Raw genomic sequence first — 229,822 nt, 5'->3', positions numbered from 1 at the left:
CCACCGACTCGATCCTCTCCGCCGGGGTGCTGGTCACCGGCGGCCGGGTCTCCGAGTCGGTGCTCTCCCCCAAGGTGCTGGTCAACAACGACGCCACCGTTAACCAGTCCGTCCTGCTGCCCAACGTCCAGGTGGGCGAGGGCGCGGTGGTCGAGCGGTGCATCCTCGACAAGAACGTCGTGGTGCCGCCGGGCGTGCAGGTGGGCGTGGACCGCGAGCTCGACCGCTCGCGGGGTCTGACGGTCACGCCGTCCGGGCTCACGGTGGCCCCGAAGAACTTCCGCTTCGAGCTGTAGCACCGACGACGCAGCCGCCCGCCCTCCCGGGGGTGGGCGGCTGCGTCGTGCTCAGGCGGTCTGGGTGACCTCGACCGTGACGTCGAGCCCGGAGGTCCCGCCCCCGCCGGTGACCATGCCCTTGAGCGGGGTGACGTCGGTGTAGTCGCGGCCGCGGGCGACCGTGACGTGGAAGTCCGTCAGCCGCGTGTGGTTGGTGGGGTCGTAGGCGTACCAGCGGTCGTTCCACCACTCGATCCAGGCGTGGGACTCCCCCGGCACGGTCCGGCCGATGCCGGCCTGGTAGTCCGGGTGCAGATATCCCGAGACGTAGCGGGCGGGGATCCCGATGTGCCGCATCATCCCGATGGCCACGTGCGCGAGGTCCTGGCAGACGCCCTTGGCCTCCCGCCAGGCGGCCTCCGCGTCGGTGTGCACCCCGGTGACGCCCGGGACGTACTGCATGTGCGAGGCGATCCCGGCGAAGATCGCCGCGGCCGCCGCGGCCGGGTCCGGGGACTGCGCGCGGATCTGCTCGGCGACCTTCTCCAGCTCGGGCCCGATCCGGGTCAGCGCCGTCTGCGGGACGTGGTCGGAGACCGCGTCCAGCACCTCGGGCACGGCCAGCTCCTCCCAGCTGAGCCCGTCGGCGGCCTCGTCCCCGGGGCGGCGGTTGACCTCGACGGTGGCGGAGGAGCGGATCTCCAGGTGGCGGTGCCGGCCCTGGATGTCGAAGGCGGCCACCCGGGTGCCCCAGTAGTCCCGGTAGTTGCTGAGCGTGGCGATGCCCGGGCTCAGCGTCAGCTCCGCCTCCAGGACGATCTGCTCGTCGTCGGTGATGGGCGTCATCCGGGCCTCGTTGTAGGACTTCGAGACGCTGTCGTTGTAGTCGTATCGGGTGACGTGGTCGATCTTGAGCCGGGTCACAGCATGCCTCCGAACCAGGACGCCTCGAGGGCGTGCGAGAAGTACTTGGCGCCCACGGACTCCGACGCCCTCGCGCACGCGGCCTGGACGTTGTTCAGGTGCTCGGGCAGCACCGCGATGAGGTCCTCCGCGTGGTGGAACTCCAGGGCCGTGCGCGCCTCGCCGATGATCCGCCGGGCGTCGTCCTTGAACCCGACCCGCTGGATGCCCGGCTCCAGGTTCACGAGGATCTCCTCGGCCGTGGTGAGGGCGTGCAGGATGGAGCGCGGGAAGAGCCGGTCCAGCAGCAGGAACTGCGTGGCCGACTCGTCGCTGAACGTTCCGTAGCGGGTGCGCAGGAACGCCTCGTAGGCCCCGGCGCAGTGCAGGATCGACACCCAGGACATCCCCGAGGTGGACGTGGAGCGGGTCCACAGCAGCCGCGAGGTCATGTCCGCCCGCTCGATCGCGGCGCCCAGGGACAGGAACATCCACGACTCGTCGTGGGACATGGTCATCTGCACCTGCCCGCGCACGGTGGCCATCCGCTCCACGGTCCAGTGGCAGACGCGGAAGGTGCCGACCACGTCCCGGCGGTGCTGTCCCAGGCCGTAGTAGGTGGAGTTCAGCGACTCCCACATGGCCGAGGAGACGGTCTCACGGGCGCGGCGGGCGTTCTCCCGGGCCGCGTGCAGGGAGCCGGAGATCGAGGTGAGGCAGTCCTTGTTCCAGGCGAGCTCGTGGATCATCGACCGGACGCTGTAGTCCCCGTCGGCGGGCTCCACGCCCATGACCGCCATGATGCGCCGCACCTCGGCCTCCTGCTCCCCCACGGGCAGCTGGGTGATGCGCTCGAGGTGGACGTCCAGGATCCGGGCGACGCCGTCGGCGCGCTCGACGTAGCGCCCGATCCAGAACAGGGACTCGGCGATCCGGCTCAGCATGAGGGCTCCTCTCCGGTGCGGGTCGTGGGGGCGGCGGCCCGCCCCTGCTGCTGCTGCTGCTGCTGGTCGCTGTCCGCCTCGTCCTGCCAGGACGCGGACACCGGCCAGGTGTGCACCGAGGAGTCCACGTCCGGCGGCGGCGCCTGGCCGGGGTCGAGGTCCTGGGTCTGGGGCTGGCCCAGCACCCAGGTGTCCTTCGAGCCGCCGCCCTGGGAGGAGTTCACGATCAACGACCCCTTCTGCATCGCCACGCGGGTCAGCCCGCCGGGCAGCACGTAGACGTCCTCGCCGCTGTTGACCGCGAAGGGGCGCAGGTCCACGTGGCGGGGGCTGAACTCCCCGTCCGCGAACGTCGGCACGGTGGACAGCTGCAGCACGGGCTGGGCGATCCACCCGCGCGGGTCGGCGAGCACCTTGGCCCGCAGCTCCTCCAGCTCGGCCGCGGTGGCCTGGGGGCCGATCACCAGGCCCTTGCCGCCGGAGCCGTCCACGGGCTTGACCACGAGCTCGTCCAGGTGGTCCAGGACGTAGGCGCGGGCCTCGTCCTCCTCCAGCCGGTAGGTGTCCACGTTGGGCAGCACCGGTTCCTCGCCGAGGTAGTAGCGGATCAGCTCGGGCACGTAGGAGTAGGTCAGCTTGTCGTCGGCCACGCCGTTGCCGATGGCGTTGGCGATGGTCACGTTGCCGGCCCGGGCGGCGTTGACCAGCCCGGAGCAGCCCAGCGCGGAGTCGGAGCGGAAGTGCAAGGGGTCCACGAAGTCGTCGTCGATGCGCTTGTAGATCACGTCCACGCGCTGCTCGCCGTCGGTGGTGCGCATGTAGACCTTGTCCCCGCGCACCACGAGGTCGCGGCCCTCCACGAGCTCCACGCCCATCAGCCCGGCCAGCAGGGTGTGCTCGAAGTAGGCGGAGTTGAACACGCCCGGGGTGAGCACCACGACCACCGGGTCCTCGGCCGCCTCGGGGGCGGTGGCGCGCAGCGCCCGGTAGAGGTGCCGGGGATAGGCCTCCACGGCGCGGATGGGCTGGGACATGAACGCCTCGGGCAGGCCCTTGGCCATGGCCCGCCGGTTCTCGATCACGTAGGAGACCCCGGAGGGCACGCGCACGTTGTCCTCGAGCACCCGGAACACGCCCTGCTGGTCGCGGACCACGTCGATGCCGGCCACGTGGATCCGCACCCCGCCCGGCGGCCGGAAGCCCCACACCGCGCGGTGGAAGTGCGCGGAGGAGGTGATCAGCGCCCGCGGCACGATCCCGTCGGCCACCACCCGCTGCTCCCCGTAGACGTCGTCGAGGAAGCACTCCAGCGCCCGGACCCGCTGCTTCACGCCCCGCTCGATGACGTCCCACTCCCCGGCGGTGAGCACGCGCGGAACGATGTCCAGGGGGAAGGGCCGCTCCTCCCCGGCGAAGTCGAAGGTCACGCCGCGGTCGAGGAAGGACCGGGCCATCGAGTCGGCCCGGGTGTTGACGTCGCTGAGGGACAGCTCGCCCAGCACGCCGCCGATCCGCTCGTAGCCGGGCCGGGCCCGCTGGTCCGCGGTGAACATCTCGTCGTAGGCCGCCGCGCCGGACATGTCGGCGGCGTAGTGGTCGAACAGGTCGGGCAGGTCGGGCATGTCGGGCGATCACACGCCTTTCGGGATCGTGGCGGTCTGTACCCGCAGTATGGACGCGCCGTATTTCGCAGTGGTAACCGGGATGCCGAGCGTTCTTCCGATTCTGTCACGCGCCGTGCCGCGGGACCGGGCGGGACGTGCCCCTACGATGGGATGGCGCGCCCGCCCGACGCGGACGCGACGCCGCTCCGGCCGACCGGGCGCGGCGGGCCCGAGCGGAGAGGAACCGATGGACGCCCCGGACCCCCAGCACCGCGTCACCGTGGTCGTGGCGACCCGCAACCGGCGGGAGGAGCTCGTCGAGCACCTGGGACGGCACGAGGGGCCCGTGATCGTCGTCGACAACGCCTCCACGGACGGCTCCGTCGAGGCGGTGCGCGCGGCGCACCCGCACGTGCGGGTCGTGCCCCTGCCGCGCAACGTCGGGGCGGTGGCCCGCACCGTGGGCGTGCGCCTGGCCCGCACCCCCTACGTGGCCTTCGCCGACGACGACTCCTGGTGGGCCCCCGGCGCGCTCGCCCGCGCGGCCGCCGTGTTCGACGCCCATCCCCGGCTGGGCCTGCTCGCCGGGTCGATCGCCGTGGGGCCCGAGGAGCGTCCCGACCCGCTCAACGCCGTGCTGGCGGCCTCCCCGCTGGGCATCCCCCCGGGGTGCCCGGGCCCCGCGCTGCTCGGCTTCGTGGGCTGCGGGGCGATCGTGCGCCGCTCGGCGTTCCTGGAGGTCGGCGGCTTCGACGACGTCGTGCGCTTTCCCGGCGAGGAGGAGCGCGTGGCCCTGGACCTGTTCGACGCCGGCTGGCGGCTGGCCTACGTCCCGGAGATCCGGGCCCACCACCACCCCTCCCCGCACCGGGAGACCAGCGACCGCCGCCGGACCGAGCTCGTGCGCAGCCGCCTGCTGACCGCGCTGATGCGCCGGTCCTGGCGCGCCGTGGGCCGGGAGCTGCGGGACGCCCTGCGCGCCGGGCGCACGGGGCGCCGCGGCGTGCTCGGGGCCCTGCCCCGGGTCCCGGCCGCCCTGCGGGCCCGCCGCCGCGTCTCTCCCACCACGGAGGCCGCGCTGGCGCTGCTGCACGCACCGGCCACCACCGACCCGACCGCCACCGACCCGACCGCCACCGATCCGACCGCCACCGATTCCACTGCACCGGAGGACAGCCCGTGACCGAGACCGCCCCCACCCCCGCGACCGGCACCGGCCCCGACGAGCGCGTGGCGGTGGTGATGATCACCTACAACCGCCGGGACGAGGCGTTGCTGGCGCTGGCGCGGCTGCGCGAGCTGCCCGAGCGCCCGCACGTGGTGGTGGTCGACAACGGCTCGCAGGACGGGACCGCGGACGCGATCCGCGAGCAGCACCCCTGGGCGGAGCTGGTGGCCAGCGCGGTGAACCTCGGCGCGGTGGGCCGCAACGTGGCCATGGAGCGGGTGCGGACCCCGTTCGTGGCCTTCTGCGACGACGACACCTGGTGGGAGCCGGGGTCCCTGCGCCGGGCCGCCGACGCCCTGGCGGCCCATCCGCGCCTGGGCGTGGTCACCGGCCGGATCCTGGTGGAGCCCGGCGCCCGCGAGGACGCGATCAACGCGGAGCTGCTGCACTCCCCCGTGCAGGGCCCCGACTGGCTGCCGGGCCCGGCGCTGGGCAGCTTCCTGGCCGGGGCCTCCGTGGTGCGCCGCACGGCGTTCCAGGAGGTCGGCGGCTTCAGCGAGCGGCTGTGGCTGGGCGGGGAGGAGGAGCTGCTGGCCGCGGACCTCGCGACCGCCGGCTGGGAGCTGGTGCACCTGCCCGACGTGGTGGTCCACCACCAGGCCTCGACGGTCCGGGACCCGCACCTTCGCCGCCGGCACGGGCTGCGCAACACGCTGTGGTTCATCTGGCTGCGCCGGCCGCTGCGGGCCGCGCTGCGCCGCACCCGGGACGTGGTCGGCGGCGCCCCGCGGGACCGGGTGACGGCCCTGGCCCTGCTCGACGCGCTGCGCGGGGCGCCGTGGGTGCTGCGCGAGCGGCGCCCCCTCCCCGAGCGGGTGGAGCGGCGCTTCCTGGCCCTGGAGGACTCCCAGCGCCGGGCGCGGAGCCGGTGGCGCGCCGGCGCAGGGAACGGCTGCCGACACGAAGCCGCACCGTCTTGTGGGCGGGTTCGCCGCGGTGGGAGACTGTTCGGCCCGGGCCCGGCCGGTCACACCCGCCGGGTGCGGCGCCCGGCACCGGCCGGCGCCGCGGGCGGGCACCGTGGTCGCGCGAGGGAGGCCGGCAATGGGCGTGCTGAACGATCTGACGGGACGGCTGGAGCGCTGGGAGGCCCTCGACACGCTGGCCCGTCCCCTGGCCGCCGGGGTGGGGCGCGCGGTGCGCCCGCGCCCGGTCCGGAACCTGCTCGGCGGCAGCACCGTCGGCCATCCGCTGCACCCGCCGCTCACCGACGTGCCGATCGGCGCGTGGAGCATGGCCACGCTGCTGGACCTCGCCGGCGGCCCGGCCGCGGAGCCGGCCGCCGACCTGCTGATCGCCACCGGGCTCGCGGCCGCCGTCCCCACCGCCGCGACCGGCCTGCACGACTGGTCCGACACCCAGGGCGCGGCGAGCCGGGTGGGCCTGGTGCACGCCGCCGCCAACAGCACCGCCCTGGGCCTGTACGCGGCCTCGCTGCTGGCCCGCCGCCGCGGCCACCGCGGGACGGGCAAGGCGCTCGCCCTGGCGGGGCTGGGCGCGCGCTCGGGCGGGGGCTTCGTGGGCGGCCACCTCAGCTTCGCGCAGGGCGTCAACGTCAACCGCACCGCCTGGCGCCGGGGCCCCGCCGAGTGGACGGACGTCCTCGCCGAGGCCGAGCTCGGGGAGGGCGAGCCCCGGCGGGTGCCGGCCGGGCGGGTCTCGGTGCTGCTGGTCCGCGAGGGGGCCCGCATCCACGCCCTGGACAGCGTCTGCAGCCACCTGGGCGGCCCGCTGGAGCGGGGCGGCATCGCCGAGGGGTGCGTGCAGTGCCCCTGGCACGGCAGCGTCTTCCGGCTGGCGGACGGCGGGGTCGTGCGCGGGCCGGCGAGCTATCCGCAGCCGAGCTACGAGGTCCGCGTCCAGGACGGGAGGATCCAGCTCCGCGCCCGGCCGTAGGCGCCGCACGGACGCCTGACGGGAGGTCGCCCCGGCGCGGTCCCGGACCGGAGCGGCCCGGGCGCGCCTCAGCCCAGGCCCGGGGCGGCGGAGACCGGGCGGGCGGCGGCGCCGCGCCGGAACCACTCGACCGTGCGCTCGAGGCCCTCGCTCCAGGGCACCTCCGGCGCCCAGCCGAGGACCTCCGTGGCCAGCGCGGTGTCGGGCCGGCGCACCATGGGGTCGTCGACCGGGCGGTCGACGAACTCCACGGCCGAGGAGGACCCGGTGGCGGCGATGACGTCGCGGGCGATCTGCAGCACGGACAGCTCGTGCGGGTTGCCGATGTTCATCGGCCCGCTGTGCCCGCTGCCGGCCAGGGCGAGGATGCCCCGCACCAGGTCCGAGACGTAGCAGACCGAGCGGGTCTGCTCGCCGTCGCCGGCGACGGTGAGCGGCTCCCCCGCGAGGGCCTGCCGGATGAACGTGGGGATGGCCCGGCCGTCGAAGGGTCGCATCCGCGGGCCGAAGGTGTTGAAGATCCGCACGATCCCGGTGTCCACGCCGTGCTGGGCGCGGTAGGCGACCGTGAGGGCCTCGGCGAAGCGCTTGGCCTCGTCGTACACCCCGCGGGGACCGACCGGGTTGACGTGGCCCCAGTAGCTCTCGGGCTGGGGGTGGACCTGCGGGTCGCCGTAGACCTCGGAGGTGGAGGCGAGCACGAAGCGGGCGCCCTTGTCCTTGGCCAGGCCCAGGGCGTGGTGGGTGCCGATCGAACCGACCTTGAGCGTGTGGATGGGCAGCTTGAGGTAGTCGATCGGGGAGGCCGGGGAGGCGAAGTGCAGGACCAGGTCCACGTCGCCGGGCACGTGCACGTAGTCGGTGACGTCGCACTGGACGAGCCGGAACCCGGGGTCGCCCACGAGGTGCTCGATGTTGGCCGCGGAGCCGGTCAGGAAGTTGTCGAGGCACACCACCTCGACCTCCCGGCGGCGCAGCTCGGTGCACAGGTGGCTGCCGAGGAAGCCGGCGCCGCCGGTCACGACGGCACGGCGGATCGGGCGGGTGGTCACGTCGGGCGTGGGGTTCACGGTGCTCCTCTGGATCGACAAGGGATGGTGGGGCCGGCGCGGGGCCGCGGCGCCGGCCGGTCTCAGGTGCGGGCGGCGGCGGCCAGCTGGGCCCGGGCCGCGGCCAGGACCTCGTCCGGGGTGACGGCGGCGAGGCGCTCGTCGAGCTCCGCCGCGTGCGGGTCGCCCCAGGCCGGCGCGGACGGGTCGCCGTGCCACAGGACCGTGTGCAGCCCGGGGTCCACGGCCGGACCCCACCACGCGGGCGGGGTCGGGCCGAACAGGACCACGGAGCGCACGGCCAGGGCGGTGGCCACGTGCGCCACGCCGGTGTCCGTGCTCAGCACCGCGGCGCTGTCCCCCACGACCCCGGCCAGCCCGGCCAGGCTCAGGGTGCCGCAGCGGTCCTCGGCGCCGGCCACGCCGTCCACCACGGCGGCGGCGAGCTCGGACTCGGCCGGGGTGCCGGTGACGACGACCCGGTGGCCGTCGGCGACGAGCGCCCGGGCGACCTCCCGCCAGCGCGCGGCGGGCCAGCGCCGGGAGCCGGAGGCGGCGCCCGGGTGGATCAGCACGGGGGCGCCGGCCGGCGCGGGGCGGTGGGGCCGCAGGAGCAGGTCCTCGGGACCGCACGGGCCGCCGGCCTCGCGCACCAGGCGGCACCAGCGGTGCACCTCGTGCTCGTCCCGCCGCCAGGCCGGACCGGGATGCCCGGCCTCCGGGGCGGCGAACCCGACGAGCCGCTCGGGCCCGGAGGCCAGCAGCAGCTCGTGGCTGCGCGGGCCGCGCCCGTGCAGGTTCACGGCCACGTGCCCGCCGCGCACCGGCGGCAGCGGGACCAGCCCGGCCTGGGGCAGCACTGCGTCGACGACGCCGAGCTCGGTCAGCCAGGAGCCCAGGGGCTCCGGGGCGGCGAGCACGATCCGGTGGTCGGGCAGCATCCGGCGCACGCCGCGCAGGGGGGCCACCGCGGTCAGCGTGTCCCCCAGGCCCAGCGCCCGCAGCACGAGCACGTCCCCGGACCCGACCGTGGCCGGGTCCACGGTGCACCGCCCGGGCGCGGGACGGCGCTGCGCGGTGGCCGGCTCAGCGCTCACGGCCGGCCTTCTGCAGGATGGCCGTGGTGGAGCGCCCCGAGAGGTAGGGCAGCACGGTGACCCGCCCGCCCCAGCCGCGAACGTCGGCGGCCTCGGGCAGCTGCTCGGGGGTGTAGTCCCCGCCCTTGACCCACACGTCGGGGCGGAGCAGGTTCAGGGCCGCGCGCGGGTCGTCCTCGTCGAAGACCACGACCGCGTCGACGCTGCGCAGCGCGCTCAGCACCCGGGCGCGGTCGGCCTCGCCGACCACGGGCCGGCCCGGGCCCTTGAGCCGGCGCACGGAGTCGTCGGCGTTCAGCAGCACCACGAGGGCGTCGCCCAGGCGCCGCGCGGCGTCCAGGGAGGCGATGTGCCCGGCGTGCAGCACGTCGAAGCAGCCGCCGGTGGCCACCACGGTCCCGCCGCGCCCGCGGACCTCGCTCAGCAGCTCCTGCACCTCCCGGGGCAGCCGCTCGGCGCCCGGGTGCAGGGCCGGGCGGGCGTGCACCCCGGCGGCGCGGCGGGTGCGGTAGGTGGCCGCGCCGCCGGCGGCGACCCACTGGCCCGCGGCCTCGACGGCGGTCTCCACGGCCGCGGTCACATGGGCGCCGCCGCCCAGGGCCAGCGCCGCCGCGGAGGCGAACCGGTCCCCCGCCCCGCAGGGATCCGTGTTCTGCACCGGCGCCGCCGGCACCAGCTCCACGCCCGTGGCCGTGGCCAGGTACGCCCCGTCCGCCCCGGCCGTGACGGCCACGGCGTGGGCGGCCCAGTGCCGCCGCAGCCCGCCCGCCAGGTCCCGGGGCGTGCCCGGGGCGTCGAGGGCGGCCGCGGCCTCGGCGGCGTTCGGGGTGACGAGCGTGCAGCCCGGCACCGGGGCGCCGCCGCGCGGGTGCGGGTCCCAGACGACCACGCCGGTGCGGGCGTGCTCCTCCAGCGCCGCGCGCACGGCGGGGTCGGCGGTGACGCCTCCCCCGTAGTCGGAGACCAGCACGGCGTCGGCCTCCGCCAGGACGGCGGCCACGTGCGCGGCCGTGACGCCGACCGGGGTGCCGGGCCCGCCCTCGTCCACGCGCACGAGGGTCTGGCCCGCGCTGCGGACCCGGGTCTTGGTGCGGGTGCCGCCCTCGTGGCCGAGCCGCTCCAGGCGGACGTCCCCGAGCGCGTCGGCCAGCTGCCGGCCGGCGTCGTCCTCGGCCACCGGCGCCAGCAGCGTCACCGTCACCCGCGCCGGGACGGCCCCGACCGCCGGGGGCTCCGCGCACAGCAGGGCGGCCAGGCCGGCCCCGCCCGGGCTGGCGAAGACGGCGTCCACGTCCACCACCGGGACCGGGGCGTCGGGGCTGAGCCGGGTCGAGGTCCCGGCCACGTCCCGGTCCAGCAGGGCGTCGCCGACCACGACGATGCGTGCCGCGCTCATGCGACCCCCGCCCGCACGGCGTCGCGCGCCGCGAGCTCACCGGTCCGCTCGTCCCCGCTCGCGGGCTCCTCCGCGGCCGGGACCAGCCGGGCGTCGACGGCCGCGCACACGGCGTGCAGCAGCATCAGGTGCACCTCCTGGATCACCGAGGTGCTGGTGGCGGGCACCGTCAGGAACTCGTCCGCCCGCTCGGTCAGCGGGTTGGGGCCCGGGCCGGTGAGCGCCCAGACGTGCATCCCCTGCTCGCGCGCCCGCTCGGCGGCGGCCAGCACGTTGGGGCTGCGCCCGCTGGTGGAGAGCACCACCAGGACGTCCCCGGGGCGGCCGTGGGCGCCCACCTGGCGGGCGAAGACCTCCTCCGCGCCGTAGTCGTTGACGATCGCGGTGAGGCTGGAGGTCTCGGCGGACAGGCAGAGGGCCGACAGCGGGCGGCGCTCGTCGACGAAGCGGCCCACGAGCTCGGCGGTGAAGTGCTGGGCCTCCGCGGCGCTGCCGCCGTTGCCGGCGGCGAGCACGCGCCCGCCGTCGGTCAGCAGCCCGGCCAGGCGGGCGCCCCAGCGGTCCACCACGTCGGCGTGCCGGGCGGCCTCGCGCGCCGCGACGGCGAGCTCGTGCGCGTGCGTCTCCAGCCACAGCTCGGTCCGGTCGCGCAGCGGCGGGTGCTCGCGCCGGTGGCGCTCGAGCACCCGGGCGTAGGAGCGCTCCGTCTCCTCCGCGACGCGCTCCCAGCCGAAGAGCCGTTCGACGCGCTCGCGGCCGGCGCGGCCCATCCGGGCGGCCAGCCCGGGGTCCTCCAGCAGGGCGCGCAGGGCGGCGGCGGTGCCGGCGACGTCGCGCGGGGGCACGTGCAGGCCGGTCACGCCGTCCTCCACGCTGTCGAGCAGCCCGCCCACGGCGGTGCCGACCACGGGGCGGGCGCAGGCCATCGCCTCGAGCGGGACCATGCCGAAGGGCTCGTACCAGGGGGTGCAGGCCACGACGTCCGCGCCGGCCAGCAGGGCAGCGGTGTCGTCGTGGTCCACGCGCCCGAGCAGCTCCAGGCGGCCGTCCACGCCGAGCTCGCGGGCCAGGGCGCGCAGCCGCAGGGCCTCGGGGTCGCGGTCGAGGTCGGCCCGGTCCGGGCCGCCCGCCACGACGAGCTCGGCCTCGGGCAGCTCGGCCAGGGCCCGCACGACGACGTCGACGCCCTTGCGCTCCACCAGCCGGCCGAGGGCCAGGATCCGGGGCCGGCGCCGGCCGGTGGGCGGCGGTGCCGGGACGAAGGCGTCCAGGTCCACCCCGCAGGGCACGACGTCGATCCGGGAGTCGTCCCCGCCCAGGGCGAGCAGCTCCGCGCGCTCGTCCCGGCAGGTGGCCAGGACCAGGTCCGCGGCGGCGATGATCTCGTTCTCCGCCGCGAGCCGGCCGACCGGGCTGGTGTCCGCCGCGCCCTGGTGGCGGCGCTTGACGGCGCCGAGGGCGTGGAAGGTCTGCACCACCGGGATCTGCAGGGCCTCGGCGGCCCGACGGGCGGCGATCCCGGACATCCAGAAGTGCGCGTGCACGAGGTCGGGGGCGCCGGTGCGCGCCCAGTCCCGGGCGAGCCAGCGGCCGAACTCGTCCATGTAGGGGGCGAGGTCGTCCTTGGGCAGCGGGCTCGCTGGCCCGGCCGGGACGTGCACCACGCGCGCGCCGGGGGCGAGCTCCACGACGTCGGGGAGCCGCACGGCGTCGCGCCGCGTGTAGACGACGACCTCGTGGCCGCGGCGGGCCAGGCCCGTGGCCAGGGCGGCCACGTAGACGTTCTGCCCCCCGGCGTCGACCCCGCCGAGTGCGGCCAGGGGACTGGCGTGCTCGGACACCATTGCGATTCTCATGCAGTCACCTTCTCCAGGATGCGGTCCCAGTCCGCCAGGAAGCGGTCCAGACCGTAGTGTCTCAGGGCGTGCTCGCGGGCGGCGGTGCCCGCGGCGGCCGCCGCGTCGGGGTCGTTCAGCCAGTGCCGGGCCTGCGCGGCGAGGGCCTCCGGGTCGTTGGAGAGCAGCCCCGCCCCCGGCGGCACGGCGCGCGGCGCCTCGGTGGTCGAGAGCCCGAGCACCGGCATGCCGATGGTCATGGCCTCGAGCAGCGCCAGCCCCAGGCTCGTCCACCGGTAGGGGTGGAAGTAGGCCCGGTGCTCGCCGAGGGCCCCGTGCAGCTTCTCCTGAGGATAGTTCTCGTGCAACCGCCCGGCCATGTGGGGCGCGTGCTCGGCCAGCCGGTCCATGCCCATCCCGTACACGTCCACCGGCAGCTCCCGGGCCAGGGCGGTCAGCAGGTCGGTGCCCGCGATCCGCCCGCGACGGACGGGCTCGTTGACCACCGCGGCCAGGCTGGCGGCGTGCCCGGTGTAGAGCGGGCCGGGGTCGAGGATGCCGTGCTCCACGACCTCCGTGGGCGCCTGCCCGTTGTCCCACATCATCCGGTTGAAGTGCGTCACGTGCACCACCGGGATGTCGGAGCGCTCCGCCATCGGGTGGCGGGTGGCCACGGCGGGTCCGCGCGGGGTGTCGTGCTCCACGTACACGGCCGGGAGGTCGGTCCCGGCCCGGCGCCCGGTCCAGCGCTCGAGGAGCTCGAGCTCGTGCGGGCGCTGGAGCACCACGGCGTCGATGTCGGCGTCGGCCAGCTCGGCCGGGCCGAGCTCCACGGCGGAGGCGGGCCAGTCCCAGGTGCGGGCGCGGCCCCGGCCGTCGGGGCCGCGGTCCTCGACCACGGGCAGCAGGCAGGTGTGGGAGCCGTGGACGAACGAGGTGGTCCACGAGCCGTGGACGTGCCAGATCAGGACGCGCATCGGGGTCCTCCTTCCGGTGCGGGAACAGGGGCGGGGGCGCCCGCGGGGCGGCGCGTGAGGTCCTCGACGGCGGCGAGCACGGCCGCGGGCGGGACCTCGGACAGGCACGGGTGCCCGGGGACGGGGCAGTCGCGGGCCCGGGAGCCGCGGCAGGGCGCGGTCTGGTCGCCGAGCAGCACGACCGGCACCCCGTAGGGGGCCCACCGCTCGGGCGGGACCACCGGGGAGAAGAGGGACACGACCGGGGTGCCCACGGCGGCGGCGAGGTGGGCCGGGCCCGTGTTGCCGACGACGACGCAGGCCGCGGCGTCGAGCACGGCGGCCAGGCCCGACAGGTCCGTGCGGCCGGCGAGGTCCAGCACGGCGCCCTCGGGCGCCGTGCGCAGCGCGGCGGCCCGGGTCGCCGCGGTGAGCTCGCGCTCCCCCGGACCGCCGGTCAGGACCACGGTGTGCCCCGCGGCCGCGAGCCCGGCCGCGAGGGACCCGGCGTGCTCGGGGGTCAGACCGCGGGAGGGGACGGAGGCACCCGGGTGCAGCACCACGTAGCCCCCGCCCGGGACGGCGTCCGCGAGCTCCGGCGGCAGCGGGGGCAGCGGGCGGCGCACGGCCAGGCGCAGCTCGTCCCCGGTGGCCGGCGGCGCGCCGGCCGCGACGGCGAGCTCCACGGCCGCCTCGACCTCGTGCCCGCCGCCGGGCGGGTCGGCGCGGCGGTGCCGGACGTCGAGCAGGGACCCCGGGTAGTCCTCGCTGGTGGCCACCACCCGGGGGATCCCGGCGAGGCGGGCCAGCAGCGCCATGGGCAGGGGGCTCTGGTGGAAGGACGTGAAGATCACGGCGAGGTCGTAGCCCCGGGCGGCGAGCTCCCCGACGAGGCCGAGGGTGGCCTCCGGGTCCACCGGCGGCGGCCGGAAGCCCGACCAGGGCGCCGAGTGCTCGAGGACCTGCGCCACGTCCGGCAGCAGCCGGGCGGCGGCCGCCCCGGAGGGCGAGGCCAGCAGGTCCACCGGGCTCCCGGTGCGGGCCAGGGCCCGGAGCGCGGGGCCGGTCAGCAGGACGTCCCCGTCCGAGTCGAGGCGGACGGCGAGGATGCGGCCCACGCTCAGCCCCGGGCCCCGGCGGGCACGGCCGGGCGGCCGGTCGGGGTGCCCAGCACGGAGGCGACCGCCTCGGTCAGGGTCGCGGCCACCGCGGGGGCGGCGGCGACCTCCTCCTCGCGGGTCACGGGCGTGGGCACCAGCACGGAGCGCGCCCCGGCGGCCTGGGCCGCCTCGACGTCGGCGCCGATGTCCCCGATCAGCACGCACTCGGCGGGCTGCACGCCCAGCTCCGCGGCGGCGGCGAGCACCATGCCAGGGCTCGGCTTGCGGCACGCGCAGCGGTCCTCGGGGGCGTGCGGGCACAGCTGCCAGGTGTCGAAGGGGCCGAGCAGCTCGGCCACCCGGGCGTTGACGGCGTCGACCTGCGCGCGGGTGAGCAGGCCGCGGCCGATGCCGGACTGGTTGGAGACCACGCCCACGGCGAGCCCGGCGGCGCGCACGGCGGCCACGGCCTCCTCCGCCCCGGGCACGAGCTCCACCTTGGCCGGGTCGCCGTTGTAGGGCACGTCGTGCACGAGGGTGCCGTCCCGGTCGAAGAGCACCGCCCGCACCGGGACCGGCCAGGGACCGGTCCCCCGGTGCCGCCACCGGCCGCGCAGCTTGTGCCGCACGGCGGCCACGGGGATCGCGGCGCTGGTGCGGGTCATGCGGCTGAGCTCGGGCAGGAACTCGGGGTCCCCGGGCCGCGGGCCCGGGCCCATGCGCAGCATCAGGAACCGGCCGGTGAGCCAGCCCCAGGCCGCGGCGCCGGTGCCGGCCGCGGCCAGGGCGGTGCGGGCGCCCGAGCGCCGGCCCAGGGCGGCGGCGCCGGCGGCCGTGGCCGCCCCGGCGGCGGTGACCCCCAGGGCGCCGACGGTGGCGACGTGCCACGCGAAGCCGCCGCGGGGCGCCTCGGCCGCGGCGCGCCAGTCCGGCCCGTGCAGCCGGCGCATCAGGGCGTCGTCGGCGTTGCCGGCCTGCACGCGCAGGCTCACCAGGTCGTCGGCCGGGCGCACCGGGTGGGTGATCCGCCGCTCGCCCCGCACGAGCTGCCAGCCCGCCCGGCGCACGCGCAGGGCGAGGTCGGCGTCCTCGCGGTAGGCGCGCGGGAACCGCTCGTCGAAGCCGGAGACGGCTTCCAGGGCCGCCACCCGGTAGGCCATGTCGGCGGTGGCCCAGTCGGCGTCCTGGAGGGAGGCGGTGTTGCGCTCCCAGTCCGTGGGCCGGCGGGTGTCCGGCAGCGGGACGTCGATGCGGCCCTGGGTCGCGCCGATCTCGGGCCCGCAGGCGGCGAGGTCCTCGGCCAGGCGCTGGGCCCAGCCGGCGGGCAGCTCGACGTCGTCGTCGAGGAACGCGATCCACTCGGCACCCGAGCGCCGGGCGGCGCGCCAGCCGCGGTTGCGGGCCGCGGCGGGGCCGCGCCCGTAGCCGCGCACGGTGCGCACGGTCCAGGCGACGGTGTCCGGGACCGTCAGCTGCAGCGGCGCCACGTCCCCGCGGCGGTCGTCGACCACGACGACCTCCAGCGGGCCGGGGTGGCGGGCGTCGACGTCCTGGGCGGAGAGGGTGTCCAGCAGCCACTGCAGGGTGGGCCGGCCCACCGAGGGGATGACGACGGCGTAGGTGGCGGTCTCGGTGGGTGCCGTCGTCATCGGGCCTCCTGGAAGAAGGAGGCGCGACGGACCAGGTGCGGGCCCAGCACGAGCGCGGCCACGGGGGCGGAGCCGAAGAGCTCGAGGGCGTCGCGGGGGTCGTCGACCATGGGACGGCCGGCGGTGTTGAGCGAGGTGTTCACGACGACGGGCACGCCCGTGCGCTCGTCGAAGGCCCGCAGCAGCGCCGCGATCCCGGCGTTGTCCTCGTCCGTGACGGTCTGGATGCGCGCCGTGCCGTCCACGTGGGTGACCGTGGGGATCTTCTCCCGCCACTCCGGGGCCACGTCGTGCACGAACAGCATGAACGGGCTGGGCATCGGTCCGCCGCTGAAGATCTCCGCGGCGCGCTCCTCGAGGACCATGGGCGCCACGGGGCGGAACTGCTCCCGGCCCTTGACGTCGTTGAGCCGCTCGAGGTTGTCCGGGTGCATCGGGTTGGCGATCAGGGACCGGCGGCCCAGGGCGCGGGGGCCGAACTCGCTGCGGCCGTCGAACCAGGCGACGACCCCGTTGTCCGCGAGGACGTCGGCGACCTCCCCGGCGAGGTCCTCGGGCGTGGTGAAGGGCACCTGGGCGGTGCGCAGCCACTGCGCGAGCTCCTCGTCGGACCAGCTGCGCCCGAGGGCGGCGGTGGGCTGCGGCTCCCCCAGGTCACCGGCCTCCTGGGCCAGGTGCAGGGCGGCGCCGAGGGCGGTGCCGGAGTCGCCGGAGGCGGGCTGGACCCAGACCTCCTCGAAGGGGGTGTCCCGCCAGATGCGGGAGTTGGCCACGCAGTTCAGGGCGGTGCCGCCGGCCATGGTGAGCACCCGGTCGCCGGTCTGTCCGTGCAGCCAGGTGGCGAGGTCCACCAGGACCTCCTCGACCACCGCCTGCACGGAGGCGGCGAGGTCGGCGTGGTCCCCGCCCCAGGTGCCGTCGTCGATCCGGCGGGAGGCGAAGCGGCTCCAGTCCGGGGCCTGGGCGGTGAACCCGCCGTCGCCGGTGGCGCGGACGATCTCGCGCAGCTCGGGCAGGAAGCGGGGCTCGCCGTAGGAGGCCAGGGCCATGACCTTGAACTCGTCGGAGGAGCGCAGGAAGCCGAGGTGGTCGGTGAGGGACTCGTAGAGCAGGCCCAGGGACTCCGGCAGGGCCTGGCGGTGCAGGATCTCCAGCTCGCCGTCGCGGTAGCGGCCGGCCAGGTGCGAGTGCGCCTCGCCGCGGCCGTCGACCACGAGCACGCTGCTGGTGCGGGAGGGGGCGGCCAGGCCCGCCGACGCCGCGTGGGCGACGTGGTGCTCGACGAAGCGGACCTTGTCCCGGTCCAGGCCGGGCAGCGCCTCGGCGAGGAAGCCCGGGGCGCGGCGGGCGTAGTCCACCCGGACCGGGTCGTACGGGTCGTCCGGCATCTCGGCGGCGATCGCCGGGTCGAAGGAGTAGCCGACGGCGTCCAGGTCCGCCGGGGTCAGCCCGGCCTCGGCGAGGCACCAGCGCATCGCCTGCTCGGGCAGCTCCCACGCGGAGAACGGCACGGGCCGCTTGCCGTGCTTGCGCCGGGAGAACCGCTCCTCCTCCGCCGCCGCCACCACTCTGCCGTCCACGACGAGAGCCGCCGCGGGGTCGTGAAAAATCGCGTTGATGCCCAGGTAGTTCATAGAGCGGAGTATTACACAGACTGATCAGGCGGCTGATCTTGGGGGCGTGTCACCGCTGGTGCGCGGGGGTTCCGGCGCTCTCGAGGAGCCCGTCGGAGATCCCGCCGCCGAGCCGGCCGGCCGCGTCGAGGCGCGGGGTGCCGCCCAGCGACCGGACGAGGTCGTGCAGCTGCTCGGCCCCGCTGGGATCCTTCGCGGAGCGCGCCTGGGCCGCCTTCCGCCCGTCCTCCGACAGGCACCAGTGCAGCTGCTCCTCGAGGCGGTCGGCGCCCAGCTCCTCGGGCCCGACGACGGCCGGCCAGTCCCAGGCCCGCGCCTGGGCGGTGACCTTCCCGCCCCCGGCGACGGGGTCCACGGCCAGGACGGGGACCCCCGCCCGCAGGGCCAGGACGAGACCGTGCATGCGCATGGTCACGACGGCGTCGAGCCGGGCGATGACGGAGCCGACCTGGGCCGCGGTGGCGGGCAGCCGCCAGTCGCGCGGGTCCAGCCGGGTCTCCAGCGGCAGCCGGGCCGCGTCCAGCCCGCCCAGCCACGCCTCGAGCCCGGCCCGCGTCGTCTCGTGCCGGCGGCGGGCACCGTACTCCTGCTGCCCGGAGGTGAGGTAGACCCCCAGCACGGGCACCGCCTGCGGCGCCGGGCGGGCCGCCAGATCGCGGTGGGCCCCGGACCCGGGGCGGTCGCGGGCGATCACCCGGTGGAACCCGGCGGTCACCGGGTCGGCGGGGTCGAGCACGCTGACCCCCACCGCGGTCCGGCGGCAGTGGGCGAAGCGCTCGTGCAGCTCGGCGATCGAGCGGCCGGTGGCCGGCCCGCAGACGAACACGAGATCCGTGTACCGGCCGGGGTCGGCGTCGTCGAGGCGCAGCCCGCCGGGCGGGCACATCACCGCGCTCCAGGCGACGTCGTGCGGGATGCCGGCCGCGCCGAGGGCGTCGGCGACGGCGTCCATGGCGAGGACGTCACCGGCCGTCGCCTCGCCGTGCAGGACGCTGGACCAACCGACCACGAGTGTGCGCATGCCCCCGAGGCTACCGGCCGGCGGGCCCCGGTCCGGCACACCGCACCGTGGGCGGGCCCCCGCCCCGGCCGGCGCGCGGCTGCGCATTTCCCCTGGTGGCGGGGGGCGGGCGGGTCTAAGCTCGACCTCACGGGTCAAGCAGCCGGCCACGCCGTCCCGTTGTGGAAGGAATCCTCCATGGACTCCCAGCTGACCGTCGTCGTGCAGATCGACCCGGTCGCCCGGTGCCGCACCGGCACCGTCCCCGTCCCGCGGCCCCCCGGCGGGACCGACCCGGCGGGGGTGGCGGCATGAGCGGCCTCGACACCGTCCCGTCCCCGGCCGGCCCCGCCGCCGGGGGAACGCCCGGCTGCGAGACGTGCCTGGGCCCGGACTGCGCCTTCCCCGCCGAGCTCTCCGCCCTGTCCCTGGTGGAGCTGCAGGTGCTGCACAGCCGGGTCGCGTGCCAGCTCGAGCACGAGTACCTGACCGGTCCGGACGGCCCGCACCCCGTCACCCAGGACCGGCACGACGAGCTCCTCGCCGAGCTCGAGGCCCGGGGCGGCTCCGCGCCGGCGGCCTGAGCCCGGCCGTTCACACCGCCGCCGGGGCCGTCCGGGTCCGGCCGGCGGCGTACCACTGGGCGAAGAAGACCACGAGCAGGGCCACGTCCACGGCGTCCCCGCCGTAGTACATGATCCTGGACCCCAGCTGCGCGTCGGCGGTGCCCACCCCGGCGGGCGGGTCCCCGGAGAGCCGCTTCGCCAGCACCGCGTGCACGGTCAGGAACCCCACCAGCACCGCCGCGCGCAGGCGGAGGGATCCCCGGTGGGGGTCGGGGTCCACGCCCACGACCGCCGCGGTGAAGAGGTACCCGGCGAGCAGCACGTGGGCGTGCACGGCCGCGTGCACCGGCGCCGAGGAGTGCATGGCGGCGTACAGGCCGGTGCCGTACAGCACCCAGAGCCCGCCGGCGTTCAGCGTCCCCGCCACCACCGGGTGGCTCACCACCCGGACCGGACGGCTGCGCAGGAGCCGGGACAGGGACCGGGCGCCGGCCACGGGCAGCGCCCGCAGCGCCAGGGTCACGGGCGCGCCGAGCACGAGCAGCAGCGGCGCCGCCATCCCGAGGAGCAGGTGCACCACCATGTGGGCGACGAAGCTGCCGTGGGCGGCGGCGGCCAGGGGTCCGAGCAGGGACGCCCCCGCGCAGCCGAGCCCCGCGAACCACAGGACCGTCCGTCCGCCCGGCCACGGGCCGCGGTGCCGGGCCGCCCACAGCGCCGCGGCGTACCCGGCCGCACCCGCCACCAGGACGAGCCCGGCCGCGGCCTCGACGGCGGCCCAGTCCGGGCCGCCGTGGTGCGGGCTCACCGGGCGGCCCGGGCGGGCCGGGCGCGGTGGAGCACCCCCAGCCCCGCCGCGAGCGCGAGCACGGCGGTCCCGATCCAGGTGGCGTCGTAGAGCAGCAGGTCCACGTCGTAGCGGACCTGGTGGATCCGGAGCACCTTGTGCAGCACCACGCCGTCGAAGAGCTGGAAGGCGCCCAGGCCGGCCAGCAGCGCCCCGGCCCAGCGCCCCCGGGACACGGGCCCGCGGCGCCGCACGTCGGCGAGCAGGAAGAGCGAGCCGACCGTCACGAACCAGCCGAAGGCGTGGAAGAGGCCGTCCGAGAACAGCGCGACGCCGGTGGTGGACAGGTCGTAGAAGTGGTGCCAGTGCAGGATGAGGTGGAACACGGCGAGGTCCACCACGGAGGCGGCGATGCCCGCGCCCAGCAGCGCGCCGGCGAGCACGGTGCGGCGGTCCTGCCCGGCGGGACCCGCCGGCTCGGGGGCGCGCCCGCTGCGGGCGGCGGGGGCGTCGGCCATGAGGGGCCTCCTGGGGTCGAGGGCGGCGGTCGCCTCCAGCCTAGGCACCGTCAGCCTGCCGTCCAGGGCGGGGCGGCGGCCCGGATGGTTCAATGGCACCGTGCGCAACGACAACCTGACCCGCCGTGAGGCCGCCGAGCGCTCCGCGCTGATCACCGTGGAGGACTACGAGGTGGTGCTCGACCTCTCCGCCGCCGCCGACCCGGCGGAGGACTCGTTCGGGTCGGTGACCACGGTGCGCTTCCGCGCCGAGGAGGGCGCGCAGACGTTCCTGGACTTCATCGCGCACTCGGTGGAGTCGGTGACGGTCAACGGCCTGGCCCTGGACCCGGACGACGTCGTGGAGGGCTCCCGGATCCGGTTGCCGTCCCTCGCCGCGCACAACGAGGTCACGGTGGCCGGCCGGGCCCGGTACTCCCGCTCGGGCGAGGGCATGCACCGCTTCGTGGACCCCGCCGACGGGCGGACCTATCTCTACACGCAGTACGAGCCGGCGGACGCCCGCCGGGTCTTCGCCGGCTTCGAGCAGCCCGACCTCAAGGCGTCGTTCCGGTTCACGGTCCTGGCCCCGGAGGGCTGGGAGGTCTCGTCCAACGGGGTGCGGATGGCGACCTCCCCCGCCCCGGAGGCGGAGCGCGGCGGGGCGCTGCGGCACGAGTTCTCCCCCACCGAGCGGATCTCCACGTACATCACCACCGTCCTGGCCGGGCCCTACCACCGGGTGGCGAGCGAGTGGCGGCACTCCTTCGAGGACGGCAGCCGGATGACCGTGCCGCTGGCCCTGTACTGCCGGGCCTCGCTGGCCGAGCACCTCGACGCCCGCGAGCTGTTCGACCTCACCCGGCAGGGGCTGACGTTCTTCACCGAGCTCTTCGACCACCCGTACCCGTTCGGGAAGTACGAGCAGGCGTTCGTGCCCGAGTACAACCTCGGGGCGATGGAGAACCCGGGTCTGGTGACGTTCACCGAGGAGTACCTGTTCCCGGACGGGGCGACCCGTGCCCAGTACCAGGGCCGGGCGAACACGCTGATGCACGAGATGTCCCACATGTGGTTCGGGGACCTCGTGACCATGAGCTGGTGGGACGACCTGTGGCTGAAGGAGTCCTTCGCGGAGTTCATGGGCGCCCACGCGTCGGTGCAGGCCACCGACTTCGAGGAGGCGTGGATCGCCTTCGCCGACCGGCGCAAGGCCTGGGCGTACCAGCAGGACCAGCTCCCGACCACGCACCCGGTGGTCGCCGACATCCCGGACCTCGAGGCCGCCCGGCAGAACTTCGACGGCATCACCTACGCCAAGGGCGCGGCGGTGCTCAAGCAGCTCGTCGCCTTCGTGGGCTACGGCCCGTTCGTCGACGCGTGCCGCTCCTACTTCCGCCGCCACGCCTACGGGTCCACCACGCTGGAGAACTTCCTGGCCGTGCTCGAGGAGGCCTCCGGGCGGGACGTGCGCGGGTGGGCGGAGTCCTGGCTGGGCACCTCGGGGGTCGGCACCCTCAGCCTGGACCTCGCCCGGGACGACGACGGGGCGGTGACCTTCGCCGCGCTGCTGCAGGAGCCCGGCCCCGGCGTGCTGCGGCCGCACCGGCTGCTGCTCGGCGGCTACGAGCGCGGGCCCGGGGACGTGCTGGTGCGCACCGGCACGGTCAGCGTGGACCTGCCCGCGGCGGCCTGCGTGGAGGTCCCGGAGCTCGTGGGCTCCACCGCCCCGCTGCTGGTGGTCAACGACGAGGACCTGACCTACGCCAAGACCCGCCTGGACCCGCTGTCGCTGACCACGGCGCTGAGCTCGCTGTCCTCCGTGGAGGACGCCATGGCCCGGGCCCAGCTGTGGTCGGGGCTGTGGAACGCGGCCCGCGACGCCGAGCTGGACCCCGGGGACTGGGTGGGGGCCGTGCTGGACCACGGGTTCGCCGAACCGCAGCCGGGGATGTTCGCCAACGCCGTGGAGCACGCCGTGCAGGCGGTGGAGCGCTACACCCCGCCGGCGCGGCGGGACCGGCTGCGGGGGCGGCTGCTCGACGTCGCCGTGCGCGAGCTGCGCGGGGCGGACCCCGGCAGCGACCGCCAGCTCGCCCTTGCCCGGCAGACCGCGCGCCTGGCCCGGCGCGACCGCTCCCACGACGGCTGGCTGCGGGACCTGCTCACCGGGGCGGACTCCCTGCCGGGGCTGGCGCTGGGCTCGGAGCTGCGCTGGGCGCTGTGGACGGCGCTGGTGGCGACCGCCCACGGCCCGGACCCGGAGCTGGAGGCCGCCGTGCAGCGGGAGCACGCGGCGGACCGCACCCGCACGGGGCAGATCGGGTGGGCTCGCACCCGCGCCGCCCGGCCCACCCCGGAGGCCAAGGCCGAGGCCTGGGCGGCGATCACCGGCGAGGGGCTGTCCAACGACCTGCTGACGGCCACCATCGCCGGGTTCCGGCTCGGCCCGGAGGAGCTGGTGGAGCCCTACCGGGAGCCCTACTTCGCCATGCTGGAGGAGGTCTGGGCGCGCCGGTCCATCGGGATGGCCACCCGCACCGTCGAGGGCCTCTACCCCTCGGACGTCGATCTGGAGCCGGGCCGCGACCCGCAGCACCACCCCGTGGTGGCGCGCACGGAGCTGTGGCTGACCAACCACGCCGGAGCGCCGGCCGCGCTGCGCCGGATCCTGGCCGAGGAGCAGGACCACCTGCTGCGGGCCCTGCGCGCCCAGGCGGCCGCCCGTCCCTGACGGGCCGCCGGGCCGGGCCGGGCGTCATCTACCGGCCCGGTGCGGCCGGAGCGTTGACACCGCCCGCGCCCGATCCCGACGATGACGGCATGGCCATCGGCACCGGAACCCGGGCAGGACTCGACGTCGAGCTCCTCGTGGACCCCGACGGGCCTGTCGAGGCGGGCGCGCACCTGGGGGTGGTCGTGCGGGCGCGCGCCACGGAGGACGAGCACGCAGGCTTCGACGGTGCCACCGTGGAGCTGCTCCGCACGCTGCGCTACGGATACCGCCGCGGCAACCTCTACGGGGCGATGCAGACCGCCTGGGCGGAGGACACCGTCACCGTGGACACCGCCACCCTGGACACCGCGGTGGACCGCGCGCCGGACGACACCTCCGCCCGGCCGGACCCCGACGAGCCCGCGGTCCTCCGCGCCGAGCTCACGGTCCCGGCCGGGGCGCCGGGCAGCGCCGAGGGGAAGCTGATCCAGGTCCGCTGGGCGGTGCGGCTGCGGCTGCCGCGCCGAGGGCGCCGCGACGTCGTGCGGGAACGGCCCGTGGAGGTCCGCGCCGGAGCGCGGGAGGGGATGGCCGACGCCCACACGCCGCCGCAGGAGCGCTCGCGGGCCTACGCGGCCATGGACCTCGACCGGCTCTCCTCGCGCGCCCTCGTCCCGGGACACCCGCTGACCGGGACCCTGCGCCTGGCCGCGCTCACCGGCGTGCCCGCCCGCTCCTTCCGCGTCGAGCTCGTCCTGCAGGAGCGCGTCGAGCACGGCCCCGGCGCGGGGGCGGACCCCGCCCGCAGCCCCGCCGACGACGGCCGGGAGGTGGAGACCGTCGTGTCCCGCACGGTGGTCCGCGGCGGGGACATCCCGGGCGGGCAGGTGCGGGAGGTGTCGTTCACGCTGCCGGTGCCGGACCGGCTGCCCGCCCCGACCCTGCGGCTGCCGGGGCTGCGGATCCGGTGGGCCCTGCGCGCGGTGATCGACGTGCCCTGGCGCCCGGACCCCACGCTCACCCTGCCGCTGCACGCCCCCGCGGTCTCGGCGCCCGGCACCGGGGGCGCTGCGGTCTGACGGCGGTCGCCCGGGCACGCCGATCGGCGGCCGCAGGACAGCGTCCCGGGAGGGGTCAGGGGCTGCGGAGTCAGGATCTCGACGGGCGGTGGCAAGGAGGCCCGCCGCCCGGGGTGCGCCCGGTCCGGCGGCGCCGCCTCAGCCGGCGCGGCGGGCGGCCCGGCGCAGCACGCGCTCCACCGCGCGCTGGGCGTCCTCGTTGGACTTGAAGACCCGCCGGTCCAGGCTCTGGCCGAGGGACATCGACGAGTTGCCCATCTGCAGCACGTTCACCTTGGAGTCGTTGGAGCGCGTGCGGCGCGGCTGGGGCTCCTGCGGGCCGGTGCGTGCGTCGTAGGCCATGGTGGATCCTTTCCGTGACCTCTCCAGTGTAGGAGGCCACCGTCCCACTGAACAGAGCGCCGCCGGTCACGGCCCGCGCCGTCGCGCCCGGGCGGTGTAGCGGCCGCGGTCCACGGCCCGGCGCACCCACCAGGTGCGCACGACCAGCACGAGGGACAGCGCGTGCAGGAGCAGCAGCGTCGCCCAGTACGTCCCGGCCGCCCCCGGGGTGAAGGGCACCGACGCCGCGCCGGCGAGCATGAGCATGACGAACGCCTCCAGGTTCAGGGCGTAGCGCAGCGGGCGCATCACCCGCACCGACAGGTCGTGCTCGGGCTGCCGGTTGATCCAGGACAGCAGCACTGCGACCACGGACATCACGATCGACGCCGCCGCCGACGGCACCTGCCAACCCGGCCCCAGCACCCGGTCGGGCGCGGCCGCCACGAGGCCCACGAGAAGCAAGACCGCGGTGATCAGGCTCACCGCCACGGACGCGAACGCCGTGATCCCCTGCCGGGCCGGCAGGATCACCATCTCGCAGAAGGCGTCGTCGAACCGGGACGTGGGCCGCAGCGCCAGGTGGCCGCGGACGGCGCCGGGCCACCGCTGCACGGTCCGGTCCTCGGCCAGGACGCGGTCCACCGCCCGGTCCGGGGCCGTGCCGCTCCGGTCGTCCTCGGCGGAGAGGACCGTGAACTCGTGCAGCCGGACCTCCGCGGGCACCGTCAGCTCCAGGTGGAAGCTGCGGCAGGAGGCGAGGTCGTGCAGGCCCACCCGGCCGACCCAGGGCTTCCAGCAGTGCCGCAGCCGGTCCTGCGCCCGTGGCCGGCGGCCGGCGGCGTACTGCTCGTCCATCGCGTACTTGAGCACGAGCCGCCGGCCCGCGAGCTCGGCGGGCAGCGCGAAGGTCAGCAGGAACCCGCGGGCCAGCTGGTCGGCCACCGTGGTGAACAGGGCGAAGTCGCCGTCCCAGTTCTCGGCGTCCTCGGCCGAGAGCCGGCCCAGCACGATCAGCTCGTGCACGACCGCGCGCAGGTGCTCGCAGTGGGCCCAGAACCGGTCGAGGGCGTCCTCCACGAGCAGCTCCGGCGCGTGCACGATCGCGGGCACGTGCTGCTCGGCCAGCAGCGCGGCCTCGGCCAGCGGCAGCTGCTCCGGGATGAGCCCGCGCAGCAGCAGCTCGGCGAGCGCCCCGTTGTCCTCGGTGCCGAGCACGGGGGCGGGCTCCCCCTCGCAGACGGCGTCGAAGTTGCGCAGGGGCTGCTTGGCCTGGATGGTGACCGGCACCAGCAGCCGGCCCGCGGCGTCGGCCGGCCACGGGTCGTGGGCGGCGAGGTCCACGTCGAGGGAGACCTTCCGCCGGGTGACGCCGTCGGGGCTCATGAGCACGGACTCCACGCGGCGGTGGATCCAGCCGCCGGGGCTGAGGAACAGCGTGCGGAGCACGTCGACGTCCACGGCCGTGCGGGCGGGCTCGGGCGGGGGGACCTGGCCCTGGGGCATCCGCACCTCCTCTCCGGTCCCGGTCCGGCTCTCGTCCCGGGGCGGGCACCGGGGCCCGCCCCGGTGTCCTGATCGGTGTCCTGACCGGTGATCATTGCACCAGTCGGCCCGGACACCGTAGGGGCCGGGGGGATGAACCGGCCGATCCGGGAATCGTGAGAAGCTATTGACGACTTGCCGCCCCAGCTCCACCGAGGGAGACCATGACCGACTACGCGCTCAACGACCGCGGCTCTCTGGAGATCGTCACGGAGAACTTCTACGACACCGAGATCATGCGGGTGTTCGGCGGTCTGTCCTTCGGCAAGCTGCGGACCTGGACGGGCAATGCGGCGCTGGTGCCGGAGCCGGACAACCCCTTCGACCCGCACACGGTCTCGGTGCGGATCGGGCCCAACAAGATCGGTCACCTCGCCCAGCAGGACGCGCAGCGGTACTGGCCCTACCTGGCCCGGGTGATCGCCTCGGGGTTCACACCGGTGGCCCCGCTCAAGCTCGACGCCACCGTGCTGCGCCAGGACGGGCAGGCGGAGGTCGACGCGTCGGCGCGGCTGTCGATCGCGGCCCCGGACCTGCTGTTCCCGCTCAACACGCCCCCGACGCACGCGACCGTGCTGCCGCAGGGGCCCTCGATCAAGGTCCTGGACGAGCAGGAGTTCGCCGAGTACCTGCACAGCGTGGTGCCGCCGTCGGGCGAGGGCCGGGTGATGCTGACCCTGGAGGCGAACAAGGTCAAGAACCACCACGGGCAGGTCGTGGACACCGTGGACGTGCTCTACGAGCGCCGGCAGGTGGGCCGGCTCTCCACCCAGATGTCCCAGCAGTTCATCCCGATCATCAACCACGCGTTCCAGCACGAGCTGCTCACCGCGGTGTGGGGCACGATCCGCGGCTCCGCCTTCGAGGTGTCGATGACCATCCAGGCCGCCCGCCCGGAGGAGATCCCGGCGGAGTGGTTCGAGCGGCTGCCCAACGACGTCCCCGAGCTGCTCCCGCCCGCCGACAGCCACCCGGTGCCGGACGCCTACGTCCCGGCCGAGGCCGACCGCTCCCGCAACGCCAAGAAGTGGCGCAAGGGCCTGACCGTGACCGGGGCCGGCGCCGAGCGCTCGGGGCAGGACGAGGACGTCTCCGCCCAGCGCTCCTCGGCCCGGCCCCGCGCCGGTGCCGCCGGGCGGGTCGGCGTGGCCGTGTGGGCGCTGCTGGCGGTGACCGTGCTGCTGGCCGGGGTCGGGGCGGTGTTCCTGGGGATCGAGCCGCTGGTCAGCGCGCTGTGCTTCATCGTGGCGGTGGCCACCGGCTTCATGTCCTTCTACCTGGCCCGGATGAGCACCGGAGTGGCCGGCCGATGATCAGCCGCCGCGAACGCTTCCTGCAGATCCTCGAGGTGCTCTCCAAGCACGGCTTCGGCTTCGCCCTCGGCGGGATCAAGGAGGAGTGGCGGGCGCCGCTGGCCCGGGTGCGCCTGATCGACCCGAACAAGCTCTACAGCCAGCCGGTGCACCTGCGGCAGGCCCTCGAGGAGCTCGGTCCCACGTTCGTGAAGCTGGGGCAGCTGGTCTCCACGCGCCCGGACCTCCTGCCGCCGCGCTACGTGCAGGAGCTGACCCGGCTGCAGGACAACTCGCCGCCGGTGCCGCCGGAGCAGATCCGCGCGATGATCGAGTCCGAGCCGGACTCCGCCGCGGAGGAGATCCTCGCCCAGATCGACCCCACCCCGCTGGCCACGGGCTCGATCGGCCAGGCCCACGCGGCCGTCTACCACGGCGTCGACGTCGTCGTGAAGGTGCGCCGGCCCGGCGTCGTCGAGGAGGTCAACCGGGACCTGGAGATCCTCGCGGAGCTCGCCAAGCTGCTGTCCACCTACTGGCCGGCCGTGGAGCACTTCGACCTCGCGGGGTTCGCGGACGAGTTCGCGCAGTCCCTGCGGGACGAGCTGGACTACCTCACGGAGGCCCGCAACGCCCAGCGGATGGCGGAGAACTTCCGGGGCGACCCCCGGGTGCACATCCCGGAGATCTTCTGGGAGGCCTCCACCTCCCGGATCCTCACCATGGAGCGGGTCCGCGGGATCAAGATCAACGACTACCCCGCGCTCGAGGCAGCCGGGCTCGACCGCCACCTGCTGGCCGTGGACTCCACCGAGGCCATCTGCCGGATGATCTTCGAGCACGGCTTCTTCCACGCCGACCCGCACCCGGGCAACCTCTTCGTGGAGGCCGGCGGGCGGATCGGCATCATCGACTTCGGCATGATGGGCACCCTGACCGACGAGTTCCGCGACCACCTGGTCACCCTCATGCTCGGGGTGGTGCAGCAGAACCCCCGGCGCGCCGCCGCCGGGCTGCTCGGCATGACCTCCCAGGAGGAGGACGTCAACAAGCGGGAGCTGGACCGCGACGTGGGGATCCTGCTGCGCCGCTACGCCAACAAGCCGCTGCAGGAGGTGCGGGTGGGCCACCTCATGGGCGACCTCATCGGCCTGCTGCGCCGCTACCGGATGCACCTGCCGCGCGAGTCCGCCCTGTTCCTGCGGATGCTCGTCACGGCCGAGTCCGTGGGCACGGGCCTGGACCCGGACTTCGACCTGGTCACGGTCCTCACCCCCTACGCCCAGCGCTTCGTCCTGCACCGGCTCTCCCCCGAGGTCCTCGTCAAGCGGCTGCGGGACACCGTGGAGGACGCCGTGCAGATGGGCGTGGAGGCCCCGGAGTACCTGCGCCGGCTGATCGTGGTCCTGGAGCGGGGCGGCTTCGACGTCCACCTGCGCGCCGACGAGTTCGAGCCGCTGCTCAAGCGCGGCGAGAAGATCGGCCACCAGGTGGTCGCCGGGGCGGTGATCGCCGCGTCCATCAACGGGATGGCCCACATCCTGGCCTCGGACCCGGAGCGGTGGCGCCGGTACCACACGCCGCTCATCGCCGGCGGGGCGACCACCGTGGGCACCCTCACCGGCTACCTGGTGCTCTCCACCAACGTGCCCAAGGTACGGCGCCTGGCGAGCACCCTGCGGGTCCGGCGCCGCTTCTGAGCCCGGCCGGCCGCCTCCGGGGCCGCCCGCCGGCTCGCGCGCACGAACAGAGGTCCCGGACGGGTCCCGGCGAAGTGTCCCGGCAGTAGTCACACCGGGGTCACACCGCGGGCCGCATCATGGCCGTGCGACCGGCGGGCCCCGGCCCGCCCGGCGGACGGGCGCGAGGGCCCGGCCCGGTCGCGGCCACCGTCCACCGCGGCGGGAGCACCGTGCCACCGGCCGGTCCCGCCCCGCGTCGAGGAGCACACCATGACCACACGGGACCTTCCGCACGACCGGACCGCTGCCGCCTCCCCCGGCGGCGTCTCCCGCAGGAACCTGATCACGGCCGGGGCGGTGCTGGGTGCCGGGGTGGCCCTGGGCCCGGCCCCGGCCGGCTCCGCCGCACCCGTCACCACCACCGCCTGGTCGGGCTGGGAGGACCTGGGCGGGGTCTGCCGCTACGGCACCGGCGTGTCCTCCTGGGCGCGGGGCCGCCTCGACGCCTTCGTCGTCGGCACCGACGACGCGCTGTGGCACAAGTGGTACGAGGGCGGCTGGAGCGACTGGGAGAGCCTCGGCGGCCGGCTGAAGTCCAATCCCGCGGCCGTCTCCTGGGACCGCGACCGGATCGACTGCTTCGGCATCGGCCGCGACAACGCCCTGTGGCACAAGTGGTGGAACGGGCGCCGCTGGAGCGGCTGGGAGAGCCTCGGCGGCCGCTGCCGCGGCGGCGTGGGGGTCTCCTCCTGGGCGCGCAACCGGCTGGACTGCTTCGTGCTCGGCACGGACAACGCCCTGTGGCACAAGTGGTGGAACGGGCGCCGCTGGAGCGCCTGGGAGGGCCTCGGCGGCCGGCTGCGGTACAACCCCTCCGCGGTGTCCTGGGACCGGGACCGGATCGACTGCTTCGGCATCGGCACGGACAGCGCCCTGTGGCACAAGTGGTGGAACGGGCGCCGCTGGAGCGGCTGGGAGAGCCTCGGCGGCGTCTGCCGGGGCGGGACCGGCGCCTCGTCCTGGGCCAGGGGCCGGCTCGACTGCTTCGTGGTCGGCACCGACGACGCCGTGTGGCACCAGTGGTACGACCGCGGCTGGAGCGGCTGGGAGAGCCTCGGCGGGCGGGTCAAGCACAACCCCTCGGCGGTCTCCTGGGCCCGCGACCGGGTCGACGTGTGCGCGATCGGCAGCGACGACCGCCTCTACCACAAGTGGTGGGACTGACCCTCGCCGCACCGCCCCGGCCCGGGCCCCGGCACCGGGGTCCGGGCCGGGGCGGTCGCACTCGATGCGGGGCGCGACATGTCGTTGACTTCCCCCGGGGCCGCGGCTCAGCATGGCGGTGAACCCACGGCGCGGACATCGCGCCTGGTCAGGCGGGGGGAGACGGCTCATGGGCGAGCGGGGGACGATCGCGCTGCGGCTGCTGGGGAGCTGGGACGCCACCGTGCGGGGCACCCGGGTGCAGACGGGGTCTCGGCAGCAGCGGCTGCTGGCGGCCCTGGCGATCCACGGCCCCCGCTCCCGGGCCTACCTCGCCGGACTGCTGTGGCCGGAGGTGCCGGAGGACCATGCGCTGGGCAATCTGCGGGCGGCCGTCTTCGCGCTCTCCCGCCGCCTGCCGGGGTCGGTGGTGTGCCAGGGAGGCGTCCTGGCGCTGGCCGAGTCGGTGGACGTGGACCTGCACCGCCTGCTCGAGCTGGTGGTGCGCCCGGTGGCCGCCTGGTCCGTGGCCCGGGACGACGCGTGGGTGCTGGACCGCCCCGGGGTGGCGCTGCTGCCGGGCTGGTACGACGACTGGGTCCTCGCCGAGCAGGCGCGGCTGCAGGAGCTCTACGTCAACGCCGTGGAGGAGCGGGCCGAGTTCTGCCTCGCCCACGGCGACGTCCACCGCGCCCTGGCCCTGGCCCGCACCGTCCGTGACGCCGCTCCCCTGCGGGAGAGCGCCGTGTGCCTGCTGATCCGCGCGCATTTGGGTCTGGGCAACGGGACCGAGGCGCGGCGGACGTTCGAGGACTTCCGCGCGCTGGTGGCGCGGGAGCTGGGCGAGCAGCCCTCCGAGCGCGTCCGCGGGCTGCTCCAGCCGCTGCGCCGGGGCTGACACCCCGCCGCGGCGGTTCTCCGAGGGAAGCGGGGCGCCGGAGTTCCGGGGCCCCGGAGGCGTCCGCGCCCCGGGACGTCCCGCAGGGCGTGCCGCGGCAGTTCCCGGCCCCGGGGCCGGGAACTGCCTCGGGCTCAGCCGCGGGTCGGGGGCATCTCGACGTGCACGACCTTCACCTGGGTCATCTCGTCCAGCAGCTCCGGCCCGTAGCCGAAGCCCGCGCCGCTGGCCCGCCGCGGCTGCGCGGCACCGCCCGGGGCGCCGCCGAAGACGTTGTTGACCTTCAGCGTGCCGACCGGCAGCTCCGCCACGGCCTGCTGGGCATGGGCGATCCGGCCGGTCAGGACGGTCGCGGCCAGCCCGTAGCGGTCGGCCGCGGCCAGCCGCAGGCCCTCCGCGAAGCTGTCCACCACCTGGACGGGGGCCACGGGCCCGAAGGTCTCCTCCGCCATGACGGTCATCCCCGGGGCGCACTCGGCCAGCACGGTGGCGGGGTAGAAGGCGCCGGGTCCCTCGGGCACCCGCGCGCCCTCCAGCACGACGGCGCCCGCGGCGACGCTGTCGGCGACCTGGCGGTGGACCTCCTCCCGCATCCGCTCGTCGACCAGCGGGGCGAGCGAGCCCTCGGCGTTGCGCCGGCGCGCCTGCTCGGCGAGGGCCGCCAGGAAGGGCTCGGCCACGGCGCGGTGGACGTAGATCCGCTCGACCGCCACGCAGATCTGCCCCACGTTGGCGAACGCCCCCAGGGCCGCCTGCTCGGCGGCCCAGCCGGGGTCGACGTCGTCGTCGACCACGAGGGCGTCGTTGCCGCCGTTCTCGCGGATCACGTGGGCGCCGGTCCCCACGGCGGCGCGGGCGATGGCCTCCCCGGTGGCGGTGGATCCGACGTGGGCCAGGACGTCGACGTCGGGCAGACCCGTGAGCAGCTCGCCGACGGCCGCCCCGCCGCTGACGGTGCCCAGCACCCCGGCGGGCAGGGCCTCGGCGAGGATCTCCCCGAGCCGGGCACCGACGTGCGGGCAGCGCTCGCTGGGCTTGTGCACCACGGTGTTGCCCGAGACCAGCGCGGCCCCGAGCAGGCCCGCGGCCACGGCGACCGGGTCGTTCCAGGGGGTCAGGGCGACGACGACGCCGCGCGGCTCGGCCACGGTGTAGTCCGACGCCAGCACGTCGCCGCGCAGGCTGCGGCCCCGGTGCACGGGACCCAGCTCGGCGTACTGGTAGAGGGTGCCGATCCCGGCCTGGACCCCGCCGAGGGCCTCCTCGAAGGGCTTGCCGGTCTCGCGGGTGTTGAGCTCGGCGAGCTCCCGGGCGTGCTCGGCCAGGCGGTCCGCGGCCGCTCGCAGGGCCCTGCCCCGCTGCTCCGGGGCCGTGCGCGCCCAGTCCCGGGCGGCGGCGTGCGCGGCGGCGACCGCGGCGCGGACCTCGTCCTCGGTGGCCGCGGCCACGGTGCCCACCACGGACCCGTCCCGCGGGTCCAGCACGGTGAGCTCGGTGGTCGGGTCGGTGGTGGGTGCTGCGGTGGTCATGGATCTCCTGTTCCGTCGGGCGGACGCCCTCCGGCCGCGAAGGAGCCGGGAGGTCCGGGGCTGTCCCGATGAGCATACTTACCGATGGCCCCGGACCGGATACGGTAGCAGTGACCAGGCCGCCGCACCCGCGGGGGCCTGCCCCCTGTTCCGACGAGGAGCAGCACGTCCGCCCGCGGCGCCGTCCGCGGGCGGGGCAGTGCCCAGCAGAGAGGAAGTTGCATGAGTTTCCAGCCCACCAACCCCGGTCGCGTCCTGATCACCGGCGGTGCCTCCGGGCTCGGCGCCGCGGTGGCCGAGTCGGTCCGCGACAACGGCGGCACCCCCATCGTCCTGGACCGCGACATCAGCGCGCTGAGCGGCGTGACCGCCTACGAGGTCGACGTCGCCGACACCGCCGCCGTCACCGCGGCGGTCCAGCGGGCCGTGCAGGAGGCCGGGGGCCTGGACGCGGTCGTCACCGCCGCCGGCATCGACCGCTGTGGCCGGCTCGAGGACGTGGAGACCGCCGAGTGGGAGAAGGTCGTCCAGGTCAACCTCTTCGGCACGGTCTCCACCGTGCGGGCGGCGCTGCCCGCGCTGCGGGAGTCGCGCGGACGGGTGATCACGGTCGCCTCGACCCTGGCGCTGAAGGGCGTCTCGGACGCCACCGCCTACTGCGCGTCCAAGTTCGGGGTGCTCGGCTTCAGCCAGGCCCTGGCCGCCGAGCTCAAGGGCGAGGTGGGCGTCACCCAGCTCATCCCGGGCGGCATGAAGACCCGGTTCTTCGACGACCGCGACGAGCAGTACAAGCCCCAGGACGACTCCCAGCTCAACGACCCGGAGAACGTGGCGAACGCGGTCCTGTTCGCCCTCGCCCAGCCGGCCGGCTGCGAAATCCGCGAGCTGTTCATCGCCCACGCCGAGGAGGGCTCCTGGCCGTGACCGGCTGAGCCGGTGCGGCGGCCGCCCGGGGCCGGGGACGAGCGCCCCGGTCCCGGGCGGCTGCCGTATCACCGCTGATGAGACGGCGGTTGTCCCCACAACCGGCCACAGATTCCACGGCGCGGCGGATGCATGCGCATCTAGAATGGGGTCATTCCCCGTCCCGGCAGAAAGGCCCGATCCCACCGTGGACACCCCCCTCGTCACCGCGGTGGCAGGCCTGCCGCGCGTCGTGCGCTGCCTCGACGCCCACGGGCGCCCCGTGAGCCTGTCCGCGCGCACCCTCAGCAGGTCCTCCACCCAGCTGCAGGACCTGCTCCGCAGGGCCTACACGGGCGTCCGCGGCGACGCGCCCACCGAGGAGCTGACGGTGTCCTTCCTGGAGGAACAGGACGGGAGCCTGCAGCTGGAGTACCTGGTGGTCGACCGCGCCCGGCCCCGCCGCGGGGTCCGCGGCCGGCGCCGCGCCCGGGGCCGCGCGCGGGACAGCCAGACCGCGCTGACGCAGGCGGCGCTCGTCGTGGCCGGCGCCGTGGACACCCTCGGTGCCCTCTCCGCCGCGACCGCGGCGCGGTGGACCGACAGCGACAACCCGGACTTCGCCGACCTCGTGCTCGACGGCGTGCGCACCGTCCGGGTGCCCGCCGCCGTGCGCACCCTGCTCCGCGACGAGACCGCGCTGGAGCTGCTGCGGGGAGTGCTGGCCATGTTCCTGGACGACGACGTGGAACGGGTCGTGATCGGCAGGGACCCGGAACTGCAGGGCCGCTACCACGAGTCGGTCGTCTCCCGCTCCCCCGCCCTGCTGCGCTTCCTGCAGGGCGCGCCGCCGCTCGTCGGCGCGGACCCGGAACGGAGCTGACCTCCCGCCCGGCCGCGCGGGGCCGGACCCGCCGGTGGTGGGCCGCTCCCTCTCGTCCTGCCGGGTGCGCGCCCGGGTCCGGCCCGCCGGGTGTCGGAGCCGGGGCGCATACTGGGGCCGAGGCACCGCACGGGACGGGAGGACGCGCACGTGGGACTGATGGCGCCGCTGCAGGAGCGGCTGCGGACCACCTTCGCGGGCCAGGCGGAGGGCATCCCCGCGTGGGAGCTGGCGCTGGCCGACGGCGAGGACGGCGGCCACTTCCGGCCGGACTCGGCGGTGTGGGCGGTGCACGGCTCCATGGCCACCATCCCGGCCGGAGTGCGCGCGCTGCTCACCCAGGCGCTGCACCCGGGGGCGCTGGCGGGCGTGGTGGAGCACTCCGACTACCGGCGGGACCCGCTGGGACGCCTGACGGGGGCCATCCGCTGGATCTTCACCGTCACCTACGGGGACACGGCGGCCGCGCAGCGCGCCTCCGCCCACGTGCGGAGGCTGCACGAGAGCGTGCGCGGCACCTACACCGGGGCCGACGGCGTCCGGCGGGCCTACTGCGCCAACGACCCCGACCTCACCGAGTGGGTGCACCTGGCGTTCACGGACGCGTTCCTGCGCTCCCACCAGCGGTGGGGCGGGCCGATCCCGGGCGGCCCGGACGCCTACGTGCGGGAGTGGGCGGTGGCCGGCCGGCTGATGGGCGTGGTCGACCCGCCGCGCTCCGAGGCGGCGCTCGAGGACCGGATGCGCGCGTTCGGCCCCCGGCTCGCGGGCGGACCCCGGGTGGACGACGTCGTGGGATTCCTGCGCCGCCCGCCCCTGGACCCCCTGCTGCTGCCGGGCTACCGGGCGCTGTTCGCGGCCGTCGTCGACTCCCTGCCCGAGGAGCGGCTGGCCCTGCTCGGCCTGCGCCGTCCCCGGCTGGGCCCCGTCCCCCTGCCCACCCGGGGTGCCGCCGGGCTCACCCTCGCGGTCGTCGGCCGGGCCCTCGGGGAGACCGGACCGAGCGAGGCCGCCGCCCGGCGGCGGCTCCGGCGCCTGGGCCTGCTCTGAGGGGACGGGGTCCGGTCGGAGGACTGCGCCCCGCCAGGGCCCTCTCCGAGGCACCGGCTCCGGCGTCGGCCCCGCGGCCCGCCGCCCCGCCGGTGCACCGGAGCGCCGCCCGCGCCGTCGTCCTGCCGGTGACCCGGACCGTGGCTCAGGCCGTGGCCTCCTGCGGCCCGGCCCGGCCGGTCAGGTGGTCGTAGACCTCGGCGGCGTCGGCCGCCACGGCCTGCCAGGTCCGGGCCGGGACCGCCCGGCGCCGGGCCTCCCCGCCCAGGCACCGGCGCACCGCCGGAGACTCGAGCATCATCTGCAGGACCGTGGCGAGGGTCGCCGGGTCCCCCGCCGGGGTCAGCAGACCGGTGATCCCGTCGGCCACCGTCTCGGCGAGCACCGGCAGCCGGGAGGCGACCACCGGGGTGCCGGTGGCCAGTGCCTCCACGGCCGCGGTCGGGACCGCGGAGCGGGTGACGGGCTCGTCCCGGCGCGGGACCACGAACACGTCGAAGGCCTGGTGGTGGAGCAGCACCTCCTCGTCGGTGAGCCGCCCGGGAAACCGCACCCGCCCGGCCGGCCCCAGCCGCCGGGCCAGCGCCTCCAGCTCCGCCCGGGCGGGGCCGTCGCCGACGATCACCACGAGCAGCTCGGGGACCCGGTCGGCCACCAGCGCCGCGGCGCGCAGCAGGTCGTCGAGCCCCTCGCGCTCGACCAGGGCCGCGACGGCGCCCACGACCGGGACGGACTCGGGCAGCCCGAGGATCCTGCGGGCCTCCTGCCGGGGGCGCGGCTCGGCGAGGTAGGGCCCGTCCACGGCCGGGGGCGCGACACGGGCCGGCACCGGGCCGGTCGGCAGGGCGCGCGTGAGCTCCTGGACCCGGTCCTGCATGGCGCGGCTCGGGACGACCACGTCGTCCGCGGCGGACAGGAGCTCCGCCTCCCGCGCGCAGCCCATCCGGTAGCGCTCGCTCGCGGCGGCCTCGGCGGGACGGGTGGCCGCCCACCGGTCGGCCGGCAGCTCCCCCACCTCGTACACCCACGGGATCCCGAGGGCCTCCGCGACCGCCCGGGTGACGAGGGCGTTGCCGGCGTGGCTGGTGGTGCGCAGCACCGCGGGCCGGGCCCGCAGCGCCAGCTCCAGGAGCGCCTGCGCCTCCTGCTGCAGCCGGCCCGTGGCCGTGCCCCTCCGGTCGGCCGGGAGGATGCGGTGGTAGGCGACGCCGTCCACGGTCCACGCGTCCGCGGCGCGCCGGGCGGCGGAGTCCGGGGACGGGCCGGGGCGGACGACGGCGGTCACGGTCCGGCCCGTGGCCGCGGTCGCGGAGAGCAGGGAGTGGACCCGCGGGGCGCGGCGGTGCGACCGGGCCCCGACGAGCACGTGCAGCACCGAGGCCGGGTCCGGCCGGTAGCCGACCACCGGTGTCAGGGCGGGACGCCAGCCCGAGAGCAGCCGCAGCTCCTCCTCGTAGCGGTGCAGCTGCCGGCGTTCGCGCGCAGTGGCCCGCCCGGCGGACACCGCGCGGCGCAGCCCGACCACCGCCTCGGAGACCCGTCCCACGTGCCGGTGCCGCCGGGCCCGCGTCCCGTCGAGGCCCCGCGTGCCCGGGGGCACGAGGGCGAGGTAGCGGTCCGCCTCGGCCACCCTGCCCGCCGCGAGGGCGAGCTCCGCGAGCTGGTGGGCCGAGCGCGGCGTGGGCCGGGCGCGCCCGGCGCGCCGCAGCCGGGCGTCGAGGTGCCGGTCCATGCTCGGACCCGCGGCCGGGCCGCGTGCCACCGCGGCGCCGGCCTCGGGCCAGGGGCTGCGCAGCAGGACCCGGGCGGCCGGACGGGCGGCGAGGGTGGTCAGCAGACGGGCGGCCGACGGCCTCGGGGGCGCGGTCCCGTCGGCCGGGGGGAAGGGGCGGGGGGTGTGCGGCATGGCTCTCTCGTGGGGGTCAAGAGGGGCCGTCCCGGTCGATCACGGGGCGTGCTGCGGGCGGGGAGGGAGAACCCGCCGGAGCGGGGGATCCGGCGGGACACTACTGATCGTCGGGGCTCAGCGTAGCAAGATATCCGCCCAGATTGTCCTCCGAAATGGCCTCGCCGATGCCGGCCATCGCCTCGAGGTCCGGCACCACCACCGACTGCCCGTCCGGCGACCAGCCGAGGCCCTGCTGCGGGGCGGTGGCCATGTGCAGGCTGCCGGCGGAGAGGCCGACGAGGTCGGGGGCCAGCCCGGTGATCCACCGGGCGTCGAGTCCTTCGCTGACCACCAGGTAGGGCGAGAAGTCGTCGACCACGGCGTGCAGCCGGAGCGGGTTGAGCAGCGTCTGCGGGGCCAGGGCCCGTTCCAGCACCGCCCGGACGTAGGTGCGCTGGTTGGCCACGCGCTGGAAGTCGCCGTCGGCGAAGGCCTTGCGCTCCCGGACGAACTCGAGGGCCCGCTCCCCGTCCATGTGCTCGGGGCCCTGCTCGAAGGTCATGCCCTCGTTGGAGACGAAGTCCTGGGGCACGTCGACCGTGACCCCGCCCAGGGCGTCGGTGAGCGCCTGGAAACCGGCGAAGTCCACCTCGGCGACCTGGTCGACCCGGGAGCCGACGAGCTCCTCGACCGTCTCGACCATCAGGGGCACGCCGCCGATGTCGAGGGCCGCGTTGATCTTGGCCTCCCCGGCCCCGGGGATCGGCACCCAGGTGTCCCGCAGGATCGAGAGCACGTAGGCCTCCCCGCCGTCCTCGGGCAGGTGCACGAGCATGATGGTGTCCGCCCGCTGCCCCTCCACCCCCACGTCGGCCCGTCCCCCGGGCTGGGTGTCGGCGCCCAGCACGAGCACGGTGGTGCCGCGGTCCTGGGCCGAGCCCGCGGCCGGGCGGGTGAATTCGGCCGGGAAGGCGTCCTGCAGGGTCTGCTTCCGGGCGTCGAAGGTCCGCCCGAGGTTCCAGAGGAACAGTGCGGCGGCCAGAGCCAGCACGAGCACGAGGCCCAGCAGCACGAGCAGCGCCCGCCGCACGGGGTGCCGGGGCCGGGGCGGGACCGGCGCGGGGGCGCGGTCGTGGTCGGCGACGGACATGGGCTGCTCCGGGATCGGCGGGGACGGCGGCCGGGGGCGCCGCGCCGGGCGGCGCGTCTCCCCCGCCGCCCATGCTAGGCCCCCGCCGCTGCGGGATCCCTGGGAACGGGGGCCACCGCGGCTCAGGGCACGCGGGTGAGCCACTCCTGGGTGCCGAACTTCGTGCCCACGAGCTCGCGGGCCGCGGCGAGCTCGTCCTCACCGACCGCACCGGGCACGGCCGCGTAGCGCCCGGTGAAGACCTCCATCAGCTTGTCCACGACGTCGGCCCGCGCCATGCCGGTCTGGCGCCGCAGCGGGTCCACGCGCTTCTTCGCCGAGCGGTGGCCCTTGTCCGAGAGCTTCTCCCGGCCGATCCGCAGCACCTCGGTCATCTTCTGGGCGTCGATGTCGTAGCTCATGGTCACGTGGTGGACCATGCCGCCCCCGGCGAAGCGCTTCTGCGCCGCGCCGCCGATCTTGCCGTGCTCCGTGGCGATGTCGTTGAGCGGGACGTAGAAGGCCTCCAGGCCCATCTCCTGGAACGCCTGCATCACCCACTGGTCGAGGAACGGGTAGGACTCCGAGAAGCTGAGCCCGTCCACGAGCGTCTGGGGCAGGTAGAGGGAGTAGGTGATGCAGTTGCCGGCCTCCATGAACATGGCGCCGCCGCCGGACACGCGCCGCACCACCGAGATGCCGTGCCGCCGGGCCCCCTCCGCGTCCACCTCGTTGCGCAGGGACTGGAAGGAGCCGATCACCACGGACGGCTCGTCCCAGTCCCACAGCCGCAGGGCGGGCCGGCGCCGGCCGGCCCCCACCTCCCGGGCCAGCACCTCGTCCAGGGCCAGGTTCTCCACGGTCGGCCGGACCGTGGGCGGGATGACCTCCCACACGTGGTCGTCCCACGTGGTGGCCCGGGCCAGGGCCCGGCGCACCGCCGTGGCGATCGCCTCCGGGGAGAAGCCGAACAGGACGACGTCGTCCGACAGGCCCGCCCGCACGGCTCCGGCGATCTGCTCCGGGGACGCGTCCTCCGCCAGCCCGGTGAGCGCCGCGTTGATGTCCTCGAGGGCCTCGTCGGGCTCCAGGAAGAAGTCCCCGTTGACGGAGACGTCGGCCAGGCGGCCGTCGACGACGCTCAGGTCGGCGACCACGAGCTTGCCTCCCATCACCTTGAACTCCCCGTGCCGCCGCTCGTGCTGCTCCATCCGCGCTCTCCCGTCCTGCGTGCCGCTGGTCCCGGGCCAGCCTACGCCCGGCGGTGCGGAGGGCGCCCGGGGCCCGGCGCGCGAGCCGGACCGGGCACGACGCAGGCCCGGACCGATCCGGTCCGGGCCTGCGTGCGGCGCTGAAGGATCCCGCGTGCGGGACGGGCGTCAGCTGCCGGACTTGCCGAAGTTCTTGAAGCGGGCGTTGAAGCGCTCCACGCGGCCGGCGGAGTCCATGATGCGCTGCTTGCCCGTGTAGAACGGGTGGGACTCCGAGGAGATCTCGACCTCGATGATCGGGTACTCGTTGCCGTCCTCCCACGTCTCGGTCTTCTGCGAGGTGGCGGTGGAACGGGTCAGGATGGTCTTGCCGGAGGCCAGGTCGCGGAAGAGGACCGGGTGGTAGTCCGGGTGGATGTCAGTCTTCATGGGGTTCAAACCTTCTGTCGGTGCCTGGATTTTGCCAGGCACGGTTTCGCTCGGTGGGCGGTGCGCCGTCGTCGTCCGGCCGCGGTCCCGTGGAGCGGACGCGCGCGCGGTCCCGTGCGGGAGGCACCAGCGCTCCAGCCTACCGGATCAGGGCCTCCAGGTCACACGCCGCGTGGTGACGGGACCGGCCGGGGCCGGGCCCGCCACCACCGCCCGCGGGACGGCACTCCGCCTACCACCGGTGGGCGACGTCCACCACGAGCCGGGAGCCCTTCCCCGGGCCGTCGAGCACGAACACGCGGAACGGCAGCCGGGCGCGAACACCCAGGCCGACGGACGTCCTTGCCTCGTAGCTGCCGCCCCACGCCACCTGACGGAAGGTGCGGTAGTCGCGCACGTCCACGAGTTCGGAGCGGTTGCGGAACGTGTAGGTGGCCTCGCCGCTGTCGTCATAGGCGGGGGCGTTGACGGTGATCACCAGGTCCCTCCCGCGCAGGGCGATGGGGTCGCCGGAGCCGATGCCCGTGAACCCCTGGTAGCGGACGTCGTAGCCCCGCAGCCGGCCGTCCAGATCGATCACCAGCCGGTCGAAGCAGGCGTGCTCCCCCGCCCGGACGTCGGTGACATGGGGATAGCGCGGCGTGCTGGCCTCGCCGCTGCGGGCCTTCGCCCCGGATCCCCAGGTGATGCCGCAGTACGGGGCCGCGGCGCTCGCGCTGCTGGGGACGATGAGCCCCAGCCCCATGGCCAGCACCAGTGCCGCCAACCATGAGATCAGCTTCTTCATGACAGACCTTCTCGTTCGTCCGCCCGCCGGCCATCGGCTGCCGCCGCGGTTGTCACAGCGGCCGCGGACGCCTCCAGAATAGTCTTCGCAGATGCCAACGGCGCTGGTGGGACGGCGATCGACACCCGAAGCGTTACGGTCGGCCCCGGCGGCCTCAGCGACCGGGCCGGGTCTCCCAGAACGCCACGGCGGAGGCGGCGGCGACGTTGAGGGAGTCCACGCCGTGGGACATCGGGATCCGCACCGTGAGGTCCGCGTGGTGGACGGTGGCCGCGCTCAGCCCGTCCCCCTCGGTGCCGAGGACCAGGGCGAGCCTCTCGTCGCGGCGGGCGGAGAGCTCCTGCAGGGTGAGGGAGTCGTCGCTCAGCGCGAGCGCCGCGGTGGTGAAGCCCGCGTCCTTGACCCGCTGCAGGTCGGCGGTCCAGTGCTCCAGCCGCGCCCAGGGCACCTGGAACACGGTGCCCATGGACACCCGGATGGCCCGCCGATAGAGGGGGTCGGCGCAGCGGGGGGTGACCAGCACGGCGTCGACGTCCAGCGCGGCGGCCGAGCGGAAGATCGCGCCCACGTTGGTGTGGTCCACGATGTCCTCCAGGATCGCCACCCGCGACGACGTGGCCAGCAGCTGCTCCAGCTCCACCGGCGCGGGCCGCTGCATGGCCGCGAGGGCGCCGCGGTGCAGGTGGAAGCCGGTGATCTGCTCCAGCACCGCGTCGGGGCCGACGTACAGGGGCACGTCCGGGTGGGCGGCGAGCACGTCGGCGAGGTCCTCCAGCCACTTCTCCGCCATGAAGAAGGAGCGGGGCGAGTGGCCGGCGGCCAGCGCCCGGCGCAGCACCTTGGAGGACTCGGCGATGTACATGCCCCGCTCCGGTTCGAGCTTGCGCCGCAGTCCGACGTCGGTCAGCCGGGCGTAGTCGGCCACCCGGGGGTCGTCGGCGGACTCGAGGCGGTGCAGCTGGGGGAAGTCGGTCACGGGGTCTCTCGTCGGCGGCGGCGGGGGGTCGTTCCGATGGTAGCCGGTGCCGGTCCCGGGGCGCCCGCCCGGTGCCGCCCGGGGGCTCAGAGCAGTTCGGAGACCAGGCTCACCAGGGCGACCACGCCCAGCACCACGATGACCGTGCGCAGCGCGACCGGGGAGAGCCGGCGGCCGATCTTGGCGCCGGCCCAGGCCCCCACGGAGGAGCTGAGCGCGATGAGCAGGACCGCCCACCAGTTGATCCGGTCGATGGCGAAGAGGATGTAGGAGGTCGCGGCCACGATGTTGACCACGGCCACGAGCACGACCTTCACCGCGTTGGCCGCCTGCAGGGAGGCCAGCAGGAACACCCCGAGGATGCCCAGCAGGAGCACGCCCTGGGCGGCCACGAAGTAGCCGCCGTAGATCCCGGCCAGGAACACGAGCAGGTACAGGGAGGCCGGCTGCGCGGCGCGGTCCGGGTCGATGGGCCGCGGCGTCTCCCCCCGGGCCTCGGCGGCCGCCCTGGCGGCGGCCGCCTGCGCGTCCTTGCGGCGGCGGACCGCCGCCTGCAGGCGGGGCTGGAGCACCACGAAGCCGAGGGCGACGACGATCAGCACCGGCGCGGCGTAGCCGAACACCTCCTCGGGCAGGTGGAGCAGCAGCCACGCGCCGATCACCCCGCCCAGGGCCGAGGCCGGCACGAGCTTCAGCAGGGTCCGCTCCACGCCCCGGAGCTCCGCGCGGTAGTGCCACGCACCCGTGAGGTTGCCGGCGATCAGGCCCATGGCGTTGGACATGGAGGCGGTCACGGGCGGGACGCCCATGGTCACGAGCACGGGGAAGGTGACCAGGGTGCCCGAGCCCACGATCGTGTTGATCAGCCCGGCGGCGACCCCGGCGAGCAGGATGAGGGCGGCCTGCCACCACTCGAACGGGAAGCCGGCGGCGAGATCGGCGAGCGTCTCCAGCACGACGGGCGGTCAGGAACGGCCGAAGGCGGCGTAGCGGTCGCCCACCTTCACCAGCTTCAGGGGGAGGCCGAAGGTCTCGGAGAGGTTCTTCTGCGTCATCACCGTCCGGACCGGGCCCGCGGCGACCACCCGGCCCTCGCGCAGCAGCAGCGCGTGGGTGAAGGCGTCGGGCACCTCCTCGAGGTGGTGGGTGACCATGACGACGGCAGGGGACGCCGCGTCCCGGGCGAGCTCGTCGAGCCGGGCCACGAGGTCCTCGCGCCCGCCGACGTCCAGGCCCGCCGCCGGCTCGTCGAGCAGCAGCAGCTCCGGGTCGGTCATCAGGGCGCGGGCGATGAGCACGCGCTTGCGCTCGCCCTCGGAGAGCGTGCCGAAGCGGCGCTCGGCCAGCGGCTCGAGCCCCCACGCGGCCATGAGCTCCCGCGCCTGGGCCTCGTCGGCGTCGTCGTAGCTCTCGATCCACCGCCCGGTCACGCCGTAGGCGGCGGTGACCACGCAGTTGAGCACGGTCTCGCCCTCCGGGATCTGGCCGGCGAGGACCGTGGAGCTCAGGCCGATCCGCGGCCGCAGCTCGAAGACGTCGACCGCGCCGAGGATCTCGTCGAGGATGTCGACCATGCCGCGGGTGGGGTGCAGCCGGGCCGCGGCGATGGACAGCAACGTCGTCTTGCCGGCGCCGTTGGGGCCCAGGATGACCCACCGCTCGCCCTCGTTGACGACCCAGTCCACGGAATCCAGCAGGGTCTTCTGCCCGCGGACGACGCTGACGTCCACCATCTCCACCACAGCACTCATACCGGCCACTCTAGGACACGCGGTGCGCCGCCCCGGCGCACCGGCCCGGCGGGGGCGCTGTCAGGAGCGGGCGGCACGGCGCGGCCACCGCCCCCGGACGACCGAGCCGCGGTGCTCCTTCCCCGAGCGGGCCGCGCCGCTGCGGGCGGCCCAGAACTGCTCCCCCGACCAGGCGAAACGCGGTGGCCTCCTGGCCAGGAAGGCCTGCTGCCCGATGCGGGCGTCGGGCCCGTCGAGGACCTGCCGGAAGAGGGCCTCCGAGGTCTCGTCCGCGCCGAGGGTGCCCGGCACGGCGTCGGCGGTGAGCCGGACGAGGTGCTTGTGGGCCTGCATGCTCAGCTGGGAGCGCTGCGCGAGGCCCGTGACGACCTCCGCGAGGGCCGGGTCGAAGTCCTCGTCCGCGACCACGCGCGTGAGCATGCCCCACCGCTGGGCGTCGGCGGCGGTCACCGTGTCGCCGGTGAGCAGCAGGTAGGAGGCCGTGCCGGGGCCCACCAGCCGGACCAGCGCCTCGACGCCGGAGGCGGGGAAGACGATGCCGATGCGGGCCGGGGTGAGCCCGATCCGCAACGAGGCCGAGCCGATGCGCAGGTCACAGGCCCCGGCCAGCATCCAGGCCCCGCCCATGCAGTAGCCCTCCAGCGCGGCGACGGTGGGCTTGTGCACCGCCGCCAGGGCGGTCTCCGCCTCGGTGAGCAGCCCGCCGCGGGGCAGTCCGGTGCCGGGCTCGCCCAGGCACTCGAAGACCTCGGCGATGTCCGCCCCGGCGGAGAAGACGCCGCCGGCGCCGCGGATCCCGATCACGCGGACGCCCGGGTCGGCGTCGAGCTCCCGGAGCAGGCCGGGCAGGGCGGCCCACATGGCCGGGGACAGGGCGTTGCGCCGGTCGGTGCGGTCCAGGACCAGCCACGCCACGGGACCGTCACGCCGCACGTGCACGGTGCCGGCCGGGACCTCGGGCACGGGCTGGGCGGTCATCGCAGGGGCTCCTTCCGCCGGGCGGTCGCGCCGGGTCCGGTGGCCTCGAGCCAGGCGCGCACGGACGCGCCGTGCTGGTCGAGGACCGGCGGGGCCGCGTGGGTCCGCCGGGTGGTCTCGTCCGCGTCGCCGGGGGCGAAGAACCGCACCGCGGGGCCGGGCAGCTCGACGGGCCCGAGGACCTCGTGGTCGACGCCGACGACCAGGCCCTGCGACCGGACCTGCTCCCAGGCGTAGACCTCGTCCAGGGTGCGCACCTTCCCGGCGGGGATGCCGAGCTCGGCCAGCTGCTCCAGCAGCTCCTCGGGACCGTGCGCGGCGAAGACCTCCTCGACCGCGTCGATCACGGCCCGGCGGTTGCGGACGCGGTCGGCGTTGGTCGCGAACCCCGCCCGCTCGGGGTCGATCCCGAAGGCCTGCGCGAAGGTGCGCCACAGCTTCTCGCTGCCCACGCTGATCTGCACCTTCCCGCCGCGGCAGGAGAACAGGCCGTAGGGCGCGATGGAGGGGTGGTGGTTGCCCTGGGCGGCCGGCACCTCGTGGGCGACGGTGGTCCGGGTGCCCTGGAAGGCGTGCACCCCCACCACGGAGGACAGCAGGGAGGTCCGGACCACCTTGCCCTCCCCGGTGCGCTCGCGCTCGTAGAGGGCGGCCAGCGCCCCGCAGGCGCCGTTCATCCCCGCCAGCAGGTCGGCGATCGGCACGCCCACCCGCTGCGGGTCCTCGGGCCCGGACCCGGTCAGCGACATCAGCCCGGCCTCTCCCTGCACGATCTGGTCGTAGCCGCTGCGCCGGGACTCGGGGCCGTCGTGGCCGAACCCGGTGATGGACAGGACGACCAGGCGGGGGTTGAGCCGGTGCAGCTCCTCGACGGAGAAGCCGAGCCGGTCCAGCACCCCGGGCCGGAAGTTCTCCACCAGGACGTCCGCGCGCTCCACGAGCGCCCGGAGCACCTGCACGCCGTCGTCGGACTTGAGGTCCAGGGCGACCGACTCCTTGTTGCGGTTGCAGGACAGGAAGTAGGTGGCCTGCGGGTTCTCGGCGGGGCCCACGAAGGGCGGGCCCCAGCCGCGGGTGTCGTCGCCCGTGCCGGGGTTCTCGATCTTGATCACGCGGGCGCCGAGGTCGCCGAGCATCATGGCCGCGTGCGGGCCGGCGAGGGCGCGGGAGAGGTCGACGACGAGGGTTCCGGTCAGCGGGCCCTCGGCGGTGTCGGTCGTGGTGTCGGGCATCGGGTGTTCCTCCGGGTCGGCTCGGGTCGGGCGAGCGGGGATCGGGCGGGGGTCGGGCGGGGCGGGCGCGGGCTACAGCCAGCCGGGGGCGACCATCACGCCCCAGACGAGCAGGGGGCCGATGACGACGACGCCCGTGGCGTAGACGAGGATCTTCTTGTAGAAGGCGTCGCGGTCCACGCCGGCGGGGGCGTTGGCGAGCACCAGGGCGCCGTTGGTGGAGAAGGGCGAGACGTCCACGATGGTCGAGGAGACCGCCAGGGCGCAGATCAGCCCGGTGGCCCCGACGTCCCCGGCCAGCAGGAAGGGCACGGCCAGGGGGATGAGCGCGGCCAGGATGGCGGTCGAGGACGCGAAGGCGGAGACGACGGCGCCGATGTAGCAGATCAGCAGCGCGGCCAGCAGCGGCATCCCCAGCCCGGCCACCCCGTTGGAGACGTACTCGATGGTGCCGGCCTCCTGCAGCACCCCGACGAAGGTGAGCATGCCGCCGAGCAGCAGCACGGTGGACCAGTCGATCTTGTTGACCGCGCCCTTCTGCGCCTTCGGGGAGACCAGTGCCAGGACGACGGCCACGGTGATGGCCACGAAGCCGACGTCCACGCCGAAGCCCAGGGCGACGACGGCCAGGACGACCAGGCCGATGATGGTGGCGACCTGCGGCACCAGGCTCTCCCGGCCCTCGCCGCCCGTGGCCGCCGGCGGCTCGGAGGAGCCGGCCGGGTCGCGGGGACCGTACATGCCGGAGCCGAAGCCCTTGAACGCCACATCCTTGTCCCCGACGTGGCCGGCGGCGACCTTGCTGCGGGACAGGCGGGCCTCGGCGGCGCGCTCCACGAAGTCCTCGGCGCGGGCGGAGACGAGTCCCCGGCCGCCGAGGGCGAGGAACAGAACGACGGCGATGAGCAGGTTGAAGACCAGGCTGGAGAGGAACACCGCGGTGGGGCTGACGTCCAGGCCGGCCTGGGCCACGATGCCGTTGACGGTCACGCCGTACACGGCGATGGGCGAGAACCCGCCGCCCTGGGCGCCGTGGATGACCATCATGCCCATCATCAGCGGATTGATCCTGTACTTGGCGGCGAAGCTCAGCGCGATCGGGGCGATGATCGCCACGGCCGCCGGGGAGAGGGCGCCCACGGCGGTGATCACGGCCGTGATGAAGAACATGATCCACGGGATCAGCGCCACCCGGCTGCCCACGAGCTTCACGGCGCCCTGGACCAGCAGGTCCACGGTGCCGTTCTTCTGCGCGATCGCGAAGAGGTAGGTGACGCCCACGATGGTCAGGAACAGACCGCCGGGGAACGCCTCGAGGATCTGGTCGGTGTCCATGCCCAGCACGAAGACGCCGAGGACGAAGGCGCCCACGAAGGCCAGCGCGCCCATGTTGACGGGCAGGACGGTCGCCACGACGAACATCGCGGCGAGGATGATGATGGAGAGCACTTCAGGGCCCATGGGTCTGCTTTCTGACGGTGGGCACATGCCCGTGTCGGTCCGTGGCCGCGTGTGATCAGGGCCACAGGTTTTGGACTAGCCAATAGGACACCTGTCCCCTTGTCAACAGGGCGGGTAGCATGAGGGGCAACGATGCGGGGCCGCGGCGCCGCACGACGACGACCCGGGCGCTCCGCCCGGCGCGAGCACGGGGGAGGCCGGCGATGGCAGGGGCCCGGGGACTGGACCGCGTGGAGCGGCCGCGGCTGTACGAGCAGGTGGTCGAGCGGCTGCTGGACCACGTCATCGAGCAACGGCTCCGGCCCGGCGACCGGCTGCCGCCCGAGCGGGATCTCGCCGAGCGGCTGGGGGTCTCGCGCGCCACCGTGGCGCAGGCCCTCGTGGCCCTCGAGGTGCTGGGGGTGATCGACGTCCAGCACGGCAACGGAGCGGTGCTGCGCTACCGGCCCAGCAGCGCGGCGGTGCTGCGCGGGCTGCGCGAGCACACCGACCGGCTGCCCGACATCGTGGACGCCCGCAGCGCCGTGGAGACCAAGATCGCGGAGCTGGCGGCGCTGCGGCGCACCCCCGAGGACCTGGCGGCCGTCGAGGACGCCCTGGAGGTCATGGACCGGGACATCGCCCGGGGCGGACGCGGCCTGCACGGGGACGAGCTGTTCCACGCCGCCGTCACCGCGGCCGCCCACTCCGCCGTGCTGGCCCGCCTCATGACCTTCATCTCCGACCTGGTGCGGGAGACCCGCATCGAGTCGCTGAGCCAGGAGGGCCGGCCCGAGCGGTCCCTCGAGTCGCACCGGACCATTGCCCGGGCCATCCGCGCGCAGGATCCCGCGGCGGCCGCGCGGGCGATGCTCGAGCACATCCGGCTCGTCTCCGACGTCGCGGTGCTCCGGCCCGAGTGACCGACCGGCCCGGGTGAGCACCCGCTGCGGCAGGGGACGGCCGGGCGCCCGGATACACTGACGGCATGACCACCGACCTCGCCGTGATCGCGTTCGCCCAGAATCCGGACCCGGAGGCCCGCGAGCGCATCCTCACCCTCGTGCGGGACACCGGTGCCGAGATCGAGCGGTTCTCCACCGTGCGGGTGACCGGCCCCGGCTCCGCGGGCCCGGACGCGGAGGTGCCCGGCTACAACGCCTTCACCGCCCGCGTGCACGGCAGCGAGGCGTCCGCCCTGCTCGCCGCGCTGCGCCCGGACCCGCTCTCCCAGCTGCTGCCCGGCGTGGACGTCAACGTCGTGCCCGCCACGCTGCTCGACCCGGGGCGCAAGAAGCTGCTGGTCATGGACGTGGACTCCACGCTCATCCAGCAGGAGGTCGTCGAGATGCTCGCCGCCCACGCCGGCCCGGAGGCCGAGGCCGAGGTCACGGCCGTGACCGAGGCGGCCATGCGCGGGGAGGTGGACTTCGCCCAGTCGCTGCTCGCCCGGGTGGAGACCCTCGCCGGGCTGCCCGCGACCGCCGTCGACGAGGTGACCGCCGCCGTGCGCCTGTCCCCCGGCGCGCACGTGCTGATCAAGGCGTTCCTGCGGGAGGGCCACGCCGTGGCGGCGGTGTCCGGGGGGTTCCTGGGCGTGCTCACCCCGCTCGCCGAGCGGCTGCAGCTCACCCGGCACGCCGCCAACCTGCTGGAGGTCGCCGACGGCCGGCTGACCGGCCGGATCGTCGGCGACGTGGTCGACTGCACGGCCAAGGAGCGCTTCCTGCGCACCTGGGCCGCTGAGCTGGACGTCGCCCTCGAGGACGTGATCGCCGTGGGTGACGGCGCCAACGACATCGACATGGTCACCGCCGCCGGCCTCGGCGTGGCGTACAACGCCAAGCCCGCCCTCCGCGCCGTCGCCGACGCCCAGATCAACCTGCCCAACCTGGACGCGGTCCGCTTCTTCGCCGACCTGTGAGCCCGGGGACGGGCCGGCCGGCCCTCCCCCGGGTCACCCGCCCCCGGCGGCCCGTTGCGGACCGCCTCCCGCACGACCGCCCGGCCGGAGGAGGGACCGTGACGACACGCCGACCGCGGCCCGGGTTCCTGGCCCGGATGCTGCTGCTCCACCTGGCGGTGGTCGCGGCCGTCGTGCTCCTGTGCGGCGGGGTCTACGGCTGGCTGACCTACGAGCGGCTGGGCCGCGACGCCGAGCACCAGGCCCTGTCGATCGCCCGGTCGGTGGCCGCCGAGGACGACGTCCGCTCGACCGTCGCCGGGCTGGTCGACGCCGGCCCGGAGGACCTCGATCCCGACGTGCTGGCCGCCGGGGCCCTGCAGGCCTCCGCCGAGGACGTCCGCCGCCGCACCGAATCGCTGTTCGTGGTGATCACCGACGACGACGGGCTGCGGCTCTCCCACCCCAACCCGGCGCAGCTGGGCCGGCCCGTCAGCACGGACCCCACCGAGGCGCTGGCCGGCCGGGAGGTCACCAGCCAGGAGCGCGGCACCCTCGGCCACTCCGCCCGGGCGAAGGTCCCCGTCTACGCCCCCGGCACGGACACCGCCGTGGTCGGCGCCGTCAGCGTGGGCATTTCCCGCGAGGACGTGCTCGCCACCCTGGAGCAGGACATCGCGCCGGTGGCCGCCACCGCCGTCGGGGCGCTGGCGCTGGGCGCCGCGGCCTCCACCGCGATCGCCCGCCGGCTCAAGCGGCTCACCCTGGGCCTGGAGCCCGAGGAGATCACCGAGCTCGTCCAGGACCAGGAGGCCGTGCTGCGCGGGGTGGACGAGGGCGTCATCGGCGTCTCCCCCGGGCACCGCATCACCGTGGTGAACCAGGAGGCGGGGCGGCTGCTCGGCCTCGACGACCCGGCCCGGCTCGTGGGCACGCCCCTGGCCGAGGCGGGCCTGCCGGAGTCCTTCCCCGCCCTGCTCGCCGCGGCCACCCCCGCCTCCCCGGCGGTGGAGCAGGTGGTGGGCCCGCACGTGCTGATCCTCTCGGCCCGCGCCGTGCGGCCCGCCGGGCCGGGGCTGCCCGGCCTGGGCTGGGTGGTGCTCGTGCGGGACCGCACCGAGCTGCAGTCCCTGACCCGGCAGCTGGACGCCGTGGGCGCCCTGAGCACGGCCCTGCGCGCCCAGCGCCACGAGTTCGCCAACCGCCTGCACACCATCTCCGGCCTGCTGGCCCTCGGAGACACGGACGAGGCCCGTCGCTACGTCGCCGAGGTGACGGAGACCGGGCCCCTGACCTATCCCGCCGAGCAGGCCGAGCTGCTGCGGGACCCGTACCTGCAGGCCTTCCTCGGCGCCAAGAGCGTCGAGGCCGCCGAGCGGGGTGTGGTCCTGCGCATCGGCGAGGACACCCTCGTGCGCGGGCAGATCACCGACCCCCAGGACGTCACCACCGTGATCGGCAACCTCGTGGACAACGCCGTGCGCGCCGCGGTCCAGGGTGCCGCGGAGGACCGGTGGGTCGAGGTGGAGCTGCTGGACGAGTGGGCCGGCGGCACCGGCACCCTGCACCTCGTGGTCGCCGACTCCGGCGACGGCCTGCCGGTGGCCGACCCCGAGCCGGTCTTCGCCCAGGGCTGGTCCACGGCCGCGGGTGCCGCTCCGGACGGCGCCGTCGCGGCGCCCGGGCTGCCGGAGGCCCACGGGCAGGGCTTCGGCCTGGCGCTCAGCCGGGAACTGGCGCGCCGCCGGGGCGGGGACGTGTGGGTGACCGATTCCGGCCGGCCGGGCGGTCCCGGAGCCGTCTTCTGCGCGCGGCTGCCCGGCACCGTGGTCCCCGGCACCGTGGTCCCCGGCCACCGGCCCGGGGACCACGGTGCCGGCCGGGCCCCGGCCGGGCCACGGGAGGACGGCCCCCCGGACCTTGGGGCCCGGGGGGCCGGGGCAGGGAGCAGCGGAGTCCGCGCCACCGGGCGGAGCGCCGGAGGATCCGGCGGAGGACCTGACGGACGAACCGACGGACGAACCGACGGACGAACCGACGGACGAACCGACGGACGAACCGACGGAGGAACAGGAGGAACGGGATGAGCGAGGACCTGGTCGTCCTGGTGGTCGACGACGACTTCCACGTGGGGCGGCTGCACGCCGGCTACGTCAACGCCGTGCCGGGCTTCACGGCACTGCCCCCGGTGGGCACGGCCGAGCAGGCCATGCGCACCGTCCACGCGCACCAGCCCGACCTGGTGCTGCTGGACGTGTACCTGCCCGACGCCCTCGGCCTGGACCTGCTGCGCGCCCTGGACGTGGACGTCATCATGCTCACCGCGGCGGCCGATCCGGTCTCCGTCCGGACCGCCGTGCGCCGCGGAGCGCTCGCCTACCTGATCAAGCCCTTCACCGGGCCCCGGCTCGCCCGGACGCTGCGCGCCTACGCCCGGTACCGCCGCCTGCTCGCCGACCGGGACGGGCTCACCCAGGAGGGCGTGGACCGCGCCCTGCACGCGCTGCACCCGGCCGAGGCGGCGCCCGGGGAGCGTCCGCGCTCCGCGACGGAGGCCTCGGTGCTGGCGGCGCTGGAGCCGGGGGCCCCGCTCTCGGCCGCGGAGATCGCCCGGAAGGTCGGCATCTCCCGCGCCACCGCCCAGCGCTACCTCTCCGCGCTGGCCGAGGACGGCTCCGTGGAGATCCAGCTGCGCTACGGCAGCACCGGCCGGCCCGAGCACCGGTACGGGCCCCCCGTCCCCTGACCCTGCCCCCTGACCCCACCCCCTGATCCTGGCGCCCCGGCCCCCGGTCGCCCGTCACGTGGGGCGCCGCCGGCTCCCCAGCGCATAGGATCCCCGTGGGGGCACGAGCGACGGCACCCGCTCCGACCGCCGGCCCCTCTCCTCCACCGACAAGGACCCCACCTCATGCGCCGTTCCCCCGCCGCCGCGCTCGCCGCGACCGCCCTCGCCTCCGTGGTCCTCACCGGGTGCGGGCTCACCACCGACTCGATCGCCGCCAGGATCCCCGCGGGCGGGGCCACCTTCGACGACGCCCTGGAACTGCGCGAGGCCGTCGTCGACGCCGGCGTGGAGTGCCCGGGCGAGGAGCAGCTGCGCGACACCCAGGGCGGCACGGGCAGCACCGTGCTGCCCTGCGACTACAACCTGCTGCTGGCCGTGGCGGACGGCGAGCAGATGACGCAGCAGCTGACGGACAACCTCGAGGCGATCCCCGGGATCCACTACCTGCACGCGGGCAACTGGGTGGTCGCCTCGGACGACCGCGGCCGGCTCGAGCGGGTCCAGGAGGAGCTCGGGGGCGAGATCACCTCCACCGCCTCCTGACCACCGGGCCGCCGCGGCCCGGCCGCACGGGTGGGCTCAGACCCGGCGCAGGTCCAGCCAGTAGACGTCCCGCTCCGTGTCGTGGCGCAGCAGCTTCACCACCGGCCCCTCGTAGACCTCGAACGCCCGGACGACCAGCTCCCGGACGTCCCGGGTGGCCACGGTGACCGTCCCGCCCAGGGCGTCGTCGGCGGTCTCACGCACCACCACCACCCGGCCCGGGTCCACCCAGGAGGCCTCGCCCTCCGCGTCGCGCAGCACGTCCAGGGCGTACTCGAGCTCCTCCGCGCCGGTGTCCGCGAAGACGTCCAGGCGCACGGCCTCGGGATGGCGGCGGGTCAGCTCCTCGGCGACCAGGCGCAGCAGCTTCCGGGCATAGGTCCGCCGGGCACGCTCCAGGGCGTCCTCGGCGGCCCGCAGCGTCTCCTCGGGGGTCAGGATGGTCGTGCTCATCGGCAGACATCCTATGCGCGCCGGCGCCGGAACCCGCGCAGGGACCCGCGAGCCGCCGGACGGGTCGGGCACAATGACAGGATGATCGACGCCCACCTGCACATCGTCGACCCGCGGTTCCCGCTCGAGCCGAACCAGGGCTACGTGCCGGCGGCGTTCACGGTCGCCGACTACACCCGGCGCACCTGCTCCCTGGGCGTCCGCGGCGGCGCCGTGGTCAGCGGCTCCTTCCAGGGCCACAACCAGAGCCATCTGCGGGCGGCGCTGGCCGCACTGGGTCCCGGCTTCGCCGGGGTCACGCAGCTGCCGCCCTCGGTGCCGGACGAGCAGGTCCTGGCGCTGGACCGGATCGGGGTGCGCGCGGTCCGGTTCGCGCTGCGCCGGGGTGCGGACGCGGACCCGGCGCGCATCGAGCGGCTGGCCCGGCGGGTGCACGAGCTCGCCGGGTGGCACGCGGAGTTCTACCTGGACGGATCCGCCCTGGAGCTGCTCGCCCCGGTGCTGCGGCGGCTGCCGCGGGCCTGCGTGGACCACCTGGGCATGACCGCCGACGCGCAGCCGCAGCTGCTGCCGCTCGTGGAGCGGGGGCTCAAGGTCAAGGCCACGGGCTTCGGCCGGCTGGAGCTGGACGTGCCCCGGGCGCTGCGCGAGATCCACGCCGCGGACCCCACGGCGCTGCTCTTCGGCACCGACCTGCCGAGCACGCGGGCGCGGCGGCCCTTCCGGGACGACGACGTGGACCTCGTCGTGGCCGTGCTGGGCGAGGACGCCGCGGCCGCCGTGCTGCACGACAACGCCGCGGCCTGGTACGGACTCCCCCGCCCCGCCGCATCCGCCTGAGCCCGCGCTGCCCGGGGCGCCACCGGCGCGGACCGGGCGCGCTACTCGGGCCAGACCCGCCGCTCGGGGCCCTCCAGGACGTAGCGCAGCTCCACCGCCCCGCCCTCGAAGTGCGTGGTGCGCTGCAGCCGCAGGTCGTGGGCCGTCTCCGTCGGAAGCACGGGGTGCCCGGCCCCCAGCACGATCGGCATGCAGGTCAGCCACAGCTCGTCCAGCAGACCCGCGTCCGCGAACTGGGCCGCCAGCCGGCCGCCGCCCACCACCCACAGGTTGCGCCCGCCCGCGGAGTCCGTCACGGCCTCGGCGTGCACGCCCACCGGCCCGCTGACGAAGCGCAGGTCGGCCCCCGCCGCCCGGGGCAGGTCCCGGTGGGTGAACACCCACACCGGCAGGTCGCCGTAGGCCCACCCGCCCTGCCCCAGGACGAACTCGTAGGTGCTCGCACCCATCGCCAGCGCCCCGACCTCGGTCAGGAACGCGTCGTAGTGCTCCTGGTAGGCCTCGAAGCCGTACTGCAGCAACCAGTCCAGGTGGTTGTCGCGATCGGCGATGTAGCCGTCCGCGCTGGCCGCCACGTAGTACTGCGTCCTGCCCATGGGCACCAGGGTACGCGTGCCCTCGCCGGCCCGGGATCCGTGGGATCGTAACGGACCGGCGGCAACCCTGCCGGTGTTCCGCCCCCGCCGGGGCGGGGCCATGATGGGGGCATCGACCCTTTCGACGCGGAGGACGGCCCATGCCCGTGCAGCTCAACCCCTATCTCACGTTCCGGGACACGGCCGAGGAGGCCATCACCCACTACCGCTCCGTGTTCGGCGGGCAGCTGACGATCAGCCGGTTCGCCGAGTACGGCGCCGGTGACGGTCCGGCCGAGCAGAACAAGGTCATGCACGCGATGCTGACCACCGACCAGGGCCTGGTGCTCATGGCCTCCGACACCCCCGACAGCATGGACCTGACCGTCGGGGACAACATCTCGGTCTCCGTGGGCGGCGACGACGAGGCGGTGCTGCGCCGCTGGTGGGACGGGCTCAGCGACGGCGGGACGGTCACCATGCCCCTCGAGCCGGCGCCGTGGGGCGGTCTGTTCGGCATGTGCACCGACCGGTTCGGCGTCCACTGGATGATCAGCGTCGACGGCGCCGCCTGACCCGCACCCGCCCCGTCCCGTTTCGTTCCACCCCGTCCCGTTCCGCCGCACCGAGGAGGGCCGTCCCCATGCGGATCACCCACACCAGCGTCTTCGTCGACGACCAGCAGCAGGCCCTGCTGTTCTACACCGGCAAGCTGGGCTTCATGGTCAAGCACGACCTGCACACGGGGAGCGGCCGCCGGCTCACCCTCGTCTCCCCCCAGGCGCCCGAGGGCGTGGAGCTCGAGCTGGCGCCCTCCGAGCACCCCGCGGTGGGCCCGTTCCGGGCCGCGCTCGTGGCCGACGGGATCCCCTTCATGAGCTTCGCCGTGCGGGACGTGCAGGCGGAGTACGAACGGCTCGTGGCGCGCGGCGTGCGCTTCGTCCAGCCGCCCACGACGACCGGCACCACCACGACCGCCGTGCTCGACGACACGTGCGGCAACCTCATCCGGATCGAGGGCGGCGGCCCCGCCTGACCGGCGTGCTGGACCCTCCGCCCGGCCACCCCGTCGGGGGCGGGAGCGCCGGTCAGCCGCGTGAGTGCAGCGCGTCGGCCAGCGCCCGGTAGTGCCCGGCCAGGGCCGGGTGGTAGTCCCGGGCGAAGTCCAGCTCGTCCGGATCCCGGCCGCTCTCGGCCGCGACGAGCCGGTCCAGGTAGTACTCCCAGCCGGGGCCGACGGAGTCGAGCTCCCCGGCCGCGGGATACCGGTGCGTCAGCCGCAGCACGGTGGATCCGTCGCCGACCTCGAGGTCCAGGTCCACCCGCCAGGCGTCGGCCGTCGTGCCGAGGGTGACGGCCAGGTGCCGCGGCGGTTCGCACCGGCGGAGGAGCACGGGCTCCGGCTGGTCCGCGCCCTCGGCGGTCATCAGCACCTCGACCCGCCCGGAGGAGGGGTCGCCGCTCCAGGGGCCGTACCAGCGGCCGAGCCGGCCGGGATCGGTGACGGCGGCCCAGAGCTCCTCGAGCGGCGTCTGCAGGGTGCGGGACAGGACGAGGTGCCCCTCGGGGTCGAGGCGTCCGGTGGGCTGTGCGGTCATGACTGCTCCTCGCTGGGCTCCGCGCCGGCCGGGAGGCCAGGGGCGCGGGGCGGTCGGCTCATTGCCGGGTCCCCCATGGGTAGCACCCCCGGCCGGTGCAGGACGTCACACTGCCGTCACCTTCACCGGGCGGGGAGCCCGGCAGGAGGTGGGTCGGGCCCGCGGCCGGCCGGGGCCCGCGCCCGGGGACCGTGCGCGGTTCCACCGCTAGCGCGAGCTCACGCTCGCGAACTTGCGCAGGCACAGCGGCACGAACACCACGAGCAGCAGCACGCTGCCGGCCACCACGGTCAGGACAGGGTGCTGCATCGGCCACACGTCGGGCACGGCAGCGGAGCCGGTGTTGCCGAACAGCTCGCGGGCGGCCTGCACGAGGGCGGAGACGGGATTCCAGTTGGCGAAGGTCTCGAGCGGGCCCGGGAGGTTCTGGGACTGCACGAACGCGTTGGAGATGAACGTCAGCGGGAACAGGATGATGAAGGAGGCGTTGTTCACGGTCTCCGCGCTGCGCACGCTCATCCCCACCAGCGCCATGACCCAGCTGAACGCGTAGCTGAACAGCAGCAGCAGGGCGATCCCGGCGAGGAACGACCCGACCGACGTGGTGAACCGCCATCCGACCACGAAGCCCGTGCCGATCATGATCACCATGGACACGGCGTTGAGCACCAGGTCGCTGTTGGTCCGCCCCACCAGGACCGCCGAGGGGCTCATCGGCAGCGTCCGGAACCGGTCCACGATCCCCTCCTTGAGGTCCTGGGCCATGCCCGCCCCGGAGAACGTGGAGCCGAAGAGCACGGTCTGCCCGAAGATCCCGGCCATCAGGTACTGGGTGTAGTCGGTGCCCTCCACCTGGATCGACCCTCCGTAGACCTGGCTGAACAGGAGCACGAACATCACCGGCTGGAGCGCCGCGAAGACCAGGAGGTCCGGTGAGCGTCGCAGCTTGATGAGGTTGCGCTGGGTGACCGTCCAGCCGTCGGCGGCCCAGGTGCCGAGGGTGGCGCCCGGGCTCGTGGCCCCGGGCATCGTGCGGGTGCTCACCGGTGCCGCCCTTCCCCGGACGCGGCCACGGCGGTGCCGGCGTCCTGCTCGTCCGGGCCGCGTCCCGCCGCGGTCGGGTGCCCGGTGAGCGAGAGGAACACGTCGTCGAGGGTGGGTCGGCGCATGCCGGCGTCGTGCAGGCCCACGCCGGCGGCGTCGAGGTCGGCGAGGATCCGCTGGAGCGCCGGCGGGCCCTCCCGGACGGCGACCTCCAGCTCCCGCCCCTGCTCGGCCGCCACGGGGGCGCCCTCCCCGTGCCGGGCGAGCACGGCCGCGGCCCGCCCGGCGTCGGCGCCGTCCTGCAGCACGACCACGACGCGGTGCCCGCCGACCTGGGCCTTGAGCTCGTCGGGGGTGCCCGACGCGATCACGCTGCCGTCGTCGATGACGGAGATCTCGTCGGCCAGCTGGTCGGCCTCCTCGAGGTACTGGGTGGTCAGCAGCACCGTGGTGCCGTCCGCCACGAGGGAGCGGATCACCTCCCACAGGCCGATCCGGCTGCGTGGGTCGAGACCGGTGGTCGGTTCGTCCAGGAACAGGACACGGGGCCGGATGGCCAGCGCCCCGGCGAGGTCGAGGCGGCGCCGCATGCCGCCCGAGTACCCCTTCACGGGCCGGTCCCCGGCCTCCTCGAGGCCGAACAGCTCGAGCAGCTCCGCGGCCCGGCGGCGGGCGGCGGCCCCGCCCAGGTGGTAGAGCCGGCCCACCATCCGCAGGTTCTCGGTGCCGGTGAGGTTCTCGTCGACCGCGGCGTACTGGCCGGAGGCCCCGATCATCCGCCGGATCCGGGCGGGCTCGGCGACCACGTCCACCCCGTCGATCCGCGCCGTCCCGGCGTCCGGGACGACGAGCGTGGTGAGCACCTTCACAACCGTGGTCTTCCCGGCGCCGTTCGGGCCGAGCAGCCCCTTGACGACGCCTTCCGGCACCGACAGGTCGAGGCCGGCCAGGGCGTGGACGGTGCGCGTGCGCGACCGGTAGGCCTTGGTGAGGCCCTCGACCTCGATGAGCGGACGGGTCATGGCGCGACCCCCTCCCGGGGCGCACGGCCCCTGTCCCGGCCGGTCCCGTGCTGCCTCCGGGGCCGGCCGCCCGATCGACGATGTGAGGAGCGTCTCACCCGCCTCGGACAGTGCACCGGGGCGGGGACGGGGACGGCGCAGCTCCGGCCGGGGACACCCGGGCGGAGCTGCGCCGCTGCCTCGTCGTACGCCGGGGCGGACCCGGCGGGGCTACTTCCGTCCGGCCTGGGCGAGGAAGTCGTCGGCCCCGCCGACGAGCTCCACGTGCCCGGTGGGGACGTCGGCCGTGACCATCCGTGCGATCTCCTCGGCGAACTCCCGCACGGAGTAGAGCTTGCCCGCGGCCTCGCGGCGCTGCTCGAGCGCACCGGGGCGGGCGCGGTTGAGCAGGGTGGCGGTCACCGTGCCCTCGATCATGTCCCCGGAGACCACCACGAACGTGATGCCCTTCTCCGTCAGCTCGGGGATGCGGGCGGTGAGCGTGTCCTCGCCGGCGCGCTTGGACTTCGCGACCTGCACGTACTCGGGCATGGTCTCGACGTCGTTGATGAAGTGCGCCTGGTGGCTGGTCACGAACACCACGCGCCCGCCCTCGGGCAGGTGCTCGAGGGCCGCGGTGAGGGTGTCGTCCTGGGCGTCCCGGTTGAGCCGGAGCGCGTAGTCCTCGCCGAGGTCCGTCTCCATGCCGCCGGAGGCGTTGAGCACCAGCACGTCCACCCCGCCGAAGGCCTCCACGGCCCGGGCGAAGAGGTTGCGGACGTCCTCGGGGGCCGTCATGTCGGCCTGCACCGCGATCGCGTGACCACCGGCCTCCTCGATCTCCCGCACCACCTTGTTGGCGCGAGGGGCCTTCTGCCGGTAGTTGACGACGACGTTGGCGCCCTGGGCGGCGAGCAGCTTGGCGGTGTCGGCGCCGACGCCGCGCGAGGACCCGGTGACGACCGCGGTCTTGCCTGCGAGTGAACTCATGGTGCTCCTTCGGTGGAACGTGTGCGTGGACAGGGCGCGGAGAGCGCGCAGTGGAAGAGGTGCGGGAACGGGGTGGGCGGGGCTCAGTGGCCCATGCCCAGGCCGCCGTCCACGGGGATGACGGCGCCGGAGATGTACTTCGCCTCGTCGGAGGCGACCCAGCGCACCACCGCGGCGACCTCCGCGGGCTCGGCGAAGCGGCCGGCCGGGATCGAGGCGAGGTAGTTCTGCTGGGTGTCCTCGGGCAGGGCCGCGGTCATCTCCGTGTTGATGAAGCCCGGGGCCACGACGTTGGCGGTGACGTTGCGCCCGCCCAGCTCGCGGGTGATCGAGCGGGCCATGCCGACCAGCCCGGCCTTGGAGGCGGCGTAGTTGACCTGTCCGGGCGAGCCGTAGAGCCCCACCACGGAGGAGATGAGCACCACGCGGCCCCGCTTGAGCCGCATGAAGCCCTTCGCGGCGCGCTGGACCACGCGGAAGGCGCCGGTGAGGTTGGTGTCCACGACGTCCTGGAAGTCCTGCTCCTTCATCCGCAGCAGCAGGGTGTCGCGGGTGATCCCGGCGTTGGCGACGACCACCTCGACGGGGCCGAACTCGGCCTCGACCGCCTTGTAGGCCGCGTCGATCGACGCGGCGTCCGTGACGTCGGCCTGCACGGCGAAGAAGCCCTCGGGGGCCTCGCCGGAGCGGTAGGTGACGGCCACGTTGTCCCCGCCGTCCCGGAAGGCCTGCGCGATGGCCCGTCCGATCCCGCGGTTGCCGCCGGTCACGAGGACGGTGCGGGGGGCCGGGCTGCGCTGCTCGTCTGCCATGGGGAACGGTGCCTTTCGGTCGGGGGTCGCCGGGGCCCGCCGTCCGCGCAGGAGGCGGGGCCCGAGGAAGATCCCTCCGATCCTACCGGGCGACCCGGGCGACCGTCCGGTAGCCTCCGGGGAGCCCTGCCGGATGTCGGACCCCGGTGAGAGAATGGAGCGTCTGTTGGGAGGACCATGAGCAATCGCTATCTGACGACCGGCGAGACCGCCGGTCAGGACGACGTCCACTCCATCACGGCCACGGCCGGGTCGCACACGCAGGACATGAACCACCGGATGAAGGTCTACAGCATCCAGATGGGCCTGCGGATCCTGTGCCTGATCGTGTTCGTGGCGGTGGACAACATCTGGGTCCGCGGCGTCGCGATCCTCGGCGTCGCCATCCTGCCCTGGATGGCGGTGCTGCTGGCGAACAGCAACGACCGCTCCACGCGGACCAGCCACTACTACGAGCCGCCGGCGGCCCCGGCGCTGGCGGCCGCCCCCGAACCGGCGCCGTCGGCGGCGCCGCTGGCCATCGACTTCGTGCTCGAGGGCGAGTTCACCACCGGCCACGCGGGGGACGGGGACCAGGACCGCACGGAGGGTCCGAGGACCGGGAGCACCGGGACGAGCCGCACCGCCTTTCCCAGCGGGGACCCGGCTTCCTCCGCTACTGTCGAGGACGACACCTCCCGGCGCCGCGGCGCGGCCTGAGCCCCGCGCGGGCTGCGCCGGGACCCCGACCGCAGACCCTGAGGAGCACGACCGCCGTGGAGTTCGACCTGCTCGGATCGCTGTCCCCGCGAGGGTCCGAGGCTCCCCCGGCCGGACCCGACACCCCCCAGTGCTCCCGCAAGGGCTGCCGCGCGGACGCCGCCTGGCAGATCCGCTGGAACAACCCCCGCATCCACACTCCGGAGCGCCGCAAGATCTGGCTGGCGTGCCCGGACCACCGCGCGGACCTCGAGCAGTTCCTGGGCGCGCGCGGCTTCTGGAAGGACACCGTCCCGCTCGGCCACGAGGGGCCGGCCGAGGAGGGCAGGCCGTGAGCGGCTACCGGTTCCTGCTCAGCGGGAAGTGGCTCCTCTGGTTCCTGCTGGCCTGCGCCGCCGCGGCCGTGGCCGTGTACCTGGGCGGGTGGCAGATGGACCGCAACGACCACCTGGTCGGGGAGAACGCCAAGATCACGCAGAACTACCGGGCCGATCCGCTCACCGGGGACGAGGCGGCGGCCCAGTTCACCGCCCTCGACGAGCGGCTCACCTGGCACCCGGTGACCCTGACCGGGGAGTACCTCACCGAGGACCAGGTCCTCGTGCGCAACCGTCCCCAGGACGGGCGGGTGGGCTACGAGGTCCTCGTCCCGTTCCGCACCCAGGACGGGGACGTGGTCGTGCTGGACCGCGGCTGGATCCCCACCGGCTCGGCCGCCAACGGGATGCCCGACGAGGTCCCCGCCCCGCCCGCCGGCGAGGTCACCGTCACCGCACGGCTGCAGCCCGGCGAACCCGCCGTGGACCGCGGCGCCCCCGAGGGCCAGATCGCCACCATCGACCTCGAGGAGCTCCGGGAACGGTGGGGTCTGCCGATCGGCACGGCCGCCTTCGCGGAGGTCTTCGCCGAGGACCCGGCCCCGGCCGTGGCCCCGGTGCCGCCGCCCGAGCCCGAGATCGACTCCGGACCGCACCTGTCCTACTCCCTGCAGTGGTACGCCTTCGCGGCCCTGTTCTTCGTGGCCTACGGCTACGCCGCCCGGCAGCAGGCCCGCAACGACGAGTGGGACCGCCAGTACGCCGCGGAGATGGAACATCACCTCTCCCAGTTCTACGACGAGGACGGCACCTACATCGGCGAGGGCGACGAGGAGCTCGTCATCCGGCAGATGGAGATGGCCGACGACATGCCCCCGCACCTGAAGTCCCTGATGCGCCCGAAGCCGCAGCGCCGGCGCACCCGCCCCACCTGGGAGGACGAGGAGGACGCCCTGCTGGACGCCCTCGAGCGCGACGCGGCCGGCTCAGGCCGTGCGGACCGCTGACCGGGGTGCGCGCCGTCAGAGCCCCAGTACGGCCGTGGCGATGAGGAAGTACACGACCAGCCCGGAGGCGTCCACGAACGTGGTGATGAACGGATTGGAGAACACCGCGGGGTCGACCCCGAGGGCCCGTGCCAGCAGCGGCATGACACCGCCCACGGTCGCGGCGAGCACGCACACCGACAGCAGCGTCAGGCCGATCACCGCCCCCACCGCCCAGCCGTAGAGCAGGCCCACGCCCAGGAGGCCGACGGTGCCCAGTGCGGCGCCCAGCAGCGCACCGACCCGCACCTCCCGCAAGGCCACGCGCCCGACGTCGCGCACCCGCACGTCCCCGAGGGCCACGGCCCGGGTGACCGTGGTCGCCGCCTGGTTGCCCGTGTTCCCGCCCGTGCCGATCAGCAGCGGGATGAACACGCTCAGCACCACCATCTGCTCCAGCGTGGCCTCGAACACCTCGAGCACCCGCACGGTGAGCGTCGCACCGACCGCCAGGACCAGGAGCCACACGACGCGTGAGCGGACGATGGAGCGCACCGGTGTCGACAGGTACGGCCGCCGCAGCGGTTCCGCCCCGCCCGACCGGGCGACGTCCTCGGACTCGGCCTCCTCGAGGACGTCCAGGGCGTCGTCGAAGGTGAGGATGCCGACCAGCCGGTCGGTTCCGTCGACCACCGGCAGGGCGAGGAGCTTCTCGTCCGCGCACCGGCGAGCGGCCTCCTCCGCCGGTGCATGGGCCTCCACGGTCACCGCCTCGCGCAGGATCTCCCCGACGAGCGCGGACCCGTCCGTGGCGAGGAGGCGCCGGAGACCCACGATCCCGCACAGCCGCTTCTGCTCGTCCAGGACGGGCAGTGCGTAGACGGTCTCGGCGTCGTCGATCCGTTCCAGCACCGCGGCCCGGGCCTGATCCACCGTCATCCGGCGGTCGAGAGCCACGAACTCGGGGCTCATCCTGCGCCCCACCGAGCCGGCGGGGTAGCCCATGACCAGCCCCGTCGCGTCCTGCTCCTCCGGGGAGAGGTCCACCAGCAGGGTGCGGGCCACGGTCGCCGGCAGCTCGTCGAGGAGCTTGACCCGGTCGTCCGGGTCCAGCTCCGCCACGAGTCCGTGGACCTCCTCGGACCGCAGCGCCGTCAGCAGCTCACCCTGCAGCGGCGTGTCGAGGCGTCCGAAGGCCTGGAAGGCGGTCTCGCGCGGCAGCAGCCGGTAGACCACGGCGCGCTCGGACGGTGAGAGACGTTCGAGCAGCTCCACCTGCTCGGACACGTCCCACTGCAGCACCCGGTCACGGACCTCCTCGAGGTCGTGCTGGCGCAGTCCCGCGCGGATCCGGTCCCGGAGCGAGGTGTCCACGTCACGTCCTTCCCTGCCGGGTCGTCCCCGGCCCCTGTCGCAGCGATCCCCCGCGGGCACCCGGGGATCAGGCCGGGGAATCAGGCCAGGGAGATGAGGTCCTGGTACTCCTGGCTCCACAGGTCCTCGGTGCCGTCGGGCAGGATCACCACGCGCTCGGGGTCCAGCGCCTCCACCGCGCCCTCGTCGTGGGAGACGAGCACGACCGCGCCCTCGTAGGTGCGCAGCGCGTTGAGGATCTCGCGGCGGGAGGCCGGGTCCAGGTTGTTCGTCGGCTCGTCGAGCAGCAGCACGTTGGCCGAGGACGCCACGAGCGTGGCCAGCGCCAGACGGGTCTTCTCGCCGCCGGAGAGCACCCCGGCGGGCTTGGAGACGTCGTCGCCCTGGAAGAGGAACGAGCCCAGGACGTTGCGGACCTCCGTGTCGGCGAGGTCCGGGGCGGCGGAGCGCATGTTCTCCAGGACGGTGCGCTGCGGGTCCAGGGTGTCGTGCTCCTGGGCGAAGTAGCCGAGCTTGAGCCCGTGGCCGGGGATCACCTCGCCGGTGTCGGGCTGCGCCTCCCCGGCGAGCATCCGCAGCAGCGTGGTCTTGCCGGCGCCGTTGAAGCCGAGGATGACCACGCGGGAGCCCTTGTCGATGGCGAGGTCGACGTCGTTGAAGATCTCCAGGGACCCATAGGACTTGGACAGGTCCCGGGCGGTGAGCGGGGTCTTGCCGCAGTCGGCGGGCTTGGGGAAACGGATGTTCGCGACCTTGTCGGCCTGCCGCTCGCCCTCCAGGCCCTGCATGAGCCGCTCGGCGCGCTTGATCATCTGCTGGGCGGCCACGGCCTTGCTGGCCTTGGCGCGCATCTTGTTCGCCTGGTCCATCAGCGCGGTGGCCTTCTTCTCCGCGTTGGCGAACTCGCGCTTGCGGCGGTGGGCGTCCTGCTCGCGCTGGAGCAGGTAGTTCTTCCAGCCCATGTTGTACAGGTCGATGACGCAGCGGTTGGCGTCCAGGTACAGGACCTTGTTGACCACCATCTCCATGAGCTCGACGTCGTGGGAGATCACGAGCAGACCGCCCTGGAAGTTCTTCAGGAACTCCCGCAGCCAGACGACGGAATCGGCGTCCAGGTGGTTGGTGGGCTCGTCCAGGAGCATGATGTCGGCGTCCGAGAACAGGATCCGCGCCAGCTCCACGCGGCGGCGCTGACCGCCGGAGAGGGTGCGCAGCGGCTGGCCCAGGATGCGCTCCGGCAGGTCGAGGTTGGAGGTGATCGTCGCGGCCTCGGACTCGGCCGCGTAGCCGCCGCCGGCGAGGAACTCCGCCTCGAGCCGGTCGTAGCCGCGCATCGCCTTGTCCCGCACGGCGTCGTCCTCGGAGGCCATGTCCTGCTCGGCCGCGCGCAGCCGGGCGACGACCCCCGCGAGATTGCGGGCGGAGAGGATCCGGTCCCGGGCGAGCTGCTCCATGTCCTCGACCTTCGGGTCCTGCGGGAGGTAGCCGATCGCCCCCGTGCGCGTGACGCTCCCGGCCGCGGGCAGGGTCTCCCCCGCGAGGACCTTCGTCATCGTCGTCTTGCCGGCGCCGTTGCGGCCGACGAGCCCGATCTTGTCTCCCTTGTCCACGCGGAAGTTGACCTCGTCCATGAGCAGCCGGGCACCGGCACGCAGTTCGAGGTTCTGGACAGTGATCACGGAGGAGACCTTTCGGCAGGGTGCGGGGCGGGGTCAGCGCCCGAACGGGCAACCCATCCATCCTACCGGCCCCCGTTCCCCGGCGGCACCCCGCTCAGCCGGCCGGGTCCGCGTTCTTGCTCACGTGGTGGGCCGGCATCTCGTCGGCCAGCGCCGACGACTCGCCCGGCAGGGTGCGGGCGTTGTAGTCGGCGACCTGCCAGCCCCGGTGCGGGTGCTCCTGCAGCACGGTCCAGGCGCAGTTGGCCATCCCGGCGAACATGTCCCGGAGCTCGGGCGGGGCCCCCAGGAAGGCCAGCACCCCGCTGCGCAGGGCCGCCCCGTGGCCGACGAGCACACCGGTGCGGCCCTCCTCGAGCGCGGCCGCGGCGTCGCCGAGCACGGCCGCCATCCGCGCGTCGACCTCCGAGGGCAGCTCCGCCCCGGGCACCCGGTAGTCCTCCTGGGTGAAGAACCGCTCGTAGACGTCCGGATGGCTCGCGCGGAACTCGGCGAACGTGGTGCCCTGCCGGATGCCCACGTCGTACTCGCGCAGCCGGGCGTCGAGGCGGACCTCGAGGCCCGTCAGCGCAGCGAGCTCCTGGGCGGTGTGCCGGGCCCGCTGCAGGTCGCTCGACCACACGAACGCGGGCTCGAACGCCGCGAGCACCGGAGCCGCGCTCCGGGCCTGCCGGCGCCCCACCGGGTCGAGCGGGATGTCGGCCTGCCCCTGGGCGCGCTTCTCGACGTTCCACGCGGTGCGCCCGTGACGCCACAGCACCAGGCGCCGGCGCGCCGGTGCCGGATAGGTCCCCTGCTGGCTCATCCCTGCCTCTCCTCAGTGGCCCAGCTCTCGTCCCCACTTCCGGGGCTGCGACACATTCGTGCGAGTCTTCCCGCCGGGCGGAGGCGCTCGGTATCGTCCGACGGCAACTGGTCGGTCAGGTGCCAGTATTCCCCACCGTCGGAAGCGGGCAGCATGCGACAGGACGTCCAGCAGTGGTTCAGCACCCGCAGCTACCACGCCCGGCAGTGGACCCCGGAACAGCTCTGCGGCCGGAAGGCCGGCACGAGGGTCAGCGTGGTGCTGCCGGCCCGCGACGAGGCCGCGACGGTGGGCCGGATCGTCACCGCGCTGCGGCGGGAGCTCGTGGAGGACGTGGCGCTGATCGACGAGCTGGTCGTCATCGACTCGGACTCGACGGACGCCACGGCGGCGGTCGCCGCGGCGGCCGGGGCCCGGGTCCACCGGCAGGACGAGATCCTGCCCGCCCACGGCAACGTCCCGGGCAAGGGCGAGGCGCTGTGGAAGTCCCTGGCCGTGACCACCGGGGACGTGCTCGCGTTCGTCGACGCGGACCTGCGGGAGTTCGACACGCGCTTCGTCGTGGGGCTGCTGGGCCCGCTGCTGACCGAGCCGGGGGTGCAGTTCGTCAAGAGCTGCTACGACCGTCCGCTGCACGACGGCACCACCATCCTGCCCGCCGGCGGCGGGCGGGTCACGGAGCTGGTGGCCCGCCCTCTGCTCAACCTGTTCTGGCCGCAGCTGTCGGGTCTCGTCCAACCGCTGGCCGGGGAGTACGCCGGGCGCCGGGCGCTGCTGGAGAGGGTGCCCTTCGTCTCCGGGTACGGGGTGGAGATCGCGATGCTCATCGACGTCCTGGAGGCCGTGGGCCTGGACGCCATGGCCCAGGTGGACCTGGGCGTGCGCTCGCACCGCAACTCCTCGGACGCCGCCCTGGCGCGGATGGCCGCCCAGATCCAGCTGACGGTCCAGGCGCGGCTGCGCTGCGAGGCCCCGGTGGCCGGCGAGAGCGGGCAGCTCACGCAGTTCCTGCGCCAGGGCGAGCGGTTCCTCGCCGAGACCCACGACGTCAGCGTCCGCGAGCGCCCGCCCATGGCGGGCATCCCCGAATACCGCGCCCAGTTCGTCGGCCGCGTCGCGTGAGCGGGCTGCGGGTGCTCGTGAACGCGGGCCCCTGGCTGCCCGTGCCCCCGTCCGGCTACGGCGGGATCGAGACGGTGGTCGCCACCCTGGTGCCGGAGCTGCGGCGGGCGGGGGCGCACGTCACGCTGGCCACCGTGGGCCCCAGCACGCTCGAGGCGGACGACCACCTGCGGCCGCTGGCGGAGCCGGCATTCCGGTCCATCGCGATGCCCTACAACCGGGTCTCCGGCATCGCCCACGCCCACATGCAGGTCCTGGTGGACGCCCTGCGGGACCGGGACCGGTGGGACGTGGTGCACGACCACCTGGAGGTCGTGGGCCCCTCCGTGCTCGCCGCCATGGGCACCGCCGCCCCGCCGACCCTGCAGACCCTGCACTGGGACCTGCGCAAGCACCCGGAGTTCTACTCCGCGTTCGACGGCCGCGGGCGCGTGCGCTTCGCCGCGGTCTCCGCCTCCCAGCTCGAGCGGGCCCCGGAGAACCTGCGCCGGCAGACGCTGGGGGTGGTCCCGCTGGCGGCGCCGCCGCCGCTCGAGGTGGCGGCGGAGCCCGGCGAGCACGCCCTGGTCCTGGCGCGGATCACCGCGGACAAGGCCCAGGACGTGGCGGCGCGGATCTGCCGGCGGGCCGGGGTGCCCCTCGTCCTGGCCGGGCCCGTGGCCGGCATCGACGACCCGGAGGAGCTGGAGCGCCGGCTCGCCGACGGCGACGAGGCGCTGGGCGCCCACCCCGACGTCCGCTACTGGCTCGACGAGGTGCGGCCCCTGGTCGACGGCACCTCGGTGACCTGGGTGGGCGGTGTGGCCGGCGAGCGCAAGGAGCGGCTGCTGCGCTCCGCCCGGGCCCTGCTGAGCCCCATCCGCTGGGCCGAGCCCGGCGCCACCGGCGTGGTCGAGGCGCTGGCCCGGGGCGTGCCGGTGGTCGGGACGCCGCGCGGGGTGCTGCCCTCGCTCGTGGAGCACGGGCGGACCGGCTTCCTGGCCGCCGAGGAGGACGACCTCGTCCGGCACCTGCACGAGCTCGACGCCCTGGACCCGCAGGCGTGCCGGGAGGCCGCCGAGCAGTGGACGCCGGCGGGCATGGCCCGGCGCTACCTGGACCTGTACCACCGGCTGCTGGAGGAGAACCCCGCATGACGCTCAGGATCGCCCTCGTCGGGGCCGGCTCCGTGGCCCGGCGCCACGTCGGGGTGCTGCACGGGCTGGGCGGCGCCCGCGCGGTCAGCGTGACCGACGCGCACCGGCCCGCGGCCGAGGCCCTCGCCGCCGAGCTCGACGTCCCCTGCTTCACCGACCCCGGCCAGGCCCTCGACGCGGTGGACGCCGACGCCGTCTACGTCTGCGTCCCGCCCTTCGCCCACGGGCCCGCGGAGCTCGCCGCCCTGGAGCGCGGCAAGGCACTGTTCGTGGAGAAGCCCGTGGGCCTGGGCCTGGACGTCGTCGAGCGGATCGGCCGGCGGGTCGAGGAGACCGGGGTCGTCACGGGCACCGGCTACCACTGGCGCTGCCTGGACACCGCCGTGCTGGCCCGTGAGCTGCTCGCGGAGGCCCCGCCGCTGCTGGCCAACGGCTACTGGCTCGACAAGCGCCCGCCGGTGCCCTGGTGGGGCCGGACGGACCGGTCCGGCGGGCAGGTCGTCGAGCAGCTGACGCACGTGCTGGACACGGCCCGGTTCCTGCTCGGGGAGGCCGTGGAGGTCTACGCCGCCGGGGTTCGCGGCACCCCGGACGGCACCGGCCCGGACGACGGCGACGTCGACGACGCGACCGCCGCCACCGTCCGGTTCCGCTCCGGGGCGGTGGCCACCCTCGCGGCGACCTCCGCGCTGGCCGTCAAGCACCGCGCCGCCCTGCACACGGTCAGCCGCGGCCTGGTCCTGGAGCTGGCCGAGGACGGGCTCACGGCCTTCTGGCCCGCCGAGCGCACCAAGCACGCCCCCGCCGAGGACCCGCGGGTCGCGGTGGACCGGGAGTTCCTCGAGGCCGTGCGCGGTGAGCGCGAGGCCACCCGGGTGCCCTACGGCGAGGCGCTGCGCACCCACCGGCTCGCCTGCGCCATCGCGCAGTCGGCCCGGACGGGACAGGCGGTCGCGCTGGAGGAGCTCGGATGAGCGCCCGGCGCACCCTCGTGGTCCCCGCGCGGGGCCGGGTCGAGATCGCCGAGGAGGAGCTGCCGGAGCTGCCGGAGGGCGGGCTGCTCCTGGAGACGCTGGTCACCGGGCTCTCGGCCGGCACGGAGCTGGCCTTCGTCAAGGGCGACCACCCCGGGCTGCACTCCCGGCACGACACCGAGCTGGGCCTGTTCCGCCCCGGGGTGCCCGAGCAGGGATACCCCGTGCGCCGGCTGGGCTACATGGAGGTCGCCCGGGTGGCCGAGTCCCGCACCCCGGCCTTCCGGGCGGGCGACGTCCTGGCCTCGGCCTACGGCCACGCCACCGCCCACGTCGCCGACCCGCTGGGCGAGCACCTGGTGCCGCTGCCCGCCGCGCTCGACCCGCTGCTGGGCGTGTTCGTGGCCCACTTCGGCCCGATCTGCGCCAACGGACTGCTGCACGCGGCCGCCGACGCCGGGCCGGTGCGCGGCCTCGGTGACGGCGTGGCGGGGCGGCTGGTGCTCGTCACCGGCGCCGGCCCGGTGGGCCTGGTCACGGGGCTGTTCGCCCGGGCGCTCGGTGCCCGGGAGGTGGCCGTGGCCGACGCCGACCCGCGCCGGCGGGCGGTCGCGGAGCGGCTGGGCTTCCTCCCGCTGGACCTCGACGACGACCCGGGGCGGGTGCTCAAGACCCGCTGGCGCCACGGCCCGGGCGAGCACGGGGCCGACGTCGTGTTCCAGTGCCGCGGCAAGCCCGGCGCGCTGCACGCGGCGCTGCGGGCCGTCCGCCCCCAGGGCAGCGTGATCGACCTGGCGTTCTACACCGAGGGCGCCGACGCGGTGCGACTGGGCGAGGAGTTCCACCACAACGGGCTGAGCCTGCGCTGCGCCCAGATCGGGCGGGTGCCCCGCGGTCTCGCCCACGCCTGGGACCGGGCCCGGCTCTCCGCGGAGACGATCCGGCTGCTGGGCGCCCACGCCGCGGAGGTCCGGGAGCACCTGATCAGCGACGTCGTGGGCTTCGACGACGCACCGGCGCTCATGCACGACGTCGCGGCCCGCCGCCGGCACGTCCTGACCGCGGTGTTCGAGGTCGAAGGCCGCGCCTGACCGGCTCCGACGCGCCGCCGCGGCGGCCCTGCAGGAGCCCCGACCGGTGGACACCCTTCCGTCAGCCGCCTTAGGGTTGATGCGAGCGCCGTACGTCGCCGCGCAGCCGCGCCCCTGACCGCCGCCCTATGGTGGGGGCACACGCCGTCGTCGCACGGCCGCACCCCCGACCGCCACCTTCCCCGAGGAGCCCCGCATGGCCACGTCGTCCCGCCCGGACCAACCACCCCGCCGCCCCGGTGGCTCGTCGACCGCCCCGCTGCACGCCGAGAGCGTCCTCGGCGGCCGGGCCGACCCCGGCACCAGCGCGGTCCCGGCCATGGGCCTCGGGGTCGAGCCCGCCGGCTTCGAGGAGACCACCCAGGCGCTGGCTCCCGCCGTGGGTCCCTGGGCGGACTCGCTCGGGCGGGCCGGTTCCCGCGCCGCCCAGACGCTGCTCGTGGCCGCCGTGGTGGTGGGGCTCCTCTGGGTCCTGCTGCAGGTCAAGGTCGTGCTGATCGCCGTGCTCGTGGCACTCATCCTCGCCTCCGCGGTGGGGCCGGTCGTGAAGTGGCTGGAGCGCAGGGGCTGGTCCAACCTGCTGGCCACCCTCGCGGCCTTCCTCGGGATCCTGGCCCTGGTGGGCGGTGTGATCACCGGCATCGTGTTCGCGGTGCGCAGCGAGTGGGACACGCTCACGGCCTCCGCCCAGGAGGGCTGGAACGAGCTGCAGCGCCTCGTGCAGTCCGGTCCGATCCCCGTCGACACGGCCGCGATCGACTCCGCCGTCCAGCAGGCCGGGGACTTCGTCACCAGCGGCTCCTTCGCGGGCGGTGCCATCAGCGGCCTGGGCGCGGCCACGGAGTTCATCACCGGCGTGGTGCTGATGATCGTCGTGCTCTTCTTCTGCCTCAAGGACGGCGAGAAGATGTGGAACTTCACGCTGCGCTGGTTCCGCGGGGAGCGCCGGGCCAAGCTCGCCGAGTCCGTGGACCGCAGCGCGCAGGTGCTCGGCGGCTACGTCCGCGGAACGGCCTTCGTGGCCGCCGTGGACGCCGTGCTCATCGGTGCCTTCCTGCTCGTGTTCGGCGTGCCGCTGGCCATCCCGCTCGCCGTGCTCGTGTTCGTCACCGCGTTCATCCCCGTGGTCGGCGCCACCATCGCCGGCATCATCGCGGCCCTCGTGGCCCTCGTGACCAACGGGCCGCTCATCGCCCTGGCCGTGATCGGCTGGATCATCGTGGTCAACCAGATCGAGGGCAACATCCTGCAGCCGATCATCATGGGCCGCACGCTCAGCCTGCACGCGCTCATCGTGCTCCTGGCCCTGACCGTCGGCACCCTGGTCGGCGGCATCTTCGGCGCCATCCTCGCCGTGCCCTACACCGCCGTGGCCTGGGCCGTGATCCAGGTGTGGTCCAGCCGCTACCAGGTCGGCGACGACCCCGTGCTGGGGCCGGACCCGGTGAACCCCAAGGACCGCGTCGAGTCCAAGGCCACGATGGCCGAGCGCTGGAAGTACCAGCGGATGCGCTACCAGCAGGCGCTGGGCGGGCGCTTCGGCGCCACGGAGCGCGACGCCGTCCGGCAGGACGACAGCACCGACGACGACGCCGGCGAGCGCGCCCCGCACGCGGCGGGCCGGGGCACCGGTTCCGGCCAGGACGCGCGCAAGCCCTAGTCTGGGAACCATGACCAACACCGAACGCCGCCGGTCCGTCACCGCCGAGGACCTCGCGAACATCGCCGTCTTCGCGGCTCTCACCGCGGCCCTGTCCGTCCTGCCCGGCATCCCGCTGGGCGGGGCGGGCGTGCCGCTGACCCTGCAGACCCTCGCCGTGTTCCTCACGGGCCTGGTCCTGGGCGGGACGCGCGGTTTCCTGGCGGTGGCGCTCTACGTCCTGGTCGGACTGATCGGCGTGCCGGTCTTCGCCGGCTTCCGCGGCGGCCTGGGCGTGCTCGCGGGCCCCTCCGCCGGCTACATCCTGGCCTTCCCCTTCGCCGCGGCCGCCGCCGGGTACATGGCGCAGTGGCTGATTCCGGCCCGCCGGGCCGGGGACGGCGGGGCCACCAACGCCCGCTACGAGCGCACCGGCACCTACACGCTGCGGCTGGTGCTCGCCGCCCTCGCCGGGTTCGTCGTGATCCGGGTCGGCGGCATCGCCGGCCTCGTGCTCAACGCGCAGCTGCCGCTGCGGGACGCCTTCCTCGCGGACCTCGTGTTCTGGCCCGGGGACCTGCTCAAGTGCGTGCTCGCCGCGGTCATCGCCGTGGGCGTGCACAAGGCGTTCCCCCGGATCGCGGGCACGCGCTGACCCGTGGCCGGCTCCCCCGGGGCCGCGGCCCTCGTGTGCTCCGACGTCACGGTCACCGCCCCCACCGCCTCCGGTGAGCTGACCCTGCTGCGCGGGCTCGACGTGGCCCTTCCCGAGCGGCGGGTCGCCGTGGTCGGGCTCAACGGGTCCGGCAAGTCCACCTTCCTGCGGTTGTTCAACGGCCTCGCCCGCCCCGCCTCGGGCACCGTGACCGTGCACGGCATCGACGTGGCCCGCGACGTCCGCGCGGCCCGCCGGCACGTCGGTTTCGTCTTCACCGATCCGCTCTCCCAGCTGGTCATGCCCACCCCCGTGGAGGACGTCGAGCTGTCCCTGCGCGGGACCGGCGTCCCCCGGGCCCGGCGGCGTGCCGCGGCGCTCGCGCTGCTCGAGCGAGTGGGGATCGCCCACCGGGCCGAGCACAGCATCTACGACCTCTCCGGCGGGGAGCGCCAGCTCGCGGCCTTCGCGGCGGTGCTGGCCGTGGAGCCCGAGGTGCTCGTGCTCGACGAGCCCACGACCCTGCTGGACCTCCGCAATCGCGGGCGGCTGATCGACCTGCTCGGCGGACTGCCGCACCAGCTGCTGATCTCCACGCACGACCTCGGGCTCGCCGCGACCGCGCCCCGCGTCCTGGTCCTGCACGAGGGGCGCCTGGTGGCCGACGGCCGCCCCGAGCAGGTCCTGCCCGCGTACGAGCGCTGGTGCGCGGACGGCTTCCCGCAGGAGGTCCTCCCGTGAGCCGCGGCCCGGACCTGTTCGGCAGCTACAGCCCCGGCACGAGCCTGCTGCACCGGGCCCCGCTGTGGAGCAAGGGCGTGGGCATCGTCGTCGTGACCGTGGCCGTGGTCCTCGCCCCGTCGTGGCCGGTCCCGGCCGCGCTGACCGCGGGCCTCCTGGTGGCGGGCACCGCCGCCGGCGTGCGGACCCGCGAGTGGTGGCGGGGGCTGGCCCCCGCGCTGCCCGTGCTGGTCCTGCTGGGCGTCTACCACGTCCTCACCACCGGACCGGGCCAGGCGGCCGATGTCCTGACCACCATCGCGGTCTTCCTCGTGGTCACCCGCGTGCTCATGCACACCACTCCCCTGCCCGAGCTCCTCGACGGCGTGGTGTGGCTGTGCACCCCGGTGCGGCTCGTCGGCGCCGACCCCGAACGGATCGGCCTGGCCGTGTCCCTCATGCTGCGTTCGATCCCGTTCATCGTCGGCGCCGTGGGCGAGCTGCGGGACGCGGTGCGCGCCCGCGGGCTGCGCCCCAACCCGGTGCTGCTCGTCACGCCCGCGGTGATCTCCACGGTGGCCTACGCCGAGCGCACCGGTCAGGCCCTCGCCGCCCGCGGATTCGACTGAGCGCCACCGCACGACCGTCAGTGCGCTTATGCTTTGCCCATGACTTTCAGCAACGACTCCCAGCTGGATCCCGGGCGGGTCGGCGGTGGTGGCGGCCGCGGCGTCGCCGTGGGCGGCGGGATCGGCGGCACGCTGCTGCTGCTGGTCGTCGGCCTGTTCTTCGGACAGGACGGCATCGACGCCCTGACCGGCGGTGGAGAGGACACCGGCGGCTCGTCCTCCGGGCAGGAGCAGTTCGCGCACTGCGAGACCGGCGCGGACGCCAACCAGTACAGCGACTGCCGGATGATCGCCACCGCGCAGAGCCTCGACCAGTTCTGGGAGGGCTACCTCCCGCAGGCCGCCGGCGAGCGCTACGTGCTGCCCGGCCTGGAGCTCTACCAGGGCCGGGACTCCACCGCCTGCGGGACCGCGTCCTCGGCCGTGGGCCCCTTCTACTGCCCGGCCGACCAGACCGTGTGGCTCGACGTGGCGTTCTTCGACGAGCTGCAGACCCAGTTCGGGGCCGAGGGCGGCCCCCTGGCGGAGGAGTACGTGCTCGCCCACGAGTTCGGCCACCACATCCAGCACCAGATCGGCACCCTCGGCTACGCCCAGCAGGACCCACAGGGCCCGGAGTCCGGCGCCGTGCGGGTCGAGCTGCAGGCGGACTGCTTCGCCGGGCTCTGGGCCCGCGGCGCGTCCGGCGACACCTCCGGGGCGGTGGACCTGCAGGAGGTGACGCCCGAGCAGCTCGAGCAGGCGCTCAACGCCGCGTCGGTCATCGGCGACGACCGCATCCAGGCCACCACGCAGGGCCGGGTGAACCCCGAGGCCTTCACGCACGGCACCTCCCGCCAGCGCCAGCTGTGGTTCTGGGCCGGCTACCGCACCGGCGACCTGGACCAGTGCGACACCTTCGCCGCCCGCGACCTCGACAACCCGCCGGCCCTCTGACCCCCGGGCCCGCACCGCACCCGCGTACGCCGAGTCCCCCACCCCCCGCACCCCACGCGCCGAGCCCCCCATCCCCCGCCCCCCCACGCGCCGAGTCCCCCATGAAGTCGCAATTCCCCCGGATTGATCGGGGGGATCTGCGAGCCCATGGGGGACTCGGCGTTGGCGGGACAGTCCAGTGGTGGACCGGGTGGCAGTGGACCCGGATCGGGTTGCCGGGCTACGTGCACCGGCAGCCGGCGTCGGGTCCGACGTCGGCTGCCGGTGTGCGTGTCTCGAGGCGTGCCGGTCAGGCGCGGGGACGGTCCTCGGGGTCGGGGGTGCGGCCGGGCGCGGCGGTGCGCTCGTCCCGGAGGCGATCGTCCAGGCGGGAGTCGCCCTGGCCGGGCACGTCGCGATCCCGGCGGCTGGCGCCCTCGTGGGACCCCTCAGACCTCTCGTCGCTCTGAGTGCGATCGGTGTGATCGGTCCGGTCGGTGTGCTCCCCGTCCGGGTCCAGCGTGGCGGCCTCCCGCCGGTGCGCCTCGGCCTCCTCGCGTGCCCGGTCGGCCTCCTCGGCGCGCCGCCGGGCGTCCTGCTCGATCCGGTCGGCCTCGATGCGGGCCTTCTCGGCCTCGGCGCGCGCCGCCTCCGCGTCCGCCTTCTGCTCCCGGGCGGCCAGGCTCTGCTCCTGGCTGCGGGCCCGCAGGTCGGCGGCGCGCTCCCGGTTCTGGCTCTCCACGGCGGCCTGGTGGTCCCGCTTCTTCTTGCCGGCTCCCACGAGCGCAAGAATGACGAGCGCCACCACCACGATCGCCAGCACGATCCAGATCCACGGTTCCATCGGACGGTCCTCCTCGGTCGACGCGGGCTCCCTCTGGTGTGGGATCCTCACGCTCACGTGCCAGCCCGGCGGGCTGTGCTACCCGTCAGTTCAGCACCGGCGTCCTGTTCTGTCCATCACTGTGGACGCCCGTCGCACCGGCTGATGCGGGGCTGCCCGGGCCCGCGGCGCTCCCCCGGTCCGCGGGCCGACATCGCCGCACGTCGGGCGAGTGTGGGAGCGGTGAACAGCCCCGTACGGGGCACGGTGCCCGGCGCGGTCGCCGACGGACGACCGAGCGCGCGACGGGCACGGGACCGATTGTGTCGCGCCCTGCTCGACGACCGCCCCGGCCACGCTCCGCACGGCACCGCACCGGAGCGGAGCGTGGTCGGGGCGTTCGGGTCGTCGTCCGTCGTTCCGGAGGGCGCAGCGGCATCACCGAGCGGGTGCAGCGTTCGGACCGGGGCGGTGCCGCGCCCTCACTTCCGGCGGCCGTCCCGGACGTGCACGGTCAGGTTCTGGCGCCGGACGTCGAACAGTCCGGTGGCCTCGATGAGCTCGCTGAGCTTCGCATAGCCGTAGTTCCGGGCGTCGAAGGACGCCTGGTTGGCGATCTGACTGCCCACGGCCCCCAGGTGCGCCCACCCGTCCTCCCCGCCGGCGGCGTCGACGGCGCTGCGCAGCATCTGGACGAGCCGGGTGTCGCCGCGCAGCTTCTGCTGCGGCACCCGCGCGAGGGCCGACGCCGGGCTCTCCGGCGTCGGCGCACCCAGTCCCTCGACATAGGTGAACTGCGAGCAGGCGTTGACGAAGGGCGCCGGCGTCTGCTGCTGGCCGAAGCCGTAGACCTTCGCCCCTTCGGTGAGGATGCGCATCACCAGCGGGGTGAAGTCCGCATCGCTGGAGACGACGGCGAAGCCGTCCACGGACCCCGCGTGCAGCAGGTCCATCGCGTCGATGACCATGGCCATGTCGGAGGCGTTCTTGCCCGCGCTGTAGGCGAACTGCTGGATCGGCCGGATGGCGTAGGCGTGCAGCACCGCCTCCCACTGCTGCAGACCGGGGCTCTTCCAGTCGCCGTAGGCCCGCCGCACGTTCGGGGCGCCGTGCCGGGAGACCTCCGCCAGGACGACATCGATGTTCGACGCCGGGGCGTTGTCGGCGTCGATCAGCACGGCGATGCGTCTCTCCTCGGTGCTCACGCCCCGACTCTGCCATGGCGAGTGCGATCGCGAACACGAGACACGGCGACCAGGCGACACGGAGCCGTCCATCGGGAGCGCCCGGGCGGCGGGCGTGGCGGCTCAGGCCAGCGAGAGCGCGAAGGACAGCGCGAAGCCGGCCGCCGTGCTCAGCGCCACCGCGGGACCGCCGTGCTCGTAGGCCTCCGGCATGAGGGTGTCGGCCAGGGAGGCGATCACGGCGCCGGCGGCGAAGGCCAGCGGCAGGGAGATCGTCTCGGGGTCGCTGCCGGCCAGCGGCCCCGCGCCGAGCAGCACGGCCAGCACGAGCAGCACCCCGCAGACCGTCCAGAGCAGCACGGCCCTGCCTCTGGACATGCCCTGCTCGCGCATCGAGGCGGCCCCGACCAGGGACTCGGGCAGGTTGGAGACGAAGATCGCGGCGAGCAGGGCCAGGCCCCCGGTGCCCTCGGTGAGGGAGACGCCCAGGGCCACGTTCTCGGGCACCCCGTCCAGGGTGACGGCCGCGAGCAGGGCCAGGCCGGCCGCGCCGCTCGCCGAGGCCGCCGTGGGGGCCTTGTCGTCGGCCGCGGCGTCCGGGTCCAGCTTGGCGCTGCCCTGCTGCCGCTCCGCGTCGTCGGACCGGGGCCCGGGCTGCGCCCACCGGTCCAGCAGGGCGCTCAGCGCGGTGAAGACCACGGCCCCGGCGAACAGCCCGGCCACCGCCAGTCCGATGCCGCCGCGCTCGTAGGCGTCCTCGAACAGCTCGAAGGCCAGGGCGGTGATCAGCGCCCCGGCGGCGAAGGAGAGCAGGATGGCCAGCACGCGCTTGGGCAGCTCGAAGCGCACCCCGACCAGCGCCCCGATCACCAGGGCGCTGGAGGCCACGAGCCCGAAGATCAGCGTCTGGACCATGACCGCAGTGTAGGAGCCCGTCGTGCTCCACGGCCCGAAAGGCAGGAAGGTTACCGCCGGGAACGGCACGGGTGCGGCACCCGGGCGACGACGGCGCCCCGCCCACCTCGTGCGAGGTGGGCGGGGCGCCGTGGTCGTGCCGGGAGGGTGCTCAGATGTTGAAGCCCAGGGCCCGCATCTGGTCGCGGCCGTCCTCGGTGATCCGATCGGGACCCCACGGCGGCATCCAGACCCAGTTGACCCGCCACTCGTCCAGCAGCGGGCCGAGGTTCTGCTCGACCTGCTCCTCGATGACGTCCTGCAGCGGGCAGGCCGCGGTCGTGAGGGTCATGTCCAGGATCAGGGCGCCGTCCTCGGCCCACCGGGAGCCGTAGAGCAGGCCCAGGTCGACGATGTTGACGCCGAGCTCGGGGTCGATGACGTTCTTGAGCGCCTCCTCGACCTCCTCCGTGGAGAGACGGCCCGCAGGGGCCTCGGAGGTGTCGACGGGGGTCTCAGCAGGGGTGTCGGCCATCGCTGGCCTCCTTTCGGTGCTGGTCGGCGCGGCGCTTACTTGACGGGAGCCAGGTAGCGGTCGTAGCCCTCGTTCTCGAGCCGCTCGGCGAGCTCGGGCCCGCCCTCGTCGACGACGCGGCCGTCGGCGAACACGTGCACGAACTGCGGCTTGATGTAGCGCAGGATCCGCGTGTAGTGGGTGATCAGCATGACGCCCATGCCGTTGGTCTCCAGGGCGCGGTTGACGCCCTCGGACACGACCTTCAGCGCGTCGACGTCGAGGCCGGAGTCGGTCTCGTCGAGCAGGGCCATCTTGGGCTTGAGCAGCTCGAGCTGGAGGATCTCGTGGCGCTTCTTCTCGCCGCCGGAGAAGCCCTCGTTGACGTTGCGCTGGATCATGTCGGGGCTGATCTTCAGCTGCTCCATGGCGGCCTTGACGTCCTTCGTCCACGTGCGCAGGGAGGGGGCCTCGCCGTCGATGGCGGTCTTGGCGGTGCGCAGGAAGTTGGAGGTCGTCACGCCGGGGATCTCCACGGGGTACTGCATGGCCAGGAAGAGCCCGGCGCGGGCGCGCTCGTCCACGGACATCTCCAGGACGTCCTCGCCGTCCAGGAGGACCTGGCCGGAGTCGACGACGTACTTGGGGTGCCCGGCGATGGTGGAGGCCAGGGTGGACTTGCCGGACCCGTTGGGGCCCATGATCGCGTGCACCTCACCGGACTTGATGGTGAGGTTCACGCCCTTGAGGATCGGCTTGGTGGTCTCGTCGTCGAGCACGACGGACGCGTGCAGGTCCTTGATCTCGAGAGTTGCCATGGATGGTTCTCCTGTGGTCGGGAAGAGTGTGGGGAAAGGGCTCAGTGGTTGGCGGAGGCGAGCTCGTCCTGGACGGCCCCGCGCAGCCGCTCCTCGATGTCCGGGACACCGATCTGCTGGAGGATCTCGAAGAGGAAGCCGCGCACCACGAGCCGGCGCGCCTCGTCCTCGGGGATGCCCCGGGACATGAGGTAGTACAGGTGCTCGTCGTCCAGCTGCCCGGTGGTGGAGGCGTGGCCGGCGCCCGCGATCAGACCGGTCTCGATCTCGAGGTTCGGCACCGAGTCCATGCGGGGCCCGTCGCCCAGGATCAGGTTCCGGTTCAGCTCGTAGGTGTCGGTGCCCTCCGCGGTGGCGCGGATCAGGACGTCGCCGACCCACACGCCGTGCGCGTTCTCGCCCTGCAGCGCGGACTTGTAGGTCACCCGCGAGGTGCAGTGCGGCTGGGAGTGGTCCACGAACAGCCGGGACTCCAGGTGCTGGCCGGCGTCCACGAAGGTGAGCCCGTACATCTCCACGGACCCGCCGGGGGCGTCGAAGCGGGTGGACGGGGTCACGCGCACCAGGTCCCCGCCGAGGGAGACGAGCACGTGCTTGAAGGAGGCCGAGCGGCCCAGGCGCGCCTGCTGTGCGGAGGCGTGCACGGCGTCGTCGTCCCACTCCTGGAGGGTCACCACGGTGAGGTTCGCGGAGTCGCCGACCCGGAACTCGACGTTCTGCGAGAGCACCGCGCTGCCGTGGTGGCGCAGGACCACCAGGGCCTTGGAGAAGGGCTGGGCGTCGATCACCAGGTGCTGGGCCGCCGGGGTGGCGTCCGTGCCGTGGATGTCGACGACGACGGGCGCGGCGATCTCGGCCTCCTGCGGCACCGTGAGCACGGTGGCCTCGGTGACGCTGCTCCACGCGTTGGCGGAGACCCGGTCCTCGGGGATGCCGGCGCTGCCGATCCGGGCGTCGTCGCGGCCGACGGTCTCCACGCGCACGGCGTCGGAGTCCACGGTCACCGCCGGCGCCGGGCCGGTGAGGGCGTCGGCGTGCAGGCCCTTGAGGCGCTTGACCGGGGTGAACCGGAAGTCCTCCTCCTTGCCGCTGATCTTCGGGAAGTCGGCCACGTCGTAGGACGTGCGCCGCCCGGCGCGGGAGGAGTCCGGGCCCTCGGCGCTGCCGCCGCGGGCGGACTCCCGCACGAGGGTGTCGTTCTCGACCTTGTCGCGGGCGAGCCGCTCGCCCTCCTGGTCCATGCCCGGGATGGCGATGCGCCCGTCCCCGGTCGGGACGCCGTCGACCTTCTCGCCCAGGTTGTCGTAGACGTCCTTGGCCGTGCCGACGGCCTTCTCGGCCACGGCGGTGGCGGCGGAGGCGGCGGCCTCCGCCGCGTTGCGAATCGTTTCGTTCAGCTTGGACATGTCAGCCAACGGATCCTTCCATCTGCAGTTCGATGAGGCGGTTGAGTTCGAGCGCGTACTCCATGGGGAGCTCACGGGCGATCGGCTCCACGAAGCCGCGCACGATCATCGCCATGGCCTCGTCCTCGGCCAGGCCTCGCTGCATGAGGTAGAACAGCTGCTCCTCGGAGACCCGCGAGACGGTCGCCTCGTGGCCCATGGACACGTCGTCCTCGCGGATGTCGACGTAGGGGTAGGTGTCCGAGCGGGAGATCGTGTCGACCAGCAGGGCGTCGCAGACCACGTTGGACTTGGAGCCCTTGGCGCCCTCGCGGACCTGCACGAGGCCGCGGTAGGCGGCGCGGCCGCCGTTGCGGGCCACGGACTTCGAGACGATCGACGAGGAGGTGTTCGGCGCGATGTGCACCATCTTCGAGCCGGTGTCCTGGTGCTGGCCCTCGCCGGCGAAGGCGATCGAGAGGGTCTCGCCGCGGGCGTGCTCCCCGGTCATGTAGACGGCCGGGTACTTCTGCGTCACCTTCGAGCCGATGTTGCCGTCGATCCACTCCATGGTGGCGCCCTCGTGGGCGATCGCGCGCTTGGTCACCAGGTTGTACACGTTGTTCGACCAGTTCTGGATGGTCGTGTAGCGCACCCGGGCGTTCTTCTTGACGATGATCTCGACCACGGCGGAGTGCAGCGAGTCGGTGTTGTAGATCGGCGCCGTGCAGCCTTCGATGTAGTGGACGTAGGAGTCCTCGTCCGCGATGATCAGCGTCCGCTCGAACTGGCCCATGTTCTCGGTGTTGATGCGGAAGTAGGCCTGCAGCGGGATCTCCACGTGCACGCCCTTGGGGACGTAGACGAAGGAGCCGCCGGACCACACGGCCGTGTTCAGCGAGGCGAACTTGTTGTCGCCCACCGGGATGACGGTGCCGAAGTACTCCTCGAAGAACTCCGGGTGCTCCTTGAGGGCGGTGTCGGTGTCCATGAAGATGACACCCTGCTCCTCGAGGTCCTCGCGGATCTGGTGGTAGACCACCTCGGACTCGTACTGGGCGGCGACGCCGGCCACGAGCCGGCCGCGCTCGGCCTCGGGGATGCCGAGCTTCTCGTAGGTGTTGCGGATGTCCTCGGGCAGGTCCTCCCAGGTCTGGGCCTGCTTCTCCGTGGAGCGCACGAAGTACTTGATGTTGTCGAAGTCGATGCCGGAGAGGTCCGCGCCCCAGGCGGGCATGGGCTTGCGGTCGAAGAACTTCAGGCCCTTCAGCCGCAGGTCGGTCATCCACTGCGGCTCGCTCTTCTTGGCCGAGATGTCCCGGACGACCTCCTCGTTGATGCCGCGGCGCGCTGAGGCGCCGGCGACGTCGGAGTCCGCCCAGCCGTACTCGTAGGTGCCGATGCCCTCGAGCTCCGGGTTCTTCTCCAGGATGTCGGCGATGACAGTGTCGTTGCCGCTGGCGATCTGTTCAGTCATGACGGCCTTCCTCTGTTGTCTGGTCTGTGGGGTGGTCCGTGGTCGTCCGGGCCGCGGCGGGTCCGGGCCGTGCGAGGGGTACGTGCGTCGTGCACACGTGCGCGCCGGCGGCCTGCGTGGAGAGCCGGCGGACGTCCGTGCCGAGCAGCCGGGCGATGAGCTCGGTCTCCAGCTCGCAGAACTGCGGGTAGCGGGCGGCCAGCTCCCGCACGGGGCAGTGGCCCTGGCACAGCTGCGCGGAGACGATGGTGCGCTGGTCCCCGCGCCCCACGGCGACCTCGTTCGTGGAGGCGGCGAAGCCGTCCTGGCTCAGCAGGCGCACGAGCACGGGCAGGCGGTCGGCGACCTCGGGCCCGGCGGCCTCGACCTCGGGCCGGTACGCGGCCTCGAGCCGGTCCACGCGCTCCTGGATGAACTCCCGCACGGCGTCGGGACCGGCGACGCGCCGGATGGCCTCCAGGGCGTCGGTGGCGATCTCCAGGTAGTCGTCGCCGAGCTTGGCGTGGCCCTCGGGGGCCACGACGTAGCGGCGAGCGGGGCGCCCGGCGCCGCCGGTGCGGCGGCGGACCATGGTGACCTCGATGTAGTGCTGCTGCTCGAGGGCGTCGAGGTGGCGGCGCACGGCCGCCGGGGTGAGCTCGAGCATGTCGCCGAGGTCGGCGGCCGAGACCGGCCCGTGCTCCAGGACGGCCCCCAGCACGCGGGAGCGGGTGTTCTCCTCCTGCTCCGCCCGCGGCCCGCCCGGGGAGCGGGACAGGCTCCGGGCGTCCGTGGTGTGGGTCATGGGTGAACCGTGCGCTTCCTGATCGGAGATGGGGTGGAAGGTGGTGTGCTGCGCGGTGCGCCCCGTGCCGGGGCTCACTGAATACACAACCTCAGTATGTCGTTATTCATTCCGGTGCGGCCAGTAAGTTCAGCCTTACCCGGGCCCTGCGGCAGAAATCGCGACTTACTCATAATAACCCCCCGGCGCGGCAGGGCCAAGAGGAACGGGGCGTCGGCGCGCCCCACTACACTGGTCCGGTGCCCGCCCACAGTCCCCCCGCGTCCTCGCCCGCGCTGGCGATCGAGCGCCTCGTCAAACAGTTCCCCGCCCGCCGACGACGCCCCCGCCGCGGCCCGGAGCAGGGCGCGGACGTGGTGCACGCCGTCGACGGCCTCTCCCTGACCGCTCGGCACGGCGAGATCACGGCGCTGCTCGGCCCCAACGGCGCGGGCAAGACCACCACGCTGGAGTGCGCCCAGGGCCTGCAGCGGCCCTCGGAGGGCACCGTCCGGCTGCTCGGGCAGGACCCGTGGCAGGCCGGCCCGGAGCTGCGCGCCCGGGTGGGCGTCATGCTCCAGGAGGGCGGGCTGCCGCAGGCGGTGCGCCCGCTGGAGCTGCTGCGCCACGTCGCCTCCCTCTACCGCAGCCCCCGGGACATGGACGCGCTCGTGGAGCGGCTGGGCATCAACGGCTTCGACCGCACGGTGGTCCGCCGCCTCTCCGGCGGCCAGCGGCAGCGGGTGGCCCTGGCGGCGGCCCTGGCGGGCAATCCGGAGGTCCTGTTCCTGGACGAGCCCTCGGCCGGGATGGACCCGCAGTCCCGCAACATCGTCTTCGACCTCGTCCAGCAGCTGCGCCGCGAGGGCGTGTGCATCATCCTGACCACGCACCTGCTCGACGACGCCCAGCGGCTGGCCGACCAGGTCTACATCGTCGACCACGGCCGGGTCATGGCCCAGGGCTCCGTGGCCGAGCTGGTGGCCCCCGGCGCGGACGCCCCGGCCGTGCTGGCCCTGACCCTGACCCCCGAGCAGGTCGCGGCCGGCCCCTTCCCGTGGGAGGGACCCGGGTTCGAGGACGTGCACGCGAGCCGCTCCGACCGCACGGTGACGCTGACCGGCCGGCTCACCCCGGAACAGCTGGAGACGGTGACCCGCTGGTTCACGGCCACCGGCGCCCTGCCCGAGTCCCTGTCCCTGCAGCCCCGCACCCTCGAGGACGTCTTCCTCGACATCTCCGGACGGGAGATCCGATGACCGCACCCGCCCAGCCCCGCGCCACGCCACCGCGCTCGGACCCCGCTCCCCTGGCCCGCCGGGTCGCCGCGCAGTCCCGCTACGAGGCGCTGACCATGCTGCGCAACGGCGAGCAGCTGCTGCTGCTGGTGATCCTGCCGCTGATGGCACTCGTGGCCCTGACCCTCACCGACCTGCTGGACGCCGACGTCCCGCCGGGCCTCACCCGTGTGGACGTCGCGGTGCCGGGCGTGCTCACCCTGTGCGTGCTCTCCAACGCGTTCTCCGGCCAGGGCATCCAGACCGGCTTCGACCGCCGCTACGGCGTGCTGCGGTTCCTCTCGACCACGCCCCTGGGCCGCGGCGGGCTGATCACCGGCAAGCTGGTGGCGATCCTGGCCGTGCTGGCGGTGCAGTACGTGCTCGTCGGGGCCCTCGGCGCCGCCCTCGGGTGGCGCCCGGACCCGGTGGCGGTGCTCGTCTCCGTGCCGGTGCTGCTGCTCGGCGCCGCCGCGTTCACCGGGCTGGGCCTGCTGCTGGCCGGCACCGTGCGCGCCGAGGCCACCCTGGCCGTGACCAACCTGGTCTGGGTGGTGCTCGCGGCGGTCGGCGGGACCCTGTTCCCCTCCCGCACGCTGCCGCCGGCGCTGTCCTGGCTGGTGGACCTGCTGCCCTCCGGGGCGCTGGGCACCGCGATGCGGGAGACGTTCCTCACGGGCGCGCCCACGCTGCTGCCGCTGCTGGTGCTCGCCGTCTGGGCCGCCGCCGCGTGGGCCGCCGCGGTGCGCTGGTTCCGCTGGAGCTGACCACCGGCCCCGCCCCGGCCGGACCGGCCCGCCGCCCGGCGCCGGCCGGACCCCGGTGCCCGGGGCCGCCGCTCCCCCGGTCCGCGCGCTTCCCGCCCGTGCGCGGAGCGGGGCGAAGGCGGATAAACTGGGACGGCACTCGCACCCGCCCTCCTCCGTCCGGAAGTGAAGCCATGACCCGCGCCAGCGACCCCACCGACGCCGACGTCCGAGCGGACGGCAGGTTCCTGATGCCGACCCGGATCACCCCGTGGGTGCGGTGGATGGCGGTGGCCTCCCTGCTGGCCAACTCGCTGCTGATCCTCACCGGCGGGCTGGTGCGGCTGACCGGCTCCGGCCTGGGCTGCCCCACCTGGCCCCGCTGCACGGACGAGTCCTGGACGAACACCGCCGAGATGGGCCTGCACGGGGTGATCGAGTTCGGCAACCGGCTGCTCACCTTCGTGCTCGCGCTCGTGGCGGTCCTGACGTTCCTGGCCGTGCTGCGGCTGGGCCACCGGCACTGGGACCTGATGCTCATCGCCCTGGTGCTCGGGCTGGCCATCCCGCTGCAGGCGGTGGTCGGCGGAGTGGTGGTCCACACCGGCCTGAACCCGTGGCTGGTGGGCATCCACTACCTGATCTCCAGCGCGATGATCGCCCTGTCCGCCGTCCTGGTCAACCGGACCCGCAGACGGTCCCTGCCGGCCGTGCGCGACGCCGAGCGCCCCGGCCAGGCCCTGAGCCAGCGGAGCCTGATCCGCGCCCTGGTGGTGACCGTCGGCGTGCTCACCGCCCTGATCCTCTACCTGGGGACCCTGGTCACCGGCACCGGCCCGCACAGCGGGGACGACTCCAGCGCCCGGCACGCCTTCGACGCCTACCTCATCACCCGGGCCCACGCGGTGCCGGTGTACCTGATCGTCGTCACCGTGGTCGTGGGACTCGTCCTGGCGCGGCGCCGACGGTGGCCCGTGCCCGTGGCGTCCGCGCTGCACGTGATGCTGGCCGTGCTCGTGCTGCAGGCGCTGATCGGCTACTACCAGTACTTCAACGGCCTGCCGATCGTGGCCGTGGCCCTGCACCTGGTGGGCTCCGCGGCGCTGGTCTGGGCCGCGGCCCGGACCGTGGAGAAGGGCTTCGCGCTCACCCGCACCCCGGACGTGGTCGTGCGCGCCGCCCCGGACCAGCCGGTCGCCGAGGCTCCCGCCCGCGGCTGAGCGCGCTCAGGACCGCTCGTCGGGCGCCTCGTCGAGCAGCTCCTCCACCGCCTGCGCCAGCCGCTGCCGGCTGGCCGAGGGAATGGGCAGCAGCGGCCGCCGGGGCGGGGCCGTGCTCACCCCGCAGACCTCCGCGAGGGCGTAGAGGGAGCTCAGCGGGCGCTCCTGGCGCAGGATCTCGAGCAGCGGGGCCAGGGCGGCCTGCCACGTGTGCACGGCCACCTCGTCGCCTTCGACCACCGCGGCGCGGAAGGCGGCGTACTGGCGCGGCAGCACCGCCGCGATCCCGGAGTGCCACCCGGCGGCGTCCGGCGCCGCCTCGTGCAGCAGCCGCTCGCCGCTGACCCCGTGCGCGGTGCCCGGCTCGGCGAGCTCCGCGAAACGGGCGCGGCGCTGGGCGTACTCGGCCGGGGATCCGGCGGTGTCCTTGAAGGCGTTCACGTTCTCGAGCCAGGACAGCTCGGCCGCGAGTTCCACCGGGTAGCTGAAGCCCGTCGTCGTCGGGTTGTTGTAGACGCACAGCGGCAGGGACACGGCCGCGGCCACCGTCTCCACCTGGTCGGCGATCTCCTGGGAGACGAGCGGGATGTAGGACAGCGGGTTGAGCACCAGTCCGTCCGCCCCGCCGTTCTCGGCGGCGTAGGCCATGTCGAGGACCTCGCGGGTGGTCATGGCCGAGATCTCGGCGCCCACCGGCACCCCGGAGCCGCGGGCGGCCTCCACCGCCACGCGCACGACCTCCGCCCGCTCGTCAGCGGAGAGGTACGCGAAGCTGCCCGAGTTGCCCAGCACCACCACGGAGTCCACCCCGGAGCGGGACAGCCGGCGGACGTAGCGCTCGAGGGACTCCAGGTCCAGCCGGCCGCCCGGCTGGAACGGGGTGATCGGATAGGCCACGAGCCCGGTGAAGGTCATGCTGAGCATGCGTCCATCCTAGGACCGGCCGAGGGACGGCCCCGTCCCCGGGCGGCACGGGCGCCGCGCGGTCCTCAGAGGAGGGGGCCGCCCACGAACGGGTCCACGGCCAGGGCGAGGAAGACGAACGTGATGTAGGCGATCGAGCCGTGGAAGACGTACATCGCCTGCTTGTCAGTCGGCCGACCGGCCACGGCGAGAGCGTGCAGCTTGTGGCTGTGCCACACGAACCACGCGCCCGAGCCCAGGGCGGTCAGCGTGTAGACCCACCCGGCGCCGCCGACCGGGACGAGCAGCAGCGAGCACACCAGCGTGGCCCACGCGTAGAGCACCACCTGGCTGCCCACGGTCCGGGCGCTGGAGACGGCCCCCAGCATGGGGACCCCGGCGCGGGAGTAGTCGTCGGCGTACTTCATCGACAGCGGCCAGTAGTGCGGCGGGGTCCACAGGAAGATGAACAGGAACAGCACGAGGGCCGGCCAGTCGAGGCCGCCGGTCACCGCGGCCCAGCCGATGAGCACGGGCATGCACCCGGCCACCCCGCCCCACACGATGTTCTGGGCGGTGCGCCGCTTCAGGACGATCGAGTAGAACACGGCGTAGAGGAAGATGGCCGCGGCCCCGAGCGCGCCCGCGAGGACGTTGACCCCCACCGTGAGCCACACCACCGAGACGACCGCCACGACCCAGGCGAACACGAGGGCCTCCCGGTCGGTGACCTCGCCGGTGACGAGCGGACGCTTGGCCGTCCGCCGCATCACCCGGTCCTCCTCCCGGTCGATGTAGCAGTTGAACGCCCCGGCGGCACCGGCGGCGAGCGTGCCGCCCACGAGGGTGTTGAGGATCAGCCAGAAGTCGGGCATGCCCTGCTGGGCGAAGATCATGGTGGGGACGGTCGCGACGAGCAGCAGCTCGATGATCCGCGGCTTCATGAGCGCCACGTAGGCCCGCAGCTTCCGGGAGAACGTCATCCGACCCACATGACGGGAGGCCGCCGCACCACGCTCGTGCTCGGTGCCGAGGACCGATCCTCCTGCGGTGCTCGACGTCTCGAGTGAGTTCACGAAATCATTGCTCCCGGTTGCGGTGGTGTCCCCCGCTGGGTGCGCGAGGAGGCCCGGCGACCGCGCGTCGTCGACACGGCGACGGACTGCGCAGCAGCTCGCGGGCGCGGAAGAAGGTCCTATACAGCATAGCGCGTGGCGCTGTCCGTTCCCGCCCCGAAGATGCCGAAGTTCGACGGAACGGGCGGCCCGCGCCGGTGGTTCCGGTCACGTCGCCGAAATCCGCGTGACCTAAGCTGGACCCAGACCGCCGGTCCAGGACCGGTGTCCGCTGCGCACGGCAGCGGCTCCCAGCAGAAAGGGCTCCGATTTTCGTGACCGATCTCGATGTGAAGCTGAAGTGGACCGAGCAGGACCAGCGTGCCGTGGACACCGTCCGCGTGCTGGCCGCGGACGCGGTGGAGAAGGTGGGCAGCGGGCACCCGGGCACGGCGATGTCCCTGGCCCCGGCCGCGTACCTGCTGTTCCAGAAGGTGATGGTCCACGACCCGGCTGATGACCGGTGGACGGGGCGGGACCGGTTCGTCCTCTCCCCCGGGCACACCTCCCTGACCCTGTACCTGCAGCTGTTCCTCTCCGGCTACGGCATGGAGCTCGACGACATCAAGAGCTTGCGCACCTGGGGGTCGAAGACCCCCGGGCACCCCGAGTACCGGCACACCACCGGGGTGGAGATCACCACCGGCCCGCTGGGCCAGGGCCTGGCCTCGGCCGTGGGCTTCGCCTACGCCCAGCGCTACACCCGGGGCCTGTTCGACCCCGACGCCCCGGCCGGGGAGTCCCCGTTCGACCACACGGTGTACGTGATCGCCTCCGACGGGGACCTGCAGGAGGGGGTGACCTCCGAGGCCTCCTCGCTGGCCGGGGTGCAGGAGCTGGGCAACCTCGTGGTGATCTACGACCAGAACCACATCTCCATCGAGGACGACACCGACGTCGCCTTCACCGAGGACGTGCTCGCCCGCTACGAGGCCTACGGGTGGGACGTGGCGCGGGTGGACTGGACGAAGTCCGGGGACTACGTGGAGGACGTCGAGGAGCTCTACGCCGCGATCCGGGCGGCGAAGGCCGAGACGTCCAAGCCCTCGCTGATCGCCCTGCGCACGATCATCGGCTTCCCGGCCCCGACCAAGCAGAACACCGGGGGCATCCACGGCTCCAAGCTCGGGGCCGAGGAGGTCGCCGCGACCAAGGAGATCCTGGGCTTCGACCCGCAGCAGTCCTTCCAGGTGGAGGAGGAGGTCCTGGCCCACACCCGTTCCATCCAGGACCGCATGAAGGGCGTCCGCGAGCAGTGGGAGCAGAAGTTCGAGCAGTGGCGCCAGGCCAACCCGGACCGTGCGGCCCTCTACGACCGGATCCGGGCCGAGGAGCTGCCGGAGAACTACGCGGACGCCTTCCCGGTCTTCGAGGCCGGCAAGGACGTGGCCACCCGCTCGGCGTCGGGGAAGGTGCTCAACGCGATCGCGCCCACGTTCCCGGAGCTGTGGGGCGGCTCGGCGGATCTGGCCGGGTCGAACAACACCACCATCGAATCCGCCGCCTCCTTCATCCCCGAGGCCCGCTCCACCGCGAAGTGGACCGGTAACCCCTACGGGCGGGTGCTGCACTTCGGGATCCGTGAGCACGCCGCGGCGGCGATCGTCAACGGCATCACCATGTCCTCCCAGACGCGGGCGTTCTCCGGGACGTTCCTGATCTTCTCCGACTACCAGCGCCCGGCCGTGCGCCTGGGGGCGCTGATGAAGGTCCCCTCGATCTACGTCTGGACCCACGACTCGATCGGGCTGGGCGAGGACGGGCCCACCCACCAGCCGGTGGAGCAGCTGTCCTCCCTGCGCGCGATCCCGGGCCTGGACGTGGTCCGCCCGGCCGACGCCAACGAGACCGCCATCGCCTGGCGCACGATCCTGGAGAACCGGCACGGCCCGGCCGGGCTCGCCCTGACCCGCCAGAACGTGCCCACCTTCGCCCGGGTCGACCTGCACCCGGACGCCGAGACCGAGTTGTTCGCCTCCGCCGAGGGCACCGCCCGCGGCGGCTACGTGCTCGCCGACACGGAGGGCACCCCGGAGGTGATCCTCATCGGCACCGGCTCCGAGGTCTCCCTGGCGGTGGAGGCCCGCGAGCTGCTCAAGGAGCAGGGGATCGCCGCCCGGGTGGTCTCCATGCCCTGCCGGGAGTGGTTCGACGCCCAGGACCCCGACTACCGCGAGTCCGTGCTGCCCGCCGCGGTCAAGGCCCGGGTCACCGTGGAGGCCGGAATCGCCATGTCCTGGCGGGACCTGCTCGGCGACGCCGGCCGCGCCGTGTCCCTGGAGCACTTCGGGGAGTCGGCCGACTACGAGACCCTCTACCGCGAGTTCGGCATCACCGCCGAGGCCGTCGCCGCCGCCGCCCAGGACTCCATGACCGCGGCCCAGGAGTCCGTCACCGCCCACCGCTGACCCGCGGCGCACCGATCGAATCCGTTCCCCCGAGCACGTGTCCGCGGACACGCGCTCCGACCTCGAGGACTGACACCCATGACCACCCCCACCCAGAAGCTCTCCGACGCCGGCGTGTCGATCTGGCTCGACGACCTCTCCCGCGAACGGCTCACCTCCGGCGGGCTGCAGCGGCTGATCGACGAGAAGAACGTCGTCGGCGTGACCACCAACCCCACGATCTTCGCCGCCGCCCTCGCCGGCCACGACGCCTACGAGGCCCAGGTGCAGGAGCTGGCCGCGGCCGGCACCGACGTGGACGAGGCCGTGCTGACCATCACCACCGACGACGTGCGCGAGGCCTGCGACCTGTTCGCCCCGATCGCCGAGGCCACCCAGGGCGTGGACGGGCGGGTGTCCATCGAGGTCGACCCGCGCCTGGCCCAGGACGCCGAGGCCACCGCGGCCATGGCCCAGCGCCTGTCCCGCACCATCGGCCGGGACAACGCCCTGATCAAGATCCCGGCCACCGAGGCCGGGCTGCCCTCGATCACCGCCACCATCGCCGAGGGGATCTCCGTCAACGTGACCCTGATCTTCTCCCTCGAGCGCTACCGCGCGGTCATCAACGCCTACCTGCTGGGCCTGGAGCAGGCCCTGGAGAACGGCAAGGACCTCACCGGGATCCACTCCGTGGCCTCCTTCTTCGTCTCCCGCGTGGACGCCGAGATCGACAAGCGCCTCGACGCCCTCGGCACCGAGGAGGCGAAGGCGCTGAAGGGCCAGGCCGGGCTGGCCAACGCCCGGCTGGCCTACCAGGTCTTCGAGGACTCCCTGGCCACCGAGCGCTGGAAGCACCTGGCCGCGGCCGGGGCCAACGCCCAGCGCCCGCTGTGGGCCTCCACCGGGGTGAAGGACCCCAACCTGCCCGACACCCTCTACGTGACCGGGCTGGTCGCCCCGCACACGGTCAACACCATGCCGGAGAAGACCCTCGAGGCCACCTTCGACCACGCCGAGGTCACCGGCGACACCATCACCGGCACCTACCAGGAGTCCACCGAGCTGCTGGACCGCATCGCCGGGGTGGGCATCTCCTACCAGGAGGTCGTGGACAAGCTCGAGGCCGAGGGCCTGACCAAATTCGAAGACTCCTGGGCGGAGCTGCTGGAGACCGTGCGCGCCGCCCTCGACAACGCCCGCTGAGCCGGTCCGCACCGCGCCCGGTCCGTCCCGCCCGACCCGAAGAAGGAGACCCATGAGTTCCCTGTCCGTCCAGACCTCCGGCGCGGCCCGCGAGGCCGTCGACCGGCACGTCCCCGCGCTCGTGGGCGACCGCTTCGCCTCCAGGCTCTTCGCCCAGGACCCCACGCTGTGGGGCGCCGCGGCCGAGGAGGAGTCCGCCAAGCGGCTGGGCTGGGTGGCCGCGGCCGAGGTCTCCCGGCCGCTGGTCGCCGAGATCACGGCCCTGCGCGAGGAGTTCGCCGCCGAGGGGGTGGACCGTTTCGTCCTCGCCGGCATGGGCGGGTCCTCGCTGGCGCCCGAGGTGATCACCCGCACCGCGGGCGTCGAGCTGTTCGTGCTCGACTCCACGGACCCGGAGATGGTCGGCGCGGCCCTGGCCGACCGGCTGGAGCGGACCGCGATCGTGGTCTCCTCGAAGTCCGGCTCCACCGTGGAGACGGACTCGGCCCGCCGGGTCTTCGCCCGGGCGTTCGAGGAGGCCGGGATCGACGCCGCCTCGCGCATCGTCGTGGTCACCGACCCCGGCTCCCCCATGGAGTCCTCGGCCCGGGAGGCCGGCTACCGCCGCGTCTTCACCGCCGACCCGACCGTGGGCGGGCGCTTCTCCGCGCTCACCGCGTTCGGGCTGGTCCCCTCCGGCCTGGCCGGGGTGGACGTGGAGGCGCTGCTGGACGACGCCGACGAGGCCGCCGAGGTCCTCCGCGAGGACGCCGAGGACAACCCCGCCCTGCACCTGGGCGCGGCCCTGGGCGGCACGGAGCCCCTGCGCAACAAGCTGCTGTTCCGGGACCTCGGCTCCGGGATCGCCGGGTTCGCCGACTGGGCGGAGCAACTGATCGCCGAGTCCACGGGCAAGGAGGGCAAGGGCGTGCTGCCCGTCGTCGTGGGCAGCGGCGACGCCCCGGAGGCGGGCGCCGCCGACGTCCTCGTGGTAGAGCTCGTCGCCGAGGACGCCGAGGAGGCGCCGCAGGGCGACGTCGTCCGGGTGGCCGGGTCCCTCGGCTCGCAGCTGATGCTGTGGGAGGTCGCCACCGCGGTGGCCGGGCGCCTGCTCGGCATCAACCCGTACGACCAGCCGGACGTGGAGTCGGCCAAGAACGCGACCCGGGCCCTGCTCGCGGACAAGCCGCAGCCGACGCCCGCCGACGTCGTCGACGGCCCGGTGGAGATCCGCGGCGCGCAGGAGCTGCTCGACGGCACCCGCACGGTCGAGGACGCCCTCGGCAAGCTGCTCGCCCAGCTGCCGGAGACCGGCTACCTCTCCGTGCAGGCGTACTTCGACCGGCTGACCTGGGCGGACCTGGAGGCCGTCCGCCCGGTCCTCGCCCGGGCCACGGGCCGGCCCGTCACCTTCGGGTGGGGCCCGCGGTTCCTGCACTCCACCGGCCAGTACCACAAGGGCGGCCCGGCCGAGGGCGTGTACCTGCAGATCACCGCTGCCTCGGGCGAGGACCTGGACATCCCGGACAGCCCCTTCAGCTTCGGCGAGCTGATCTCCGCGCAGGCCGACGGGGACGCCCAGGTCCTCGCCGACCACGGCCGCCCCGTGCTGCGGCTGCGGCTCACCGACCGCGCCGAGGGCGTGGCACGGCTGCGGCAGGCGGTCGAGGCCCTCGGCCGGTAGCCGGGCGGAGCGACCCGCAACGCTGTCCTAGAATGGGAGGACGCCACGGTCGGCGCGGGACGCCCCGCGCCGACCGTTGTGCGTGGAGGAGCTCGAGGGCGGCGCCCGCCCTCGGGCCCGCAGAGACGTGAAGGAGTACCGTTGCCAGACAACAATGCCCGCAATCCCCTGCGGGACCCGAGGGACAGACGGCTCGTGCGGGTCGCCGCCCCGTCGGCGCTCGTGCTCTTCGGCGTGACCGGCGACCTCGCGAAGAAGAAGCTGCTGCCGGCGATGTACGACCTCGTGAACCGGGGGCTGCTGCCGCCGTCGTTCGCGCTCGTCGGCTTCGGCCGCCGCGACTGGTCCCACGAGCAGTTCCGCGAGGTCGTGCGGGAGTCCGTCGAGGCCCACGCCCGCACCCCCTTCCAGGAGGACGTGTGGCGCCAGTTCGCCTCCGGTGTGCGGTTCGTGCGCGGGGAGTTCGACGAGGACAAGGCCTACGAGGCGCTCAAGGCGACCCTCAAGGAGCTCGACGTCCACGCCGGGACGCGCGGCAACCACGCCTTCTACCTCTCGATCCCGCCCAAGGCGTTCGAGACGGTGTGCCAGCAGCTCGCCGACCACGGGCTCGCCCAGCACGAGAACGCCGCCGGGTGGCGCCGGGTGGTGATCGAGAAGCCCTTCGGCCACGACCTCGCCTCCGCGTCCGAGCTCAACGCCATCGTCGAGCGGGTGTTCCCGGCCGACTCGGTCTTCCGCATCGACCACTACCTGGGCAAGGAGACGGTCCAGAACATCCTGGCCCTGCGCTTCGCCAACCAGATGTTCGAGCCGCTGTGGAACTCCCGCTACGTGGACCACGTGCAGATCACCATGGCCGAGGACATCGGCATCGGCTCCCGCGCGGGCTACTACGACGGCGTGGGCGCCGCCCGCGACGTCATCCAGAACCATCTCCTGCAGCTGCTGGCCCTGACCACCATGGAGGAGCCGCTGTCCTTCCAGGCCCACCACATGCGCGCGGAGAAGGCCAAGGTGCTCGCCTCCGTCGTGGTCCCGGAGGACCTGGCGGCGCACTCGGCGCTCGGGCAGTACGGTGCCGGCCTGCAGGGCGGGCAGCGCGTCCGGGCCTTCCACCAGGAGCAGGACATTCCCGGCGACTCGCGCACCGAGACCTACGCGGCGCTGCGCCTGGACATCAACAACCGCCGCTGGGCGGGTGTGCCGTTCTACCTGCGCGCCGGCAAGCGCCTGGGCCGGCGCGTCACCGAGATCGCGGTGCAGTTCAAGAACTCCCCCAACCTGCTGTTCGGGGACAACGGGCACGAGGCCCTCGGGCAGAACGTCATCGTGATCCGGATCCAGCCCGACGAGGGCGTGACCATCCGGCTGGGCTCCAAGGTGCCCGGGACGCAGTCGGAGATCCGCGACGTCACCATGGACTTCGGCTACGGCCACTCGTTCACCGAGTCCAGCCCCGAGGCCTACGAGCGCCTCATCCTCGACGTGCTGCTCGGGGAGCCACCGCTGTTCCCGGACCACGAGGAGGTCGAGCTGTCCTGGCGCATCCTCGACCCCTTCGAGCAGTGCTGGGAGCAGCAGGAGATCAAGCCGGAGCCGTACGCGCCGGGGTCCTGGGGACCCGCCGCCGCCGACGAGCTGCTGGCCCGCGACGGACGCGTCTGGAGGCGACCGTGATCGTTTCGATGGAGAACACCACCACCTCGGCCATCGACAAGAAGCTGAACCAGCTGAGGGACCAGCACGGCGTCGTGACGCTGGGCCGGGTGCTCACGCTGGTGATCCTCGCCCAGGCCGGGCACTCGGAGGCCGCGCTGGAGGCCGCGAACTTCGCCAGCCACGAGCACCCGTGCCGGATCCTCGTGCACGTGGCGCACTCCTCGTCCGAGGAGACCCGGCTCGACGCCCAGCTGCGCATGGGCGGGGACGCCGGGGCGTCGGAGGTCATCCTGCTGCACGGCTACGGCGAGCTGGCCGAGCCCACGGAGACCCTGTTCTCGGCCCTGCTGCTGCCGGACGCGCCCATCGTCGCCTGGTGGCCGCACACCGTGCCGCCGCCCTCACCGCACACCTCCTCGATCGCCGGGATCGCCCACCGGCGGATCATGGACTCCGCGCGCAGCGACGACGCCTACGAGACCCTCGCGGAGCTGCGCCGACGGTACGTGCCGGGCGACACCGACCTCGCCTGGACGCGGGTCACCAACTGGCGGATCCAGCTCGCGGCGGTCCTCGACCAGGCCGATCCCGCGCCCGTGCGCGAGGTCGTCGTCGAGGGCTGCGGCCGCTCCCCCAGCGTGGTGCTGCTGGGCACCTGGCTGGGCACCCGGCTCGACGCCGAGGTGACCTTCGTGAACAACCCGGGCCCCCGCCGCCTGGACCGCGTCACCCTGGTGCGGGACGACGGCGAGATCGTGCTCGAGCGGCCCGGCCGCACCGTTGCCTGGCTCCGTCAGCCGGGCCAGCCGGACCAGCAGATCGCCATGCCCGTGCGGGACCTCAACGCCTGCATCGCCGAGGAGCTGCGTCGCCTCGACCCCGACGAGGTGTACGGCGAGGTGCTGACCACCGGTCTGCGGGACGTCCGGGTCGCCCGGATCCTCGACACCACCGGGGAGCTGGCGCCCGGGGCGGCGCGGTTCCTGGCCGAGCACGGCGGGGGCCGCGCCGACGCGGACCAGCCGGTGACCCCGGCCGGGGTCGACCCGGCGGATCCCGGGACCGCCGTGCCGCCGTCCGAGCCGGTCGCGCAGGCCGCGTCCACCGCCCCCGGGGAGGACCGCGCGTGAGCCCCGGTGCCGAGACGGTCCCGCACCCGGACAAGGCCACGCTCGCCGCGGAGAGCGCCGAGCGGGCCCTGGCCGTGCTCGCGGAGGCGCAGGAGGAGCGCGGGGAGGCCACGGTCGTCCTCACGGGCGGGAGCATGGGCGCCGCCGTGCTCGCCGCGCTCGGCGCCTCGCCGCGCCGTGCCGAGGTCGACTGGTCGCGCGTGAACGTGTGGTGGTCGGACGAACGCTTCGTGGCCGAGGACAGCCCCGAGCGCAACTGCGTCCAGGCCGTGGAGGCCCTCGGCGGGGCCCTGACCCTGAACCCGGACCGGGTGCACTACATGGGCGACGCCGGCGAGTTCGCCACGGCGGAGGACGCCGCCCTCGACTACCGGCGCGAGCTCGCCGCCGCGGCCGACGCGGAGCAGCGCACGGAGGCGTTTCCCGTCTTCGACCTCTCCCTGCTGGGCCTGGGGCCGGACGGCCACGTGGCGTCCCTGTTCCCCGGCCTGCCGCACGTCCACGACCCCGAGGCCACCGTGGTCGCGGTGCACGGCTCCCCCAAGCCCCCGCCGGACCGGATCAGCATGACCCTGCCGCTCGTCAACGCGGCGCGGCGGGTCTGGTTCCTGGTGGCCGGGGCGGACAAGGCCGAGGCGGTCGCGGCCGTGCGCGCCGGCGCCCCGCTGGAGCGCACGCCGGGCGCCGGGGTCCGCGGGACCGAGGAGACGCTGCTGCTCGTGACGCAGGACTGCCTGCCCGGCTAACGATCCGGCCACGCGCGTGGACCGGTCCGGCCCACGCCGGGGACCATGGGCACACGTGCGCCGTTCCGCGCTCCGCCGTCCGCCGGGGGAAGACCGCCATGACACACGAGCCGTGCCCCGCATCCGGCCCCGGCCCGGTCCATGAGCTGGTCCGGGGGCAGGTCCTGCAGCTGCGGATGCTGGGCTCCTGCGCGGTCCTGCGCGACGGGGTCGTGGTGGACCTCGGCACCCGGCAGCTGCGTCTGCTCGCGGCGCTGGCCCTGTTCGGGCGCCGGGCCCGGCCCTTCCTCGGCGGTCTCCTGTGGCCGAGTTGCACCGAGGCCCGCGCGCTGGGGAGCCTGCGCGCCGCGGTCTTCGCCGTCCAGCACCAGGTGCCCGGGGCGCTGACGGCCGACGGCCACGACCTCGCGCTGTCCACCGCCCTGGCCGTGGACGTGCACGGTCTCCGGGCCCGTCTCGTCGCCGCGGCGGGGGCCGAGGCCCCCACCGCCGTCGACGCCGCGGAGCTGGCGACGGCGGGTGTCCCCCCGCTGCTGCCCGGGTGGTACGACGACTGGGTGCTCGCCGAGCAGGAGCGGATGCGGAGTCTCTACGTGCACGCGGCCGAGCACACCGCCGCCCTTTGCCTGGCCCACGGTGATCCCTCCGGGGCCGCCACGCTGGCGGAGGCCGTGCGCGGGGCCGACCCGCTGCGCGAGAGCGCCGTGCGCCTGCTCGTGCGGTCCCATCTCGCCCTGGGCAACCCGGCCGCGGCGCTGCGGGACTTCCGCCGCTACTGCACCGTCGCGGCGGCCGAGACGGGCACGGCTCCCTCGGACGAGCTCGTCCGCCTGGTCGACGCCGTGATCCGCCGCTGACGCGCTGCCCGCCGGGACAGCACGGCACCCCGGCGCACGGCGCAGGACCACGGCACGCGACCACGGCGCGCCGGGACACTCAGGGACGCACCGCGTGCTGGAAGCGGAGCAGGTTCTCGGGGTCGTAGGCGTCCTTCGCGGCCCGCAGCCGGGAGCCGGCGTCCGAGCTCCAGGCCCGGGAGAAGGCCTCGTCCCCGTCCACCGAGCCCAGGAAATTGACCAACGTGCGCTCCGACACGTGCCCGCCCAGCGCTGTCAGGACGTCCTCGATCGCCGCCGGCACCCGGTCCCCGTGCGGCGGCACGGTGAGGCCCACGAGGCCGATCACGTAACGGCCGTCCCGGCCGGCCACGAGGTCGGTGGTGCCTTCCGCGGCCCGGGAGAGCGCGCCGCCCAGGAGGCGGATCTCGATGAGGGCCAGGGGGCAGTCCGCGTCCGGGCCCGCCTGCGCCAGCAGCGCGTCGACGGCGTCGTCGTCCACGTCCTCCAGCAGCCGCCCCGTCTCCCGGTACGGGATGGGCACCGGCGGGTCCATGTGGATCGCGTCGACGTCCCGGTAGCTCATGGGCCCGACCGTGTCCATGACCGGGTCGGGCAGAGCCCGCATCGGGGCGAGCAGCCGCTCCGCTTCCTCCGCCGGGGCCGTGCAGGCGTAGCGGAGGTGGACGACGAACCGGTCGCGCAGCGGCTCGGGGACGATGTCCATGGCCGGCAGCCGCAGCAGCGCGATCGAGGTGGAGACCGACTCCGGCAGGTCCGCGGTCCACCGGGACCAGGCGGTGAGCACCTCGCGGGCGTGGGCGCCGGGATAGATGACGGCCCCGCCGTAGAGCCCGTCGAGCGGGAGCAGCTCGAACTCCATCGCGGTGACCACGCCCAGGTTGCCCTTGCCTCCACGGAGCAGGCCGAAGAGCTCGGGCTCGTGCGCGGCGTCGACCGCGCGCCGCCGTCCGTCCGGGGTGACGACCTCGAAGGACCGGACGTGGTCGGCGGCGAAGCCGAAGGTCCGCCCCAGGACGGGCAGGCCGCCGCCGAGGGTGTAGCCGACGACGCCGACGTCGGTCGTGGAGCCGCTGAGGCCCACGAGCCCGTGCGGCACCGAGGCCTCCAGCACGCTCCGCCAGCGCACGCCCGCTCCCACGCGGGCGGTGCGGGACTGCGGGTCCACCGTGCACTCCTGCAGCCGGGCCGTGCTGATGAGCAGACCGCCCTGCATGGGCACGTCGGCCCCGTGGCCGGTGGCCTGCACGCCGAGGGGCACGTGGTGAGCGGCGGCCCAGGCGACGGCGGCAGCCACGTCGTCGGCGTCCTGGGCGCCCACCACCACGTCGGGGCGGATGGGTGTCGCGAGGTTGTAGGCGGCGGTCTCGGTCTCGTAGCCGTCGTCCTGCGGGGTGAGGACCGGACCCGCGACGTGCTGCCGGAGGTCCCCCACGTCCGCCGGAGGAATCGAGGGAGAGATCGACGGAGACATGGTGGCGGCTCCTCGGGAAGGGTGCGGTCCCGCCCCCGGGCGGGGCGTGCCACGAGCATCCGCCCGCCCGCGTTACGGCCGCGTTATTGCCGACGCCGCACCGCGCCCTGCGCCCTGCCGCCCCCCGCCCTGCCGCCCCCCGCCCTGCCGCCCCGCGGCGTGCCCCTCTGCGACATGACTGACCCCGGGTTCCCCGGGTGACCACGGGATCCCGTGGTCACCCGGGGAACCCGGGGTCAGTGGGTGCGGAGCGCGCTTGGCCGGTGCGGAACCGGGTCAGGCGGCGACCTCGGTGAAGCGCATGGTCAGCGCGTACGCGGCGATGGAGAGCGCCCACACCACGGCGGTGGCGGTGGTGAGCCGGATGAGGTTCTTCTGGGCGACCCCGGAGGTGTTGAGCGACTGGGTCATCCCGCCGCCGAACATGTCGGAGAGCCCACCGCCCTTGCCCTTGTTCAGGAGCACGAGCAGGACGGCCAGGAGGCTGGTGATCACGATGATCGCCAGGAGCACGGTCTGCAGAATTTCCACTGGGGCCTTCCCTCGGGGTGTCCGTCGAGCAGCCGCGCCGGGCGGGGCGCGGACGGTCAGGGGGTCGTGATCAGTCGGTCACGAGGTGCTGCTCGAACCTGGCAATGCTAGCAAACTCCTCGGCGTCGAGGCTGGCGCCGCCGACCAGCACGCCGTCCACGTCCTTGCCCTGCAGGATCGCCCCGGCGTTGGCGGCCTTGGCGGAGCCGCCGTAGAGGATGCGGGTCTTCGCGGCGGTCGCCTCGTCGTAGAGCCCGGCGAGCTCCTCGCGGATGGCCGCGGCCATCTCCTGGGCGTCCCCGGGGCCGGCGACCTCGCCGGTGCCGATGGCCCAGACCGGCTCGTAGGCCACGACGAGCTCGGCCACCCGCTCCGCCTCCAGCCCGGCGATGGAGCCTCGCAGCTGCTCGAGGGTGAACGCGACGTGCTCCCCGGTCTGGCGCACCTCCAGGCCCTCGCCCACGCACAGCACCGGCACGAGGCCGTGGCGGTGGGCGGCGGCGATCTTGGCGTTGCACTGCTCGTCGGTCTCGCCGTGGATCGTGCGGCGCTCCGAGTGGCCCACGAGCACGTAGGTGCAGCCGAGCTTGGCCAGGAACTGCCCGGAGATGTCGCCGGTGTAGGCGCCGGAGTCCTTGTCGGAGAGGTCCTGGGCGCCGTAGACCACGCGCAGGTCGTCGCCGTCGACGAGGCTCTGCACCGAGCGCAGGTCGGTGAACGGCGGGAAGACCGCCACCTCGGCGCGGGAGTAGTCGTGCTTGGCGTCGTCCAGGGTCCACGCGAGCTTCTGCAGCAGCGTGATGGCCTGGACGTGGTCCATGTTCATCTTCCAGTTGCCGGCGATCAGCGGCGTGCGGTCGAACTGTCCGTTGGTCTGCGAAGTCATCGGGAACTCCTGTCCGCGGCGGGTGCGCCGCTCGTGGTGCGGGTCGGCGGTGGTGCGGTGGGCCGGAAGGGCACCCCGGCCGTCCGGGGCCGGGGTGCCCTTCCGCGGTGGTGCGTGCGGGTCAGGCGCCGAGGGCGACGACCCCGGGCAGCTCCTTGCCCTCGATGAACTCGAGGGAGGCGCCGCCGCCGGTGGAGATGTGGCCGAACTGGTCGTCGCGGAAGCCCAGGTTGCGCACGGCCGAGGCGGAGTCGCCGCCGCCGATCACGCTCATGGCGTCCGCGGCGACGATGGCCTCGGCCACCTCGCGGGTGCCCGCGGCGAACGCGTCCATCTCGAACACGCCCATGGGGCCGTTCCAGAAGATGGTCCGCGCGGCCTTGATCCGCTCGGCGAACAGCGCCGCCGAGGCGGGGCCGATGTCCAGGCCGAGGCCGGTGGCCCCGATCTCGCCGCCCACGATGTCCTCCACGGGACGGGTCTCGTGCGGGGCGTCGGCGGCGAACGCCGCCGCGTACACGACGTCCACGGGCAGCACGATCTCCGTGCCGGCGGCGGCGGCCTTCTCGAGGTAGCCCTTGACGGTCTCGATCTGGTCCTCCTCCAGCAGCGACCCGCCCACGCGGTGGCCCTGGGCCGCCAGGAAGGTGAAGACCATCCCCCCGCCGATGAGCAGGGAGTCGGCCTTGCCGATGAGGTTCTCGATCACGGCGAGCTTGTCGGAGACCTTGGAGCCGCCCATGACGACCACGAACGGCCGCTCGGGGTTCTGGACGACCTTCGTGAGCACGTCCAGCTCCCGCTTGACCAGGTCGCCCTGGTAGGCCGGGAGCCGGTGGGCGATGTCGAAGACGGAGGCGTGCTTGCGGTGCACCGCCCCGAAGGCGTCGTCCACGTAGGCCCCGCCCTCACCGGTCAGGGCGGCGAGCTCGTCCGCGAAGGCACCGCGCTCGGCGTCGTCCTTCGAGGTCTCCCGGGGGTCGAAGCGCACGTTCTCGAGCACGAGCACCTCGCCGTCGGCCAGGGCCTCGGCCTTGTCCCGGGCGTCCGGGCCGACGACGTCGGTGGCGACCCGCACCGGCACGTCGGCCAGGTCGGCCAGGCGCTGCCCGGCGGGAGCGATCGAGTACTTCGGGTCGACCTGTCCCTTCGGGCGGCCGAGGTGCGCCATCACGATGACGCGGGCCCCGGCGTGGGCGAGCTTCTCGATGACCGGCAGCGAGGCGCGGACGCGGCCGTCGTCGGTCACCGCGAAGCCGTCCAGCGGGACGTTGAGGTCCGAGCGGACCAGGACGCGGCGTCCGGCGACGCCGTCGGCGATCAGTTCGTCAAGTGCATGAGCCATGCCACTCACCCTACCCCGGGGCCGCCGCGCCGCCGCCGCTCAGAGCTGGTCGCCGACGTGCTGGACGACGTTGACGAGCCGGGAGGTGTAGCCCCACTCGTTGTCGTACCAGGCGATGACCTTGACCTGGTTGTCGATGACCTTCGTCAGCGGGGCGTCGAAGATCGTGGAGATGCTGTCGCCCTGGATGTCCGAGGAGACGATGGGGTCCTCGGTGTACTTGACGATGCCCTTCATGGGGCCCTCGGCGGCCTCCTTCATGGCGGCGTTGACGGCCTCGACGGTGACCTCCTTGGACGCCTCGAAGGTCAGGTCGACCACGGAGCCGGTGGGGACCGGGACGCGCACGGCGAAGCCGTCCAGCTTGCCCTTGAGCTCCGGCAGCACCAGGCCGACGGCGGCGGCCGCACCGGTGGTGGTGGGCACCATGTTCAGGGCGGCGGCGCGGGCCCGGCGCAGGTCCTTGTGCGGGCCGTCCTGCAGGTTCTGGTCCGCGGTGTAGGCGTGGATGGTGGTCATCAGGCCGCGCTCGATGCCGAACGCGTCGTTGAGCACCTTGGCCATCGGGGCGAGGCAGTTGGTGGTGCAGGAGGCCGCCGAGACGATGTTCATCGACGCGGAGTCGTAGGAGTCCAGGTTCACGCCCGGCACGAAGGTGCCGTCGATCTCCTTGCCCGGTGCGGACAGGACGACCTTCTTGGCGCCGCCGTCCAGGTGGGCCTTAGCCTTGCTGCCGTTGGTGAAGCGGCCGGTGGACTCCACGACGACGTCCACGCCCAGGTCGCCCCAGGGCAGCTTCGCGGGATCCGGCTCGGCGAGGAACGTGATCTGCTGGCCGTCGACGGTCATGCCGTCGCCGTTCAGGGCGACCTCACCGGGGTAGCGGCCCATGATGGAGTCGTACTTGAAGAGGTGGACCAGGGTCTCCGGGTCCGTGAGGTCGTTCACGGCCACGACCTCGATGTTGTTGCCCTGCTCGCGCGCCGCGCGGAGGAAGTTGCGTCCGATGCGTCCGAAGCCGTTGATTCCCACTCGAATGGTCACTGGGTTCTCCTGTGTTGGTCGGGATCTGGATCGATGAACCGCGACCATTCTACGTGGTTATCCATGGGTTGTCTTGGGGTCATGAAAGATTCAACCCAAATTCATCCCGAAACCCACACAAAACCACATTTTTTCGCCCAGGGCACCGGAAAGCCACGGAGAGGCAGATCGGCCCCGGTCCGCCCGGCGCCCGGGAAGGGCCGGACACCCTCCGCCAGCCCCGGCGGTGCGTCCCGGGCGGCGCTCAGGACGGCATGGCGTCCGCCGCCACCCCCGCGTCGGTGCCCGGGATCCCCAGCTCCTCGGCCCGGCGGTCCGCCATGGCCAGCAGCCGGCGGATCCGTCCGGCCACCGCGTCCTTGGTCAGCGGGGGGTCGGCCAGCCGGCCGAGCTCGTCCAGGCTCGCCTGCTTGTTGGACAGCCGCAGCTCCCCCGCCTGCCGCAGGTGCTCGGGGACCTCGTCGCCGAGGATCTCCAGCGCCCGCTCGACCCGGGCGCCGGCGGCGACGGCGGCCTGGGCGGAGCGGCGGAGATTGGCGTCGTCGAAGTTGGCGAGCCGGTTGGCGGTGGCCCGGACCTCCTTGCGCATCCGGCGGTCCTCCCACTGCAGCAGCGTCTGGTGGGCGCCCATCCGGGTGAGCAGCGCGGCGATCGCGTCGCCGTCGCGCACGACCACGCGGTCCACCCCGCGGACCTCGCGGGCCTTGGCGAGCACCCCGAGCCGGCGGGCGGCGCCCACCAGCGCCAGGGCCGCCTCGGGGCCGGGGCAGGTGAACTCCATCGCGGCGGAGCGGCCGGGCTCCGTGAGGGAGCCGTGGGCGAGGAACGCGCCGCGCAGCACGGCCTCGGCGTCGGCCACGGCGCCGTTGACCACGGCCGGCGGCAGCCCGCGCACGGGGCGCCCGCGCGAGTCCAGCAGCCCGGTGCGCCGGGCGAGGGCCTCCCCGTCCTGGACGACGCGCACCACGTAGGAGCTGCCGCGGCGCAGTCCGCCGCCGGAGACGACCACGATCTCGCTCTCGTGGCCGAACACCTCGGCGATCGCCCGGCGCGCCCGGCGCGCCGTGGCGCCGAGGTCCACCTCCGCCTCGACGACGATGCGTCCCGAGACGATGTGCAGCCCGCCCGCGAAGCGCAGCAGGGCCGACAGCTCGGCGCGCCGCTCCGAGGACTTCTTGATCTCGAGGCGGGACAGTTCTTCCTTGACCGATGACGTCAGGGCCACGCGGTTCCTTTCCTGGGGACTCTGGGGGTGGGGTAGAGCGGGGTGGGCTCAGCGGTGGCGCTCGAAGATCTCCTGGTAGGCGGCCGCGAGCCGGAGGGTGTTGTGCACGGCGGTGCCGGGGTGGGCCCGGACGTCGGCGTAGAAGACCTCGGCGCCCAGGGACGCGGCGACCTCCTCGAGGTCGGCGCCGTCCTCGGTGGCCGAGGGGTCGGCCAGCACGACGTCGAGGGTCAGGTCGGGGCAGTAGGTGTGCAGGACCCGCAGGTGGTCGGCCGCGGTCTTGCCCTGGGTCTCGGTGTCCGGGGACAGGTTCAGGGTGACGCAGCGGCGGGCCGGGGAGTCGCAGATGGCCCGGCGCAGTCCCGGCAGCAGCAGGTGCGGCAGCACGGAGGTGTGCCAGGACCCCGGACCCAGGATCACCCAGTCCGCGAGCCCGACCGCCTCCACGGCCTGCGGGCACGCGGGGGCGTCGGGCGGGACCAGGCGCACGTTGCACACGTCGGCCTGCTTGGCGAGCACCGCCTGCCCCGTGATCGTGCGGACCGCACCGGGGCCCTCCGGGCGGTCGGGGGTCCCGGCGCCGGGCACGTCCCCGGCGATCACCAGCGGCTGCGTGGACATCGGCAGCACCCGGCCGCGGGCGCCCAGCAGGGCACCGGCCCACTCGAGGCCGGCCACCGGGTCCCCCAGCAGCTCCCACAGCGTGACGATGAGCAGGTTGCCCAGGGCGTGGTTGTCCAGGGTCGTGGCCCGGCCCTGGGCGCTGCTGAAGCGGTGCTGCATGACGTCGCGCCACGTCCGGCCCCACTCGGAGTCGTCGCACAGGGCGGCGAGGGCCATCCGGAGGTCCCCCGGGGGCAGGACACCGAGCTCGTCGCGCAGCCGGCCGGAGGAGCCGCCGTCGTCGGCGACCGTCACCACGGCGGTGAGCAGCGGGGTGATGCGCCGCAGCGCGGCGAGGTTGGCCGAGAGCCCGTGCCCGCCGCCGAGGGCCACCACGGAGGGGCTCTCGTCGCCGGGGCGCCGGCCGGCCGGGTCCGGGGAGTGGTGCGGGTCGGCCTCGGCGCGGCTGCTCAGCGGCAGCCGGGGGAACGCGCCGGTGGGGGGAAGGGTCATCGAGGGTCCAAAGGGGTCAGGGCTGGCCGGTCACTCCCGGCCCACGTCCCGGTGCTGGATGTTGACGGTCACGAGCGGCAGCTTGGCGAGCCTGCGGGCCACCTCCTCGCTGACGGCCACGGAGCGGTGCTTCCCGCCCGTGCAGCCGATCGCGACGGTGGCGTAGTGCTTGTTCTCCGTACGGTACCCCGCGAAGACCGGCTCCAGCATCGAGACGAACCGGTCGACGAACTGCCGGGGCCCCTCGTCCTGGAAGACGTAGTCCCGCACCTCCGGGTCCTTGCCGGTGCGGGGCCGCAGGGACGGGACCCAGTGCGGGTTGGGGATGAAGCGGACGTCGGCCACGTAGTTCGCGTCTGCCGGGACCCCGTACTTGAAGCCGAAGCTGAGCACGGTCAGGCGCAGCACCACGGGTCCGTTGGTGGAGAAGAGGTCCGCCACGGCCTTGGAGAGGGCGTGCACGTTGAACCCGGAGGTGTCCAGCACCACGTCGGCCGACTCCCGCAGGTCCGTCAGCAGGGCCCGCTCCGCCCGGATCCCGTCCAGGATCCGGCCGCCGGCCTGGAGGGGGTGGGGCCGGCGCTGGTGCTCGTAGCGCGAGACCAGCACCTCGTCGGCCGCGTCCAGGAACAGCACGGAGAAGTCGACGTCGGAGGCCTCCAGGGCCGCCAGCGTCTCCTTCATGTCGTTGAACAGCGCCTTGCCCCGGACGTCGATCACCACGGCCAGCTTGGGCAGGGCCTGCGGGGTGCGGGAGACGAGGTCCGCGAGGGTGTGCAGCATCTGCGGGGGCAGGTTGTCGACCACGTACCAGCCGAGGTCCTCCAGGGCGTTGGCGGCGGTGCTGCGCCCGGCCCCGGACATGCCGGTGACGATGAGCAGCTCCGAGCTCGTGGGCTTCGCGTGGTCCGTTCCGTCCGCGGCCGCGTCCGTTCCGGCGGTGTGCTCGCTCATGTCCGATCCGTCTCCCGTCGTGCTGCCTCGACCTGCCCTCACGTGTCCTGCTCCGGACCGTCCCGTCCCGGGCCCTTCTGCCGCGGGCTACCCTGCCCGGTGCGGTGGCCCGCCGCCCGTGCCCGCGGCGGTCCGTTCCAGCCTAACCAAGTTCGCGGCCCGGTCCGGCCGTCACGACGCGGGGCACCGGCTCAGGAGAGCACCTCGCCCGTGGTCATGTTCACCGCCGGGGCGGCGTCCTCCTGCTGGGACTGCAGGGCGGCGGCGACCTTCTCGGACAGCGCCCGCCCGAACCCGGGCACCTGCTCGATCTCCTCCACACGGGCCGCCCTGAGCTTCTTGATCGACCCGAAGTGCTTCAGCAGGGCCTTCTGCTTGGCCGGCCCGACCCCGGGCAGCTCGTCCAGCACGGAGACGGTCATCGCGGAGGAGCGCTTCTTGCGGTGGAAGGTGATGGCGAAGCGGTGGGCCTCGTCGCGGATGCGCTGCAGCAGGAACAGGCCCTGGCTGGCCCGCGGCAGGATCACCGGGAACTCGTCGTCCGGGACCCAGACCTCCTCCAGCCGCTTGGCGAGGCCGACCACGTGGACGTCGTCGATGCCGAGGTCGGCCAGCGCCCGGGCCGCCGCGGCGACCTGCGGCGGACCGCCGTCGACCACCACGAGGCTGGGCGGGTACGCGAACCGCGCCCGCTCCGGCGCCTCGGCCCCGGCCTCGACCTGCCCGGTGCGGGGACCGGCGGCCTCCCGCTGGGCCTTCTCCTCGAGGTGGCGGCGGAAGCGGCGGGAGATGACGTCGTACATCGAGGCGGTGTCGTCCCGGGCCGCCTCCCCGGTGATGGAGAACTTGCGGTAGTCCGCCTTGCGCGGCAGCCCGTCCTCGAACACGACCATGGACGCGACCACGTTGGTGCCCTGCACGTGCGAGATGTCGTAGCACTCGATGCGCATCAGCGGCACCGGGATGCCCAGCGCCTCCTGCAGCTCCTGCAGCGAGGCGGAGCGGGTGGTGATGTCCCCGGCGCGCTTGGACTTGTGCAGCTTCAGGGCCTGCCGGGCGTTCTCCCGCACCGTCTCCATGAGGTGGGCCTTCTCACCCCGCTGCGGGACCGCGATGGTGACCCGGGAGCCGCGCAGCCCGGAGAGCCACTCCTCGAGCCGGTCGGCGCTGTCGGCGGGCTCGGACAGCAGCACGGTGCGCGGAATGGCGTCCTCGCGGTAGGCGAGCTCGGCGGCGGGCCGGTGCTTGGACCCGCGCGGCTCCGGCGGCGCGGCGGCCTCGGCGATGGCGGCGCTCTCGGAGGCCTCCGCGGCCGTCTCCCCGTAGACCTGCTCGAGCAGCTGCTCCAGCAGCCGTCCGCCGTCGGCCTCCTCGACCTTCTCGGTGACCCAGCCGCGCTGGCCGCGGATGCGCCCGCCGCGCACGTGGAAGACCTGCACGGCGGCCTCGAGCTCGTCCTCGGCCAGGGCGAAGAAGTCCGCGTCCGTGCTGTCGGAGAGCACCACGGCGTTGCGCTCGAAGGCCTTCTCCAGGGCGGCGATGTCGTCGCGGCGGGCGGCGGCGGTCTCGAAGTCCATCTCCGCGGCGGCCTCCTGCATCTGCCGCTGGAGCTCCTTGATGAACGGGGTGGCCTGCCCGGCCATGAAGCGGCACAGGTCCTCGGCCAGGGCGTAGTGGTCCTCCTCCGAGATCCGGCCGACGCAGGGCGCGGAGCACTTGTCGATGTAGCCGAGCAGGCACGGGCGCCCGGACTGCTCGGCGCGCCGGTAGACGCCCTTGGAGCACGTGCGGACCGGGAAGACCCGCAGCAGGGCGTCGAGCGTCTCCCGGATCGCCCAGGCCTGGGAGTAGGGGCCGAAGTAGCGGTTGCCCTTCTTCTTCTCCCCGCGCACCACCTGGGCGCGCGGGACCGTCTCGGACATGGTCACCGCGAGGTAGGGGTAGGACTTGTCGTCCCGGTAGGCGATGTTGAACCGGGGCTTGAACTCCTTGATCCACGTGTACTCGAGCTGCAGGGACTCCAGCTCGCTGCCCACCACGGTCCACTCCACCCCGGCCGCGGTGGTGACCATCGCGCGGGTCTTGGGGCTGAGGGCGTGCGGGGGCGCGAAGTACGAGCTGAGCCGGTTGCGCAGGTTCTTCGCCTTGCCCACGTAGACCACGCGCCCGTACTCGTCCCGGAAGCGGTACACGCCCGGGTCGGTCGGGATGTCCTGGCGGGCGGGGCGGTAGCTCTCCGGATCGGCCACGGTCCGGTCCCCTCAGCGGCCCGTCGGCGCGGGCTGGGTGTACCGGGCCAGCAGCTCCCCGAGCTCGGCGGCGTCCCCGGCCACGGCGGCGAAGCCGGTGGCGAGCTCGTGCTCGTCGGCGAAGCCCCAGCGCACGCCCAGGCAGTCGATCCCGTGGGCGAGCGCGCCCTCGGCGTCGTAGCGCCGGTCCCCGATCATCACCGTGCGCGCCGGGTCCGGGGCGGCCACGCCGAGCCGGCGCAGGGCCTCGCCGATGATCGCGGGCTTGTCGTGGACCGCTCCGTCGCGCGGGGCGGCCGCGGCGTCGTCGGCGGCCCCCGAGACGGTCTCGAACCAGCGGCCGAGGCCGAACCGCTCCACGGCCAGCTCCGCGGTGGGCTCGGGCTTCTGGGTGGCCACGGCCATCCGCACCCCGGCGCCGTGCAGCTGCTCGAGCAGGGCCTCCACCCCGGGGTAGATCCGGGTCTGGGCCAGGCCCTCGGTGCGGTACCGGGCCCGGTAGGTGGCCACCACGCGCGGGATCTCCTCCTCCGGGACGTCGGTGAACGCCCGCAGGGACCAGCCCACGGGCGGGCCCACGAAGCGGCGCAGGTCCTGGGGCACGGCGTGCCCGTGCTCGGCCAGCGCCCGGGCGATGCCCCCGGTGATGGCCCCGGCCGGGTCCAGGAGCGTGCCGTCGAGGTCCCAGAGCACCACGGGCGCGGTCATCGGGCGGCTCCCGCGGCCGGCTCGCCGAGGATCTCGGCGAGGAACCGTCCGGTGTGGCTGTCCGCGTTGCCGGCCACCTGCTCGGGGGTGCCCTCGGCGACCACCCGGCCGCCGCCGGAGCCGCCGTCGGGCCCCAGGTCCACCACCCAGTCGGCGGACTTGATGACGTCGAGGTTGTGCTCGATGGTCATCACCGTGTTGCCCTTCTCGACGAGGCCCTGCAGCACGAGCAGCAGCTTGCGGATGTCCTCGAAGTGCAGGCCGGTGGTGGGCTCGTCGAGCACGTAGATGGAGCGGCCGTTGGAGCGCTTCTGCAGCTCGGCGGCCAGCTTCACCCGCTGGGCCTCGCCGCCGGACAGGGTGGTGGCGGGCTGGCCGAGACGGACGTAGCCGAGGCCGACGTCCACGAGGGTGTTCAGGTGCCGGGCGATCGGGCCGAACGCCTTGAAGAACTCCGCGGCCTCCTCGATGGGCATCTCCAGCACCTCGGCGATGGTGCGTCCCTTGTAGTGCACCTCGAGGGTCTCCCGGTTGTACCGGGCGCCCTTGCACACCTCGCACGGGACGTAGACGTCGGGCAGGAAGTTCATCTCGATCTTGATCGTGCCGTCGCCGGAGCACGCCTCGCAGCGCCCGCCCTTGACGTTGAAGGAGAACCGCCCGGCCTGGTAGCCGCGCACCTTCGCCTCGGGGGTCTCGGCGAAGAGCTTGCGGATGTGGTCGAACACGCCGGTGTAGGTCGCCGGGTTGGAGCGCGGGGTCCGCCCGATGGGGCTCTGGTCCACGTGCACGACCTTGTCCAGCTGGTCCACGCCGTCGATCCGCTTGTGCCGGCCCGGGACCTGCTTGGCGCCGTTGAGCTTGTTGGCCAGCGACGTGTAGAGGATGTCGTTGACCAGGGTGGACTTGCCGGACCCGGACACCCCGGTGACCGCGGTGAGCACGCCGAGCGGGAACGCCACGTCGATGCCCTGGAGGTTGTTCTCGCGCGCGCCCACGACCTTGAGCATGCGCTTGCGGTCCACCGGCCGCCGCCGCGCGGGGACCGCGATGGCCTTGCGCCCGGAGAGGTAGTCGGCGGTGATGGAGCGCTCGTTGGCGAGCAGCTCGTCGTAGGTCCCGGAGTGCACCACGCGCCCGCCGTGCTCGCCGGCGCCGGGGCCGACGTCCACGATCCAGTCGGCCTCGCGGATGGTGTCCTCGTCGTGCTCGACCACGATCAGGGTGTTGCCCATGTCCCGCAGCTTGGTGAGGGTCTCGATGAGCCGGCGGTTGTCGCGCTGGTGCAGCCCGATGGACGGCTCGTCGAGGACGTAGAGCACCCCCACGAGCCCGGCGCCGATCTGCGTGGCCAGGCGGATGCGCTGGGCCTCGCCGCCGGAGAGCGTCGCGGCCGCGCGCTCCAGGTTGAGGTAGTCCAGGCCCACGTCCACGAGGAACGTCAGGCGGGCCTGGATCTCCCGGAGCACCTGGTCGCCGATCTTCGCGTCCCGCGCGCTCAGCTGCAGGTCGCGGAAGAACTCGTGGGCCTCGCGCATGGGCATGCGGGTGGTCTCGGCGATGTTCTTCCCGCCGATCGTCACGGCGAGCATGGTCGGGTTCAGCCGCGCGCCGTCGCAGGCGGGGCAGGCGACCTGGCGCATGTACTGCTCGTAGCGGTCCTTGGCGTGGTCGGACTCGGTCTCGGCGTGCTTGCGCTTGATGTAGCCGATCACGCCCTCGAAGCCCTGGGTGTAGCGGCGCTCCCGGCCGAAGCGGTTCCGGTAGGCCACGGTGACCTGGTAGTCCTTGCCCTCCAGGATCGCCTTGCGCGCCTTGGCGGGCAGCTTGCCCCAGGGGGTGACGAGGTCGAAGCCGACCTCCTGGCCGAGCCCGGCGAGCAGCCGGTTCCAGTACTCGCTGGTCGCCTTGCCCAGCGACCACGGGGCGATGGCGCCCTCCACCAGGGAGAGGTCGGCGTTGGGCACCACCAGGTCCTCGTCGACCTCCAGGCGGGAGCCGATGCCGTCGCACTCCGGGCACGCCCCGAAGGGGGCGTTGAAGGAGAAGGAGCGGGGCTCGATCTCGTCGGCCTGCAGCGGGTGCTCGTTGGGGCAGGCGAGGTTCTCGGAGAACGGGCGGCGCAGCTCCAGCGGGTGGGCGATCTCCTCGTCGGAGCGGGGCACGAGCTCGACGACGACGCGGCCCTCGGCGAGGCCCAGTGCCGTCTCGACCGAGTCGGTCAGGCGCTGGCGGATGCCCTCCTTGACCACGAGGCGGTCCACGACGACCTCGATGGTGTGCTTGTACTGCTTCTTGAGCTTGGGCGGGTCCGAGAGCTGGACGGTCTCCCCGTCCACGGTGGCGCGCGAGAAGCCCTTGGCGGAGAGCTCCTGGAACAGGTCGGCGAACTCGCCCTTGCGCTCCCGCACCACCGGGGCGAGGACCTGGAAGCGGGTCTTCTCCGGCATCTCCAGCAGCTGGTCCACGATCTGCTGCGGGGTCTGCTTCTCGATCCGCTCCCCGCACACGGGGCAGTGCGGCTGACCGATGCGCGCCCACAGCAGGCGCATGTAGTCGTAGATCTCGGTGATTGTCCCGACCGTGGAGCGCGGGTTGCGGGAGGTGGACTTCTGGTCGATGGACACCGCCGGGGACAGCCCCTCGATGAAGTCGACGTCGGGCTTGTCCACCCGGCCCAGGAACATCCGGGCGTAGGAGGACAGGGACTCCACGTACCGGCGCTGGCCCTCGGCGAAGATCGTGTCGAACGCCAGGGAGGACTTCCCCGACCCGGACAGGCCGGTGAACACGACCATCGCGTCCCGGGGCACGGTCAGGGAGACGTTGTCGAGGTTGTGCTCGCGCGCCCCCTGGACCACGATCTCGGTGAGATCGGACTTGTGGGTGGCCCTGGACACGGCGGCGGAGGCGGCGCCCGCGCCGGGCTCGGAGGGCTCGTCGGCGGGGTTCAGGACCAGGGTGGACGTGGGGATCGGCTCAGACACGCCCTCCACTCTAGTACCGGGCCCGGACATGACCACGGGCTCCGTGGGCCGGTTCACACCCGGTCCACGGGGCCGGTGGAGGTGTCCTCGCGCACGCGGTCGGCGGCGCCGTCCTCCCCGGTGTCCCGGGTGGCGGCGGCCTCGTCCCCCGCGGGCCGCTCGTCCCCGGCGGAGCGGGCCTCGCGCTGCCGGCGCCGGACCTCCCGGGCGTCGAGGGTGCGGGTGACGACCTTGAGCTGGCCCGTCTCCGGGTCCACCTCGACGATGTCCACGGTGCGGCGCAGCGGGACCTCCTTGATCAGCAGCACGGCCAGCAGCGTCACGAGGGAGGCGAGGGCGGCCACCAGGAAGATCAGCCCGGTGCCCGTGCCGTAGGCCTCCCGCACGATGCCCTCCACCGAGGCGGGCAGCGAGTCCAGGTCCATCGTGGAGGAGTCCACGGCGGCGGGGTCCCCGCCCTGGGCCCGGGTGCGGGCCGTGAGCTCGGCGGCCAGGTGCGAGCTCATCAGGGCGCCGAAGACCGCGACCGCCACGGCCCCGCCCATCGTGCGGAAGAACGCGACCGAGGAGGAGGCCGCGCCCATGTCCTTGAGCCCCACCGTGTTCTGCACGGCCAGGACCAGGTTCTGGTTCAGCGCGCCGATGCCCAGGCCCACGAGCAGGATGAAGACGCTCACGGCCCACAGCGGGGTGTCGTGCGTGAGCGTGGAGGCGAGGAACAGGCCCGTGGACATCAGCACCGCGGCCACGACCAGGATGATCTTCCACCGCCCGTAGCGGGTGATCAGCTGCCCGGCGACCGTGGCGCCCACGAGCGAGCCGAAGACCTGCGGGAGCATGAGCACCCCGGCCATGGTGGGGCTGAAGCCCTGGCCCAGCTGGAAGTACTGGCCCAGATAGGTGGTCGAGGCGAACATCGCCCCGCCGGTGGCGATCGCCGCGAGGATGGCGAGCGCCGTGGTGCGCTCCGTGACCACCCGGATGGGCACCACCGGCTCCGCGGCGCGCTGCTCGACGAGCACGAACAGCACGGTGCCCACGAGCGCGGTCGCCACGAGGGCCGCGGAGGTGCCTGAGACCCACGCGAACATGCCCGGCTGGCCGGCCAGGGAGACCCACAGCAGCAGCGAGGAGGCCGAGACGATCAGCAGGGCGATGCCCAGCCAGTCGATGCTCACCCGCCGGGGGGCCTGCGGCGGGATCTGCAGCGTGCGGTGGACCAGCACCGCGGCCAGGACCGCCAGCGGGGCCGGGATCAGGAACACCCAGCGCCAGCCGAAGAGGTCGACGATCAGGCCGCCCAGCAGCGGGCCGGCGGAGGTGGCCACGGCCATGACGGCGCCCATGTAGCCGGCGTAGCGGCCGCGCTCCCGGGGCGGGATGATCGTGCCCATGATCGTCATCGCCAGGGCCATGATGCCGCCCATGGCGATGCCCTGGACCACGCGGGCCAGGATGAGGAACTCGATGGTCGGGGACAGCCCTGCCATGGCCGAGCCCAGGACGAAGATGACGATGGACAGCTGCAGCAGCTTCTTCTTGTCGAAGAGGTCGGCGAGCTTGCCCCACACGGGTGTCGTCGCGGCGTTGGCCAGCAGGGTGCCGGTGACCGTCCAGGACAGCGAGGTCTGGTCCCCGCCGAGGTCGGCCATGATCACCGGCAGGGCCGTGCCGATGATGGTGAGGGTGACCATCGCCATGAAGAACACGGAGAGGATGCCGGTGAGGGCGCGGAGCACGTCCCGGTGGGACGCGCCGGTCCCTCCGCCCGGTGCGGGGGCCGGCTGCGGTGCGGTCATCTCTCGGTGTCCTCCTCGTGCTGTCGGTGATCCGGGGTCGCCCGGCCGGCGGTGGCCGGCCCGGCGCCCCGAGGGGTCCCGGGCCCGCGGCAGGAGGTGGTGCGCTCCACGCCGAGGGAGTCCAGGAAGACGGTCGTGATCTCGTTGATGGCGCCACGACTGGCGCGGGCCTGTTCCTCGTCCCAGTTCTCGAGCCGCCCGGCGAGACGCTGCGCGTCCTCCTCCAGCACCCTCCGGACCTGTTCCCGGCCCCGCTCCGTGATGGCGACGAGCGCGGCGCGCCCGTCGTCCGGGTCGGGGGTGCGCTCCACGTGGCCCTCGCCCTCGAGGACGGCCAGCTGGCGGCTCAGCCCCGAGGGGCCGAGGCCGGTGTCCGAGGCCATCACGGTGGCCCGGCGGGGCCCGTTGCTGTCGAGGTAGTAGAGCAGGGCGATCGCCGTCGGGTTGAGTCGGCGCTGGCCGGCGTCAGTCTTGGTCACGCGCTTCATGACCCGCTGCAGCTCCAGCAGGTCGCGCACCAGTTCCACGGCGGTGTCGTGGGAGACGGGCAACGGGGCTCCTCCGGGGATCGGGGACGTGCGGGGCGGCAACGACGACGGAGCACCCGGTCCGCGCTCCCCCGCTGCTCACAGGTCCACCTCGGTGGACGATGCAGGCGCGGTGCGCTCGCCGCTCCTGATAATTTGTTGCCGCACGCAACTATACGAGGGTGGTCGGCGGTCCACAAGAGCCGGCGAGGTGGCAACGGTCACGCCCGGGCGCGGATCGGCCGCCGCGAGCGCCCGCAGCAGGCCCGACTGGCGAGTCATTGGACTCCGGCGTACCTTCGTCCTCATGATCGCATCGAAGACGGAGGTCACCGACCTCGCCGAGGTCACGATCCGCCGGATCTCCGTGAGCGAGATGGACAACAACGTCTACCTCCTCACCTCGAAGGACGAGGGCACCCAGGTGCTCATCGACGCCGCGGACGACCCCCGCGCCATCGCCGGGCTCGTGGGCGCCGGCAACGGCGACTGCTCCAAGACGTACGGCAACCTCCAGCTCATCATCACCACGCACTCGCACTGGGACCACGTGCGCGCCCTCGACGAGGTCCGCTCCCGCTCCGAGGCGATGACCGCCTGCGGCGCCGACGACGAGGCCGACATCGCCGTCCCCATGGACCTCACCTTCGAGGACGGGGACACCGCCGAGTTCGACGGCTTCGACCTGGAGGTGATCGGCCTGCGCGGGCACACGCCCGGCTCGATCGCCCTGGTCTACCGCGATCCGCAGGGACCGGCGCACGTCTTCTCCGGCGACTCCCTCTTCCCCGGCGGCGTCGGCAAGACGAACAGCCCGGAGGACTTCCGGCAGCTCCTCGACGACGTGACCGAGCGGATCTTCGACCGCTTCGAAGACGACACGATCGTCCACCCCGGCCACGGCAGGCCGACCACGCTGGGGGCCGAGCGCCCGCACCTCGACGAGTGGCGCGCCCGGGGATGGTGAACGCCGGCCCCGGCACCACCACCCAGGCTGCCGCCCCCGACCGCAGCGCCTATGTCGCCGTCCTGCTCTTTCCTCTCCTCGTCCTCGCCGGCGGACTCGTCGGCTTCCTGACTCCCGGGGCGGTGAGCGGGCTGTCCGGGTGGATCAATCCGCTCCTGGGCCTGGTCATGTTCGGGATGGGCCTGACCCTGCGCCCGGTGGACTTCGCCCTGGTGGCCCGGCGCCCGCTGCCGGTGCTGCTGGGCGTCGCCGCCCAGTACGTGGTCATGCCCCTGATCGCCCTCCTCGTGGTGTTCCTGCTCCGGCTGCCGCCGGAGCTCGCCGCCGGCGTGATCCTGGTCGGCTGCGCCCCGGGCGGCACCGCGTCGAACGTGGTGGCCTACCTGGCCCGGGGGGACGTGGCCCTGTCGGTGGCGATGACGTCGATCTCGACCCTGCTGGCTCCCCTGCTCACGCCGCTGCTGACCCTCTGGCTGGCCGGGCAGTACCTCCCGGTGGACGGTGGGGCCATGGCGTGGTCGATCACCCGGATCGTGCTCGTGCCCGTGGTCCTGGGCCTGGCCGTGCGGCTGCTGCTGCCGGGGCTGGTCCGGCGCGCGCTGCCCGTCCTGCCCTGGGTCTCCGTCGCGGCCATCTCCCTCATCGTGGCGATCGTCGTCTCGGCCAGCGCGGACCGCATCGTGGAGGCGGGCCTGCTCGTGCTCGCGGCCGTGGCCCTGCACAACGTCCTCGGCCTGACCCTGGGCCACCTGGTGGGCACCCTGACGGGCCTCCCGCCCGCGGCGCGGCGGACCATTGCGGTGGAGGTGGGCATGCAGAACTCCGGGCTGGCCGCCGGCCTCGCCGCCCAGTACATGAACCCGCTGGCGGCCCTGCCCGGGGCGGTCTTCTCCGTGTGGCACAACCTCTCCGGGGCCGTCTTCGGCCTGGTCTGCCGCCGGGCCGACGCCCGGGCCGCCCGCCGGCTCCCAGAATCCTGAGAATCCCTCGCCCCGGCCCCGGCGGCCCGCCGCCGTCGGTTAGCGTGAGCGCATGACCTTCGTCGCGCCCTGCGCACCGGACACCACCGCGGGGCGCACCGGCGCGCGCTCGCAGGCCGCCCTGACCGCCGTGCGGACCGCCCCCACGATCCTCGACGGCATCCGCCGCGCCGACGCCCTCGTGACCGCCGCCCGGGAGGAGCCGGAGGCGGCCCTGTCGGTGCTGGTGCAGGAGATCCGCCGGGGCGAGGACCAGCTCGCCGTGCTCGCCGCCGTCCACGCCCTGGCCGCGGTGCCCGGGGCCCGGCCCGACACGCTGCTCACCGCCCTGCTGGACGACGCCAGGCCCTGGGTGCGGGAGCACACGGTCTGGTCGCTCGTGGGGCGGCCCCCGGTCGTCCGGGCCGTGCCCGTCCTGGCCCATCTCGTCGCCGGAGGCGGCTTCCCCGGCATGCTGGCCCAGCGCACCCTGCAGGCCTGGGCGTCCGCCGCCGGGGACCCCGTGAGCGACGCGCTCGACCACGCCCTCGCAGGCACCTCCGAACCCGGCGCCCGCGCCCGCCTCACCGAGACCGTGGGCCTGGTGCCCGGCTCCGGCGCCACCGGGCTGCTCCGGGCGCTGGCCGGCGACCCCGCCGAGGACCACGCGGTGCGCGGGGCCGCCCTGGAGGCCCTGGTCGAGCGCCACCACGAGGACCCGGAGGGCGTTCCCGGGCTCGTCGACCTCGCCGCCGAGTGCGCGCGGTCGGGCGGGGCCCTGGCTCCGGTCGCCCGGCTGGCCCGGGCGGACCTGGCGGCGGGACCGGCCGCTTCCCCGCCGGCCGGGACCGGCCGCACCGTGCTGCAGGCGTTCCTGCACGCGGAGATCGACCGGGACCTCACCTTCTCCGGGCGGGGGGACAACGGCGGGATCGCCACCCTGCTCGCCCAGCTCGGCGACGCCCTCGCGGCCCACCGCACCCAGCACGGCACCGGGGTGGTGCGCGTGGTCACCGTCTCGCGGGGCAGCCACGACGAGGCCCGGGCCGCCCTGCCCCGGCTGGCCGGGCCGGGGCACGTCTTCGGCGTCGTACCGTTCCAGGGCGCCCCGGTGCCCCTGGCCGACGCCTGGCCGCGGCGGGTCGCCGCGGAGCGCGGCCTGCGGCGCGCGCTGTGGGCGGCGGGCCCCGTGGACGTCGTGCACCTGCGGATGGCCGACGTCGGCTCGCTGGCCGCCGCGGCCGTGGCTGCGGAGCAGGGCATCCCCCGGGTGCTGACCATGGCCCCCGACCCGCACGCGCTGGTCGCCGCCCGGGAGGCGGCCGGCACCCTCACCCGGGCGGGCTTCGGGGCCGCCGACGCCGTGGAGCACCTGTGGTTCCGGGTGCGCCTGCTCGCCGACCTCGCCGCCGGCGCGGAGCACCTGGTGCTGTTCCCCCGCCCGGACCTGGCCCGGGACGCCCGTGTGCTGCTGGGCCTGGACCCGGACGCGCCCGGTCGGTGCACCGTGGTGCCGGAGGGCATCGACCTGGGCTCGGTGGACCGGGCGGCCGCGCAGGCCGGGGCGGGCACGGGGCGGGAGCTCGAGGAGCTCGACGCCGTCCTGACCGGCCTTCCGGCCGAGCGGCGCGGCCTGCCGCTGCTCGTCACGGTCGGTCGCCTGCACCGGGTCAAGGGCACGGCCGACCTGGTCGAGGCCTGGGCCGGCGACGAGCGGCTGCGCGCCCGCTGCAACCTGCTCGTCGTGGGCGGGAACCTCGCGCACCCCTCGGTGGACGAGCGCGAGCAGCTGGCGCGGATCGACGCCGCCGTGCCGCGCGCACAGGCCGCCGCCCGCGGCCTGCTCCTGGCCGGTCACCGGCCCCACGGCACCGTGGCCGTCTGGCTCGCCGCGGTGCGCCGGGGCCGGCCCGGGCTCGCCGCCGCCCGGGGCGCCTACGTGTGCGCCAGCGTGAAGGAGGAGTTCGGGGTCGCGCTCGTCGAGGCGCTGGCCGGCGGCCTGCCCGTGGTGGCGCCCGCGGCCGGCGGGCCCGCGACCTTCGTGCAGGAGGGCGTGACCGGGGTCCTCGTCGACACCCGCGACCCCGCCGCCCTGTCCCGGGGCGCCGCCCGCGCCCTGGACCTCGCCGCCGGCCCCGGCGCCGAGGACGCCGCCGCGGCCGCGTACGCCACCGTGCGCGAGCGCTTCAGCATCGAGGGCATGGCGCAGGCCCTCACCGCCGTCTACGGCCGCGTCGCGGCCCCCGTCACCGACAGGAGCCCCACTCCGTGACCCTGCTCGTCATCAGCCCGGACTACGCGTCCCACCTCTTCCCCCTCGCCACCCTGGCCACCGCCTGGCGCGACGCCGGGCAGCGGGTGGTCGTGGCCACCGGCCCGGCGACGGCGCCCCTGGCCCGGGACTTCGGCTACGACGTGGAGCTGCTGCCGCTGGGGCGCGGGTCCAACCCCGGGGTGATCCGGGCGGAGGAGCAGCCGGCCGGGGAGGACGACGCGCTGCGCGGGTTCTTCGCCGCGACCCGGCGCGGGCCCGTGGAGACCCTGTCCTTCCAGGCCCGGGCCCGCCGCGACGACCTGTTGTGGGACCCGCTGGGCACGGCCCGGCGCGTGCAGGCCGTGGTGGAGCGGGTGCGCCCGGACCGGGTGATCGTGGACCACCTGGCGTTCAGCGCCCGCCTGGCGCTCACCGGCAGCGGCGTCCGGCACGCCGACGTGGTGCTGGGTCACCCCTCCGCCCTGACCGTGGCGGACGAGGTGTACGGGCACCCGCCGGCCTGGCCCGGCCGGCTGCGCCCGGCCCCCGCGGAGCTGGCGGCCCTGCACCGGCTGTGCTCGGCCGTGCGGGACGAGTTCACGCAGCAGTGGAACGACGCGCTGCAGCAGCTCGCCCCGGGCGCTCCCGCGAGCGCGGACGCGTTCGCGGAGACCGGTGACGACCTGCTGCTCAACTACCCGGGCGAGCTCCACGACGACTCCCGGACCCGCCGGCTGCCCGAGCACACGTTCCTGGGTTCGGCCGTGCGGGAGGAGTCCGAGGACCCCGAGGTGACCGCGTGGCTGGCCGCCTCGGACCGCCCGGTCGTCTACGTCAGCCTCGGCAGCTTCCTCTCGGTGCGCGGGGACGTGCTCGCCCGCGTGGCCGAGGCGCTGCGCGGCCTCGACGTCCGGGTGGCCCTGGCCGCCGGCGCCACGCCGCCCGCAGCCCTGGGTCCGGTGCCGGGGGACTGGCTCGTGCGCGGCTCCCTGCCCCAGGTGACCCTGCTGCGCCGGGCGCGCGCGGCGATCTCGCACGGCGGCAACAACAGCGTCACCGAGGCGCTCACGGCCGGGGTGCCACTGCTGCTGCTGCCCCTGTCCACGGACCAGTTCGCCGGAGCGGCCGCCCTGGAGACGGCGGGGCTGGGCACCGTGCTCGACCCCAACGCGGTCACCGCCGCCGAGATCCACGAGGCCACGGCCGCGCTGCTCGACGACGGGCACGGGGGCCGGGGGCTGCTCGAGGAGCTGCGGCTCGGGCTCACCCGCCGTCCCGGCCCCCAACGGGCGTTCGCGGCCCTTGCCGGCTGAGCCGGCCGTGCCGACCGAGCCGCCCGTGCCGGGTGAACGGGCCGGGGCGCACCCGGAGGAGCGCGCACCGGGTGCCGGGCTGCGGCTGACCGTCCTGCCGCCCGACCGGCGGCCGGCCGAGGTCACCGCGGGACAGCCGCCCGCCTTCGGGCGCACCCTCCGGTTCGCCCTGGCCATGCGCGGCGGGGTCAGCCTGGCGGTGTGGATCGGCGGGGCGGTCGCGGAGCTGGACCTGCTGCGCCGGATCCGGATCCACCGGGACCCGGCGGGCGGGCTGCACGCCGTGCTGCTGCAGCCCTCGGCGCAGCCCGATCCGCACACGGCCGAGCGCGCCCGGGTGTACGCCGGGCTGCTCGCGGACGCGGGCTACGACCGGGTGGAGTTCGACCTTCTCGCCGGGGCCAGTGCCGGCGGGCTGAACAGCGTGGTGCACGCCGTGGCGCAGCGGGCCGGGACCGGGCTGGGCGCCCTGGGCCTGCTGTGGCAGGAGCACGCGGCGCTGGACCGGCTCCTGCGCCCGCTGGGGCGGGCACCGGTCGACTCGCTGCTCCAGGGCGACGCCTACCTGTGGCCGCGCGTGCAGGAGCTGCTCGCCACCGTGCACGGAGACCCGGGGCACCACCCGGACCTGGTGGCCGAGCACGTGTCCGTGGACCTGTCCGCGACCGTGCTGGACAGCGACCCGTCCTTCCACAGCGGCGCGGCGGAGGGCCGCGGCGGGTTCCACTTCTCCTCCCCGGAACCGGGCTGCCCCGCTCCCCCGCTGGGCAACGACATTCCCGCACGTCCCGGGGCGCCCGGGGGAACGCCCGAGGAGGCCGGCCACCGCGCCGCCTCCCTGGCCCGCCTGGCCTACGCGGCCCGCGCGACGTCGTCGTTCCCCGGCGCGTTCGAACCCGCCGCCGTGTGGTCGGCGCCGACCGCGGGGCGGCTCGTCGGGTTCCCCCGCCCGGACCTCAGCCACGCCTTCTCGGCCCACCGGGGCCCGGAGGGGCTGCCCTTCCGGGTGATCGACGGCGGGGTCTTCGACAACATCCCCATCGACCGGGCCGTGGCGGCCGCCGGGACCCGGACCTCGCTGCGGCACGCCGACCGCTGCCTGCTCTACCTCGACCCGGACCCGCCCGCCCCGCAGGAGGTCCGCGCCGGCGACCTGGACCTGCCGCGCCTGGTCCGCACGCTCGGGGCCACGGTCACCCGGCTGCGCCGGCGGGAGACGGGCGAGGACGAGGTCCTGGCCCTCGCCGACCGCCGGGACGACCGGCTGGTCGCCGACGGGCGGCTGCACCCCCTCGCCGCCCTGCCCGTCGCCTGGGACCCGGCCTCGCGGGAGGACCGGCGCCGGGCGTACGTGCGCTACCGGGCCCGGGCGGACGCCGCGCTGCTGGCCCGCCTGCTGACCCGGCCCGCGCAGTGGCAGCTGGCCTCCACGCTCCCCCGGCGCCAGGAGGTGCACGCCCGGGGCGCGGCCGAGCTCGAGCCGCTGCGGCAGGAGCTCGCCGGGCGCTACGACGCCCTGTCCCGCGGGCCGCTGACGGTCCCGGACGCCACGGCCGTGCTGCGCGGCCCGCAGGCGCTGGCCGACGCCGCGTCCTGCGTGCTCGCGTGGGTGCGCTTCCTCGAGTCCCTGCTGCTCGACTCGGGGCCCGGCCCGGTCCCGCCGGCCGGCTTCGACCCGGCGCCCGCCCGGGCCGTCGCGTACCGGGCGCTGGCCGCGGCCGGGCACGCGCGGGACGGACTGTTCGCGACGGTGCTGGAGGTCTGCGAGGAGCCGGGGGCCCCGGTCACGGCAGCGGTTCCCGTCTGGCTGGAGGCCGCCTCCCCGGCGCCCGGCACCGGGGAGGCGGCCTGGCGGGAGCTCGACGCCGCCGTGGCCGCGCTGCGCGGCGCCCACGCCGCCGTCCAGGCGCAGATGGCGCAGATGGGGGCCGACCACAGCGAGGACGGTGAGCCCGGCGCGTCACCCGGCGCCCCGCGGGAGGCGGGTCCGAGCACCCTCTGGCGCGAGTCCCCCTGGTCCGCCGTCCCCGTCTCCGGGCCGGTGCCGGCCGCCGCGGACCTGCCCCCGCTCTTCGCGGCGGCCGGGATCCCCACGCCGGTCTCCGGCATCAGCTACGGGGAGATCCGCGGGGACGGCGCACCCGCCCGGCCCGCGGCGCTCGGGCCGCTGCCGCGCGCCTGGGCGCGGCAGCGGCTGCAGCGCGCCCTCGACGCCTCGGGGCGCCCCGGCGTCACCGACGACGAGCTGCGCCGGATCCTGGCCCCCGACGCCGGGCGGCTCCCCGCGCGGGACAAGCTCGCCGGCGCCGGGCTGTTCAACTTCCGCGGCTTCCTCGCCGCCGACTGGCGCGCCAACGACTGGTGGTGGGGCCGCCTCGACGCCGCGGCCGGCGCGGTGGCCTTCCTCCGCACGCTGCCCGCACGCTCCGAGCCCACGACGGACCCCCGCGGGAGCAGCGGAGCCCCGGCCGCGTCGGAGCCGGCACCGCACCGGCCGACGCGGGAGGACCCCGCGCGGGAGTCCGCTGCTGCGCTGCAGGAGAGCCTGCTGGACGAGCTCGGCGGCGGCGACCGGCAGCATGCCCTGGCCACCCTGGGGGCCGGTGCGGACGGGCTGGCCCGGCTCGCCCCGGGCTACCGGATCTCGCTGGCCTCGCGCGGGCTGCGGGTGCTCGGCCGCGCGCTGGCCGGGACGCCGGACCTGCCGCGCGGGGTGTGGGAGCTGCTGCTGTTCCTGGCGCAGCCCGTCCTGGTCCTCGTCCCCCTGCTGCTCGCCCCCGTCCGCGCCGCGCTCGGGTTCGTGGCGGCCGCCGTGGCCCTCGGGCTGCTCGGGGCGCCGGACCCGGGCGGCCGCGCCGGGGAGCTCGTCCTCGCCGGCGCCGGAGCCGGGCTGCTGGCCGCCGCCCTGCTGCGCACGGTGCACCGGGCGCACCGGGGGTGGTCCCGCGCCCTGGAGGCGGCCGGTGGTTCGCCGCCCGCGGCGCTCGCGGACGCCGGCGCCGCCCGGGACGCCGCCCTGCGCCGGGCGGGGTGCTGCGGCGCCGCCGCGGCCGCGCTGCTGCTCCCGGCGGCGGCCGCCGCGACGACGGGCCGGACCGCGCTGGTCCTGCTGCTGCTGGCGGGGGTGCTCGGGCTCGAGCGCTGCGCCGCCGCCGTGGCGCTGCGGGTGCCGGGACGGGAGCCCGTGGACGAGGTGGTGCGCGCGGCCGGCGTGGTGCTGCTCGCCGTGGCCGGGTGGGCGCTCGTCGTCCTGGTCGTGGCGGACCCGGTGGCCGTCCGGCCCGGCGGCGGACCGGCGCTGCTCGTGGTGGCCGCCGCCGGGGCCGCACTCGGGGCGCTGGTCCTCGCCGGGTTCCTGCGCCCGGGCTGGGCCGCGCTGGTGGCCGGCGCCGCGGGGCTCACCGCGGCCGCGGTGCTGGGGGCCGTCGGGGCGCTGACCGACCGGCCCGGCGCGGGGGCCGCCGCGGCCCTGCTCGGCTGGGCCGCGGTGCTGTGGTGGGCTCCGCGGGAGGCGACGCTGCGGAGGTGGGAGCGCTCGGAGGAGCTGCGCCCGCCCGGTGGCCGGCGGGCGCGCGGATAAGCTGGGGGCGATGAAACTCCTCGAAGCCCTCTCCCCCGAGCTCGGCACCCCGGGCCACCCGTACTACCGCGGCGACTTCGCCTCCAACCCGCTGTCCGGGGACGAGATGTACGAGGGGTTCCTCGGCTGGATCGCCTCCCGGGACATGGAGCTCTATCCTGCCCAGGACGAGGCCGTCCTGGAGTTCGCGAGCGGGTCCAACGTGATCCTGGCGACCCCGACCGGGTCCGGGAAGTCGACCGTGGCGGTCGCGGCCCACTTCGCCGGACTCGCCGCGGGGCAGCGCTCCTACTACACCGCCCCGATCAAGGCCCTCGTCTCGGAGAAGTTCTTCTCCCTGGTGGAGATCTTCGGCGCCGAGAACGTCGGCATGGTCACCGGGGACTCCGCCGTCAACGCGGACGCCCCCATCGTGTGCTGCACCGCGGAGATCCTCGCCAACGTGGCCCTGCGCGAGGGCCGGGACGCGGACGTGGGTCCCGTGGTGATGGACGAGTTCCACTTCTACTCCGACCCGCAGCGCGGCTGGGCGTGGCAGGTGCCGCTGCTGGAGCTGCCGCAGGCGCAGTTCCTGCTCATGAGCGCCACTCTGGGGGACGTGGCCCGCTTCGAGGAGGGCATCACGGAGCTCACCGGGCGGCCGACGACGACGGTCTCCTCGGCCGAGCGGCCGATCCCGCTGCACCACTACTGGTCCGAGGACCCGATCCACGAGGCCCTCGAGGAGCTGCTGAGCACCAACCAGGCGCCCGTCTACGTGGTGCACTTCTCCCAGTTGCAGGCCATGGACCAGGCCCAGAACCTGATGTCCGTCAACGTGCTGTCCAAGGAGGAGAAGGAGCGGATCGGGGAGCTCATCGCCGGGTTCCGCTTCTCGGCCGGCTTCGGCAAGACGCTCAACCGGCTGGTCCGCCACGGCATCGGGGTCCACCACGCCGGGATGCTGCCCAAGTACCGCCGGCTCGTGGAGCAGCTCGCCCAGACCGGCCTGCTCAAGGTCATCTGCGGCACGGACACCCTCGGGGTGGGCATCAACGTGCCGATCCGCACCGTGGTCATCACGGCGCTGTCCAAGTTCGACGGCGAGCGCACCCGCCGGCTCAACGCCCGGGAGTTCCACCAGATCGCCGGACGGGCCGGGCGGGCCGGCTACGACACCGCGGGCACCGTGGTGGTGCAGGCGCCCGAGCACGTCATCGAGAACACCAAGGCCATGAAGAAGGCCCACGCGAAGTTCGGCGACGACCAGAAGAAGCTGCGGCAGGTCGTGAAGAAGAAGCCGCCGCAGGGCTTCGTCTCGTGGGGGAAGCCGACGTTCGAGACCCTCGTGGCCTCGGAGCCCGAGCCCCTGAGCTCCTCCTTCACCGTGACCCACTCGATGCTGCTCAACCTGCTGCAGCGGCCCGGGGACCCGGTGCTGGCCGCCTGGCACCTGCTGACGCACAACCACGAGACGCGGCAGCGCCAGCGCGCCCTGCTCAGGCAGGCGATCGGGATCCTCAAGGAGCTGCGGGCCGCCGGCGTCGTCGAGAAGCTGGACACCCCGGACGAGGAGGGCCGCACCTGGCGGCTGACCGTGGAGCTGCAGGAGAACTTCGCGCTGAACCAGCCGCTGTCCCCCTTCGCGCTGGCCGCCCTGACCCTGCTCGACCGGGAGGCCCCCGGCTACGCGCTCGACGTCGTCTCCGTCATCGAGGCCACCCTCGAGAAGCCGCGCCAGGTGCTGAACATGCAGGAGAAGAAGGCCCGCGGGGAGGCCGTGGCCGCGATGAAGGCGGAGGGGCTGGACTACGAGGAGCGGATGAAGGAGCTCGAGGAGGTCAGCTACGCCAAGCCCCTCGAGGAGCTGCTGACGCAGGCCTTCGAGACCTACCGCACCGGGGCCCCGTGGGTGGCCCAGTTCGAGCTGACCCCGAAGTCGGTGGTCCGGGACATGTACGAGCGGGCGATGACCTTCGGCGACTACGTGCAGTTCTACGGCCTGGCCCGCTCCGAGGGGATCCTGCTGCGCTACCTCTCCGACGCCTACAAGGCCCTGCGCCAGACCGTGCCGCTGGACCTGCTGCGCGAGGACCTCGAGGACCTGGTCGAGTGGCTGGGCGAGCTCATCCGGCAGACCGACAACTCGCTGCTGGACGAGTGGGAGAAGCTCGCCGCCGGCGAGGAGTCCCCCATGGGCACCTCCGCGGACTCCCTCGAGGAGCTCATCGACGAGCAGCCCCCGGTGATCACGTCCAACCCGCGGGCGTTCCGGGTCATGGTCCGCAACGCGCTGTTCCAGCGGGTGGAGCTGTTCGCCGACGAGAAGGACAAGGTGCTCGGGGCCCTGGACGGCGCGCACGGCTGGGACCGGGACCGGTGGGCGGACGCCATGGACGCCTACTTCGAGGAGCACGAGGACATCTACACGGACCCCCAGTCCCGGGGGCCCGGCCTGGTGCGCATCGACGAGCGGCCCGAGGGCCTGGACGGGTACTGGACCGTGGTGCAGGTCTTCGACGACCCCGACGGCCACCACGACTGGGGCATCAACGCCCGCATCGACCTGCGCGCCTCCGACGAGGACGGTTTCCCCGCCGTGATCGTGGACAACGTGGGGCCGGTCACCGAGACGGGGCGCTGAGCGTCCGCGCCGGGGACCGGTCCCGGGACCGGAGGAGGCCCCCATCCGCGCGAGCGGGTGGGGGCCTCCGTGGTCGGGCGCCGGGTCAGGAGGAGCGGCCGGTGCTCCCGCCCCGCGGGGCGTCCGGGGTGGTGGTGCCGGCGGCGTCCTGCGTCTCCGCGTGGGCGCCGTGGACGGCCTCGGCCTCCGGGGTCGGGACCACGTCGGGTTCCGGGGCCACCCCGGTGCGCTCGAACTCGCGGTGCTTGCCGCGGGCCCGGTCCAGCAGGTCGTGGAAGTGCTTCTCGGACTCGAGCAGCTCCTCGCGGTGCTTGTCGGAGATCTTGGGCATCTGCCGCTGGTACCTGGCGGCCTTGTCGGCGAGCTTGCGCCGCTCCTCCGGGGAGGCGTCCTGCGGCAGGGTGACGTACTGCTCGGCGACGGTCTGCAGGCCGTTGAGCACGCGCAGCGCCCGGCCCTTGGGGCTGAACAGGGAGGCCAGGACCGTGAGGACCAGCACGCCCACGATCACGGTGAGGGACAGGGCGATGCTGACCTCGACGACCTCCACGTGCTCGCCGTTGTTGATGAACGGCAGGTTGTTCTCGTGCAGGGCGTGCAGGATGAGCTTGATCCCGATGAAGCCCAGGATGATGGCCAGGCCCCAGGAGAGGTAGATGAGCCGGTCCAGCAGCCCGTCGATGAGGAAGTACAGCTGGCGCAGGCCCATCAGGGAGAACGCCACGGCGGTGAACACCAGGTAGGTCTGCTGGGTCAGGCCGAAGATCGCCGGGATCGAGTCCAGCGCGAACAGGACGTCGGTGCCGCCGATGGCCACCATGACCAGCAGCATCGGGGTCATCGCCCGCTTGCCGTTGTGGATGGTGAAGAGCTTGTCGCCGTCGTAGTGGTCCGTGGTGTGGATGAAGCGCTTGGCCAGGCGGACCACGAAGTTGTCCGCCTCGTCGTGGGCGGACTCGGAGAGCTCGCCCTTGATGAGCGAGCCGGCGGTGAGCAGCAGGATCAGGCCGAAGAGGTAGAACACCCACGCGAACTGGTTGATCAGCCCCGCACCCACGAAGATCAGGGCGGTGCGGGCGATGAGGGCGAAGGTGATGCCGAACAGCAGCACCTTCTGCTGGTCCTCCCGCGGCACCTTGAAGGAGGCCATGATGATGAGGAAGACGAAGAGGTTGTCCACGGACAGCGCCTTCTCGGTGATGTACCCGGCGTAGTACTCCCCGGCGTAGCGACCACCCCACTCGATCAGGACGTACAGGCCGAACAGGAGGGCGAGGCCCACGTAGATCGCCGACCAGATCGCGGCTTCCTTCAGCTGGGGCTCGTGCGCCTTGCGCACGTGGAACACGTAGTCGAAGAGGAGCAGGCCGACGATGGCCGCGATCGTGATGATCCAGACGGTGAGTGAGACTTCCATGGTTCTGCTTTCGGGGGTCGGGTACGGGACAGCCGTAAGTCTCTCCGCCGTGCGCGCCGCACCGTTCGGGTGCGCCGCGCTGGGTCCGGCCGCTGCGTCCGGCCGGGTCCGGGGACCCGACGTGCTGACGTCCACAGCGCTGAGGGATACTCCCCTAGGCTGGGCCCAGTCTATACAGCCATCCGGGCGGACCTGCGCGCAGGGCCCGTACCGCCGGTCGGCGGTACGGGCCCTGCGCAGTGCTCACCGGCCCCGCGGGACCGGTCTCCCCGGGGCCGGAGGGCTCAGCGCCCGGCCGCCCGGTGGGGGTTGGACGACGCCGTGCCGCTCTCGGCCCGGTGCTCCTCGACCGACTTGCCGGTGTGCTCGGCGAGGTCCGGCAGCTCCACGGAGGAGCGCTCGGCGGCCGCCGCGGCGGCGTGGTACTTCAGCACGAGGTCCGCCTGCACCGCGCGCATCTGGCCGGTGCTGGTGTCCTCGCCCGGGTTGCGGTACGTCTCGATGGCCCGGTGCAGCTCCGCCGCCGCGTGGGCGGAGCGGCCCTTGGGGCTGAGCATCGACGCGATCGTGGCGACCGCGATGATGGCCACGATCACGCCCAGGGAGACGAACGTGGGGATCTCCGGGGCCCAGGCGATGTGCTCGCCGCCGTTGATGAACGGCACCTCGTTCTCGTGCATGGCGTGCAGGATGAGCTTGACCCCGATGAACGCCAGGATCAGCGACAGGCCGTGCTTGAGGTAGATCAGCCGCTCCATCAGCCCGCCGAGCAGGAAGTAGAGCTGGCGCAGGCCCATGAGGGCGAAGATGTTGGCGGTGAAGACGATGAACGGGCTCTGGGTGAGCCCGAAGATCGCGGGGATGGAGTCGAAGGCGAACATCAGGTCGGTCACGCCGATGGTCACGAACACCACGAGCATCGGGGTGAACACGCGCTTGCCGGCCACCGTGGTGCGCAGCTTGTTGCCGTCGTAGTGCTCCGTCATGGGGACCACGGTGCGCAGGCGGCGGATGAGCCCGTTCTCCTCGGCCTCGTCCTCGCCGTCGTCCTTGGCCTGCTGGTAGGCGGTCCAGAGCAGGAAGACGCCGAACAGGTAGAAGACCCAGGAGAAGTTCGCGATGATCGTGGCGCCCAGCAGGATGAACACCCCGCGCAGGACCAGCGCGATGATGATGCCCACCATCAGCACCTCCTGCTGGTACTTCCGGGGCACGGAGAAGCGGGCCATGATCACGATGAACACGAACAGGTTGTCGATGCTCAGGCTGTACTCGGTGATCCAGCCCGCCACGAACTGGGTGCCCTGCTCGGCGCCGGCGAAGACGAACATCAGGCCCGCGAACACGAGGGCGAGGGCCACGTAGATGCCCACCCAGGTGCCGGCCTCCTTCATGGAGGGCTCGTGCGGGCGCTTGGCGACCATGATCAGGTCGAAGAGAAGAATGCAGCCGAGAACGACGAAGGAGCCGATCTCGAACCACGCGGGTAGCTGTGTGTGCACGCGAGTTCTTTCGCTTGGAGATGGGTGAGCCCGCGGGCCGGCGTCGTCCGGGGAGCGGGGCGGACCGGGGCATCACGATGAGCCGCAAGTCTCTCCGCCGCTCCCGGCGGGCTCCGGGCCCGGCTGCCGAGGTGCGGCCGCTGCGACCGGCCCGGCTCCGTTGCCCGGCGTGCTGACGATCGCAGCGCTGAGGGATACTCCCCTACGCGGGGAGCACTCTACCCCAACCTGGGAGATCGCCGGGAACCGGGGTCACCGCGGGTCATGCTTGCCGGCGGGGACGGGCTCAGGCGTGCCCCGCCTGCTGCATCTGCCGCAGCTCCTTCTTCAGGTCCGCGAGCTCGTCGCGGATCCGGCCGGCGAGCTCGAACTGCAGCTCGGCGGCGGCGGCCTGCATCTGCTCGGTCATCTGCGCGATGAGGTCCACCAGGTCCTCCGCCGGGGCGGCGGCGACCCCGTCCCGGCGCAGCTTCTGCTCCGCGGCCGCCACCGCGTCCCGCCCGCCCTGGCCCGCGGTCGGGGCGGTCTTCTTCCCGGCGGCCGCCCGCCGGGCCAGCAGCTCCCGGGTGTCCTCCTCCTCGCGCTGGAGCTGGTCGGTGATGTCCGCGATCTTCTTGCGCAGCGGCTGCGGGTCGATCCCGTGCTCGGTGTTGTAGGCCACCTGGATCTCCCGGCGCCGGTTGGTCTCCTCGATGGCCGTGGCCATCGAGTCGGTGATCCGGTCCGCGTACATGTGCACCTGGCCGGAGACGTTGCGGGCGGCGCGGCCGATCGTCTGGATCAGGGAGGTCGTGGAGCGCAGGAACCCTTCCTTGTCCGCGTCGAGGATGGCCACGAGGGACACCTCGGGCAGGTCCAGGCCCTCACGGAGCAGGTTGATGCCCACCAGGACGTCGAACGTGCCCATCCGCAGCTCGCGCAGCAGCTCCACGCGCCGGAGGGTGTCGACGTCGGAGTGCAGGTACTGCACCCGGACCCCGTGCTCCATGAGGTACTCGGTCAGGTCCTCGGCCATCCGCTTGGTCAGCGTGGTGACGAGCACCCGCTCGTCGCGCTCCACCCGCACGTTGATCTCGTCGAGCAGGTCGTCGATCTGGCCCTTGGTGGGCTTGACGATGACCTCGGGGTCGACCAGCCCGGTGGGCCGGATGATCTGCTCCACGTAGCCGTCCGCCTGGGACAGCTCGTACTTGCCCGGGGTGGCGGAGAGGTAGACGGTCTGGCCGATCCGCTCCAGGAACTCGTCCCACTTCAGCGGCCGGTTGTCCATCGCGGAGGGCAGCCGGAAGCCGTGCTCCACGAGGGTGCGCTTGCGGGACATGTCGCCCTCGTACATCCCCCCGATCTGGGGGATCGTCACGTGGGACTCGTCGACCACCAGCAGGAAGTCGTCCGGGAAGTAGTCGATCAGGCAGTGCGGCGCCGAGCCGCGCGGGCGGCCGTCGATGTGCAGCGAGTAGTTCTCGATGCCGTTGCAGTAGCCCATCTGCTCCATCATCTCGAGGTCGTACGTGGTGCGCATGCGCAGCCGCTGGGCCTCGACGAGCTTGTTCTGCGACTCCAGCTCCTGCAGCCGCGCGGCGAGCTCGTCCTCGACGGACTTCACGGCCCTGGCCATCCGGTCCGCGCCGGCCACGTAGTGGGAGGCCGGGAAGACGTACATCTCGGTCTCCTCCCGGATGATCTCCCCGGTCAGTGGGTGGAGGGTGTAGATGGACTCGATCTCGTCGCCGAAGAACTCCACGCGGATGGCGTGCTCCTCGTACATCGGGATGATCTCCACCGTGTCCCCGCGGACGCGGAAGGTGCCGCGGTGGAAGTCGACGTCGTTGCGCGCGTACTGCATGTTCACGAACCGGCGCAGCAGCTCGTCGCGGTCCATCTCCTCGCCCTGGCGCAGGGTGACCATCTGGGCGACGTACTCCTCCGGGGTGCCCAGGCCGTAGATGCAGGAGACGGTGGCGACGACCACGACGTCGCGGCGGGTCAGCAGCGCGTTGGTCGCGGAGTGCCGCAGCCGCTCGACCTCCTCGTTGATGGAGGAGTCCTTCTCGATGAAGGTGTCCGTCTGCGGGACGTAGGCCTCCGGCTGGTAGTAGTCGTAGTAGGAGACGAAGTACTCGACCGCGTTGTTCGGCAGCAGCTCGCGCAGCTCGTTGGCCAGCTGCGCGGCGAGCGTCTTGTTCTGCACCATCACGAGGGTGGGCCGCTGGACCCGCTCGATCAGCCACGCCGCGGTCGCCGACTTGCCGGTGCCCGTGGCGCCGAGCAGGACCACGTCCTTCTCCCCCGCCTCGATGCGCGTGGCCAGCTCCTCGATGGCCCGGGGCTGGTCGCCCGCGGGCACGTAGTCGGAGATGACCTCGAAGGGGGCGACCACACGGTTGATCTTCTGCGCCAGGCTCATGGACCCAGGCTACGCTCCGCCCCGGACACGGGGACCGGGTTCCTCCGGAGGCGATCAGCGGCCGCCGGAACGGCTCGGCGCCGCCCCGCGAGCGCCCCGACCGGACCGGGGCGCGGCGGGGTCACATGCGCTGGTAGCGGGCGCGGACCACCAGGAACAGCCCGTAGCAGATCAGCCCCACCGCCACGGCCCCGAGGAGCCACGCACCGAAGGGCTGCCCCTGCAGGGACTTCAGCGCACCGTCCAGACCGGTCGCCTCCTCGGGGTCGTGCTGGAGGGTGGCCACCACGAAGAGCACGCCCAGCACCGCCAGGGCCACCCCCTTCGCGACGTAGCCGGCCACCCCGAGCGCGACCACCGCCGAGCCGGCCCGGCCCGGCGGCAGACCCTTCAGCGTCTGCGTGAACGTGCGGGTCACGCCCCGGTAGACGAAGTAGCCGCCGGCGACGACCAGCCCCAGCCCCACGGCCACGAGCAGCACAGTGCCGGCCGGGTGGGCCATCAGCCGGGCGCTGATCGACTGCGTGGACCGGCTGCTGTCGCTCGAGCCGCCCAGGGCGTAGGTGCCGAAGACCGCGCCGATCGCGCCGTAGACCACGGCCTGGCCCCCGGTCTTGAGCCGGTGCTTGAGCTTGTCCCGGTCCGAGCGCTGCGTCGCGCCGAAGAGGGCCTCGCTGAGCAGGAACACCGCCAGGGCCGCGCAGCCCAGGAAGCACGCCCACAGCAGCACGGTGCCGCCCGGGGTGCCGGCGAGCGCCGCCACGGCCCCGGACTGGTCCGCCGACCCGGACCCGCCCCGGGCCACCCGGAGGGCGATCACCCCGATCATCGCGTGCAGCAGGCCCGCGGCCACGAAGCCGGCCCGGGCCGCGAGGACGAACCCGCGCGAGTCCGTGGCCTCGTCGGCGGCATCGGCCGCCCTGGTCGCCCGGCGTCCGAGCTCGCCCATGGGTCCTCCTGAGGATAGGGCTTCATCGTGCGCCCCGCGGCGGCTCCTGTCCACGCCGCCGTTCGACCGACACCGAGCGGCCCGCGCGCCGGGCGCCCGCACCGGATGCTCGCGACGGACGACGCACGACCGGCGATCCCTTGACGGATTAGTTAATACTCTTTACTTTTAGGGCGTCCGATCCGCATCTCCCCCGTCCCACCGCCGGCCCAGCCGTCCCCGGGAACCGACTCCCGGCCGGGCTGCGCCCCCGCCCGCGGTGACGCCTCCGAAAGGATCTCCCCATGACCCCGCCGTCCGCACCCTCCCCCCGCATCTCCCCCGCCGCGCGCCGGCTCGTGGCCGGGGCCGCGGCTCTGGCCACCGCGGTCTCCGCCGGGCTGGTCACCGCGCTGCCCGCCCAGGCCGACCAGGCGACCCCCGCCGTCGTGGACTCGACGGTCCACGACGGCCGGTACCTCAGCCTCACGTTCGACGACGGGCCGGACCCGGTCAGCACGCCGGCGCTGCTCGCCGTGCTGAAGAAGCACCACGTCAAGGCGGCCTTCTGCCTGTGGGGCGACCACGTGCAGCAGCACCCCGAGGTGGTCCGCCAGATCGCCGCCGACGGGCACCGGCTGTGCAACCACACGATGCACCACAACGACATGGCCGACTGGGACGCGGACGCGATCCGCCAGGACCTCGAGCAGACCAGCGCGGCCATCCGCGCCGCCGTGCCGGGAGCGCGGATCGACTACTTCCGGGCGCCCTACGGCAGCTGGGGACGGACGCCCGAGGTCGCGGCCGAGCTCGGGATGCAGCCGCTGGGCTGGCGGCTGACGGTCGGCGACTGGGCGCCTCCGGGCACGGCCGAGCTGGTGCGCCGCATCGAGGAGGGCGTCACGCCCGGGGCGGTGGTCCTGCTGCACGACGGCGGCGGCGACCGGAGCCAGACGGTCGAGGCCGTGGACCAGGTGATCCCCCGGCTCCAGGCCGAGGGCTGGCGCTTCGACAAGCCCGCCCGGCGGGGTTAGACCCTTGGGCCCGCCGGGCGGTCGGTCCGTCCGCAGGCGCCCGGCGTACTAGCTCCACGCCGTCAGGCTGGGGTCGTGGACGGCCCGGCGTGCGCATGGGGAAGGCGCCGGCCGCGGACGGTGACGGCTCAGCGCAGAGAACGCCCGGGCACCCGGCCGAGGACGTCGACCGGGCGGCGGAGGAGGACGGCGCGAGACCCGTAGTACGGCACGCTGAACGGGTCGATGCCCATGGCCCGGCAGTAGGCGGCCAGCCGCTCCGCGGTGAGGCGGTCGGGAATCCTGGCGGCCTCGTAGGCGGCGGGGTCCTCGAAGGCCAGGTACGCGCCCTCGTCGGCGAACTCCCACGGGTTGCAGACGTACTCGGCCGTCAGCTGCCGCACCGTGAAGTCGGGGGGGCCCGCCCTCCGGTCCGACGACGACGAACTCGGTGCGTCCTGCCCCGCCGAGGACATCCTCGTCGAGGTACTGCCCCTCGGCGTCGATCTCCTCCGCCTCGGTGGCCACTGGGTGCGGGCGCCAGCCCGCACCACGCCCGTGGTCCCCAGCTGTTCGACGAGCACACCCACCGCCCGGTCCACAGCCGGGTCCGCCGCCGAGGAGTCGAAAAATGCTGTCCAGTGCCCGCCCCGGGTCTCCACCAGCAGCTCGGAGGCCGCCTCGGGTCCCACATCCAGCAGATCCAGCCGCTCGAGCATTCGGGCAGGCCGCCGCGCAGATGCTCGACACCCACGGTACCGATCCCGTGGATCTGCTCCCGCCAGGAGGCCAGAGCCCGGGCGGTGGTCTCCAGGTCGGCCCGTACGAAGCCGATGGCCTCGGGGGTCGGAGCGTATCGGCCCCCAGCAACAGTGCGGCGGGCGACCACGGCTCGAACCTCGGCCAGAGGGCTCCGCCGGCGCGCCCGGGACGATGCCGAGCTCGGACTGCACCTCGGCCAGTCACTTCTGCACCAGGCCCCTGGGGTCACAGTGCGGCAGGTAGGACTCCGGGGCCTGTTCCAGCAGCAGGCCGCGGGGCCCGTAGAAGTCCTCCTCGAAAGGGAAGAGTCCGAGGGCCGCGCAGTAGTCGGCGATCATCTCACCGCTGAGCCGGTCCCGGATCCGTCGAGCCCCGTACGCCTCGGTCCTCTCGAACGGCCGGACCCTCCCGATGTTGGTGAACACCCAGCGATCACCGTCACCGACCTGCGCGGCGATGACCCTGGTCCCGTCACCGGCCGGATCGTGGATCTCGAACACCATGTTCCCCGGCCGCCCTGTCCCGTCCCGCCGCAGGGTGTGCGGCGAGGACGAGATCTGCAGGCCGTGCACCTGCAGGTGGTGGCAGTAACCGTGGAGAGCCCCTTGGGCGTGGTACTCGGTGCCACGGGTGCTCCCGGCGAAGTACATCGACCACTCGGGATTGCGGGTCTGCACCCACAGCCGGCGCATGGTGATCGGACCGGTGAGCGGTTCCAGGCGCGGCAGCAACTCTCTGAGACCGCCGGTGAGCGCGGTGAGCGTCGTCGGCCGGGATCGCGCTCGCTCGGGGCGGTCCCGCTCCCGCTCGGGCCTGGTCCGCTCCCGCTCCGTCTGCCATGCCTCGATCCGCTCCAGGGACGCGTTGATGAGCACCGCGGTGGAGGTGATGGGGCGAAGTCCTCGTTGAGGACCGTGAGTATGGCCACCTTCTCGGGACAGTCCGGCGACGTCTACCCCGCACGATGGCACGGACCTCCGGGAAGACCCCGGGGCGACATGCCGTCGGGACGCGGGATCTCGTGCCGTCGGTCTCCGAACCTCGACGATGATGCGTCCGCAACCGGACTCGTGAGCACGCCCTCCCGGCCCACGACGGTTGTGGCAGCCTTCAGGGCACGAGCGGGCCCGCTTGTGCGGACGGTATGGAAGAGACCACGCCGCGAGCATGAAGCGGTCTGGATTGCTCTCAGCCAGTGACGTGCTGGCGCGAGTGAGCCTGGTTACGTCCAACCGTGTGGCACCAGGACCAATCACGACGTCAAGGCCGTCTTCGGGCTGAGGATGGCTACCCTAGGTGACGGGTGCTGCGATGAAGCGCTCCACCGTGGCTCGCAGTTCGTCGCTGAACTGGAAGATGTCCTCGAGGGCCTCGATGCGGTGGCGGGTTTCCTTCTTGTCCTCGTCGAAGAGGCCGATGTATTTCTGTCCCGTATTGAAGTGCAACCGCGCGATCGACTTGCGGTTGTTGTCATCGAGCAGGACCGCACAGTAGGACTTCGCATCGCGGTAGACCACCCGCTGAGGCTTGACCTGGCTGCACACGATGGCGCGGATGATCTGGAAGGCCTCCAGCTCCTCGATGGTGGTGATCACTCCGTCGCTGGACTCGCGGAGGTCCTTCTCCACCTCGGCCTCGCTGGCCACCGCCTCTGCCGGAGCGTCGGCGGTGGCGACCGGCGCCACGGTGCTGCCGGCACCCAGAGCGGTGGTCAGACGGTTGTTCACTTGCTCATTGAGGAACTGTTGGGAAGCCTTGGCAACCAGCGGGGTGAACTGATCCCGCACCTTTTGAGTGAATGCACCTTCGTAGACCTTTGTGGTGAAGAACTTCACCCATTCCACATCGGGTTCCTTGAACTGGGCGGCGATCTCCCGCTTGATCGAACCGATGTACTTCAGCTCCCCGGCGGCACTGATGATGGAGTCGAGGTCGAAGACCTCCTTGGACAGTTTCTGCAGCTCCGGAATCAGCGTGGCATCGATGTCAGCCAGATCCAGAACAAGGAAAGGCTTGGCGTCCATCCTGTTGGGCGCGTCCAGGTCTGTGTAGAAGTGGTAGACCTCGCCGTTGGTGAGGATCGCGATCCGCGCGTTGGTCACCGCGAAGTAGCGATACAGCTGCGAGGCGTGTTCCAGCTTGAGCGGGGCGCCGACGTGCTTGCACTCCACCAGCATCTGCACTTTCTCGTCGTGCACGATGGCATAGTCGATCTTCTCGCCCTTCTTCACCCCCACATCGGCGGTGAACTCCGGGACGACTTCCAGCGGGTTGAACACGTCGTAACCCAGGATCGTGGAGATAAAGGGCATGACGAATGCGTTCTTCGTCGCCTCCTCCGTCTCCAGGGACGCCTTCTGCTGCGCCACCTTGTGGGCGAGAGCCGCCAATCGCTCCGTGAACTCCATGATTCCTCCTCTGGGTCGACGTTCAATTCGCATTCATACACAGCATGGCATCCTGATCCGACTTGATGTGATATCAAGCACCTCCTCGTCCGACTTCATGAGGGCCGCCCCTTGAGGAGGCCGAACCACGCGCCGACCGGCTGCGTGACGCCAGGTCGACGAGTCATTGCACGCCGGACTCGTCCCCGTCGCACGGGACTGTCCTCGGCACTCTCGTCGGCACTGCGAGTGCACGTCGTACTGGAAGATCCGAACAGGGTGCTAGCGGACATGCCAATCTCCCTGTAGGCGGACACGTATCTCCCTGCTGACGGACAGCTGATCTCCCTGTCCTGTGCCATGGGATGGGGCTCGTGTCGGTCCCTCCGCAGACGTCCCTCCGGGGGTTCGCTCGAGGTCTCTGACCACCTTGAGCCATCACCCGCCGGAGGGACGCATGAAGAAGTCTGACAGGGAGATCATGGAAATTCTCGAAGCCTATGACGCCACCGGTTCCGCGCACTCGGCCGCGGCTCTGGCCGGGGTGGATCCGAAGACGGTGCGCCGTTACGCCGCCGCCCGGGATGCGGGCCGGCCGGTGACCGGCCCGGGCCGCCGGCCCCGGATGATCGACGCTTACCTGCCGAAGATCGAGGAGTGGGTCGAGCGCAGCCAGGGCACGGTCCGCGCCGACGTCGTCCACGCCCGCCTGGTCGGTGTGGGGTTCCCGGGGACCGAGCGGACCACCCGCCGGGCGGTGGCGCAGGTGAAGGCTGCTTGGCGGGCCGGGCACCGGCGCACCTACCGGCCCTGGATCACCGAGCCGGGGCTGTGGTTGCAGTTCGACTGGGGCGAGGGCCCGAAGGTGCCCGGGGTGGACGGGACGCCGCGGCGCACCTGGTTGTTCTGCGCCTGGCTGGCGTGGTCGCGGTTCCGGGTGGTGATCCCGGTCTGGGACCAGACCCTCCCGACGCTGATCGGGTGCCTGGATGCGACTCTGGCCCGGATCGGCGGGGTGCCCACCTACGTGCTCACCGACAACCCCAGGACCGTCACCGTCGATCACGTGGCCGGGGCGCCGGTGCGCCACCCGCAGATCGTTCAAGCCGGCCGGCACTACGGCACCCAGGTGCACACCTGCGTGCCGTATGACCCGGAGTCCAAGGGCGGGTCGGAGTCCACGGTGCGCATCGCCAAGGCCGATCTGGTGCCCACTGACGCCAACCTGCGTGAGCACTACGCCTCCTTCGCCGCACTCGAGGCCGCCTGCACGGCGTTCTGCGCCAAGGTCAACGGGCGCACCCACCGGGAGACCGCCCGGGTTCCCGCCGAGGCGCTGGTCGAGGAGCAGCAACGCCTGCACGTGGCCCCGACCGCCCCGCACACCACCGCCCTGGGGGTGACCCGCACGGTGGGCACGGATCAGACCATCCGGTTCGGCTCGGTGCGCTACTCCACCCCGCCCGGGCTGGTCGGGGCCGAGGTGTGGGTGCGGGTCGCAGCCGAGGAGCTGGTGGTCGTCGCCGACCTCGACACCCTTCCGGTGGCCCCGGGGTGGGCGGCCGGGCGGGCTGGGCTCACCGAGGTCGCCCGCCACCGCCTCTCGACCCCGGGCAATCCACGGATCGACCTGGGCCACTACCCTGACCACCCGCAGGACCCCACCGGTGCGCCACGCCCGCCCCGGCCACGGCCCCGCAGCGCGGCGGAGAAGGACTTCCTGGCCCTGGGCGCCGGCGCGCAGGCCTGGCTGATCGAGGCCTCCGCCGCCGGAACGGTACGGATCCGGGCGAAGATGGCCGCCGCCGTTGAGCTCGCCGCCCTCATCGGGGACGGGCCCGTGGACGCAGCCCTCGGGGTAGCCGCGGCCGCCGGGCGCTTCGGCGAGGGTGATCTGACCGCGATCTGCGATCACCAGGCCACCGGGGCCACCGCCGCCGGACTCGTGGCCGCCGACGAGACCCACTCCGCCCAACCCGGCACCGCCTCCTGGGCCGACTTCGGCACCAGCACAACAACCAGCACAACCCCCACAACCAAGGAGACCGCTCAATGAACACGGCCACCGCCCCGGCAGCGCCGCCGTTGCCCGACGATCTCGCCGCAGTGCTCAAGCGGATGCGGATGCCCTACCTGCGCGCGGCCGCCCCCGAGGTGCTGGCCACCGCCCGCGCCCAGCGCTGGGACCCCACCGAGGTCCTCCGTGCGCTGCTGGCCGAAGAGGTGCGCGGGCGCGACGAGGCCACCCGCGCGGCCCGACGCAAGGCCGCGGGCCTGCCGGCCGGGAAGACCTTCGAGTCCTGGCGGTCAGGCGATTCTTCGATCCCGGCCCCGACACAGTCCGCCCTGGCCACCCTGGAATGGGTGGGCCGGGCGGAGAACCTCGCGATCTCGGGGCCTTCGGGCACGGGCAAGACCCACTTCCTCGAGGCCCTGGCCCATCAGGTCATCGACGCCGGGATGCGGGTCTCCTGGTTCACCCTCGAGTCGCTGACCGCCGCGATCGGCCGGGCCGGGGTGGACGGTTCGATCGGCAAGACCATCGCCCGGATCACCCGGGCCGAGCTCATCGTCGTGGACGACATCGGGATGCTGCCCTCGGGCCAGGCCGCCGCCGAGGCCTTCTACCGTCTCGTCGATGCGACCTATGAACGCCGCAGCCTCGCGGTGACCAGCAACATCCATCCGGCAGGGTTCGACACGATCATGCCCAAGACCCTGGCCACCGCAGCCGTGGACCGGCTTCTGCACCACGCCCACGTGATCATCACCGAGGGCACCTCGCTGCGGCTCACCGAGGCCACCGCCGGACGCGGGGTGGTCCCCTTGACCTGATACCGCCGGAGGGAGATTAACTGACCGCGGACAGGGAGATCAGCTGTCCGCAGACGGGGAGATCACCTGACCGCCCACAGGGAAGTCCCGCTGACCGTTGACACAGGGCCGAGGCACGGACCGGATTACCATCCAGCTCTCCCGGCTTGACCGAGCATGACGTTCCCGGGCACACAGAACGGGCAGGGCCTGCATGAGGCCCCGCCCGTTCCGCCGTGCGTCGGTCAGTTGCGCGCGCTGCCGGTGTTCGTGCCCTCGCCGGAGTCGTCGCGGTGGTAGAGGTACTCGTTGCCGTGCTGGTCCTTCTCCACGTAGAAGTGCTCCTGCACCTCCTGGTACCACCGCTCGGCGGCCTCGCTCATGTGCTGGCCCTCCTGGCTCTGGGCCAGGCGGTCCCCCGGCCCGTAGACCCGCATCGCGATGGCGTTGAGCCGGTCGAGAATGCGGTGCGGCTGCTCCCCGTCCCGCGCGGTGGCCTGCTTCTTCTTCACCATGGCGTCCCCCGATGCCGATGTGATGGTGCTCACCATTCTACTGCCGGGGCGAACCGGGAGAGGGCGGCCCACCGGTCCGTATCACGGGTGGGCCGCCCTTCGTCCGGGGCTGCAAGCGGGCTACTCGACCTCGCGGACCGTCCTGAGGGAGCCGGTCGCAGTGCGGTACTCCCGGACGTAGTCGGGCTGCTCCGGGTGCTCGATGTTCGGGGCGTTCTCCGGCTCCGAGCCGTGCACGTAGTCCGGTGCCACCACGACCTCCTCGTCCACCGCGCCGTCGCTGCTGCGGCGGTGGAACTCCTCGGGGGGCAGCACCCGCCGCCACTGGCGGGTGGGCAGGACGCCGACCTCCCCGGCGTCCTCGCGCAGGGCTCTGAGCAGCGAGTAGATCATCAGGTAGCCCAGCACGAAGAAGGGCAGGCCGATGAGGATGGCCACGTTCTGCAGGGCCGCCAGGCCCGTGGTCCCGGTCGCGGTCAGCAGGATCGCGGCGACGACGCCGATCGCCACGACCCAGAACACCCGCTGGTGGACCGGGGCCTCCTCCTCGTGGCCGCTGCCCATGGTGTCCATGACCAGGGCGGCGGAGTCGATCGAGGTGATGAAGAACAGCACCACGATCAGCACGCCCACCGCGGAGGTGACCGTGGAGAACGGGAAGTTCTCGAGGAAGACGAACATCGCCCCGGGGATGTCCCCCTCGTCGACGACGGCCTCGACCAGCCCGCCGCCCCCGTTGCGCTCGATGTCGAAGACGCCCATGCCGAAGATCCCGAACCAGATCACCGAGAACAGGGTGGGGAACGCGAGCACGCCGGAGACGAACTGGCGGATGGTGCGGCCGCGGGAGATGCGGGCGATGAAGATCCCCACGAACGGCGACCACGTGATGGTCCACGCCCAGTAGAAGACGGTCCAGCCGCTCTGCCACCCGGTGTCCGCGAGCGTGTCGTTCCAGAAGGCGAGCGCCGGGAGCATCGAGAGGTAGGTGCCGGCGGACTCGACCATGCCCCGGAGCATCATCACGGTGGGCCCGGAGACGAGGATGAAGACGAGCAGGGCGATCGCGATGAGGATGTTGGTGTTGGACAGCCGCTTGATGCCGCGGTCCAGGCCCAGCGCCACGGACACGGAGGCCACCAGGCTCACGGCGGCGATGATGAGGATCTGGGAGAGGGCGGACTCGGAGATGCCGAAGAGCCGGGCCAGGCCGCTGTTGATCTGCATGGTGCCCAGCCCGATGGAGACCGCGACGCCGAAGAGGGTGCCGACGATGGCGAGGATGTCGATGCCCCGGCCCACGGGGCCGTGGATGCGCTCGCCCAGCAGCGGCTGGAACATGGAGCTCACCCGCGGCGGCAGGTTGCGCTTGTACATGAAGTAGCCGAAGGCCAGGGCCGGGAGGGTGAAGATCGTCCAGGTGTGCAGCCCGAAGTGGTACAGCGTGAAGCCCATCGCCTCGGTCGCCGCCTCCATGGACTCGGGCTCCACGCCCTGCCGCGGCGGGTTCGCGAAGTGGTTCACCGGCTCGGCGACCGCCCAGAACATCAGGATCGTCCCGATCCCGGCGGCGAAGAGCATGGAGAACCAGGACAGGTTCGTGTGCTGGGGGCGTTCGTCGTCGGCGCCCAGGCGCACCTGGCCGAAGCGGCTGGCCATCAGGTACACGAGGAACAGCAGGAAGACGCTCACGCCGAGGATGTAGAACCAACCGAGCTGGTCCATGACCCAGCCGGAGCCCTGCGCGAAGACGGCGTCCATCGCGTCGGTGAAGACCAGGGTCAGCACCACGAAGGCGAGAATGATCAGGGCGGAGCCGAAGAAGATGGCAGGACTGGTCCGCAGCCGCAGGGCATCGTGCAGTGAGTTGAGCATCGGAGGGCTTCCCCGGCCGCCGGCCACGTCGAACGGACCGCCGCCGTGTCTTGACGACGTGCTTCGGTCACCCTCGACCCTACCCGGATGTTACGCAGGATTACAGGCGGTGGGGCTGCGCCGGGGACGGCAGGCGGGGCTCGACGTGCCACTCCCACCAGGCGTCCACCCGGTCGAGCAGCCGCTGGACGGAACCGTCGTTGACCAGCACGGTGTCCGAGACCGCGGCCCGTTCCTCGTCCGTGGCCTGGGCCGCGATCCGCGCCCGGGCGTCCGTCTCCGTCATCCCGCGGTCCTCGACCATCCGCCGCACCCGCTCCTCCACGGGGGCCTGCACGGTGAGCACGTGGTCGAAGCGCCCGTGCTGGCCGGTCTCCACCAGCAGGGGGATGTCCTCCACGAGCGCGGCGTCCTCACCGGCCGCGGCGGCGAGACGTTCGGCCTCCGCCCGCACCAGCGGGTGGACGATCGCGTTGAGCCGCTGCCGGACCTCCGGGTCGCCGAACACCAGGGCGCCCAGCGCTGCGCGGTCCAGCCGCCCGTCAGGGGTCAGCACCGAGGGACCGAACTCCTCGACGATCCCCTCCAGGCCGGGCTGCCCGGGCTCCTGCAGGGCCCGGGCGATGGCGTCGGCGTCGATCACCGTGGCGCCGAGCTCCATGAGCCGCCGGGAGACCGTCGACTTGCCCGAGGCGATCCCGCCCGTGAGTCCGATGGTCAGCATGCGGCCATGGTAGCCGCCGGGCGCGGACGGGGGCTCACGCCTCCCCGGCGCCCGCGACGGTGGTCATCACGTCCGGCAGCGTGCCGGGCCCGTGCGGGCGCTGCACCCGCAGCCAGCGGAACCCGTAGCCCTCCAGGGCGAGCTCCGCCGCCGAGTCGGCGTCGAGGGTGCACGTCCCGTCGGCGAGCAGGTCCACCAGCTCGGTGCCCTGCGCCTCGTCGGGCAGCCGCAGGGGCACCGTGGTGGGCTCGGCCGCCAGGTTGTGCAGGGCCACGACGGCCGACCCCTCCCAGGAGCAGCGGTGGGCCAGCACCCCGGGCCGGGGCTGGTCGAGGACCTCGGCCGGGCCCCAGGCCAGCTCCGCGCACTCCCGGTAGCGGCGGGCCAGCAGGGTGACGAAGGCCAGCAACGAGTCCGGGCCCCGGCGGGCGGCGGCCACGTTGACGGCGTCGGGCCCGTACTCCCCCTCGGCGACGGGTCCGGAGAGGTCCTCGGCCGCGGCGGAGGAGAAGCCGCCGTTGCGGCCCGCGGTCCACTGCATGGGCGTGCGCACGGCCATGCGGCCCTCCGCGGCGAGGTTCTCCCCCATGCCGATCTCCTCCCCGTAGTACAGCACCGGGGTGCCCGGCAGGGAGAACAGCAGGGAGTACACCATCCGGATCCGCTGCCGGTCGCCCCCGAGCATGGGCGGCAGCCGCCGCACCAGGCCCCGCCCGTAGACCTGCATCCGCTCCTCCGGGCCGAACGCGGCGAACACCTCCTGCCGCTCGGCCTCGGAGAGCTGGTCCAGGGTGAGCTCGTCGTGGTTGCGCACGAAGTTGGCCCACTGCGCCTCCCGCGGGATGGGCGGGCGGCTGCGCAGGGCCCCGGCCAGCGGACCGGCGTCCTGGCGGGCCAGGGAGAGGTAGAGGTTCTGCATGGCCACGAAGTCGAAGATCATGGTCAGCTCGCCGGCGTCCTCGGTGCCGAAGAGCTCGAGCTGCTGCGGATACGGCAGGTTGACCTCGCCCAGCAGGACCGCCCGGCCGTTGCGGCGGTTCAGGAACCGGCGCAGGGAGCGCAGGAAACCGTGCGGGTCCGTGAATCCGCCCTGGTTCTCCAGGTCGTCGCCCTGGCCCACGGTGAGCAGCTGGGGGATCCCGTCCACCCGGAAGCCGTCCAGGCCGAGGTGCAGCCAGAACCCGGCGATCTTGGCGATCTCGTCCCGCACCTTGGGGTGGGACAGGTTGAGGTCCGGCTGGTGGCGGTAGAAGCGGTGCAGGTACCAGTGCCCGGTGGCCTCGTCCCGAGACCAGATGCCGCCCTCCTTGTCGGGGAACACGGCCTTGCCGGAGGTGTCCGGCGGCTCCTCCGCGCGCCAGACGTAGTAGTCGCGGTAGGGGCTGTCCGTGCTGGAGCGGGCGGCCTGGAACCAGGGGTGCTGGTCGGAGGTGTGGTTGACCACGAGGTCGGCGATGACCCGCAGCCCGCGGTCCTGGGCGGTGCGGACCAGCTCCACGAGGTCGCCGAAGCTGCCCAGCCGCCGGTCGACCCCGTAGAAGTCCACGATGTCGTAGCCGTCGTCCCGGTTCGGCGTGGGATAGAACGGCATCAGCCACAGGCAGGTCACGCCCAGCTCGGCCAGGTAGTCCACGCGCTCGGCGAGCCCGGCGATGTCCCCGGATCCGTCGCCGTCCGTGTCCAGGAACCGCTCGATGTCCACGCAGTACACGACCGCCTGCTTCCACCAGAGGTCGGAGGTGTCGGCGATGCGCATGGCGGCTCCCTCGGTCGCGGATGCCTCCCTGTCTAGCAGGCCGCAGCGGACCCGTCGAGGGAGCGCCCGGCCGCCCTAGAGTGGGGAGCATGGACCCGGACCCCCTGCTCAGCCGCGCCACCGCCTACACCACGCTCGCCGCCGGCACGGAGGCGGTGGCGGAGCTGGAGATCAAGCGGTCCCGGTTCCTGGCCGTGCTCCGCCGGGCCGGCACCGAGGCCGAGGCGCGGGCCCTGGTGGAGGAGCTGCGCCGGAGCTTCCACGACGCCCGCCACCACTGCTCCGCGTTCGTGCTGGGCCCGGACCGGGACGTCCAGCGCTCCTCGGACGACGGGGAGCCGGCCGGCACCGCCGGCCTGCCCATGCTCGAGGCGCTGGTGCTGCGCCGCACCGGCACGGCCCCGGACGGCGCCGACGTCACCGACCTCTCCGACGTCAGCGCCGTGGTGGTGCGCTGGTTCGGCGGCACCCTGCTCGGCGCGGGCGGGCTGGTGCGCGCATACTCCGACGCGGTGTCCCAGGCCCTGGAGGAGGCGGCGCTGGTGCGGCGGCGGCGGCAGCGCCTCTACCGCCTGCCGGCCTCGCACGCGGAGGCCGGCCGGATCGAGAACGAGCTGCGGGCCACCGGCCTCACCGTGCTGGGCACCTCCTACGGGGCCGCGGGCGCCGAGCTCGGCCTCGCCCTGCCCGACGACGACGCCGCCCTCGCCGCGGCGCACTCCCGGGTGGCCGCGCTCACCGGCGGCGCCGGGGTCCTGCGCCCGGACGGCGTGGACTGGGTCGACTCCCCCGCCGCGCCCCCGGCCTGAGCGCACCGCCGCGGCCCGGGCCCTGGGATCGCAACGGTCGTGTCCGGGGCCGGCCCGACGGGCCGCCAGGGTCGCTCCGGGGGCCGGCCCGACGGGCGGCAACGGTCGCGCCCGGGCCGACGCGCCGCGGCAGGCGCTGCCGGAGTGCGACCGGGCCGACGGGCCGGGACGGTCGCGTCCGGACACGGGGACGGCCCCCGCCCTGGGAAGGGCGGGGGCCGTCGGGGCGCAGTGCGGGACTGCCTCCCGGTGCCGGTCGGCTCAGGCGCCGGTGAGCTTCTCGCGCAGCGCGGCCAGGGCCTCGTCGGAGGCCAGGGTGCCGGAGTCGGCGGGAGCCTCGGAGGAGTAGCTGGTCGGAGCCGGTGCGGAGGAGGAGGACGAGGACGAGGAGGAGGAGCTCGTCGTGCCGCCGGCGGCCGCCTCGGCGTCCTCGGCGATCGACTTGCGGACCTGCTCCTTGTGGGCCTCCCAGCGGGCCTGGGCGTCGGCGTACTGCTGCTCCCAGGCGGCGCGCTTGTCCTCGTAGCCCTCGATCCACTCGTTGGTCTCGGGATCGAAGCCCTCGGGGTACTTGTAGTTGCCCTGCTCGTCGTACTCGGCGGCCATGCCGTACTGGGCCGGGTCGAACTCGGTGGAGTCCGGGTCCACGCCCTCGTTGGCCTGCTTGAGCGACAGCGAGATGCGGCGGCGGTCCAGATCGATGTCGATGACCTTGACGAACAGCTCGTCGCCCACGGAGACGACCTGCTCGGCCATGTCCACGTGGCGCTGGGCCAGCTCGGAGATGTGCACCAGGCCCTCGATGCCGTCCTCGACGCGCACGAACGCACCGAAGGGAACGAGCTTGGTGACCTTGCCCGGCACGACCTGGCCGAGGGCGTGGGTGCGGGCGAACAGCTGCCACGGGTCCTCCTGGGTCGCCTTCAGCGACAGGGAGACACGCTCGCGGTCCATGTCCACGTCGAGGACCTCGACGGTGACCTCCTGGCCGACCTCGACGACCTCGGACGGGTGGTCGATGTGCTTCCAGGACAGCTCGGAGACGTGCACCAGGCCGTCGACGCCGCCCAGGTCCACGAAGGCACCGAAGTTGACGATCGAGGAGACCGTGCCCGTGCGGACCTGGCCCTTCTCGAGCTTGTGCAGGAAGTTGGAGCGGACCTCGGACTGGGTCTGCTCGAGCCAGGCACGGCGGGACAGGACCACGTTGTTGCGGTTCTTGTCCAGCTCGATGATCTTCGCCTCGATCTGCTGGCCGATGTACGGCGCGAGGTCGCGCACGCGGCGCATCTCGACGAGGGAGGCGGGCAGGAAGCCGCGGAGGCCGATGTCCAGGATGAGGCCGCCCTTGACGACCTCGATGACGGTGCCGGTGACGACGCCGTCCTCCTCCTTGACCTTCTCGATGTCGCCCCAGGCGCGCTCGTACTGAGCCCGCTTCTTGGACAGGATCAGGCGGCCTTCCTTGTCCTCCTTGGTGAGGACCAGAGCCTCGACCTCATCACCCACGGTCACGACCTCGTCGGGGTCGACATCGTGCTTGATGGACAGCTCGCGGGACGGGATGACGCCCTCGGTCTTGTAGCCGATGTCGAGAAGGACCTCGTCGCGGTCGACCTTGACGACGGTGCCCTCGACGAGGTCGCCGTCGTTGAAGTACTTGATGGTCGCGTCGACAGCGGCGAGGAAGTCCTCCTCGGACCCGATGTCGTTGACGGCAACCTGCGGGGTGGTGGTGGTCATGTAGTAGGGGCTCCGATGTGGATAGGTTCTGATCAGTCGGAACGGCACCTGCCGGCCGGCCGCGGCCGTTCCGAAGGACTGTTGGACAGGGTGCGTGCACAGCACGCACCGGCTCAGTCTACGGATGCGCCGAAAAGGAAGCAACACGCGCCCGCGCGGGCGGCGTCGTTCAGAACTGCGTGACCCCGTAGGGGGCGGTCGGCGTCTCCATGAAGTCCTGCAGGTCCCGCAGCGCGTCCTCGTCCCGGGCGACGATCAGCCCGGCCTGGGCCAGGGTGCTGGCCTTGACCGCCCCGAGGTACAGGGAGCCCAGCACGTCCACCCGCATCGCCACGTCGGCCCCGGCCGGCAGCTGCACCGCGGGCACGGACCGGCCGGCGTCGTCGTCGGCGGTGCGGGGCCGGTCGGCGACGCGCTCCACCACGGGGCGCCCGCTCGTGGTGTCCAGCGCCCACAGGCCGTCGGCGTAGCCCATGGAGTCCACCAGGGAGATCACGATCCGCCCGCGCACGGTGTACGGGCGGGCCTCGAGGGCCGCGGCCGGGTCCAGGACCCGGACCCAGATCTTGTCCGACTCCGAGGTGACCCGGTACTTCGCGCGGTCGGTCATCGCCCACACCAGCGGGTCCTCCACGGGGGCCCGGCCGAAGCGGACCTGGTCCACGAGGTCCAGGGAGGTCACGAAGTCCCACAGGGCGATCGACACGTCCGGGGAGGCGCCCACGAGGTCCAGCACGGTGAGGGTCAGCGGGTAGGAGGTGTTGGGCTCGAACCGGTAGGTGACGTAGCCGTCCGGGCGCATCGCGTCGTCGTAGTGCACGGCGCAGCGCACCTCCGGGTCGGCCTTCTGCGGGGTGATGGCGTACTCCCCCGTGTACTCCGGCCAGTGGTAGGCCACCCGGCTCACCGACCCGTGCGAGCTCTCGTGGAAGCGCTGGAAGAGCACGGGGGCCAGCTGGCGCACGGCCTCCCCGTCGGCCATCTCCACGGTGCCCACCGTGGGGGCCTTCAGCTGCAGCCGGGTGGTGGCGTCGACGCTGACCTCGCGGTTGAACGTGGCGGCGCCGAAGCCGAAGCGCCCGTAGATGGTCGCCTCCGTCGCGGTGAGCAGCGCCACGGGGTAGCCGTCCCGCTGCGCGCGGTCGAGGTCACCGGTCATCAGCCGGCGCAGCAGGCCCCGGCGGCTGTGGGTGGGGCGCACCGTGACCTCGGAGATCAGCCGGGCGCGCAGCAGCCGGCCGCGGCCCACGTTGAGGGAGCCCTCCCAGGAGGTGAACGTGGCCACGGGCCGCCGGGTGGGCAGCGCCGCCTCCGGCACCGCGTGCGGATAGGCCGCCCGCAGCCGGACCCGCTCGGCGTGCATCCAGGACAGGGTGCGCTCGAGGGTCTCGTGGGTGGGCTCCGCCTGGTGGAAGCCCTGGCGGATCGCCCGGACCCACTCCACCGCGGCGGGGTTCTCCGCCGTGCCGCCGGGACCCACCCCGAACTCCGCGAAGGTGTAGTCGTGCCCGCCGGCCGAGTAGGACTCGGTCACGGTGCCCGGGGTGGTCGGCGGCGTCGGTGCGTCGTGCGTCAGGTCCATGTCGTGTCCCTCGTTCGCGGTGCGGTGCGGGCGGTCGGGTGCGGGCCGGGCGAAGCGGTCAGTGGGCCGCCTCGTGCCAGGACCGCCCGGCGCCCACGTTGACCTCCAGCGGCACCGCCAGCTCGGCGGCCCCGCCCATCTCCTCGCGCAGCACCCGCTCCACGGCGGCCGTCTCCCCGCGCACGACCTCGACCACGAGTTCGTCGTGGACCTGCAGGAGCACCCGGGAGGACAGGCCCTCGGCGGTGAAGCGGCGGTCCACGCCGAGCATCGCCTTCTTGATGATGTCCGCGGCCGAGCCCTGGATCGGGGCGTTGAGGGCGGCGCGCTCGGCCATGGCCCGCAGCTGCCGGTTGTCGCTGGAGAGGTCCGGGAGGTAGCGGCGGCGGCCGTCGATCGTGGCGGTGTACCCGTCGGCGCGGGCCTGCTCCACGACCCCGCGCAGGTAGTCCCGCACGGCGCCGAACCGGGTGAAGTAGTCGCTCATCAGCGTCCGGGCCTCGTCCACCGGGATCCGCAGCTGCTTGGAGAGCCCGAAGGAGCTCAGCCCGTAGACCAGCCCGTAGCTCATGGCCTTGACCTTGGAGCGCATCGCCGCGGTGACCTCCTCCGGGGCCACGCCGAAGATCTTCGAGCCGACGAACCGGTGCAGGTCCTCCCCGTTGCGGAACGCCTCGATGAGCGCCTCGTCCCCGGACAGGTGCGCCATGATGCGCATCTCGATCTGCGAGTAGTCGGCGGTCAGCAGCTGCTCGTACTGCCGGCCGGCCTCGGGGCGCCCGACCACGAACAGGGCGCGGATGCGCCGGCCCTCCTCGGTGCGCACCGGGATGTTCTGCAGGTTGGGGTTGGTGGAGGACAGCCGGCCGGTGGCGGCGACGTTCTGCATGTAGGTGGTGTGCACCCGCCCGTCCTCGGCGATGGCCTTCTGCAGGCCCTCGACGGTCTGGCGCAGCTTGTTCGCGTCCCGGTAGGCCAGCAGGCTCGCCAGGAAGCGGTGGCCCCGGGAGTCGGGGTCGGTGCGGGTGAGCAGCTCCGCCACGGCGTCGGCGTCGGTGGTGAACCCGGACTTGATCTTCTTGGTCTTCGGCAGGCCCAGCTCCTCGAACATCACCTGCTGCAGCTGCTTGGTGGAGCCCAGGTTGACGGGCTCGGCGATCTGGGCGTGGGCCTCCTGCTTGGCCTGCTCGATCACCCGCGCGAAGTCGTCGAGCAGGACCTGCACGCCGTCGGGGTCCACCGCGATCCCGGCCAGCTCCATCCGGCCGAGCACGACCGCCAGGGGCAGCTCCAGGTCGGTGAGCAGGCCGGTCTGGTGGGTCTCCGCGAGCTTGTCCAGCAGGTGCTCGGAGAGCTGGGTGGTGGCCACGGCCAGCTCCGCCTCCCGGCGCAGCACGGCCGGCTCGGGCCAGGGCAGCTCGTCCAGGGCCAGCTCCTGCTGGCCCTGGGCGGCGGGTCCGGCGTCCTCCGCGGCGGCCACCGTCAGGCCGAGCCGCTCCTCGAGCAGCGCCGGCAGCTCGTAGCTGCGCCGCGCCGGCTGCAGGAGGTAGGCGGAGAGCTGCGGGTCGTCCACGACGCCCTCGAGCACCAGCCCGCGCACGGACAGGGACTTCCAGACGTCCTTGACCCCGTCCACGATCTTCGCCCGTCCCGCGTCGGCCAGCCACCCGGCCAGGGCGGACTCCAGGGCCGCGTCCGCGGCGGAGAGGTCGAGGAACACGGCGGAGGGCGCGTGCCCGCCCCGGGCCAGGACCACCCCGGAGAGCTCGCGGGCCCCGGGCAGCTCGGGGTCGTCCGCGCGGTGCAGGGCGCGCAGGACCACCGGTCCCTCCTCCGCGGTCAGCCAGTCCTGCAGCTCCTCCCCGGTGCCGGGCCGGGCCACCTCCCCGAGGCCGAGGTCGGCGGGCGGGGCGCTCTCGTCCTGCGGGCGGCCGAACGCGTCGAAGAGCCGGTTGCGCAGCCCCTCGCCGAACTCGAGGTCGTCGAAGGCCTCCCCCACGGCCTGGGCGTCGGGGACGGGCAGCGCGGCGTCGGCCAGGTCCACGTCGAGGCCGAGGTCGGTGACGAGCCGGTTGAGCCGGCGGTTGCGCTCCACGGCGGCCCGGTGCTCGCGCAGCGCCTCGCCCTTCTTGCCCTTGATCCGGTCCGCGTGCTCGAGCAGGGAGGGCACGTCCCCGTAGGCGAGGATCCACTTGGCCGCGAAGCCGGCCCCCACCCCGGGCACCCCGGGGAGGTTGTCGGCCTGCTCGCCGGTCAGCGCGGCGAGGTCGGGGTAGTGCCGCGGCGGGACCTTGTACTTCTCCACCACCGCGGCGGCGTCCATGTGCTTGAGGTCGGAGGGGGTGCGCCCGGGATAGACCACCGTGACGTGGTCGTCGATCATCTGGAAGGCGTCCCGGTCCCCCGAGAAGACGAGGACCTCGTAGTCCTGCTCCGCGCCGCGGCGGGCCAGGGTGGCCAGGACGTCGTCGGCCTCGTGGCCCTCCGCGGTGACCACGGGCACCCCCAGGGCGTCGAGGACGCGCTGGATCTGCGGGACCTGGCCGTGGAACTCCTCGGGCGTCTCGTCCCGCCCGCCCTTGTACTCCTCGTACTCCTGGGAGCGCAGCGTGGGGCCGTCGAGGTCGAAGGAGACCACCAGGTGGGTGGGCTTCTGCTCCCTGACCAGCTTCACCAGCGTGTTCACGAAGCCGTACACGGCCTCGGTGTGACGGCCGTCGGAGGTCACGAAAGCGGGCCCGCCGCCGTACTCGGCGGCGCGCGAGAGCGCGAAGAACGCCCGGAAGGCCAGGGAGTGGCCGTCGACCAGCAGCAGCTTCCGCTCCGGCCGGGAGACCGGCCGGGGGATCTCGACCTCGACCGGGTGGTCGGTCTCCGCCCCCACGGTCACCGTGCGCACGCCGGCCTCGGAGCTGCTGTCGGTCAGGATCTGCTGCGTCGTTTCACTCACGGACCCATCCTAGGGCCCGCGCCGGACGGGCCCCGTGCGCCGCCGCGTGCGGGTCAGGCGACCTGGTTGATGATCGCCTCGGCGACCTCGCGCATGGACAGCCGCCGGTCCATGGAGGTCTTCTGGATCCAGCGGAAGGCCTCGGGCTCGGTCAGCCCCATCTTGGTGGTCAGCAGGGACTTCGCGCGCTCCACGAGCTTGCGGGTGGCGAACTGCTCCTTCATGTCGGAGACCTCGCGCTCGAGCGCCGCGATCTCCTCGAAGCGCGAGATCGCGATCTCGATCGCCGGCACGACGTCGTCGACGGTGAACGGCTTCACCACGTAGGCCATCGCACCGGCCTCGCGGGCCCGTTCCACGAGCTCGCGCTGGCTGAAGGCGGTGAGCAGCACCACCGGGGCGATCCGCTCCGAGGCGATCTGCTCGGCGGCCGTGATCCCGTCCAGGACCGGCATCTTCACGTCCATCAGCACCAGGTCCGGGCGGTGCTCGCGGGCCAGCTCGACGGCGCGCTGGCCGTTGTCGGCCTCGGCCACCACGTCGTAGCCGGCCTCCCCGAGCATCTCCACGATGTCCAGGCGGATGAGGGTCTCGTCCTCGGCCACCACCACCCGGCGGGGCGGGCGCAGGGACGACCCGGCGTCCTCTCCGGGAAGGGCGCTGTCCCGGTCCTCGGGCTCCTCCGCCGGGGCGGGTTTCGGCTGCTCCGTCACGCTGACTCCTTGCCTGCTGGTGGGGCGGTCCCGCGGCGGGCGGAACCGCGGGCTCCGGGTGCACGGGTGGCTCGGGGCCGCCCGGCACGGCACGTGCCGTCCGATCGGTCCCAGCCTATAACTGTTGTACGCTGGTCGAGCGCAGGAGCGGCCCCTCGACGGGGCCGCGCGGACTGCGATCACGGGCCCAAGTGGCGGAACTGGCAGACGCGCCGCACTCAAAATGCGGTTCCTCGGAGTGTGGGTTCGAGTCCCACCTTGGGCACGAGCACCCCGGACCGGCGGTCCGGGGTTCTTTCGTGCCCCGGACCGCCGGTCCGGCACGGATCCCGCTCAGGCCCCGCTCAGGCCCCGGAGGGACGCTCGCGCAGCAGGTTGGTGATCCGGGCCGTGGACAGCCGCCGCCCCTGCTCGTCGGTCATCACGACCTCGTGCACGGTCATCGTGGCGCCCAGGTGCAGCGCCGTGCAGGTCCCGGTCACCGTCCCGGTGGCGATCCCGCGCTGGTGCGTCGCGTTGATGTCGACCCCCACCGCGAACCGCTCCGGGCCGGCGTGCACGCCGGCGGCCGAGGAGGCCAGGGTCTCGGCGAGGACGCAGTGCGCCCCGCCGTGCAGGATCCCGCCGGGCTGGGTGTTCGGCTCCACCGGCATCGTGGCGACCGCGCGCCCGGGCGTGAGCTCCGTGAACCGGATGCCCATCGCCCGGGCGAGACCGCCGATCCCGTGCCCGGGGAACGCCGCGTGCAGCTCCTCGGGCACCCCGTGCTCGCTGAGCTCCCGGGCGTGCTCCTCCGGGTCGAGGCGCCCGCTCAGGACTCCCGCCACGGCCCCACGTGCTCCCGCCGCCGCTGGCCGCTGAGCAGCTCGCCGGCGTCCTTGACGTCGCCCACCCGGTGGACCTTCACGAGGTTGGTGGTGCCGGCGACCCCGGGGGGCGAGCCGGCGCAGATCACCACGAGGTCGTCCTCCCCGGCCAGGCCCTGCTCCTGCAGGTGCAGGTCCACCTGCCGGGTCATGTCGTCGGTGTGGTCGACCTTCGCGACCTGGATCGGCTGCACGCCCCACAGCAGGGACATCAGGGCGGTCACCAGCGGCTCCGGGGTGAAGGCCAGGATCGGGTGGGCCGGGCGCAGCCGGGAGAGCCGGCGGGCGGAGTCCCCGGACTGGGTGAAGGTGCAGATGTAGCTCACGTCCAGCTGCCGGGCGATGGTCACGGCCGCCCGAGTCACCGCGCCGCCGCGGGTGCGCGGCTCCGTGCCCAGCGCCGGAACGCGCTCCAGCGCCTGGGACTCGGTGGCCTCGATGATCCTCGCCATGGTCTCGATGGTCTCGATCGGGTACTTGCCCACCGAGGTCTCCCCGGAGAGCATCACCGCGTCCGCGCCGTCGAGCACCGCGTTGGCGCAGTCGGAGGCCTCGGCGCGGGTGGGCCGGGGGCTGTCGATCATCGACTCGAGCACCTGGGTGGCGACGATCACCGGCTTCGCCCAGCGGCGGGCCAGCTCGATGGCGCGCTTCTGCACGATCGGCACCTGCTCCAGCGGCAGCTCCACGCCGAGGTCCCCGCGGGCGACCATGATGCCGTCGAAGGCGTCGATGATCTCGTGCAGGGAGTCCACCGCCTGGGGCTTCTCGATCTTGGCGATCACCGGCAGCCGGCGGCCCTCCTCGTCCATGATCTCGTGCACCCGCACGATGTCCTTGGCGTCGCGCACGAAGGACAGGGCGATCAAATCCACGCCGCGGCGCAGCGCCCAGCGCAGGTCGTCCTCGTCCTTGTCCGACAGCGCCGGGACGTTCACGGCCACCCCGGGCAGGTTGATGCCCTTGTTGTTGGACACCGGTCCGCCCACGACCACCTCGGCGGTCACGGTGGTGTCCGAGACGGCGGTGGCGCGCAGGGCGACCCGGCCGTCGTCGATGAGCAGCGGGTCGCCCACGTGCACGTCCCCGGGCAGGCCCTTGTGGGTGGTGGAGCACAGGCTCGCGGTGCCCTCGACGTCCTCGACCGTGATGGAGAACTCGTCGCCGGGGGCCAGCTCGTGGGGGCCGTCGGCGAAGCGGCCGAGCCGGATCTTGGGGCCCTGCAGGTCCGCGAGGATCGCGACCGTCGCCCCGGCGTCGTCCGCGGCGCGGCGCAGGTTCTCGTAGGAGGAGTCGTGGACGGAGTGGTCGCCGTGGCTCATGTTGAGCCGGGCCACGTTCATGCCGGACCGGATCGCCTGGGAGAGGTTCTCGTAGGAGGAGATGGCCGGGCCGATCGTGGCCACGATCTTTGCTCGTCGCATGTGTGCCGCCTTGGGTTGTGGGGTGCCACCGCGGGTGGACGCACAAGAAAGAACGACCGGGACGCCGCGCGGGCGCGGCGGAGCTCCCGGCCGCTCTGCCTGGTTGTCCTGCCCCGGAGCGGGGAGGTCTTCCCCAGCCTACCAACGCGGCACGTCGTGTCGAGGCCGCGGCTTCCCGGTGCGCGTCCGCCGACGACGACGGCGCGGCCCGCACCCCGGGTGTGGGGTGCGGGCCGCGCCGTGGTCCGTGCTGTGGTCCGTGCCGTGGTCCGGGACCCTACATGCTCAGGTCGATGGCCCGGTCCGTGGGGGCCACCGGCGCCGGCAGGCGGGTGGAGCCGGTGAGGAACCGCTCGACGGCGGCCGCGCAGGCCCGGCCCTCGGCGATCGCCCACACGACCAGGGACTGGCCCCGGCCCGCGTCGCCGCAGGAGAACACCCCGTCCACGTTGGTCATGTACTGGTCGTCGCGGGCCACGTTGGTCCGCCCGTCCAGCTCCGCGCCGATCTGCGCGGTGATGTCCTCGGACTCGTTGCCGGTGAAGCCCAGGGCCAGGAACACCAGGTCCGCGGGCAGGACCTTCTCCGTGCCCGGCTTCGGGGCGCGGCGGCCGTCGGGCAGGTACTCGGTCTCGGCGACCTTCAGCCCGGTCAGCTTCCCGTTCTCGCCCACGAACTCCACGGTCGAGGCCAGGTAGGTCCGCTCGCCGCCCTCCTCGTGGGAGGTGGAGACCTCGAAGACCTTCGGCATCATCGGCCACGGGTCGGCGTCGGAGCGGTCCGCGGCGGGCTTGCGCCCGATCGCCAGGGACGTGATCGACGCGGCGCCGTGGCGGTTGGCGGTGCCGATGCAGTCGGAGCCGGTGTCGCCGCCGCCGAGCACGATGACGTGCTTGCCCCGGGCGGAGATCTGCTCCTCGACCTCGTCGCCCGCCACCACGCGGTTCGCCTGCACCAGGTAGTCCATCGCGAAGTGCACGCCCTCGAGGTCGCGGCCCGGGATCGTCAGGTCGCGCGGGCGGGTGGCGCCGGTGGCGACCACGACCGCGTCGTAGCGGCGCTTGAGCTGGTCCCAGGTGATGTCCTTGCCGATCTCCACGCCCGGGCGGAAGCGGGTGCCCTCGGCGCGCATGACGTCCAGGCGGCGGTCGAGGACCTCCTTCTCCATCTTGAAGTCGGGGATGCCGTAGCGCAGCAGCCCGCCGATCCGGTCGTCGCGCTCGTAGACGGCGACCGTGAACCCGGCCTGGGTGAGCTGCTGGGCCGCGGCGAGCCCGCCGGGCCCGGAGCCGACGACCGCCACGGTCTTGCCGACCAGCCGCTGCGGGACGAACGGCTTGATGATGCCCTCGTCGAAGCCCATCTCGCCGATCGAGTACTCGATCTGCTTGATGGTCACCGCCGGCTGGTTGATCCCGAGCACGCACGAGGACTCGCACGGGGCCGGGCAGACCCGCCCGGTGAACTCCGGGAAGTTGTTGGTGGCGTGCATGCGCTCCACCGCCTCGGCGTCGAGCCCGCGCCACACGAGGTCGTTCCACTCCGGGATCAGGTTGCCCAGGGGGCAGCCCTCGTGGCAGAAGGGGATGCCGCAGTCCATGCACCGGCCGGCCTGCTTCTGCAGCACCCCCCGGTCCTGGGCCTCCTGGACCTCCTTCCAGTCCATGATCCGGACCGGCACCGGCCGCTTGGGGCGGTCGACGCGCTCGGTCACCTTCAGAAAACCGCGCGGATCAGCCACGGGTCGTCACCTCCAGGATCTTGTGCCAGGCCTCGTCGCCGTCGGGGTCCTGCCCCCGGGTCGCGGCCTCTTCGCGGATGCCCTGCACCGCGGCGTACTCCCGCGGCAGGACCTTGGTGAACCGGCCCAGCGTGGCCACCGGATCGGCCAGCAGCCGGTCCGAGAGCTCGGAGCCGGTCTCCTCGCCGTGCTTCGTGATCAGCGCGAGCACCACCTCGGCGTCGGCCTCGTCCAGCGGCAGGAGCTGGAGCTCCCCGCTGTCCCGGGCCTGCTTGTTGACGGAGGTCTCGGCCAGGTCGATGACGTAGGCGACGCCGCCGGACATGCCGGCGCCGAAGTTGCGCCCGGTGCGGCCCAGCACCAGGGCGGTGCCGCCGGTCATGTACTCGCAGCCGTGGTCCCCGATGCCCTCGACCACCGCGGTGGCCCCGGAGTTGCGCACCAGGAAGCGCTCGCCCACGGTGCCGCGCAGGAAGATCTCCCCGCTCGTGGCGCCGTAGCCGATCACGTTGCCGGCGATGACGTTCTCCGAGGCCTCGAACACGGCGTCCCGCTCGGGGCGCACGATGATCCGCCCGCCGGAGAGGCCCTTGCCGGTGTAGTCGTTGGCGTCGCCCTCCAGCCGCAGGGTGATGCCCTGCGGCAGGAACGCGCCGAGCGACTGCCCGGCCTGGCCGGTGAGCGTCACGTCGATGGTGTCGTGGGCGAGCAGGTCCGTGCCGAAGGTGCGGGTCACCACGTGCCCGAGCATCGTGCCGACCGCCCGGTCGGTGTTGATGATGTGCTGCTGGATCCGGACGGGCTCCCGCTTCTCCAGGGCGGCCCGGGACAGGCGGATGAGCTCGTTGTCGAAGTGCTTCTCCAGCTCGTGGTCCTGGCCGCGCATGTTGCGCACCGCGGCGCCGCGGTGCTCGAGCACCGTGGAGTGCAGGATCGGGGACAGGTCCAGCCCGTGGGCCTTCCAGTGGTCGATCGCGGCCTTGGTCTCCAGGACCTCGGCGTGCCCGACGGCCTCCTCGATCGAGCGGAACCCGAGCTGGGCCAGGTACTCCCGGACCTCCTCGGCGATGAACTCGAAGAAGTTCACCACGTGCTCGGCCTTGCCGGTGAAGCGCTTGCGCAGCTCCGGGTTCTGGGTGGCCACGCCCACCGGGCAGGTGTCCAGGTGGCACTTGCGCATCATGATGCAGCCCTCGACGATCAGCGGGGCCGTGGCGAAGCCGAACTCCTCCGCCCCGAGCAGCGCGGCGATCACCACGTCGCGGCCGGTCTTCATCTGCCCGTCCGCCTGGACGACCACCCGGTCCCGCAGCCCGTTGAGCATCAGCGTCTGCTGGGTCTCGGCGAGGCCCAGCTCCCAGGGGGCGCCGGCGTGCTTGAGCGAGTTCAGCGGGGCCGCGCCGGTGCCGCCGTCGTGCCCGGAGACGAGCACCACGTCGGCCTTGGCCTTGGTGACCCCGGAGGCCACCGTGCCGATGCCGATCTCCGAGACCAGCTTCACGTGCACCCGGGCCCGGGGGTTGGAGCGCTTGAGGTCGTAGATCAGCTGCGCCAGGTCCTCGATCGAGTAGATGTCGTGGTGCGGCGGCGGGGAGATCAGCGACACCCCGGGGGTGGAGTGGCGCGTCCGGGCGATCCAGGGGTAGAGCTTCTGGGCCATGAGCTGGCCGCCCTCCCCGGGCTTGGCGCCCTGGGCCATCTTGATCTGGATGTCGTCGGCGTTGGTGAGGTACAGGCTCGTGACGCCGAAGCGCCCGGAGGCCACCTGCTTGATCGCCGAGCGGCGCTCCGGGTCGAGCAGCCGCTCGACGTCCTCGCCGCCCTCACCGGTGTTGGACTTGGCGCCGAGCCGGTTCATGGCGATGGCCAGCGTCTCGTGCGCCTCCTGGGAGATGGAGCCGTAGCTCATCGCCCCGGTCTGGAAGCGCTTGACGATCGAGCTGACGGGCTCGACCTCCTCCAGCGGCACCGGACGGCGGTCGGAGGAGAAGCCGAGCAGCCCGCGCAGGGTCAGCAGCTTCTTGGTCTGGTCGTCCACGAGTTTCGTGTAGGACTTGAAGATGTCGTAGCGGCCGCTGCGGGTGGCGTGCTGCAGCCGGAAGACGGTCTGCGGGTTGAACAGGTGCGGCGGTCCGTCGCGGCGCCAGTCGTACTCCCCGCCGGTCTCGAGGTCGCGGTAGGGCTCGGTCACGCCGTCCGCGGGGTAGGCCCGGCGGTGGCGGGAGGCGGTCTCCTCGGCGATGACGCCGAGGCCGATGCCGCCGATCTGGGTGTGGGTGCCGGTGAAGTAGTCGTCCACCAGCTCCCGGGACAGGCCCAGGGCCTCGAAGACCTGGGCGCCGCAGTAGGAGGACACCGTGGAGATGCCCATCTTGGACATGATCTTCTGCACGCCCTTGCCCAGGGCCTTGATCAGGTTCTGCACGGCGTGCTCGGTGGTGATCCCGGTCAGGTCCCCCGAGCGCACGAGCTCCTCGGCGGACTCCATCGCCAGGTACGGGTTCACCGCGGAGGCGCCGTAGCCGATGAGCAGCGCCACGTGGTGGACCTCGCGGACGTCGCCGGCCTCCACGATCAGCGCCACCTTGGTGCGGGTGGCCGAGCGCAGCAGGTGGTGGTGCACCGCGGAGGTGAGCAGCAGCGAGGGGATGGGCGCCCACGCGCCGTTGGAGTCGCGGTCCGAGACGATGACGTACTCCACGCCGCGGGCCACGGCCGCGGAGACCTTCTCGCAGATCTCGGCGATCCGGGCGCGCAGGGACTCGGCCCCGCCGTCGGGCCGGTACAGGCCGCGCACCTTGAGCGCGGCGGGCATCCCGTCCTCGCCCTCGATGTGCAGGAACTGGTCCAGCTGGTCGTTGTCGATGACCGGGAAGTCCAGGGCGATCTGGCGGGTGCGCACCCGCTCGGTGGTCAGCAGGTTCCCGGACGGCCCGACGGAGCCGCGCAGGCTGGTGACCAGCTCCTCGCGGATCGCGTCCAGCGGCGGGTTGGTGACCTGCGCGAAGGACTGCACGAAGTAGTCGAACAGCGTCCGGGACTTCTCCGAGAGCACGGCGATCGGGGTGTCGGTGCCCATGGCGTAGATGGGCTCGGCGCCCTTGGCCGCCATCGGGCCCACGATCATCTTGAGCTCCTCCTGCGTGTACCCGAAGGTCTTCTGGCGCAGGGTGATCGAGGAGCGCGGGTGGACCATGTGCTCGCGCTCGGGCAGGTCGGCGATGTCGACGATGTTGCCGTCGGCCCACTCCTCCCACGGCGCCGCGGAGGCGATCTCGGCCTTGATCTCGGCGTCCTCGACGATCCGCCCGCGGGCGGTGTCGACGAGGAACATCGTGCCCGGGGACACCCGGCCCTTGCGCACGACCTTGCGGTCGCCGATGTCGACGACGCCGACCTCGGAGGCCAGCACGACGAGCCCGTCGTCGGTGACCCAGAACCGTCCCGGGCGCAGGCCGTTGCGGTCCAGCAGCGAGCCGACCTGCACGCCGTCGGTGAAGGCGACCGCGGCGGGACCGTCCCACGGCTCCATGAAGGAGGCGTGGTAGCGGTAGAACGCCTTGCGGGCCGGGTCCATGGTCTCGTGGTTCTCCCAGGCCTCCGGGATCATCATCATCATGGCCTGGGTGACGGGACGGCCGGAGAGCACCAGCAGCTCGGCCACCTCGTCGAGGGACTGCGAGTCGGAGGCGCCCTCGGAGCAGATCGGGAACAGCTCCTCGGGGCTGCGGCCCAGCAGCGGGGACTTCAGCTGCGACTGGCGGGCGCGCATCCAGTTGCGGTTGCCCTTCACGGTGTTGATCTCGCCGTTGTGCGCCAGGGTGCGCATGGGCTGGGCCAGCGGCCAGGAGGGGAACGTGTTGGTGGAGAAGCGCGAGTGCACGATCGCCAGCTCCGTGGCGAACCGCTCGTCGGCCAGGTCCGGGTAGAACGGCTCCAGCTGCTGGGTGGTCAGCATGCCCTTGTAGACGATGGTCCGCGAGGACAGGGAGGGGAAGTACACGCCGGCCTTGTTCTGGGCGCGCTTGCGCAGCCGGAAGGCCTTCTGGTCCAGGCGGCGGCGGGCGGCCTCGTCCTCGGGTGCGGGGGCGGGCTCGGCCACGAAGAGCTGGACGAACCAGGGCATGACCTCGCGCGCCGAGCGGCCCACCACGGACTCGGCCACCGGGACCGGGCGCCAGCCCAGGACCTGCAGCTCCTCAGAGGCGGCGATCTCCTCGAGCGCGGCCTGGATCTGCTCCGCGTTCACCCCGCCGTGCGGCAGGAACGCGGTGCCCACGGCGTAGCCGCCCAGGGGCGGCAGCTCGAAGTCCACGACCGCCCGGAAGAACGCGTCGGGCAGCTGGGTGAGCAGCCCGGCGCCGTCCCCGGTGCCCTCGTCCCCGCCCACGGCACCGCGGTGCTCCAGGTTGCGCAGGGCGGTCAGGGCCGCGTCGACGATCTCGTGGGTGGGGGCGCCGTTGAGGGTCGCGACCACGGCGAGGCCGCACGCGTCCTTCTCCTCGTCCGGGTGGTAGAGGCCCTGCTGCTCGGGCGCGTTCGAGAACTGCTCGAACGGCGACGTCGCCTGGTCCTCGGCGATCTCGGCCGGGTCGGCCGGACGCGGGTCCGTGCCGTGCTGGTCGGAATTGTCACCGGGGGTGCCGGCGGGGGTAGAAGTCATGACAGACGTCTCCTCACCATGAGATGTGGTCAGCAGGAGCGGCCCCCGCGGCAGAGCTCCGGTCGGGAGGTGCCGCCGGTTCGTGAGCTGCCGTCGGCGTCCTCGAGCGGTGGTCGAGGGGTGCCGGGCGGCGGAAGGGCCCTGTTCCAGGACGGTCCGACGTTGGACGCTCTGGCGTGCGCAGGAGCGGAAGGCGTGGTTGGCCCGTCCCCGGTCGTGCGCCAGGAAAATCTAGCACTCCGATGTTACAGGTCTGAAAACTCCCGGACCCGCCGTGGTATCACGGGGCCGATCCGCGGTATCAGGTCCGCGCGTCCTGCGCGGCGCCGTCCCGGGCCCGCCGGCGGCGCACGGTGACCGCCGCGAACAGCGCCAGTCCCAGCAGCACCAGGCCCAGCGAGGTCCACACGTGCACCCGCAGCCCGAGCACCATCAGGGAGGGGTCGATCCGCAGGAACAGCTCGATCAGCATCCGGCCCAGCCCGTAGTGGACCAGGTACAGGGCGAACAGCCGCCCGCCGTCCAGGCGGAACCGCCGGTCCAGGGCCAGCAGCAGCACCACGCCCGCCAGGTTCCACAGGGACTCGTAGAGGAACGTGGGGTGGAACAGGGTGTCGGCGGGCAGCCCGGCGGGGAAGTTGGCACTGGCCGGGTCGATCTCCAGCCCCCACGGCAGGGTCGTGGGGCGGCCGAAGAGCTCCTGGTTGAACCAGTTGCCCCAGCGCCCGATGGCCTGGGCCAGCAGCAGTCCCGGGGCCGCGGCGTCGGCGAACACGGCCAGGGAGACCCCGTGCCGGCGGCACACCCACCACGCGGCCGCCGCGCCGAAGGCCACCGCGCCCATGATGCCGAGCCCTCCCTCCCAGATCCGCAGCGCGTCCACGGGGTCCGCCCCCGGGCCGAAGTAGCCGACCGGGTCGGTGATCAGCACGTGGTACGCCCGGGCGCCGACGATCCCCGCGGGCACCGCCCACATCACGACGTCCCACACGATCTCCGGGTCCAGGCCGAGGCCCTTCCAGCGGCGGAGGGTCAGCCACAGCGCCGCGGCGATCCCGGCGAGGATGCACAGGGCGTAGGCGTGCACGGTCAGCGGGCCGAGCGAGAAGCCCGACCAGTCCGGGGAGGGGATGCCGGCCCGGACGGGGACGCTCAGCAGGACGGGGGAAGCGGCGCTCAGCAGCATGGGGTGGGGCCTCGGCTCGTCGGGACGTGGGGAGGGGCGGGGACCCGGTCCGGGCCGCTCCGCCCCGTCACGCTATCAGGCCAGACCGGCCAGCTCCCGGGTCAGGGCGCCGACGGCCTCGGGGCCGCCGTCGGCCAGGGCCTTCACGAGGGCGGTGCCCACGATGACCCCGTCCGCGTAGGCCCCGATCTCCTCCACGTGGGCCCGGCGGGAGACCCCCAGCCCCACGCACACGTGCTGGGCGCCGGCCGCGCGGGTGTCGGCCACCAGCTGCTCGGCGACGTCGGAGACCGCGTCCCGGGCCCCGGTCACGCCCATCACCGAGACGGCGTAGACGAAACCGCTGGAGGCCTTGGCCACCAGGTCCAGCCGCTCGCGGGAGGAGGAGGGGGCGGCCAGGAAGATCCGGTCCAGACCGTGCGTCTGGGAGGCGGCGAACCACTCGGCGGCCTCGTCGGGGATGAGGTCCGGGGTGATGATCCCCGCTCCCCCGGCCTCGGCCAGGCGCTCGGCGAAGGTGTCCACGCCCATCTGCAGGACGGGGTTCCAGTAGGTCATCACCACGGGCACCGCGTCGGTGCGCTCGGCGACCGCCCGGACCACGCGGAAGACGTCGGCCACCCGGAAGCCGTTGGCCAGGGCCGTCGTCGTCGCGTGCTGGATGACGGGCCCGTCCATGACGGGGTCCGAGTAGGGGATGCCGATCTCGATGACGTCGGCGCCGTTGCGGCCCAGGGCCACCGCCGCCTCCACGGACTCCTCGACCGTGGGGAAGCCCGCGGGCAGGTAGCCCACGAGCGCGGGCCGGCCCTGGTCCCGGCAGGCGGCGATGCGCGCGGCGAGCCGGGAGTCGGGGTTGCTGCCGAGGTCGGCGGGCAGGATGCGGGAGGCCAGGTCGGCGCCGGCGCCGGGGTGGGTGGTGCTCACAGTCGCTCGCCCTTCTCGCCGAGCTCCGCCTCGGCACTGTCGTCCGGGAGCATCCCGAACCATTCCGCGGCCGTGGCCACGTCCTTGTCGCCTCGCCCGGAGAGGGAGACGACGATGATCTTCTCGGCGGCGGCCTCCGCGCCGAGCTCCTCGACCCAGCGCCGGCCGATCTTCCGCGCCCCGGCCAGGGCGTGGGACGTCTCGATGGCGGGGATGATGCCCTCCGTGCGGCACAGCAGCCGGAACGCGTCCATCGCCTCGGTGTCGGTGATCGCCTCGTAGCGGGCCCGCCCGATGTCGTGCAGGTAGGAGTGCTCCGGGCCGACGGCCGGGTAGTCGAGCCCGGCGGAGATGGAGTGGGACTCCAGGGTCTGGCCGTCCTCGTCCTGCATCAGGTACGTCCTGGCGCCGTGCAGCACCCCGGGCCGGCCCAGCGAGATGGTGGCCGCGTGCCGGCCGGTCTCGACGCCGTCCCCGCCGGCCTCGAGGCCGTAGAGCTCCACCGAGGGGTCGTCCAGGAAGCCGTGGAAGATGCCGATGGCGTTGGAGCCGCCGCCCACGCAGGCCGCCACCGCGTCCGGCAGGCGCCCGGCCTGCTCCAGGACCTGGGCGCGGGCCTCCTCCCCGATCTGCTCGTGGAAGTAGCGCACCATCGCGGGGAACGGGTACGGGCCGGCCGCGGTACCGAGCAGGTAGTGGGTGTGCTCGACGGAGGCCACCCAGTCCCGCAGGGCCTCGTTGATGGCGTCCTTGAGCGTGCGGGAGCCGTTGGTCACGGGCACGACGGTGGCGCCCAGCAGCTCCATCCGGGCCACGTTGAGGGCCTGCCGGCGGGTGTCCTCCTCCCCCATGTAGACCACGCACTCCATGCCGAACAGCGCGGCCGCGGTCGCGGAGGCGACCCCGTGCTGGCCGGCGCCGGTCTCGGCGATCAGCCGGGTCTTGCCCATCCGGCGGGCGAGCAGGGCCTGGCCGAGCACGTTGTTGATCTTGTGCGAGCCCGTGTGGTTGAGGTCCTCGCGCTTGAGGAAGACCCGGCAGCCGGCCTCGGCGCCGAAGCGGTGGGCCTCGGTGAGCAGGGAGGGGCGCCCGGAGTAGTCGCGGGAGAGCCGCTGGAACTGCGCGGTGAACTCGGGGTCCGCCTTGGCCTTGTCGAAGGTGTCCGTCAGCTCGTCGAGGGCGGCGACCAGCGACTCGGGCATCCAGCGCCCGCCGAAGTCCCCGAAGTAGGGGCCCGGGGCCTCGCGCAGCGACGCGGCCCGCGCGGCGACGGACTCCGCCTCGGCGTCCGGGGCGTGCCGGCGGGCACGGGCCGCGGCGCCGGCGGCGCGGAAGCCGGCGATGGTGGCCGCGGCGTCGGCGCTGCGCACGAGCGCCTCGCCGACCAGCACGGCCTTCGCCCCGTGGGAGGCGTACAGCTCGATCTGCTCCTCGCCCTCCACCCCGGACTCGGCCACGAGCACCCCGTCCTGCGGCAGCAGGCCGGCCAGCCGGCCGAAGGTCTCCACGTCGGTGTCGAGGGTCTTGAGGTTGCGCACGTTGACGCCCACGATGCGGGCGCCCACCGCCACGGCGCGCTCGATCTCCTCGGGGGTGTGCGTCTCCACGAGGGCGTGCATGCCCAGCTCGTGGGTGAGGTCCAGGAAGCGGCGCAGCTGCTCGTCGGTGAGGGCGGCCACGATCAGCAGCACCAGGTCCGCGCCGTGCGCCCGCGCCTCCCAGATCTGGTACTCGTCGACCGTGAAGTCCTTGCGCAGCACCGGCACCCCCACGGCCGCGCGCACGGCGTCGAGGTCGGCCAGGGAGCCGTTGAAGCGGCGCTGCTCGGTGAGCACGGAGATCACGGAGGCCCCGCCGCGCTCGTAGCCGGCGGCGAGCAGGGCGGGGTCGGCGATCGGGGCCAGGGCGCCCTTGGACGGGCTGGAGCGCTTGACCTCGGCGATGATCTGCACCGCGTCCGGGCTCGGCCCGCGCAGCGCGGACTCGGCGTCCAGCGCCGGGGGCCGCTGGGCGGCGGCGGCGCGGAGCTCGTCGAGGCCGACCCGCTCCCGGCGCTCGGCCAGGTCGGCGCGGACGCCCTCGATGATGGCGTCCAGGACCGTCCCGGTGCTCTGTTGCGACATGGATTCCTGACCTCTCGGCGGCGGCGGCCGCCTCTCTGCGTGCTGCGGGGACCGTGCAGGGGACCCGGCCGTGCCGGGACGCCGGGCGCGGGCCCCGCGGGACCGCCCGGCCGTGACCGGTGCTGCCCGGCGCCGGGCGGTGCCGGCTCAGCCCTGGTGGTTGCGGGCCTCGTGCTTGCGCTGCTCGGAGCCGGCTCCGTGGCCCATGGAGCGGAGCACGGCACCGGCGACCAGGCCGACGACGACGAGGCCGATGCCGACGATCAGCAGGGGGGTGCTGCCCACGGTGAAGCCCACGACGCCGACGATGACGCCCACGGACATGATGCCGATGGTCACCCAGGCGGCCAGGGTGTTGCCGTGCCCCACGAAGCCCGTGTGGTCGAGGACGATCTCGTTGCCGTTTGCCATGTTCCTGCACTCCCGATTTCCCTGCCGGGGCCGGCCGGCCCCGCTCGCCGGGCCCCGGCGGGGCCCGGCGGTTGCTGACAGTCTGTCTTGCTCCATTGTGCCACCCCGCGGCGGGGGACGCGCACGCGCCGCGGGCCCGGGCGCGGTGCCCGGCGCGCCCGGGCGGCGGCCCCGGTCCCGTGACCGGGCCGCGGCGTCGCTGCCCGCGCCCGCTCGGGGCTGGGGCCGGGGCAGGAGCTCAGGCGGTGGGGTCGCGCCCCTCCGTGAGGGCGTCCCAGGAGTCGATCTCGTCCCCGCGGCCGGCGGTCGCGCCCGGGGCCGCCTCCGTGCCGGTGCGCTCGTAGCGCCGGGCCGTGGTCCAGGACCGTCCGGCCACGAGGGCCCACGCCCCGCACAGGGTGACCAGCACGGCCGCGGCCGCGGCCAGCAACGGCCAGAGGGTCAGGGCGAACTCGCCGCCGGCGTTGACCATGCCCGTGGACTCCCCCACCGTGGTCTGCGCGGCGCCGGCCGGGTCCGCCAGCACGGCCACGGACGCGGCCAGGGCACCCAGGCCGGCCAGGACGACCACCACGGAGACCACCGAGCGCAGCACGCGCCCGGAGATAGCCGTGGTGAGGGCTCCGGCGGCCGCGACCAGTCCCAGGGCGGTGACCGCCGGGGCGGCGTCGGAGCCGGCGACGTCCACGGTCACGGGTTCGAGGGTGGTCTGCACCGTCGCGGAGACCCACGTGGCCGCCGAGCAGGCGAAGACCGCGAGCGCGGCGACCAGGGTGGCCAGCACCACCGTGGACCGGCGGGAGAGCCGCGCGCGCCGGGACGCCGTGGCCTCAGGCACGCCCGGCACCGGTGCCCGGGACGGCCGTGCGCTCGAGGTCGAGCTCGTGCAGCCGCTCGGCGAGCAGGACCGCCCGCAGCGGGGCGGTGGCCTTGTTCAGGGACTCGAGGGCCTCGGCCTCGGGGTCGGAGTCGGCGACGATGCCGCCGCCGGCCTGCACGTAGGCCTTGCCGTCCACGAGCAGGGCGGTGCGGATGGCGATGGCCATGTCCATGTCCCCGGCGAAGTCCAGGTAGCCGACCACCCCGCCGTAGACGGCCCGGCGCAGCGGCTCGTACTCGTCGAGCAGGCGCAGGGCGCGCGGCTTGGGCGCGCCGGAGAGGGTGCCGGCCGGGAAGGTCGCGGCGAGGACGTCGTAGGCGGTGGCGTCCGGGCGCATCCGCCCGACGACGTTGGAGCACAGGTGCATGATGTGGCTGAAGCGCTCGACCTCCATGAACTCGGTGACCTCCACGGAGCCCGGGACGGCGATCTTGGAGATGTCGTTGCGGGCGAGGTCCACGAGCATGAGGTGCTCGGAGCGCTCCTTCTCGTCCTGGAGCAGGTCCCGCTCGAGGGCGAGGTCCTCCTCCACGGTGCGTCCGCGGGGGCGGGACCCGGCGATGGGGTGGGTGACGGCCTGGTCCCCGGTCACGGTCACGAGCGCCTCCGGTGAGGAGCCCACGATCGAGAAGGGGCGCCCGTCGGCGTCCTCGAAGCTGTACAGGTACATGTAGGGGCTGGGGTTGATCGCCCGCAGCATGCGGTAGACGTCGAGGGAGTCGGCCGTGCACTCCGTCTCGAAGCGGCGGGAGACCACGACCTGGAAGATGTCCCCGTCCACGATCGCCTTCTTGCCCTCCACGATGGAGTTCATGAACAGCGTGCGGTCCCAGCTCTGGGCGACCTTGGCCTCGAGGTCGCCGCGGATCTCGTCGGCGCCGGTGAGCGTGGAGGCGGTGACGTGGTCCAGGGGCCGGGCGAGCTTCTCGAGCATCGTGTGCACCCGCTCCACGGCGTCCGCCCACGCTTCGTCGACGCGCTCGTCGGTGTCGTCGAAGTTGATGGCGTTGGCCACGAGCATGACGGTGCCGTCGGTGTTGTCGTGCACGGCGATGTCGGAGACGAGGTTCATGGCCAGCTCGGGCAGGCGCAGGTCGTCCTCGGGCGGGTGCGGGAGCTTCTCCCAGCGGCGCACGGCCTCCCAGCCCACGAACCCGACGAGCCCGGAGGTCAGCGGGGGGACGTCCTCGAAGCGCTCCGTGTGCAGCAGCGCCATGGTGTCCCGCAGCGCCTCCACCGGGCTGCCCCCGGTGGGGGCACCGGCGGGGGCCCGGCCGATCCAGTGGGCCTGCCCGTCCTTGGCGGTCAGGGTGGCCCGGGAGTTCGCGCCGACGAACGAGTAGCGGGACCAGACCCCGCCCTCGGCGGCGGACTCCATGAGGAACGTGCCGGGTCGGGCGGCGCCGTCCTCGAGCGCGAGGGCGCGGTAGAGACCGATCGGGGTCACGGCGTCCGCGAGGATCTTGACGCGCACGGGGATGACGCGGCGCTGCGCGGCGAGCGCGCGGAACTCTTCGAGCGTGGGGCTGATGGTGCCCAGGTCCTGCATGGGTGTCGACCTGACTTCCTGGTGGCGGCGGAGGTGAGCGGGGGGTGCGGCTCAGACGGCGGCGGCGGCGCCGAGGTCGCGGCCGTCGAAGCAGCTGCGCGTGCCGGTGTGGCAGGCGGCGCCGGTCTGGTCGACCTGCACGAGCAGGGCGTCGCCGTCGCAGTCCAGGCTCACGCGGTGCACGCGCTGGACGTGGCCGGAGGTGTCGCCCTTGCGCCAGTACTCCTGGCGGGAGCGGGACCAGAACGTCACGCGGCCCTCCGTGAGGGTGCGGCGCAGGGCCTCGTCGTCCATCCAGCCCAGCATCAGCACCTCCTTGGTGTCGTGCTGCTGGACCACGGCGGCCACGAGGCCGGCCGGGTCCCGCTTGAGGCGCGCCGCCACGGCGGGATCGAGGACGGCGGTTCCGGGTGCGGGGCTCTGCTGGTTCATCGCCCCCATCCTATCGACCCGTCCCGGGGGACGGTTCCCCGGCCTCGGAGGCCAGGGGCTCGGGAGCCGGGGACCCGGGCGCCACGACCCCGGCTCCCCCGGGTCCGGGTGCCGCCGCCGACAGGCCGCGCACCACGGGCGCCGCGGGCCCGGCGTCCTCGGCGGGCGGGGCGCCGGGTCGTCGCCGGCCGGCCCTCCGCGGTCCCTCCGCCGGCCGGTCGCGCCGGGGACGGTCGGGTCCCGGCCCGGCGGGGACGACCGGCAGCCGGGTCGCGGCGACGCTGAGGAAGGCCACGGCGAGGATGAGCACCGACAGCCCGAGGGCGTAGGTGCCCACCGCCCCGTAGCCCCCCACGAGGGCGGGGTCCAGGAAGAAGTAGGGGTACCAGCCGACCATCCGGCCCCGGACGAGGGTGTACACCGCCCACAGCGCCGGGAAGACGGTGGCCACCCAGGTGGTGGCCCAGCGCAGCCGGTTGCGGCCCGGGGCCAGCAGGAAGTCGAGCAGGGCGTAGACGGGGAGCACGAAGTGCAGCACCTTGGAGGACAGCGGGACGAGGAAGAGGTGCCCGAACAGCTCGGCGTTGGCGAGCAGCACCGCGAACACCGCGCCCGAGACCGTCGTGTACGTGGTGGCCAGGGCGCGCAGGCCCGTCAGCCAGCCCGGTTCCGGGCGCCCGGTGGCGGTGTGCAGCACCGCCAGCAGCAGCGCCACGATCAGCAGGAACGCGCTGTGCACGGTGAAGTAGCTGAACAGGTTGGAGCCGAGGCAGGTGCGGGTCACGAAGGCGCAGTCGGCCCGCGAGACCAGGGCCCAGACGGCGACCACCAGGGCCGCGACCCGGGCCGCGACGACGACGGCTCGCACGTGCCCCTCCTCCCGGTCGCCCGCCCCCCAGGATATGGGGTGCGCGCCGCCGTGTCCTCCGTCTCCCACGACCGGGGGCCAGGGCCTATCGTGGGGCGGAGAACCGGTTGGGCACGACGGGCAGGACACCGACGACGATGGATGCCAGGACAGCGCGGCGCGGCGCGGCGGCGGCCCTCACCGGCCTGCTCCTGACCGGGTGCACGGGGCCCGGTCCGGCCGCGGACCCGCCCGGGAGCCCGGAGCCGTCCGCCGCGGCGCCCTCGGCCACGGCGTCCCCGTCGGCTCCCGGCACCGCGGCCGCCTCCGGGCCGTGGGGCGCCTACCCCGGCCGGGCCGAGGCGTGCGCCGCGGTGGCCGAGGACCTCCTGGCGCTGGCCCTGCTGCCGGCCAGTCTCTCCGGCGGACCGACCACCGAGCAGGTGCAGGCCGTGGAGGACGAGGTCGCCGGCATGCTGGAGGCGGCTCCCCCGGAGCTCGCGGCGGACCACGCCCGGGTGCAGCTGCTCGTGGACTCCTACGGCGAGGAGCTGGCGGAGGACCCCGGCGCCCGGTTCGACGGCGAGGCCATCGACGAGGCGCTCGCACCGGTGCGCGACTGGCTCGACGAGACCTGCCGGGACACGCGCTGAGCCGGGCACCCGCAGGGGTGCCCGGCTCGGTCGGCGCGGCGGTCGGCGGTGACCGGCCGCGCCCGGCGGCGGTCAGCGGCGGTTGAGCAGCCCCCGCAGCCGGCCCCCGAGGCTGCGCCCGGTAGTGCGGCCGGCGCCGGCCTGCCCGGCGGCGTTCATGCCGCGGGTGGCCCGGCGGCCTCCGGCGGTCCGGCCGGTGGTGCCCCCGGCTCCCCGTCCGGTGAAGCTCCTGATGATGCTGTTCAGTCCCACAGTGGACTCCTTCGCGGTCGGCCTGTCGAGCGACTGTCGTCAGCTCACTGCCGACTGTACGCCCGGCACCGGCCCACGGCTACGGGCGCCCCGGCTCCCCGCGAGGTTGCGGCCGACGGCGACGAGCCCCGCGCCGGTGGCCGACGGCTGCGACCTCGGCGCGGGCGGGGAGGGCGGAGCCGGTCAGCGGACCTCGTGGCCCGCCGCGCGCAGGGCGTCCTTGACCTCGGCGATGGCGTGCACCGGCCCGAAGTGGAAGATCGAGGCCGCCAGCACGGCGTCGGCCCCGGCCTCCACGGCCGGCGGGAAGTGCTCCGGGGCGCCGGCCCCGCCGGAGGCGATGAGCGGCACGTGCACCCGGGCGCGCACGGCGCGGATCATCTCCAGGTCGAAGCCCTCCTGGGTGCCGTCCGCGTCCATGGAGTTGAGCAGGATCTCGCCCACTCCGCGGTCCTCGGCCTCCCGCGCCCACGCGAGGGCGTCGAGGCCCGTGAGGGTGCGCCCGCCGTGGGTGGTGACCTCGAAGCCGGAGGGGGTGTTGCCCGTGCGGCGGGCGTCGAGGGAGAGCACCAGCACCTGGCTGCCGAAGTGCCCGGTGATCTCGTCGATCACCTCGGGCCGGGCGACCGCCGCGGTGTTGATCGACGCCTTGTCCGCCCCGCAGCGCAGCAGCCGGTCGACGTCGGCGACCGCGCGCACGCCGCCGCCCACCGTGAGCGGGATGAAGACCTCCTCGGCGGTGCGGGAGACCACGTCGAAGGTCGTGGCGCGGGCGGCCGAGGACGCCGTGACGTCGAGGAACGTCAGCTCGTCGGCGCCGGCCTGGTTGTAGCGCTTGGCCAGCTCGACCGGGTCCCCGGCGTCGCGCAGGTTCTCGAAGTTCACGCCCTTGACGACGCGACCGGCGTCGACGTCCAGGCACGGGATGACACGTACGGCAACGCCCACGGGCGGGACCTCCTCGGCTGCGGTGGGGGACGGGGGGGGACGGTCAGATGCGGGCGGCCTGGATCGGGGAGACCAGGATGGCGCGGGCGCCGACGTCGTAGAGGGCGTCCATCACCTTGTTGGTCTCCGACTTCGGGACCATGGCGCGCACCGCCCACGCGTTGCCGCGGCCCAGCCGGGAGATGGTGGGGCCCTCCATGCCGGGGGTGATCTTGGTGGCGGCCTCGACGAGCTCCTCGGCGACGTCGTAGTCCATCATCACGTACTGCCGGGCCACGAGCACGCCCTGCAGTCGGCGGCGCAGCACGGACAGGCCCTCGGGCTCCTCCGCCCGGCGGCTGCGGATCAGCAGGGCCTCGGAGGTCATGATGGGCTCCCCGAACACCTGCAGCCCTGCGGCGCGGAGGGTGTTGCCGGTCTCCACCACGTCGGCGATCGCGTCGGCGACGCCCAGCCGGATGGAGGACTCCACGGCCCCGTCGAGGCGCACCACCGAGGCGTCCACGCCGCGCTCGGCCAGGTAGTCCCGCAGCAGCCCGTCGTAGCTGGTGGCGATGCGCCTGCCGGCGAGCTCGGCGATCGAGGAGTACCGGCCGGCGGGTCCGGCGAAGCGGAAGGTGGAGCGGGCGAAGTCCAGGGCCAGGTCCTCGTCGGCGTGCGCGCCGGAGTCCAGCAGCAGGTCGCGGCCGGTGATCCCGACGTCGAGGGTTCCCCCGCCCACGTACACCGCGATGTCGCGCGGGCGCAGGTAGAAGAACTCGATGTTGGCCTCGGGGTCAACGAGCACCAGCTCGCGGGAGTCGCGGCGCTGCCGGTACCCGGCCTCCTTGAGCATGGTGACGGCGGCTTCGGACAGGGCGCCCTTGTTGGGCACTGCGACACGCAGCATGGGGGATCCTTCTCGGCTTCGGTGGGACGGGGGCGGGGGCGCTCAGAGGTGGCGGTAGACGTCCTCGAGCGTCAGGCCCTTGGCGACCATCATGACCTGCAGGTGGTAGAGCAGCTGGGAGATCTCCTCCGCGGCCTGCTCGGAGGTCTCGTACTCGCACGCCATCCAGACCTCGGCGGCCTCCTCGACGACCTTCTTGCCGATCCCGTGCACCCCGGTGTCCAGCTCCCGGACCGTGCCGGAGCCTTCCGGTCGGGTCACGGCTTTGTCGCTGATCTCGGCGAAGAGGGTCTCGAAGGTTTTCACGACTACCAGGGTAATGGGTCCGCGGGCTCCCCCCGGACCGGCCGCCGCACGGCCGGCCCGGGGGCACGGGGGCTCAGACGCCGAGCGAGCGCAGCAGCAGGGCGGTCTGCACCGCGGCGGCCGTCGCCTCGTAGCCCTTGTCCTCCTGGGAGCCCTCCAGGCCGGCGCGGTCGAGTCCCTGTTCCTCGGTGTCGCAGGTCAGCACGCCGAAGCCGACGGGCACGCCGGTGCGCACCGAGACGTCCGTGAGGCCCTGGGTGGCGGCGGAGCAGACGTAGTCGAAGTGCGGGGTGCCCCCGCGGACGACCACGCCCAGTGCCACCACGGCGTCCAGTCCGGGCGCCAGACGGGCGGCGGCGACCGGCAGCTCGAAGCTGCCGGGCACGCGCACGACCGCCGCGTCGGTCACGCCGGCGTCGGCGAGCGCGCGGCGGGCGCCGTCGAGCAGCCCGTCCATGATCACCGTGTGCCAGCTGGAGGCGACGACGGCGACGCGCAGTCCGCTCGCGTCGGCGGCGCTCAGGTCGATGTCGGGGGCTCCGTGTCCGCTCATGGGGTGAGGTCTCCTGTGCTGTTCGTGCGGTCGCCGGCGTGCGCCGGTCCGCCGGGGTGTGCGGTGGTGTCGTCGACGTGGCGCAGACGGTGGTGCATGCGGTCCCGCTTGGTCGCGAGGTAGTCGTGGTTCTCGGGGCGGGCCGGGACCTCGTTGGGCACCATCGCGACGACGTCGATGCCCAGCTCGGCCAGCCGCTCGGCCTTGGCGGGGTTGTTGCTGAGCAGCCGGATCCGGGTCAGGCCCAGGCGGTGCAGGATGGCCGCGGCGGCGGTGTAGTCCCGGGCGTCGGCGGGCAGGCCGAGCAGCTCGTTGGCCTCCACGGTGTCCGCCCCGCCGTCCTGGAGCTTGTAGGCCCGCAGCTTGTTCACCAGGCCGATCCCGCGGCCCTCGTGGTTGCGCAGGTACAGCAGGGTGCCGCCGTCGTCGGCGATCCGGCGCAGGGCCAGGTGCAGCTGCGGGCCGCAGTCGCACCGGTAGGAGCCGAAGACGTCCCCGGTGAGGCACTCGGAGTGCAGCCGCACGAGCGGGGGCTGGCCCACGGGCACCCGCTCCGAGGACGGGGCGGTGAGGCTGAGGTGCTCGGCGGCCGGGTCCCCGGGCCGGCCGGGCACCTGCCAGCCCACGACCTCGAACCGCCCCTCGGGGGTGGGCACGACCACGGGCTCGGAGCTCACCAGCGGGGCGTCCGGCGTCATCGGCGGTCCCCGCGCAGCTGCTCCGCCAGGTCCTCGATGCTCACCAGCGGGATGCCGTGCCGGTCGGCGAAGGCCCGCAGGGCCGGCAGCCGCATCATCTCCCCCTCGTCGTGGACGAGCTCCGCGATCACCCCCACCGGTTCCAGGCCGGCGAGGACGCACAGCTCGACGGCGGCCTCGGTGTGCCCGCGGCGGGCCGCGACGCCTCCGCCGGCGGCGCGCAGGGGCAGGACGTGCCCGGGCCGGGTCAGGTCTGCCTCCCCGGCGGACGGGTCGGCGAGGACCCGGGCGGTGAGCGCCCGGTCCGCGGCGCTGATGCCGGTGCTCACGCCGTGGCGGGCGTCGCAGGTGACCGTGTAGGCGGTCCCTTTGGAGTCCTCGTTGACGGCGACCATCGGCGGCAGGCGCAGCGCGTCCGCCCGCTCCCCCGTCATCGGCACGCACACGACGCCGGAGGTGTGCCGGATGGTGAAGCCCATGAGCTCGGCGGTGGCGTGCTGGGCCGCGAAGACGATGTCGCCCTCGTTCTCCCGGTCGGCGTCGTCCACGACGACCACCGGCCGGCCCTGCGCCAGTGCCTCGACCGCCGTGCGCACGGGGTCCAGGCGGATCTCCTCCTCGGTCCCGCCCGCGCCGGGGTCCGTGTCCGTCCGGGTGCTGTCGGTGCGCATCATGCTCCTTCTCCTGCGGTGGGCCCGGCCTCGGGCGCCGGGGTGCTGTCGGTCCGGGCGAAGGCCAGCAGCCGCTGGGCGTACTTCGCGAGGACGTCGACCTCGAGGTTGACGGACGCGCCGACGGGGCGCCGTCCCAGGGTGGTCTCGGCCAGGGTGGCGGGGATGAGCCCGATCTCGAACCAGGGCTCGGCGGCGCCGGGGGCGCTGACCGCCGTGACGGTCAGGGACACCCCGTCCACGGCGACCGAGCCCTTCTCCGCGACGAAGGGGGCGAGCTCGCCGGGCACCGCGATCCGCACCCGTTCCCACTCCCCCAGGTCCTCCCGGGCGACGACGGTGCCGGTGCCGTCGACGTGGCCCTGGACCACGTGGCCGTCCAGGCGCCCGCCGGCGGGCACGCACCGCTCCAGGTTCACGGTGTCGCCGGGGGCCAGCGCCCCGAGGGTGGTGCGCACCAGCGTCTCGCCGATGACGTCGGCCAGGAACTGCCCGGCACCGATCTCCTCGGTGCGCGTGGCCGTGAGGCACACGCCGTTCACGGCGAGCGAGCCGCCGTGCGGCAGATCGGCGACGAGCGGGCCCGCGTCCACGAGGAGGCGGGCGCTCCTGCCGTCCGGGCGGGTCTCGACCGAGCGCACGGTGCCCTGCCCGGCGACGATTCCTGTGAACATGCGGCTTGTCCTCTGTCTCTCTCGGTGCGGTCGGTCGGTGTTGTCGGTCGGTGTTGAAGGTCGGTGTTGAAGGTCGGTGTTGAAGGTCGGTGTTGAAGGTCGGTGCGGTCTGTTTCGGTGCGGCCCGTGGTCCCGGTCAGTCCGCGGGGGCCGGCCGCAGGTGGATCCACAGGTCCGGGCCCAGCTGCTGCACCGGCCCCCCGCCGGTGGGGTCCAGCCGCCAGCGGGAGGCGTCGGCGAGGGTGCCGATGCCCTGCTCGGCGAAGGCGGGCCGGCCGGCACCCAGCAGCAGCGGCGCCTGGTAGAGGCTGATCTCGTCGACGAGACCGGCGCGCAGGAACCCCGCGGCGACCGTGGCGCCGCCCTCGATGAGGACGTGCCGGACCCCGGCGTCGTAGAGCTCGGCCAGGGCGGCGTGGGGGTCGTGGGTGACCAGGTGCCGGAACCGGCCGTCGCTGCCGCGGATCGCGGCGCCGGCCGGGACGGCGCGCAGCCCCATGGCGGCGCGCAGCGGCTGCCGCAGGACGGCGGCGCCGTCGCCGGTCCGGGCGGTGAGCCGCGGGTCGTCGGCCAGGACCGTCCCGGTGCCCACGAGCACGGCGTCGGCGCGGGCGCGGAGGTCGTGGCCGTGCTCGCGCGCCGAGGCGGAGGTGATCCACTGGCTGGTCCCGTCCGCCGCGGCGATCCGGGCGTCGAGGGTCTGGGCGACCTTGAGGGTGACGAACGGCCGCTGGGCGCGCATCGTCTCGCCCCAGCGGTCGTTGAGCCGTTCGGCCTCCTCGGCGAGCACCCCGGAGCGCACCTCCAGCCCGGCCGCGCGCAGGGTGGCGGCCCCGCCGGCGGCGGCGGAGGTCCGGTCGGGGGCCCCGAAGACCACCCGGGGCACCCCCGCCTCCACGATGGCCTCGGCGCACGGGCCGGTGCGGCCCCAGTGGTTGCAGGGCTCGAGGGTGACGTACATGGTGGTGCCGCGCAGGTCCGTGCCGGCGGAGGCGGCGCGCTGCAGGACGTCGACCTCGGCGTGGACGGTGCCCGCCCCGCGGTGGTGGCCGACGTGCAGGATCCGGCCCGCGGCGTCGGCGAGGACGGCTCCCACGAGGGGGTTGGCCCCGCGCGGGCCGCGCGCCGCCGCGTGCAGGGCGGTCCGCATGATCGACCGTTCGGCGTCTCCGCCGGGCCGGTGCTGCGGGTCCATTCGCGTCGTCCTTTCCCGGGTCGGCTCCGGGGGCAGGACGACGGTGCCGTCGGACGGGCCCGTGCGGCCGCGACCGGCGACGCGGCGGGCCGGCAGGGCGCGCCGCGAGGGCCGTCGAACGTGTTGCCTTCCATCCAGACTGTGACTGTCGGTACCGGAGTTCCACCGGTTCGGCCGTGCCCGCCCCGCTGGGGCGCCGCACGGTTCGCGGACTGTGACCGCCGGTTCGGACTTGCACCGACCCCGGAACACGTTGTTCTTGAGCCCGATTATGGCACAGCCCCGCCGGGCCGGGCGCACGGCGGACACCGGGCACGTGGGCGAGCGCCCGGAGGCCCGGCCGCACCGGGCGGCGGGGCTGCGCTCAGGACCCGGCGTCGTGCGCGGCCCTCCGCAGCGCCGTGATCGCCGCCTCGGGGTCCCCCGCCCCGTAGACGGCGGAGCCGGCCACGAAGGTGTCGGCCCCCGCCTCGGCGGCGCGCACGATCGTCTCCTCGGTGATCCCGCCGTCCACCTGCAGGGCCACCCGGCCGCCGCCGGCACGGATCGCCTCGGCCGCCCGGCGGATCTTCGGCAGCATGACGTCCAGGAAGGCCTGCCCGCCGAAGCCGGGCTCCACCGTCATGATCAGGAGCATGTCCAGCTCCGGGAGCAGGTCGAGGTAGGGCTCCACGGGGGTCGCCGGGCGCAGGGCCATCCCGGCCCGCGCGCCGTGGGCGTGCAGCTCGCGGGCCAGCTTCAGCGGGGCCCGCGCGGCCTCCGCGTGGAAGGTGACCGACTCGCAGCCGAGCTCGGCGTAGCCGGCGGCCCAGCGGTCGGCGTCCTCGATCATCAGGTGCACGTCCAGCGGGACCGGGCTGACGGCCAGCAGCCGCTCGACCACGGGCAGCCCGAGGGTGAGGTTGGGGACGAAGTGGTTGTCCATGACGTCCACGTGCACGGCGTCGGCGGTGGCGATCCGCGCCAGCTCGGCCTCGAGGTTGACGAAGTCGGCGGAGAGGATCGAGGGGTGGATGCAGGGCTGGGGCACGGAGGACTCCTGGGTGCTCGGGGGTTCGGGGGGTCAGCGCTTGCGCAGCAGGGCCAGGAACATGGCGTCGGTGCCGTGCACGTGCGGCCACAGCTGGACGGTCGCCGGTCCCGCGGCGTCCTCCCAGGGGCGGGACGGGTCCCGGTCCCCGTCGAGGGCCCCGGGCAGGGCGGCGTCGCGGGCCGGGCCGAGGGCGTCCAGGAGCTCCACGTCCTCCCGGCGGCCCAGCACGTCCTGGACCACCGCGAGGGTCTCGGCCGCGTGCGGGGAGCACGTGGCGTAGGCGACCGTACCCCCGGGGCGGGCGACGTCGAGGGCGGCCTCCAGCAGCTCCCGCTGCAGCGGCCCCAGCTCGGCAAGGTCCCGCGGGGTGCGGCGCCAGCGCGACTCCGGCCGCCGGCGAAGCGCCCCGAGCCCGGTGCACGGGGCGTCGACGAGCACCCGGTCGTAGCCGGCCTCCTCCGCGGGGCGGCCCCCGAGCAGCTCGTCGGTGGCCCGGCCGTCCCCGGTGCGCACCGACCACGCGTGCGCGGGCACGGGCCGCAGGGCCTGGCGGACCAGCTCGGCCCGGTGCGGGGCCACCTCGTTGGCCGTCAGGTGCGCGCCGCGCTGGGCGGCGAGGGCGGCCAGCAGCGCGGCCTTGCCGCCGGGCCCGGCGCACAGGTCGAGCCAGCGCTCGCCCCGGGCGTGCCCGGGTGCCGCGTTCCCGCCGCCGGCCGCGGCGAGGGCCCGGGCGACCAGCTGGGAGCCGGCGTCCTGGACCCGCACCCCGCCCGCGCGCACGGAGGACAGCCGGTGCAGGTCGCCGCCGCTGCTGAGCGCGGAGCCGGGCACGAGGGCGCCCTTCTCCGCGCCGGCGTCGAGGGCCTCGGTCAGCTCGCCGAGGCCGGGCAGGGCCACGAGGTTGACCACGGGGGCCTCGTTGTCCGCCGCGAGCAGGGCCTCCAGCTCGGCGCCGGACCGGCCGTGGGCCACCAGGGCCTGGCGCAGGGCGCGGACCTGCCACGCCGGGTGGGCGTGGGCCAGGCCGAGCCGGGCGGTCTCGTCGGCCGCGTCCGCGCTCAGCTCGGCGATCCACCCGGGGAGGTCGCGGGCGGCGACCTTGCGCAGCACCGCGTTGACGAGGGACCCGGGCCCGGCGCCCACCACGGCCCGCACCAGCCCGACCGTCTGGTCGAGGGCGGCGTGGTCGGGCACCCGCATCGCCAGCAGCTGGTGCACGCCCAGGCGCAGGGCGTCGAGCACCGCGCCGTCGAGGTCGGCCAGCGGCCGGTCCACGCACCGGCTCAGCACCGCGTCCCAGGTCCCCTGCCAGCGCAGCGCCCCGTAGGCCAGCTCGGTGGCGAAGCCGGCGTCGCGCCGGTCGAGCCGGTGGGCCCGCACGGCCTTCGGGAGCACGAGGTTGCCGTAGGCGCCCTCCTCGGAGACCGCGCGCAGCGTCTCGAACGCGGCCAGCCGGGCCGGGTCGGCCCGCCGCGTCCGGGCCGCGGGCGCGGCCGAGGTGAACGTCCGCTCCGACCGGGCGCGCCGGTTGCGCTCGTGGCCCCGGGCGTTGCGCCGCTCGCCCCCGGGGCGCCGCTCCCGGCCGCCCCGGCGGTCGTCCTGGCGGTCGTCGCGGCGGTCGTCGCGCCCCCGGCTCTCGCGCTCGCTCACTCGAACACCACCCTGCCCTCCGTGTTGTGGCCCCGCGCCCAGGCGGCGGCGTCCATGGTCTTCTTCCCGGCGGGCTGCACCGTGCCCAGCTGCACCGCGCCCGAGCCGGTGCCCACGAGCACGGCCCCGCCGCGCAGCTCGCACTCCCCCGGCGCGAGGTCCCGCACGTCGGGGCGGGCGGTGACGCCCTCGAGCTTGATCCTGCGGCCGTCGAGCTGGGTCCAGGCCCCGGGCTCCGGCGTCGTCCCGCGGACCCGGCGGACCACGGCCAGGGCGGGGTCCGCCCAGCGGACCCGCCCGTCCTGCGCGGTGAGCTTGGGGGCCAGCGTGACGTCGCCCTGCTGGGCGGCGGGCCGGGCCGTGCCCTCGACCACCGCGCGCAGCGAGTCGGCCAGCAGGGGCGCGGCCGTGCGGGAGAGCCGCTCCAGGACCGTGCCGGCGGTGTCCTCGGGGCGGACCTCGTCGGTCATCGTCCCCACGACGGGGCCGGTGTCCAGCCCCGCCTCCAGCAGGAAGGTGCTGGCGCCCAGCACCGTGTCCCCGGCCATCAGCGCCCGCTGCACGGGGGCGGCGCCCCGCCACTGCGGGAGCAGGGAGAAGTGCAGGTTGATCCAGCCGTGCGGCACGGCGTCCAGCGCGGCCTGCGGCACCAGCGCGCCGTAGGCGACCACCGCGGCCACGTCGGCGCCCAGGTCCCGGATCCGCGCGGTCAGCTCCGCGTCGATCCGGTTGGCCTTGAGCACGGGCAGGCCCCGCCGCTGCGCCTCCTGCGCCACGGGCGAGGGCGTGAGCACCTTCTTGCGGCCCACGGGGGCGTCGGTGCGGGTCAGGACGGCGAGGATCTCGACGTCGGGCCGGTCGGCCAGGTGGACCAGGGGCGGCACGGCGACGGACGGCGTGCCGGCGTAGAGGATCTTCACTGCTCTCCAGACGGGTGGGGACGGGGGTGGGCTCAGCCGCGGGCGGAGCCGAAAGCGCTGCCGGTGCCGGTTCCGGTGCCGAAGGAGGATCCCACGGTCGCGGCCCGCTGCCCGGCCACGCCGTGGACCACCCCGTCGTAGTCGGCGGCGCGGATCGCCCGCAGCGCCTCCTTCCGGGCGGCGCCCACGAGGCGGTCGACGTACAGCCGCCCGTCCAGGTGGTCGGTCTCGTGCTGCAGGCAGCGCGCGAGCAGGCCGGTGCCCTCGACGGTGACGGGCCGGCCGTCCTGGTCCGTGCCGGTGACCCGGGCCCAGTCGCGGCGCGGGGTGTCGAAGCCGAGACCCGGCACGGAGAGGCAGCCCTCGCCGCCCTCCTGCGGTTCGTCGCCCACCTCCAGCACCGGGTTGACCACGTGTCCCGCGCTGCCCTCGACCGCCCAGGTGAACAGGCGCAGCCCGATCCCCACCTGGGGAGCGGCGAGGCCGACGCCGCCGACGTCGAGCATCGTCTCGGTCATGTCGGCGACGAGCCGGCGCAGGGCGTCGTCGTACTGCGTGACCTCCGACGCGCGGGTGCGCAGGACGGGATCGCCGATGGTGCGGATGGGCAGGATGGGCATGGGGCAACCTCGCTCTCGACCCGACAAGTCTACGGGCCGCCCGCGGGGCGCGGGACGCGGGCCCGCGCCCGGGGTCCTAGGGCTGCTCGCGCGGCGGGGGCGGCGGGACGGGGCGCAGGGCGGGACCGGCCGCGGCCAGGGCGGTCTCCTGGGTCCACAGCCGGTGCAGGGCGCAGAACTTGTACCAGTGCTGCTCGAGCACCGCCGGCACGGCCTGCACGGGCACGACCTCGGTCTCCCCGACCGCGACCCCCAGCAGCAGGTCCGCGCCGCCGTAGGCCCAGGGCTCCCAGGTGCCGGCCTCGGCGTCCACCAGGGACTCCTCGGCCTTGAGCCCGGCCACGAGCTGGGTGACGACCTTGGCGTCCAGGGACTTCACGCGCCCGTCCCGGTCCGTGCCCTTCGTCTTGTAGTCGATCAGGCAGACCTTGCCCGCGATCCGGGCGACGAGGTCGAGGGTGCCGGCGTAGCCGACCGTCGAGTTCCAGACGGTGACCTCCACGGCGAGGGGCTCGGGGGCGTAGAGGTCCCACCACTCGTCGAAGCGGGAGGCGAAGCGCTCCTCCCCGTGCTCGGCCAGGGTGGCCCGCGCCTCCGCGGCCCGGTGCGGCCTCCCGAGGGCGCGCAGGGCGATCTGCTCGGCGTAGGTGTGCACCCGGTCCCCGCGGGCCGCGGCGTCGTCCCGGTGCCGCTGGGCGGCCTTGGCGGCGTCCCGCACGACGGCGCGCAGCTGGGCGGGCGAGCCGAGGGCCGCGCGCAGCCGGTCGTCCTGTACGGCCGCCTGCGCGGCGGAGTAGCCGTACCAGCCGTCCAGGTCGGTGGCGGCGCGGGAGAGCACGGTGGTGATGGAGGGGACGGTGGCCTGCTCCGAGGTGGACCTCGCGTACATCCGTCCGTACTCGGTCTGTTCCGCCAGCCTGGGCTGTGTCACGCTGCTCGTCGCCTCTCCGTCGGGTCCCCGGCTCGCCCGGGCGGGTCCCCGGTGCTCCGGGTCCTGGGCCGCAGGCTACCGACCGCCTCGGACACGGGAGGCCCGGGGCCCGCCGGGCACGACGAAGGCCCCGGCTCGTGGAGCCGGGGCCTTCGGGTGGTGCGCGATACTGGGATCGAACCAGTGACCTCTTCCGTGTCAGGGAAGCGCGCTACCGCTGCGCCAATCGCGCTTGACCGGCGACCTCCGGGGAGGCCGTCAAGCATGGTGGGTCGTGCACCGAGGTGGAGACGGGATTCGAACCCGCGTAGACGGCTTTGCAGGCCGCTGCCTAACCACTCGGCCACCCCACCGGGGCCTCGTCCTCGCGGACAGGGCCGTCGGTCACGGCATGGGACATGCCGATTCCTGCGAGCGGACGACGGGAGTCGAACCCGCGACATCCACCATGGCAAGGTGGTGCTCTACCAGCTGAGCTACGTCCGCATGTCTTTCCGGCGGATCTCTCGATCTTCCGGTGTGGAACTCTATCACAGCCCCGCCCGGCGTTCCCGTCGGTCGGGTCCTGCGACATCCGGCGGAATCCTGGAGCGCCCCGTGCCTCGCGGCCGGTCCGTTCGCCGGAACCCGTCGGTGTTCCTGACAGGCAGAGACTGTACGGGACGGATTTCCGGATCGCCAAATCGACGCCCGGCGGCGCGGCCGGGCCGGCGAATTGGCCGACGGCCCGGTTGTGGGTTATGGTTTTCGAGCAGTGAGCGCGATTGGCGCAGTGGTAGCGCGCTTCGTTCACACCGAAGAGGTCACTGGTTCGAACCCAGTATCGCGCACGAGCACCGACGAGGGCCCCGGCTGAGATCATCTCAGCCGGGGCCCTCGTCGTCGTGCCGCCCCCGGGCGGGGCCGCTCCGGGCCCGGGACGACGACGCCCGCCCCGCCGGCCCGTCCCGGGGACGGCGGCGGAGCGGGCGGGCGCGGGAGGCGGGGTCGGGCAGTGCGCCCGGGCGGCGGCCTCAGACCGTGGAGACGTCTCCCAGGATCCCCTCCCGGGCCAGCGCGGTGAGCCGCGAGACCGCCCGGTAGTACTTCTTCTGGTAGCCCCCGGCCATCATCTCGGCCGTGAAGACCTCGTCGAAGGGGCGGCCGGAGGCGATGATCGGCAGGTTCTTGTCGTAGAGCCGGTCGGCGAGCACGACGAAGCGCAGAGCCACGGCCTGCTGCTCGATCGTGTGCACGTCCTGCCACACGATCGCGTCGATCCCCTCCAGGAGCTTGCGGTACCGGGAGGGGTGCACGCCGGAGAGGTGCTCGATCAGGTCGGCGAACGCGTCCGCGGCCACCACCTGGCCCGGGAACCGGTCCTCGACGGCGCGCTCGAGCTCGTCGCCGGACAGCGGCGCCGGGGCCTGCGGCAGGCCGCGGTGGCGGAAGTCCTCGCCGTCGATGCGCACGACCTCGAACTGGTCGGCCAGCACCTGGATCTCCCGCTGGAAGTCCTGGGCGGCGAAGCGGCCCTCGCCGAGGGAGCCGGGCAGGGTGTTGGACGTCGCCGCGATCCGGACCCCGGCGTCGGCGAGCTCGCGCATCAGGCGGGACATCAGCACAGTGTCCCCGGGGTCGTCGAGCTCGAACTCGTCGATGCACACCAGCTGGTAGGTGCTCAGGGCGTCCACGGCCTTGCGGAAGGTCAGCGCGCCCACCAGGTTGGTGTACTCCACGAAGGTGCCGAAGGCCTTGGGGCCGGGCACGGCGTGCCACAAGGAGGCGAGCAGGTGGGTCTTGCCCACACCGAAGCCGCCGTCGAGGTAGATCCCCGTGCGGACGTCGGCGGAGCGGGGCCCGCCGCCGAAGAGCTTGGCGAAGAACCCGCCGCCGGAGCCGGCCCGTCCCACGGAGTCCGCGAAGGCGCGCAGCTCCCGCACGGCCTCCGCCTGGGACGGCTGCTGGGGATCGGGGCGGTAGGTGTCGAACGAGACCTCGCCGAAGCGCTCGGACGGGCGGAACCCCGCCAGCAGTTCATCGGCCGACACGTGCGGCCGGCGGTCGGTGAGGTGTTCGATGCGGATGCTCACGGGGAGACCTCTCTGTCCGCCGGGCACGACGGCTCGCTGGTTCGGCACGCCGAAGGGACGCGCGCGGGTGCTCCGGCGATTTTAGCCCGCGCCCCGCGGCCGCCGGTGCGCCGACCGCGAAATCCGGACCGACCCGGGTCCGCCGCCCCCCGCGCGGGGGGCGGCGCCCGGCCGGGAGCACTACGCTGGAGGGGAATCCGATCCCCACCCCGGAAGGAGCCCCCATGGGCGTTGCCGTGGAGAACAACGAAGAGTTCGCGCAGTACGCGCACCCCGAGCGGCTGGTGTCCACGCAGTGGGTCGCCGAGCACCTCGACGACCCGGGCCTGGTGGTCGTCGAGTCCGACGAGGACGTGCTGCTCTACGAGACCGGGCACGTCCCCGGCGCCGTGAAGGTGGACTGGCACACCGACCTGAACCGCCCCGACACCCGCGACTACGTCGACGGCGCGCAGTTCGCGGAGCTGATGTCCCGCAAGGGCATCTCCCGCGACACCACCGTGGTCGTCTACGGGGACAAGTCGAACTGGTGGGCCGCCTACGCCCTGTGGGTGTTCGAGCTGTTCGGCCACCCGGACGTGCGGCTCATGAACGGCGGGCGGGACAAGTGGATCGCCGAGGGCCGCGAGCTGTCCACCGACAAGGTCGTGCCCGAGCGCGCCGAGTACCCGGTGGTGGAGCGCGACGACTCCCGGGCCCGTGCCTACCAGGAGGACGTGCTCGGCCACCTCGGCGAGCGGCCGCTGATCGACGTCCGGTCCCTGCCGGAGTACACCGGCGAGCGCACGCACATGGCCGAGTACCCCCAGGAGGGCACCCTGCGCGGCGGGCACATCCCCACCGCGGCCTCCGTGCCGTGGGCCCGGGCCGCCGCCGAGGACGGCCGGTTCCGCTCCCGCCAGGAGCTCGAGGCGGTCTACCGCGACGAGGTCGGCCTGGCCGAGGACGACGACATCATCGCCTACTGCCGCATCGGCGAGCGCTCCAGCCACACCTGGTTCGTGCTGAAGTACCTGCTCGGCTTCGAGAAGGTGCGCAACTACGACGGCTCGTGGACCGAGTGGGGCAACTCCGTGCGCGTGCCCATCGTCCTCGGCGAGGAGCGCGGCGAGGCCCCGGGGTCGGCCCGATGAGCGCTCCGCTGCCCGCCCAGCTCGAGGAGCTCGTCGAGGACTTCACGGCCGTCCCGGAGGAGGACAAGCTCCAGCTGCTGCTGGAGTTCTCCCGCTCCCTGCCGGCCCTGCCCGCCCGGCTCGGCGAGCACCCGGAGGAGCTGGAGCAGGTCGTGGAGTGCCAGTCGCCGCTGTTCCTGACCGTGGAGTGGGACGAGGGCACCGAGCCGGGCCCCGAGACCCCGGTGCGGCTGTTCTTCTCCGCCCCGGCGGAGGCGCCGACCACCCGCGGCTTCGCGTCCATCCTGCACGAGGGGCTCGACGGCCTGCCCGCCCGGCAGGTCCTCGAGGTCCCGGACGACCTGCCCGAGCGCTTCGGCCTGACCCAGCTCGTCTCCCCGCTGCGGATGCGCGGGATGTCGGCGATGCTCGGGCGGGTCAAGCGGCGCGTGCGCGAACTCCAGGGCGCCTGAGCGCCGGGGCGCCCGTCATGGCCAGGACCGCCCGCCGCGCCGGGCCCACGGCCGCCGTCGCGCTCCTGGAGCGGGAGCGCGTGACCTACGCCCGGCACGAGTACGAGCACGACCCCGCGGCGGCGTCCTTCGGCCTGGAGGCCGCCGCCGCGCTGGGCCGCGACCCCGGCCAGGTGTTCAAGACGCTCATGCTCGTCCACGAGCGCGACTGGGCGGTGGCGGTGCTGCCCGTCTCCGCCCGGCTGTCCGTGCGCGCGGCCGCGGCCGCGCTGGGCTGGAAGAGGGCCGCCCTGGCCGAGCCCCGGCTGGCGGAGCGGCGCACCGGCTACGTGGTCGGGGGCATCTCCCCGCTGGGGCAGAAGACGCCCTCCCCCACTCTGCTGGACGACTCCGCGCTCGCGTGGGCCACGGTGCTCGTCTCCGGCGGGCGCCGGGGCCTGGACGTGGAGCTGGCCCCGGCCGAGCTGCTGCGGCTCACGGGCGGGTGCACGGCGGCGCTGCGGACCTGACCGGGTCAGCGCCGCACGGCCGCGGCTCCCCCGGCGGACCGGGCGTCCTGCGCCAGCCGCTCCGGCAGCCAGCGCCGCACCGCGTCCTCCCACCGCCGCGGGTCCACGTTCCACTCCTTGGTGTGCCGGGCGCGGGTGAACGGCACGAACTCCACGAGCCGGTTCAGCTCCGCGAGCCGGCGGGAGCTGGCGGCGGGGACGAACTCGTCGTCCACGGAGTGCAGCACCAGGGTGGGCGTGCGCAGCTGCTCGCTGCGGGACAGCCAGTCGAGGGCCTTGAGGTCCACCGGCGCGGCGAGACCGGTCAGCATCCGCCCCGCCGGGTGCGAGATGAGGTTGGTGGCCAGCCTGCCGATCCCGGAGGGGATGCGCCGGGTGCGGGAGTGGTGGGCGATCAGCTCGAACCAGTCCACGACCGGGCCGGTCAGCACCAGGGCCGCGATGTCGTCGCGGTAGAAGGAGAGGTCGGCCGTCTGCAGGGAGATGGCCCCGCCCATCGACCAGCCGAAGAGCACGATCTGGGTGGCGCCGCGGGACTTGGCGTAGCTGATCGCCGTCTGCACGTCCTTCCACTCCGTGAACCCCAGCCCGTACCGGAAGTCGTGGGTGGGCGGCGCCTCGCGGTCGTTGCGGTAGGAGATCAGCAGGGAGGTCAGCCCGAGCTCCCGGGCGACGGGCACCGCGCGCACCGTCTCCATCCGGTTGGCCCCGCGCCCGTGCACCATGATCGCCCACGGCCCCGGCAGCTCCCGCGGCCGCTCGCCCTCCGGGGTGGGCCCGCCCTCGGCGGGCACGACCCAGCAGGGCGCGGGGCCGACCTCGATGGGGATCTCGACCTCCTCGAACGGCAGTCCGGCGGCGCCGGGGTCCGGGTAGACGGTCCCGGACCAGAAGCCGCGGGAGGCCTTCGCGAGGTCCCCCGCGTAGACCTCCTCCACCACCCGGGTCACGGTGCCCTCCTGCGGGGAGTAGGAGCGGATCGCGCCGATCCGGGCGTGGCCGCGGCCGGCGTCGAAGCGCAGGCTGTAGGTGCCGGCCACGGTCGTGTCCACCGTGGTCGGCAGCTTCACGAGGGTCGTCGCCGCAGGGTCCCCGTCCTCGCCGGTGCGGGTCAGCCCGAGGATGGGCAGGTCCTCGGAACGGTACTTCGGCGGCACCACGACCTGCCGGGCGAAGTAGGCCGCGGCGGCGCTGGAGAGCCCGAAGGACAGCGAGGCCGCGCCCACGGTGGCGGCGGCGCCGACCACGGCGCCGCGCGCCCACGCCGTCGCGGGGGCGGACGGCACCGCGGGGGGCGCGGCGGGGGCCGGGAGGAAGCGTCGAGGCATGTCACCAGTCTTCCACGGGGCCGCGGGCATAACCCGGAGGGGCACGTCGTTGTCCCTGCCGGGTGCTCCGGGTCCCGGGCCGCCGGCCGGGCCACCCGCCGGAGCATCCGTCAGACCACCCGCCCGACCCCGGAGGACGACACCATGAGCGAGACCACCAGGCACGACGACCGTCCCGAGCCCGCCGACCGTCCCGAGCCCGCCGACCGTCCCGGACCCGCCGACCGGACCGAGCAGGACTGGCGCTCGATCCTGTCCCCCGAGGAGTACCACGTGCTGCGGGAGGCCGGGACGGAACGGCCCTTCACGGGCGAGTACTGGAACACCGAGACCGAGGGCGTGTACACCTGCCGCGCGTGCGGCGCCGAGCTGTTCCGCTCGGAGACGAAGTTCGACGCCCACTGCGGGTGGCCCTCCTTCTACGCCCCGCTCGCGGAGGACCGGGTCCGCTACATCAAGGACACCACCCTGGGCATGGAGCGCGTGGAGGTCCGGTGCGCCGCCTGCGACTCGCACATGGGCCACGTCTTCGGCGGCGAGGGCTTCCCCACCCCGACCGACCTGCGGTACTGCATCAACTCCGTCTCCGTCCGGCTGGTCCCCGCCTCCTCGTGACCGGCGGGCCCGCGCGCGGCGTGGCACCGGCCGCGCCGGCGCCCGGACGGCCTACCCTTCCAGTGTGAGCACCGTGAACGACCTGTCAGGGGTGTCCCAGGGCTTCCAGGAGGCCCTGGAGCACCTGCTCCGCACCCCGTACCGGGACGGCATCGAGCTCACCGAGATCCCCGCGCCCACGCACCTGGCCCCCTTCGCCGCCGCGGTGCGCGCGGAGGTGCGGCAGCCGCCGGACCCACCCGCCGGCCCCGCGTTGGAGCCCCGCACGGCGCTCCCGGCCCTGCCGCGCGCGGCGTCCCCGCGGGACGAGCTCGGCGGCCGGGGCCCGGCGGACGAGCTGGCCGCGGGCCGCTTCGTGCTCCTGTTCGACCCCTCCGAGCCCGAGGCCTGGGGCGGGCCCCTCCGCATCGTCACCTGGGCGCGGGCGGCCGTGGGCCGGGAGGTCGGGTGCGACGACACCGCCGGGCTGCTCGCCTGGACCCGGCTGCTCGAGTCCCTGCAACGCCACCGGGCCGGATATTCTCGGGAGGGCGGCACGGCGTCCCGGGTCCTCGCCGAGGGCTTCGGGACCCTCGGCGACCAGGTCGAGGGGGCCGACGTCGAGCTGCGGGCGTCCTGGACGCCCGACGGGTCCGACGTGGAGCCGCACCTCGCCGCCTGGGCGGACACGGTCTGCGCGTTCGCGGGCCTGCCGCCCTACCCGCGCGGGGTGACCGTGCTGCACCCGCGCCGCTGACCACCGAACCGACCGCGCCCCCACGGGGCCGACACAGAATCGAAGACGCTCCTTGACCAGCCCAGCCGACCGCCGATCCGCGCCCGACGAGCCCTCGACCCCGGTGGTCGCCGGCTTCGAGGACTACGAGATCCCCGACAGCGTCCACCTCGCGGCCCCGTTCGACGGCGTCCCGCCCGTCATCGAGACCGTGGCCGGGCTCGAGCGGGCCGCCGCCGCCGTCGCCGGGGGGTCGGGCCCGGCCGCGATCGACACCGAACGCGCCTCCGGCTTCCGCTACGGCCAGCGCGCCTTCCTCGTCCAGCTGCGCCGCGAGGGCGTGGGCACCGTGCTGATCGACCCCGAGGCCACCGGGTCGCTGGCCGTGCTGAACGAAGCCCTCGCCGGCGTGGAGTGGGTGCTGCACGCCGCCACCCAGGACCTGCCCTCGCTGCGGGCGCTGGACATGGAGCCGGACCTGCTCTTCGACACCGAGCTGGGCGGGCGCATCGCCGGGCTCCGGCGGGTGGGCCTGGCCGCCGAGACGGAGGAGCTGCTCGGATACACGCTGGCGAAGGAGCACTCCGCCGTCGACTGGTCCAAGCGGCCCCTGCCGCAGGACTGGCTCAACTACGCCGCCCTCGACGTGGAGATGCTCATCCCGCTGCGCTGGGCGATGGAGGACCTGCTCCGGGAGCAGGGCAAGCTCGAGTGGGCGCTGGAGGAGTTCGAGGCCGTGCGCACGGCTCCGCCCGCCCCGCCGCGCCAGGACCCGTGGCGCAGGACCTCCGGGATCAACAAGGTCAAGGGCCGCCGTCAGCTCACCGCGCTGCGCCTGCTGTGGGAGGAGCGCGAACGGCTGGCCCAGCACAAGGACCTCTCCCCCAGCCGGCTGCTGCCGGACGCGGCCCTGGTGGCGGCCGCCTCCGCCATGCCCCGGACCGTGCCCCAGCTGCTGGCCACCCCCGGCTTCCACGGCCGGCAGGCCTCGCGGGAGGCCCCTCGGTGGCTGCGGGCGATCGCCGAGGCCCGCAACGCCGCCGAGCTCGTCCCCGTGACCGTGCGCTCCGACGCCCTGCCGCCCGTGAAGGCCTGGGAGGTCAAGCGTCCCGAGGCCGCCGCCCGACTGAAGGTCCTCAAGCCGGTCGTGACCGAGCTGGCGGAGGAGCACGGGCTGCCGACCGAGAACCTGCTCACCCCGGAGCACCTGCGCCGCTTCTGCTGGCAGCCGCCCAAGAGCACCGGTGACCAGGCGGTGGCCGACCCGGGAGCTGCGGGCGCGCAAGCGCGCCGCCCGCCACGCCGAGCAGCCCCAGGCCGAACAGCCACCGGCCGAGCAGCCCCAGGCCGAGCAGTCCCAGACGCAGCACCCCGGGACCGAGCACTCCCCGGCCGGCGACGAGGGAGCCCCCGCGGCCTGAACCGTCCGGGCCCGCAGCGGCCGTTGAGTGCTGGCTGCGGCCGGGCTTCCGCGCCGGGCGGGGACGACGACGGGCCCCGGCCGTCGGCCGGGGCCCGTCAGGGGGCTGCGGGGATCAGCGCTGGGTGTCGCCGGGGGCCGGGTGCGGCTCGGCCGGCTCCAGCGGCGTCTCCGGGGTGACCGGCTTCGCGGTCTGCAGGTCCGCGTAGCCGGGGGTGGAGGTGCCGGTCGCCGCGTCGGTGCCGCCCGAGGAGCCGGAGACCTTGTCCTTGACCGTCGAGGACGCGTCCGAGGCCTTGGTGCCCACCGTGTCGGCGGCCTTCTTGGCGGAGTCGGCGAGCTTGCCGCCGACCACGGGCGCCTCCGACTTGACCCAGTCGGTGCCCTCGGAGACCTTCGCCTGCACCTTGGGGTCCTGCCAGGTCTTCAGGGCGTTCTGCTTCAGGGTCTCGTAGCTCTGGCGGCCCGAGGCCGAGCCGACCACGAAGCCGACGCCGAAACCGGTCACGAAGATGAGTCGCTTGATCATGGTGCTGTCCTTCCGTCCGTCCCGGCGCTGCCGCCGGGAACGGGTCGGAGCCTCTGGTGCACGGCTCGTCCCCGGTGTCTGTTGTCATCATCATCCTACTGATCACATGGTGCGGCCGACACTGCTCCCGCCGCTCTCCGCTGAGAGCGATCACCCGCCGCCCTCGGGCGCACCCCCGGGCGCACGTCCCCGCCGTCCCGCTCGACCGCACCCCACGACGCACCCTTCGGGCGCACCGGTGCAGCCCCGGCCGGGCCCGTCGGCGGCGGCACCTAGACTGGCGGTGCACCCGCAGGACCGCCGACGAGAGGACCACCATGGCCGCGCCCGACTCCTCCACCGCCCCCTCCGCGCTGCCCCGGCGCACGGTCCTGGGCGTGGCCTGCGCAGGCCTCGGCGCCGCCGCGGCACTGAGCGCGTGCGGCGGACAGGACGGGTCGTCGGACGGACCCGCCGAGCCCGTGGACGCCGGCGCGGTCGAGGACGTGCCCGTGGGCTCGGGCGTCAAGGTGGACCGGGACGGGGTGCAGGCGGTGGTGGCCCGGCCCGCCGAGGACACCGTTGTGGCGTTCTCCCCCGTGTGCCCGCACCAGGGCTGCATGGTCGTGCCCGAGGCGCAGCAGTACGTCTGCCCCTGCCACGCCTCGCAGTTCGACCTCGCCACCGGGGAGGTCCGGGGCGGGCCCGCCCGGACCGGGCTCACACCGTACCCGGTGGCCGTCCGGGAGGGCCGGATCGTCCTGGGCTGAGCCGCTCAGCCCCGGCCCGGCAGCGACGTGCCGTCCCGGGCCGTGTCCGGGAGGACCTCGGCGTCCTGCGCCTCGACCGGGCGGGCGTAGGGCACCCGGGTCCCGAGCACGGAGGCCAGCGTGTCCTGGGCGACGCGCTGGGCGGTCAGCCCGACTCGCTCCAGGACCTGGGAGCGCGAGCCGTGCGCGAGGAACCGGGTCGGCAGGCCGACCTCGTTCAGGGCGGTGTCGACGCCGGCGGCGCGCATCTCCTGCCGGATCCGCGAGCCGATCCCGCCGGCGCGCACGCCGTCCTCCACGACGACCACGATCCGGTGCTGGGCGGCGAGCTCGATGACCGACCCGGGCACCGGGAGCACCCACCGGGGGTCGACCACCGTGGAGGACACCCCGTGGGCCTCCAGCCGGTCGGCGACGTCCAGGGACAGCCCGCTCATGGCGCCGACGGAGACGATCAGGACGTCGCGGCGGGCGCCCTCGGTGCCGCTCTCCCCGCCGCGGCGGGCGAGGACGTCCACGCCGTCGGAGAGCCGCTCGACCGCCGGGACGGGCGTGCCCACGGATCCCTTGGGGTAGCGGATGACCGTGGGGGCGTCACCGACGGCCACCGCCTCGCGCAGCTCCTCGACCAGGGTCGGCTCGTCGCGGGGGGCGGCGAGGTGCAGTCCGGGGACGATCTGGAGCAGCGCCAGGTCCCACATGCCGTGGTGGCTCGGCCCGTCCGGCCCGGTGACCCCGGCCCGGTCCAGGACCAGGGTGACCCCGGCCCGGTGCAGGGCCACGTCCATGAGCAGCTGGTCGAAGCCGCGGTTGAGGAACGTGGCGTACAGGGCGACCACGGGGTGGAGCCCGCCGTAGGCCATGCCCGCGGCCATCGCCACGGCGTGCTGCTCGGCGATCCCCACGTCCACGACGCGGTCGGGGTGGGCGGCCTGCATCTTCTGCAGCCCCACCGGGATGAGCATGGCCCCGGTGATGCCCACGACGTCCTCGCGTTCGTCGGCGATCCGGGCGATCTCGTCGCGGAACACGGCCGTCCAGCTGCGCTCGGAGCTCGTCGCGGTGGAGCGTCCCGTGACGGGGTCGATGACGCCCACGGCGTGGAACTGGTCGTCCTCGTGGGCGATCGCGGGCGCGTACCCGTGGCCCTTCTCCGTGATGGCGTGCACGATGACGGGCCCGCCGTAGTTCTTGGCGTTGCTCAGCGCCTGCTCGACCGCCTCGAGGTCGTGGCCGTCCACCGGGCCCAGGTACTTCATGCCGAGGTCCTCGAAGATGCCCTGCGGGACCACGACGTCCTTCAGGCCCTGCTTCATGCCGTGCAGGCCCCGGTAGAGCATCTCCCCCACCGGCCCGGAGTGCTTCAGCAGGTTCTTCACCGACTCGAGGGTCTGCTCGTAGCGCCGGTCGGTGCGCACGGCGTCCACGCCCTGCTGCACGCTCGCCTGCAGCTCGGCCAGGTGGTTCGCGAACCCGCCCACCGTGGGGGCGTAGGAGCGGCCGTTGTCGTTGACCACGATCACGACCTTGCGGTCGCGGTCGGAGGCGATGTTGTTGACGGCCTCCCACGCCATGCCGCCGGTGAGCGCCCCGTCCCCGACGAGCACCACGGTGTGCCGGTCGGTCCGGCCCGTCATGGCGTAGCCGCGGGAGATGCCGTCCGCCCAGGACAGGGACGAGGACGCGTGCGAGGACTCGACGATGTCGTGCACCGACTCCGCCCGGTCGGGGTAGCCGGCGAGGCCGCCCTCCTGGCGCAGGGTGCGGAAGTCCTGGCGGCCGGTGAGCAGCTTGTGCACGTAGGACTGGTGCCCGGTGTCGAAGACCACGGAGTCCTTGGGCGAGTCGAAGACGCGGTGGACCGCCATGGTCAGCTCCACGACCCCCAGGTTCGGGCCCAGGTGACCCCCGGTCGCGGAGACGTGGGTGACGAGGAACTCACGGATCTCGGCGGCCAGCTCGGTCAGCTCCGCGCGGGTCAGCCCCGCGAGGTCCTCGGGCCCGGACACCCGTTCCAGCACGCTCATGCTTCCTCCCGCACTCCTCGGCGTCGTGGTCGGCCGCTCCGGGGTCGCCGGGGCGGCGCGTTCCCCCGATCCTACTCGCTCGCCCCGACACCCCCGGGCAGCACGAGGGGCCCGGTCCGTCGCCGGACCGGGCCCCTCGTGCGTCCTGGATCAGGACCGGGCGAGCGTTCGCCCGTGCTCCCCCGGCGCGCCGCGGCGCGCCCGGGGACCTACTTGGCGATCTGCCGCAGCACGTACTGCAGGATCCCGCCGTTGCGGTAGTAGTCCGCCTCGCCCGGCGTGTCGATGCGCAGGACCGCGTCGAACTCGACCGTGGAGCCGTCCTCCTTCGTGGCGGTGACCTTCAGCGTCTTCGGGGTGGTGCCCTCGTTGAGCGCGGTCACCCCCTGGATGGCGAAGGTCTCGGTGCCGTCCAGGCCGAGGGAGTCGGCGGACTCCCCGGCCGGGAACTGCAGCGGCAGCACGCCCATGCCGATGAGGTTCGAGCGGTGGATGCGCTCGTAGCTCTGGGCGATGACGGCCTTGACGCCCAGCAGCGAGGTGCCCTTCGCGGCCCAGTCGCGCGAGGACCCGGAGCCGTACTCCTTGCCGCCCAGCACGACCAGCGGGACGCCGGCCTGCTGGTAGTTCATCGCGGCGTCGTACACGGCGGCCTGGGGGCCGCCCTCCTGGGTGAAGTCGCGGGTGAAGCCGCCCTCCACGCCGTCCAGCAGCTGGTTCTTGATCCGGATGTTGGCGAAGGTGCCGCGGATCATGACCTCGTGGTTGCCGCGCCGGGAGCCGTAGGAGTTGAAGTCCTTGCGCTCCACGCCGTTGGCGATGAGGTACTTGCCGGCCGGGGTGTCGGACTTGAAGGAGCCCGCCGGGGAGATGTGGTCGGTGGTGACCGAGTCGCCCAGCTTCAGCAGCACCCGGGCGCCGGAGATGTCCTCGACCGGGGTCGTCTCCATCGTCATGCCCTCGAAGTACGGGGGCTTGCGCACGTAGGTGGACTGCGGGTTCCACTCGAAGGTCTTGCCGGTGGGGGTGTCCAGGTTCTGCCAGCGCTCGTCACCGTCGAAGATGGTGCCGTACTCGCGGGTGAACATCTCCGTGTCGATGGACGCGTCGATGATCTTCTGCACCTCGGCCGGGTCCGGCCAGATGTCCTTGAGGTACACCTCGTTGCCGTCGGCGTCCTGGCCCAGGGACTCGTTCTCGAAGTCGAAGTCCATGTTGCCGGCCAGGGCGTAGGCGATCACCAGTGGCGGGGACGCCAGGTAGTTCATCTTCACGTCCGGGTTGATCCGGCCCTCGAAGTTGCGGTTGCCCGAGAGCACCGAGGTCACGGCCAGGTCGTTGTCCTGGATGGCCTGGGAGATCTCGTCCTCGAGGGGACCGGAGTTGCCGATGCAGGTGGTGCAGCCGTAGCCCACGATGAAGAAGCCGAGCTCCTCCAGGGCCGGGACCAGACCGGACTTCTCGTAGTAGTCGGTGACGACCTTCGAGCCCGGGGCGATCGAGGTCTTGACCCACGGCTTCGCCTTCAGGCCCTTCTCGACGGCGTTGCGCGCCAGCACCGCCGCGGCCATCATGACCGAGGGGTTGGAGGTGTTGGTGCACGAGGTGATCGAGGCGATCGAGACCGCGCCGTGGTCGAGCTCGAACTCGCGGCCGTCGGGCATGGTCACGGGGACCCGCTTGGTCGGGCGGCCGTCCTCCGCGTAGGCGTGGTGCTCGCGCGGGCGGTCCTTCTCCGGCTGCGGGTGCTCCGGCGTGTAGGCCGGGGCGTCGGAGGCCGGGAAGGACTGCGCCGAGGCGTCGTCGATGGTGTTGCCGGCGGTGACGTCCTCGTCCACGTGCGTCGCGTAGTTGCCCAGGTCCTCGTGGAACTGCGCCTTCGCGTCGGTGAGCGAGATGCGGTCCTGGGGGCGCTTCGGCCCGGAGATCGAGGGGACCACGGTGGAGAGGTCCAGCTCGAGGTACTCCGAGAAGGCGATCTCCTCGGCCGGGTCGTGCCACATGCCCTGTTCCTTCACGTACGCCTCGACGAGCGCGACCTGCTCGTCGGAGCGCCCGGTCAGGCGCAGGTAGTCCAGGGTGACCTCGTCGATCGGGAAGATCGCGGCGGTCGAGCCGAACTCGGGGCTCATGTTGCCGATCGTGGCGCGGTTGGCCAGGGGCACCGCGCCCACGCCCTCGCCGTAGAACTCGACGAACTTGCCGACCACGCCGTGGTCGCGGAGCATCTCGGTGATGGTGAGCACCACGTCGGTGGCCGTGGCGCCCGCCGGGATCTCGCCGGTGAGCTTGAAGCCCACCACGCGCGGGATGAGCATCGAGATGGGCTGGCCGAGCATCGCGGCCTCGGCCTCGATGCCGCCCACGCCCCAGCCCAGCACGCCCAGGCCGTTCTCCATGGTCGTGTGCGAGTCGGTGCCCACGCAGGTGTCCGGGTAGGCGCGCAGGACGCCGTCGACCTCGCGGGTCATCACGACGCGGGCCAGGTTCTCGATGTTGACCTGGTGGACGATGCCCATGCCCGGGGGGACGACCTTGAAGTCGTCGAAGGCGGTCTGGCCCCAGCGCAGGAACTGGTACCGCTCGCCGTTGCGCTGGTACTCGATGTCCATGTTGCGCTCGATCGACTCCCGGCTGCCGAACGAGTCGATCTGCACGGAGTGGTCGATCACGAGCTCGGCCGGGGCGAGCGGGTTCACCCGGGTGGGGTCGCCGCCGAGGTCCGCGACGGCCTCGCGCATGGTGGCGAGGTCGACGATGCAGGGCACGCCGGTGAAGTCCTGCATGATGACGCGGCCCGGGGTGAACTGGATCTCGATGCTGGGCTCGGCCTCCGGGTCCCAGTTGGCCAGGGCCTCGATGTGCTCGGAGGTGATGTTGGCGCCGTCCTCGGTGCGCAACAGGTTCTCGAGCAGAACCTTGAGGCTGTACGGGAGCTTCTGCGCCCCCTCCAGCGTGTTCAGTCGGAAAATCTCGTATTCGGTGCCGTCGACGTCGAGAACGCCCTTGGCTCCGAAGCTGTCCACCGTGCTCATATGCGTGGAACTCCTCTCGCCACCGTCATGGAAACGCCCGCGGGAGGACCCCGGCGAAGTGCCGGGTGTTCTCCCGTGAACAGTCACCTGTCAGTGTAGCCCGATCGGGCACGGTGGCCCCCGAGCCGCCGTCGCGCCGACGACACATCCGGGCGCGGATCAGGGCTCCAGGACCGCCAGGGTCTCGACGTGGTGGGTGTTGGGGTACATGTCGAAGGCCCGCACCGACCGCACCCGCCACCCGGCCCGGCGGAACCGGCCGAGGTCCCGTGCCAGGGTGGCCGGGTCGCAGGCGAGGTAGGCGATCCGGCGCGGGGCCAGGGCCACCAGCTGGTCCACGACGACCCGCCCGGCGCCCGCCCGGGGCGGGTCCAGGACCACGACGTCCGGCCGGGCCGCCGCCCGGGCCCGTCCGGGGGACCTCCGCCCCCGGGGCCCGGCGGTGCCCGGCCAGAGCCGGGCCGCGACCTTGTCCACGCTGCCGCGCTCCACCCGGACCTGCGGTCGGTCCGCGAAGGTGCGCCGCGCGTCGGCGCTGGTGACCGGCGACCCCTCGACGGCGAGCACGGACCCGGCGGGGCCGACCGCGTCCGCGAGCGCGGCCGTGAACAGGCCCGCGCCGGCGTAGAGGTCGAGGGCGTGCTCCCCCGGGCGGGCCCCGGCCGCGGAGGGCACCGCCTCGAGCAGCAGGCCGGGGGCGCTGCGGTGGATCTGCCAGAAGCCCTCGGCCGAGACCTCCCAGCGGTGGGCGCCGGCGTGCTCGACGACGGCGGGCCGCCCCGACCACGTCTCGAGCTCGCGGGAGTCCTCGGCGCGGGCGGTGACGGAGACCTCCCGGCCGGCGGCGAGGCGGTCCAGTTCCCGGCGCAGCCGCTGCCGGTCGGCCCCGGCGGCCAGGGCGAGGTGGACCAGCGGCGTCCCGCCGCCGGCCGGGGCCGCGACGTCCACGCGCGCCGCGCCCCGCAGGTCGAGCGCGGCCAGCCGCAGGTCGTCGATCGCCGGGACGACGAGCGGGAAGCTCTCGACCGGGACGACGGCGGCGCCGCGGTGGGGGTGCATCCCGATCCGCCCGGCGGCGTCCACGGCGAAGTGCGCCCGGGTGCGCCAGCCCAGGCCCAGGGGGTCCTCCCCGGGCATGGCCTCGACCTCCACCGCGGTCTCCAGGCCCGCCAGGCGGGAGAGCTGCTCGGCGACCACGGCGGCCTTCAGCCGGCGCTGGGCCGGGAGCTCGGCGTGGCCGAACTCCGCCCCGCCCACGGGCGGCTCGCCGCGCCGCCAGGTCAGGAGGGCGTCGGCCGGCGCCCAGACGTGCCGGTCGCGGCGGCCGGGGTCGGCCTCCAGGACCGCCACCACGTCGCCGCGCCAGAAGCGCGCCTCGGGCCCGGCCTCCGTGAGCCGGACGCGGACCAGCTCCCCGGGCAGGCCGTGGCGGACGAACACGACCCGGCCCTCGCCGGTGCGGGCCACGGTGTGGCCGCCGTGGGCGATCGGGCCGAGGCGCAGCTCGAGCTCGTCGTGCTCGTCGGGGGTGGCCGGGGGGTGCGGGGAGGTCACGGGCGGGCGGCTCTCTGCTGGGGGGCGGGGGCGGACTCGGGGCCGACGTCCTGGCCGGCGGCCGAGGACAGGTGCCAGGGCACGGAGGCCGTCATGACCCCGCGCTCCTGGTGCAGGCGGGCGCGCAGCGGGCGGATCGCCTGGTTGTGCAGCAGCCGTTCCCAGCGGTGGCGCACCACGTACTCGGGCAGGTAGACCACGACCAGGTCCCGCGGGGACTTCCGGCGGACCCCGCGCACGTGGTCGACCACCGGGCCGATGGTGTCCCGGTAGGGGGCGTCGAGCACGGTGACGGGCACCGGGATCTCGAGCCGCTGCCACTCGTCGAGGATCCGCCGGGTGGCGGCGGCGTTGGTGTCCACCACCACCGCCTCGAGGGTCGAGGGCCGGGACGCCCGGGCGTAGGCGAGGGCGCGCATGAGGGGCTTGCGCACGGAGGAGACGTAGATGATGGCGTGCACCCGGGAGGGCAGCGCCCGCACCGGGGAGTCGGGCTGCAGGGCCAGCTCGGCGTCCACGGCGTCGTAGTGCCGGCGGACGCCGGCCATCACGGCGCTGAGCAGCACGATGGCCACCAGGGTGATCCACGCGCCCTGGGTCAGCTTGGTCACGAGCACGACCACGAGCACGGCCGCGCACAGCACGAAGGCGACCAGCGCCACCGCCCGACGGCCGAACAGCTCCCGGCGCACCCCGGGGTGGGGCCGCATCCGCCGGACCCGCCCCCAGTGCCGGACCATGCCCGCCTGGGTGAGGGTGAAGGAGACGAACACGCCCACGATGTAGAGCTGGATGAGGCTGTTGACGTTGGCCCCGAACGCCACGGTGAGGACCACGGCCACGAGCAGCAGCAGCAGGATGCCGTTGGTGAAGGCGAACCGGTCCCCGCGCGCCTGCAGCTGCCGCGGCAGGAAGGCGTCGCGCGCCAGGCGGGACGCCAGTGTGGGGAACCCGGAGAAGGCCGTGTTGGCGGCGAGCACCAGGACCCCGACGGTGGCGGCCACGAGCACGTAGAACCACAGCGACTCGGTGCCGAAGACCGTCTTGGCGAGCTGGCCCAGGACCGGGTCCTGGAAGAAGTCGGGGGCCGGGAGCCGGCCGTCCACGAGCAGCTGCTCCTCGGGGTTGCCGACGACGACGACGTCCGTGCGGTCCGCGAGGTACATGACCCCGGCGAGCATGGCCGCCGAGACCGCGCCCAGCACGCCGAGGGTGGCCGCGGCGTTGGCGGCGCGCGGCTTGCGGAAGTAGGGCACGGAGTTGGTGATGGTCTCCACGCCGGTCAGGGCCACGGCCCCGGAGGAGAAGGCCCGGAGCACCAGCAGCGCCCCCGCCAGGCCGGTCAGCCCGGCGTCGAAGCCGGCGGCCGGGAGGACCTCCCGGTCCGCGCTCGGGGCCTGCCCCAGGGAGCCGGTGAGGTCCTGGCCCACGCCCACGAGCAGCAGCGCGGCCAGCACGGCCAGGAAGAAGTAGGTGGGCACCGCGGCGGCCCGGCCGATGAAGGCCAGCCCGCGCAGGTTGAGCAGCCCGACGAGCAGCACCCCCGCCACCGCGAGCTCCACCCGCCGGTCGGCCAGCCCGGGCAGGGCCGCCGTGACGTACTGCGCGGCGGTGGCCATGGACACCGCCACGACCAGCGCGTAGTCGGCCATCAGGGCCGCCCCGACCCCCACGCCGGCGGTGCGCCCGAGGTTCTTGGAGACGATCTCGTAGTCGCCGCCGCCGGAGGGATAGGCGCGCACGTTCTGCCGGTAGGCGGCGATGACCACGGCGAGCACCACGAGCACGGCCAGGCCCACCCACGGGGAGATCGCGACCGCCGTGGTCCCCGCCAGGGCGAGCGTGAGGATGATCTCGTCCGGCGCGTAGGCCACCGAGGACAGCGCGTCCGCCGAGAACACCGGCAGCGCCGTGCGCTTGGGCAGCACGGCGTCGCGGAACCGCTCGTTGTGGATGGGCTTGCCGACGAGTGCGCGGCGCAGCGCCCGGGGAATGCTCTGCACGGCTCCCCACGGTAGTCCGTCCGGCACCGATTGTCCGCCGGGGCGGGCGTGAGGTGCGCCGCCCCGCGTGGCCTAGGCTGAGGACATGGCGCATTTCGTGATCATGGGTGTGGGGCGCGTCGGCGTGATGGTCGCGCACACCCTGGAGGACTCCGGGCACACCGTGGCGGTGATCGACCAGGACGACCGCGCCTTCCGCCGGCTGCGCAAGTCCTTCGAGGGCAGGAAGGTCACCGGGCTGGGCTTCGACCGCGAGGTGCTGCGCCGGGCCGGGATCGAGGAGGCCTACGCGTTCGCGGCCGTCTCCAGCGGGGACAACTCCAACATCATCGCCGCGCGGGTGGCGCGCGAGACCTTCAAGGTCCGCCACGTGGTCGCCCGCATCTACGACCCCTCCCGCGCGGAGTTCTACCAGCGCCTGGGCATCCCCACGGTCGCCGCCGTGCGCTGGAGCGCGGACCAGGCGCTGCGCCGGATCCTGCCCGAGCAGTCGATCACCGCCGACTTCCGGGAGGCCTCGGGCCGGCTGCAGCTGGGCGAGCTGTCCCTCGACGACTCGTGGTCGGGCCTGCACCTGGAGGCGATCGAGGAGGCCGCCGGCGTGCGCGTGGCCTTCGTGACCCGCTTCGGGGAGGGCATCCTGCCCGGCCCGGACACCAGCTACCAGCAGGGGGACGTGGTGCACGCGATGATGCGCACGGGTGAGGTGGAGGCGATCTCGCGCATCCTGTCCCGCCCGCCGGACCCGGACGTCCTGGACTTCGCCAACTCCCTGCGCCGCGACGCCGAGGACGCGTCCGGCTCCGACCGCACCTACCCGGGAGGCAACTGATGCGCGTGGTCGTCGTGGGCGCGGGCGCCGTGGGGGCCTCGATCGCCCGGGAGCTGCTCTCCCACCACCACGAGGTGGTGATCTTCGACGAGAAGCCCGAGGTGATCGGGCGCTCGGACCTGCGCGGCGCCCAGTGGATCATCGGGGACGCCTGCGAGCTGTCCACGCTGCGGGAGGGCGGGCTGGAGGAGACCGACGTCGTCGTCGCCGCCACGGGCGACGACAAGGCGAACCTGGTGGTCTCCCTGCTGGCGCGCAGCGAGTTCGGCGTGCCCCGCACGGTGGGCCGGGTGAACAACCCCAAGAACGAGTGGCTCTTCGACGACGCGTGGGGCGTGGACGTGGCCGTGTCCACGCCGCGGCTGATGACGGCGCTCGTGGAGGAGGCCGTGGAGGTGGGGGACGTGGTGCGGCTGCTGACCCTGCAGACGGGCGGGGCGACCCTCTCCGCCTACACCGTCCCGCACGAGCACCCGGTCATCGCCTCGATGGTCTCCCAGGTGCCGTGGCCCCCGGACGTGACGCTCGTGGCGATCCTGCGCGACGGCGTGCCGATCACGCCCTCCGGCGACGACGTGCTCGAGGGCGCCGACCAGCTCTTCTTCGTCTCCACCGCCGAGGGCGAGGGGCAGCTGCGCGCGATGTTCACGACCGCCGACCAGCACGAGCTGCCCGAGGGCTGAGCCCGGCCGGGCGGCTCAGCCGGCGCTGTCCCTCTCGGTGCCGTGCTGCTCGGCGCCGTCCTGTTCCGTGTCGTCCTGTTCTGTGACGTCCTGCTCGGTGCCGTCCTGCTCGGCGGCGATCTGCTCCGGCGGCCGGGAGACCAGCCACGCCAGCCACAGGGTCAGCGCGTACAGGGGCACGCCCATGACCAGCCGGGCCACGCCCAGCCCGGTGAGGTTCCCCGCGAAGTACAGCGGCACCTGCACCAGGAGCCGGGCCGCGAACATGGCCATGAGCATCACCGTGGCCACCCGGTACGCGCGCAGGCGCACCGGGACGTCGCGCCACTGGGTGCCCTCCCCGCGGATGTAGCCGTAGAACACCCCGAGCAGCGGCCAGCCCGCGAGCAGCGAGATCCCCAGGCCCACGAAGGAGACCGTGTTGATCCAGAACCCGGGGACGTAGTAGTCCAGGGCCTCACCGGTGGCCCGGGCGAACAGCGCGCACACGCCCACGCCCACCACGCCGGAGACCGCCTGGACGAGGCTCTGGCGCTGGGCCAGGCGCAGCACCGTGAACGCGGCCGCGGTCCCGAGGGACGCGAGCAGGGCCGTGCCCAGGGTGTTGCCCACCAGGAGCACGGCCAGGAACACGAAGCCCGGCAGGATCGTCTCGGCCAGGCCCCGCCAGCCCCCGACGGCGTGCAGCACGTCGAGCTGCCCGTTGTCCTTGCGCCGCATGCCGGAGCGGGCCGCGTAGGCGGCCATCGAGTCCTCCATCCCGGCGCGGCGCGGGGCGGGGCCCGCCGTCTCGTCGGGCTCCCCGGGACGTGTCATCCGTCGACCTGCCACATGTGCTGTTCCGTCCTATCTGCTGACCTGCTTGGCGATGATCTCGTAGCGCGGGTTGAACATGGTGGCGCGGCCGTCGCGGAAGCTCACGACCCCCACGCAGCGCAGCCGCGTCCCGGCGCTCACACCCGGCACGCTGCGCTGTCCCTGCCACACGAGCAGCAGCGCCCGGGGCTCGGCGCCCCCCGGCTCCCGCGCGCACTCCGGCACCAGCAGCGCCGTGTAGTTCTGCACCCCGGTCACCGGGGGCACCGTCACCTCGACCACCTGGCCGGTGGCCATCACCCGGTGCCGGCCGCCGGCGGCCGCCGGGTCGAGGTCCCCGGCGCACACGGGGGCCTCGGTGACCACGTCGATGGCCCCCGTCGCCGATCCCGCCCGGGGCGAGCCGATCTGCCCGTGTGCCACGGCTCAGCCGATCTCGGTGATCTCGGGACCGCGCCGCGGCGGGGCCACGGGCCCGGCCTCCGGCTGCGGGGCCGGCGCCCGCACGGAGCCCTCCGGCACGGTCAGCGGGAGCAGCTCCCGCGGGGGCATGGGGCGGTCCCCGCGCACCACGACGAGCTCGCGCACGACCTCCTCGAGGGCGGCGGACTCGGCCGCCACCGCGGCGGTGCCCGTGAACACCGCACGCACGAACCAGCGGGGCCCGTCGATGCCGACGAAGCGCGCGAGGCGGAAGCCGCGGGTCCCGTCCGAGGCGGTGGCCGGGAAGCGGGTCAGCACCTGGAGCCCGAAGGGTCCCTCCTCCACCGTGGGCTCCCCGTTGCCCTCGCGCAGGGACTGGACGAGCTCACGGCGGACCTCGTCCCACAGCCCCTCGGACCGGGGCGCGGCGAACGCCTGGACCTGCACGGAGCCGCCGGCGAGGTCGAGCGCCACGGCGCGCGGACGCTGGGTCCGCTCGTCGACCTCCAGGCGCACCCCCAGCCCCGGCCGGGGTCGCACGAGCAGCGCCCCCAGGTCGAGGTAGCCGTCCCGGTCCTCGAGCTGGGCCACGTCCAGCGGGCCCTGCGGCTCCTGGGACGGTGCCGGATGCTCCTCCGGGGCGGCCTGCGGCTGCTCCGGGGCGGCCTGCGCCGCCGGCTTCTTCTTCTTGCGACCGAACATGTTCTCGTTCTCCTCCGCCGGCACGCGTGCCGGCTCGTGGCGTCAGCTCTCGGGTCAGCTCGTGGTCAGGCGGTGCCGCTGGAGCCGAAGCCCGTCCCGCCGCGCTCGGACACCGGCAGGGCGTCGACGACCTCGAAGACGGCCTGCTCCACGCGCTGCACCACGAGCTGGGCGATGCGGTCCCCGCGGCTGACCCGGAAGGGCTCGTCCCGGTCCGTGTTGAGCAGCGTCACCATGATCTCCCCGCGGTAGCCGGCGTCCACCGTCCCGGGGGCGTTGACCACCGTGATGCCGTGGCGGGCGGCGAGGCCCGAGCGCGGGTGGACGAACCCGGCGTAGCCCTCGGGCAGCGCGATGGCCACGCCCGTGGGCACCAGGGCGCGCTCACCGGGGCCGAGGGTCAGGTCCGCGCGCGAGCGCAGGTCCGCGCCGGCGTCGCCGGACTTCGCGTACACGGGCAGGGGGAGGTCCGGGTCGAGGGCCTGCAGCGCGATGCTGAGCGGGCGCCCGGGGCCCGGGGAAGGCCGGTGGCCTGTCGACTGGTCGTTCACAGTGCCCCACTCTAACGCGCCGGACCACGCCCGCGGTCGTGAGAACCTTGACTCATGTCCCACCCTGCTTCCTCCAGCGCGTCCCCGTCCGACGACCCCCGCCGCGCCCGCCGGTCCCCGGCCGGCTCCGGGGCCCGGGTCCTCTACGAGGAGAAGCTCACCGCCGCGTGGTGGATGTGGCTCCTCGTCCTCTTCACCGGCCTGGTCGCCCTCGTGGCGCTCGCGCCCATCAACCTCTGGGTGGCCGGGCTCGCCGCCCTCGTGGCCGCGGGCGGCACCGCCGTGGCGCTGCTCGCCTCCACCAGCTCCATCGTGATCACCGACGAGTCGCTGCAGGTCGGCCGGGCCCGGATCGAGCGCCGCTTCGTCGGCGCCGCCGAGGCCTTCCGCGGCGACGAGGTGCGCCGCGTGCGCGGCCCCGAACTCGACGGCCGGGCGTTCATGAACTTCCGGGCGTCCGTGGGCCCGGTGGTGCGGATCCGCATCACCGATCCCGTGGACCCGACCCCGTACTGGCTGACGTCGACGCGGCACCCCGAGCGGATCGTGGAGGTGCTGTCCCAGCCGGTGTGAGCCCCGCGTCCGCGACCGGACGGAGGAACCCCGCCGCGACGTGCGTCGCGGCGGGGTTCCTCCGGTTCCCGGCCGGTCTCTCGGCGGGTTTCTCGGCCGGTACCTCGGGCGGTTCGGCGGGTGCGGGGCTCAGCCCACGCACTCGATGCAGTACTTGACGCCGTTCTTCTCCTCGGCGACCTGGGACCGGTGCCGCACCAGGAAGCACGAGCCGCAGGTGAACTCGTCCTCCTGGGCCGGCAGCACCACCACGGAGAGCTCCTCGTTGGAGAGGTCCGCACCCGGCAGCTCGAAGCTCTCCGCCGCCGCCGCCTCGTCCTCGTCGACGCTGCCCGACTGCGAGTCGCTGCGGCGCGTCTGCAGCTCCTCGATCGAGTCCTCCTTGAGCTCCTCGTCCTGCTTGCGCGGCGCGTCGTAATCAGTGGCCATAGTCGGTCTTCGCTCCAAGATGGGTTCAGGCGAGCTCCGGGGCGGCTCCCGCGCCGCCCACCGGGCTCTGTATCGCGTAGATTGTTCACCATGTGAGGGCAAAAATCCAACCGTGCTCCGGCCCGCGAACACGCGGTCGGAGCGGTTCGCGGACGGCGTCCGGCGACCCCCGTGCGGCGGCCAGTAGGATTGGGGCGCAGGGCCGCACCGGCACCACGCCTGCGGCCGCCGGCCCCGCCGCGCAGTCCCCGCTCGACGACCGCGAGCGCACCCGAGAACCACCCGGAGGAATGACAGCATGGAGCAGTTGCGCCTGGCAGGTGTGCACGACGACGGTGAGCACCTGGTCGTCGAGGACGAGACGGGCACCCGCCGCCTGCTCCGGATCGACCAGGAGCTGCGCCTGGCCGTCCAGCGCGCCCGGCGCCTCGCCGGCGCCCGCCCCCGGGGCACGGGCCAGTTCGGTCCGCGCGAGATCCAGGCCCGGTTCCGCGCCGGGGCCACGGTCGAGGAGATCGTGGCCGAGAGCGGCTGGGAGGCCGCCCGGGTCCGCCGCTACGAGTGGCCGATCCTCGCCGAGCGCGCCCACATCGCCGCCGAGGCGCAGAAGGTCGAGATCGAGGACCGCTCCGCGCACCGCGGCTACCACTCCGTCTTCGAGGGCGAGCCGCTGACCCTCGGCCGGGCCGTGGCCCACCGGGCCGGGGACCTGGGCGTGGACCCCTCCTCGCTCGAGTGGGACTCCTGGCAGCGCGAGGACCACCTGTGGACCGTGGTCGCCCGGTTCTCCGTGACCGACGCCGGGTCCGCCCCCACCGAGGACGAGCCGCAGGCCGAGTGGCTCTACAACCCGGCGAACCAGAGCGTGCGCCCGGCCAATCCCTGGGCCGAGGCCCTCACCGAGACGGGGGCCCCGGACACGCCGCTGGGCGCCGGCCTGGGCGTCCTGGACGGCGGGCTCGACCCGGAGCTCACGCAGCTGCGCCGCTCCGCCGTGGAGGCCGACGACCTGCTCGACGTCCTGCAGGCCCGGCGCGGTCAGCGCATCGGCGAGGACGTGGAGGGCGACGACGCCCTGGCCGAGCTGCTGGGCCGGGGCATGGGCCACGTCGAGCGGCGGCCCCGCCCGCTGGCCGCGCCGGAGGACACCCCGGTGTTCGACCGGCCCTTCCAGCCCGCCACCCGGTTCCCCGACACCGCCCCGGCACCACAGGACACGGCACCGCAGGACACGGCACCGCAGGACACGGCACCGCAGGACACGGTCGAGGACCGCGGCGCATCCGAGGACGGTCCCGGCACGGCACCGGCCGCGCCAGAGGGCACCACCGCGCCCCGCGCCGCGGAGCAGGACGCCGCGGAGCACGATGCCGCGGTCCAGGACCCCGCCGTTCAGGACGCGCCCCCGCAGGACGCCACCGCGCAGGACCGGCCGGCGCAGGGCCGCCCGGCGCAGGCCGGGCCGGGGTCGGTCGCCGCGCTCCGGCCGTCCGCCCCCGCCCCGGAGGCGCCGTCCGGCCGTCCCGCGCCCGGCGGTGCCGATGCCGCGGACGCCGCCGGCGAGGGCTCCGAGCGCGCGGGCACCCGCGACGAGGCCGGGCCCGAGGACGCGGACACCGATCCGGCCGGCGGCGAGAGCGCCGCGCCCGAGCGGCCCCGGCCGCGCAACCGCACCGCGAAGGCCCGCCGCTCGGCGCGCTCCTCCGTGCCCAGCTGGGACGAGATCGTCTTCGGCAGCTCCTCCGACTGAGCTGCCGGCCCCGGCACGCGCCAGCCTCCGGTGCTCCGGGACGACCACGGGATAGAGTGCACGCATCAGGGGCCGGTCCGCGCCGCTCCCGCGGGCTCGGGCGCTCCCCCGTCCTGCGCGCGGCCCGGACGCACGGAACCACGTCAGGGGTCAGCAGGTCATGGGCAATTCGATCGAGGACGATCTGTTCGGTGAGGACGAGCGCGACGGCCTCGCCGGGCCGCCGGCCGGCTCCGCCGACCGCACCGGCAGCGAGTCGCCGGCCGACCTGGTCCGGGGCTCCGGGCCCGGCCGGGTCGTGGCGGGGCTCGTGCTCGGCGCGGTGGTGCTCGTGGTGCTGGCCGGCGCCGGCGCCCTCTATCTCGGCGGGGTGGGGCGCGACCTGTTCGGGGCCGGCCGGGAGGCGCAGTTCGTCCCGGCTCCCTCCGTGAGCCGCACACCCACCACCACGCCCACACCGTCCCGCACGCCCTCCCCCACGCCCACCCGGTCGCCGGCCCGGACGGCCACGCCCACGCCGTCCGCGGAACCGGCGCCGGAGCCCGTCGCGCCCGCCCCCGTGGCCCCCGCCCCGGTCGCCCCTGCCGTGCCGGAGCCCGTCGCCCCCGTGCCCGTCGCTCCCGCCCCGGTGGCGCCGGCCCCGGTGGCGCCCGTGCCGGTGGCTCCCGCGCCGGTCGTGCCCGCGCCCGCTCCCCCGGCACCGAGCCCGGCCGGGACCCCACCGCCGGGCACCGTCAGCCCCGTGCCCGAGGACGCCGAGGAGGAGGCACCCGACGAGGAGGCCGACGCGGAACCGCTCGCGAGGCAGGCAGCCGCCGGCGAGGAGGGGGCTGCGGAGGACACCCCGGGGCCCGCTGTCGAGGAGTCCGCGGAGGGCTCCGAGGAGGAGCCCGCGGACACCCCCTGAGCGCGGCCGCGTCCGCGCTCTCAGCTCAGCCGCAGCAGCGGCACCTCGCGCTCGGCCCGGGTGAGCGAGCCGTGCTGGCCCACCATCGAGAGCACACTGGGACGGGCCCGGCCGAGGTCGAACAGCGCCAGCGGGTCCTTGGCCGCGACCAGGAGGTCGCCGATGCGGGCGCGCACGGCCTCGCGCACCAGCTCGGGGGGCCCGAAGTAGCCGGCGTCGAGGGCGGCCTCGCGGGAGAACAGCCAGACCCGGGAGCCGAAGCGCTCCCGCCAGGCCGCCACGAGCGCCCGCACGTCCCCCGCCGTCGCGTCCGGTTCGAGGTGCAGCTGCACCATCCGCGGCTCCCCGGCCGTGTGACGGACGCCGTCGAGCAGCCCGGGCACGCGGGAGACGTCGACCCGGGCGTCCGGGGGCACGTCGACCATGCCGTGGTCGCCGGTCACCAGGACGGTGGTCCCGGCCGGCACCCGGGCGACGAGGCGGCGCAGGGACGAGTCGAGCTCCTCGAGCTGGGCCGTCCACTCCCAGGACTCCCAGCCCTTGGCGTGCCCGGTGCGGTCCAGCTCGTCCCAGTAGAAGTACATGAGGGCGTCCCGGCCGGCGCTCAGCTGGTCCAGCGCGGCGCTCACGCGCGCCGCGGGGCCCTCGGCCGCCACGAACCGGCCCCCGCGCAGGGCTGCGTTGGTGAGCCCCGAGTCGGCGAACTTGTGCCGGCTGACGGTCACCACGTCGACGTGCTCGGCGGCGCGCTCCAGCACCGTGGGCAGGGGCTGCCAGGCCCGCGGGTCCACGGCGGCGTCCCAGCCGCCGAGCTGGTTGACGACCGTGTCCCGGTCCGGGTCCAGCACGTCGTAGCCCACGAGCCCGTGCGCCCCGGGGGCAGCGCCGGTGCCCAGGGAAGCGAGGGAGGACGCGGTGGTCGTGGGGAACGCGGCGTCCAGGGTGGCCAGGTTCCTGGCCCCGGCGAGCGTGGGGGCGTGGCCGGCGCGGGCCCGCAGCTGGGCGCGCCCGAGCCCGTCCGCGAGGACGACGACGACGCGGCGGGCGGCGGGCAGCCCCAGCACGTCCTCGAAGCCCGGCACGCCCAGGGAGGCGGCGGCCGAGGACAGGACCTCCGCGACCGTGCGCCGCCCGTAGCGGGGCGGCTGCGGCAGGTCCCCGGGCAGGCCGGGCAGGATCTCCTCGACCGCCCTCATCGGGCGGGGCCGCCGTCCCGGCCGGTGAACCGGTCGGTGAACCGTGTGCGCGGGGTCGCGGTGGGGCCGCGCCGCGGGGCGGGCACGCGCCCGTGCGCCGGCTGGGCGATCTGGGCGCCGTCGGTGAGCGGGGAGAGGTTGGCCCGGCGCAGCGTGCGCGCGAACTCGCGCGCGCCCTCGACCGCGGCGGGGCCGTCCGCCTCGGCGCTGATCCGCAGCACGATGTCCTCCCGCGCGGCCGTGCCGGTGTAGCCGTGGTCGGCCTGGCACTGCGGGTCGTCGCACAGGGCGGGCGCCAGGTCCACGTGCAGCGTCCCGGTCCACGCGATCGCGAGGGTCACCTCGGAGATGGGGCTGTCCGGCCGGTAGTTGGCCGGCTGGTAGTACGAGTAGCTGAGCGTGACGGAGCGGATCTGGGAGATGCCCACCGTCTCGGTCGAGACCCGGGCCACCACGTCGCGGCCGCTCTCGTCGAACTCCTCGTCGTCCACGTGCGTGACGTGCAGGACGTCCTCGGCCAGGACCAGCACGGTGATGTGCCGGTGCACCTCGGTCCGGTCGATGTGCGTCTCGAGCTGCACGAGGTGGGAGACCGGGGACCGGCCGTCCAGAGAGTCCTGGACCACGTCGATCACCAGTTGCGGATAGAAGCCGGCCTTGTTGATGTCCTCGACCAGCCGCTGGCCGCGCTCACCTGAATACGTCATGGGGGCCATTTTCCCCCACGCCCGCGCCCGCGCCCAACACGGCCGTCAGGGCACCCGGAAGTAGCACTCCTGCCGCCCCCCGCCGATGTCCTCGCAGACCTGCTCGAGCTGGACCGGGCCCGACGCCGTCGGCTCCGGGCTCGAGGTCGGCGCCGGGCTCGGGGTGGGCGAGGTGGTGGCCCCGGGGCCGGGGGCCTGCCGGGCGGAGCCCAGGGGGTCCAGCAGCAGGTATCCGACGAGCAGCGCCGTCAGGCCGACGAGGCCCAGGAGCAGCCCGGTGAGCGCGCCGCCGCGCCGGCGCCGGGGCGGGGCCGGGTCCGGCGGGGCCTGCGGGGCCGCCAGGGTCTCCGTCGTCGTCGCGGCCGCACCGGCCGGACCGGTGGGGCGCGGGTGGCTCTCCCTGCCGGTCGCCGCGCCCGGGGCCCCGGGGACGTGGCTCTGCGGGGTCGCGGCGCCGCGGCCGCCCGGGGTCACGGCGCCCGACGCGACGGTGTCGGGCCCGCCGTCCTCGGCGCCGCCCGCCGCGGCCCATGCCGCGCCGCCGGTGGCGGGCGCTGCGCCGCCGCTCCCGTCCGGTCCCTCCCAGCCCTCGCGCACCCGGGTGGCCCAGGGCTCCGGAAGCGGGTCGAGGACGTCGAAGATCTCGAAGGGCTCCCCGTCGCGGGTGAGCGCCGGGTCGAACGTGCGGGCGGCCGAGCCCACGGTGAGCGCGTCCAGCACGGCCACCGCGGCGTTGCGGCGCAGCGCCGGGTCGGGGGTGAGCAGGGCCGCGAGGTGCTCCGCCAGGTCGCCCTGCTCCCCCACGACCGCGCGCGCGTCGGCGGGCCCGAGGCTGCCCTCCGGTTCGAGGGCGGGGTCCAGCATCCGCAGCGCGGTGATCCCCGCCGCGTAGAGGTCCAGGGCGGGGGCCGGGTCGGCGAGCCCGTAGGCCTCCGGCGGCAGGTAGCCGGGCGTGCCCACCACGGTGCCCGTCCGGGTGAGGCGGGCGTCCTGCACGCGCACCGCGATGCCGAAGTCCGAGAGGAACACGTGGGGCCGTCCGGTGCCGGTGCTCTCCAGCATGAGGTTGCCCGGCTTCACGTCCCGGTGGACCCACCCCTGGGCGTGCACGAACTGCAGGGCCCGCAGCAGCTGGGCGAGGACCTCCTCGGTGAGCTCCGCGGAGGCGGCGCCGTTGTCCAGCAGGGCGGACTCCAGGGTCCCGCCGTGGACCAGGGGCATCGCGATGACCACGTGCTCGTCCTCCGCGGCCCAGCCGTACGGGGCGAGCACGTGCGGGTGGTCCAGTTTCACGGACTGCTCACGGGCGAACCGGAGCAGGTCCGCGGAGTCCCGCTGGCGCAGCACCTTGGCGGCGCACAGCTGCTGGAGCCGGCCGTCCCACGCCCGCCACACGGAACCGCTGCCGCCGCGCGCGATGGGGTCGATGAGGGTGTACCGACCGGCTATGGTGTCCGCCACGAGGTCCGGGACCGCCTAGCTGCGCATCGCCCGGCGAGCGCTGTCCGTCCGCTGCCGCGGGTTGCCGATCCCCACCGACGCGCCGAGCACCGTGAGGGAGCCGCTGGAGACCAGCACCGGATTGAGCTCCACGCGGGCGATCTCCGGGTGCCGGTCCTTGAGCAGCGCGACCCGGGCCACGAGGTCCTCGAGCCGGTCCACGTCGGCGGCCGGGACGCCCTGGTGGCCGAAGAGCTTGCGGGAGGCCTTGGGCTCCCGGACCATCCGCCGCACGTCCATGTCGGTGAGCGGCGGCACCCGGTGGGCCCAGTCCTCCAGGAGGTTCACCGCGTCCCCGGCCATCCCGAAGGAGACCACGGGGCCGATGAGCGGGTCCTCGATGGCGCGCACGACCACGGCCTGGCCCGTGGGCGCCATGGACTGCACCTCGAGGTCGAAGGAGCCGAAGGGGGCCAGGGCCCGGTGCATCGTCGAGATCGCCGCCCGCAGCTGCTCGCCGTCCTGGATGTTCAGCTGCACCCCGCCGAGGTCCAGGCGGTGGCGGAGGTTCGGGTCGGTGGTCTTCAGCGCCACCGGGTAGCCCAGCCGCTCGGCGGCGGCGGGCGCGTCCGCCGGGTCGGTGAACCGGGCGCTGGGCAGCAGCCCGATCCCGTAGGTCGCCAGCAGCGTGCGCGACCGGTCGGCGTCCAGCTCCAGCAGGCCGTCGCCGGGGACGCGGGGCAGCACCGTCTCCACGAAGGTCTCGGCGGCCTCCGCGTCGATCCCCAGCGGCTCGGCGAAGCGGCCCTGGTCCTGGGCGCGCCACCGGGTGTAGTCCACGACCTTGGCCAGCGCCCGCAGGGCGGCCCCGGGCGAGTCGAAGCACGGCACGTCCAGGCCGTCCTCGGCGTGGTGCAGCACGGACGCGGCGCCCGGCTCGGTGCTGCCGGTGAAGGCGACGACCACCGGCTTGCCGTGCTCCCGGCCCACCCGTCCCACGGTCTCGGCGACCTGCTGCGGCGCGGTGCCGGGGATCGGCATGAGCGTGACCACGGCGGCGTCGACGCCCTCGGCGCCGAGGCTGCGACCCACGGCGGCCCGCAGCGCCTCGAGGGCCCGCTCCCCGCCGTCGGCGGTGGGCACCGACGCCTGGGTCACGGCGGTCTCCAGGCCCAGCTGGGTGCACCGGTCCTCCATGAGCTGGCCCAGCGCGAGCGCGTTGGACACCAGTGCCGTGCGGGGTCCCGCCGGCAGCGGCTGGCCGGCCAGGATGCCGGCCACGTCCATGAGGTGCTCGCTGGTGTCGGCGCGGATCACCCCGGCCTGGCGGAACATCGCGTCGAGGGCGCCGGGCGGGGCCTGGGTGGTGCGCCCGGTGTGGCCCGGCGGCAGCCGCAGCCCGGTCACCTCGCTCTTGGCCACGATGACGGGCTTGGTCAGGGACAGCCGGCGGGCGATGCGGGAGAACTTGCGGGGGTTGCCCACGGACTGCAGGTAGAGCCCGCAGGCGCTGGTCGCGTTGTCGTCCTCCCAGTACTGCATCATGTCGTTGCCGGAGACGTCCGCGCGGTTGCCGGCCGAGAGGTACGAGGACACGCCCACGTTGTGCCGCAGCGCCGCGGCGTTGAGCATCATCCCGATGGCCCCGGACTGGCTGAACAGCCCCAGCGGTCCCTGCCGGGGGGTCGTGGGCAGCACGGAGGCGTTGAAGCGGCACTCCGGGTCCGTGCGGTACAGCCCCAGGCTCGCCGGCCCGACCAGGCGCATGCCGTGGGAGCGGGCGCGGCGCACGAGCTCGGTCTGCCGGGCGCGGCCCTCCGCCCCCGCCTCCGCGTAGCCCCCGGTGACCACGACGACGGCGCGGACCCCGGCCGCGCCGCACTGGTCCACGACGTCGGCCACCTGGTCCACCGGCACCGCGATCAGGGCCAGGTCCACGCGCTGCTCGACCTCGCCGATCGAGGTGGCGTGGGTCATGCCCTCCCGCTCGAACGGCGTGGGGCTCACACCGCTCAGCCGGCCCGCGAACCCGGAGGCGAGCAGGTGCTCCACCAGGGCGTGCCCGGCGTGGCCGGGGTCCCGGGACGCGCCGATGACCGCGATCGAGGAGGGGGTGACCAGATCGGCGATCGAGCGGGCCTCCGCCCGGTGCTCGCGGGCGGCCATCACGGCCAGCGACTTCTCCGTGGGGTCGATGTCGAAGCCCACCACGACCACGCCGTCGTCGAAGCGGCGGGTCAGCTCGTAGCCGGCCTCCGCGAACACGCGCAGCATCTTCCGGTTCTCGGGCAGCACCTCGGCGGAGAAGTGGTCGATCCCGTTCTCCCGCGCCGCGGCGGCGAGGTGCTCCAGGAGGATCGAGCCGATCCCCCGCCCCTGGTGGGCGTCGGAGATCATGAACGCGACCTCGGCGTCGTGCGGGTCCTCCGTGCGGTCGTAGCGGCCCACCCCGACGATCCGCTCTCCCAGCAGCAGCACGAAGCAGACGCGGTCCTTGTGGTCCACCCGGGTGAACCGGTCCAGCTCGCGCGCCGAGAGGGTGGGCTTGTAGGAGAAGAACCGCAGGTAGATGCTGTCCTCGGACTGCGACTGGTGGAACGCCAGCAGCGCGTCGCGGTCCTGCGGGGAGATGGGGCGCAGGTGTGCCGTCGCGCCGTCGCGTAGCATCACGTCCGCCTCCCAGTACTCGGGGTACCGGGCGGCCTCTTCCGTGTCCGCGGTCTCTGGAACCATAGACTTCAGGCTAGTAGACAAACCCGCACCGTCAACGGTGCGTCCCGGTGCGTCCCCGCACGATCTCGCCCGCCGAGTCCCCGGGGCCGCCCGGGCCCATCCCCGACCGAAGGACCCCCCGCTTTGATGGCTCGCCGCCGTGCGTCCTCCCGCCCGTCCGCCGAGGACGAGCTGCCCGCCGACTTCCGGGAGAACATCGTCGACATCGACGTGACCTCCGAGATGGAGACGAGCTTCCTCGAGTACTCGTACTCCGTGATCTACTCCCGGGCCCTCCCCGACGCCCGGGACGGGCTCAAGCCCGTCCAGCGCCGGATCATGTTCATGATGAACCAGATGGGGCTGCGCCCGGACCGCGGCCACGTCAAGAGCGCCCGCGTGGTGGGCGAGGTCATGGGCAAGCTGCACCCGCACGGCGACTCCGCGATCTACGACGCGATGGTCCGCCTGGCCCAGCCCTTCGCGATGCGCCTGCCCCTCGTGGACGGGCACGGCAACTTCGGCTCCCTCGACGACGGCCCGGCCGCCTCCCGCTACACCGAGGCCCGCATGGCCCCCGCGGCGCTGGCCCTGACGGCCGACCTCGACGAGGACGTCGTGGACTTCGTGCCCAACTACGACAACCAGTTCTTCCAGCCCGGCGTGCTGCCGGCCGCGTACCCGAGCCTGCTGGTCAACGGGTCCTCCGGCATCGCGGTGGGCATGGCCACGAACATGGCCCCGCACAACCTGCGCGAGGTCGTGGCCGGGGCCCGGCACCTCGTGGAGCACCCCGAGGCCACCCTCGAGGAGCTGATGCGCTTCGTCCCCGGACCGGACCTGCCCTCGGGCGGGCGGATCGTGGGCCTGGACGGCATCCGGGACGCGTACCGGACCGGGCGGGGGTCCTTCAAGACCCGGGCGAAGGTCTCGATCGAGCAGGTCTCCCCGCGCAAGCAGGGCATCGTGGTCACCGAGCTGCCCTACATGGTGGGACCGGAGAAGGTCACCGAGAAGATCAAGGAGGCCGCGCAGGCGAAGAAGCTGCAGGGCGTCTCCGACGTCGTGGACCTCACCGACCGCAAGAACGGCATGCGCCTGGTGATCGAGGTCAAGAACGGCTTCAACCCGCAGGCGGTGCTCCAGCAGCTGTACAAGTACACGCCGATGGAGGACTCCTTCGGGATCAACAACGTGGCCCTGGTGGACGGGCGGCCCCGCACCATGGGCCTGCTCGAGCTGCTGCGGGTCTACGTGGAGCACCGGCTCTCCGTGGTCCGGCGGCGCACGGGCTTCCGCCTGGCCAAGCGGCGCGACCGGCTGCACCTGGTCGAGGGGCTGCTCGTGGCGATCGTCGACATCGACGAGGTCATCCAGATCATCCGCTCCTCCGACGAGACCGCCGTGGCCCGCGAGCGGCTGATGGGCGTGTACGACCTCACCCGGGTCCAGGCCGACCACATCCTGGAGCTGCGCCTGCGCCAGCTCACCAAGTACTCCCGGATCGAGCTGGAGAAGGAGCAGGAGGAGCTGCGCGGGGAGATCGCCGAGCTGGAGGAGGTCCTCGCCTCGGACGCCCGGCTGCGGGCCCTGGTCTCCGCCGAGCTCGCCGAGGTCGCCGCGGTGCACGGCGACGACCGGCGCACCGAGCTGCTCGAGTCCGAGGCGCTGCCCGGTCCCGCCGCCGCCGCGGCCGCCCCGGCCCCGGGCCGCGGCGGCGGCGGGGGGCTCGCCCTGGAGATCGCCGACGACCCGTGCTGGGTCTTCCTGTCCACCTCCGGCCAGCTCGCCCGCACCTCCTCCCAGGACCCGCTGGTGGACCCGCCGCGGCGGCTCAAGCACGACGCCCTGGCCTCCGTGGTGCGCGCCACCGCGCGCTCGGAGATCGGGGCCGTCACCTCGGCCGGGCGGATGGTGCGCGTGCAGGTGATGGACGTGCCCGTGCTCACGGCCTTCGAGGGCACCCCCAAGCTCGGCGACGGCGTGCCGGTCAAGGAGTTCCTCACCCTGGGCCGCGGCGAGCGGCTCGTGGGCCTCGCCCCGCTGGGGTCGGTGCTCGCCCTGGGCACCCGCAACGGCGTGGTGAAGCGGGTGAACCCGGAGTACCCCCTCAACCGGGAGGAGTGGGAGGTCATCACGCTCAAGGACGGCGACGAGGTCGTCGGCCTCGCCGAGTCCGCGGCCGAGGACGACGAGCTGGTGTTCGTGACCCGGGAGGGCAAGCTCCTGCACTTCGAGGCGGCCGCGGTGCGCCCCCAGGGCCGCACCGCCGGCGGCGTGGCGGGGATCAAGCTGACCCCGGGCGACGCCGTATTGTTCTTCGGGGCGGTGCGCGCCGCCGACGAGACGCCGGTGGTCGTGACGCTGGCCCGGGCGGAGGAGGTGCTGCCGGGGATGTCCAAGTACTCGGTGAAGGTCACGCCCTTCGCCGAGTACCCGCCCAAGGGCCGGGCCACGGGCGGGGTGCGCGCCCACCGGTTCCTCAAGGGCGAGACGGGGCTGGTCCTGGCCTGGGCGGGGCACGGCCCGGCCAAGGCCGTCTCGGCCACGGGCGTGGCGCGGGCCCTGCCCACCGAGCACGGGCGCCGCGACGGCTCCGGGGTGCCCACCGACCAGGTGATCGACGCGGTGGGCCCGGCCTACTCCTGAGCCGGGGCGGGGGTCAGCGCCGGGGCCCGAGCAGCCCGAGCCGCTGCACGGCCTCCCGCTCCTCCTCCAGCTCCCGCACGGAGCGCTCGAGCCGGGTCCGGGAGAACTCGTCGAGCGCCAGGTCCGGGACGATCCCGGCGCGCCCGTCCCGGCAGACCACGGGGAAGGAGCTGACCAGGCCCTCCGGCACCCCGTAGGAGCCGTCGGAGGGCACCGCCATGGACGTCCACGTGTCCGCCGGGGTGCCGAGCACCCAGTCGCGCACGTGGCTCAGGGCGGCGTGGGCGGCCGAGGCCACGGAGGACCCGCCGCGCACGTCGATGATCTCCGCGCCGCGGCCGGCCACGCGCGGGATGAAGGTGCCGTCCACCCAGTCCAGGCCGAGACCCCTCTCGGCCAGCACCTCGAGGGCCGGCCGGCCGGCGACCGTGGCGTGGGTCAGGTCCGGGTACTGGCTCGCGGAGTGGTTGCCCCAGATCGCCACCCCCCGGATCTCCGCCACCCGGGCGCCCGTGGCCTCGGCCAGCTGCGCGACCGCCCGGTGGTGGTCCAGCCGGGTGAGCGCGGTGAAGCGCTCCCGGGGGACGTCCGGGGCGTGCGAGGCGGCGATGTAGGCGTTGGTGTTCGCGGGGTTGCCGACCACGACCGCCCGGAAGTCCTCCGCCGCGCCCCGGTTGACGGCCCGGCCCTGCACCGAGAAGATCCCGGCGTTGGCCTGGAGCAGGTCCGCCCGCTCCATGCCCTGGGAGCGGGGCCGGGCCCCGATGAGCAGGCCGACCGAGGACCCGTCGAAGGCCGCGTCGGCGTCGTCGAAGACCTCCACGCCCTCGAGCAGCGGGAACGCGCCGTCCTGGAGCTCCAGGGCCGTGCCCTCCGCCGCCCGCCGCGCCTGCGGCAGCTCGAGCAGGTGCAGGCGGATCGGCGTGTCGGGCCCGAGGAGGTCGCCCGCCGCGGCCCGGAAGACCGTGGCGTAGCCGATCTGCCCGGCGGCCCCGGTGACGGTGACCGTCGCGGGGCGGGACCGGCGGGGGGCGTCGGGACGGGAGTGCGGGTCGGAGGCGGTCATGCGGGGTCCTTCCTCGGGGACGGTCGGTCGTCCCTGCCCAGGGTAGTGCTCCGGCCCGCGCCGCGCCCGGGATCCCGCCGGGGCTCAGGCGTCGATGCGCTCCTGGTCCAGCTGGGTGGCGCCCTCGATGATGAAGTCCTTGCGCGGCGCCACCTCGGAGCCCATGAGCAGCGAGAACGCGTGCTCGGCCGCCTCCGCGTCCTCGACCCGGATCCGGCGCAGCATCCGCTGCCCGACGTCCATGGTGGTCTCCGCGAGCTGGTCGGCGTCCATCTCGCCCAGGCCCTTGTAGCGCTGGATGGGCTCCTTGTACCGGCGGCCCTCCGTCTCGAGCCGCCCGAGCAGGTCCGCGAGCTCCCGCTCGGAGTAGGTGTAGACCATTTCGTTGGGCTTGCCGCCCGCGTTGACGACCTCCACCCGGTGCAGCGGGGGCACGGCGGCGTAGACCCGGCCGGCCTCCACGAGCGGGCGCATGTAGCGGTAGAACAGCGTGAGCAGCAGGGTGCGGATGTGCGCGCCGTCGACGTCGGCGTCCGTCATCATGATGACCTTGCCGTAGCGGGCGGCGGAGAGGTCGAAGGTCCGGCCCGACCCGGCGCCGATCACCTGGATCAGGGCCGCGCACTCGGCGTTGGCGAGCATGTCCGTGATGGACGCCTTCTGGACGTTGAGGATCTTGCCGCGGATCGGCAGCAGGGCCTGGTGGTTCGAGGACCGGGCCAGCCGGGCGGTGCCCAGGGCGGAGTCGCCCTCCACGATGAACAGCTCCGAGCGCTCGACGTCGTTGGAGCGGCACTCCACGAGCTTGGCCGGCATGGAGGAGGTCTCCAGGGCGTTCTTGCGCCGCTGCGTCTCCTTGTGCACCCGGGCGGAGATGCGCGACTTCATCTCGGCCACGACCTTCTCCAGCAGCTGCCCGGCCTGCTGCTTGTCGTGGCGGGCGGTCGCGGTGAGCTTGGCCGTCAGCTCCTTCTCCACCACCCGGGTCACGATCTGGCGCACGGCCGGGGTGCCGAGGATCTCCTTGGTCTGGCCCTCGAACTGCGGCTCGGCCAGCCGCACGGTGAGCACCGCGGTGAGCCCGGCCAGGACGTCGTCCTTCTCCACCTTGTCGCTGCCGGCCTTGAGCTTGCGGGCGTTGGCCTCGATCTGCTTGCGGAAGGTCTTGAGCAGGGCGGCCTCGAAGCCGGCCTGGTGCGTGCCGCCCTTGGGGGTGGCGATGATGTTCACGAAGGAGCGCAGGGAGGTGTCGTAGCCGATCCCCCAGCGCAGGGCGACGTCGACCTCGCACGTGCGGTCGACCTCGGTGAGCTTGGAGCGGCCGCTCTCGTCCAGGACGGGGACCGTCTCCTTGAACCGGCCCTCGCCGTGGAAGCGCCACACGTCGGTGACGGAGCTGTCGGCGGCGAGGTACTCCACGAACTCGGAGATCCCGCCGTCGTGCTGGAACACCTCCTCGTGGGTGCCGAACTCCCCCGGGGTGCCGGGCAGGCCCCGCTGGTCGCGCACCGTGATGCGCAGCCCCGGGATCAGGAAGGACGTCTGGCGGGCGCGCTTGGCCAGCTCCTCGTAGCTGAACCGGGCGTCCGTGGTGAAGATCTGCTCGTCCGCCCAGTAGCGGATCCGGGTGCCGGTCACCCCGCGCTTGGCCTTGCCCACGACGTCGAGCACCGAGCCCTCCACGAACGGCTCGAAGGGCGCGTGCGGGGAGGGCCTGCCCTTGTCGAGGAAGCGGCCCGGCTCGCCGTGGCGGAAGGACATCTGGTAGGTCTTCCCGCCCCGGTCCACCTGGACGTCCAGGCGCGCGGAGAGGGCGTTGACCACCGAGGCGCCGACGCCGTGCAGCCCGCCCGAGGCGCTGTAGGACCCGCCGCCGAACTTCCCGCCCGCGTGCAGCTTCGTGAACACGACCTCCACGCCGGTCAGTCCGGTGCGGGGCTCGAGGTCGATGGGGATGCCGCGGCCGTCGTCGTGCACCTCCACGGCGCCGTCGGCGTGCAGGATCACCGTGATCTGGTGGCCGAACCCGGCCAGCGCCTCGTCCACGGAGTTGTCGATGATCTCCCACACGCAGTGCATCAGGCCGCGGGAGTCGGTGGAGCCGATGTACATGCCGGGCCGCTTCCGGACGGCTTCGAGGCCCTCGAGGACGGAGAGGTGGCGGGCGTTGTACTCGGAACGGGACGGTGTCACGGGGATACGACTCCTGGGGGACGGTGGGATTCCCCACCACTGTAGTCGGGGCGGCGGACACCCCTGGGCGGGACGGGAGGGCCGCCCAGGGAGCGGGGACCTACGCCGGGGGCGAAAAAGCGTCCTCGACGGGATCCGATGTCCGACGGTCGTGGTTGTATGTAGGAGTACCCCTCAGCGTCCACGAGACCCCGGGTACCTGCATCGGCGGGTCTGCGGCCCCCGTGCACCGCGTACGACACAGGAGGAGGATCCCGTGAACGCAACATTGGAAAGCCGAGAACTCAATGCGACCGACCGCTGCGACGCGTGCGGCGCCCAGGCCTACGTCCGAGTGATCCTCGAGTCGACGGGCGGTGAGCTCCTCTTCTGCGCTCACCACGCGCGCAAGAACGAGCAGAAGCTGCGGCCCCTGGCGGCCACCTGGCAGGACGAGACGGAGCGGATCGGTTCCTGACCCGGGCGCTCCCCGGCGAGCGCCCGGCGCGAGGAGGGCCCCGACACCTGGTGTCGGGGCCCTCCTGCACGTCCGGCCCGCACGGGCCGCCCCGTCCCCGGGCGGGGACGGGGACGTCCGGTCAGTCGAGGTAGTCGCGCAGCACCTGCGAGCGGGACGGGTGGCGCAGCTTGGACATCGTCTTGGACTCTATCTGCCGGATGCGCTCCCGGGTCACGCCGTAGACCTTGCCGATCTCGTCGAGGGTCTTCGGCTGGCCGTCGGTGAGGCCGAAGCGCATGGCGACGACGCCGGCCTCCCGCTCGGAGAGGGTGTCCAGGACGGAGTGCAGCTGCTCCTGCAGGAGCGTGAAGCTCACCGCGTCGGCCGGGACCACGGCCTCCGAGTCCTCGATCAGGTCACCGAACTCGGAGTCGCCGTCCTCGCCCAGCGGGGTGTGCAGGGAGATCGGCTCCCGGCCGTACTTCTGCACCTCCACGACCTTCTCGGGGGTCATGTCCAGCTCGTTGGCCAGCTCCTCCGGGGTGGGCTCCCGGCCCAGGTCCTGCAGCATCTGCCGCTGGACGCGCGCCAGCTTGTTGATGACCTCCACCATGTGCACGGGAATGCGGATGGTGCGGGCCTGGTCGGCCATGGCGCGGGTGATGGCCTGGCGGATCCACCACGTGGCGTAGGTGGAGAACTTGAAGCCCTTGGTGTAGTCGAACTTCTCCACCGCGCGGATCAGACCGAGGTTGCCCTCCTGGATGAGGTCCAGGAACAGCATGCCGCGCCCGGTGTAGCGCTTGGCCAGCGAGACGACCAGGCGCAGGTTGGCCTCGAGCAGGTGGTTCTTGGCGCGCTTGCCGTCGTGGATCACCCAGCGCAGCTCCTTGCGGGTCTGGGGGTCCAGGCTGTCCTTCTCGTCGGCGAGCTTGTGCTCGGCGTACAGGCCCGCCTCGATCCGCAGGGCCAGGTCGACCTCCTGCTCGGCGTTCAGCAGGGCGACCTTGCCGATCTGCTTCAGGTAGTCCTTGACGGGGTCGGCGGTCGCCCCGGCGGAGACGACCTGCTGGGCCGGGGCGTCGTCGTCGTCGTTGGCGGTGATGACGAAGCCGGAGGTCTTCTCGTCCTTGCGCGCGGGCGCCGCGACCTCGTCCTCCGCCGGCGCCTCCTCCGCGACGTCCTCGTCCTCCTCCACGTCGGGGTCGACGACGCCGGCCTCGTCGGTCAGGTCCGGTTCGAGGTCCGCGTCGTCGGCGACCTCGACGTCCGTGTCCAGCTCGCCGGTGACGGCCGGCTCCCCCTTCTTCGGGGCGGCCTTCTTGCGGGTCGCCGGCTTCTGGGCGGGCGCGGACGCCGGGGCGGCCGTCGGCGTCGCCGCGGTCGACTTCGCGGCCGTGGTCCTGGTGGCCGTGGACTTCGCGGCGGTGGACTTCGCGGCCGTGGACTTGGCGGCAGTGGTCTTGGTGGCCGTGGTCTTCTTCGCGGCCACGGTCTTCTTGGCCGCGGTGGACTTCGCGGCGGCGGTCTTCGCCCGCGGCGACGTGCCCGCGGACCCGGACGGCGACCGAGCGTCCCCGGTGACCGGAGCCTCGGCGGCGGTGTCCGTCGTCTTCTTGCTGGCGGAAGGTGACACTGAGAGCCTTTCGTTGAACGGTCACGGCGCCCTCACTGGGGGCAACACGCCTATGACCCTGTCAAGTCCTCGCTCCGGGCGTCGTCCGGCGCAGCAGGCTTGAAGGGTCCTGACAGCCGGAACCACGACCGGCCGGGATTTGTTCCCGCCCGGCCGACCGATCCGCAAAAAAGCTCGCGGGCGCACCTCAGGAGTGCCAGGCGGTCGCCCGGTCCCGGGCCCACAGCGGCACCGGGCGGGCGTCGGCGAGCCGCAGCACGCGCAGGGCGGCCGGGTGGCAGGGCACGAGCGCCGTGGCGCGGCGCACGAAGTGCGCGGTGTGCGAGCCGCGGGCGCGGAAGCGGTTGAGCTGCGCCAGCTCCACGAGCACGCCCGCCAGCACCGCCCGCGCCGCCGCGGCCTCCGGCCCGGCCGCCGCCCCGGCCGCCCCCTCGGCTGCCTGCTCCGCTGCTTGCTCGGCCGCCTGCTCCGCTGCCTGCTCCGCCGGGGTCCCGCCGGGGTCCAGCAGCCAGGCCAGCGCCTGCAGCACCCGGTACAGGGCGTCCAGCCGCGGCCAGGCCGGGGTCTCCTCCCACTCCCCGGACAGCACGCGGGAGAGCCGGATGAGCTCCCCGGCGTCGGACGCGGGCAGCCGAACGGCCCCGGGGCCGCCGGCACCGGGCCGACGGGGGACGTCTGCGACCCCGGGCGGCGCCGGTGCGCGGGTCGGTCCGGTCGGCTCGTCGGCGGGGTCGGCGGTGCCGGGCTCGCCGTCGCACAGCTCCGCCCACATGGCCGCCGCGGCGAGGACACCGGCGGAGTCGTCCGTGGCGCAGGCGGCCAGGAGGAGGTCGGCGAGCACCGGGTCCGACAGGCCCGCGGCCAGGAAGCCCAGGAGGTCGTCGTCGTGGCCCAGGACCGCGGGCAGCCAGTCGCCGCCGGCGTCCCGGACCCCGGTCAGGACGTCCTCCCACACGGCCAGGATGCGGGCCAGGCGGTCCAGCCGGTGCCATCCGTCCCGGCCCGCCCGGGCCCAGCGGGCGGCCTGCTCCGCCACCCCGCGGCGGGTGCCCGCCGGCAGCGCACCGTACTCGTGGTCCATGGCCTGCCGCTGCGCCGTCGCGTAGGAGCTGCCGGCGGCCACGAGGGCGGCGTTGACGGCGCTGTCCAGGATGCGGGCCACGTCCCGGACCTCCTCGGGGTCCTCGACGGGCCACCAGTGCTCCCCGGCCACGACCCACCGCGCCGCCACGGCCCGGTCCGCCCGGCGGGCGGCCTCGTCCACGAGGCCCAGGACGGCCGGCACCGCACCGGGCCCGCCCGGTGACGCGCGGTCGGGCGTGCCGCCGGACGTGTAGACGATGGCGAAGACCCGGTCGCTGAGGGCGTCGTGGCCCACGAGCTCGGCGAGCTCCGCGACGAAGGCCTCGGCGAAGCGCTCGTCGTCGGGGTCGGCCGGCAGGTCCACCCGCACGCAGGCCCCGGCCGTCCCGCCGCCGGCGGCGAACAGGACGAGAGAGTCGGCGGGCCAGTAGCCCAGGGTGTGCGGGACGACGGCGAGCAGGTCGGCGGCGCAGCGCACGACGGGGACGAAGGGATCACGGGTGGAGTGCTGTCTCATGGGCCCAGGGTGGGCGGTCCCGGGCCGGTGGCGGCGGCCCCGGCGGCCGGCTGTGGAGGGCGGCGGACGGGACGCCGCCCGGGGCGCCCGGTGCAGTGCGGGTGCCCCCGGGCGCCCCGGGGAGGCCCCTCAGACGGCGGCGGGCCCGTGCCGGTGCCGCACCCGCGCGGCGGTGGCCAGCACGCCGACGGCCCCGGCCCCGGCGATGAGGAACTGGGCCGCGACGGCGATCCGGAACGCGTCGGGGGCGTAGAGCTCGTCGCGGAAGCCACCCGCGTACAGGAGGTCCAGGACGAAGCCGGTGACGAAGATGGCAAGGACCGAGGCGGTGAACCCGCCCACGTTGGCGATGCCCATGGCCGTGCCCGAGCGACGGGGCGGGTTGAAGCTGCGGGTGATGTCGAAGGCGATCATCGACGCGGGCATGCTGATCGCGATGACGCACACGGCCGCCAGCACGACCGCCGCCGGGGCGGTGCCCGGCCACACCAGCAGCACGGCCCAGGCCGCGAAGATGCCGGCGGTGACCGTCAGGGACAGCCGCACCCGGTGCTCGGGGCGCCGGGCGGTCAGTCCGCCGAGCGCGAGGCCGACGGCCAGGTTGGTGAGCACGAAGGAGGTCATCACCACGGAGATCGTGGTGTCGGGCAGGCCCTGGGCGTACTCGAGATAGGGGTAGCCCCACATGAGGACGAAGGTGTTGCCGGCGAACTGGGTGGTGAAGTGCACCCAGAAGCCCAGCCGTGTGCCCGGTTCGGCCAGGCTCTCCCGGAGCACCTGCCCGGTGCGCCGCAGCCCCAGCTGCCGGTGGAGCACCTCCACCCCCGGCGGCGCGTCGCGCAGCAGGGCCGCAGCGAGCGCCCCGGCGAGCAGCGCGAGGGCGGCCAGGCCGAGAAAGGACGGGAACCACCCCGTGCGGTCGAGCACCCAGGCGAAGGGGATCACGGAGACGAGCTGGCCGAGGTTGCCGAAGACCCCCACCACCTGGGTGAGCAGGGGGACCCGCAACGCGGAGAACCACGCCGGGATCAGCCGCATCACGCAGACGAAGGTGGCCGCGTCCCCGGCCCCCACGAGCACGCGGGCCACCACGCCCTCCCCGACCGTGTCCGCCAGGGCCAGCTGCACCTGCCCCACGGTCATGAGCAGCGCCCCGGCGGAGACCATGGCCCGGGCGCCGAAGCGGTCCACGAGAACGCCCACGGGGATCTGCAGGGAGGCGTAGACCAGGACCTGCATGAGGGAGAACAGCGACAGCGCGGAGGCCGCCGTGCCGAACCGCTCGGCGGCGTCGACCGTCGCGACCCCGAAGCTCGTGCGCTGCGCCACAGCGCTGAAGTAGGCGAAGATGCCGATCCCGAACACCAGGTACGCGCGGCGGGAGTCCTTGCCGGGCTGCGGGGGGCGGGACCGGTCGGACGTCATGCACTTCGCTCTCGGGAGGACGGGGCCGCGGACGGCGGCACCGTCCCGGGTCGAGGCCGGCCCCGTCCCGCCGGGCGGACTCAGTCCTGCTCGTCCTCCCGGGCGGCCAGGAAGGCCTCGGCCGCGGCGCCGATCTCGTCGGCGTCGGGGAGCTCGGACTCGTCGCCCACGAGCAGGGAGCGGGGGGCCGACGCGTCGACGACGTCATCGTAGCGCTGTTCCAGACCCGCCACGACCGCCTGCACCTCCGGCGAGGCGCCCACCTGCTGATCGATCTGCCGCTCGATCTCCCGGGCCGCCTCGCGCAGCTCGTCCGAGGGCAGGGTGAGGGAGGTCACGGCGTTGATGTGCTCCAGGGCGGCCACCGCGGCGTGCGGCAGGTGCGCCTCCGCCAGGTACTGCGGGACGTGGACCGTGAAGCCGATGTTGTCGATCCCCGCCTCCGTCAGGCGGATCTCGAGCAGCTGCGCGGCCGAGGAGCTCATCTCCACCACCGGCCGCCAGGCGTGCTTGACGGGCAGCAGGTCGGTGCGGCTGCCGTGCACGGACACGATGAACGGGCGGGTGTGCGGAACCGGCATGGGGATGCCCGAGACGATCGCGACCAGCGAGACGTCCATCCGCCGGGCCAGGCCCACGACGGCCTCCGTGAAGCGGTTCCACTGCAGGTCCGGCTCGGGGCCGGTGAGCAGCGCGAAGCTGCGCCCCAGCGGGTCCGTCACCAGCCGCAGGGACAGCTCGGGGTCCTGGAAGTCCTCGAAGTGGTCCTCCGCGAAGCGCACGTGCGGGCGGCGGGCCCGGTAGTCGTAGAGCTGGTCCAGGTCGAACCGGGCCACGACCTCGTGCGGCAGGGAATCGGTGATGGCGTGCTCGATCTGCACGGCCACGTGCCCGGCCTCCGCGTATCCGGACAGGGCGACGATCAGCGGCAGGCCACGGACCCGGGCGTCCTCGAGCAGCGCGGGGTTGCTCAGGTACAGCGAGGTGGGATCCAGCACGGCAACTTCCTCCTGGGGGTGGGTCGGGGGTCCGGGTGTTCTTCACCAGGCCGGCGGGAACGCCTCCGGCGGCGTTCCCTGGATCATGTCAACCGCCCCCGGGGCCCCCCTTATTCCCCGCCCGGCCCGGCGGACCCGGTCGCCGCCGGGGCCGGGGATAGGATCGACAGCACGCCTGCCGGACGGGCCGGGACCGCCACGAGCGCCCCGCCCGGACCAGCCGGTCCGGACCTCAGCGAAAGGACGACACATGCCCGACGTACAGGAACTGCTCGAGCCCCGGGGGATCGAGCTCACCGCCACGCACAAGCCCCTGGGCCGGACCCCGGCGCACGCCCTCGTGCTCGCCGTGCAGAAGGGGACCGACGGCGCCGGCCGCGTCGTGCTGCCCGCCGGCGAGCAGCGCAAGCTCTCCCCCGTGCTGGAGGCCGCCGCGGCCCTGCGCGTGGGCGGCGGCGCCGACGAGGTCACCCTCGTGCCCGCGCCGTCCGGGCTGCCCTTCACCGTGGTGGCGCTCACCGGCGTCGGCGACCTGCCCGCGGGCGGGCCCGAGCGGGCCGAGGCGCTGCGCCGGGCCGCCGGCGCCGCGGTGCGCCGCCTCGCCGGCACCGACTCGGCGGTCCTCGCCCTGCCCGTGGCCTCGGAGGAGGACGCGGCGGCGGTCGCCGAGGGCGCAGCCCTGGGCGCGTTCGCGTTCTCCCACCAGCGCTCCGTGACCGCCGGCTCCGTGAAGGCCCCGCTGGTTTCCGCCGTCGTGCACGCGCCGGAGGTCGCTCGCACCGCGCTGAGCCGCATCCTGGACCGCGCCACCGCCCTGGGCCGCGGCGTGCGGGCCGCCCGCACCCTCGTGGACCTCTCCCCCAACGTCATCTACCCGGAGGCCGTCGCGGACTACGCCCGGCAGGCCGCCAAGGGCACGAAGGTCTCCGTGACCGTGCTGGCCGAGAAGGATCTCGCCAAGGGCGGCTACGGGGGCCTGCTGGGCGTGGGGCAGGGCTCGGTGCACGGTCCCCGCCTGGTCAAGCTCGAGTACGCCCCGGCGCGGGCGTCGCACCACTACGCCTACGTGGGCAAGGGCATCACCTTCGACTCGGGCGGGCTCTCGCTCAAGCCCCCGGCCTCGATGATGACCATGAAGTCGGACATGGCCGGGGCCGCCGCCGTCCTGGCCACCGTCCTGACCGCCGCCGAGCTCGGCCTGCCGGTGAAGGTCACCGGCTGGCTGTGCCTGGCCGAGAACCTGCCCTCCTCCACGGCCACCCGCCCCGGCGACGTCATCACCATCCGCGGCGGACGCACCGTGGAGGTGCTCAACACCGACGCGGAGGGACGCCTCGTGCTCGCCGACGGCCTGGTGGCCGCCTGCGAGGAGGCCCCCGACGCCGTCGTCGACATCGCCACCCTCACGGGCGCCCAGATGGTGGCCCTGGGCTCGCGGACCTTCGGGATCATGGGCGACGACGCCCTGCGCGCGGCCGTGGCCGACGCCGCCCGCGCCGCCGGCGAGGACGGCTGGCCGATGCCCCTGCCGGAGCACCTGCGCCCGTCCCTGGACTCCAAGGTCGCCGACCTGAAGAACATCGGTGACAAGAACGGCGGGATGCTCGTGGCCGGGCTCTTCCTGCGCGAGTTCGTCGGCGGCCCGGACGGCGCCCGCGTCCCGTGGGCGCACGTGGACATCGCCGGGCCCTCCTTCAACGAGGGCTCCCCCTACGGCTACACCCCCGCGGAGGGCACCGGGGCGGGCGTGCGCACGCTCGTCCGGCTGCTCGAGGACTCCGCCGCCGCCCGCGGCTGAGCACCCGCGACACCCCCCCTCGGCGGAGGGAGCGCCCGCCTGGTTGCTCTCTCCGCCGTCGGGCTAAGGTATGTACGAAACGAACCCGTCACCGTACGGGTGCACCCCACTCGGAACGACGTCAACGCGCAAGGGAGCCAAACACGTGGCCGACAACGAATTCGACATCCTCGTCCTCGGCGGAGGCAGCGCCGGCTACGCCGCGGCGCTGCGGGCCGTCCAGCTCGGCTTCACGGTGGGCCTGGTCGAGAAGAACAAGCTCGGCGGCACCTGCCTGCACTGGGGCTGCATCCCGACGAAGGCCTATCTGCACTCCGCCGAACTGGCCGAGGACGCCCGCGAGAGCTCCAAGTACGGGGTGCACACCACGCTGGAGTCGATCGACATGGCGGCCGTGCGGGACTACAAGGACAAGATCGTCGCCGGCAAGTTCAAGGGCCTCACCGGCCTCATGAAGATGCGCAAGATCACGGTCATCGAGGGCGTGGGCAAGCTCACCGGGCAGAACACCGTCGACGTCGACGGCACCAGCTACACCGGCAAGCACATCGTGCTCGCCTCCGGCTCCGTCTCCAAGACCCTCGGCGTCGAGATCGGCGGCCGGATCATGACCTCCACCGAGGCGCTGGAGATCGACTTCGTGCCCAAGAGCGCGATCGTCCTGGGCGGCGGCGTGATCGGCTGCGAGTTCGCCTCCATGTGGAAGTCCTTCGGCGTGGACGTCACCGTGATCGAGGGCCTCCCCCACCTGGTCGCCAACGAGGACCCCGCGCTGATCAAGATCCTCGAGCGCGAGTTCAAGAAGCGCGGCATCAAGTCCAACCTCGGGACCTTCTTCGAGAAGGTCGAGCAGGACGACAACGGCGCGAAGGTCACCCTGGCCGACGGCAAGGTCTTCGAGGCGGACATCGTGCTCGTCGCCGTGGGCCGCGGCCCGAACACCGCCGAGATGGGCTACGAGGAGCAGGGCATCCCCATGGACCGCGGCTTCGTCACCCCGAACGAGCGCCTGCACACCGGGGTGGGCAACATCTACGCGATCGGCGACATCGTCCCCGGCGTCCAGCTCGCCCACCGCGGCTACCAGCAGGGCCGCTTCGTGGCCGAGGAGATCGCCGGGCTCAACCCCGCCGTCGTCGACGACGTGAACATCCCCAAGGTGACGTTCACGGAGCCCGAGATCGCCTCCGTCGGCTACACCGAGCCGAAGGCGAAGGAGAAGTTCGGCGAGGACAACGTCGAGGTCGCAGAGTACAACCTCGCCGGCAACGGCAAGAGCTCCATCCTCGGCACCGGCGGCATCATCAAGCTGGTGCGCGAGAAGGACGGCCCCATCATCGGCTTCCACGCCATCGGCAAGCGCATCAGCGAGCAGATCGGCGAGGGCCAGCTCATCGTCAACTGGGAGGCCTACCCCGAGGACGTCGCCGCGTTCGTGCACGCGCACCCCACCCAGAACGAGGCCATCGGCGAGGCCGCCATGGCGCTCGCGGGCGCGCCGCTGCACGGCTGACCGCACCGAGGCCCCGCCCCTCCCGGGCGGGGCCTCCCCCACCACCCCGGCACCGGGCCCGGCGCCCGGACCGCACCATCGAAGGCACCGAAAGAGAGACGGTCGGACCATGTCAGAAACCGTAAACCTGCCCGCACTGGGCGAATCCGTGACCGAGGGCACCGTGACCCGGTGGCTCAAGCAGGTCGGTGACGAGGTCGCCGTCGACGAGCCCCTGGTCGAGGTCTCCACCGACAAGGTCGACACCGAGATCCCCTCGCCGGTGGCCGGCGTGATCGAGGAGATCCTCGTCGAGGAGGACGAGGACGTCGAGGTCGGGGCTCCCCTGGTCGTCATCGGCTCCGGCTCCGGCGGGTCCGCCCCGGCCCCGGAGCAGTCCTCCGCCGAGCAGGCCGAGGACGCCGCGACCCAGGCCGAGACCCCGGAGGCCACCGACGAGGCCGCCGAGCAGCAGGCCCCGAAGGAGCAGGAGTCCGCCCCGGAGCAGGCCCCCCAGGCCGAGGCCCAGCAGGGCGGGGAGGGCACCGAGATCACCCTGCCCGCCCTGGGCGAGTCCGTGACCGAGGGCACCGTGACCCGGTGGCTCAAGCAGGTCGGTGACGAGGTCGCCGTCGACGAGCCGCTGCTGGAGGTCTCCACCGACAAGGTCGACACCGAGGTCCCCTCCCCGGTGGCCGGCACCCTGCTGGAGATCCGCGTGCAGGAGGACGAGGACGCCGAGGTCGGGCAGGTCCTGGCGGTCATCGGCTCCGGCGCCGCCCCGTCCGGGTCCGCCCCGGAGCAGCCCGCCGCCGAGCAGAAGCCCTCCGCCCCGGCGTCCGACGCCTCCGGCGAGGGCTACGAGGGGTCGACGACCGGCACGCAGGAGAAGGCGCCGTCCCGCGACGAGGCCCTGGTGAAGACCGAGGAGCCCGTCATGGCGGACACCTCCGGCGGGACGCAGCAGGACGCCGCCGAGCGCGACGGCGCCCGCACCGAGAACGCCGGTGCGGCGCCCGAGGCCCCGACCGGCGACAACGCCGCCTACGTCACCCCGCTGGTGCGCAAGCTCGCCAAGAAGGAGGGCGTGGACCTGTCCACGCTCACCGGCACCGGCGTGGGCGGACGCATCCGCAAGCAGGACGTGCTGGCCGCCGCGGAGCAGCAGAAGAGCGCGGCGGCCCCGGCCGCCGAGGCCCCGGCCGAGCAGCCCGCCGCCGCGGAGCCGCGGAAGGCTCCCGAGGCCGCGCCGGCCCCGGACGCCAAGCGCGGCACCACGGAGAAGGCCCCGCGCATCCGGATGACGATCGCCCAGCGCATGCGCGAGTCCCTGCAGGAGTCGGCCCAGCTGACCCAGGTGACCGAGGTCGACATGACCCGGGTGGCCGTGCTGCGCAACAAGGCCAAGGCGAAGTTCCAGGAGCGGGAGGGCGCCAAGCTCACCTTCCTGCCCTTCTTCGCCAAGGCCGTGGCCGAGGCGCTGCAGGCGCACCCCAAGCTCAACGCCACGTTCCGGGAGGCCGAGAAGGAGATCGTCTACAACGGCTCCGAGAACATCGCCATCGCGGTGGACACTCCCCGGGGCCTGCTGGTCCCGGTGATCAAGGACGCCGGGGACCTCAACCTGGGCGGGCTGGCCAAGCAGATCGCCGACCTCGGCTCCCGGGCCAAGGACGGCAGGATCGCCCCGGACGACCTCACCGGCGGCACCTTCACGATCACGAACATCGGTTCCTTCGGGGCGCTGTTCGACACCCCGATCATCAACCAGCCGCAGGTGGC

193 protein-coding genes, 5 tRNA genes, 4 pseudogenes and 1 riboswitch (2 of these 203 only partly in view) are annotated in these 229,822 nt (G+C 74.0%); of the genes and pseudogenes, 74 read left to right on the top strand and 128 right to left on the bottom strand.

The genetic code is table 11. The features are described from left to right. A protein-coding gene (glgC, locus tag AYX06_RS01485) for a glucose-1-phosphate adenylyltransferase (protein ID WP_062733749.1) crosses the window boundary here: on the top strand, window positions 1-296 show its end. 949 nt of this gene lie to the left of the window's left edge; only the last 296 of its 1,245 coding nucleotides appear in the window; its start codon lies off the left edge, out of view; its stop codon occupies window positions 294-296. A gap of 51 nt (window positions 297-347) precedes the next feature. Here the strand turns inward: glgC and AYX06_RS01480 are convergent, their stop codons facing one another. The 3 genes from AYX06_RS01480 to AYX06_RS01470 are packed head-to-tail and all read right to left on the bottom strand — an operon-like array spanning window position 348 to window position 3,738. Then, window positions 348-1,202, bottom strand: coding sequence for a transglutaminase family protein (locus AYX06_RS01480; protein ID WP_062733746.1), 855 nt, complete (start codon window positions 1,200-1,202; stop codon window positions 348-350). Beyond that, window positions 1,199-2,125 (bottom strand): alpha-E domain-containing protein, encoded by a 927-nt coding sequence (locus AYX06_RS01475; RefSeq protein ID WP_062733744.1) that lies wholly within the window; start codon window positions 2,123-2,125, stop codon window positions 1,199-1,201. The genes AYX06_RS01480 and AYX06_RS01475 overlap by 4 nt, the downstream gene beginning before the upstream one ends. Continuing rightward, window positions 2,119-3,738 carry a circularly permuted type 2 ATP-grasp protein gene (locus tag AYX06_RS01470; protein ID WP_062736816.1) on the bottom strand — a complete coding sequence of 540 codons (1,620 nt, stop codon included), beginning with the start codon at window positions 3,736-3,738 and terminating at the stop codon, window positions 2,119-2,121. Before AYX06_RS01470 ends, AYX06_RS01475 begins: the two co-directional genes overlap by 7 nt. A 238-nt stretch (window positions 3,739-3,976) precedes the next feature. On the opposite strand from AYX06_RS01470, the gene AYX06_RS01465 reads away from it, so the two are divergent. The 3 genes and pseudogenes from AYX06_RS01465 to AYX06_RS01455 all read left to right on the top strand — a co-directional run bounded on the left by AYX06_RS01465 (window position 3,977) and on the right by AYX06_RS01455 (window position 6,853). After that, window positions 3,977-4,912, top strand: a complete 936-nt coding sequence (locus AYX06_RS01465) for a glycosyltransferase family 2 protein (protein ID WP_084271384.1) — start codon at window positions 3,977-3,979, stop codon at window positions 4,910-4,912. A 59-nt stretch (window positions 4,913-4,971) separates the two neighbouring features. Continuing rightward, a pseudogene (locus tag AYX06_RS20905) lies at window positions 4,972-5,271 on the top strand (glycosyltransferase family 2 protein); the annotation flags it as partial. 730 nt (window positions 5,272-6,001) lie between these two features. Then, on the top strand, window positions 6,002-6,853 hold the full coding sequence (locus AYX06_RS01455) for a Rieske (2Fe-2S) protein (RefSeq protein ID WP_062733738.1): 852 nt from the start codon (window positions 6,002-6,004) through the stop codon (window positions 6,851-6,853). 68 nt (window positions 6,854-6,921) lie between these two features. Here the strand turns inward: AYX06_RS01455 and AYX06_RS01450 are convergent, their stop codons facing one another. The 9 genes from AYX06_RS01450 to AYX06_RS01410 form a co-directional block, all read right to left on the bottom strand. Then, window positions 6,922-7,923, bottom strand: a complete 1,002-nt coding sequence (locus AYX06_RS01450) for a UDP-glucuronic acid decarboxylase family protein (RefSeq protein WP_062733736.1) — start codon at window positions 7,921-7,923, stop codon at window positions 6,922-6,924. Window positions 7,924-7,985: 62 nt separating this feature from the next. Further along, on the bottom strand, window positions 7,986-8,999 hold the full coding sequence (locus tag AYX06_RS01445; RefSeq protein ID WP_232319365.1) for a glycosyltransferase family 9 protein: 1,014 nt from the start codon (window positions 8,997-8,999) through the stop codon (window positions 7,986-7,988). Beyond that, window positions 8,989-10,395 carry a PfkB family carbohydrate kinase gene (locus AYX06_RS01440; RefSeq protein ID WP_062733733.1) on the bottom strand — a complete coding sequence of 469 codons (1,407 nt, stop codon included), beginning with the start codon at window positions 10,393-10,395 and terminating at the stop codon, window positions 8,989-8,991. The genes AYX06_RS01445 and AYX06_RS01440 overlap by 11 nt, the downstream gene beginning before the upstream one ends. Then, window positions 10,392-12,251, bottom strand: coding sequence for a glycosyltransferase (locus tag AYX06_RS20325; RefSeq protein WP_084271383.1), 1,860 nt, complete (start codon window positions 12,249-12,251; stop codon window positions 10,392-10,394). Before AYX06_RS20325 ends, AYX06_RS01440 begins: the two co-directional genes overlap by 4 nt. Further along, a complete protein-coding gene (locus AYX06_RS01430; RefSeq protein WP_062733731.1) occupies window positions 12,248-13,207 on the bottom strand; it encodes a glycosyltransferase in 960 nt (319 codons plus the stop codon). The genes AYX06_RS20325 and AYX06_RS01430 overlap by 4 nt, the downstream gene beginning before the upstream one ends. Continuing rightward, entirely contained in the window at window positions 13,195-14,304 is a 1,110-nt protein-coding gene (locus AYX06_RS01425) for a glycosyltransferase family 9 protein (protein WP_062733729.1), read from the bottom strand. The genes AYX06_RS01430 and AYX06_RS01425 overlap by 13 nt, the downstream gene beginning before the upstream one ends. A 2-nt stretch (window positions 14,305-14,306) precedes the next feature. Then, window positions 14,307-15,935 carry an HAD-IIIA family hydrolase gene (locus tag AYX06_RS01420; protein ID WP_062733726.1) on the bottom strand — a complete coding sequence of 543 codons (1,629 nt, stop codon included), beginning with the start codon at window positions 15,933-15,935 and terminating at the stop codon, window positions 14,307-14,309. Continuing rightward, window positions 15,932-17,569, bottom strand: a complete 1,638-nt coding sequence (locus tag AYX06_RS01415) for a carbamoyltransferase family protein (protein ID WP_062733724.1) — start codon at window positions 17,567-17,569, stop codon at window positions 15,932-15,934. The genes AYX06_RS01420 and AYX06_RS01415 overlap by 4 nt, the downstream gene beginning before the upstream one ends. Window positions 17,570-17,618: 49 nt before the next feature. Continuing rightward, the gene (locus tag AYX06_RS01410) at window positions 17,619-18,590 is read right to left on the bottom strand and encodes a polysaccharide pyruvyl transferase family protein (RefSeq protein WP_084271382.1); all 972 of its coding nucleotides are present in this window, start codon (window positions 18,588-18,590) and stop codon (window positions 17,619-17,621) included. 290 nt (window positions 18,591-18,880) lie between these two features. Here AYX06_RS01410 and AYX06_RS01405 point away from each other — a divergent pair, with 290 nt between their 5' ends. After that, a complete protein-coding gene (locus AYX06_RS01405) occupies window positions 18,881-19,153 on the top strand; it encodes a hypothetical protein (RefSeq protein WP_062733721.1) in 273 nt (90 codons plus the stop codon). A gap of 10 nt (window positions 19,154-19,163) precedes the next feature. On the opposite strand, the gene AYX06_RS01400 is transcribed toward AYX06_RS01405, so the two are convergent. Then, window positions 19,164-19,943 (bottom strand): cytochrome c oxidase assembly protein, encoded by a 780-nt coding sequence (locus tag AYX06_RS01400; RefSeq protein WP_062733718.1) that lies wholly within the window; start codon window positions 19,941-19,943, stop codon window positions 19,164-19,166. Further along, window positions 19,940-20,440 carry a DUF2243 domain-containing protein gene (locus AYX06_RS01395; protein WP_062733715.1) on the bottom strand — a complete coding sequence of 167 codons (501 nt, stop codon included), beginning with the start codon at window positions 20,438-20,440 and terminating at the stop codon, window positions 19,940-19,942. The genes AYX06_RS01400 and AYX06_RS01395 overlap by 4 nt, the downstream gene beginning before the upstream one ends. A 100-nt stretch (window positions 20,441-20,540) precedes the next feature. Here AYX06_RS01395 and pepN point away from each other — a divergent pair, with 100 nt between their 5' ends. Both pepN and AYX06_RS01385 read left to right on the top strand, forming a co-directional pair. Next, window positions 20,541-23,153 carry an aminopeptidase N gene (gene pepN, locus AYX06_RS01390; protein WP_062733713.1) on the top strand — a complete coding sequence of 871 codons (2,613 nt, stop codon included), beginning with the start codon at window positions 20,541-20,543 and terminating at the stop codon, window positions 23,151-23,153. Between the two features lie 89 nt (window positions 23,154-23,242). Then, a complete protein-coding gene (locus AYX06_RS01385; protein WP_062733711.1) occupies window positions 23,243-24,214 on the top strand; it encodes a hypothetical protein in 972 nt (323 codons plus the stop codon). A 138-nt stretch (window positions 24,215-24,352) separates the two neighbouring features. Here the strand turns inward: AYX06_RS01385 and AYX06_RS01380 are convergent, their stop codons facing one another. Next, a complete protein-coding gene (locus AYX06_RS01380; protein WP_062733708.1) occupies window positions 24,353-24,556 on the bottom strand; it encodes a hypothetical protein in 204 nt (67 codons plus the stop codon). A 66-nt stretch (window positions 24,557-24,622) separates the two neighbouring features. Continuing rightward, window positions 24,623-26,041 carry a hypothetical protein gene (locus AYX06_RS01375; protein WP_062733706.1) on the bottom strand — a complete coding sequence of 473 codons (1,419 nt, stop codon included), beginning with the start codon at window positions 26,039-26,041 and terminating at the stop codon, window positions 24,623-24,625. Between the two features lie 203 nt (window positions 26,042-26,244). On the opposite strand from AYX06_RS01375, the gene AYX06_RS01370 reads away from it, so the two are divergent. The 4 genes from AYX06_RS01370 (at window position 26,245) to AYX06_RS01355 (ending at window position 31,155) form a co-directional block, all read left to right on the top strand. Then, the gene (locus AYX06_RS01370; RefSeq protein ID WP_062733703.1) at window positions 26,245-27,393 is read left to right on the top strand and encodes a hypothetical protein; all 1,149 of its coding nucleotides are present in this window, start codon (window positions 26,245-26,247) and stop codon (window positions 27,391-27,393) included. Beyond that, entirely contained in the window at window positions 27,390-29,072 is a 1,683-nt protein-coding gene (locus AYX06_RS01365; protein WP_062733701.1) for an ABC1 kinase family protein, read from the top strand. The genes AYX06_RS01370 and AYX06_RS01365 overlap by 4 nt, the downstream gene beginning before the upstream one ends. 252 nt (window positions 29,073-29,324) lie before the next feature. After that, window positions 29,325-30,278 (top strand): hypothetical protein, encoded by a 954-nt coding sequence (locus AYX06_RS01360; RefSeq protein WP_062733698.1) that lies wholly within the window; start codon window positions 29,325-29,327, stop codon window positions 30,276-30,278. Between the two features lie 169 nt (window positions 30,279-30,447). Then, window positions 30,448-31,155, top strand: a complete 708-nt coding sequence (locus tag AYX06_RS01355) for an AfsR/SARP family transcriptional regulator (protein ID WP_062733696.1) — start codon at window positions 30,448-30,450, stop codon at window positions 31,153-31,155. Between the two features lie 134 nt (window positions 31,156-31,289). Here AYX06_RS01355 and AYX06_RS01350 read toward each other — a convergent pair whose 3' ends face one another. Next, on the bottom strand, window positions 31,290-32,684 hold the full coding sequence (locus AYX06_RS01350; protein WP_062733694.1) for an aldehyde dehydrogenase family protein: 1,395 nt from the start codon (window positions 32,682-32,684) through the stop codon (window positions 31,290-31,292). A gap of 222 nt (window positions 32,685-32,906) precedes the next feature. On the opposite strand from AYX06_RS01350, the gene AYX06_RS01345 reads away from it, so the two are divergent. The 3 genes from AYX06_RS01345 (at window position 32,907) to AYX06_RS01335 (ending at window position 35,520) form a co-directional block, all read left to right on the top strand. Then, a complete protein-coding gene (locus tag AYX06_RS01345; RefSeq protein ID WP_062733690.1) occupies window positions 32,907-33,608 on the top strand; it encodes an SDR family oxidoreductase in 702 nt (233 codons plus the stop codon). Between the two features lie 187 nt (window positions 33,609-33,795). Further along, window positions 33,796-34,470: a hypothetical protein gene (locus tag AYX06_RS01340; RefSeq protein WP_062733688.1), complete on the top strand. Its 675-nt coding sequence runs from the start codon at window positions 33,796-33,798 to the stop codon at window positions 34,468-34,470. A gap of 159 nt (window positions 34,471-34,629) precedes the next feature. Next, a complete protein-coding gene (locus AYX06_RS01335; RefSeq protein WP_062736814.1) occupies window positions 34,630-35,520 on the top strand; it encodes an oxygenase MpaB family protein in 891 nt (296 codons plus the stop codon). Window positions 35,521-35,665: 145 nt separating this feature from the next. Here AYX06_RS01335 and AYX06_RS01330 read toward each other — a convergent pair whose 3' ends face one another. The 11 genes from AYX06_RS01330 to AYX06_RS01280 all read right to left on the bottom strand — a co-directional run bounded on the left by AYX06_RS01330 (window position 35,666) and on the right by AYX06_RS01280 (window position 47,362). After that, the gene (locus AYX06_RS01330) at window positions 35,666-37,426 is read right to left on the bottom strand and encodes a glycosyltransferase (protein WP_062733687.1); all 1,761 of its coding nucleotides are present in this window, start codon (window positions 37,424-37,426) and stop codon (window positions 35,666-35,668) included. 100 nt (window positions 37,427-37,526) lie between these two features. Then, on the bottom strand, window positions 37,527-38,558 hold the full coding sequence (locus AYX06_RS01325; protein WP_062733686.1) for an LCP family protein: 1,032 nt from the start codon (window positions 38,556-38,558) through the stop codon (window positions 37,527-37,529). 122 nt (window positions 38,559-38,680) lie between these two features. Next, complete coding sequence (locus AYX06_RS01320; protein ID WP_062733685.1) at window positions 38,681-39,748, bottom strand: lipoate--protein ligase family protein; 1,068 nt, start codon at window positions 39,746-39,748, stop codon at window positions 38,681-38,683. Between the two features lie 168 nt (window positions 39,749-39,916). Then, window positions 39,917-40,177, bottom strand: coding sequence for a type B 50S ribosomal protein L31 (locus AYX06_RS01315; RefSeq protein WP_047802707.1), 261 nt, complete (start codon window positions 40,175-40,177; stop codon window positions 39,917-39,919). 232 nt (window positions 40,178-40,409) lie between these two features. Further along, window positions 40,410-40,964, bottom strand: a complete 555-nt coding sequence (locus AYX06_RS01310) for an AMIN-like domain-containing (lipo)protein (RefSeq protein WP_062733682.1) — start codon at window positions 40,962-40,964, stop codon at window positions 40,410-40,412. Between the two features lie 154 nt (window positions 40,965-41,118). Continuing rightward, on the bottom strand, window positions 41,119-41,940 hold the full coding sequence (locus tag AYX06_RS01305) for a TrmH family RNA methyltransferase (protein WP_084271379.1): 822 nt from the start codon (window positions 41,938-41,940) through the stop codon (window positions 41,119-41,121). Between the two features lie 86 nt (window positions 41,941-42,026). Then, window positions 42,027-42,896 carry a sulfite exporter TauE/SafE family protein gene (locus tag AYX06_RS01300; protein WP_232319364.1) on the bottom strand — a complete coding sequence of 290 codons (870 nt, stop codon included), beginning with the start codon at window positions 42,894-42,896 and terminating at the stop codon, window positions 42,027-42,029. Window positions 42,897-42,905: 9 nt separating this feature from the next. Beyond that, window positions 42,906-43,691: an ABC transporter ATP-binding protein gene (locus tag AYX06_RS01295; RefSeq protein WP_084271378.1), complete on the bottom strand. Its 786-nt coding sequence runs from the start codon at window positions 43,689-43,691 to the stop codon at window positions 42,906-42,908. 60 nt (window positions 43,692-43,751) lie between these two features. Next, the gene (locus AYX06_RS01290; RefSeq protein ID WP_062733680.1) at window positions 43,752-44,669 is read right to left on the bottom strand and encodes an enoyl-CoA hydratase/isomerase family protein; all 918 of its coding nucleotides are present in this window, start codon (window positions 44,667-44,669) and stop codon (window positions 43,752-43,754) included. Next, window positions 44,666-45,901, bottom strand: a complete 1,236-nt coding sequence (locus AYX06_RS01285; RefSeq protein WP_062733677.1) for a CaiB/BaiF CoA transferase family protein — start codon at window positions 45,899-45,901, stop codon at window positions 44,666-44,668. Before AYX06_RS01285 ends, AYX06_RS01290 begins: the two co-directional genes overlap by 4 nt. Window positions 45,902-45,973: 72 nt before the next feature. Next, complete coding sequence (locus tag AYX06_RS01280; RefSeq protein WP_062733675.1) at window positions 45,974-47,362, bottom strand: SLC13 family permease; 1,389 nt, start codon at window positions 47,360-47,362, stop codon at window positions 45,974-45,976. Between the two features lie 203 nt (window positions 47,363-47,565). Between AYX06_RS01280 and AYX06_RS01275 the strand changes: the two genes are divergently transcribed. From AYX06_RS01275 to AYX06_RS01255, 5 genes are all read left to right on the top strand, one after another. Continuing rightward, window positions 47,566-48,264, top strand: coding sequence for a FadR/GntR family transcriptional regulator (locus tag AYX06_RS01275; protein WP_062733672.1), 699 nt, complete (start codon window positions 47,566-47,568; stop codon window positions 48,262-48,264). Between the two features lie 65 nt (window positions 48,265-48,329). Next, window positions 48,330-49,265 carry a phosphoserine phosphatase SerB gene (gene serB, locus AYX06_RS01270; RefSeq protein ID WP_062733670.1) on the top strand — a complete coding sequence of 312 codons (936 nt, stop codon included), beginning with the start codon at window positions 48,330-48,332 and terminating at the stop codon, window positions 49,263-49,265. A gap of 137 nt (window positions 49,266-49,402) precedes the next feature. Beyond that, on the top strand, window positions 49,403-51,331 hold the full coding sequence (locus tag AYX06_RS01265) for a sensor histidine kinase (RefSeq protein ID WP_232319430.1): 1,929 nt from the start codon (window positions 49,403-49,405) through the stop codon (window positions 51,329-51,331). Next, complete coding sequence (locus AYX06_RS01260; protein WP_062733667.1) at window positions 51,328-51,990, top strand: response regulator; 663 nt, start codon at window positions 51,328-51,330, stop codon at window positions 51,988-51,990. Before AYX06_RS01265 ends, AYX06_RS01260 begins: the two co-directional genes overlap by 4 nt. A 165-nt stretch (window positions 51,991-52,155) precedes the next feature. Beyond that, entirely contained in the window at window positions 52,156-52,575 is a 420-nt protein-coding gene (locus tag AYX06_RS01255; RefSeq protein ID WP_062733665.1) for a hypothetical protein, read from the top strand. A gap of 36 nt (window positions 52,576-52,611) precedes the next feature. On the opposite strand, the gene AYX06_RS01250 is transcribed toward AYX06_RS01255, so the two are convergent. Next, a complete protein-coding gene (locus tag AYX06_RS01250; RefSeq protein ID WP_062733662.1) occupies window positions 52,612-53,028 on the bottom strand; it encodes a hypothetical protein in 417 nt (138 codons plus the stop codon). Between the two features lie 81 nt (window positions 53,029-53,109). Here AYX06_RS01250 and AYX06_RS01245 point away from each other — a divergent pair, with 81 nt between their 5' ends. Continuing rightward, window positions 53,110-53,868, top strand: coding sequence for an amidohydrolase family protein (locus tag AYX06_RS01245; protein WP_062733659.1), 759 nt, complete (start codon window positions 53,110-53,112; stop codon window positions 53,866-53,868). Window positions 53,869-53,909: 41 nt separating this feature from the next. Here AYX06_RS01245 and AYX06_RS01240 read toward each other — a convergent pair whose 3' ends face one another. Beyond that, a complete protein-coding gene (locus AYX06_RS01240; protein ID WP_062733656.1) occupies window positions 53,910-54,464 on the bottom strand; it encodes a dihydrofolate reductase family protein in 555 nt (184 codons plus the stop codon). A gap of 140 nt (window positions 54,465-54,604) precedes the next feature. On the opposite strand from AYX06_RS01240, the gene AYX06_RS01235 reads away from it, so the two are divergent. After that, the gene (locus AYX06_RS01235; RefSeq protein WP_062733654.1) at window positions 54,605-55,018 is read left to right on the top strand and encodes a VOC family protein; all 414 of its coding nucleotides are present in this window, start codon (window positions 54,605-54,607) and stop codon (window positions 55,016-55,018) included. Between the two features lie 68 nt (window positions 55,019-55,086). Further along, window positions 55,087-55,479 (top strand): VOC family protein, encoded by a 393-nt coding sequence (locus tag AYX06_RS01230; RefSeq protein ID WP_062733652.1) that lies wholly within the window; start codon window positions 55,087-55,089, stop codon window positions 55,477-55,479. A gap of 52 nt (window positions 55,480-55,531) precedes the next feature. Here the strand turns inward: AYX06_RS01230 and AYX06_RS01225 are convergent, their stop codons facing one another. From AYX06_RS01225 to AYX06_RS01205, 5 genes are all read right to left on the bottom strand, one after another. Further along, complete coding sequence (locus AYX06_RS01225; protein WP_062733650.1) at window positions 55,532-56,041, bottom strand: SRPBCC domain-containing protein; 510 nt, start codon at window positions 56,039-56,041, stop codon at window positions 55,532-55,534. A 207-nt stretch (window positions 56,042-56,248) separates the two neighbouring features. Continuing rightward, window positions 56,249-57,070 (bottom strand): ABC transporter permease, encoded by an 822-nt coding sequence (locus AYX06_RS01220; RefSeq protein ID WP_062736810.1) that lies wholly within the window; start codon window positions 57,068-57,070, stop codon window positions 56,249-56,251. A gap of 11 nt (window positions 57,071-57,081) precedes the next feature. Continuing rightward, window positions 57,082-58,107, bottom strand: a complete 1,026-nt coding sequence (locus tag AYX06_RS01215) for an ATP-binding cassette domain-containing protein (RefSeq protein ID WP_084271377.1) — start codon at window positions 58,105-58,107, stop codon at window positions 57,082-57,084. 210 nt (window positions 58,108-58,317) lie between these two features. Further along, window positions 58,318-59,076, bottom strand: a complete 759-nt coding sequence (locus AYX06_RS01210) for an SDR family oxidoreductase (RefSeq protein WP_062733647.1) — start codon at window positions 59,074-59,076, stop codon at window positions 58,318-58,320. Window positions 59,077-59,159: 83 nt separating this feature from the next. Continuing rightward, window positions 59,160-59,888 carry a beta-ketoacyl-ACP reductase gene (locus AYX06_RS01205; protein WP_062733645.1) on the bottom strand — a complete coding sequence of 243 codons (729 nt, stop codon included), beginning with the start codon at window positions 59,886-59,888 and terminating at the stop codon, window positions 59,160-59,162. 177 nt (window positions 59,889-60,065) lie between these two features. On the opposite strand from AYX06_RS01205, the gene AYX06_RS01200 reads away from it, so the two are divergent. From AYX06_RS01200 to AYX06_RS01190, 3 genes are read left to right on the top strand one after another with little or no spacing between them, the layout of a single operon-like run. Continuing rightward, entirely contained in the window at window positions 60,066-60,587 is a 522-nt protein-coding gene (locus AYX06_RS01200) for a DUF3099 domain-containing protein (RefSeq protein ID WP_062733643.1), read from the top strand. A gap of 56 nt (window positions 60,588-60,643) precedes the next feature. Then, window positions 60,644-60,922: a hypothetical protein gene (locus AYX06_RS01195; RefSeq protein WP_062733642.1), complete on the top strand. Its 279-nt coding sequence runs from the start codon at window positions 60,644-60,646 to the stop codon at window positions 60,920-60,922. Further along, entirely contained in the window at window positions 60,919-61,911 is a 993-nt protein-coding gene (locus AYX06_RS01190; protein WP_062733640.1) for an SURF1 family cytochrome oxidase biogenesis protein, read from the top strand. Before AYX06_RS01195 ends, AYX06_RS01190 begins: the two co-directional genes overlap by 4 nt. Before the next feature lie 15 nt (window positions 61,912-61,926). Here AYX06_RS01190 and mgtE read toward each other — a convergent pair whose 3' ends face one another. The 3 genes from mgtE to AYX06_RS01175 form a co-directional block, all read right to left on the bottom strand. Then, complete coding sequence (gene mgtE, locus AYX06_RS01185; protein WP_186815637.1) at window positions 61,927-63,264, bottom strand: magnesium transporter; 1,338 nt, start codon at window positions 63,262-63,264, stop codon at window positions 61,927-61,929. Between the two features lie 80 nt (window positions 63,265-63,344). After that, complete coding sequence (locus tag AYX06_RS01180) at window positions 63,345-64,943, bottom strand: ABC-F family ATP-binding cassette domain-containing protein (RefSeq protein WP_062733634.1); 1,599 nt, start codon at window positions 64,941-64,943, stop codon at window positions 63,345-63,347. Window positions 64,944-65,037: 94 nt separating this feature from the next. After that, window positions 65,038-65,748, bottom strand: a complete 711-nt coding sequence (locus AYX06_RS01175) for a histidine phosphatase family protein (RefSeq protein ID WP_062733631.1) — start codon at window positions 65,746-65,748, stop codon at window positions 65,038-65,040. A gap of 153 nt (window positions 65,749-65,901) precedes the next feature. Between AYX06_RS01175 and AYX06_RS01170 the strand changes: the two genes are divergently transcribed. The 9 genes from AYX06_RS01170 to ypfJ all read left to right on the top strand — a co-directional run bounded on the left by AYX06_RS01170 (window position 65,902) and on the right by ypfJ (window position 74,650). Then, window positions 65,902-66,870 (top strand): glucosyl-3-phosphoglycerate synthase, encoded by a 969-nt coding sequence (locus AYX06_RS01170; protein ID WP_062733629.1) that lies wholly within the window; start codon window positions 65,902-65,904, stop codon window positions 66,868-66,870. Further along, a complete protein-coding gene (locus AYX06_RS01165; RefSeq protein WP_232319362.1) occupies window positions 66,867-68,006 on the top strand; it encodes a glycosyltransferase in 1,140 nt (379 codons plus the stop codon). Before AYX06_RS01170 ends, AYX06_RS01165 begins: the two co-directional genes overlap by 4 nt. Then, window positions 68,003-68,980 carry a Gfo/Idh/MocA family protein gene (locus AYX06_RS01160; RefSeq protein WP_062733626.1) on the top strand — a complete coding sequence of 326 codons (978 nt, stop codon included), beginning with the start codon at window positions 68,003-68,005 and terminating at the stop codon, window positions 68,978-68,980. Before AYX06_RS01165 ends, AYX06_RS01160 begins: the two co-directional genes overlap by 4 nt. Next, the gene (locus tag AYX06_RS01155) at window positions 68,977-70,071 is read left to right on the top strand and encodes a zinc-dependent alcohol dehydrogenase (RefSeq protein WP_062733623.1); all 1,095 of its coding nucleotides are present in this window, start codon (window positions 68,977-68,979) and stop codon (window positions 70,069-70,071) included. Before AYX06_RS01160 ends, AYX06_RS01155 begins: the two co-directional genes overlap by 4 nt. Window positions 70,072-70,267: 196 nt before the next feature. After that, the gene (locus tag AYX06_RS01150; RefSeq protein ID WP_232319361.1) at window positions 70,268-71,731 is read left to right on the top strand and encodes an AI-2E family transporter; all 1,464 of its coding nucleotides are present in this window, start codon (window positions 70,268-70,270) and stop codon (window positions 71,729-71,731) included. A gap of 10 nt (window positions 71,732-71,741) precedes the next feature. Further along, complete coding sequence (locus AYX06_RS01145) at window positions 71,742-72,365, top strand: biotin transporter BioY (protein WP_062733620.1); 624 nt, start codon at window positions 71,742-71,744, stop codon at window positions 72,363-72,365. Window positions 72,366-72,368: 3 nt separating this feature from the next. Next, window positions 72,369-73,106 (top strand): energy-coupling factor ABC transporter ATP-binding protein, encoded by a 738-nt coding sequence (locus AYX06_RS01140; RefSeq protein ID WP_062733617.1) that lies wholly within the window; start codon window positions 72,369-72,371, stop codon window positions 73,104-73,106. After that, window positions 73,103-73,714: an energy-coupling factor transporter transmembrane component T family protein gene (locus AYX06_RS01135; RefSeq protein WP_062733613.1), complete on the top strand. Its 612-nt coding sequence runs from the start codon at window positions 73,103-73,105 to the stop codon at window positions 73,712-73,714. Before AYX06_RS01140 ends, AYX06_RS01135 begins: the two co-directional genes overlap by 4 nt. A gap of 39 nt (window positions 73,715-73,753) precedes the next feature. Beyond that, the gene (gene ypfJ, locus AYX06_RS01130) at window positions 73,754-74,650 is read left to right on the top strand and encodes a KPN_02809 family neutral zinc metallopeptidase (protein ID WP_062733611.1); all 897 of its coding nucleotides are present in this window, start codon (window positions 73,754-73,756) and stop codon (window positions 74,648-74,650) included. 289 nt (window positions 74,651-74,939) lie between these two features. On the opposite strand, the gene AYX06_RS01125 is transcribed toward ypfJ, so the two are convergent. The 8 genes from AYX06_RS01125 to AYX06_RS01090 all read right to left on the bottom strand — a co-directional run bounded on the left by AYX06_RS01125 (window position 74,940) and on the right by AYX06_RS01090 (window position 82,508). Then, window positions 74,940-75,473, bottom strand: a complete 534-nt coding sequence (locus AYX06_RS01125) for a hypothetical protein (RefSeq protein WP_062733609.1) — start codon at window positions 75,471-75,473, stop codon at window positions 74,940-74,942. A 461-nt stretch (window positions 75,474-75,934) separates the two neighbouring features. Further along, entirely contained in the window at window positions 75,935-76,657 is a 723-nt protein-coding gene (locus AYX06_RS01120; RefSeq protein WP_062733607.1) for an NYN domain-containing protein, read from the bottom strand. Window positions 76,658-76,759: 102 nt separating this feature from the next. Beyond that, window positions 76,760-77,551 carry a ZIP family metal transporter gene (locus AYX06_RS01115; protein ID WP_062733605.1) on the bottom strand — a complete coding sequence of 264 codons (792 nt, stop codon included), beginning with the start codon at window positions 77,549-77,551 and terminating at the stop codon, window positions 76,760-76,762. Between the two features lie 151 nt (window positions 77,552-77,702). Continuing rightward, the gene (locus AYX06_RS01110; protein ID WP_047802736.1) at window positions 77,703-78,065 is read right to left on the bottom strand and encodes a metal-sulfur cluster assembly factor; all 363 of its coding nucleotides are present in this window, start codon (window positions 78,063-78,065) and stop codon (window positions 77,703-77,705) included. A 35-nt stretch (window positions 78,066-78,100) separates the two neighbouring features. Then, window positions 78,101-78,862: a Fe-S cluster assembly ATPase SufC gene (sufC, locus tag AYX06_RS01105; protein ID WP_062733603.1), complete on the bottom strand. Its 762-nt coding sequence runs from the start codon at window positions 78,860-78,862 to the stop codon at window positions 78,101-78,103. A 41-nt stretch (window positions 78,863-78,903) separates the two neighbouring features. Continuing rightward, a complete protein-coding gene (gene sufD / locus AYX06_RS01100; protein WP_062736806.1) occupies window positions 78,904-80,103 on the bottom strand; it encodes a Fe-S cluster assembly protein SufD in 1,200 nt (399 codons plus the stop codon). Window positions 80,104-80,269: 166 nt separating this feature from the next. Next, entirely contained in the window at window positions 80,270-81,724 is a 1,455-nt protein-coding gene (sufB, locus tag AYX06_RS01095) for a Fe-S cluster assembly protein SufB (RefSeq protein WP_062733601.1), read from the bottom strand. Beyond that, entirely contained in the window at window positions 81,717-82,508 is a 792-nt protein-coding gene (locus tag AYX06_RS01090) for a helix-turn-helix transcriptional regulator (RefSeq protein ID WP_062733599.1), read from the bottom strand. Before AYX06_RS01090 ends, sufB begins: the two co-directional genes overlap by 8 nt. A 239-nt stretch (window positions 82,509-82,747) precedes the next feature. On the opposite strand from AYX06_RS01090, the gene AYX06_RS01085 reads away from it, so the two are divergent. The 3 genes from AYX06_RS01085 (at window position 82,748) to AYX06_RS01075 (ending at window position 85,730) form a co-directional block, all read left to right on the top strand. Next, window positions 82,748-83,746, top strand: coding sequence for an ABC transporter ATP-binding protein (locus AYX06_RS01085; RefSeq protein WP_062733597.1), 999 nt, complete (start codon window positions 82,748-82,750; stop codon window positions 83,744-83,746). Further along, on the top strand, window positions 83,743-84,531 hold the full coding sequence (locus AYX06_RS01080) for an ABC transporter permease (RefSeq protein WP_062733594.1): 789 nt from the start codon (window positions 83,743-83,745) through the stop codon (window positions 84,529-84,531). The genes AYX06_RS01085 and AYX06_RS01080 overlap by 4 nt, the downstream gene beginning before the upstream one ends. A 173-nt stretch (window positions 84,532-84,704) precedes the next feature. After that, window positions 84,705-85,730, top strand: coding sequence for a COX15/CtaA family protein (locus tag AYX06_RS01075; protein WP_062733592.1), 1,026 nt, complete (start codon window positions 84,705-84,707; stop codon window positions 85,728-85,730). Window positions 85,731-85,736: 6 nt separating this feature from the next. Here AYX06_RS01075 and AYX06_RS01070 read toward each other — a convergent pair whose 3' ends face one another. After that, window positions 85,737-86,654: a dihydrodipicolinate synthase family protein gene (locus AYX06_RS01070; protein ID WP_062733590.1), complete on the bottom strand. Its 918-nt coding sequence runs from the start codon at window positions 86,652-86,654 to the stop codon at window positions 85,737-85,739. A gap of 65 nt (window positions 86,655-86,719) precedes the next feature. After that, a complete protein-coding gene (locus AYX06_RS01065) occupies window positions 86,720-87,625 on the bottom strand; it encodes a heme o synthase (RefSeq protein ID WP_261775412.1) in 906 nt (301 codons plus the stop codon). Window positions 87,626-88,023: 398 nt separating this feature from the next. Between AYX06_RS01065 and tkt the strand changes: the two genes are divergently transcribed. The 7 genes and pseudogenes from tkt (at window position 88,024) to AYX06_RS01030 (ending at window position 97,399) form a co-directional block, all read left to right on the top strand. After that, window positions 88,024-90,156 carry a transketolase gene (gene tkt, locus AYX06_RS01060; protein WP_062733585.1) on the top strand — a complete coding sequence of 711 codons (2,133 nt, stop codon included), beginning with the start codon at window positions 88,024-88,026 and terminating at the stop codon, window positions 90,154-90,156. Window positions 90,157-90,234: 78 nt separating this feature from the next. After that, window positions 90,235-91,341, top strand: coding sequence for a transaldolase (tal, locus tag AYX06_RS01055; RefSeq protein WP_062733583.1), 1,107 nt, complete (start codon window positions 90,235-90,237; stop codon window positions 91,339-91,341). Window positions 91,342-91,393: 52 nt separating this feature from the next. Next, window positions 91,394-93,004, top strand: a complete 1,611-nt coding sequence (locus AYX06_RS01050) for a glucose-6-phosphate isomerase (RefSeq protein WP_062733580.1) — start codon at window positions 91,394-91,396, stop codon at window positions 93,002-93,004. 168 nt (window positions 93,005-93,172) lie between these two features. Further along, a complete protein-coding gene (zwf, locus tag AYX06_RS01045; protein ID WP_062736805.1) occupies window positions 93,173-94,684 on the top strand; it encodes a glucose-6-phosphate dehydrogenase in 1,512 nt (503 codons plus the stop codon). Beyond that, window positions 94,681-95,583 (top strand): annotated as a pseudogene (locus AYX06_RS01040) (glucose-6-phosphate dehydrogenase assembly protein OpcA); the annotation flags it as partial. The gene zwf and the pseudogene AYX06_RS01040, both read left to right, overlap by 4 nt. A 209-nt stretch (window positions 95,584-95,792) precedes the next feature. Next, entirely contained in the window at window positions 95,793-96,542 is a 750-nt protein-coding gene (gene pgl, locus AYX06_RS01035) for a 6-phosphogluconolactonase (RefSeq protein WP_062733575.1), read from the top strand. Between the two features lie 98 nt (window positions 96,543-96,640). Next, entirely contained in the window at window positions 96,641-97,399 is a 759-nt protein-coding gene (locus AYX06_RS01030; RefSeq protein ID WP_062733573.1) for an AfsR/SARP family transcriptional regulator, read from the top strand. 79 nt (window positions 97,400-97,478) lie between these two features. On the opposite strand, the gene AYX06_RS01025 is transcribed toward AYX06_RS01030, so the two are convergent. From AYX06_RS01025 to AYX06_RS00965, 13 genes are all read right to left on the bottom strand, one after another. Beyond that, window positions 97,479-98,873 carry an FAD-binding oxidoreductase gene (locus tag AYX06_RS01025; RefSeq protein ID WP_062733571.1) on the bottom strand — a complete coding sequence of 465 codons (1,395 nt, stop codon included), beginning with the start codon at window positions 98,871-98,873 and terminating at the stop codon, window positions 97,479-97,481. 276 nt (window positions 98,874-99,149) lie between these two features. After that, window positions 99,150-99,404, bottom strand: coding sequence for a preprotein translocase subunit SecG (secG, locus tag AYX06_RS01020; protein WP_062733570.1), 255 nt, complete (start codon window positions 99,402-99,404; stop codon window positions 99,150-99,152). Window positions 99,405-99,474: 70 nt separating this feature from the next. Continuing rightward, window positions 99,475-100,290, bottom strand: coding sequence for a triose-phosphate isomerase (tpiA, locus tag AYX06_RS01015; protein ID WP_062733567.1), 816 nt, complete (start codon window positions 100,288-100,290; stop codon window positions 99,475-99,477). Between the two features lie 121 nt (window positions 100,291-100,411). Beyond that, window positions 100,412-101,635, bottom strand: a complete 1,224-nt coding sequence (locus AYX06_RS01010; RefSeq protein WP_062733564.1) for a phosphoglycerate kinase — start codon at window positions 101,633-101,635, stop codon at window positions 100,412-100,414. Window positions 101,636-101,674: 39 nt separating this feature from the next. Continuing rightward, the gene (gene gap, locus AYX06_RS01005) at window positions 101,675-102,679 is read right to left on the bottom strand and encodes a type I glyceraldehyde-3-phosphate dehydrogenase (RefSeq protein ID WP_062733562.1); all 1,005 of its coding nucleotides are present in this window, start codon (window positions 102,677-102,679) and stop codon (window positions 101,675-101,677) included. Between the two features lie 244 nt (window positions 102,680-102,923). Beyond that, the gene (gene whiA / locus AYX06_RS01000) at window positions 102,924-103,904 is read right to left on the bottom strand and encodes a DNA-binding protein WhiA (protein WP_047805027.1); all 981 of its coding nucleotides are present in this window, start codon (window positions 103,902-103,904) and stop codon (window positions 102,924-102,926) included. Window positions 103,905-103,952: 48 nt separating this feature from the next. Continuing rightward, complete coding sequence (locus AYX06_RS00995) at window positions 103,953-105,020, bottom strand: gluconeogenesis factor YvcK family protein (RefSeq protein WP_062733559.1); 1,068 nt, start codon at window positions 105,018-105,020, stop codon at window positions 103,953-103,955. 30 nt (window positions 105,021-105,050) lie between these two features. Continuing rightward, a complete protein-coding gene (gene rapZ / locus AYX06_RS00990) occupies window positions 105,051-105,974 on the bottom strand; it encodes an RNase adapter RapZ (protein WP_062733556.1) in 924 nt (307 codons plus the stop codon). A gap of 191 nt (window positions 105,975-106,165) precedes the next feature. Beyond that, a complete protein-coding gene (uvrC, locus tag AYX06_RS00985) occupies window positions 106,166-108,223 on the bottom strand; it encodes an excinuclease ABC subunit UvrC (protein WP_062733553.1) in 2,058 nt (685 codons plus the stop codon). A gap of 12 nt (window positions 108,224-108,235) precedes the next feature. Continuing rightward, the gene (locus AYX06_RS00980; RefSeq protein ID WP_232319360.1) at window positions 108,236-108,931 is read right to left on the bottom strand and encodes an HAD hydrolase-like protein; all 696 of its coding nucleotides are present in this window, start codon (window positions 108,929-108,931) and stop codon (window positions 108,236-108,238) included. Beyond that, on the bottom strand, window positions 108,928-111,927 hold the full coding sequence (uvrA, locus tag AYX06_RS00975; RefSeq protein WP_232319429.1) for an excinuclease ABC subunit UvrA: 3,000 nt from the start codon (window positions 111,925-111,927) through the stop codon (window positions 108,928-108,930). The genes AYX06_RS00980 and uvrA overlap by 4 nt, the downstream gene beginning before the upstream one ends. 44 nt (window positions 111,928-111,971) lie before the next feature. Continuing rightward, complete coding sequence (locus tag AYX06_RS00970; RefSeq protein ID WP_062733550.1) at window positions 111,972-113,717, bottom strand: MDR family MFS transporter; 1,746 nt, start codon at window positions 113,715-113,717, stop codon at window positions 111,972-111,974. After that, a complete protein-coding gene (locus AYX06_RS00965; protein ID WP_062733548.1) occupies window positions 113,714-114,268 on the bottom strand; it encodes a MarR family winged helix-turn-helix transcriptional regulator in 555 nt (184 codons plus the stop codon). The genes AYX06_RS00970 and AYX06_RS00965 overlap by 4 nt, the downstream gene beginning before the upstream one ends. A 283-nt stretch (window positions 114,269-114,551) precedes the next feature. Between AYX06_RS00965 and AYX06_RS00960 the strand changes: the two genes are divergently transcribed. From AYX06_RS00960 to AYX06_RS00935, 6 genes are read left to right on the top strand one after another with little or no spacing between them, the layout of a single operon-like run. Continuing rightward, window positions 114,552-115,211: an MBL fold metallo-hydrolase gene (locus tag AYX06_RS00960; RefSeq protein WP_062733545.1), complete on the top strand. Its 660-nt coding sequence runs from the start codon at window positions 114,552-114,554 to the stop codon at window positions 115,209-115,211. Continuing rightward, window positions 115,205-116,191, top strand: a complete 987-nt coding sequence (locus AYX06_RS00955) for a bile acid:sodium symporter family protein (protein WP_062733543.1) — start codon at window positions 115,205-115,207, stop codon at window positions 116,189-116,191. The genes AYX06_RS00960 and AYX06_RS00955 overlap by 7 nt, the downstream gene beginning before the upstream one ends. A gap of 52 nt (window positions 116,192-116,243) precedes the next feature. Then, window positions 116,244-118,442 (top strand): glycosyltransferase, encoded by a 2,199-nt coding sequence (locus tag AYX06_RS00950; protein ID WP_062733540.1) that lies wholly within the window; start codon window positions 116,244-116,246, stop codon window positions 118,440-118,442. Beyond that, entirely contained in the window at window positions 118,439-119,737 is a 1,299-nt protein-coding gene (locus tag AYX06_RS00945) for a nucleotide disphospho-sugar-binding domain-containing protein (protein ID WP_062733538.1), read from the top strand. The genes AYX06_RS00950 and AYX06_RS00945 overlap by 4 nt, the downstream gene beginning before the upstream one ends. A 7-nt stretch (window positions 119,738-119,744) precedes the next feature. Further along, entirely contained in the window at window positions 119,745-123,317 is a 3,573-nt protein-coding gene (locus AYX06_RS00940; protein ID WP_062733537.1) for a DUF3376 domain-containing protein, read from the top strand. A gap of 10 nt (window positions 123,318-123,327) precedes the next feature. Continuing rightward, a complete protein-coding gene (locus tag AYX06_RS00935; RefSeq protein WP_062736802.1) occupies window positions 123,328-125,940 on the top strand; it encodes a DEAD/DEAH box helicase in 2,613 nt (870 codons plus the stop codon). Window positions 125,941-126,025: 85 nt separating this feature from the next. Here the strand turns inward: AYX06_RS00935 and AYX06_RS00930 are convergent, their stop codons facing one another. From AYX06_RS00930 to AYX06_RS00915, 4 genes and pseudogenes are all read right to left on the bottom strand, one after another. Beyond that, window positions 126,026-127,357: a TerC family protein gene (locus tag AYX06_RS00930; RefSeq protein WP_062733534.1), complete on the bottom strand. Its 1,332-nt coding sequence runs from the start codon at window positions 127,355-127,357 to the stop codon at window positions 126,026-126,028. Window positions 127,358-127,869: 512 nt separating this feature from the next. Next, window positions 127,870-128,859 (bottom strand): annotated as a pseudogene (locus AYX06_RS00925) (TerC family protein); the annotation flags it as partial. A 286-nt stretch (window positions 128,860-129,145) separates the two neighbouring features. Further along, complete coding sequence (uvrB, locus tag AYX06_RS00920) at window positions 129,146-131,266, bottom strand: excinuclease ABC subunit UvrB (RefSeq protein ID WP_062733530.1); 2,121 nt, start codon at window positions 131,264-131,266, stop codon at window positions 129,146-129,148. A 121-nt stretch (window positions 131,267-131,387) separates the two neighbouring features. Continuing rightward, the gene (locus AYX06_RS00915) at window positions 131,388-132,215 is read right to left on the bottom strand and encodes a DUF1206 domain-containing protein (protein ID WP_062733528.1); all 828 of its coding nucleotides are present in this window, start codon (window positions 132,213-132,215) and stop codon (window positions 131,388-131,390) included. Between the two features lie 284 nt (window positions 132,216-132,499). Between AYX06_RS00915 and AYX06_RS00910 the strand changes: the two genes are divergently transcribed. Continuing rightward, complete coding sequence (locus tag AYX06_RS00910) at window positions 132,500-133,231, top strand: polysaccharide deacetylase family protein (RefSeq protein WP_084271375.1); 732 nt, start codon at window positions 132,500-132,502, stop codon at window positions 133,229-133,231. A 128-nt stretch (window positions 133,232-133,359) separates the two neighbouring features. On the opposite strand, the gene AYX06_RS00905 is transcribed toward AYX06_RS00910, so the two are convergent. The 3 genes from AYX06_RS00905 to AYX06_RS00895 form a co-directional block, all read right to left on the bottom strand. Beyond that, complete coding sequence (locus AYX06_RS00905) at window positions 133,360-133,929, bottom strand: hypothetical protein (RefSeq protein WP_062733525.1); 570 nt, start codon at window positions 133,927-133,929, stop codon at window positions 133,360-133,362. A 243-nt stretch (window positions 133,930-134,172) separates the two neighbouring features. Continuing rightward, the gene (locus AYX06_RS00900; RefSeq protein WP_062733522.1) at window positions 134,173-134,847 is read right to left on the bottom strand and encodes a hypothetical protein; all 675 of its coding nucleotides are present in this window, start codon (window positions 134,845-134,847) and stop codon (window positions 134,173-134,175) included. A 417-nt stretch (window positions 134,848-135,264) separates the two neighbouring features. Then, window positions 135,265-136,380, bottom strand: coding sequence for a type I restriction endonuclease (locus AYX06_RS00895; RefSeq protein WP_062733520.1), 1,116 nt, complete (start codon window positions 136,378-136,380; stop codon window positions 135,265-135,267). A gap of 436 nt (window positions 136,381-136,816) precedes the next feature. Here AYX06_RS00895 and istA point away from each other — a divergent pair, with 436 nt between their 5' ends. Beyond that, window positions 136,817-138,415 carry an IS21 family transposase gene (gene istA / locus AYX06_RS00890; RefSeq protein WP_198161393.1) on the top strand — a complete coding sequence of 533 codons (1,599 nt, stop codon included), beginning with the start codon at window positions 136,817-136,819 and terminating at the stop codon, window positions 138,413-138,415. Next, window positions 138,412-139,194: an IS21-like element helper ATPase IstB gene (gene istB, locus AYX06_RS00885; RefSeq protein ID WP_062733518.1), complete on the top strand. Its 783-nt coding sequence runs from the start codon at window positions 138,412-138,414 to the stop codon at window positions 139,192-139,194. The genes istA and istB overlap by 4 nt, the downstream gene beginning before the upstream one ends. Before the next feature lie 224 nt (window positions 139,195-139,418). Here the strand turns inward: istB and AYX06_RS00880 are convergent, their stop codons facing one another. The 4 genes from AYX06_RS00880 to AYX06_RS00865 all read right to left on the bottom strand — a co-directional run bounded on the left by AYX06_RS00880 (window position 139,419) and on the right by AYX06_RS00865 (window position 144,043). Beyond that, on the bottom strand, window positions 139,419-139,721 hold the full coding sequence (locus AYX06_RS00880; RefSeq protein WP_232319358.1) for a hypothetical protein: 303 nt from the start codon (window positions 139,719-139,721) through the stop codon (window positions 139,419-139,421). A gap of 87 nt (window positions 139,722-139,808) precedes the next feature. After that, window positions 139,809-141,563, bottom strand: a complete 1,755-nt coding sequence (locus tag AYX06_RS00875; RefSeq protein WP_062733513.1) for a BCCT family transporter — start codon at window positions 141,561-141,563, stop codon at window positions 139,809-139,811. A 100-nt stretch (window positions 141,564-141,663) separates the two neighbouring features. Then, window positions 141,664-142,287, bottom strand: coding sequence for a dephospho-CoA kinase (gene coaE / locus AYX06_RS00870; RefSeq protein WP_062733508.1), 624 nt, complete (start codon window positions 142,285-142,287; stop codon window positions 141,664-141,666). Window positions 142,288-142,321: 34 nt separating this feature from the next. Next, window positions 142,322-144,043: an alpha-amylase family protein gene (locus AYX06_RS00865; RefSeq protein ID WP_062733506.1), complete on the bottom strand. Its 1,722-nt coding sequence runs from the start codon at window positions 144,041-144,043 to the stop codon at window positions 142,322-142,324. 89 nt (window positions 144,044-144,132) lie between these two features. Here AYX06_RS00865 and AYX06_RS00860 point away from each other — a divergent pair, with 89 nt between their 5' ends. Then, window positions 144,133-144,852 carry an IMPACT family protein gene (locus tag AYX06_RS00860; protein WP_062733504.1) on the top strand — a complete coding sequence of 240 codons (720 nt, stop codon included), beginning with the start codon at window positions 144,133-144,135 and terminating at the stop codon, window positions 144,850-144,852. Window positions 144,853-145,113: 261 nt separating this feature from the next. Here the strand turns inward: AYX06_RS00860 and rpsA are convergent, their stop codons facing one another. From rpsA to AYX06_RS00840, 4 genes are all read right to left on the bottom strand, one after another. After that, complete coding sequence (gene rpsA / locus AYX06_RS00855) at window positions 145,114-146,595, bottom strand: 30S ribosomal protein S1 (RefSeq protein WP_062733500.1); 1,482 nt, start codon at window positions 146,593-146,595, stop codon at window positions 145,114-145,116. Window positions 146,596-146,764: 169 nt separating this feature from the next. Then, window positions 146,765-148,177, bottom strand: coding sequence for a GNAT family N-acetyltransferase (locus AYX06_RS00850; RefSeq protein ID WP_062733497.1), 1,413 nt, complete (start codon window positions 148,175-148,177; stop codon window positions 146,765-146,767). Between the two features lie 58 nt (window positions 148,178-148,235). Next, a complete protein-coding gene (gene polA / locus AYX06_RS00845; protein ID WP_062733494.1) occupies window positions 148,236-151,127 on the bottom strand; it encodes a DNA polymerase I in 2,892 nt (963 codons plus the stop codon). A gap of 53 nt (window positions 151,128-151,180) precedes the next feature. Continuing rightward, window positions 151,181-151,756: an ANTAR domain-containing response regulator gene (locus AYX06_RS00840; RefSeq protein ID WP_047803981.1), complete on the bottom strand. Its 576-nt coding sequence runs from the start codon at window positions 151,754-151,756 to the stop codon at window positions 151,181-151,183. A 269-nt stretch (window positions 151,757-152,025) separates the two neighbouring features. On the opposite strand from AYX06_RS00840, the gene AYX06_RS00835 reads away from it, so the two are divergent. Next, window positions 152,026-152,105, top strand: a tRNA-Leu gene (locus AYX06_RS00835). A gap of 79 nt (window positions 152,106-152,184) precedes the next feature. Here AYX06_RS00835 and AYX06_RS00830 read toward each other — a convergent pair. From AYX06_RS00830 to AYX06_RS00775, 13 genes and pseudogenes are all read right to left on the bottom strand, one after another. Continuing rightward, complete coding sequence (locus AYX06_RS00830) at window positions 152,185-152,667, bottom strand: PaaI family thioesterase (protein ID WP_232319356.1); 483 nt, start codon at window positions 152,665-152,667, stop codon at window positions 152,185-152,187. Beyond that, window positions 152,652-154,130 (bottom strand): pyruvate kinase, encoded by a 1,479-nt coding sequence (gene pyk, locus AYX06_RS00825; protein WP_062733492.1) that lies wholly within the window; start codon window positions 154,128-154,130, stop codon window positions 152,652-152,654. Before pyk ends, AYX06_RS00830 begins: the two co-directional genes overlap by 16 nt. Window positions 154,131-154,407: 277 nt before the next feature. Beyond that, on the bottom strand, window positions 154,408-155,871 hold the full coding sequence (locus tag AYX06_RS00820; protein ID WP_062733489.1) for a glutamate synthase subunit beta: 1,464 nt from the start codon (window positions 155,869-155,871) through the stop codon (window positions 154,408-154,410). Then, on the bottom strand, window positions 155,864-160,534 hold the full coding sequence (gene gltB, locus AYX06_RS00815) for a glutamate synthase large subunit (protein ID WP_232319354.1): 4,671 nt from the start codon (window positions 160,532-160,534) through the stop codon (window positions 155,864-155,866). Before gltB ends, AYX06_RS00820 begins: the two co-directional genes overlap by 8 nt. 301 nt (window positions 160,535-160,835) lie before the next feature. Beyond that, window positions 160,836-161,720, bottom strand: a complete 885-nt coding sequence (gene lgt, locus AYX06_RS00810) for a prolipoprotein diacylglyceryl transferase (protein ID WP_062733487.1) — start codon at window positions 161,718-161,720, stop codon at window positions 160,836-160,838. A 75-nt stretch (window positions 161,721-161,795) separates the two neighbouring features. Continuing rightward, a complete protein-coding gene (gene trpA, locus AYX06_RS00805) occupies window positions 161,796-162,614 on the bottom strand; it encodes a tryptophan synthase subunit alpha (protein WP_062736797.1) in 819 nt (272 codons plus the stop codon). Between the two features lie 29 nt (window positions 162,615-162,643). Continuing rightward, window positions 162,644-163,897, bottom strand: coding sequence for a tryptophan synthase subunit beta (gene trpB, locus AYX06_RS20820; RefSeq protein WP_371860074.1), 1,254 nt, complete (start codon window positions 163,895-163,897; stop codon window positions 162,644-162,646). Between the two features lie 108 nt (window positions 163,898-164,005). Then, window positions 164,006-164,770: pseudogene (gene trpC / locus AYX06_RS20815) on the bottom strand (indole-3-glycerol phosphate synthase TrpC); the annotation flags it as partial. Window positions 164,771-164,917: 147 nt separating this feature from the next. Further along, window positions 164,918-165,181 (bottom strand): HGxxPAAW family protein, encoded by a 264-nt coding sequence (locus AYX06_RS00795; protein ID WP_062733482.1) that lies wholly within the window; start codon window positions 165,179-165,181, stop codon window positions 164,918-164,920. 238 nt (window positions 165,182-165,419) lie between these two features. Further along, window positions 165,420-166,019 carry a Trp biosynthesis-associated membrane protein gene (locus tag AYX06_RS00790; protein ID WP_062736796.1) on the bottom strand — a complete coding sequence of 200 codons (600 nt, stop codon included), beginning with the start codon at window positions 166,017-166,019 and terminating at the stop codon, window positions 165,420-165,422. Beyond that, window positions 166,012-167,610 (bottom strand): anthranilate synthase component I, encoded by a 1,599-nt coding sequence (locus AYX06_RS00785; protein WP_062733479.1) that lies wholly within the window; start codon window positions 167,608-167,610, stop codon window positions 166,012-166,014. The genes AYX06_RS00790 and AYX06_RS00785 overlap by 8 nt, the downstream gene beginning before the upstream one ends. Before the next feature lie 51 nt (window positions 167,611-167,661). After that, complete coding sequence (gene hisI, locus AYX06_RS00780) at window positions 167,662-168,042, bottom strand: phosphoribosyl-AMP cyclohydrolase (protein ID WP_047802392.1); 381 nt, start codon at window positions 168,040-168,042, stop codon at window positions 167,662-167,664. Between the two features lie 10 nt (window positions 168,043-168,052). Beyond that, window positions 168,053-168,910, bottom strand: coding sequence for a Pr6Pr family membrane protein (locus AYX06_RS00775; RefSeq protein ID WP_062733477.1), 858 nt, complete (start codon window positions 168,908-168,910; stop codon window positions 168,053-168,055). A 137-nt stretch (window positions 168,911-169,047) separates the two neighbouring features. Here AYX06_RS00775 and AYX06_RS00770 point away from each other — a divergent pair, with 137 nt between their 5' ends. Beyond that, window positions 169,048-169,542 (top strand): hypothetical protein, encoded by a 495-nt coding sequence (locus AYX06_RS00770; RefSeq protein WP_062733475.1) that lies wholly within the window; start codon window positions 169,048-169,050, stop codon window positions 169,540-169,542. A gap of 72 nt (window positions 169,543-169,614) precedes the next feature. Here AYX06_RS00770 and AYX06_RS00765 read toward each other — a convergent pair whose 3' ends face one another. From AYX06_RS00765 to AYX06_RS00685, 17 genes are all read right to left on the bottom strand, one after another. Next, window positions 169,615-169,794: a hypothetical protein gene (locus AYX06_RS00765; protein WP_062733472.1), complete on the bottom strand. Its 180-nt coding sequence runs from the start codon at window positions 169,792-169,794 to the stop codon at window positions 169,615-169,617. Between the two features lie 183 nt (window positions 169,795-169,977). After that, window positions 169,978-170,742, bottom strand: a complete 765-nt coding sequence (hisF, locus tag AYX06_RS00760; protein ID WP_062733469.1) for an imidazole glycerol phosphate synthase subunit HisF — start codon at window positions 170,740-170,742, stop codon at window positions 169,978-169,980. A gap of 43 nt (window positions 170,743-170,785) precedes the next feature. After that, window positions 170,786-171,631: an ATP phosphoribosyltransferase gene (gene hisG / locus AYX06_RS00755; protein ID WP_062733467.1), complete on the bottom strand. Its 846-nt coding sequence runs from the start codon at window positions 171,629-171,631 to the stop codon at window positions 170,786-170,788. Between the two features lie 42 nt (window positions 171,632-171,673). After that, window positions 171,674-171,937, bottom strand: coding sequence for a phosphoribosyl-ATP diphosphatase (locus AYX06_RS00750; protein ID WP_047801456.1), 264 nt, complete (start codon window positions 171,935-171,937; stop codon window positions 171,674-171,676). Between the two features lie 73 nt (window positions 171,938-172,010). Beyond that, complete coding sequence (ribH, locus tag AYX06_RS00745; protein ID WP_062733465.1) at window positions 172,011-172,490, bottom strand: 6,7-dimethyl-8-ribityllumazine synthase; 480 nt, start codon at window positions 172,488-172,490, stop codon at window positions 172,011-172,013. Next, window positions 172,487-173,188 (bottom strand): GTP cyclohydrolase II, encoded by a 702-nt coding sequence (locus AYX06_RS00740; protein WP_062733462.1) that lies wholly within the window; start codon window positions 173,186-173,188, stop codon window positions 172,487-172,489. The genes ribH and AYX06_RS00740 overlap by 4 nt, the downstream gene beginning before the upstream one ends. Beyond that, window positions 173,185-173,859 (bottom strand): 3,4-dihydroxy-2-butanone-4-phosphate synthase, encoded by a 675-nt coding sequence (ribB, locus tag AYX06_RS00735; RefSeq protein WP_186815655.1) that lies wholly within the window; start codon window positions 173,857-173,859, stop codon window positions 173,185-173,187. The genes AYX06_RS00740 and ribB overlap by 4 nt, the downstream gene beginning before the upstream one ends. Beyond that, window positions 173,859-174,533 carry a riboflavin synthase gene (locus AYX06_RS00730; RefSeq protein ID WP_062733459.1) on the bottom strand — a complete coding sequence of 225 codons (675 nt, stop codon included), beginning with the start codon at window positions 174,531-174,533 and terminating at the stop codon, window positions 173,859-173,861. The genes ribB and AYX06_RS00730 overlap by 1 nt, the downstream gene beginning before the upstream one ends. A gap of 136 nt (window positions 174,534-174,669) precedes the next feature. Beyond that, window positions 174,670-175,728: a bifunctional diaminohydroxyphosphoribosylaminopyrimidine deaminase/5-amino-6-(5-phosphoribosylamino)uracil reductase RibD gene (gene ribD, locus AYX06_RS00725; RefSeq protein WP_062733456.1), complete on the bottom strand. Its 1,059-nt coding sequence runs from the start codon at window positions 175,726-175,728 to the stop codon at window positions 174,670-174,672. A gap of 116 nt (window positions 175,729-175,844) precedes the next feature. Continuing rightward, window positions 175,845-175,984, bottom strand: a riboswitch (FMN riboswitch). 108 nt (window positions 175,985-176,092) lie between these two features. Beyond that, entirely contained in the window at window positions 176,093-176,758 is a 666-nt protein-coding gene (gene rpe, locus AYX06_RS00720; protein ID WP_062733453.1) for a ribulose-phosphate 3-epimerase, read from the bottom strand. A gap of 33 nt (window positions 176,759-176,791) precedes the next feature. Continuing rightward, complete coding sequence (locus AYX06_RS00715; protein ID WP_062733451.1) at window positions 176,792-178,411, bottom strand: RsmB/NOP family class I SAM-dependent RNA methyltransferase; 1,620 nt, start codon at window positions 178,409-178,411, stop codon at window positions 176,792-176,794. Beyond that, entirely contained in the window at window positions 178,408-179,331 is a 924-nt protein-coding gene (gene fmt / locus AYX06_RS00710) for a methionyl-tRNA formyltransferase (protein WP_062733448.1), read from the bottom strand. The genes AYX06_RS00715 and fmt overlap by 4 nt, the downstream gene beginning before the upstream one ends. Before the next feature lie 32 nt (window positions 179,332-179,363). Beyond that, complete coding sequence (gene def, locus AYX06_RS00705) at window positions 179,364-179,951, bottom strand: peptide deformylase (protein ID WP_062733446.1); 588 nt, start codon at window positions 179,949-179,951, stop codon at window positions 179,364-179,366. 76 nt (window positions 179,952-180,027) lie between these two features. Then, window positions 180,028-180,882 (bottom strand): cytochrome, encoded by an 855-nt coding sequence (locus tag AYX06_RS00700; protein ID WP_062733444.1) that lies wholly within the window; start codon window positions 180,880-180,882, stop codon window positions 180,028-180,030. Window positions 180,883-181,039: 157 nt separating this feature from the next. Continuing rightward, window positions 181,040-181,114: transfer RNA gene (locus tag AYX06_RS00695), tRNA-Val, on the bottom strand. A 50-nt stretch (window positions 181,115-181,164) separates the two neighbouring features. Continuing rightward, a tRNA-Cys gene (locus AYX06_RS00690) sits at window positions 181,165-181,235 on the bottom strand. 60 nt (window positions 181,236-181,295) lie between these two features. Next, window positions 181,296-181,368: transfer RNA gene (locus AYX06_RS00685), tRNA-Gly, on the bottom strand. Window positions 181,369-181,640: 272 nt separating this feature from the next. Here AYX06_RS00685 and AYX06_RS00680 point away from each other — a divergent pair. Then, window positions 181,641-181,712: transfer RNA gene (locus AYX06_RS00680), tRNA-Val, on the top strand. Between the two features lie 183 nt (window positions 181,713-181,895). Here the strand turns inward: AYX06_RS00680 and zapE are convergent. After that, the gene (zapE, locus tag AYX06_RS00675; protein WP_062733442.1) at window positions 181,896-182,954 is read right to left on the bottom strand and encodes a cell division protein ZapE; all 1,059 of its coding nucleotides are present in this window, start codon (window positions 182,952-182,954) and stop codon (window positions 181,896-181,898) included. A 224-nt stretch (window positions 182,955-183,178) separates the two neighbouring features. Between zapE and AYX06_RS00670 the strand changes: the two genes are divergently transcribed. Genes AYX06_RS00670 through ybaK form a run of 3 tightly spaced genes read left to right on the top strand, consistent with a single transcriptional unit; the run spans window position 183,179 to window position 185,048 of the window. Further along, a complete protein-coding gene (locus tag AYX06_RS00670) occupies window positions 183,179-184,087 on the top strand; it encodes a sulfurtransferase (protein WP_062733440.1) in 909 nt (302 codons plus the stop codon). Further along, window positions 184,084-184,539 carry a SufE family protein gene (locus AYX06_RS00665; RefSeq protein WP_062733438.1) on the top strand — a complete coding sequence of 152 codons (456 nt, stop codon included), beginning with the start codon at window positions 184,084-184,086 and terminating at the stop codon, window positions 184,537-184,539. Before AYX06_RS00670 ends, AYX06_RS00665 begins: the two co-directional genes overlap by 4 nt. A gap of 17 nt (window positions 184,540-184,556) precedes the next feature. Beyond that, the gene (ybaK, locus tag AYX06_RS00660) at window positions 184,557-185,048 is read left to right on the top strand and encodes a Cys-tRNA(Pro) deacylase (RefSeq protein WP_062733435.1); all 492 of its coding nucleotides are present in this window, start codon (window positions 184,557-184,559) and stop codon (window positions 185,046-185,048) included. Between the two features lie 5 nt (window positions 185,049-185,053). On the opposite strand, the gene AYX06_RS00655 is transcribed toward ybaK, so the two are convergent. Continuing rightward, on the bottom strand, window positions 185,054-186,376 hold the full coding sequence (locus AYX06_RS00655) for an alpha/beta hydrolase family protein (protein WP_062733433.1): 1,323 nt from the start codon (window positions 186,374-186,376) through the stop codon (window positions 185,054-185,056). A gap of 144 nt (window positions 186,377-186,520) precedes the next feature. Between AYX06_RS00655 and msrB the strand changes: the two genes are divergently transcribed. From msrB to AYX06_RS00640, 3 genes are all read left to right on the top strand, one after another. Next, window positions 186,521-186,991: a peptide-methionine (R)-S-oxide reductase MsrB gene (msrB, locus tag AYX06_RS00650; protein WP_062733431.1), complete on the top strand. Its 471-nt coding sequence runs from the start codon at window positions 186,521-186,523 to the stop codon at window positions 186,989-186,991. Window positions 186,992-187,055: 64 nt separating this feature from the next. Beyond that, on the top strand, window positions 187,056-187,727 hold the full coding sequence (locus AYX06_RS00645) for a DUF3000 family protein (protein WP_062733423.1): 672 nt from the start codon (window positions 187,056-187,058) through the stop codon (window positions 187,725-187,727). 52 nt (window positions 187,728-187,779) lie between these two features. Continuing rightward, on the top strand, window positions 187,780-189,306 hold the full coding sequence (locus tag AYX06_RS00640; RefSeq protein WP_407927947.1) for an HRDC domain-containing protein: 1,527 nt from the start codon (window positions 187,780-187,782) through the stop codon (window positions 189,304-189,306). Here the strand turns inward: AYX06_RS00640 and AYX06_RS00635 are convergent. Further along, window positions 189,242-189,655, bottom strand: a complete 414-nt coding sequence (locus AYX06_RS00635) for a hypothetical protein (RefSeq protein WP_062733421.1) — start codon at window positions 189,653-189,655, stop codon at window positions 189,242-189,244. The two genes, AYX06_RS00640 and AYX06_RS00635, sit on opposite strands and share 65 nt — an antisense overlap. Window positions 189,656-189,972: 317 nt before the next feature. On the opposite strand from AYX06_RS00635, the gene AYX06_RS00630 reads away from it, so the two are divergent. Beyond that, a complete protein-coding gene (locus tag AYX06_RS00630; RefSeq protein ID WP_062733418.1) occupies window positions 189,973-190,404 on the top strand; it encodes a Rieske (2Fe-2S) protein in 432 nt (143 codons plus the stop codon). Between the two features lie 5 nt (window positions 190,405-190,409). Here the strand turns inward: AYX06_RS00630 and dxs are convergent, their stop codons facing one another. The 4 genes from dxs to AYX06_RS00610 all read right to left on the bottom strand — a co-directional run bounded on the left by dxs (window position 190,410) and on the right by AYX06_RS00610 (window position 199,023). After that, the gene (gene dxs / locus AYX06_RS00625; protein ID WP_062733416.1) at window positions 190,410-192,431 is read right to left on the bottom strand and encodes a 1-deoxy-D-xylulose-5-phosphate synthase; all 2,022 of its coding nucleotides are present in this window, start codon (window positions 192,429-192,431) and stop codon (window positions 190,410-190,412) included. A gap of 209 nt (window positions 192,432-192,640) precedes the next feature. Further along, complete coding sequence (locus AYX06_RS00620) at window positions 192,641-195,466, bottom strand: aconitate hydratase (protein WP_062733413.1); 2,826 nt, start codon at window positions 195,464-195,466, stop codon at window positions 192,641-192,643. A gap of 159 nt (window positions 195,467-195,625) precedes the next feature. Beyond that, window positions 195,626-197,020 (bottom strand): class I SAM-dependent RNA methyltransferase, encoded by a 1,395-nt coding sequence (locus AYX06_RS00615; protein ID WP_062733410.1) that lies wholly within the window; start codon window positions 197,018-197,020, stop codon window positions 195,626-195,628. Then, window positions 197,017-199,023, bottom strand: coding sequence for an APC family permease (locus tag AYX06_RS00610; protein ID WP_062733408.1), 2,007 nt, complete (start codon window positions 199,021-199,023; stop codon window positions 197,017-197,019). Before AYX06_RS00610 ends, AYX06_RS00615 begins: the two co-directional genes overlap by 4 nt. Window positions 199,024-199,108: 85 nt before the next feature. Here AYX06_RS00610 and AYX06_RS00605 point away from each other — a divergent pair, with 85 nt between their 5' ends. Then, window positions 199,109-199,855 carry a potassium channel family protein gene (locus AYX06_RS00605; RefSeq protein ID WP_062733406.1) on the top strand — a complete coding sequence of 249 codons (747 nt, stop codon included), beginning with the start codon at window positions 199,109-199,111 and terminating at the stop codon, window positions 199,853-199,855. After that, window positions 199,855-200,538 carry a potassium channel family protein gene (locus AYX06_RS00600; RefSeq protein ID WP_062733403.1) on the top strand — a complete coding sequence of 228 codons (684 nt, stop codon included), beginning with the start codon at window positions 199,855-199,857 and terminating at the stop codon, window positions 200,536-200,538. The genes AYX06_RS00605 and AYX06_RS00600 overlap by 1 nt, the downstream gene beginning before the upstream one ends. Before the next feature lie 15 nt (window positions 200,539-200,553). Here AYX06_RS00600 and AYX06_RS00595 read toward each other — a convergent pair whose 3' ends face one another. From AYX06_RS00595 to dut, 4 genes are all read right to left on the bottom strand, one after another. Next, entirely contained in the window at window positions 200,554-201,354 is an 801-nt protein-coding gene (locus tag AYX06_RS00595; RefSeq protein WP_062733400.1) for a DUF3159 domain-containing protein, read from the bottom strand. A 30-nt stretch (window positions 201,355-201,384) separates the two neighbouring features. Next, on the bottom strand, window positions 201,385-201,777 hold the full coding sequence (locus AYX06_RS00590; RefSeq protein ID WP_232319352.1) for a single stranded DNA-binding domain-containing protein: 393 nt from the start codon (window positions 201,775-201,777) through the stop codon (window positions 201,385-201,387). 3 nt (window positions 201,778-201,780) lie between these two features. Continuing rightward, entirely contained in the window at window positions 201,781-202,479 is a 699-nt protein-coding gene (locus tag AYX06_RS00585; protein ID WP_062736794.1) for a DUF3710 domain-containing protein, read from the bottom strand. A 65-nt stretch (window positions 202,480-202,544) separates the two neighbouring features. Next, window positions 202,545-202,973: a dUTP diphosphatase gene (gene dut / locus AYX06_RS00580; RefSeq protein ID WP_371860076.1), complete on the bottom strand. Its 429-nt coding sequence runs from the start codon at window positions 202,971-202,973 to the stop codon at window positions 202,545-202,547. A gap of 111 nt (window positions 202,974-203,084) precedes the next feature. Here dut and AYX06_RS00575 point away from each other — a divergent pair, with 111 nt between their 5' ends. Next, window positions 203,085-203,603 (top strand): DUF3093 domain-containing protein, encoded by a 519-nt coding sequence (locus AYX06_RS00575; protein ID WP_062733394.1) that lies wholly within the window; start codon window positions 203,085-203,087, stop codon window positions 203,601-203,603. Between the two features lie 129 nt (window positions 203,604-203,732). On the opposite strand, the gene AYX06_RS00570 is transcribed toward AYX06_RS00575, so the two are convergent. Beyond that, window positions 203,733-204,032 (bottom strand): DUF4193 domain-containing protein, encoded by a 300-nt coding sequence (locus AYX06_RS00570; RefSeq protein ID WP_062733391.1) that lies wholly within the window; start codon window positions 204,030-204,032, stop codon window positions 203,733-203,735. Window positions 204,033-204,330: 298 nt separating this feature from the next. Between AYX06_RS00570 and sepH the strand changes: the two genes are divergently transcribed. Both sepH and AYX06_RS20110 read left to right on the top strand, forming a co-directional pair. Further along, a complete protein-coding gene (gene sepH, locus AYX06_RS00565) occupies window positions 204,331-205,782 on the top strand; it encodes a septation protein SepH (protein WP_062733388.1) in 1,452 nt (483 codons plus the stop codon). A 160-nt stretch (window positions 205,783-205,942) separates the two neighbouring features. Next, window positions 205,943-206,689 (top strand): hypothetical protein, encoded by a 747-nt coding sequence (locus AYX06_RS20110; RefSeq protein WP_062733386.1) that lies wholly within the window; start codon window positions 205,943-205,945, stop codon window positions 206,687-206,689. Window positions 206,690-206,709: 20 nt separating this feature from the next. Here the strand turns inward: AYX06_RS20110 and AYX06_RS00555 are convergent, their stop codons facing one another. Genes AYX06_RS00555 through AYX06_RS00540 form a run of 4 tightly spaced genes read right to left on the bottom strand, consistent with a single transcriptional unit; the run spans window position 206,710 to window position 212,765 of the window. Next, window positions 206,710-207,885: an alkaline phosphatase family protein gene (locus AYX06_RS00555; RefSeq protein ID WP_062733384.1), complete on the bottom strand. Its 1,176-nt coding sequence runs from the start codon at window positions 207,883-207,885 to the stop codon at window positions 206,710-206,712. Next, a complete protein-coding gene (locus tag AYX06_RS00550) occupies window positions 207,882-208,592 on the bottom strand; it encodes a DUF5998 family protein (RefSeq protein WP_062733381.1) in 711 nt (236 codons plus the stop codon). The genes AYX06_RS00555 and AYX06_RS00550 overlap by 4 nt, the downstream gene beginning before the upstream one ends. 45 nt (window positions 208,593-208,637) lie before the next feature. Beyond that, window positions 208,638-210,053: a serine/threonine-protein kinase gene (locus AYX06_RS20105; RefSeq protein ID WP_062733379.1), complete on the bottom strand. Its 1,416-nt coding sequence runs from the start codon at window positions 210,051-210,053 to the stop codon at window positions 208,638-208,640. 15 nt (window positions 210,054-210,068) lie between these two features. Then, window positions 210,069-212,765 (bottom strand): bifunctional acetate--CoA ligase family protein/GNAT family N-acetyltransferase, encoded by a 2,697-nt coding sequence (locus AYX06_RS00540; RefSeq protein WP_062733376.1) that lies wholly within the window; start codon window positions 212,763-212,765, stop codon window positions 210,069-210,071. A 126-nt stretch (window positions 212,766-212,891) separates the two neighbouring features. On the opposite strand from AYX06_RS00540, the gene AYX06_RS00535 reads away from it, so the two are divergent. Next, on the top strand, window positions 212,892-215,393 hold the full coding sequence (locus AYX06_RS00535; RefSeq protein ID WP_062733374.1) for a DNA gyrase/topoisomerase IV subunit A: 2,502 nt from the start codon (window positions 212,892-212,894) through the stop codon (window positions 215,391-215,393). A 13-nt stretch (window positions 215,394-215,406) separates the two neighbouring features. Here AYX06_RS00535 and AYX06_RS00530 read toward each other — a convergent pair whose 3' ends face one another. Both AYX06_RS00530 and AYX06_RS00525 read right to left on the bottom strand, forming a co-directional pair. Continuing rightward, window positions 215,407-216,459, bottom strand: coding sequence for a malate dehydrogenase (locus tag AYX06_RS00530; RefSeq protein WP_062733372.1), 1,053 nt, complete (start codon window positions 216,457-216,459; stop codon window positions 215,407-215,409). A gap of 84 nt (window positions 216,460-216,543) precedes the next feature. Further along, on the bottom strand, window positions 216,544-218,652 hold the full coding sequence (locus AYX06_RS00525) for a DNA gyrase/topoisomerase IV subunit B (protein ID WP_062733369.1): 2,109 nt from the start codon (window positions 218,650-218,652) through the stop codon (window positions 216,544-216,546). A 256-nt stretch (window positions 218,653-218,908) separates the two neighbouring features. On the opposite strand from AYX06_RS00525, the gene AYX06_RS00520 reads away from it, so the two are divergent. Continuing rightward, window positions 218,909-219,109 carry a DUF7455 domain-containing protein gene (locus tag AYX06_RS00520; RefSeq protein WP_017834164.1) on the top strand — a complete coding sequence of 67 codons (201 nt, stop codon included), beginning with the start codon at window positions 218,909-218,911 and terminating at the stop codon, window positions 219,107-219,109. Window positions 219,110-219,230: 121 nt separating this feature from the next. Here AYX06_RS00520 and AYX06_RS00515 read toward each other — a convergent pair whose 3' ends face one another. The 4 genes from AYX06_RS00515 to AYX06_RS00495 form a co-directional block, all read right to left on the bottom strand. Then, the gene (locus AYX06_RS00515) at window positions 219,231-220,727 is read right to left on the bottom strand and encodes an RNA polymerase sigma factor (protein WP_084271373.1); all 1,497 of its coding nucleotides are present in this window, start codon (window positions 220,725-220,727) and stop codon (window positions 219,231-219,233) included. 187 nt (window positions 220,728-220,914) lie between these two features. Beyond that, entirely contained in the window at window positions 220,915-222,327 is a 1,413-nt protein-coding gene (locus tag AYX06_RS00505; protein WP_084271372.1) for a DUF4192 family protein, read from the bottom strand. Between the two features lie 129 nt (window positions 222,328-222,456). After that, window positions 222,457-223,752 carry an MFS transporter gene (locus AYX06_RS00500; RefSeq protein ID WP_062733358.1) on the bottom strand — a complete coding sequence of 432 codons (1,296 nt, stop codon included), beginning with the start codon at window positions 223,750-223,752 and terminating at the stop codon, window positions 222,457-222,459. An 80-nt stretch (window positions 223,753-223,832) separates the two neighbouring features. Further along, on the bottom strand, window positions 223,833-224,750 hold the full coding sequence (locus AYX06_RS00495) for a PAC2 family protein (RefSeq protein ID WP_062733356.1): 918 nt from the start codon (window positions 224,748-224,750) through the stop codon (window positions 223,833-223,835). 250 nt (window positions 224,751-225,000) lie between these two features. On the opposite strand from AYX06_RS00495, the gene AYX06_RS00490 reads away from it, so the two are divergent. The 3 genes from AYX06_RS00490 to sucB form a co-directional block, all read left to right on the top strand. After that, window positions 225,001-226,548 (top strand): leucyl aminopeptidase, encoded by a 1,548-nt coding sequence (locus AYX06_RS00490; RefSeq protein ID WP_084271371.1) that lies wholly within the window; start codon window positions 225,001-225,003, stop codon window positions 226,546-226,548. A gap of 145 nt (window positions 226,549-226,693) precedes the next feature. Beyond that, window positions 226,694-228,061: a dihydrolipoyl dehydrogenase gene (gene lpdA, locus AYX06_RS00485; protein ID WP_062733354.1), complete on the top strand. Its 1,368-nt coding sequence runs from the start codon at window positions 226,694-226,696 to the stop codon at window positions 228,059-228,061. Between the two features lie 109 nt (window positions 228,062-228,170). Next, window positions 228,171-229,822, top strand: the 5' portion of a protein-coding gene (sucB, locus tag AYX06_RS00480) for a 2-oxoglutarate dehydrogenase, E2 component, dihydrolipoamide succinyltransferase (RefSeq protein WP_062733351.1). Its footprint extends 205 nt past the window's final position; the window shows 1,652 of its 1,857 coding nt (coding positions 1-1,652); its start codon is at window positions 228,171-228,173; its stop codon lies off the right edge, out of view.

The organism is Kocuria turfanensis, from assembly GCF_001580365.1.
Taxonomy (GTDB): domain Bacteria; phylum Actinomycetota; class Actinomycetes; order Actinomycetales; family Micrococcaceae; genus Kocuria; species Kocuria turfanensis.
The sequence above is the reverse complement of the archived record's forward strand: the minus strand, read 5'-3'. Positions and strand labels throughout refer to the sequence as shown.

Coding starts and splice junctions, on each gene's coding strand:
- AYX06_RS01475 (WP_062733744.1), bottom strand. CDS start 2,125: ATGCTGAGCCGGATCGCCGAGTCCCTGTTCTGGATCGGGCGCTACGTC.
- AYX06_RS01465 (WP_084271384.1), top strand. CDS start 3,977: ATGGACGCCCCGGACCCCCAGCACCGCGTCACCGTGGTCGTGGCGACC.
- AYX06_RS01455 (WP_062733738.1), top strand. CDS start 6,002: ATGGGCGTGCTGAACGATCTGACGGGACGGCTGGAGCGCTGGGAGGCC.
- AYX06_RS01440 (WP_062733733.1), bottom strand. CDS start 10,395: ATGAGCGCGGCACGCATCGTCGTGGTCGGCGACGCCCTGCTGGACCGG.
- AYX06_RS20325 (WP_084271383.1), bottom strand. CDS start 12,251: ATGAGAATCGCAATGGTGTCCGAGCACGCCAGTCCCCTGGCCGCACTC.
- AYX06_RS01430 (WP_062733731.1), bottom strand. CDS start 13,207: ATGCGCGTCCTGATCTGGCACGTCCACGGCTCGTGGACCACCTCGTTC.
- AYX06_RS01420 (WP_062733726.1), bottom strand. CDS start 15,935: ATGACGACGGCACCCACCGAGACCGCCACCTACGCCGTCGTCATCCCC.
- AYX06_RS01415 (WP_062733724.1), bottom strand. CDS start 17,569: ATGAACTACCTGGGCATCAACGCGATTTTTCACGACCCCGCGGCGGCT.
- AYX06_RS01410 (WP_084271382.1), bottom strand. CDS start 18,590: ATGCGCACACTCGTGGTCGGTTGGTCCAGCGTCCTGCACGGCGAGGCG.
- AYX06_RS01405 (WP_062733721.1), top strand. CDS start 18,881: ATGAGCGGCCTCGACACCGTCCCGTCCCCGGCCGGCCCCGCCGCCGGG.
- AYX06_RS01395 (WP_062733715.1), bottom strand. CDS start 20,440: ATGGCCGACGCCCCCGCCGCCCGCAGCGGGCGCGCCCCCGAGCCGGCG.
- AYX06_RS01385 (WP_062733711.1), top strand. CDS start 23,243: ATGGCCATCGGCACCGGAACCCGGGCAGGACTCGACGTCGAGCTCCTC.
- AYX06_RS01380 (WP_062733708.1), bottom strand. CDS start 24,556: ATGGCCTACGACGCACGCACCGGCCCGCAGGAGCCCCAGCCGCGCCGC.
- AYX06_RS01375 (WP_062733706.1), bottom strand. CDS start 26,041: ATGCCCCAGGGCCAGGTCCCCCCGCCCGAGCCCGCCCGCACGGCCGTG.
- AYX06_RS01370 (WP_062733703.1), top strand. CDS start 26,245: ATGACCGACTACGCGCTCAACGACCGCGGCTCTCTGGAGATCGTCACG.
- AYX06_RS01365 (WP_062733701.1), top strand. CDS start 27,390: ATGATCAGCCGCCGCGAACGCTTCCTGCAGATCCTCGAGGTGCTCTCC.
- AYX06_RS01360 (WP_062733698.1), top strand. CDS start 29,325: ATGACCACACGGGACCTTCCGCACGACCGGACCGCTGCCGCCTCCCCC.
- AYX06_RS01355 (WP_062733696.1), top strand. CDS start 30,448: ATGGGCGAGCGGGGGACGATCGCGCTGCGGCTGCTGGGGAGCTGGGAC.
- AYX06_RS01350 (WP_062733694.1), bottom strand. CDS start 32,684: ATGACCACCGCAGCACCCACCACCGACCCGACCACCGAGCTCACCGTG.
- AYX06_RS01345 (WP_062733690.1), top strand. CDS start 32,907: ATGAGTTTCCAGCCCACCAACCCCGGTCGCGTCCTGATCACCGGCGGT.
- AYX06_RS01335 (WP_062736814.1), top strand. CDS start 34,630: ATGGCGCCGCTGCAGGAGCGGCTGCGGACCACCTTCGCGGGCCAGGCG.
- AYX06_RS01330 (WP_062733687.1), bottom strand. CDS start 37,426: ATGCCGCACACCCCCCGCCCCTTCCCCCCGGCCGACGGGACCGCGCCC.
- AYX06_RS01325 (WP_062733686.1), bottom strand. CDS start 38,558: ATGTCCGTCGCCGACCACGACCGCGCCCCCGCGCCGGTCCCGCCCCGG.
- AYX06_RS01320 (WP_062733685.1), bottom strand. CDS start 39,748: ATGGAGCAGCACGAGCGGCGGCACGGGGAGTTCAAGGTGATGGGAGGC.
- AYX06_RS01315 (WP_047802707.1), bottom strand. CDS start 40,177: ATGAAGACTGACATCCACCCGGACTACCACCCGGTCCTCTTCCGCGAC.
- AYX06_RS01310 (WP_062733682.1), bottom strand. CDS start 40,964: ATGAAGAAGCTGATCTCATGGTTGGCGGCACTGGTGCTGGCCATGGGG.
- AYX06_RS01295 (WP_084271378.1), bottom strand. CDS start 43,691: ATGAGTGCTGTGGTGGAGATGGTGGACGTCAGCGTCGTCCGCGGGCAG.
- AYX06_RS01290 (WP_062733680.1), bottom strand. CDS start 44,669: ATGACCGCCCAGCCCGTGCCCGAGGTCCCGGCCGGCACCGTGCACGTG.
- AYX06_RS01285 (WP_062733677.1), bottom strand. CDS start 45,901: ATGCCCGACACCACGACCGACACCGCCGAGGGCCCGCTGACCGGAACC.
- AYX06_RS01280 (WP_062733675.1), bottom strand. CDS start 47,362: ATGGGCCCTGAAGTGCTCTCCATCATCATCCTCGCCGCGATGTTCGTC.
- AYX06_RS01275 (WP_062733672.1), top strand. CDS start 47,566: ATGGCAGGGGCCCGGGGACTGGACCGCGTGGAGCGGCCGCGGCTGTAC.
- serB (WP_062733670.1), top strand. CDS start 48,330: ATGACCACCGACCTCGCCGTGATCGCGTTCGCCCAGAATCCGGACCCG.
- AYX06_RS01265 (WP_232319430.1), top strand. CDS start 49,403: ATGCTGCTGCTCCACCTGGCGGTGGTCGCGGCCGTCGTGCTCCTGTGC.
- AYX06_RS01260 (WP_062733667.1), top strand. CDS start 51,328: ATGAGCGAGGACCTGGTCGTCCTGGTGGTCGACGACGACTTCCACGTG.
- AYX06_RS01255 (WP_062733665.1), top strand. CDS start 52,156: ATGCGCCGTTCCCCCGCCGCCGCGCTCGCCGCGACCGCCCTCGCCTCC.
- AYX06_RS01250 (WP_062733662.1), bottom strand. CDS start 53,028: ATGAGCACGACCATCCTGACCCCCGAGGAGACGCTGCGGGCCGCCGAG.
- AYX06_RS01245 (WP_062733659.1), top strand. CDS start 53,110: ATGATCGACGCCCACCTGCACATCGTCGACCCGCGGTTCCCGCTCGAG.
- AYX06_RS01240 (WP_062733656.1), bottom strand. CDS start 54,464: ATGGGCAGGACGCAGTACTACGTGGCGGCCAGCGCGGACGGCTACATC.
- AYX06_RS01235 (WP_062733654.1), top strand. CDS start 54,605: ATGCCCGTGCAGCTCAACCCCTATCTCACGTTCCGGGACACGGCCGAG.
- AYX06_RS01230 (WP_062733652.1), top strand. CDS start 55,087: ATGCGGATCACCCACACCAGCGTCTTCGTCGACGACCAGCAGCAGGCC.
- AYX06_RS01225 (WP_062733650.1), bottom strand. CDS start 56,041: ATGACCGCACAGCCCACCGGACGCCTCGACCCCGAGGGGCACCTCGTC.
- AYX06_RS01220 (WP_062736810.1), bottom strand. CDS start 57,070: ATGCCCGGGGCCACGAGCCCGGGCGCCACCCTCGGCACCTGGGCCGCC.
- AYX06_RS01215 (WP_084271377.1), bottom strand. CDS start 58,107: ATGACCCGTCCGCTCATCGAGGTCGAGGGCCTCACCAAGGCCTACCGG.
- AYX06_RS01210 (WP_062733647.1), bottom strand. CDS start 59,076: ATGAGTTCACTCGCAGGCAAGACCGCGGTCGTCACCGGGTCCTCGCGC.
- AYX06_RS01205 (WP_062733645.1), bottom strand. CDS start 59,888: ATGGCAGACGAGCAGCGCAGCCCGGCCCCCCGCACCGTCCTCGTGACC.
- AYX06_RS01200 (WP_062733643.1), top strand. CDS start 60,066: ATGAGCAATCGCTATCTGACGACCGGCGAGACCGCCGGTCAGGACGAC.
- AYX06_RS01175 (WP_062733631.1), bottom strand. CDS start 65,748: ATGAGCCAGCAGGGGACCTATCCGGCACCGGCGCGCCGGCGCCTGGTG.
- AYX06_RS01170 (WP_062733629.1), top strand. CDS start 65,902: ATGCGACAGGACGTCCAGCAGTGGTTCAGCACCCGCAGCTACCACGCC.
- AYX06_RS01160 (WP_062733626.1), top strand. CDS start 68,003: ATGACGCTCAGGATCGCCCTCGTCGGGGCCGGCTCCGTGGCCCGGCGC.
- AYX06_RS01155 (WP_062733623.1), top strand. CDS start 68,977: ATGAGCGCCCGGCGCACCCTCGTGGTCCCCGCGCGGGGCCGGGTCGAG.
- AYX06_RS01150 (WP_232319361.1), top strand. CDS start 70,268: ATGGCCACGTCGTCCCGCCCGGACCAACCACCCCGCCGCCCCGGTGGC.
- AYX06_RS01145 (WP_062733620.1), top strand. CDS start 71,742: ATGACCAACACCGAACGCCGCCGGTCCGTCACCGCCGAGGACCTCGCG.
- ypfJ (WP_062733611.1), top strand. CDS start 73,754: ATGACTTTCAGCAACGACTCCCAGCTGGATCCCGGGCGGGTCGGCGGT.
- AYX06_RS01125 (WP_062733609.1), bottom strand. CDS start 75,473: ATGGAACCGTGGATCTGGATCGTGCTGGCGATCGTGGTGGTGGCGCTC.
- AYX06_RS01115 (WP_062733605.1), bottom strand. CDS start 77,551: ATGGTCCAGACGCTGATCTTCGGGCTCGTGGCCTCCAGCGCCCTGGTG.
- AYX06_RS01110 (WP_047802736.1), bottom strand. CDS start 78,065: ATGGCCGACACCCCTGCTGAGACCCCCGTCGACACCTCCGAGGCCCCT.
- sufC (WP_062733603.1), bottom strand. CDS start 78,862: ATGGCAACTCTCGAGATCAAGGACCTGCACGCGTCCGTCGTGCTCGAC.
- sufD (WP_062736806.1), bottom strand. CDS start 80,103: ATGGACCAGGAGGGCGAGCGGCTCGCCCGCGACAAGGTCGAGAACGAC.
- sufB (WP_062733601.1), bottom strand. CDS start 81,724: ATGACTGAACAGATCGCCAGCGGCAACGACACTGTCATCGCCGACATC.
- AYX06_RS01090 (WP_062733599.1), bottom strand. CDS start 82,508: ATGACCCACACCACGGACGCCCGGAGCCTGTCCCGCTCCCCGGGCGGG.
- AYX06_RS01080 (WP_062733594.1), top strand. CDS start 83,743: ATGACCGCACCCGCCCAGCCCCGCGCCACGCCACCGCGCTCGGACCCC.
- AYX06_RS01075 (WP_062733592.1), top strand. CDS start 84,705: ATGACCCGCGCCAGCGACCCCACCGACGCCGACGTCCGAGCGGACGGC.
- AYX06_RS01070 (WP_062733590.1), bottom strand. CDS start 86,654: ATGCTCAGCATGACCTTCACCGGGCTCGTGGCCTATCCGATCACCCCG.
- tal (WP_062733583.1), top strand. CDS start 90,235: ATGACCACCCCCACCCAGAAGCTCTCCGACGCCGGCGTGTCGATCTGG.
- AYX06_RS01050 (WP_062733580.1), top strand. CDS start 91,394: ATGAGTTCCCTGTCCGTCCAGACCTCCGGCGCGGCCCGCGAGGCCGTC.
- AYX06_RS01030 (WP_062733573.1), top strand. CDS start 96,641: ATGACACACGAGCCGTGCCCCGCATCCGGCCCCGGCCCGGTCCATGAG.
- AYX06_RS01025 (WP_062733571.1), bottom strand. CDS start 98,873: ATGTCTCCGTCGATCTCTCCCTCGATTCCTCCGGCGGACGTGGGGGAC.
- tpiA (WP_062733567.1), bottom strand. CDS start 100,290: ATGACTTCGCAGACCAACGGACAGTTCGACCGCACGCCGCTGATCGCC.
- AYX06_RS01010 (WP_062733564.1), bottom strand. CDS start 101,635: ATGGCTCATGCACTTGACGAACTGATCGCCGACGGCGTCGCCGGACGC.
- AYX06_RS00995 (WP_062733559.1), bottom strand. CDS start 105,020: ATGACCCTTCCCCCCACCGGCGCGTTCCCCCGGCTGCCGCTGAGCAGC.
- rapZ (WP_062733556.1), bottom strand. CDS start 105,974: ATGAGCGAGCACACCGCCGGAACGGACGCGGCCGCGGACGGAACGGAC.
- AYX06_RS00980 (WP_232319360.1), bottom strand. CDS start 108,931: ATGACCGCGCCCGTGGTGCTCTGGGACCTCGACGGCACGCTCCTGGAC.
- AYX06_RS00970 (WP_062733550.1), bottom strand. CDS start 113,717: ATGACCGCACCGCAGCCGGCCCCCGCACCGGGCGGAGGGACCGGCGCG.
- AYX06_RS00960 (WP_062733545.1), top strand. CDS start 114,552: ATGATCGCATCGAAGACGGAGGTCACCGACCTCGCCGAGGTCACGATC.
- AYX06_RS00955 (WP_062733543.1), top strand. CDS start 115,205: ATGGTGAACGCCGGCCCCGGCACCACCACCCAGGCTGCCGCCCCCGAC.
- AYX06_RS00950 (WP_062733540.1), top strand. CDS start 116,244: ATGACCTTCGTCGCGCCCTGCGCACCGGACACCACCGCGGGGCGCACC.
- AYX06_RS00935 (WP_062736802.1), top strand. CDS start 123,328: ATGAAACTCCTCGAAGCCCTCTCCCCCGAGCTCGGCACCCCGGGCCAC.
- AYX06_RS00930 (WP_062733534.1), bottom strand. CDS start 127,357: ATGGAAGTCTCACTCACCGTCTGGATCATCACGATCGCGGCCATCGTC.
- uvrB (WP_062733530.1), bottom strand. CDS start 131,266: ATGAGCCTGGCGCAGAAGATCAACCGTGTGGTCGCCCCCTTCGAGGTC.
- AYX06_RS00915 (WP_062733528.1), bottom strand. CDS start 132,215: ATGGGCGAGCTCGGACGCCGGGCGACCAGGGCGGCCGATGCCGCCGAC.
- AYX06_RS00910 (WP_084271375.1), top strand. CDS start 132,500: ATGACCCCGCCGTCCGCACCCTCCCCCCGCATCTCCCCCGCCGCGCGC.
- AYX06_RS00905 (WP_062733525.1), bottom strand. CDS start 133,929: ATGCTCGAGCGGCTGGATCTGCTGGATGTGGGACCCGAGGCGGCCTCC.
- AYX06_RS00895 (WP_062733520.1), bottom strand. CDS start 136,380: ATGGAGTTCACGGAGCGATTGGCGGCTCTCGCCCACAAGGTGGCGCAG.
- istA (WP_198161393.1), top strand. CDS start 136,817: ATGAAGAAGTCTGACAGGGAGATCATGGAAATTCTCGAAGCCTATGAC.
- istB (WP_062733518.1), top strand. CDS start 138,412: ATGAACACGGCCACCGCCCCGGCAGCGCCGCCGTTGCCCGACGATCTC.
- AYX06_RS00875 (WP_062733513.1), bottom strand. CDS start 141,563: ATGCTCAACTCACTGCACGATGCCCTGCGGCTGCGGACCAGTCCTGCC.
- coaE (WP_062733508.1), bottom strand. CDS start 142,287: ATGCTGACCATCGGACTCACGGGCGGGATCGCCTCGGGCAAGTCGACG.
- AYX06_RS00865 (WP_062733506.1), bottom strand. CDS start 144,043: ATGCGCATCGCCGACACCTCCGACCTCTGGTGGAAGCAGGCGGTCGTG.
- AYX06_RS00860 (WP_062733504.1), top strand. CDS start 144,133: ATGGACCCGGACCCCCTGCTCAGCCGCGCCACCGCCTACACCACGCTC.
- rpsA (WP_062733500.1), bottom strand. CDS start 146,595: ATGACCACCACCACCCCGCAGGTTGCCGTCAACGACATCGGGTCCGAG.
- AYX06_RS00850 (WP_062733497.1), bottom strand. CDS start 148,177: ATGGACCTGACGCACGACGCACCGACGCCGCCGACCACCCCGGGCACC.
- pyk (WP_062733492.1), bottom strand. CDS start 154,130: ATGCGACGAGCAAAGATCGTGGCCACGATCGGCCCGGCCATCTCCTCC.
- gltB (WP_232319354.1), bottom strand. CDS start 160,534: ATGACTTCTACCCCCGCCGGCACCCCCGGTGACAATTCCGACCAGCAC.
- lgt (WP_062733487.1), bottom strand. CDS start 161,720: ATGCTGCTGAGCGCCGCTTCCCCCGTCCTGCTGAGCGTCCCCGTCCGG.
- AYX06_RS00795 (WP_062733482.1), bottom strand. CDS start 165,181: ATGGCAAACGGCAACGAGATCGTCCTCGACCACACGGGCTTCGTGGGG.
- AYX06_RS00785 (WP_062733479.1), bottom strand. CDS start 167,610: ATGCAGGACCTGGGCACCATCAGCCCCACGCTCGAAGAGTTCCGCGCG.
- hisI (WP_047802392.1), bottom strand. CDS start 168,042: ATGAACCAGCAGAGCCCCGCACCCGGAACCGCCGTCCTCGATCCCGCC.
- AYX06_RS00770 (WP_062733475.1), top strand. CDS start 169,048: ATGGATGCCAGGACAGCGCGGCGCGGCGCGGCGGCGGCCCTCACCGGC.
- hisG (WP_062733467.1), bottom strand. CDS start 171,631: ATGCTGCGTGTCGCAGTGCCCAACAAGGGCGCCCTGTCCGAAGCCGCC.
- ribH (WP_062733465.1), bottom strand. CDS start 172,490: ATGAGCGGACACGGAGCCCCCGACATCGACCTGAGCGCCGCCGACGCG.
- AYX06_RS00740 (WP_062733462.1), bottom strand. CDS start 173,188: ATGACGCCGGACGCCCCGCTGGTGAGCTCCGAGCCCGTGGTCGTGCCC.
- ribB (WP_186815655.1), bottom strand. CDS start 173,859: ATGCGCACCGACAGCACCCGGACGGACACGGACCCCGGCGCGGGCGGG.
- AYX06_RS00730 (WP_062733459.1), bottom strand. CDS start 174,533: ATGTTCACAGGAATCGTCGCCGGGCAGGGCACCGTGCGCTCGGTCGAG.
- ribD (WP_062733456.1), bottom strand. CDS start 175,728: ATGGACCCGCAGCACCGGCCCGGCGGAGACGCCGAACGGTCGATCATG.
- def (WP_062733446.1), bottom strand. CDS start 179,951: ATGCCCATCCTGCCCATCCGCACCATCGGCGATCCCGTCCTGCGCACC.
- AYX06_RS00670 (WP_062733440.1), top strand. CDS start 183,179: ATGGGCGTTGCCGTGGAGAACAACGAAGAGTTCGCGCAGTACGCGCAC.
- AYX06_RS00665 (WP_062733438.1), top strand. CDS start 184,084: ATGAGCGCTCCGCTGCCCGCCCAGCTCGAGGAGCTCGTCGAGGACTTC.
- ybaK (WP_062733435.1), top strand. CDS start 184,557: ATGGCCAGGACCGCCCGCCGCGCCGGGCCCACGGCCGCCGTCGCGCTC.
- AYX06_RS00655 (WP_062733433.1), bottom strand. CDS start 186,376: ATGCCTCGACGCTTCCTCCCGGCCCCCGCCGCGCCCCCCGCGGTGCCG.
- msrB (WP_062733431.1), top strand. CDS start 186,521: ATGAGCGAGACCACCAGGCACGACGACCGTCCCGAGCCCGCCGACCGT.
- AYX06_RS00635 (WP_062733421.1), bottom strand. CDS start 189,655: ATGATCAAGCGACTCATCTTCGTGACCGGTTTCGGCGTCGGCTTCGTG.
- AYX06_RS00630 (WP_062733418.1), top strand. CDS start 189,973: ATGGCCGCGCCCGACTCCTCCACCGCCCCCTCCGCGCTGCCCCGGCGC.
- dxs (WP_062733416.1), bottom strand. CDS start 192,431: ATGAGCGTGCTGGAACGGGTGTCCGGGCCCGAGGACCTCGCGGGGCTG.
- AYX06_RS00620 (WP_062733413.1), bottom strand. CDS start 195,466: ATGAGCACGGTGGACAGCTTCGGAGCCAAGGGCGTTCTCGACGTCGAC.
- AYX06_RS00605 (WP_062733406.1), top strand. CDS start 199,109: ATGGCGCATTTCGTGATCATGGGTGTGGGGCGCGTCGGCGTGATGGTC.
- AYX06_RS00600 (WP_062733403.1), top strand. CDS start 199,855: ATGCGCGTGGTCGTCGTGGGCGCGGGCGCCGTGGGGGCCTCGATCGCC.
- AYX06_RS00595 (WP_062733400.1), bottom strand. CDS start 201,354: ATGACACGTCCCGGGGAGCCCGACGAGACGGCGGGCCCCGCCCCGCGC.
- AYX06_RS00585 (WP_062736794.1), bottom strand. CDS start 202,479: ATGTTCGGTCGCAAGAAGAAGAAGCCGGCGGCGCAGGCCGCCCCGGAG.
- AYX06_RS00575 (WP_062733394.1), top strand. CDS start 203,085: ATGTCCCACCCTGCTTCCTCCAGCGCGTCCCCGTCCGACGACCCCCGC.
- AYX06_RS00570 (WP_062733391.1), bottom strand. CDS start 204,032: ATGGCCACTGATTACGACGCGCCGCGCAAGCAGGACGAGGAGCTCAAG.
- sepH (WP_062733388.1), top strand. CDS start 204,331: ATGGAGCAGTTGCGCCTGGCAGGTGTGCACGACGACGGTGAGCACCTG.
- AYX06_RS20110 (WP_062733386.1), top strand. CDS start 205,943: ATGGGCAATTCGATCGAGGACGATCTGTTCGGTGAGGACGAGCGCGAC.
- AYX06_RS00555 (WP_062733384.1), bottom strand. CDS start 207,885: ATGAGGGCGGTCGAGGAGATCCTGCCCGGCCTGCCCGGGGACCTGCCG.
- AYX06_RS00550 (WP_062733381.1), bottom strand. CDS start 208,592: ATGACGTATTCAGGTGAGCGCGGCCAGCGGCTGGTCGAGGACATCAAC.
- AYX06_RS00540 (WP_062733376.1), bottom strand. CDS start 212,765: ATGGTTCCAGAGACCGCGGACACGGAAGAGGCCGCCCGGTACCCCGAG.
- AYX06_RS00535 (WP_062733374.1), top strand. CDS start 212,892: ATGGCTCGCCGCCGTGCGTCCTCCCGCCCGTCCGCCGAGGACGAGCTG.
- AYX06_RS00530 (WP_062733372.1), bottom strand. CDS start 216,459: ATGACCGCCTCCGACCCGCACTCCCGTCCCGACGCCCCCCGCCGGTCC.
- AYX06_RS00505 (WP_084271372.1), bottom strand. CDS start 222,327: ATGAGACAGCACTCCACCCGTGATCCCTTCGTCCCCGTCGTGCGCTGC.
- AYX06_RS00500 (WP_062733358.1), bottom strand. CDS start 223,752: ATGACGTCCGACCGGTCCCGCCCCCCGCAGCCCGGCAAGGACTCCCGC.
- AYX06_RS00490 (WP_084271371.1), top strand. CDS start 225,001: ATGCCCGACGTACAGGAACTGCTCGAGCCCCGGGGGATCGAGCTCACC.